Source organism: Actinacidiphila sp. bgisy144 (assembly GCF_057708105.1).
This window is the reverse complement of sequence record NZ_JBYIRM010000007.1, coordinates 1-226464: the sequence shown is the minus strand read 5'-3', so window position 1 is coordinate 226464 and position 226464 is coordinate 1. Positions and strand designations below refer to the sequence as shown.

199 protein-coding genes, 1 tRNA gene, 5 pseudogenes and 2 riboswitches (1 of these 207 only partly in view) are annotated in these 226464 nt (G+C 73.9%); of the genes and pseudogenes, 109 read left to right on the top strand and 96 right to left on the bottom strand.

Features of this window, described 5'->3' with window-relative positions; genetic code table 11:
* Positions 1–2089, bottom strand: partial view of a bifunctional nitrate reductase/sulfite reductase flavoprotein subunit alpha gene (locus AC3EVP_RS11270; RefSeq protein WP_435128898.1) — the 5' end (the start) only. Its footprint begins 2156 nt before the window's first position; only the first 2089 of its 4245 coding nucleotides appear in the window; the start codon lies at positions 2087–2089; its stop codon lies off the left edge, out of view.
* Between the two features lie 334 nt (positions 2090–2423).
* Positions 2424–3050, bottom strand: coding sequence for an N-acetylmuramoyl-L-alanine amidase (locus AC3EVP_RS11265; RefSeq protein ID WP_335970456.1), 627 nt, complete (start codon positions 3048–3050; stop codon positions 2424–2426).
* Between the two features lie 420 nt (positions 3051–3470).
* Positions 3471–3608, top strand: a riboswitch (cyclic di-AMP (ydaO/yuaA leader).
* Between the two features lie 12 nt (positions 3609–3620).
* Between AC3EVP_RS11265 and AC3EVP_RS11260 the strand changes: the two genes are divergently transcribed.
* Entirely contained in the window at positions 3621–4736 is a 1116-nt protein-coding gene (locus AC3EVP_RS11260; protein WP_435128676.1) for a M23 family metallopeptidase, read from the top strand.
* A gap of 213 nt (positions 4737–4949) precedes the next feature.
* On the opposite strand, the gene AC3EVP_RS11255 is transcribed toward AC3EVP_RS11260, so the two are convergent.
* The 6 genes from AC3EVP_RS11255 to AC3EVP_RS11230 form a co-directional block, all read right to left on the bottom strand.
* The gene (locus AC3EVP_RS11255; protein WP_435128673.1) at positions 4950–5945 is read right to left on the bottom strand and encodes an MBL fold metallo-hydrolase; all 996 of its coding nucleotides are present in this window, start codon (positions 5943–5945) and stop codon (positions 4950–4952) included.
* Positions 5942–6895, bottom strand: a complete 954-nt coding sequence (locus tag AC3EVP_RS11250) for a helix-turn-helix transcriptional regulator (RefSeq protein WP_335970461.1) — start codon at positions 6893–6895, stop codon at positions 5942–5944. The genes AC3EVP_RS11255 and AC3EVP_RS11250 overlap by 4 nt, the downstream gene beginning before the upstream one ends.
* 116 nt (positions 6896–7011) lie before the next feature.
* Positions 7012–7941: a helix-turn-helix transcriptional regulator gene (locus tag AC3EVP_RS11245; protein WP_435128669.1), complete on the bottom strand. Its 930-nt coding sequence runs from the start codon at positions 7939–7941 to the stop codon at positions 7012–7014.
* 226 nt (positions 7942–8167) lie between these two features.
* A complete protein-coding gene (locus AC3EVP_RS11240; protein WP_435128666.1) occupies positions 8168–9667 on the bottom strand; it encodes a PrsW family intramembrane metalloprotease in 1500 nt (499 codons plus the stop codon).
* Positions 9668–9732: 65 nt separating this feature from the next.
* Positions 9733–10515: a tRNA (guanosine(46)-N7)-methyltransferase TrmB gene (trmB, locus tag AC3EVP_RS11235; protein ID WP_435128895.1), complete on the bottom strand. Its 783-nt coding sequence runs from the start codon at positions 10513–10515 to the stop codon at positions 9733–9735.
* Positions 10516–10617: 102 nt separating this feature from the next.
* A complete protein-coding gene (locus tag AC3EVP_RS11230; RefSeq protein WP_335970469.1) occupies positions 10618–12033 on the bottom strand; it encodes an NsdA family TPR-like regulatory protein in 1416 nt (471 codons plus the stop codon).
* An 872-nt stretch (positions 12034–12905) separates the two neighbouring features.
* Between AC3EVP_RS11230 and AC3EVP_RS11225 the strand changes: the two genes are divergently transcribed.
* The 6 genes from AC3EVP_RS11225 (at position 12906) to AC3EVP_RS11200 (ending at position 21274) form a co-directional block, all read left to right on the top strand.
* Entirely contained in the window at positions 12906–15305 is a 2400-nt protein-coding gene (locus tag AC3EVP_RS11225; RefSeq protein ID WP_435128663.1) for an asparagine synthase-related protein, read from the top strand.
* A gap of 229 nt (positions 15306–15534) precedes the next feature.
* Positions 15535–16758, top strand: a complete 1224-nt coding sequence (locus AC3EVP_RS11220) for a DNA polymerase III subunit delta' (RefSeq protein ID WP_335970473.1) — start codon at positions 15535–15537, stop codon at positions 16756–16758.
* 331 nt (positions 16759–17089) lie between these two features.
* Positions 17090–18463, top strand: a complete 1374-nt coding sequence (locus AC3EVP_RS11215; RefSeq protein ID WP_435128660.1) for a hypothetical protein — start codon at positions 17090–17092, stop codon at positions 18461–18463.
* A gap of 263 nt (positions 18464–18726) precedes the next feature.
* Positions 18727–20325, top strand: a complete 1599-nt coding sequence (locus tag AC3EVP_RS11210) for an alpha/beta hydrolase (RefSeq protein ID WP_435128657.1) — start codon at positions 18727–18729, stop codon at positions 20323–20325.
* 175 nt (positions 20326–20500) lie between these two features.
* A tRNA-Thr gene (locus AC3EVP_RS11205) sits at positions 20501–20574 on the top strand.
* Positions 20575–20656: 82 nt separating this feature from the next.
* On the top strand, positions 20657–21274 hold the full coding sequence (locus AC3EVP_RS11200; RefSeq protein WP_435128654.1) for a LysR substrate-binding domain-containing protein: 618 nt from the start codon (positions 20657–20659) through the stop codon (positions 21272–21274).
* Between the two features lie 58 nt (positions 21275–21332).
* Here the strand turns inward: AC3EVP_RS11200 and AC3EVP_RS11195 are convergent, their stop codons facing one another.
* A complete protein-coding gene (locus AC3EVP_RS11195; protein WP_435128651.1) occupies positions 21333–22211 on the bottom strand; it encodes a helix-turn-helix transcriptional regulator in 879 nt (292 codons plus the stop codon).
* Positions 22212–22447: 236 nt separating this feature from the next.
* Here AC3EVP_RS11195 and AC3EVP_RS11190 point away from each other — a divergent pair, with 236 nt between their 5' ends.
* The 3 genes from AC3EVP_RS11190 to AC3EVP_RS11180 all read left to right on the top strand — a co-directional run bounded on the left by AC3EVP_RS11190 (position 22448) and on the right by AC3EVP_RS11180 (position 24170).
* Positions 22448–22768: a carboxymuconolactone decarboxylase family protein gene (locus AC3EVP_RS11190; protein ID WP_435128648.1), complete on the top strand. Its 321-nt coding sequence runs from the start codon at positions 22448–22450 to the stop codon at positions 22766–22768.
* 113 nt (positions 22769–22881) lie between these two features.
* Positions 22882–23316 carry a cupin domain-containing protein gene (locus AC3EVP_RS11185; protein WP_435128645.1) on the top strand — a complete coding sequence of 145 codons (435 nt, stop codon included), beginning with the start codon at positions 22882–22884 and terminating at the stop codon, positions 23314–23316.
* Positions 23313–24170 carry an aldo/keto reductase gene (locus tag AC3EVP_RS11180; protein WP_435128642.1) on the top strand — a complete coding sequence of 286 codons (858 nt, stop codon included), beginning with the start codon at positions 23313–23315 and terminating at the stop codon, positions 24168–24170. Before AC3EVP_RS11185 ends, AC3EVP_RS11180 begins: the two co-directional genes overlap by 4 nt.
* A gap of 103 nt (positions 24171–24273) precedes the next feature.
* Here AC3EVP_RS11180 and AC3EVP_RS11175 read toward each other — a convergent pair whose 3' ends face one another.
* Positions 24274–24858 carry a hypothetical protein gene (locus AC3EVP_RS11175; RefSeq protein WP_435128639.1) on the bottom strand — a complete coding sequence of 195 codons (585 nt, stop codon included), beginning with the start codon at positions 24856–24858 and terminating at the stop codon, positions 24274–24276.
* A gap of 92 nt (positions 24859–24950) precedes the next feature.
* Positions 24951–26309 carry a hypothetical protein gene (locus AC3EVP_RS11170; RefSeq protein ID WP_435128636.1) on the bottom strand — a complete coding sequence of 453 codons (1359 nt, stop codon included), beginning with the start codon at positions 26307–26309 and terminating at the stop codon, positions 24951–24953.
* 382 nt (positions 26310–26691) lie between these two features.
* Here AC3EVP_RS11170 and AC3EVP_RS11165 point away from each other — a divergent pair, with 382 nt between their 5' ends.
* Positions 26692–27579 carry a glycoside hydrolase family 16 protein gene (locus AC3EVP_RS11165; RefSeq protein ID WP_435128892.1) on the top strand — a complete coding sequence of 296 codons (888 nt, stop codon included), beginning with the start codon at positions 26692–26694 and terminating at the stop codon, positions 27577–27579.
* A 150-nt stretch (positions 27580–27729) separates the two neighbouring features.
* Here AC3EVP_RS11165 and AC3EVP_RS11160 read toward each other — a convergent pair.
* Positions 27730–31578 (bottom strand): annotated as a pseudogene (locus tag AC3EVP_RS11160) (nSTAND1 domain-containing NTPase); the annotation flags it as partial.
* A 227-nt stretch (positions 31579–31805) separates the two neighbouring features.
* On the opposite strand from AC3EVP_RS11160, the gene AC3EVP_RS11155 reads away from it, so the two are divergent.
* Positions 31806–32696, top strand: a complete 891-nt coding sequence (locus AC3EVP_RS11155) for an amidohydrolase family protein (protein ID WP_435128633.1) — start codon at positions 31806–31808, stop codon at positions 32694–32696.
* A 33-nt stretch (positions 32697–32729) separates the two neighbouring features.
* Here the strand turns inward: AC3EVP_RS11155 and AC3EVP_RS11150 are convergent, their stop codons facing one another.
* The 3 genes from AC3EVP_RS11150 to AC3EVP_RS11140 all read right to left on the bottom strand — a co-directional run bounded on the left by AC3EVP_RS11150 (position 32730) and on the right by AC3EVP_RS11140 (position 34113).
* Entirely contained in the window at positions 32730–33149 is a 420-nt protein-coding gene (locus AC3EVP_RS11150) for a PIN domain nuclease (RefSeq protein WP_335970497.1), read from the bottom strand.
* Positions 33149–33403 carry a type II toxin-antitoxin system VapB family antitoxin gene (locus AC3EVP_RS11145; RefSeq protein WP_335970498.1) on the bottom strand — a complete coding sequence of 85 codons (255 nt, stop codon included), beginning with the start codon at positions 33401–33403 and terminating at the stop codon, positions 33149–33151. Before AC3EVP_RS11145 ends, AC3EVP_RS11150 begins: the two co-directional genes overlap by 1 nt.
* 83 nt (positions 33404–33486) lie before the next feature.
* Positions 33487–34113, bottom strand: a complete 627-nt coding sequence (locus AC3EVP_RS11140) for a dihydrofolate reductase family protein (RefSeq protein WP_435128630.1) — start codon at positions 34111–34113, stop codon at positions 33487–33489.
* A gap of 177 nt (positions 34114–34290) precedes the next feature.
* On the opposite strand from AC3EVP_RS11140, the gene AC3EVP_RS11135 reads away from it, so the two are divergent.
* On the top strand, positions 34291–35940 hold the full coding sequence (locus AC3EVP_RS11135; protein ID WP_435128627.1) for a serine/threonine-protein kinase: 1650 nt from the start codon (positions 34291–34293) through the stop codon (positions 35938–35940).
* Positions 35941–36048: 108 nt separating this feature from the next.
* Here the strand turns inward: AC3EVP_RS11135 and AC3EVP_RS11130 are convergent, their stop codons facing one another.
* From AC3EVP_RS11130 to AC3EVP_RS11080, 11 genes are all read right to left on the bottom strand, one after another.
* Positions 36049–36867: an SDR family NAD(P)-dependent oxidoreductase gene (locus AC3EVP_RS11130; protein ID WP_335970504.1), complete on the bottom strand. Its 819-nt coding sequence runs from the start codon at positions 36865–36867 to the stop codon at positions 36049–36051.
* Positions 36857–37885, bottom strand: a complete 1029-nt coding sequence (locus AC3EVP_RS11125) for a ScbA/BarX family gamma-butyrolactone biosynthesis protein (RefSeq protein ID WP_435128624.1) — start codon at positions 37883–37885, stop codon at positions 36857–36859. The genes AC3EVP_RS11130 and AC3EVP_RS11125 overlap by 11 nt, the downstream gene beginning before the upstream one ends.
* Positions 37886–37922: 37 nt before the next feature.
* Positions 37923–38642, bottom strand: a complete 720-nt coding sequence (locus AC3EVP_RS11120; protein WP_435128621.1) for an HAD-IA family hydrolase — start codon at positions 38640–38642, stop codon at positions 37923–37925.
* A gap of 73 nt (positions 38643–38715) precedes the next feature.
* On the bottom strand, positions 38716–39708 hold the full coding sequence (locus AC3EVP_RS11115; RefSeq protein WP_335970512.1) for a ketoacyl-ACP synthase III: 993 nt from the start codon (positions 39706–39708) through the stop codon (positions 38716–38718).
* A 173-nt stretch (positions 39709–39881) separates the two neighbouring features.
* The gene (locus tag AC3EVP_RS11110) at positions 39882–41738 is read right to left on the bottom strand and encodes a CoA-transferase (protein WP_435128618.1); all 1857 of its coding nucleotides are present in this window, start codon (positions 41736–41738) and stop codon (positions 39882–39884) included.
* Entirely contained in the window at positions 41738–42991 is a 1254-nt protein-coding gene (locus tag AC3EVP_RS11105) for a beta-ketoacyl-[acyl-carrier-protein] synthase family protein (protein ID WP_435128889.1), read from the bottom strand. The genes AC3EVP_RS11110 and AC3EVP_RS11105 overlap by 1 nt, the downstream gene beginning before the upstream one ends.
* 267 nt (positions 42992–43258) lie before the next feature.
* Positions 43259–44470, bottom strand: coding sequence for an acyl-CoA dehydrogenase family protein (locus tag AC3EVP_RS11100; RefSeq protein ID WP_435128615.1), 1212 nt, complete (start codon positions 44468–44470; stop codon positions 43259–43261).
* A gap of 4 nt (positions 44471–44474) precedes the next feature.
* On the bottom strand, positions 44475–45572 hold the full coding sequence (locus AC3EVP_RS11095; RefSeq protein WP_435128612.1) for a phosphotransferase family protein: 1098 nt from the start codon (positions 45570–45572) through the stop codon (positions 44475–44477).
* Between the two features lie 203 nt (positions 45573–45775).
* On the bottom strand, positions 45776–47362 hold the full coding sequence (locus AC3EVP_RS11090; protein ID WP_435128609.1) for an FAD-binding oxidoreductase: 1587 nt from the start codon (positions 47360–47362) through the stop codon (positions 45776–45778).
* On the bottom strand, positions 47359–48831 hold the full coding sequence (locus AC3EVP_RS11085) for an MFS transporter (RefSeq protein ID WP_435128606.1): 1473 nt from the start codon (positions 48829–48831) through the stop codon (positions 47359–47361). Before AC3EVP_RS11085 ends, AC3EVP_RS11090 begins: the two co-directional genes overlap by 4 nt.
* Positions 48828–49550 carry an SDR family oxidoreductase gene (locus AC3EVP_RS11080; protein ID WP_335970527.1) on the bottom strand — a complete coding sequence of 241 codons (723 nt, stop codon included), beginning with the start codon at positions 49548–49550 and terminating at the stop codon, positions 48828–48830. The genes AC3EVP_RS11085 and AC3EVP_RS11080 overlap by 4 nt, the downstream gene beginning before the upstream one ends.
* 265 nt (positions 49551–49815) lie before the next feature.
* Here AC3EVP_RS11080 and AC3EVP_RS11075 point away from each other — a divergent pair, with 265 nt between their 5' ends.
* Genes AC3EVP_RS11075 through AC3EVP_RS11065 form a run of 3 tightly spaced genes read left to right on the top strand, consistent with a single transcriptional unit; the run spans position 49816 to position 52068 of the window.
* Positions 49816–50859, top strand: coding sequence for a phosphotriesterase family protein (locus AC3EVP_RS11075; RefSeq protein ID WP_435128603.1), 1044 nt, complete (start codon positions 49816–49818; stop codon positions 50857–50859).
* Complete coding sequence (locus tag AC3EVP_RS11070; protein ID WP_435128600.1) at positions 50849–51217, top strand: cupin domain-containing protein; 369 nt, start codon at positions 50849–50851, stop codon at positions 51215–51217. The genes AC3EVP_RS11075 and AC3EVP_RS11070 overlap by 11 nt, the downstream gene beginning before the upstream one ends.
* Entirely contained in the window at positions 51214–52068 is an 855-nt protein-coding gene (locus AC3EVP_RS11065) for an SDR family NAD(P)-dependent oxidoreductase (RefSeq protein ID WP_335970533.1), read from the top strand. The genes AC3EVP_RS11070 and AC3EVP_RS11065 overlap by 4 nt, the downstream gene beginning before the upstream one ends.
* On the opposite strand, the gene AC3EVP_RS11060 is transcribed toward AC3EVP_RS11065, so the two are convergent.
* The 4 genes from AC3EVP_RS11060 to AC3EVP_RS11045 all read right to left on the bottom strand — a co-directional run bounded on the left by AC3EVP_RS11060 (position 52016) and on the right by AC3EVP_RS11045 (position 56981).
* Positions 52016–52945: a helix-turn-helix transcriptional regulator gene (locus tag AC3EVP_RS11060; protein ID WP_335970535.1), complete on the bottom strand. Its 930-nt coding sequence runs from the start codon at positions 52943–52945 to the stop codon at positions 52016–52018. The two genes, AC3EVP_RS11065 and AC3EVP_RS11060, sit on opposite strands and share 53 nt — an antisense overlap.
* Entirely contained in the window at positions 52945–54423 is a 1479-nt protein-coding gene (locus AC3EVP_RS11055) for an FAD-dependent oxidoreductase (protein WP_435128596.1), read from the bottom strand. Before AC3EVP_RS11055 ends, AC3EVP_RS11060 begins: the two co-directional genes overlap by 1 nt.
* A gap of 79 nt (positions 54424–54502) precedes the next feature.
* Positions 54503–55270, bottom strand: coding sequence for an SDR family oxidoreductase (locus tag AC3EVP_RS11050; protein WP_435128593.1), 768 nt, complete (start codon positions 55268–55270; stop codon positions 54503–54505).
* Positions 55271–55373: 103 nt separating this feature from the next.
* Entirely contained in the window at positions 55374–56981 is a 1608-nt protein-coding gene (locus AC3EVP_RS11045) for an MFS transporter (protein ID WP_435128590.1), read from the bottom strand.
* A 282-nt stretch (positions 56982–57263) separates the two neighbouring features.
* Between AC3EVP_RS11045 and AC3EVP_RS11040 the strand changes: the two genes are divergently transcribed.
* A complete protein-coding gene (locus tag AC3EVP_RS11040; protein ID WP_335970541.1) occupies positions 57264–58265 on the top strand; it encodes an aldo/keto reductase in 1002 nt (333 codons plus the stop codon).
* Positions 58266–58339: 74 nt separating this feature from the next.
* Here the strand turns inward: AC3EVP_RS11040 and AC3EVP_RS11035 are convergent, their stop codons facing one another.
* On the bottom strand, positions 58340–58996 hold the full coding sequence (locus tag AC3EVP_RS11035; protein ID WP_335970544.1) for a LuxR C-terminal-related transcriptional regulator: 657 nt from the start codon (positions 58994–58996) through the stop codon (positions 58340–58342).
* 346 nt (positions 58997–59342) lie between these two features.
* Between AC3EVP_RS11035 and AC3EVP_RS11030 the strand changes: the two genes are divergently transcribed.
* Positions 59343–60440, top strand: coding sequence for a sensor histidine kinase (locus AC3EVP_RS11030; protein ID WP_335970545.1), 1098 nt, complete (start codon positions 59343–59345; stop codon positions 60438–60440).
* Entirely contained in the window at positions 60437–61138 is a 702-nt protein-coding gene (locus AC3EVP_RS11025; RefSeq protein ID WP_335970547.1) for a response regulator, read from the top strand. Before AC3EVP_RS11030 ends, AC3EVP_RS11025 begins: the two co-directional genes overlap by 4 nt.
* 37 nt (positions 61139–61175) lie before the next feature.
* Here the strand turns inward: AC3EVP_RS11025 and AC3EVP_RS11020 are convergent, their stop codons facing one another.
* Positions 61176–61889, bottom strand: coding sequence for an SDR family NAD(P)-dependent oxidoreductase (locus tag AC3EVP_RS11020; RefSeq protein ID WP_435128585.1), 714 nt, complete (start codon positions 61887–61889; stop codon positions 61176–61178).
* Between the two features lie 434 nt (positions 61890–62323).
* Here AC3EVP_RS11020 and AC3EVP_RS11015 point away from each other — a divergent pair, with 434 nt between their 5' ends.
* The 4 genes from AC3EVP_RS11015 (at position 62324) to AC3EVP_RS11000 (ending at position 66163) form a co-directional block, all read left to right on the top strand.
* Positions 62324–63208, top strand: a complete 885-nt coding sequence (locus AC3EVP_RS11015) for a UbiA prenyltransferase family protein (protein WP_435128582.1) — start codon at positions 62324–62326, stop codon at positions 63206–63208.
* A gap of 236 nt (positions 63209–63444) precedes the next feature.
* Positions 63445–64287, top strand: a complete 843-nt coding sequence (locus AC3EVP_RS11010; protein ID WP_435128579.1) for a CPBP family intramembrane glutamic endopeptidase — start codon at positions 63445–63447, stop codon at positions 64285–64287.
* 11 nt (positions 64288–64298) lie between these two features.
* Positions 64299–65507 carry a sensor histidine kinase gene (locus AC3EVP_RS11005; RefSeq protein ID WP_435128886.1) on the top strand — a complete coding sequence of 403 codons (1209 nt, stop codon included), beginning with the start codon at positions 64299–64301 and terminating at the stop codon, positions 65505–65507.
* Positions 65504–66163, top strand: coding sequence for a response regulator (locus tag AC3EVP_RS11000; RefSeq protein WP_435128576.1), 660 nt, complete (start codon positions 65504–65506; stop codon positions 66161–66163). The genes AC3EVP_RS11005 and AC3EVP_RS11000 overlap by 4 nt, the downstream gene beginning before the upstream one ends.
* Positions 66164–66204: 41 nt before the next feature.
* Here AC3EVP_RS11000 and AC3EVP_RS10995 read toward each other — a convergent pair whose 3' ends face one another.
* From AC3EVP_RS10995 to AC3EVP_RS10985, 3 genes are read right to left on the bottom strand one after another with little or no spacing between them, the layout of a single operon-like run.
* Complete coding sequence (locus AC3EVP_RS10995) at positions 66205–66747, bottom strand: maleylpyruvate isomerase N-terminal domain-containing protein (RefSeq protein ID WP_435128573.1); 543 nt, start codon at positions 66745–66747, stop codon at positions 66205–66207.
* Entirely contained in the window at positions 66744–67739 is a 996-nt protein-coding gene (locus tag AC3EVP_RS10990; RefSeq protein WP_435128570.1) for an RNA polymerase subunit sigma-70, read from the bottom strand. Before AC3EVP_RS10990 ends, AC3EVP_RS10995 begins: the two co-directional genes overlap by 4 nt.
* On the bottom strand, positions 67729–69234 hold the full coding sequence (locus AC3EVP_RS10985) for an MFS transporter (RefSeq protein WP_435128567.1): 1506 nt from the start codon (positions 69232–69234) through the stop codon (positions 67729–67731). The genes AC3EVP_RS10990 and AC3EVP_RS10985 overlap by 11 nt, the downstream gene beginning before the upstream one ends.
* Positions 69235–69454: 220 nt before the next feature.
* On the opposite strand from AC3EVP_RS10985, the gene AC3EVP_RS10980 reads away from it, so the two are divergent.
* The 3 genes from AC3EVP_RS10980 (at position 69455) to AC3EVP_RS10970 (ending at position 71612) form a co-directional block, all read left to right on the top strand.
* Positions 69455–69763, top strand: a complete 309-nt coding sequence (locus tag AC3EVP_RS10980) for a hypothetical protein (RefSeq protein WP_335970561.1) — start codon at positions 69455–69457, stop codon at positions 69761–69763.
* 239 nt (positions 69764–70002) lie between these two features.
* Positions 70003–70638 (top strand): RDD family protein, encoded by a 636-nt coding sequence (locus AC3EVP_RS10975; RefSeq protein ID WP_335970564.1) that lies wholly within the window; start codon positions 70003–70005, stop codon positions 70636–70638.
* Between the two features lie 122 nt (positions 70639–70760).
* On the top strand, positions 70761–71612 hold the full coding sequence (locus tag AC3EVP_RS10970; protein WP_435128563.1) for a COG4705 family protein: 852 nt from the start codon (positions 70761–70763) through the stop codon (positions 71610–71612).
* 20 nt (positions 71613–71632) lie between these two features.
* Here AC3EVP_RS10970 and AC3EVP_RS10965 read toward each other — a convergent pair whose 3' ends face one another.
* The 5 genes from AC3EVP_RS10965 to AC3EVP_RS10945 all read right to left on the bottom strand — a co-directional run bounded on the left by AC3EVP_RS10965 (position 71633) and on the right by AC3EVP_RS10945 (position 76530).
* Complete coding sequence (locus AC3EVP_RS10965) at positions 71633–73321, bottom strand: MDR family MFS transporter (RefSeq protein WP_435128560.1); 1689 nt, start codon at positions 73319–73321, stop codon at positions 71633–71635.
* Positions 73311–73883 (bottom strand): MarR family winged helix-turn-helix transcriptional regulator, encoded by a 573-nt coding sequence (locus AC3EVP_RS10960; RefSeq protein WP_335970566.1) that lies wholly within the window; start codon positions 73881–73883, stop codon positions 73311–73313. Before AC3EVP_RS10960 ends, AC3EVP_RS10965 begins: the two co-directional genes overlap by 11 nt.
* A 135-nt stretch (positions 73884–74018) precedes the next feature.
* Entirely contained in the window at positions 74019–74738 is a 720-nt protein-coding gene (locus tag AC3EVP_RS10955; RefSeq protein WP_335970568.1) for an MgtC/SapB family protein, read from the bottom strand.
* 53 nt (positions 74739–74791) lie between these two features.
* Positions 74792–75736 carry a non-homologous end-joining DNA ligase gene (ligD, locus tag AC3EVP_RS10950; RefSeq protein WP_435128883.1) on the bottom strand — a complete coding sequence of 315 codons (945 nt, stop codon included), beginning with the start codon at positions 75734–75736 and terminating at the stop codon, positions 74792–74794.
* 104 nt (positions 75737–75840) lie between these two features.
* Positions 75841–76530 (bottom strand): DNA polymerase ligase N-terminal domain-containing protein, encoded by a 690-nt coding sequence (locus tag AC3EVP_RS10945; protein ID WP_435128555.1) that lies wholly within the window; start codon positions 76528–76530, stop codon positions 75841–75843.
* Between the two features lie 163 nt (positions 76531–76693).
* Here AC3EVP_RS10945 and AC3EVP_RS10940 point away from each other — a divergent pair, with 163 nt between their 5' ends.
* The 3 genes from AC3EVP_RS10940 to AC3EVP_RS10930 all read left to right on the top strand — a co-directional run bounded on the left by AC3EVP_RS10940 (position 76694) and on the right by AC3EVP_RS10930 (position 79439).
* Positions 76694–77995 (top strand): MFS transporter, encoded by a 1302-nt coding sequence (locus AC3EVP_RS10940; RefSeq protein WP_435128552.1) that lies wholly within the window; start codon positions 76694–76696, stop codon positions 77993–77995.
* A gap of 93 nt (positions 77996–78088) precedes the next feature.
* Entirely contained in the window at positions 78089–78811 is a 723-nt protein-coding gene (locus tag AC3EVP_RS10935) for a TetR/AcrR family transcriptional regulator (protein ID WP_435128549.1), read from the top strand.
* A gap of 214 nt (positions 78812–79025) precedes the next feature.
* Positions 79026–79439: an SPW repeat protein gene (locus AC3EVP_RS10930; RefSeq protein WP_435128546.1), complete on the top strand. Its 414-nt coding sequence runs from the start codon at positions 79026–79028 to the stop codon at positions 79437–79439.
* A 170-nt stretch (positions 79440–79609) separates the two neighbouring features.
* On the opposite strand, the gene AC3EVP_RS10925 is transcribed toward AC3EVP_RS10930, so the two are convergent.
* From AC3EVP_RS10925 to AC3EVP_RS10915, 3 genes are read right to left on the bottom strand one after another with little or no spacing between them, the layout of a single operon-like run.
* Positions 79610–80338 (bottom strand): response regulator, encoded by a 729-nt coding sequence (locus tag AC3EVP_RS10925; RefSeq protein WP_435128543.1) that lies wholly within the window; start codon positions 80336–80338, stop codon positions 79610–79612.
* Positions 80335–81723 carry a sensor histidine kinase gene (locus AC3EVP_RS10920; protein WP_435128540.1) on the bottom strand — a complete coding sequence of 463 codons (1389 nt, stop codon included), beginning with the start codon at positions 81721–81723 and terminating at the stop codon, positions 80335–80337. The genes AC3EVP_RS10925 and AC3EVP_RS10920 overlap by 4 nt, the downstream gene beginning before the upstream one ends.
* A complete protein-coding gene (locus tag AC3EVP_RS10915) occupies positions 81720–82496 on the bottom strand; it encodes a hypothetical protein (RefSeq protein WP_435128537.1) in 777 nt (258 codons plus the stop codon). Before AC3EVP_RS10915 ends, AC3EVP_RS10920 begins: the two co-directional genes overlap by 4 nt.
* Before the next feature lie 274 nt (positions 82497–82770).
* Between AC3EVP_RS10915 and AC3EVP_RS10910 the strand changes: the two genes are divergently transcribed.
* Complete coding sequence (locus tag AC3EVP_RS10910; protein WP_435128534.1) at positions 82771–83313, top strand: hypothetical protein; 543 nt, start codon at positions 82771–82773, stop codon at positions 83311–83313.
* 51 nt (positions 83314–83364) lie between these two features.
* Here the strand turns inward: AC3EVP_RS10910 and AC3EVP_RS10905 are convergent, their stop codons facing one another.
* Positions 83365–85059: an MFS transporter gene (locus tag AC3EVP_RS10905; protein ID WP_435128531.1), complete on the bottom strand. Its 1695-nt coding sequence runs from the start codon at positions 85057–85059 to the stop codon at positions 83365–83367.
* 217 nt (positions 85060–85276) lie between these two features.
* Here AC3EVP_RS10905 and AC3EVP_RS10900 point away from each other — a divergent pair, with 217 nt between their 5' ends.
* Positions 85277–85954: a hypothetical protein gene (locus AC3EVP_RS10900; protein WP_335970585.1), complete on the top strand. Its 678-nt coding sequence runs from the start codon at positions 85277–85279 to the stop codon at positions 85952–85954.
* Positions 85955–86053: 99 nt separating this feature from the next.
* Here the strand turns inward: AC3EVP_RS10900 and AC3EVP_RS10895 are convergent, their stop codons facing one another.
* Positions 86054–89116 carry an AfsR/SARP family transcriptional regulator gene (locus tag AC3EVP_RS10895; protein WP_435128527.1) on the bottom strand — a complete coding sequence of 1021 codons (3063 nt, stop codon included), beginning with the start codon at positions 89114–89116 and terminating at the stop codon, positions 86054–86056.
* Between the two features lie 294 nt (positions 89117–89410).
* Between AC3EVP_RS10895 and AC3EVP_RS10890 the strand changes: the two genes are divergently transcribed.
* The 3 genes from AC3EVP_RS10890 to AC3EVP_RS10880 all read left to right on the top strand — a co-directional run bounded on the left by AC3EVP_RS10890 (position 89411) and on the right by AC3EVP_RS10880 (position 91624).
* Positions 89411–89743 (top strand): cupin domain-containing protein, encoded by a 333-nt coding sequence (locus AC3EVP_RS10890; RefSeq protein ID WP_335970588.1) that lies wholly within the window; start codon positions 89411–89413, stop codon positions 89741–89743.
* Between the two features lie 272 nt (positions 89744–90015).
* Positions 90016–90297, top strand: a complete 282-nt coding sequence (gene tatA / locus AC3EVP_RS10885) for a Sec-independent protein translocase subunit TatA (protein ID WP_335970590.1) — start codon at positions 90016–90018, stop codon at positions 90295–90297.
* A gap of 265 nt (positions 90298–90562) precedes the next feature.
* On the top strand, positions 90563–91624 hold the full coding sequence (locus tag AC3EVP_RS10880) for a PucR family transcriptional regulator (protein WP_435128880.1): 1062 nt from the start codon (positions 90563–90565) through the stop codon (positions 91622–91624).
* Positions 91625–91988: 364 nt separating this feature from the next.
* Here AC3EVP_RS10880 and AC3EVP_RS10875 read toward each other — a convergent pair whose 3' ends face one another.
* Positions 91989–92489, bottom strand: coding sequence for a MarR family winged helix-turn-helix transcriptional regulator (locus AC3EVP_RS10875; protein WP_435128522.1), 501 nt, complete (start codon positions 92487–92489; stop codon positions 91989–91991).
* 107 nt (positions 92490–92596) lie between these two features.
* Between AC3EVP_RS10875 and AC3EVP_RS10870 the strand changes: the two genes are divergently transcribed.
* From AC3EVP_RS10870 to AC3EVP_RS10855, 4 genes are all read left to right on the top strand, one after another.
* A complete protein-coding gene (locus AC3EVP_RS10870) occupies positions 92597–93148 on the top strand; it encodes a YceI family protein (protein WP_335970593.1) in 552 nt (183 codons plus the stop codon).
* A gap of 243 nt (positions 93149–93391) precedes the next feature.
* On the top strand, positions 93392–94252 hold the full coding sequence (locus AC3EVP_RS10865) for a hypothetical protein (protein WP_435128519.1): 861 nt from the start codon (positions 93392–93394) through the stop codon (positions 94250–94252).
* An 85-nt stretch (positions 94253–94337) separates the two neighbouring features.
* Positions 94338–96509, top strand: a complete 2172-nt coding sequence (locus tag AC3EVP_RS10860) for a flotillin family protein (RefSeq protein WP_435128516.1) — start codon at positions 94338–94340, stop codon at positions 96507–96509.
* On the top strand, positions 96506–101332 hold the full coding sequence (locus AC3EVP_RS10855) for a DNA repair ATPase (protein ID WP_435128513.1): 4827 nt from the start codon (positions 96506–96508) through the stop codon (positions 101330–101332). The genes AC3EVP_RS10860 and AC3EVP_RS10855 overlap by 4 nt, the downstream gene beginning before the upstream one ends.
* A 58-nt stretch (positions 101333–101390) precedes the next feature.
* Here the strand turns inward: AC3EVP_RS10855 and AC3EVP_RS10850 are convergent, their stop codons facing one another.
* Entirely contained in the window at positions 101391–101900 is a 510-nt protein-coding gene (locus AC3EVP_RS10850; RefSeq protein WP_435128510.1) for a hypothetical protein, read from the bottom strand.
* Positions 101897–102781 (bottom strand): helix-turn-helix domain-containing protein, encoded by an 885-nt coding sequence (locus AC3EVP_RS10845; protein WP_435128507.1) that lies wholly within the window; start codon positions 102779–102781, stop codon positions 101897–101899. The genes AC3EVP_RS10850 and AC3EVP_RS10845 overlap by 4 nt, the downstream gene beginning before the upstream one ends.
* A 235-nt stretch (positions 102782–103016) precedes the next feature.
* Between AC3EVP_RS10845 and AC3EVP_RS10840 the strand changes: the two genes are divergently transcribed.
* A complete protein-coding gene (locus tag AC3EVP_RS10840) occupies positions 103017–104357 on the top strand; it encodes an NsdA family TPR-like regulatory protein (RefSeq protein ID WP_435128504.1) in 1341 nt (446 codons plus the stop codon).
* Between the two features lie 5 nt (positions 104358–104362).
* On the opposite strand, the gene AC3EVP_RS10835 is transcribed toward AC3EVP_RS10840, so the two are convergent.
* The 3 genes from AC3EVP_RS10835 to AC3EVP_RS10825 all read right to left on the bottom strand — a co-directional run bounded on the left by AC3EVP_RS10835 (position 104363) and on the right by AC3EVP_RS10825 (position 106648).
* Positions 104363–105283, bottom strand: a complete 921-nt coding sequence (locus AC3EVP_RS10835) for a phosphotransferase enzyme family protein (RefSeq protein WP_435128501.1) — start codon at positions 105281–105283, stop codon at positions 104363–104365.
* A gap of 115 nt (positions 105284–105398) precedes the next feature.
* The gene (locus tag AC3EVP_RS10830; RefSeq protein ID WP_335970604.1) at positions 105399–105974 is read right to left on the bottom strand and encodes a phosphatase PAP2 family protein; all 576 of its coding nucleotides are present in this window, start codon (positions 105972–105974) and stop codon (positions 105399–105401) included.
* Positions 105971–106648, bottom strand: coding sequence for a DedA family protein (locus tag AC3EVP_RS10825; RefSeq protein ID WP_435128877.1), 678 nt, complete (start codon positions 106646–106648; stop codon positions 105971–105973). The genes AC3EVP_RS10830 and AC3EVP_RS10825 overlap by 4 nt, the downstream gene beginning before the upstream one ends.
* 201 nt (positions 106649–106849) lie before the next feature.
* Between AC3EVP_RS10825 and AC3EVP_RS10820 the strand changes: the two are divergent.
* The 3 genes and pseudogenes from AC3EVP_RS10820 to AC3EVP_RS10810 all read left to right on the top strand — a co-directional run.
* Positions 106850–107230, top strand: a pseudogene (locus AC3EVP_RS10820) (BlaI/MecI/CopY family transcriptional regulator); the annotation flags it as partial.
* A gap of 128 nt (positions 107231–107358) precedes the next feature.
* Positions 107359–108282 (top strand): M56 family metallopeptidase, encoded by a 924-nt coding sequence (locus tag AC3EVP_RS10815; RefSeq protein ID WP_335970606.1) that lies wholly within the window; start codon positions 107359–107361, stop codon positions 108280–108282.
* A gap of 31 nt (positions 108283–108313) precedes the next feature.
* Complete coding sequence (locus tag AC3EVP_RS10810) at positions 108314–109348, top strand: DUF2786 domain-containing protein (protein ID WP_435128497.1); 1035 nt, start codon at positions 108314–108316, stop codon at positions 109346–109348.
* A gap of 7 nt (positions 109349–109355) precedes the next feature.
* Here the strand turns inward: AC3EVP_RS10810 and AC3EVP_RS10805 are convergent, their stop codons facing one another.
* The 9 genes from AC3EVP_RS10805 to AC3EVP_RS10765 all read right to left on the bottom strand — a co-directional run bounded on the left by AC3EVP_RS10805 (position 109356) and on the right by AC3EVP_RS10765 (position 119266).
* Complete coding sequence (locus tag AC3EVP_RS10805; protein ID WP_435128494.1) at positions 109356–109724, bottom strand: VOC family protein; 369 nt, start codon at positions 109722–109724, stop codon at positions 109356–109358.
* Positions 109725–109807: 83 nt separating this feature from the next.
* Positions 109808–110869: a rod shape-determining protein gene (locus AC3EVP_RS10800; RefSeq protein ID WP_335970615.1), complete on the bottom strand. Its 1062-nt coding sequence runs from the start codon at positions 110867–110869 to the stop codon at positions 109808–109810.
* Positions 110866–111345: a DUF7144 family membrane protein gene (locus AC3EVP_RS10795; protein WP_335970616.1), complete on the bottom strand. Its 480-nt coding sequence runs from the start codon at positions 111343–111345 to the stop codon at positions 110866–110868. The genes AC3EVP_RS10800 and AC3EVP_RS10795 overlap by 4 nt, the downstream gene beginning before the upstream one ends.
* A gap of 206 nt (positions 111346–111551) precedes the next feature.
* The gene (locus tag AC3EVP_RS10790) at positions 111552–111767 is read right to left on the bottom strand and encodes a dodecin (RefSeq protein ID WP_335970618.1); all 216 of its coding nucleotides are present in this window, start codon (positions 111765–111767) and stop codon (positions 111552–111554) included.
* 109 nt (positions 111768–111876) lie between these two features.
* Positions 111877–113280 carry a glutamate decarboxylase gene (gad, locus tag AC3EVP_RS10785; protein ID WP_335970620.1) on the bottom strand — a complete coding sequence of 468 codons (1404 nt, stop codon included), beginning with the start codon at positions 113278–113280 and terminating at the stop codon, positions 111877–111879.
* Positions 113281–113376: 96 nt separating this feature from the next.
* The gene (locus tag AC3EVP_RS10780) at positions 113377–113832 is read right to left on the bottom strand and encodes a MarR family winged helix-turn-helix transcriptional regulator (protein WP_435128489.1); all 456 of its coding nucleotides are present in this window, start codon (positions 113830–113832) and stop codon (positions 113377–113379) included.
* A gap of 90 nt (positions 113833–113922) precedes the next feature.
* The gene (locus tag AC3EVP_RS10775) at positions 113923–116208 is read right to left on the bottom strand and encodes a polysaccharide pyruvyl transferase family protein (RefSeq protein ID WP_435128486.1); all 2286 of its coding nucleotides are present in this window, start codon (positions 116206–116208) and stop codon (positions 113923–113925) included.
* Positions 116205–117395 carry a tetratricopeptide repeat protein gene (locus tag AC3EVP_RS10770; protein WP_435128483.1) on the bottom strand — a complete coding sequence of 397 codons (1191 nt, stop codon included), beginning with the start codon at positions 117393–117395 and terminating at the stop codon, positions 116205–116207. The genes AC3EVP_RS10775 and AC3EVP_RS10770 overlap by 4 nt, the downstream gene beginning before the upstream one ends.
* 488 nt (positions 117396–117883) lie before the next feature.
* Positions 117884–119266, bottom strand: a complete 1383-nt coding sequence (locus tag AC3EVP_RS10765; protein WP_435128480.1) for an ABC transporter ATP-binding protein — start codon at positions 119264–119266, stop codon at positions 117884–117886.
* A gap of 243 nt (positions 119267–119509) precedes the next feature.
* Here AC3EVP_RS10765 and AC3EVP_RS10760 point away from each other — a divergent pair, with 243 nt between their 5' ends.
* Both AC3EVP_RS10760 and AC3EVP_RS10755 read left to right on the top strand, forming a co-directional pair.
* Positions 119510–120265 (top strand): DedA family protein, encoded by a 756-nt coding sequence (locus tag AC3EVP_RS10760; protein ID WP_435128874.1) that lies wholly within the window; start codon positions 119510–119512, stop codon positions 120263–120265.
* Positions 120177–121826 carry a threonine/serine exporter family protein gene (locus AC3EVP_RS10755; protein WP_435128477.1) on the top strand — a complete coding sequence of 550 codons (1650 nt, stop codon included), beginning with the start codon at positions 120177–120179 and terminating at the stop codon, positions 121824–121826. Before AC3EVP_RS10760 ends, AC3EVP_RS10755 begins: the two co-directional genes overlap by 89 nt.
* A gap of 27 nt (positions 121827–121853) precedes the next feature.
* On the opposite strand, the gene AC3EVP_RS10750 is transcribed toward AC3EVP_RS10755, so the two are convergent.
* On the bottom strand, positions 121854–122801 hold the full coding sequence (locus tag AC3EVP_RS10750) for an alpha/beta fold hydrolase (protein WP_435128474.1): 948 nt from the start codon (positions 122799–122801) through the stop codon (positions 121854–121856).
* A 110-nt stretch (positions 122802–122911) separates the two neighbouring features.
* On the opposite strand from AC3EVP_RS10750, the gene AC3EVP_RS10745 reads away from it, so the two are divergent.
* The 3 genes from AC3EVP_RS10745 (at position 122912) to AC3EVP_RS10735 (ending at position 125502) form a co-directional block, all read left to right on the top strand.
* Positions 122912–123499 carry a TetR/AcrR family transcriptional regulator gene (locus tag AC3EVP_RS10745; protein WP_335970634.1) on the top strand — a complete coding sequence of 196 codons (588 nt, stop codon included), beginning with the start codon at positions 122912–122914 and terminating at the stop codon, positions 123497–123499.
* Between the two features lie 72 nt (positions 123500–123571).
* Positions 123572–124216 (top strand): TetR/AcrR family transcriptional regulator, encoded by a 645-nt coding sequence (locus tag AC3EVP_RS10740; protein WP_335970636.1) that lies wholly within the window; start codon positions 123572–123574, stop codon positions 124214–124216.
* 23 nt (positions 124217–124239) lie between these two features.
* Positions 124240–125502, top strand: coding sequence for an MFS transporter (locus AC3EVP_RS10735; RefSeq protein ID WP_435128469.1), 1263 nt, complete (start codon positions 124240–124242; stop codon positions 125500–125502).
* Between the two features lie 91 nt (positions 125503–125593).
* On the opposite strand, the pseudogene AC3EVP_RS10730 reads toward AC3EVP_RS10735, so the two are convergent.
* Together AC3EVP_RS10730 and AC3EVP_RS10725 are read right to left on the bottom strand one after the other, a co-directional pair.
* A pseudogene (locus tag AC3EVP_RS10730) lies at positions 125594–125860 on the bottom strand (GNAT family N-acetyltransferase); the annotation flags it as partial.
* 8 nt (positions 125861–125868) lie between these two features.
* Entirely contained in the window at positions 125869–126306 is a 438-nt protein-coding gene (locus AC3EVP_RS10725) for a nuclear transport factor 2 family protein (RefSeq protein ID WP_435128466.1), read from the bottom strand.
* 226 nt (positions 126307–126532) lie between these two features.
* On the opposite strand from AC3EVP_RS10725, the gene AC3EVP_RS10720 reads away from it, so the two are divergent.
* The 5 genes from AC3EVP_RS10720 (at position 126533) to AC3EVP_RS10700 (ending at position 130710) form a co-directional block, all read left to right on the top strand.
* On the top strand, positions 126533–127183 hold the full coding sequence (locus AC3EVP_RS10720; RefSeq protein ID WP_435128463.1) for a hypothetical protein: 651 nt from the start codon (positions 126533–126535) through the stop codon (positions 127181–127183).
* Between the two features lie 144 nt (positions 127184–127327).
* The gene (locus AC3EVP_RS10715) at positions 127328–128245 is read left to right on the top strand and encodes a hypothetical protein (RefSeq protein WP_435128460.1); all 918 of its coding nucleotides are present in this window, start codon (positions 127328–127330) and stop codon (positions 128243–128245) included.
* A gap of 63 nt (positions 128246–128308) precedes the next feature.
* Positions 128309–128707, top strand: a complete 399-nt coding sequence (locus AC3EVP_RS10710; protein WP_435128457.1) for an RNA polymerase sigma factor — start codon at positions 128309–128311, stop codon at positions 128705–128707.
* Positions 128704–129723, top strand: coding sequence for a CU044_5270 family protein (locus AC3EVP_RS10705; protein ID WP_435128454.1), 1020 nt, complete (start codon positions 128704–128706; stop codon positions 129721–129723). The genes AC3EVP_RS10710 and AC3EVP_RS10705 overlap by 4 nt, the downstream gene beginning before the upstream one ends.
* A gap of 141 nt (positions 129724–129864) precedes the next feature.
* Positions 129865–130710: an SDR family oxidoreductase gene (locus AC3EVP_RS10700; protein WP_435128451.1), complete on the top strand. Its 846-nt coding sequence runs from the start codon at positions 129865–129867 to the stop codon at positions 130708–130710.
* Between the two features lie 47 nt (positions 130711–130757).
* Here AC3EVP_RS10700 and AC3EVP_RS10695 read toward each other — a convergent pair whose 3' ends face one another.
* The 3 genes from AC3EVP_RS10695 to AC3EVP_RS10685 are packed head-to-tail and all read right to left on the bottom strand — an operon-like array spanning position 130758 to position 133204.
* Positions 130758–131237, bottom strand: coding sequence for a hypothetical protein (locus AC3EVP_RS10695; RefSeq protein ID WP_435128448.1), 480 nt, complete (start codon positions 131235–131237; stop codon positions 130758–130760).
* Complete coding sequence (locus AC3EVP_RS10690) at positions 131234–132835, bottom strand: alpha/beta hydrolase (protein ID WP_435128445.1); 1602 nt, start codon at positions 132833–132835, stop codon at positions 131234–131236. The genes AC3EVP_RS10695 and AC3EVP_RS10690 overlap by 4 nt, the downstream gene beginning before the upstream one ends.
* A 57-nt stretch (positions 132836–132892) precedes the next feature.
* On the bottom strand, positions 132893–133204 hold the full coding sequence (locus tag AC3EVP_RS10685; protein WP_435128442.1) for a hypothetical protein: 312 nt from the start codon (positions 133202–133204) through the stop codon (positions 132893–132895).
* 366 nt (positions 133205–133570) lie between these two features.
* On the opposite strand from AC3EVP_RS10685, the gene AC3EVP_RS10680 reads away from it, so the two are divergent.
* The 6 genes from AC3EVP_RS10680 to AC3EVP_RS10655 all read left to right on the top strand — a co-directional run bounded on the left by AC3EVP_RS10680 (position 133571) and on the right by AC3EVP_RS10655 (position 137132).
* On the top strand, positions 133571–134428 hold the full coding sequence (locus AC3EVP_RS10680) for a helix-turn-helix domain-containing protein (protein ID WP_435128439.1): 858 nt from the start codon (positions 133571–133573) through the stop codon (positions 134426–134428).
* Entirely contained in the window at positions 134404–134622 is a 219-nt protein-coding gene (locus AC3EVP_RS10675) for a DUF397 domain-containing protein (protein WP_435128436.1), read from the top strand. Before AC3EVP_RS10680 ends, AC3EVP_RS10675 begins: the two co-directional genes overlap by 25 nt.
* Positions 134623–134768: 146 nt before the next feature.
* Positions 134769–134942, top strand: coding sequence for a hypothetical protein (locus AC3EVP_RS10670; RefSeq protein WP_335970657.1), 174 nt, complete (start codon positions 134769–134771; stop codon positions 134940–134942).
* Between the two features lie 98 nt (positions 134943–135040).
* Positions 135041–135988: an aldo/keto reductase gene (locus AC3EVP_RS10665; protein ID WP_435128432.1), complete on the top strand. Its 948-nt coding sequence runs from the start codon at positions 135041–135043 to the stop codon at positions 135986–135988.
* A gap of 28 nt (positions 135989–136016) precedes the next feature.
* Complete coding sequence (locus AC3EVP_RS10660; RefSeq protein WP_435128429.1) at positions 136017–136382, top strand: MerR family transcriptional regulator; 366 nt, start codon at positions 136017–136019, stop codon at positions 136380–136382.
* 72 nt (positions 136383–136454) lie between these two features.
* Positions 136455–137132 (top strand): maltokinase N-terminal cap-like domain-containing protein, encoded by a 678-nt coding sequence (locus AC3EVP_RS10655; protein ID WP_335970663.1) that lies wholly within the window; start codon positions 136455–136457, stop codon positions 137130–137132.
* On the opposite strand, the gene AC3EVP_RS10650 is transcribed toward AC3EVP_RS10655, so the two are convergent.
* Positions 137129–138385 carry a DUF4132 domain-containing protein gene (locus AC3EVP_RS10650; protein WP_435128425.1) on the bottom strand — a complete coding sequence of 419 codons (1257 nt, stop codon included), beginning with the start codon at positions 138383–138385 and terminating at the stop codon, positions 137129–137131. The two genes, AC3EVP_RS10655 and AC3EVP_RS10650, sit on opposite strands and share 4 nt — an antisense overlap.
* Before the next feature lie 59 nt (positions 138386–138444).
* Here AC3EVP_RS10650 and AC3EVP_RS10645 point away from each other — a divergent pair, with 59 nt between their 5' ends.
* The 3 genes from AC3EVP_RS10645 to AC3EVP_RS10635 all read left to right on the top strand — a co-directional run bounded on the left by AC3EVP_RS10645 (position 138445) and on the right by AC3EVP_RS10635 (position 142057).
* On the top strand, positions 138445–139362 hold the full coding sequence (locus AC3EVP_RS10645; protein WP_435128422.1) for an RNA polymerase sigma-70 factor: 918 nt from the start codon (positions 138445–138447) through the stop codon (positions 139360–139362).
* A gap of 164 nt (positions 139363–139526) precedes the next feature.
* On the top strand, positions 139527–139847 hold the full coding sequence (locus AC3EVP_RS10640) for a hypothetical protein (RefSeq protein ID WP_335970668.1): 321 nt from the start codon (positions 139527–139529) through the stop codon (positions 139845–139847).
* Between the two features lie 83 nt (positions 139848–139930).
* Positions 139931–142057, top strand: coding sequence for a hypothetical protein (locus AC3EVP_RS10635; RefSeq protein WP_435128419.1), 2127 nt, complete (start codon positions 139931–139933; stop codon positions 142055–142057).
* Here AC3EVP_RS10635 and AC3EVP_RS10630 read toward each other — a convergent pair whose 3' ends face one another.
* On the bottom strand, positions 142058–142522 hold the full coding sequence (locus AC3EVP_RS10630) for a hypothetical protein (protein WP_435128416.1): 465 nt from the start codon (positions 142520–142522) through the stop codon (positions 142058–142060).
* Positions 142523–142691: 169 nt separating this feature from the next.
* On the opposite strand from AC3EVP_RS10630, the gene AC3EVP_RS10625 reads away from it, so the two are divergent.
* The 3 genes from AC3EVP_RS10625 (at position 142692) to AC3EVP_RS10615 (ending at position 147201) form a co-directional block, all read left to right on the top strand.
* The gene (locus AC3EVP_RS10625) at positions 142692–143438 is read left to right on the top strand and encodes an SDR family oxidoreductase (RefSeq protein WP_435128413.1); all 747 of its coding nucleotides are present in this window, start codon (positions 142692–142694) and stop codon (positions 143436–143438) included.
* Positions 143439–143591: 153 nt separating this feature from the next.
* A complete protein-coding gene (locus AC3EVP_RS10620; RefSeq protein ID WP_435128410.1) occupies positions 143592–145589 on the top strand; it encodes an eCIS core domain-containing protein in 1998 nt (665 codons plus the stop codon).
* 151 nt (positions 145590–145740) lie between these two features.
* A complete protein-coding gene (locus AC3EVP_RS10615) occupies positions 145741–147201 on the top strand; it encodes a tol-pal system YbgF family protein (RefSeq protein ID WP_435128407.1) in 1461 nt (486 codons plus the stop codon).
* A gap of 59 nt (positions 147202–147260) precedes the next feature.
* On the opposite strand, the gene AC3EVP_RS10610 is transcribed toward AC3EVP_RS10615, so the two are convergent.
* A complete protein-coding gene (locus AC3EVP_RS10610) occupies positions 147261–147812 on the bottom strand; it encodes an NfeD family protein (protein WP_435128404.1) in 552 nt (183 codons plus the stop codon).
* 353 nt (positions 147813–148165) lie between these two features.
* Here AC3EVP_RS10610 and AC3EVP_RS10605 point away from each other — a divergent pair, with 353 nt between their 5' ends.
* The 3 genes from AC3EVP_RS10605 to AC3EVP_RS10595 all read left to right on the top strand — a co-directional run bounded on the left by AC3EVP_RS10605 (position 148166) and on the right by AC3EVP_RS10595 (position 151608).
* Positions 148166–149215 carry a tetratricopeptide repeat protein gene (locus AC3EVP_RS10605; RefSeq protein WP_435128401.1) on the top strand — a complete coding sequence of 350 codons (1050 nt, stop codon included), beginning with the start codon at positions 148166–148168 and terminating at the stop codon, positions 149213–149215.
* A gap of 12 nt (positions 149216–149227) precedes the next feature.
* Entirely contained in the window at positions 149228–149896 is a 669-nt protein-coding gene (locus tag AC3EVP_RS10600) for a TetR/AcrR family transcriptional regulator (RefSeq protein ID WP_488179796.1), read from the top strand.
* A 104-nt stretch (positions 149897–150000) separates the two neighbouring features.
* Positions 150001–151608 carry an MFS transporter gene (locus AC3EVP_RS10595; protein WP_435128398.1) on the top strand — a complete coding sequence of 536 codons (1608 nt, stop codon included), beginning with the start codon at positions 150001–150003 and terminating at the stop codon, positions 151606–151608.
* A 102-nt stretch (positions 151609–151710) separates the two neighbouring features.
* Here the strand turns inward: AC3EVP_RS10595 and AC3EVP_RS10590 are convergent, their stop codons facing one another.
* Entirely contained in the window at positions 151711–152202 is a 492-nt protein-coding gene (locus AC3EVP_RS10590) for an inorganic diphosphatase (RefSeq protein ID WP_335970685.1), read from the bottom strand.
* 113 nt (positions 152203–152315) lie between these two features.
* Here AC3EVP_RS10590 and dacB point away from each other — a divergent pair, with 113 nt between their 5' ends.
* From dacB to AC3EVP_RS10515, 15 genes and pseudogenes are all read left to right on the top strand, one after another.
* Positions 152316–153743, top strand: a complete 1428-nt coding sequence (gene dacB, locus AC3EVP_RS10585) for a D-alanyl-D-alanine carboxypeptidase/D-alanyl-D-alanine endopeptidase (RefSeq protein WP_435128394.1) — start codon at positions 152316–152318, stop codon at positions 153741–153743.
* 95 nt (positions 153744–153838) lie between these two features.
* Entirely contained in the window at positions 153839–155023 is a 1185-nt protein-coding gene (locus tag AC3EVP_RS10580; protein WP_435128391.1) for a zinc-dependent metalloprotease, read from the top strand.
* A 339-nt stretch (positions 155024–155362) separates the two neighbouring features.
* Positions 155363–156526, top strand: coding sequence for a tRNA lysidine(34) synthetase TilS (gene tilS / locus AC3EVP_RS10575; RefSeq protein ID WP_435128388.1), 1164 nt, complete (start codon positions 155363–155365; stop codon positions 156524–156526).
* A 28-nt stretch (positions 156527–156554) separates the two neighbouring features.
* The gene (gene hpt / locus AC3EVP_RS10570) at positions 156555–157109 is read left to right on the top strand and encodes a hypoxanthine phosphoribosyltransferase (RefSeq protein WP_335970692.1); all 555 of its coding nucleotides are present in this window, start codon (positions 156555–156557) and stop codon (positions 157107–157109) included.
* A gap of 219 nt (positions 157110–157328) precedes the next feature.
* Entirely contained in the window at positions 157329–159374 is a 2046-nt protein-coding gene (gene ftsH, locus AC3EVP_RS10565) for an ATP-dependent zinc metalloprotease FtsH (protein WP_335970694.1), read from the top strand.
* Between the two features lie 124 nt (positions 159375–159498).
* The gene (gene folE, locus AC3EVP_RS10560; protein WP_335970696.1) at positions 159499–160104 is read left to right on the top strand and encodes a GTP cyclohydrolase I FolE; all 606 of its coding nucleotides are present in this window, start codon (positions 159499–159501) and stop codon (positions 160102–160104) included.
* Positions 160105–160333: 229 nt separating this feature from the next.
* Positions 160334–162136, top strand: a complete 1803-nt coding sequence (locus AC3EVP_RS10555; protein WP_435128383.1) for a phosphatidylglycerol lysyltransferase domain-containing protein — start codon at positions 160334–160336, stop codon at positions 162134–162136.
* Between the two features lie 235 nt (positions 162137–162371).
* Positions 162372–163277 carry a dihydropteroate synthase gene (folP, locus tag AC3EVP_RS10550; protein WP_435128380.1) on the top strand — a complete coding sequence of 302 codons (906 nt, stop codon included), beginning with the start codon at positions 162372–162374 and terminating at the stop codon, positions 163275–163277.
* Positions 163274–163732: pseudogene (locus tag AC3EVP_RS10545) on the top strand (nuclear transport factor 2 family protein); the annotation flags it as partial. The gene folP and the pseudogene AC3EVP_RS10545, both read left to right, overlap by 4 nt.
* Before the next feature lie 224 nt (positions 163733–163956).
* The gene (gene folB / locus AC3EVP_RS10540) at positions 163957–164316 is read left to right on the top strand and encodes a dihydroneopterin aldolase (protein WP_435128377.1); all 360 of its coding nucleotides are present in this window, start codon (positions 163957–163959) and stop codon (positions 164314–164316) included.
* A complete protein-coding gene (gene folK / locus AC3EVP_RS10535) occupies positions 164313–164951 on the top strand; it encodes a 2-amino-4-hydroxy-6-hydroxymethyldihydropteridine diphosphokinase (protein WP_335970705.1) in 639 nt (212 codons plus the stop codon). The genes folB and folK overlap by 4 nt, the downstream gene beginning before the upstream one ends.
* A gap of 116 nt (positions 164952–165067) precedes the next feature.
* On the top strand, positions 165068–165562 hold the full coding sequence (locus AC3EVP_RS10530; protein ID WP_435128374.1) for a DUF3180 domain-containing protein: 495 nt from the start codon (positions 165068–165070) through the stop codon (positions 165560–165562).
* Positions 165563–165787: 225 nt separating this feature from the next.
* Complete coding sequence (locus AC3EVP_RS10525; RefSeq protein ID WP_435128371.1) at positions 165788–166381, top strand: cupin domain-containing protein; 594 nt, start codon at positions 165788–165790, stop codon at positions 166379–166381.
* Positions 166378–166821 carry a rhodanese-like domain-containing protein gene (locus AC3EVP_RS10520; protein ID WP_435128368.1) on the top strand — a complete coding sequence of 148 codons (444 nt, stop codon included), beginning with the start codon at positions 166378–166380 and terminating at the stop codon, positions 166819–166821. The genes AC3EVP_RS10525 and AC3EVP_RS10520 overlap by 4 nt, the downstream gene beginning before the upstream one ends.
* 143 nt (positions 166822–166964) lie before the next feature.
* Positions 166965–167957, top strand: coding sequence for a hypothetical protein (locus tag AC3EVP_RS10515; RefSeq protein WP_435128365.1), 993 nt, complete (start codon positions 166965–166967; stop codon positions 167955–167957).
* A gap of 54 nt (positions 167958–168011) precedes the next feature.
* Here AC3EVP_RS10515 and AC3EVP_RS10510 read toward each other — a convergent pair whose 3' ends face one another.
* Both AC3EVP_RS10510 and AC3EVP_RS10505 read right to left on the bottom strand, forming a co-directional pair.
* The gene (locus AC3EVP_RS10510; RefSeq protein ID WP_335970712.1) at positions 168012–169154 is read right to left on the bottom strand and encodes an NADH-quinone oxidoreductase subunit D; all 1143 of its coding nucleotides are present in this window, start codon (positions 169152–169154) and stop codon (positions 168012–168014) included.
* The gene (locus AC3EVP_RS10505) at positions 169151–170125 is read right to left on the bottom strand and encodes an SAM-dependent methyltransferase (protein ID WP_435128871.1); all 975 of its coding nucleotides are present in this window, start codon (positions 170123–170125) and stop codon (positions 169151–169153) included. Before AC3EVP_RS10505 ends, AC3EVP_RS10510 begins: the two co-directional genes overlap by 4 nt.
* 194 nt (positions 170126–170319) lie before the next feature.
* Here AC3EVP_RS10505 and AC3EVP_RS10500 point away from each other — a divergent pair, with 194 nt between their 5' ends.
* On the top strand, positions 170320–171372 hold the full coding sequence (locus AC3EVP_RS10500; protein WP_335970718.1) for a carbohydrate-binding protein: 1053 nt from the start codon (positions 170320–170322) through the stop codon (positions 171370–171372).
* Between the two features lie 70 nt (positions 171373–171442).
* Here the strand turns inward: AC3EVP_RS10500 and AC3EVP_RS10495 are convergent, their stop codons facing one another.
* The 3 genes from AC3EVP_RS10495 to AC3EVP_RS10485 form a co-directional block, all read right to left on the bottom strand.
* Positions 171443–172378: a 1-phosphofructokinase family hexose kinase gene (locus tag AC3EVP_RS10495; protein WP_335970720.1), complete on the bottom strand. Its 936-nt coding sequence runs from the start codon at positions 172376–172378 to the stop codon at positions 171443–171445.
* A 163-nt stretch (positions 172379–172541) separates the two neighbouring features.
* Complete coding sequence (gene nagA, locus AC3EVP_RS10490) at positions 172542–173756, bottom strand: N-acetylglucosamine-6-phosphate deacetylase (protein WP_335970722.1); 1215 nt, start codon at positions 173754–173756, stop codon at positions 172542–172544.
* Positions 173756–174688, bottom strand: coding sequence for an ROK family protein (locus AC3EVP_RS10485; RefSeq protein ID WP_335970724.1), 933 nt, complete (start codon positions 174686–174688; stop codon positions 173756–173758). The genes nagA and AC3EVP_RS10485 overlap by 1 nt, the downstream gene beginning before the upstream one ends.
* A 372-nt stretch (positions 174689–175060) precedes the next feature.
* On the opposite strand from AC3EVP_RS10485, the gene AC3EVP_RS10480 reads away from it, so the two are divergent.
* From AC3EVP_RS10480 to otsB, 3 genes are all read left to right on the top strand, one after another.
* Complete coding sequence (locus AC3EVP_RS10480) at positions 175061–176302, top strand: ABC transporter substrate-binding protein (RefSeq protein ID WP_435128358.1); 1242 nt, start codon at positions 175061–175063, stop codon at positions 176300–176302.
* A gap of 43 nt (positions 176303–176345) precedes the next feature.
* On the top strand, positions 176346–176645 hold the full coding sequence (locus AC3EVP_RS10475; protein WP_435128355.1) for a DUF3263 domain-containing protein: 300 nt from the start codon (positions 176346–176348) through the stop codon (positions 176643–176645).
* Between the two features lie 63 nt (positions 176646–176708).
* Complete coding sequence (gene otsB / locus AC3EVP_RS10470; RefSeq protein WP_435128351.1) at positions 176709–177557, top strand: trehalose-phosphatase; 849 nt, start codon at positions 176709–176711, stop codon at positions 177555–177557.
* 37 nt (positions 177558–177594) lie between these two features.
* On the opposite strand, the gene AC3EVP_RS10465 is transcribed toward otsB, so the two are convergent.
* Both AC3EVP_RS10465 and AC3EVP_RS10460 read right to left on the bottom strand, forming a co-directional pair.
* Complete coding sequence (locus AC3EVP_RS10465; RefSeq protein ID WP_435128348.1) at positions 177595–179019, bottom strand: alpha,alpha-trehalose-phosphate synthase (UDP-forming); 1425 nt, start codon at positions 179017–179019, stop codon at positions 177595–177597.
* Between the two features lie 82 nt (positions 179020–179101).
* A complete protein-coding gene (locus tag AC3EVP_RS10460; RefSeq protein WP_435128345.1) occupies positions 179102–180067 on the bottom strand; it encodes a glucosyl-3-phosphoglycerate synthase in 966 nt (321 codons plus the stop codon).
* Between the two features lie 182 nt (positions 180068–180249).
* Positions 180250–180381, top strand: a riboswitch (SAM riboswitch).
* Positions 180382–180399: 18 nt separating this feature from the next.
* On the opposite strand from AC3EVP_RS10460, the gene thrC reads away from it, so the two are divergent.
* From thrC to groL, 4 genes are all read left to right on the top strand, one after another.
* Positions 180400–181716 (top strand): threonine synthase, encoded by a 1317-nt coding sequence (gene thrC, locus AC3EVP_RS10455; RefSeq protein WP_435128342.1) that lies wholly within the window; start codon positions 180400–180402, stop codon positions 181714–181716.
* Positions 181713–181988 (top strand): ubiquitin-like small modifier protein 1, encoded by a 276-nt coding sequence (locus tag AC3EVP_RS10450; protein ID WP_335970735.1) that lies wholly within the window; start codon positions 181713–181715, stop codon positions 181986–181988. Before thrC ends, AC3EVP_RS10450 begins: the two co-directional genes overlap by 4 nt.
* A 513-nt stretch (positions 181989–182501) precedes the next feature.
* Positions 182502–182705 (top strand): cold-shock protein, encoded by a 204-nt coding sequence (locus tag AC3EVP_RS10445; protein ID WP_009339379.1) that lies wholly within the window; start codon positions 182502–182504, stop codon positions 182703–182705.
* Between the two features lie 351 nt (positions 182706–183056).
* Positions 183057–184682 (top strand): chaperonin GroEL, encoded by a 1626-nt coding sequence (groL, locus tag AC3EVP_RS10440; protein ID WP_335970740.1) that lies wholly within the window; start codon positions 183057–183059, stop codon positions 184680–184682.
* A 99-nt stretch (positions 184683–184781) separates the two neighbouring features.
* On the opposite strand, the gene AC3EVP_RS10435 is transcribed toward groL, so the two are convergent.
* From AC3EVP_RS10435 to AC3EVP_RS10425, 3 genes are all read right to left on the bottom strand, one after another.
* Entirely contained in the window at positions 184782–185276 is a 495-nt protein-coding gene (locus AC3EVP_RS10435) for a glutathione peroxidase (protein WP_335970742.1), read from the bottom strand.
* A 48-nt stretch (positions 185277–185324) separates the two neighbouring features.
* Entirely contained in the window at positions 185325–186254 is a 930-nt protein-coding gene (gene murQ / locus AC3EVP_RS10430) for an N-acetylmuramic acid 6-phosphate etherase (RefSeq protein WP_435128336.1), read from the bottom strand.
* Between the two features lie 94 nt (positions 186255–186348).
* A complete protein-coding gene (locus tag AC3EVP_RS10425; protein ID WP_335970745.1) occupies positions 186349–187317 on the bottom strand; it encodes a MurR/RpiR family transcriptional regulator in 969 nt (322 codons plus the stop codon).
* 129 nt (positions 187318–187446) lie between these two features.
* Between AC3EVP_RS10425 and AC3EVP_RS10420 the strand changes: the two genes are divergently transcribed.
* Both AC3EVP_RS10420 and AC3EVP_RS10415 read left to right on the top strand, forming a co-directional pair.
* Positions 187447–187782 carry a hypothetical protein gene (locus AC3EVP_RS10420; RefSeq protein WP_335970747.1) on the top strand — a complete coding sequence of 112 codons (336 nt, stop codon included), beginning with the start codon at positions 187447–187449 and terminating at the stop codon, positions 187780–187782.
* Positions 187783–187789: 7 nt separating this feature from the next.
* On the top strand, positions 187790–188098 hold the full coding sequence (locus AC3EVP_RS10415; RefSeq protein ID WP_335970749.1) for a DUF4031 domain-containing protein: 309 nt from the start codon (positions 187790–187792) through the stop codon (positions 188096–188098).
* Between the two features lie 157 nt (positions 188099–188255).
* Here the strand turns inward: AC3EVP_RS10415 and AC3EVP_RS10410 are convergent, their stop codons facing one another.
* Together AC3EVP_RS10410 and AC3EVP_RS10405 are read right to left on the bottom strand one after the other, a co-directional pair.
* Positions 188256–190859: an excinuclease ABC subunit UvrA gene (locus AC3EVP_RS10410; protein ID WP_435128331.1), complete on the bottom strand. Its 2604-nt coding sequence runs from the start codon at positions 190857–190859 to the stop codon at positions 188256–188258.
* A 71-nt stretch (positions 190860–190930) separates the two neighbouring features.
* On the bottom strand, positions 190931–192154 hold the full coding sequence (locus AC3EVP_RS10405) for an MFS transporter (RefSeq protein WP_435128328.1): 1224 nt from the start codon (positions 192152–192154) through the stop codon (positions 190931–190933).
* Positions 192155–192208: 54 nt separating this feature from the next.
* Here AC3EVP_RS10405 and AC3EVP_RS10400 point away from each other — a divergent pair, with 54 nt between their 5' ends.
* The 3 genes from AC3EVP_RS10400 (at position 192209) to dhaL (ending at position 195239) form a co-directional block, all read left to right on the top strand.
* Positions 192209–193051, top strand: coding sequence for an AraC family transcriptional regulator (locus AC3EVP_RS10400; RefSeq protein ID WP_435128325.1), 843 nt, complete (start codon positions 192209–192211; stop codon positions 193049–193051).
* Between the two features lie 335 nt (positions 193052–193386).
* Entirely contained in the window at positions 193387–194400 is a 1014-nt protein-coding gene (locus tag AC3EVP_RS10395) for a dihydroxyacetone kinase subunit DhaK (RefSeq protein WP_435128322.1), read from the top strand.
* Between the two features lie 128 nt (positions 194401–194528).
* Complete coding sequence (dhaL, locus tag AC3EVP_RS10390) at positions 194529–195239, top strand: dihydroxyacetone kinase subunit DhaL (RefSeq protein ID WP_335970754.1); 711 nt, start codon at positions 194529–194531, stop codon at positions 195237–195239.
* Between the two features lie 165 nt (positions 195240–195404).
* On the opposite strand, the gene AC3EVP_RS10385 is transcribed toward dhaL, so the two are convergent.
* Both AC3EVP_RS10385 and AC3EVP_RS10380 read right to left on the bottom strand, forming a co-directional pair.
* Entirely contained in the window at positions 195405–196073 is a 669-nt protein-coding gene (locus tag AC3EVP_RS10385; RefSeq protein WP_335970755.1) for an HAD family hydrolase, read from the bottom strand.
* A 221-nt stretch (positions 196074–196294) separates the two neighbouring features.
* Entirely contained in the window at positions 196295–197227 is a 933-nt protein-coding gene (locus AC3EVP_RS10380; protein ID WP_435128317.1) for a ScbA/BarX family gamma-butyrolactone biosynthesis protein, read from the bottom strand.
* Between the two features lie 135 nt (positions 197228–197362).
* Between AC3EVP_RS10380 and AC3EVP_RS10375 the strand changes: the two genes are divergently transcribed.
* From AC3EVP_RS10375 to AC3EVP_RS10365, 3 genes are all read left to right on the top strand, one after another.
* Positions 197363–198004, top strand: a complete 642-nt coding sequence (locus AC3EVP_RS10375; protein WP_335970758.1) for a ScbR family autoregulator-binding transcription factor — start codon at positions 197363–197365, stop codon at positions 198002–198004.
* 95 nt (positions 198005–198099) lie between these two features.
* On the top strand, positions 198100–198771 hold the full coding sequence (locus AC3EVP_RS10370; protein WP_435128311.1) for an HD domain-containing protein: 672 nt from the start codon (positions 198100–198102) through the stop codon (positions 198769–198771).
* Positions 198772–198846: 75 nt separating this feature from the next.
* Positions 198847–199557, top strand: a complete 711-nt coding sequence (locus tag AC3EVP_RS10365; protein ID WP_435128308.1) for a copper homeostasis protein CutC — start codon at positions 198847–198849, stop codon at positions 199555–199557.
* Positions 199558–199699: 142 nt separating this feature from the next.
* Here the strand turns inward: AC3EVP_RS10365 and AC3EVP_RS10360 are convergent, their stop codons facing one another.
* Positions 199700–201823 (bottom strand): HelD family protein, encoded by a 2124-nt coding sequence (locus AC3EVP_RS10360; RefSeq protein ID WP_435128305.1) that lies wholly within the window; start codon positions 201821–201823, stop codon positions 199700–199702.
* 333 nt (positions 201824–202156) lie between these two features.
* Between AC3EVP_RS10360 and AC3EVP_RS10355 the strand changes: the two genes are divergently transcribed.
* Positions 202157–202327, top strand: coding sequence for a hypothetical protein (locus tag AC3EVP_RS10355; RefSeq protein ID WP_435128302.1), 171 nt, complete (start codon positions 202157–202159; stop codon positions 202325–202327).
* A 115-nt stretch (positions 202328–202442) separates the two neighbouring features.
* Positions 202443–202997: a hypothetical protein gene (locus AC3EVP_RS10350; RefSeq protein ID WP_435128299.1), complete on the top strand. Its 555-nt coding sequence runs from the start codon at positions 202443–202445 to the stop codon at positions 202995–202997.
* Between the two features lie 10 nt (positions 202998–203007).
* On the opposite strand, the gene AC3EVP_RS10345 is transcribed toward AC3EVP_RS10350, so the two are convergent.
* Both AC3EVP_RS10345 and AC3EVP_RS10340 read right to left on the bottom strand, forming a co-directional pair.
* The gene (locus tag AC3EVP_RS10345; RefSeq protein ID WP_435128296.1) at positions 203008–204666 is read right to left on the bottom strand and encodes a DNA repair helicase XPB; all 1659 of its coding nucleotides are present in this window, start codon (positions 204664–204666) and stop codon (positions 203008–203010) included.
* Between the two features lie 146 nt (positions 204667–204812).
* Complete coding sequence (locus AC3EVP_RS10340) at positions 204813–205385, bottom strand: hypothetical protein (protein ID WP_435128910.1); 573 nt, start codon at positions 205383–205385, stop codon at positions 204813–204815.
* A gap of 376 nt (positions 205386–205761) precedes the next feature.
* Here AC3EVP_RS10340 and AC3EVP_RS10335 point away from each other — a divergent pair.
* Together AC3EVP_RS10335 and AC3EVP_RS10330 are read left to right on the top strand one after the other, a co-directional pair.
* Positions 205762–205845: pseudogene (locus AC3EVP_RS10335) on the top strand (hypothetical protein); the annotation flags it as partial.
* Positions 205846–205955: 110 nt separating this feature from the next.
* Entirely contained in the window at positions 205956–206894 is a 939-nt protein-coding gene (locus AC3EVP_RS10330) for a VanZ family protein (protein WP_435128293.1), read from the top strand.
* A 21-nt stretch (positions 206895–206915) separates the two neighbouring features.
* Here AC3EVP_RS10330 and AC3EVP_RS10325 read toward each other — a convergent pair whose 3' ends face one another.
* Positions 206916–209378 (bottom strand): helicase-associated domain-containing protein, encoded by a 2463-nt coding sequence (locus AC3EVP_RS10325; RefSeq protein WP_435128290.1) that lies wholly within the window; start codon positions 209376–209378, stop codon positions 206916–206918.
* 82 nt (positions 209379–209460) lie between these two features.
* Here AC3EVP_RS10325 and AC3EVP_RS10320 point away from each other — a divergent pair, with 82 nt between their 5' ends.
* Together AC3EVP_RS10320 and AC3EVP_RS10315 are read left to right on the top strand one after the other, a co-directional pair.
* Positions 209461–210582 carry a hypothetical protein gene (locus AC3EVP_RS10320; protein ID WP_435128287.1) on the top strand — a complete coding sequence of 374 codons (1122 nt, stop codon included), beginning with the start codon at positions 209461–209463 and terminating at the stop codon, positions 210580–210582.
* 324 nt (positions 210583–210906) lie between these two features.
* Positions 210907–211530, top strand: coding sequence for an HAD family hydrolase (locus AC3EVP_RS10315; protein WP_435128868.1), 624 nt, complete (start codon positions 210907–210909; stop codon positions 211528–211530).
* Here AC3EVP_RS10315 and AC3EVP_RS10310 read toward each other — a convergent pair.
* Entirely contained in the window at positions 211509–211850 is a 342-nt protein-coding gene (locus tag AC3EVP_RS10310) for a hypothetical protein (protein ID WP_435128284.1), read from the bottom strand. The two genes, AC3EVP_RS10315 and AC3EVP_RS10310, sit on opposite strands and share 22 nt — an antisense overlap.
* A 254-nt stretch (positions 211851–212104) precedes the next feature.
* Here AC3EVP_RS10310 and AC3EVP_RS10305 point away from each other — a divergent pair, with 254 nt between their 5' ends.
* Positions 212105–212488: a cold-shock protein gene (locus AC3EVP_RS10305; RefSeq protein ID WP_335970774.1), complete on the top strand. Its 384-nt coding sequence runs from the start codon at positions 212105–212107 to the stop codon at positions 212486–212488.
* Positions 212489–212593: 105 nt separating this feature from the next.
* On the opposite strand, the gene AC3EVP_RS10300 is transcribed toward AC3EVP_RS10305, so the two are convergent.
* From AC3EVP_RS10300 to AC3EVP_RS10285, 4 genes are all read right to left on the bottom strand, one after another.
* Complete coding sequence (locus AC3EVP_RS10300; RefSeq protein ID WP_335970776.1) at positions 212594–213487, bottom strand: 1,4-dihydroxy-6-naphtoate synthase; 894 nt, start codon at positions 213485–213487, stop codon at positions 212594–212596.
* Positions 213480–214172, bottom strand: coding sequence for a futalosine hydrolase (locus AC3EVP_RS10295; protein ID WP_435128279.1), 693 nt, complete (start codon positions 214170–214172; stop codon positions 213480–213482). The genes AC3EVP_RS10300 and AC3EVP_RS10295 overlap by 8 nt, the downstream gene beginning before the upstream one ends.
* 20 nt (positions 214173–214192) lie before the next feature.
* Positions 214193–214684 (bottom strand): hypothetical protein, encoded by a 492-nt coding sequence (locus tag AC3EVP_RS10290; RefSeq protein ID WP_335970780.1) that lies wholly within the window; start codon positions 214682–214684, stop codon positions 214193–214195.
* 83 nt (positions 214685–214767) lie between these two features.
* Positions 214768–216144, bottom strand: coding sequence for an MFS transporter (locus AC3EVP_RS10285; protein WP_435128276.1), 1377 nt, complete (start codon positions 216142–216144; stop codon positions 214768–214770).
* 261 nt (positions 216145–216405) lie between these two features.
* Between AC3EVP_RS10285 and AC3EVP_RS10280 the strand changes: the two genes are divergently transcribed.
* Positions 216406–217326: a DUF3027 domain-containing protein gene (locus tag AC3EVP_RS10280; RefSeq protein ID WP_435128273.1), complete on the top strand. Its 921-nt coding sequence runs from the start codon at positions 216406–216408 to the stop codon at positions 217324–217326.
* A 407-nt stretch (positions 217327–217733) separates the two neighbouring features.
* Entirely contained in the window at positions 217734–220982 is a 3249-nt protein-coding gene (locus AC3EVP_RS10275) for a sacsin N-terminal ATP-binding-like domain-containing protein (protein WP_435128865.1), read from the top strand.
* An 84-nt stretch (positions 220983–221066) separates the two neighbouring features.
* Here the strand turns inward: AC3EVP_RS10275 and AC3EVP_RS10270 are convergent, their stop codons facing one another.
* Positions 221067–223493 (bottom strand): HAD-IC family P-type ATPase, encoded by a 2427-nt coding sequence (locus AC3EVP_RS10270; RefSeq protein ID WP_435128270.1) that lies wholly within the window; start codon positions 223491–223493, stop codon positions 221067–221069.
* Between the two features lie 37 nt (positions 223494–223530).
* Positions 223531–223857, bottom strand: a complete 327-nt coding sequence (locus AC3EVP_RS10265; RefSeq protein ID WP_335970785.1) for a DUF2530 domain-containing protein — start codon at positions 223855–223857, stop codon at positions 223531–223533.
* Positions 223858–224039: 182 nt separating this feature from the next.
* On the opposite strand from AC3EVP_RS10265, the gene AC3EVP_RS10260 reads away from it, so the two are divergent.
* The gene (locus AC3EVP_RS10260; protein WP_435128268.1) at positions 224040–225494 is read left to right on the top strand and encodes an NCS2 family permease; all 1455 of its coding nucleotides are present in this window, start codon (positions 224040–224042) and stop codon (positions 225492–225494) included.
* On the opposite strand, the gene AC3EVP_RS10255 is transcribed toward AC3EVP_RS10260, so the two are convergent.
* Complete coding sequence (locus AC3EVP_RS10255) at positions 225464–225868, bottom strand: hypothetical protein (RefSeq protein ID WP_435128266.1); 405 nt, start codon at positions 225866–225868, stop codon at positions 225464–225466. The genes AC3EVP_RS10260 and AC3EVP_RS10255 overlap by 31 nt on opposite strands.
* 218 nt (positions 225869–226086) lie before the next feature.
* Here AC3EVP_RS10255 and AC3EVP_RS10250 point away from each other — a divergent pair, with 218 nt between their 5' ends.
* Positions 226087–226464: a MarR family winged helix-turn-helix transcriptional regulator gene (locus AC3EVP_RS10250; RefSeq protein WP_335971254.1), complete on the top strand. Its 378-nt coding sequence runs from the start codon at positions 226087–226089 to the stop codon at positions 226462–226464.

The following is a 226464-nucleotide window of genomic DNA, read 5'->3' as shown; positions in this document are numbered from 1 at the left end:
TCTCCCCGACCGCCGCGGCCACCTTCGCCAGGGCCACCGCGCACACCTTGAACTCCGGCTGGAAGGAGATCGGGTCGATGGCGTCATTGGTCACCGCGTTGACACTCAGGTCCTTGCCGAACAGGTCGTTCCAGTGGAAGGGCGCGAAGCAGCAGCCGGGCAGTACCCGGTCGGTGACCACCGCGGGCAGCAGCGCCCGGCCGCGCCGGGAGGCGACCTCGACCGTGTCGCCGTCGGCGATGCCGAGCCGGTCCGCGTCGGCGGGGTGCAGCTCCACGAACGGCGCCGGGTTGAGCCGGTTCAGCTTGGCCACCCGCCCGGTCTTGGTGAGGGTGTGCCACTGGTGCGGCAGCCGTCCGGTGTTGAGCGCGAACGGGTAGTCGTCGTCGGGGAGTTCGGCGGGCGGCAGGTGCGGGCGGGGGAAGAAGGCGGCGCGGCCGCTCGCGGTGGGGAAGCGCGGCCCGTCCGGCCCGGTGTACCGGATCGGATTGCGATCGGGCCCGTCCGGGTCCGCGGCCGGCCACTGCACGGGGGTGCCGCGCAGCCGCTCGTAGCTGACCCCGCGCAGGTCGTAGCCGGTTTTGGGGTTCCAGGCGCCCTTGAGTTCCTCGAAGACCTGCTCGGCGCCGGTGTAGGTGAAGGCGTCGGCGTACCCCATCGCGCAGGCGATGTCCGCGATCAGCCGCCAGTCCGCGGTCGACTCGCCGGGCGGGTCGAGCGCGGGCCGGGCCAGCGTGAGGTTGCGCTCGCTGTTGACCAGCACCCCTTCGGTCTCGGTCCACATCGCGCCCGGCAGCACCACGTCGGCGTGCGCGGTGGTCTCGGTGTCGGCGAACACGTCCTGCACGACGACGAGTTCGGCCGCCGCCAGGCCCTCGACGACGGTCGTCCGGTTGGCGACGGAGGCCACCGGGTTGGTGCAGATGATCCAGCACGCCTTGATCTGCCCGGCCGCCATCCGCCGGAACATCTCCACGGTGCCGCCGCCGGCGCCGTCCGCGCGGATCGTGCCGGGCGGCAGGCCCCACAGCTCCTCGGCGGCGGCCCGGTCCTCGTCGACCAGCACCGAGCGCTGCCCGGGCAGCCCCGGGCCCATGTAGCCCATCTCGCGGCCGCCCATCGCGTTGGGCTGGCCGGTCAGCGAGAACGGACCGCTGCCCGGGCGGCAGATCGCGCCGGTGGCCAGGTGCAGGTTGACCAGGGCGTTGGTGTTCCAGGTGCCGTGGGTGGACTGGTTGAGCCCCATCGTCCAGCAGCTCATCCACTCCCGCGCGTCACCGATCAGCCCGGCGGCAGCGCGCAGGTCCGCCTCGGCGACCCCGGTCAGCTCCGCGACGGCCGCCGGCGGGTAGTCGGCCAGCAGCTCCGGCATCGCCGCCCACCCCTCGGTGTGCGCGGCGATGAACTCCGGGTCGGTGCGGCCGGCCTCGACCAGCAGGTGGAGCAGTCCGTTGAGCAGCGCGAGGTCGGTGCCCGGGCGCAGTTGGAGGAAGACGTCGGCCTTCGCCGCGGTGGCGGTCCGCCGCGGGTCGACCACGATCAGCTTGGCGCCCGCCTTGACCCGGTCCATCATCCGAAGGAAGAGGATCGGGTGGCAGTCGGCCATGTTGGAGCCGATCACCAGGAACACGTCGGCGTGCTCGAAGTCCCGGTAGGACCCGGGCGGCCCGTCGGCGCCCAGCGACAGCTTGTAGCCGCTGCCCGCGCTGGCCATGCACAGGCGGGAGTTGGACTCGATCTGGTTGGTGCGCACGAAGCCCTTGGCGAGCTTGTTCGCCAGGTACTGCGCCTCCAGGCTCATCTGGCCCGAGACGTAGAAGGCGACCGCGTCCGGGCCGTGCTCGTCGATGATCGCCCGCAGCCGCGCGGCGGTCTCCGCCACCGCGTCGGCGACCGGCACCGGGGCGGCCGGGCCGCCGCGCTCGGCCCGGACCAGGGCGGTGGTCAGCCGCCCGGGCGCGGCGAGCATGTCCGCGGTCGTGGCGCCCTTGGTGCACAGCCGGCCGAAGTTCGCCGGGTGCTCCTTGTCGCCGGAGACCTTGACCACGCCGCGCCGCCCGTCGGGCCCGGCGGCCACCTGGAGCACCATGCCGCAGCCCACCCCGCAGTACGCGCACACCGTACGCACCCGCCCGTCGCCCTCCGCCCGCTGCTCGGCGCCGGACAGGAGTTCCGGCCGGGGTCCGGACCGGGGCTCGGGCAGGGGTACGGACACGGGCGGGGGCGCGGGCACCGGCGCGGTCGCGGTGGCGGGCACGGTCGCGGGCACGCGGCTCCCCTCTCGGGTACGGCTGACCGTCGCACCGTACGAAAGGCCCGTTTCGCCGCGGTCACACCCGCGAAGCGCGGCCGGTTACGCCCCCTGCACAGCCCCGGGCGGCCGGGTGTGAGGGCGCGGGCGGGCCGCCGGTGCCCGCCGCGGCTCAGCCGCCGTTCACCAGGCGGATGTAGCGCACCCAGTCCCAGTTGGGCCCCGGGTCGGTGTGGTCGGTGCCCGGCACCTCGACATGGCCGATGATGTGCTGCCGGTCCTTGGGGATGCCGTACTTGTCACAGATCTCGGCGGTGAGCGCTGCGGAAGCGTGGTACATCGCGTCGGTGAACCAGGACGCGTCGTCGACCCAGCCCTCGTGCTCGATGCCGATGCTGCGGGTGTTGTACGACCAGTTGCCCGCGTGCCAGGCGACGTCGTGCTCCCGGACGCACTGGTCGATGGCGCCGTCGGCGGAGCGCACCACGTAGTGCGCGGTGGCGGCGTGGGCCGGGTCCTGGAAGAGGGTGATGGTGTCGGCGAAGGTCTCCTGGGTGACGTGGATGACGACCATGTCGATCGCATAGGTGGTGGGGCGGTTGGACGCCGTGTAGTTGGCGGTGCTGGCCGGTGCCCAGGTGGCGCCGGGGTAGTCGACGGCGCCGGCCGCGGCGGCCCGGCCGCTGCCGGTCCACAGCCCGCCCGCGAGCGCGGCACCGGCGGCGGTGCCGAGCGCGAGGCCGCCGCGGAGTAACGACCGGCGGGTGTGGGGGAGTCGGGGACTGCTGGGGCGTTCCATGGCGGGCTCCCTGAGAGGTCGCGAAGCGGTCGGGACGTTCGAAACGGTCGGGTCCATGACAAGTACCGGCCCGCCCATCCTGGGGTCCGGCGCCGCGACCTGCCAAGCGCTTCGCGCAATGGCAGAGGTCCATGCCACTGGCGGACCCGCCGCGCGGCCCCGCCCGGCCGCCTGCGCGCCGAGTTCGCCCACTCACACACCGTAGCCACCATGTCCCAGCCCTCTTCCCCGCACCGATAACGACTGATGCACGCTCACATCACTTCACGGCCACATCGACTGACCGATTTGCCTGCTCTCTCTATACCCTGACTGTTTTGTTCCTATGCCCAACTCTCTGATACGGCTTGGAAAACGACTCCGGCTCTATTAACGTTCGATAACGCAGCGCGGTCGTCACCGCCGCCGCCAGGACGGCGGACCGCGCGCTTGCCGAATCCCGTCCGCGGGAACCGGGGACCCGAGAAAATGGGGTGAATCGGGCAGTAGTCAGGCCCGTAGGAGACCTTCTTCCTCCGAACCCGTCAGCTAACCCGGTAGGCGAGAGGGAAGGAAAGGAGAGCGCCCGTCGTGGCGTCCGACCAGCTTGCCTACGCCCATGCCCGGCTCGACGGCGACCTCGCCGGCCAGGAGCGGGACGACTTCCACTTCCCCCGCCAGCGCGCCAACGCCGCCGCGGCGAACGGGACTTCCGCCGCGATGACCGCCCCGGCCCCCACCCCCGCGTTCGCGGCCTACGCCAGTGTCGGCGCCGCCGGGCTGGCCCCCGCGCCCGCCGCCGACTCCGCGGCGCGCCCCGCGCCGTACCCGCTGCCGGACGCCGCCCCGGCCGGTGCCCCGCTCGCCGGGATGCCCGTGTACGACCCGACCGTGCTGGCCGGCGCCGACTCGACGTCCATACTGCCGCGGCCGGTTGAGGAGCCGACCGCGGAGCCTGCCGTGGAGACCGTCCGCGACCCGGAGCCCGCCGCCGATGCGGAGCCCGCGACCGCTCCCGCCGCGTTCGTCGAGCCCGCCGAAGCCGCCGAAGCCGCCGAACCGGCCGCCCCCACCGACCCCGGCGCCGCCCTGTGCGCACGCCTCCTCGGCCAGGTCGCCGCCCAACGCGAGGCCGTCGCCCGCGTCGAGCGCGAGGCCGCAGAGCAGGCCGCGGCCGCGCAGGCCGCCCGGGAGGCCGCCGAGCGCAAGGTGCGCGAGCAGGTCGCCGCCGCGAAGGCGGCCGCCGAGGAGAAGGCCCGCGAGGAGGCCGCCGCGGCGGCCCGCGCCGAGGCCGAGCGGCTCGCCCGGCTCGCGGCCTCCTACATCAAGCCCGTCGCCTGCGCCACGCTCGGCGCCGCCTTCGGCGAGGCCGACCCGTGGGCCAACCTCCACAACGGGCAGGACTTCACCGCGCCGACCGGCACCCCCGTGCACGCCGTGCACGGCGGCGCCGTCACCTCCGCGGGCTGGGCCGGCAGCGACGGCTACCGGGTGGTCCTGACCCTCGACGACGGCACCGAACTGCGTTACTGCCACCTGTCGACCATGGTCGTCACCGACGGCCGGGTCACCACCGGCGACACCATCGGCCGGGTCGGCGCGACCGGCAACGTGCCCGCGCCGCACCTCCACCTGGAGGTCCGCCCGGACGGCGGCGCCCCCGTCGACCCGCTGCCCTGGCTGCGCGCCCACGACGTCACCATCTAGTACCGCCGGGCGACTTGGGCGCCCGGCCCCCGCACGGACGGCGCCCCGTCGTACGCCGTGCGCCGCTCCCGCACCCCTCTGACGACCCATCGCACCCCACCGCCCCGGCGGCCCTGGCGACCACCCCCCCGGCGCCGGGGCCGTCGGTCGTTCCGCGCGGACGAGCGGACGAGCGGCCGGGCCCGGGGCCGCGGAGGGGCGGCGCCGGGTCCGTCAGGCGACGGGCGAGGCGGCGGCGGTGGGGTCGGCCGTCGGGGCGTAGTGCGCGGCGAGGTCGACCAGCGGGATCAGGTCGGCCGGGGAGGAGTCCCCGTCCAGGACGCGGTACTCCACGGCCGTGAGGATCGCCAGCCGCTCGGTCAGGCCCCACCGCGGGTTGGTCTCCGCGGCTATGAGCTCGGCGGCGGTCTGCTCGACGGTCTGCCCGGCCGCGTGCCCGGCGTGGACGCGGTCGCGCACCCGCAGCAGGTAGTCCGCGTACGCGGAGACGTCCGCGGGCGTCATGACGGGGCCGTGGCCCGGCACGACCACGCGCGGGTCGCAGGCCAGGATGCGCTGCACCGCGCGGTGCACCTCGGTGAGCGGCCCGGCCCAGTGCACCGGGTGGTCCTCGCAGAAGATGACGTCGCCGGCGCAGACCACGCCCTCGCCGGGCAGGTTGACGATGAGGTCGCCGACCGTGTGCGCGGGCCCCACCTCGATCAACTCGACTGCCAATCCGCCGACTTCGAGGTCCAGCCGGCCGCTGAAGGTGCGGGTCGGCGGCACCGCCTCACTCACCCCGAAGTCGCCGTAGCGGGCGAAGTGCCGCTTCAGGTAGGCCCCGAGCGGCGTGGCCGGGTCGCAGTCCGCGACGAGCCGGGCGAGTTGGGCCGGGCTCGGCTCCTTGCACAGGTGGGCGGTGGTGGCCTCGGTGCTGATGACCTCGGCACCGGCCGCCGTGAACAGCCCGTTGCCGTAGGAGTGGTCGCCGTTGCCGTGGGTGTTGACGACAGTGGTGATCCGGGTGCCGGCCGGCAGCACCTCGTCAGCCAGCGTGGCCAGATGGCGGGTCAGGTCGGCGGTGTACGGGGTGTCGACCAGCAGCGCGCTGTCCCGGTCGGTGATCAGCACGCAGTTGGCCAGGCCCCAGGTGTCGTGCCCGTCGGGCAGCCACAGGTGGACCGCGGGCGTCAACGCCTCGAGGCGGCTGGGTGGTTCGATGCTCATGGGGTCCCAGTCTGCTGGTCCGGTGGAAGGCGGTGGTCAGGGGGGTGGCCCGCGCGGTCCGCGGCGGGCGGCCGGGGGGCCGGGCCGCCCCGGGCCTCGGCGGCGTCCACCGGGCCGGGCGCCGGGGCGTACATCGGCTCCTGCGGCGCCGGCCGCTCGCCCTGGTCGAACAGCACGAACATCAGCCGCCCCCCGGGCACCCCGAATGGCTCCGCGGCGCACAACGTCGCCCAGCCCGGGCCGAGTTCCGGGTGGTGCAGCGGCCGGGAGCCCTCGGCCCGCGGCTGGAGGTACTCCGTGGTGGGGGAGTCGTAGCGCGGGCCCACCACCGGGTCGCGCCGGATGTCCGCGACCAGCCGCGTCAGCGTCCGGTCGGTCGGCCGGGCGGCGGCGCGGGCCCGCAACTGCGGTACCAGCAGAGGCAGCCAGCTGTTCTCCCAGTCGGTGAGGACGTGATCCCGCGCGACCGGGGCGAGCAGCATCCAGCGCATCACGTTGCGCGGCACGCCGTGCGGCGTGAACAGCCGGGTGAACGCCGTGTTGTACGCGACCAGGTCCCAGGCGGCGTCGCTGATGTACGCGATGTCCTGGGTGGCGGCCAGCACCCGCCGCCACGGCCGGGGCACGGAGCGGCCGACCTCCGGGTCGAGCGGGAAGGCGGGCGGCGCGCCGGTCGCGTAGAACACCAGCGCCTCCCACTCCTGTTCGGTCAGCCGCAGTATCCGGGCGATCGGTTCGAGCAGCCCGGTGTCGATGGTGGCGAGCCGGCCGCGCTCCACGTAGCCGTACTTGTGCTCCGGCCAGCCCAGCAGCCGCGTCATGTGCTCGTGGGTCAGCCCCGCGACCTTGCGGCCGCGCGGTTCGGCGCGCGGTGACAGCCCCAGCGCGGCCGGGTCCTGCCGGGCGCGGGCCCGGGCGAGCAGCGTCCGCATGGCCTGGCGGTCGGTCAACGGTGCGTCCTTCGGGTCGGGTCGGGTCGGGGCGGGGCCGGTGCGGCTGTGCGGCGAGTCGGTCGAGCGGCGGGTCGGCGGAACGGCGGAGCGGCGGGCGCGGGTGCCGGCCGGCGTCATCCGCGCCCGGGCGACAGCTCGGACGGGTCCAGCGCGCGGGCCAGTTTGTAGCCGACCTCGAAACGGCTCCCGGCGCCCAGGCGTTCCATCAGCGCGGCCATCACGTCCTCCACCTCATGGCGCTCGATGCCCAGTTTGCGGGCGATGCGGTCGTCTCCGTAGCCGTTGGTCATCAGCCGGATCACCGCCCGCTCCAGCGCGCCGAGCGGCGCGTGCCGCAGACCGGCCCCGGCGAGCGGCAGCGGAGTGGCGCGCTGCCAGTACGACTCGTGGATGGCGGTGAAGGAGCGGACGAGGGCGTCGCCTTGGATGCGCAGCAGCGACGGCTCGTCCGGGTCGGCCGGTTGGGGCGCGGGGTACCCGGGGGCCGGGCCCGGTAAGGCGGTTGGGCGGGGGACGGACGTCCGGGGTACGTGTCCGGGGGCGGCCGGCGCCGCGGCCCGCCGGCGCGCGTCCTGCCGCACGGGCCGGTCGTGGGAGGGCAGGCAGACCGTGTGCCGGTCGAAGATCAGCAGGTCGTGTGCCACATGGTCGATCACCCGTACGGTGACGCCCGCGTCGGACAGCGCCTGGAGGAAGCGGGCGAGGGCCGGCTCGTGCAGGGACGCGCGCGGGTACACCGCGCGGACCCGGACGCCGCGCCGGGCCAGCGCCGCGTCCGCGGCCAGCCGCCACTGGAGTTCCGGCGGATCGAGCGGCGGCGGATCACGGTGCAGGGTGTCCGCGTACGCGTGCGTCGCGGCCGCCAGGTCCCGCAGCACCAACTCCCCGGCGTGCGGCCCCGGGAACCGGTCGACCGCCACCTGGTGCTGCTCCGGCAGACCGTCGGCCCACCGGTCCGCGGCGGGGTCCGCGCCCGCCGCGCCCGCCGTCCTGCCCGCGCCGGGGCCCGACACGGGCCCGCCCACCGGTTGTTCGGAATCCATCGCCGCCCGATCTCCGTGGCCCGCCGCGCGCGCCGAACCGGCGTCCCCCGACGCGTACGAGCCCCCACGGGTCGGGAACCGACCCATCAGGCACAGAGTGTTACAGCAGCATCACTGGATTTCCAGGCCGAATCCGTCCAGGAAATCAATCCCCCCAAAGAGTACGCCGGGTGCAAAGCGGGGGATACGGTGTGCGCCCCGCGCGCACCGCGGTTCCGGCGCGCCCCTACAGGTGCTTGGGCGGGTGCGGCGGGGGACCGTACGACGGAGGAGGACCGTAGGGCGGCGGGGCGCCGTAGGGCGGTGGGACGTGCGGCTGCGGCGGCTCCCACGCGGCGCGCGGCGGCGGCACGTACGGCGGCGCGTACGGGGCCCCGTACTGTGCCCCGTACGCGGCGGGGTAGCCGTAGGCGGCCTGCGGCCCGTACGGCCCCTGCGGCCCGTACGGGAGCGGCGGCGGCATCCGGCGGGCCGACGGCTCGTCGAGCGCCACCGCGTGCGCCAGGGCCGGCTGGGCGAGCGCCCTGCGGTGCCACAGGTGGGACAGCAGTTCGGCCTCGCGCGCGGCGAAGTCCGCTTCGGGGGCGCCCCGTTCGGCGGCCGCCCGCAGGAACGCCAGGTGCGTGGCGAACGCCGTGTAGTCGCGGACCGCCCGCGCCGCCTGCTCGCCCACCAGCCGCTTCGCCTCGCGCCTGGCCTCCGCCCGAATCCGCATGGTGCCCAGCGCGTTCGGCTCGCCGACCGCGAGCCAGCCCGCGGCGGCGTACGGCGGCAGGGCGCGGCGGACCGTCCGCAGTTCGTTGGAGCGGGCCCAGAACGCCAGCCACAGCACCAGCCCGAACACCGGCACCATCACCGACACGTACACCGTCAGGAAGCCGAGCGGGGACAGGGAGGAACTGCCGTTCCAGGTGCCGTGCAGCACCATCGCCAGCAGCCAGCCGCACAGCGGCGGCACCCACCGCCAGCGCCAGTGCAGCCCCGGGCGCAGGGTGGCCGCCAGCGCGAAGCCGATCCCGGTCATCGACGTGAACAGCGGGTGGGCGAACGGCGTCATCAGCACCCGGACCACGAAGGTCGCCACCGTGGTGCCGATCCCGCCGTCGCCCAGCGCCTTGTCCTGGTCGAAGGCGTTGCCGAGGTAGAGGATGTTCTCGGTGAAGGCGAAGCCGGTCGCGGTCAGCCCGGCGAGCACGATCCCGTCGAGCAGCGACTCGATGTGCCGCCGCCGGAAGAGGAAGAGCAGCAGCAGCGCGCTGCCCTTGGCGGTCTCCTCGACCAGCGGCGCGACGAACGTCGCCCCCCACTGGTCGGACTGCGAGGGCGTCGCGGAGAACGCCGAGGCCAGCAGCTTCGCCCCGTACTCGTTGGCGAAGATCGCCACCAGCGTGGCGGCGCAGGCACCCCAGGAGAAGGCGAACACGACGTTCTGCCAGGGGCTGGGCGCCACGTGGTCGAACCACAGGTAGGCCCAGACGATCAGCGGCACCGGCAGCAGCGCCAGCGCCATGCCCACCAGGAAGGGCTCGGTGCCGATGTGGTGCCGCAGCACCGCCAGGATCACCACCCCGCACACCGCGAGCGCGGTGAACAGCGCACCCGTCCGTACCGCCCGGCTCTCCCAGAAGGCGCGCCGCGGCCCGTAGTGCGCCGTGGTGGGCTCCTGCGGCACGTCGTCCCCGAGGGGGGCGTCCGGCGCGGAAGGGTACGAATGTGTCGTCACCATGACGACAGTACGGGGGTGGGCCGGGGCCGCGCGAGAGTGCGGGACAACCTGCTCCGGCGGCGGCCTCAGACCCGTACGAAGAGCAGGTCGCGCACCACGTGGCCCTTGGCCAGGCCGGTCCGTTCGAACTTCGTCAGGGGGCGGAAGGACGGCCGCGGCGCGAAGGTGTCGCCGTACCGGTTCGCCAGGCCCGGGGCGTCGTTCAGCACCTGGAGCATCTGCTCCGCGTACGGCTCCCAGTCGGTGGCGCAGTGCACCACCGCGCCGGGCCGCAGCAGCGGGGTGACCAGGGCGAGGAAGTCCGGCTGGATCAGCCGCCGCTTGTGGTGCTTGGCCTTGGGCCACGGGTCGGGGAAGTACACCCGCAGCCCGTCCAGGCTGGCGGGCGGCAGCATGTCGCGCAGCAGCACGATCGCGTCGCCGTTGGCCACCCGCACGTTGGTCAGGCCGTCGCGGTCGGCGAGCGCGAGCAGGTTGCCCTGGCCGGGGGTGTGCACGTCGACGGCGAGGATGCCGGTGCCGGGGTCGGCGGCGGCCATCGCGGCGGTGGCGTCGCCCATGCCGAAGCCGATCTCCACGACGACCGGCAGCCGCCCGCCGCCGGGCGCGGGGAACAGCGCGGCCAGGTCCAGCGCGGTGCCGTCCAGCTCCACGCCCCAGCGCGCCCAGTGCCGTTCGATCGCCGCCTCCTGCGCCTTGGTGAGCCGGCCGCGCCGCGCGTGGAAGCTGCGGATGCGGTGCTCGCCGCGGGACCCGGCGGGGTCGGGCGCGGGCCCGGCCGGGAACTTCACGGCGGGCGCGGGAGCAGGGGCGGAGGAGGTGGTGGGCGTCGGCACAATGCCGTCGATTCTACGGCGGCGGCAGGGCGCGGCGGCGTGCCGTACGGGCGTGACCTTGCGGACACGCCCGATACGGCGCGCGGGTACGGCCCTGCTCCCGGGCGCGCCCGCCTACGCGGGGGCCGCCAGCAGCGGGCGGGCCCGCTCGCGCAGGTCGAGCACCTGGGGGTCGTCGTTGTACGGCTCCAGGCGGTGCAGGAGGTCGCGGACGTACTCCGTGGTGCGCGCGGAGGAGATCCGGCCCGCCACCTCGACCGCCTTGACGCCCGCCGCGCAGCACGCGTCGAGGTTGCCCGACTCCAGCTCGGCGACCGCGGAGACCACCAGGCGCAGCCCGTGCGAGCGGACGAACTCCTCGGTCGGCTTGGCCAGCGCCTGTTCGGTGAAGCGCTGCACCTGGCGGGGCAGGCGCAGGTCGCGGTAGCACTCGGCGGCGTCGGCGGCGAGCCGGTCGTAGGAGTAGAAGCCGAGCCAGCTGGGGTCGGCGTCGCCGGTGCGGGCGCGCTCCAGCAGCGCTTCGGCCGCCGACAGGGAGGCGCCGCAGGCCGCGGCCTCGCCGGCCTTGGCGTGCGCGCGGGCCTCCACCAGGTGGAAGAAGCTCATGGTGCGGGCGGTGGCCAGGCCCCGGTTGCGCTCCAGGGCGGCCTGCGCGAGGTCCACGCCCTCGTCGGAGAAGTTGCGGTAGGTCGCCTGGAGGGACATCGACGCCAGGACGTAGCCGCCGAGCGGGACGTCCGCGGCGGCGCGGGCCAGCCGCAGCGCCTGGATGTAGTACCGCTGCGCGGCCTCCTGCTGACCGGTGTCGAAGGCCATCCACCCGGCCAGCCGGGTGAGTTCGGCGGTGGCGCCGAACAGCGCGCGGCCCACGTCGTCGCTGTAGGAGCCGAGCAGCAGCGGGGCGGCCTCCACCCGCAGGCACTCCGGCACCATGCCCGAACGCCAGTCGCCGCCGCCGTACTTGGAGTCCCAGCGGCGCGCGTCGTCGGCGGCCTCGCGGAGTTTGGTGACGTCGGCGTGGCCGACGTGCGCCATGCCGGGGGCGGGCGCGTCGCGGGCCACGGTGGCGTCGGCGGGGGTGATCAGCCAGCGCGAGGCGGGGGTGACGTAAGCGCTCACTGCGAAAGATCCGGCCAGGCTCTGCCAGATGCCGCCGCCGCCCGGGCCGCGCCGTCCGGCGAGGTCGAGTCGCCACAGATCGGTGGCTGATTTCACCGCCTCCCCGACGTCCCGGGGGAAGGCGAGGCCGACCTCCGGCGCCGGGTCGGCGTCGGCGAGACCTATCTCGTGCAGCGGCACGGGACGGCCGAGTTTGCTGCCGATCGCGGCGGCTATCAGGTGGGGTGCGGCGCCCTGCGGCACCATGCCCTTGGTGACCCAGCGGGCCACCGACGTCTTGTCGTAGCGAAGCGTCAAACCGCGTTGTGCGCCAAGGTCGTTGACCCTGCGCGCGAGTCCGGCGTTGCTGATGCCCGCCATGGCGAGAAGGGTGCCGAGCTTCTCGTTCGGCCCGCGGTGTTCTCTGTTCACTGCGGTTCACCTCGTGATGCCGCTTGGGGGCAGGCCGGCCCGGCCTGGTGATGTCGTCCGGGGGTACGGGTGTCGCCCTCCCCCTGGAGCCCGATTCGGCCACCGCGGCGGCCGCGGTGCGGCCGGTACGGTACTTGCGGCGGGCACCCGAGCCGCGCTTACGTGTGCGAACCGGGTACACCCAGCGTAGTTCGCTGCATCCCGACCGTTAAGAGGCTCGTGGCGGATGGCCGGAAACGGACGGGTGCCCGCAAGCGCCCCGCGTGCGATGCGCGCACGATCCGGCGTGTGCTCCCGGTATATGTGGCCGTGCGCCCGGCTGTGCGCTCTGTGCCGTGCTGTCCCCGCCGCGGTTGCATGGGGCCATGGGTCGGCCCGCGGGCTCCGGCAGGCGGCTATGCCGGGGTGGAGCGGGCCAGGGGGTTCCGCTGCCACAATCCCCGCGGGTGGCGGACCGGCCCGGGCGGCGTCCGAACGCCTCCCGGGCCGTTGACCCCGTGGCCGGTTCTGTAAAGACGATTCCACGGCGAACTGGCGGTCCGGGACACGTTCCGTGACCGCCGCCGATCACCGCGGAGGATCTGCCGGGCACTCGCGCGGCATATCAACTGCGGCATGTGCCGCGGACTTTGGCGCGAACCAGACGTTTCGCCGCTGGGCCGCGGCCGGCCGGCGCACGCCTCGGTCCGGGTGGGTCGTGTCCCCGGGCCGGGGGCGCGACCCGGCCCGGCTTGGTGCACCCGTGCGCCTCCTTGCGCGTCTCCACGTGGCAGCATGGTCTTTCGGACGTCAGACGTGGCGGCCCGGCGGGGTGAGCGGTAGCAGCAGCGGAACCGGGCCCTGCCGGCTGTCCACAGCCTGTGGAGGCGGCGATGCGGTGGTTGGTGGGGTGGAGCAGTGCCACCGCGGGTCCGTTGCCCGGTGCGCGGTCCCGCGCACTCCAGCCCGTCGGCGCACAGCTCCTGTGGGGCGAGGCCGATCCGCTGTGGGCGGTGGGGGACTGGCGCCCCGACGAGGTGCGCGTGGTGCACGCGGACCCGGGGGCGAACGCCAACGGGCGGGCCGGGGCGAACGGTTCCGCGGCCGGAACCGGCGGGTACGGGAGCGGCTCCTACGGCGGCGCGTCGTACGGCACCGGCTCCTACGGCGCGGCCGGATACGGCGCGGGGGGATACGGCGCGGCCGGTTACGCGGCGGCGAACGGCCTGGGTGGGGACGCCGGTTCGAGTGGCACGGGCGCGTACGGCGGTACGGGCAACGGCAGTTCGCACGGCGTGGCCCGGCTGGCCGTACTCGGGCGGTGCGGGGCCACCGACGCCGAACTGCGGGCCGGCCTGGTCGCGGCCCGCGGCGGCGCGCTGCGGCACGTCACCGCCTGGCCCGGCAGCTACACCGCGGTCCTCCAACTCGGCCGCCGCATCACGGTACTCGGCGACCTCGCCGGCGCCCTGCCGGTCTTCCACACCCGCTGGCGGGACGGCACCGCCTACGCCACGGCCGCACTCCCGCTGGCCGACCTGATCGAGGCCGGACTCGATGTCACCCACCTCGCGGCGACCCTGGCCTGCCCGGACGCCCCCGAGGCGCTGCTCGACGGGACGCCGTACCTGGGGGTGCGGCGGGTGCCGCCCGGCCATGCGCTGATCCTTCGCGACGGCGCACCCGAGGTCACCGGCTACGAGCCCGCCGCCTCCCTGGCCGCCGGCCACCAACCGGCCAGCGCGGCCGACGGGTTGGCCGCAGTGGAGGGCGTGCGCGACGCGCTGCTGGACGCGGTACGGGTCCGGCTGGCGCAGCCGCGCTTCGTGCCCGACGGCGCGCTGGACGGGGCCGGACCCGCGCCTGGGATCGGCGCGGACCTGTCGGGCGGCATCGCGTCCTCCACACTGGCGCTGCTCGCCGCGGGGCTGCCCGGCATGCCCGGCACCCTGCCCGGCGCGCCCGGGTCGCTGGCCGGGGAGCGGCTGCTCGCGGTGACCTTCAACGACCTGGTGGGCGGGCGCGGCGACGGCGACGGCGGGCCGGACGGGCCGCACGCGCACGGCTCGGCCGCCGAACTGGAACGGGCCCGGGAGATGGGCGCTGACCCGCGGCTGCGGCACGTCGTGGTCCCCGGCGGACCCGAGGCGCTGCCCTACGCCGACCTCGTCGCCGGATGGGCCGAGGGCGCGGGCGGGCTCGGCGCGCTCACCGACGAGCCCGGGCCCGCGCTGGTCAGCGCCGAACGGCACCGGCGGCGGCTGGCCGCGGGCGGCGCGGACCACCTGATCGGCTACGGCGCCCGCCAGGTGCTCGACGCCCACCCGGCTCGGCTGGCCGACCTGCTGATGGACCGGCGCCGCCGCCACCTGCTGCGCCCGGTCGCCGCGCTGACCCGGGCGGACGGCGGCGGCACCCTCACCGGTTCGCTCACCTCCGTCACGGTGCCGCTGACCGTGTACCGCGCCGCACGCCGGCTGGCCCGTACGCCCTACCGGCAGGGCGTCGACGACGTGGCGGCCGCGCTGCTGCGGCGGGACTTCGGGCTCGGCGGACCGGACGGCCCCGGGCGTTCGGGCGGCGGCGCGCTGTCCGCGTCGCTGGCCGCGATGGTGTGGGTCCGCTCCGGTCCGGCGGCGCGCTGGCTGACCGGGGAGGCGCTGGCGGAAGTATCGGTTCGGCTCGCGGACGCGGCGCGGCGGCCCTGGCCGCTGGAACGGCCCGGCGAGCGCCGCGCCCGTGCCGCGCTGGCCCGGCACGCCGCGAACTACCGGGTACTGGAGCAGGCCGCGGCCGTACCGAGCCAGCGGTTGCACGCGCCTTTCCTCGACAACCAGGTGGTGCGCGCCTGCCAGGCCCTGCCGGGCGCGCTGCGGGTCCGGCCCGGCGCGCGGGCGGAGGTGCTGCGGGTGGCGCTGTCGGGTGCGGGGGTGCACGGCCTGCCGAACGGCTGGGGCAGCGGCCCGTCCGCCGCCGCGGGGACCTCGGCGGTACGCGTCGGGCTGCGTGCGGCGCTGGACCCGCTGCTCGACCTGTTCGAGGCGCCGCTGCTCGCGGACGCGGGGCTGGTCGACGCCCGGGTGCTGCGCGGGGCGTTCCGGGCGGCCGCTTCGGGGGCGGCGGAGGACGGCGTCAGCGGCGCGCAGGTGCTCGCGCTGGAAGGGCTCGGCGAGATCGTGGCGGCCGAGCTGTGGCTGCGGCGGCTGCTGGGGCGGCGCGGGTCGTGCTGGACGGGGACGGACGCGCCCGAGCAGCGCGCGCTGGCCGGGGGAGTCCAACGGCTCACGCTGTGACGGGGCGCGTGGCGTGCGGGCGGCGCCGGGGCGGGGCGCCGCCGCGGTGCCGTGCGGTGTGTGCGGTCTGCGCGGGTGCCGGTCGGCCGGGCGCGCGGGCCGGACTGTCCGGGGCGTCCCGCAGAATGGGGGAGCGGGCGGCGCCGTCGTACGGCAGCCGTCCGCACGCAGGGGCACCCGGGAACCGCCGGGCGCCGCCGGACGTGACGTGAGGCGAGGTGCGGTCGCGATGACCGTGTGGGACGACGTGGTGGGCCAGCCCGCCGTGGTGGCCGAACTGGCCGCGGCCGCCCAGGCCGCGGACGCGCTCGTGTCCGGCGGCCAGGGCGGCGAGCCCGGCGCCGCCCCCGCCAACGCCTCCCGGATGACGCACGCCTGGCTCTTCACCGGCCCGCCCGGCTCCGGCCGCGCCACCGCCGCGCGGGCGTTCGCCGCCGCGCTCCAGTGCGTCAGCCCGGACCGCAAACTCGGCGCGCCCCCGGGCTGCGGCTTCTGCGAGGGCTGCCACACCGCCCTGATCGGCACCCACGCCGACGTCGAGACCGTCCGCACCGACCTGCTCACCATCGGCGTGAAGGACACCCGCGACCTGGTCCGCCGCGCCTCCCTCTCCCCGGCGGGCGGCCGCTGGCAGGTGATCGTCCTGGAGGACGCCGGCCGCCTCACCGAGGGCGCCGCGAACGTGCTGCTCAAGGCGATCGAGGAGCCCGCCCCCCGTACGGTGTGGCTGCTGTGCGCGCCCTCCGTCGAGGACGCGCTGCCCACCATCCGCTCCCGCTGCCGGCTGCTGACGCTGCGCACCCCCTCCCCGGAGGCCGTCGCCGACGTCCTCACCCGCCGCGACGGCATCGACCCCGACCTGGCCGCCCGCGTCTCCCGCTCCACCCAGGGCCACATCGACCGCGCCCGCCGGCTGGCCACCGACGAGTCCGCCCGCACCCGCCGCGCCAACGTCCTGCGCCTCCCGCTGCGCATCGCCGACATCGGCGGCTGCCTGCGCGCCGCCCAGGAACTCGTCGACGCCGCGGGCGAGGACGCCAAGGCCGTCGCGGAGGAGGTCGACGCCAAGGAGACCGAGGAACTGCGCGCCGCCCTCGGCGCCGCGGCCGGCACCGGCGGGCGGATGCCGCGCGGCACCGCCGGGGTGATGAAGGACCTCGCCGACCGCCAGAAGCGCCGCGCCACCCGCACCCAGCGCGACACCCTCGACCTCGCGCTCACCGACCTCGCCGGCTTCTACCGCGACGTCCTCAACCTCCAACTCGGCGGATCACCCGACCGCGTGGCCAACATCGAGGTCATCGACGGCATCGAGCAGATCGCGGCCGCCTCCCGGCCCGAGCAGAGCCTGCGGCGCATCGACGCCGTGCTCGCCTGCCGGGAGGCGCTCGACCGCAACGTGGCGCCGCTCCTCGCCGTCGAGGCCCTCACGCTCGCGCTGCGCGCCGGCTGAGCCTTCTCCGGGGCCGGGGCGGCGGCGGGGCGGGCCGGACGCCCGGGTCAGGGCGACCTGAGCCGACGCCTGGGCCCGGGACCCGCGCACCCGGACCCGCACCCGGACCCGGACCGCACCTGACCGGACGTCCGGCACCCTCCTCCCTTCCTCACCGTTCCTCCCCTTCCTCCTCCCGCAGATCGTGACCTTGTCCTGCCTTCGGGTGATCACCGCGCCCGGGCGCAGCCGGGTACCGCCCACCGGGGGGCCGCCGATGCAAGGTGCTGGCAGCGCCCCCGCCACCCGCCGTGTCCCCGCGGAGCCGCTGCCGTCCCGGAAGGGCCCTGCCGTGGCCAACGCCGTACTCGTACTCCTCCTCCTGCCGGCGCTGGGCGCGGCCGTGCTGCTCGCGGTGCGCGCGCTGCGGTACTGGTACGGCCAGCGCGCCGGCCGGGTGTACGAGCTGCCCGTCGACCACCGCGGCACCCTGCTGCGCGCGGGCGCCTCGGGTGTGACGGCACTGCTCGCCGCGACCCTCGCCGTACCGCTCCTGCACGACGCCGGTGCCGTCCCGGGCCGTACCCGTGCCGTGGCCGCGCGCATCTCCCGGCCCACCGCCGTGCCGCCGACGCGCGTACGCACCCCGGCCGGCACCCCGGCGCCCGCCCCGCCGCCGGAACTGCGCCTCCTCGGGCACCCCGCGGGCGGCACCCTGGAGGAGCTGCGCGACGGCACCCGCGTATGGCTGCCGCACCGCTACACCACGCCGGCCGCGGCCGGCGTCGCCTATCCCGTCGTCATCGTCCATGCCTCCTCGCTCTCGTCGCCCTCCTCGGCGCGTTCCTCCTCGGCGCGCTCCTCGCCGTCCGCGGTCCCGTCCGGTTCGCCCTCGCCCGGTCCGTCGTCCGGTTCGTCCGCCGCCCGGTCCGGCTCCGCCGCCGCGGCGGACCTGTACTCCGCGTTCGCCGCGCAGACGGACCGCGGCCGTGCCAACTCCTTCCTCCTCGTCATTCCGCCCAGCTGCACCACCGACTCCGCGGCCGTCCTCACCGAAGTGGCCGCCCGCTACCGGACCCTGACCGCCCGCACCGCGCACGGCGTGATCGGGTTCGGCACACAGGCGCCCTGCGCCGTCCGCGAGGCGCTGTCCCACCCGGACCGCTACGCCGCCGCCGTCGGCATCTCCGGCGACTACCCCGCCATCGCCCGCCCGGCCGGCCGCTATCCGTCCCTCCTGCTCGCCGCGGCCACCACGCAGACCGCACAGCGCGCCTCCGCCGTACGGCTGCGCAGCTCGCTCGGGGCGAGCGGCGACCAGGTCCGGCTCTTCGACGGCGTACGCAGCGCGCGGGACCTGCCGGCCAAGGCCGCCGCCTACTTCACCGAGAAGCTGGACAGCCCGGCCCGTACCCCGACGGCGAGCCTCACCCCGACGCCCGGGTCGCCGTTCGCACCGAGCGCCACGCCCACGCCCACTGCCCCGGCCGCCCCGAAGGCCACCTCTCCCGCCGGGCCGCCCCGCCGCCCTTCCACCGCGACGGCACCCGCCAGGACACCTGCCTCGGCACCCGGCACCACATCCGCGGCCGCCACCAAGGCCCCGCGCGCACCCCACTCCGCACCGGCGCCCCGCGCGCCGTCCGCACCCCACTCCGCACCCAGGCCCTCCGCGTCCAGTTCCTCCGCGCCGCCGCCCGCGCACCGACCCGCCACGGCGCCCTGATCACGCACCGTCCACCCGTGCCGCTCACCCGCACCACCCACCCACCCCTACCCCGCGCCCAACCGCGCCCGCACCCTCATCCGCCACTGTGGCCCGGCCAACCCCACCAGCCCCACACCTCTTGAATGCCCACCCACCCCCTCGTCACACCTCGTAACCACCCGTAAAACCCGGAATCACTCAAAAGGCGACAGGCGTGGCGAACCTCGGCGCCCCACGCCGGATACGCTCGCCTCACGTCAACGGGAGGACCCGAGCCGCCGATGCCAGCCGCCAAGCACTCCATGCGCCTGCTCCGCATGCCCGCCACCGTGATCGCGGTGACCGGGCTGCTGCTGTCCGCCTGCTCGGGAGGGGGCGGTCACAAGGCGGCCGCGGACTCGCCCGGCGCCTCCGCGGGGTCCACCGCCGCGTCCTCCGGGGCGGCCGGCTCCGCCGCGGGCGGCATCAGCGCGAACCTGGCGTCGTATTACAACCAGAAGATCAGCTGGCACAGTTGCGGCGTGTCGGGCTTCGACTGCGGCACGATGAAGGTCCCGCTGGACTACGCCCACCCCGTGTCCGCCGACGACCTCAAGCTCGCCGTCGCCCGCAAGGCGGCCACCGGCAAGGGCGGCAAACTCGGCTCCCTCCTGGTCAACCCGGGCGGCCCGGGCGGCTCCGCGATCGACTACCTCCAGTACGCGGCCCTCGGCTACCCCTCCGCCGTCACCTCGCGCTACGACATGGTCGCCGTCGACCCGCGCGGCGTCGCCCGCAGCCAGCCCGTCGAGTGCCTCACCGACAAGCAGATGGACGCCTTCACGGCCGTCGACACCACCCCCGACAACAGCGCCGAGATCAAGGCCGTCACCACCGCCGACCGCACCTTCGACAACGGCTGCGAACACCGTTCCGGCAAGCTGCTCGCCCACGTCTCCACCGTCGACTCCGCCCGCGACATGGACGTGCTGCGCGCCATCCTCGGCGACAAGAAGCTCAACTACATCGGCAAGTCGTACGGCACCTTCCTCGGCGCCACCTACGCCGGGCTGTTCCCCAAGAACGTCGGCCACCTGGTGCTCGACGGCGCCATGGACCCCTCGATCAGCGCGCTCGACAGCAGCCGCACCCAGGCCGGCGGCTTCGAGGTCGCGTTCGACGCCTTCGCGAAGGACTGCGTCGCCCGTTCCGGCTGCCCGCTCGGCACCACTTCCGTCGCCGACGCCGGCAAGCACCTCACCGCGCTCTTCGCCTCCCTCGACGCCCACCCGCTCAAGACCGGCGACGTCTCCCGCCCGCTCACCGAGGCCCTCGGCACCACCGGTGTGATCTCCGCGATGTACGACCAGTCCGCCTGGCCGAGCCTGCGCAGCGCCCTCACCGACGCGACCAAGGGCCAGGGCGACGCGCTCCTCCAGCTCTCGGACAGCTACTACGAGCGCGACGACAGCGGCAAGTACAGCAACCTGATGTACGCCAACGCCGCCGTCAACTGCCTCGACCTGCCCCCCGCCTTCAAGTCCCCCGCCGACGTCGAGAAGGCGCTGCCCTCCTTCCGCAAGGCGTCCCCGCTCTTCGGCACCACCCTCGCCTGGTCGTCCCTCGGCTGCGCGTACTGGCCGGTCGCGTCGACCGGCCACGCCGCGAAGATCACCGCCGACGGGGCCGGCCCGATCCTCGTGGTCGGCACCACCCGCGACCCGGCGACCCCGTACGCCTGGGCGAAGTCCCTGGCGTCCCAGCTCTCCTCGGGCCACCTCCTCACGTACCAGGGCGACGGCCACACCGCCTACGCCCGCGGGTCCTCCTGCATCGACTCCGCCGTCAACGCCTACCTCCTGGCGGGGACGGTTCCGCCCAACGGCAAAACCTGCTCCTGACCCGCCCCCGCCCCGCAACCGGCCCCCCACCCGGCCCCGCCCGGCCCGGTGACCACCCCCGTGACCAGCCCCTCCCCATGATCCCCCCGCGGTCCCGACCACCCCCGGGAACCCTGTAGACTTTCCTCCGCTGCTGCTGACACCCTTGTCCGAAGCAGTGCACCACCCGCACCAAGCCGCCTTAGCTCAGTTGGCCAGAGCAACGCACTCGTAATGCGTAGGTCTCGGGTTCGAATCCCGAAGGCGGCTCACCCGGAACCCCAGGTCGCACAGTTCGCGACCTGGGGTTTTTACCTTTCGCCGGCGCTTCGTCTGTCCGACAGGCCGACCGGTGGCGCTTGCAGAGGTCCGAGGGAGCGCGAGGGGAGCGCAGCGGCGTCGGCACACCGACGTGGAAATACACATTCGCGAGGTGCAGTTCAGCGACGGCTACGTGCCGCTGCGCAGCGGCGAGATCGACGTCCTCCTGTGCTCCCGGCCCGTCGAGGAGCCGGACCTGACCGTCGGACCGGTGCTCGTCCGCGAACCCCACGCGCTCGTCGTTTCGGCCCGCCACCCCTTCGCCCGACGCGCCTGCGTCCGCCTCGACGACCTCGCCCGCGACACCGTGCTGCGCTCACCGCGCTCCCTCCCCGACGACTGGGACGCGCACCACGTCCCGGCGCGCACCCCGGACGGCCGCCTGGTCGGACGCGGCGAGGACGGGGGAGACCGTCCAGGAGCTCATTGCCCTGGTCGGCGCCGGACGTGGCGTCTACCCCGCATCCGCCCACGCTGCCGCCTCCTACGCCCTCCCGACGTGGCCTACGTCCCGCTCGGCGACGCGCCGCCCTACGAATGGGGCTTCGTCTGGCGGCCGCCGGTGGAATCGGCCCGGCTCAAGGCCTTTCACCAGGCCGCACTGACCCACGTCGGCGGCGAACCCGACGGAGGCTGGGGCGTCCCCTGACCTGGCTGTCGCCGAGGGTCCGTATGTGTTCTGCCCGCCGCCGGTGTGGCCGGGGTGGTCAGGGTCCGGTGTCCGCTCGTTCCTGTTCCGTCGCGGCCCAGGACGCGAGCAGCACGAGCGAGTCGTGATCGGGGGTGCCCGGTTCGGCGCTGTACGCGGTGAGGGTCAGCCCGGCCTGGCCCGGTAGCTGCATGGTGTCGAAGTCGAGGGTGATCTCGCCGACCGCCGGGTGGCGGAACGCCTTGCGTCCGGTCTGGTGCAGGCGCACGTTGTGCTTCGCCCATGCCGCGCGGAACTCGTCGCTGCGGGTGGCGAGTTCGCCGATGAGTCCGGTCAGTTCGGTGTCGGACGGGGCGCGTCCTGCTTCGGTGCGCAGCAGGGAGACGGTGGTGTTGACCGAGGTGGCCCAGTCGGGGAAGAAGTCGCGGCTGGTGGGGTCGAGGAACTGGAAGCGGGCGATGTTCACCGGGGCGGGGGCCGTGGCGGTGAACAAGGGGGCGTACAGGGCGCGGCCGAGGTCGTTGACGGCGAGGATGTCGAGGCGGCCGTTGCGGATGAAGGCCGGCGAGCCGGTCATGGACTCCAGGACCCGCCTGAGGCTGGCGGGGACGGTGGCCCCGGTCCGGCGAGTGGTGCGGCGGGTCGGCCGCCGGCGCTGGGCGGTGGCCAGGTCGTGCAAATGGGAGCGTTCGGCGTCGTCGAGCTGGAGGGCGCGGCAGAGTGCGTCGAGGACTTCTTCGGAGGCCCCGGCCAGCTGGCCGCGTTCCAGGCGGGCGTAGTAGTCGATGCTGACTCCGGCCAGGAGGGCGACCTCCTCGCGGCGCAGCCCGGGCACCCGGCGGTTTCCACCGCCGAAGGCGGGCAGCCCGGCCTGCTGCGGGGTGATCCTCGCGCGGCGGGTGGCGAGGAACTCGCGGATCTCCTGGGCGGTGTCCATGCCGTCCAGGCTAGGCGGGGTGGAGCAGAGGTGGGGGGTCCTGTCAGTACCTGTAACGGCGGTGCCTTTCCCGGGCCTGTGAGCTGCGGTTTTCTTGAAGTCGGCAGGGATGCGGCGCCGCGCCGACGGCATCGCGGCCTCCGCTGGAGATGCCGTCGGGCCGCCGGTGGCGGACGGTGGGTCCGAGCCGTATCCGTGCCGGTCCATGTGTTCGTTTCGTTGCAGGGAGTCATCCGATGGCCAAGTTGTCCGCACCCCAGGAGCTGGCCGGTATCGCGCCGAAGCTGGTCGAGGTCAGCAATGACGTGCTGTTCGCCGACGTGTGGGAGCGGCCGGAGCTGTCGCCGCGCGACCGGAGCCTGGTCACGGTCAGCGTGCTGGCGGCTCTGTACCGCACCGAGCAGCTCCCCTTCCACCTGGGCAAGGCGCTGGAGAACGGGCTGAGCGTGCAGGAGCTGTCGGAGGCGATCACACACCTGGCCTTCTACGCCGGCTGGCCCAACGCCATGACCGCGATCACGCAGCTGAAGAAGATCGCCGACGAGTCCTCCGCCTGAGCGCAGGCGCGCACGCGAGCCGGAAAGACGACATCCGGGAAGACGAGACCCCGGAAGACGGCACCCGCACCGCACGGTGAGGCGGGCCGAAACAGACGGAAAGAAAGAACGACATGGCCGGCAACGGATTTGACCAGATCTTCCCGCTCGGGGAGAAGAACGACGCTTACGCGCAGTACTTCGTCGGCCAGAGCTACCTGGCCCCGCTCGCCTCAGGGAGCGTTCCCGTCAGCAACGTCTCCTTCGAACCGGGCTGCCGCAACAACTGGCACATCCACCACGGCACCGCCGGCGGCGGGGACCAGATCCTGCTGTGCACGGCGGGCAGCGGCTGGTACCAGGCCGACGGCGAGGCTCCGGTCAGCATGGAACCGGGAAGCGTGGTCCGCGTCCCGGCGGGCACGAAGCACTGGCACGGCGCGAAGGCCGATGCGTGGTTCTCCCACGTCGCCTTCATCACGCCGGGCGAGAACGTCAGCAACGAGTGGCTCGAACCCGTCGCCGACGAGGTGTACGGGCAGCTGCCGAGGAACGGAGCGAGCGCATGACCGTCCTGGACGAGACCTACACCCTGGCGAACGGCGTCGAGATCCCCACGCTGGGGCTCGGCACCTGGTTCATCGACGACGACAAGGCCGCCGACGCGGTTCGCGCGGCCGTCGAGATCGGCTACCGCAACATCGACACCGCCCAGGCGTACGGCAACGAGCGCGGCGTCGGCGAGGGCGTGCGCACCTGCGGGGTGCCGCGTGACGAGCTGTTCGTCTCGACCAAGCTCGCCGCGGAGATCAAGGACTACCAGCATGCGGTCGACGCGATCGACGGCTCGCTGGCGAAGCTGGGCCTGGACCATATCGACCTGATGCTGATCCACAGCCCGCAGCCGTGGGACGACTTCCGCGGCGGCGACTACGCCCAGGGCAACCGTGAGGCGTGGCGTGCCCTGGAGGACGCCCACCTGGCCGGCACGATCCGTGCCATCGGCGTCTCCAACTTCCAGCAGCAGGACCTGGAGAACGTCCTGGACGGCGCGCGGGTCGCCCCGCACGTCAACCAGTTGCTCGTGCACGCCGGCAACACCCCTTCCGAGCTGCTGACCTACTGCGCGAGCCGGCAGATCCTCGTGGAGGCGTACTCGCCGATCGCCCACGGCGCGATCCTGAAGAACGCCGAGGTCAGGGCGATGGCGGAGAAGTACGGCGTGTCCGTCCCTCAGCTGTGCATCCGCTACACCCTCCAACTGGGCACGGTGTCGCTGCCCAAGACCGCGAACCCCGACCACATGCGGTCCAACGCCGAGGTCGGCTTCGAGATCTCCGGCGCCGACATGGACCTGCTGCGGAACCTGCGCGACGTGGACTACGGCGAGCACAGCGCCTTCCCCGTCTACAGCGGCAAGTGACGCGGCAAGTGACGCCCCCTGTACGGCGACAAGGCGCCCGACGTGCCCGACGCACCCGCCGCTCCCGACGCACCCGGCCTGCCGGCAGTGGCCACGGTGCTGCTCACCAAGGCCGCCGTCGGCGCTGACCATCCGCAAGGTTCCGCTCGAAGGCGCTGCGCCCGGCGGTGAACACGGCGAGGTCGATCGCGAGGAGCAGGCCGGCGACGGTCCACTTCGCGACTTCCCTGAAGCGGGTATGGACCAGCTCGACGTTCTGGTCGGTGTTGACGCGGATCTGCTTCTGGCGGGGATGGTGCGTCGCCGACGCGACGACGTCCCGTTGCCGGCCGCGGTGTCCGTCGACGGTCCAGCTGTAGAGGCAGGTCGGGAGGCCCTCGAAGGTGCCTCCCCTGCATTGCGTGAGGGTGGCCGTGACGGTGGCGGTGGGGCCGCGCATCAGCCGGTGGTCGCCGACCGCACCGTGCGCGAGGTGCAAGGCGCCCCACAGCGTTGCCGCACAGACGGCGGAGCAGACCACCCACACGTAGTTGCGGTGGAAGCCGTGCCACCAGGCCGTCTTCGCCGGCACCACCGCGATCACCACGGTGGCGAGGACGACCGATACGAACACTACGACGCGGACCCGGACGGCCGGTTCGTGGTCGTACCAGGGCCAGGCCGCCCAGAGCACGGGGAGTTGCCACACTGCGGCCGACCTGCTCCAGGCCGACCGCCCGGGGACCCGCCCGGGGACCCGCCCGGTCCGCACCCGCCCGGTCCTGGTCCTCGCACCGCGGCTCACGCCGGTCCACTCCGGCGGTCCCCGACCGACCGCACGAGCCGCCGGACGCGGCGCACGAGCCACTGGACCAGGCGGAAGACCATGCGGATGCGGAGGTAGATGATGACCGTCAGGAACGTCCCGGCGGCCGCCATCATCGGGCCGTTGAAGATGAGGAGCACCACGAACAACAGCAGGGCGGAAAGACAGCCGATCTGCCGCAGGCGGGTCTGGGTCGCCGTCTCCAGTGCCGGGACCGGGCCGCTGCCGCCGAACTGCCGCCGTACGACGTCCCGCTTCCGTTCCAGGGCCTTCCGGTCGGGCTCGGGAGCGACGGCGTACGCCTTCTCGGCGAGCTCGATCACCGTCCGGCGCTGCTTCCCGTTCGGGATGAGCCCGACGTAGTGGTCCTGTAGGTCTCCGACCAGGTCGTCGAGCCCGGCGGCGAGCAGGTGGGCGGCCTCCTCGCGCCGCGGGTCCGGGACGAGCGGGCCCAGGCGGGTCAGCCGTTCGAAGGCCGGCACCACCTCCTGCTCCACGAGCAGGACGGCGTCCTGGTAGCCGCGGTCCGCCCGCTTCCGCTCCACCGCGGCCAGCCCCTCGGCGACCGTCCGCACACCCTCCCGCGCCACCTCCTCGAACACCTCGGTGACCGGCCCGGCGAACACCGCGTGCCGCGCCCACCGCGCGCAGAGCTCGGGAAGCCCGGGCGCGAGGTCGGCGTCCGCGGCCATCTCGCGGAACGGGGAGACCAGCAACCGCGGCACAGCGGCGACGACTTCGTCCGCCTCCACCGCACCGAAGCGCGCGTCACCCAGCGCCCTGACCCGTTCGGCGACGTGCCGCGCGAACTCCGGTCCCCCGCACAGCGCGCCCCAGGCGTCCGCCGCCCACCCCCACAGCTCGACGCGCTCCTCCGGCGCGGCCTCGCGGTGCCCGGCCGCCGCCTCCAGCGCGAGGGCATGGCACCGCACCGCCTCGTCGTGCCGGCGGTGGACCGGGTCCGGGCAGGAGCAGCCGAGAGCCGCGCCGTCCCACAGCCACAGCAGTTCGTCGGCCAACCGCCGCCGCGGGTCCGAGAACGCCTCGAGTGCCGCGCGCACCTCCTGCGCGCCGAAGGGCCCGGCCAGCGGGGAGCCGGCCGCGCCCGGCCAGGTCGCTGCCACGTCCTGCCGGTCCTGCCACTCCTGCCGGAACCGCTGTACGCCGGACTCCCGTGTGTCCGCCGGCAGACCGGTGACGGCGAAGGCGTTGCGCCGGTACAGCCGGATGCCGGCCAGGTCCGCGCACCATGACACCTCCTGCGACACCTCCTGCGGGGCCGGGCCGTCGGCGACCGGCTCACCGGGCGCGGCGCCGCGCATCGTCTCGGCCATCTGTCCTCCGTAGTTCTGTCCGTGCCGTGCTGCCGTCCCGCACAGGCAGGCGAGAACGGCCCGTGGGCCGTCGGTGTCCAGCTCACCCCGGGCACGGGGTTGTTCGACACCTCCGCCCCGGGGGCGAACAACGGCTCACGGGCCCGGGTGCTCCAACGGCGCTGCCGGGACGGGCGGTTCGGGCGCGCGCCGGAGCCGAGGCGGGGCCGGTCCGGGGGCCGCCGGCTTGTTCGCCACCCTCGGCGGGGCTGCCGAACAAGCCCGCCGCGCGGTGGACTTGTCCTGCGGCGGGCCGCGCCAACGCGGTTCGGCCGGCAGATCCTCCACGGGGGTGGGGATCTGCCGTGCCCGCTCGGTCGAGACGGAGGAACGGAGGAGAAGGATGGAAAGGACGGACCGGCAGTCCCGGACCGGCCGGTGGCGGCGCGGGCGGGGTGCCCGCCTCGCCGTCAGCGCGGTGGTGGCGGTGCTCGTCGCCGTGGCGGGCCCGGCACAAGGCGGCCCGCGGGCGGCCGCCGCGGCGCCGTCGGACGACGGTGTCTCAGCGGCGGAGCGGTACGGCTGGGGGACCCCGCTCCCCGACGGCACCGACGAGTTCGACTACGGCTCGCCGTCCCAGCCCGCGCCACCCGACCCGGCCAAGTGGGAGACGGCGGGGGACAGCGACGGCTGCTGGCCGGGCAACGGCGGTCACGGGCAGCGCTGCCCGCAGAACGCGCGGGTCGTGGGCGGCGTTCTGGAGGAAGTCGGTGACGGGGACGGCACCACGGGGTGGCTCGCGTCGCGGTTCGGCCAGCAGTACGGGAGGTGGGAGGCCCGGGTGCGGTCCTACCCCACGGGGGCGGGGGCCGCGTGGACGTACCACCCGCTGCTCATCCTGTGGCCGGACTCCGAGAGCTGGCCGCAGGACGGGGAGTACGACTACCTGGAGGACGAGGTGCCGGGAGGCGACTGCGCGCAGGCCAACATCCACTACCCCCAGGACGCCGGCGTGCCGACGCAGCAGGAGTCGGCGCAGAAGTGCGGTGTCGACATGATGCAGTGGCACGACGTGGCGGTCGAGTGGACGCCGGACCATGTCACCGGCTACCTCGACGGTGCGGAGTGGTACAGCTTCTCCGGCGGCGCCGACGACGTACGCCGGTGCATCCAGTGCGCCGGGTCGCTGCACCAGACCCTCCAGTTGGACGCGGTGCGCGACAACGACACCGACCCCGTGCAGAGCGCCGTGTACGAGGTGGACTGGGCCCGGGTCTACGCCCTGTCCTGACCGCTGCTCGTCACCGGCACGGCGGGGTGAAGTCGAGCGGGCCGACGTATTTCTTCCACAGCGGCTCGGTGAGGGTCGGCCCGACGGCCGCGCAGATCCGGGCGGTGTCGTGGTCGGCGCGCAGATCCGGGCGGTGTCGTGGTCGGCGCGCAGGTCCCACAGCCGGAGCGTGGCGTCCCACGAGACGCTGGCCAGGGTGCGGCCGTCGGGGCTGTAGGCGACGGCGGTGACGGCGTCGGTGTGGCCGGTCAGCGGCTGCCCGAGCGCGGCCGGCCGGGTCGGGTCGGAGACGTCCCACAGCCGCACGGTCCGGTCCAGGCTCCCGCTGGCCAGGGTGCGGCCGTCGGGGCTGAAGGCGACCGAGGACACCCAGTCCCGGTGCCCGGTCAGGGTGCGGGGCCGGCTGCCGCCGGCGGGGGAGCGCTGCGCGGCGGCGACGTTCCACAGTTTGACGGTGCGGTCCCGGCTGCCGCTGGCGAGGGTGCGCCCGTCCGGGCTGAAGGCGAGCGCGGTGACGGAGTCCTCGTGGCCGGTCAGCACCGCGGCGGGCCGCGCCGTACGGCCGGTGACGGTCCACAGCCGCACGCTGCCGTTCTCCTCGCCGTCGGCCAGGGTGCGCCCGCCGGCGGCGAAGGCGAGGGACGTGACCGGACCGCCGTGCGCGGCCAGGTCCTCGCCGAGCGCCGCGGGCCGGGCCGGGTCGGTGACGTCCCACCGCCGGATCACGCCCTCGGCGCCGGCCGCGGCGAGGGTGCGGCCGTCAGGGCTGAAGGCGACCGTGTCGACCTCGCCGGCCAGGCCGGCCGGCGACCCGAGCGCGACCGGGTGCGCGGGGTCGGACACGTCCCACAGCCGTACGGTGCCGGCGTCCCCGACTGCCGCCAGCACATGGCCCCGCGGAGCGAAGGCCACCGCGTGCACCGCGGCCGGGAACTCGAGCGGCGGGCCCACCGCGGCCGCCCGGCCGCTCGTCCGCCACAGTTGGACGCCCTTGTTGCTGTCCGCGGTCGCGACGAGCCGGCCGTCGGGGCTGTACGCCGTCGCCGCGAAGCCGCCGTCGGAGCCGGCCAGGACCGTGTCCGGCAGGGTCCAGAGCCGGGCCCGGCCGTCGTAGCCGGCGCTGGCCAGCCCGCGTCCGTCCGGCCGGAACCGCACCGACCAGATGCCGTCGGTGTGGTCGGTCAGCGGCCGGCCGAACGCGACCGGATAGCGGGGGTCGGTGACGTTCCACAGCCTGATCGTGTCGTCGTAGCCGGCGCTGGCGAGCATGGAGCCGTCCGGGCTGAAGGCCACCGACCAGACCGCGGCGCTGTGGCCGGTCAGCGGCTCGCCCAGCGCGGTGGCCTCGGCGGGGTCGCTCACGTCCCACAGCCGGACCAGGTCGTCGTTGCCCGCGGTGGCCAGGGTGCGCCCGTCCGGGCTGAAGACGGCCTGGTAGACCCCCGCGGTGTTGACGGCCAGCACCCGCAGCAGGACCGGCCGGGCGGGGTCGGTGACCCGCCACAGCCGCACGGACCCGTCGATGCCCGCGCTGGCCAGGGTGCGGCCGTCCGGGCTGAACACGGCGGAGTCGACGTCCCCGGTGTGCCCGGTCAGCGGCCCGCCCAGCGCTGCCGGCCGCCGCTGGTCGGTGACGTCCCACAGCCGCACGGTGTGGTCGTCCGAGGCCGTGGCGAGCGTACGGCCGTCCGGGGAGAACGCCACCGAGGTGACGAAGTCCGTGTGCCCGGACGGCAGTTCGGCCAGGGACCTCGGGTGGGCGGGATCGGCCACGTCCCACAGCCGGGCGCGGTCCGCGGCGTCCGGGGCGCTTCCGGCGGTGGCCAGGGCGGTCCCCGCGGTGGCCAGGGTCCGGCCGTCCGGGCTGAAGGCGACCTGCACGGCGCCCTCGACCTTCCCGAGGAGCCGGGGCCGGGTGGCGGTGGTGACGTCCCACAGCCGTACGGGGCCGTGGTCGTCCGCGGTGGCCAGGACCTGCCCGTCCGGGCTGTAGACGGCCGCGGTGACGATACCGGCGCCGATGTCCAGCGGCGTCGACAGGGCGCTGCCGGAGTCGGTGACCAGGTGCGTGTAGAGGTCGGGCAGCGGGCGCAGCCGGTCGGCCGCGAGGTCGAGGGAGGCGGCGAGCGAGGTCTGCGTGTCGCGGACCGCGTCGGCCTCGGCGGTGATCCGGTTGAAGACGGCGGTGTTGCGCGCCCGCTGGGCGCCGGCCCGCTGCTGGAGGGCCACCACCGCCGCGGTCGAGGTCAGCAGGGACAGCACGGCCAGCAGTGCGACGAACAGGCGCCGCCGGCGTACGGAGCGGGAGCGGCGGCGCAGCGACAGGGTGAGGAACTCCCGCTCCGCGGTGTTGAGGGACGGGTCGCCGGGAGGGAACGCCTCCGCGGCGTCCGCGAGCCGGCTGCCCTGGTACAGCAGCGCGGGGTCCCGCTCCGCCTCCTGCCAGGAGGCGGCGGCGTCGGCGAGCCGCCGGTGCGCGAGCAGGCGGTCGCGCTCCTCGGAGATCCAGGTGCGCAGCCGGGGCCAGGCGGTGATGAGGGCTTCGTGGGCGAGCGCCAGGGTGCCGTCGCTTCCGCCGCCGGGGCCGCCGGGGCCGCCGGGCAGGTGGGTGCCGTCTGCCGGGCTGTCGCCCGGGAGGTGGGTTGCGCCGTGTGCCGTGTCGTCTGCCGGGCCGTCTGCCGGGGCGGCGAGGGCGTCCGGCGCGGTGGGCGGGTGCGCCGCCGCGTCGACCGTGAGCAGCCGGGCCCGTACCAGCTGTTCCACGACGGCGTCGGTGGTCTCCCTGTCCTCGCCGGCGTCTATCTCGGCCCGGTCGGCGGGGCGGCGGGTGTCGGGCGCACCGTTGCGGCCGGGGACGACCAGCCGGAGCAGGATGCGGCGGGCGGTGCCGGCCTGCGCCGGGGTGAACTTGCCGTAGACCTCCTCGGCGGTCCGGGCGACCGCCTGGCGCAGCCCGCCGACCTGCTCGTAGGCGGCCAGCGTCAGCACGTTGCCCTTGCGGTGCCGCCATGTCTCCAGCAGGGCGTGGGACATGAGCGGCAGCCCGCCGGGTTCGCCCTCGACGGCGGAGAGCAGCTGCTCCGTCAACGCGCTCTCCACGCGCAGCCCGCGTACCGTCGCGGGCCTGGTGATCGCCGCTCGCAGCTCGTCCCGGCTCATCGGGCCGGTCAGCACGGAGCCCTCCTGGAGGGCGGCGACGAGCTCCGGGTGCCGGGTGCAGTGGCCCAGGAAGTCGGCGCGCACCGCGACGACCACCCGCAGCCGGCTGCCGGGCTCCTGCGCGGCCAGCAGCCGGCGGACGAACTCCTGCCGCTCCTGCGGGTCGGGACGCAGGGTGTACAGCTCCTCGAACTGGTCGACGATCAGCCAGGTATCGCCGTCGCCGTCGCCGCCGTCTCTGTCGCCGGGGGCCGGCCGCAGCCGGTCGCGGTGCGTCGTGAGCGGGCGGGGACCGGGCGTGAGGATGCGGATCGCCGCGGGGCGCGGGGCAGTTGGGTCGGCGGCGCCGAGCCGGGGGATCAGGCCGGCCCGCAGCAGCGAGGACTTGCCGCTGCCCGACGGGCCGAAGACGGCGGTGAACCGGCGGCTGCCGGACAGGGCGACCAGCCGCTCCAGTACGGCGTCGCGGCCGAAGAACAGGCCGGCGTCGGCCGGTTCGAACCGGGACAGCCCCCGGTACGGCGGGGCACTGCCGCTGCCGGCGGCGCGCAGGGCGCTGTCCTCCTCGGCCGCGCGCCGCCACCGCTGCTCCCACTCGCCGGGGTCCCCGCCGCAGAACCCGGCGAAGGACAGCGCGACGGGCAGTGACGGCAATCGCCGCCCGGCCGCGGCAGTTGACAGGGTGCTGACCGCGAGCCCGGTCGCCCTGGCCATGTCCCGGTAGGTCGGTGTGCCGGACTCCTCCCGGAGCGCGCGCAGTTCGGAGGCGAACCGCTGGACGGGCCCTTCTTCCGGGTCCACCGGGCCCTGGGGTCGACCGGGCTGCGCCGCGTCCGTCATACCGGTGAGCCCCCGCCCTGCTGCGTCTCCTGGCCTGTCCACTTACGCTACTGAACCCGGCAGCGTGGTGGGGGCGGGATGCGGTGGAACCCCGGGCCGTACGCGCGCCCGCGGCACTTGGCGGTGCGGGGCGAGCCCGTCCGAGCGCCCTTCACGGCAGACCGCGGGGAGGGTTCGAGATGATCGGCGGGACGGCAGGGTGTGGCGGGTGAGGGAAGGAGCGGGTGATGGGTGGCGAGGCGGAAGCGGTGCGGGGGTTCTGGCGGGGGCTGGGGCTGGCCGGGGGGATCGACGTGCACACGCACTTCATGCCCGAGCGGGTGCTGCGGAAGGTGTGGGAGTACTTCGACACCGCGGGGCCGCTGGTCGGGGGGCTCGAGTGGCCGATCACCTATCGGCGGGAGGAGGAAGAACGCGTCGCGCTGCTGCGGGAGTTCGGGGTGCTGGCCTTCACCTCCATGGTGTACCCGCACAAGCCCGGGATGGCCCGGTGGCTGAACGGCTGGGCGGCGGACTTCGCCCGGCGGACCCCGGACTGCCTGCACACCGCGACCCTCTACCCGGAGCCGGACACCGCGGACTACGTACGGGAGGCGCTCGACGCCGGCGCCCGGGTCTTCAAGGCGCATGTCCAGGTGGGGGCGTACGACCCGGACGACGAGCAGCTCCGGGCGGCGTGGGGGCTGCTGGCCGAGAGCGGCACTCCCGTGGTGATGCACTGCGGCTCGGGGCCCGCGCCCGGCAAGCACACCGGCCCCGAACCCGTGGCGCGGGTCCTCGCCCGGTTCCCCGGACTGCGGCTGGTGGTCGCGCACATGGGCATGCCCGAGTACGAGGAGTTCCTCGACCTCGCCGAACGCCACCCGCAGGTACGCCTGGACACGACGATGGCGTTCACCGACTTCACCGAGGGCTTCATGCCCTTCCCCCGCAAGGCGCTCCCACGCCTCGCCGACCTCGGCGACCGCATCCTGCTCGGGACCGACTTCCCCAACATCCCCTACCCCTACCTCCACCAGCTCCAGGCCCTGGAACGCCTCGGCCTCGGCGGCGACTGGCTGCGGGCCGTGTGCCACGACAACGCCGCCGCCCTCTTCCGGCCCGGCGCCCCCTCCTGACGCCCGGGCCGGAAGAGGGCGGACGCCGCGACGTCAGCGGTCGGCGGTGCCGGGCGGGACGACCCACCGGGTGGGCTGCTCGGTGAGGGAGGCGATCATGTCGAAGTCGCCGTCGTAGTGCAGGACGGTCAGGCGGTTCCGTTCCGCGGTGGCGGCGACGAGGAGATCGGCCAGGGACAGGGCGCGGTGGAACCCCGCGTTGAGCGCGTGGCGCTGGACCTCCAGCGCGCGGGTGAAGGCCGCGTCGTCCGTGTGCAGGTAGTCGAAGGCGTGCAGCCAGGTGCTGATGCGCAGGGCCTCCGCGCAGTCCCGCGCGGAGTGGACCATCTCGTATTCGGTCGGAGAGCACACCGCGAGCAGGTAGCGCTCGTGGAGGGGCCCCAGGACCTCTTTCACACCGGGCTTCGTCCAGCGCGCCAGGGCGGACTTGTCGATCAGGTAGCGGTCCCGCATCAGGCGGCGCGGCCTCCGTCGTGGCTCCCGTCGCGCTTGAGCGAGCCGTCCGCGTGGCGCGGGCCGGTGCTCTCGACGATCTCGCTGAAGTCGAGTTCACCGGCGTCCATGGCGTCGAAGAACTCCTGGCGCAGGTGGCGCTTGACGGCGTCCTCCATGGCCAGGCGCACGGCCTTCGCCTTCGTCCTGGTGCCGAAGATGCGCATGGCCTCGGTGACCATGTCCTCGTCGAGGTCGATGACCGTTCTCGCCATGAGGATCGCTCCTGTCCCGATGATGCCCTTCCCAAACGATACCTCTTTTTCGGCACAGGCGATATCGTTTGCAGTGGCTTGGCTCAGGCGGAGCGGGTGGTCATGTCGCCGGTGGGCGGGGTGCCGGGGGTGCGGGCGTAGCGGAGGTGGGTGGTGCCCTTGGCGGAGGCGGCCGGGGGGCGGAGGAGGGTGAGGTTGGTGGGCACGGTGCCGTCGGCGAAGACCTTCTTGCCGACGCCGAGCAGGATCGGGTGGACCCACAGGTCGAGGCGGTCGAAGAGCTGCTCGCGCAGGAGGGTCTGGACCAGGTCGAGGCTGCCGACGACCCGTACCTGCTCGTGGCGCTCGCGGACCTCGCGCACCGCCTCGGCCAGGTCGGGGCCGAGCTGCGTGGACCCGGCCCAGGACAGGTCCGGGCGGCCGCGGGAGGCGACGTACTTCGGGACGCGGTTGAAGAGCTCGGCGATCCAGCCGTCCTCGCCGCCCTGCTGGTGCGGCCAGTAGGCGGCGAAGATGTCGTAGGTGCGCCGGCCGAGCAGCAGCGCGTCGGTGCCCTCGTACGCCGCGGTGATCTGGGCCCCGGTGGTCTCGTCGACCAGCGGCGCCTGCCAGCCGCCGTAGGGGAACCCCTCGGGGTCCTCGTCCGGGCCGCCGGGCGCCTGCCCGACGAGGTCGAGGGTCGCGAACAGTTCGATCTGGATGAGGCCCACGGTGTGCTCCCGTCGCTGCGGATGGTGCGGTCGGCGGGTAGACCGGCGGGCGCCCGCGAACTCATCGGTGCGGCGCGTCCGGGTGACGGGCCGGCCGCGCCCCGCCTTCGGTCACACCTTTGGCACGGGCGAGCGGCAGGGCGCCGCGCCGGCGCCGGGGGCTGGGAGGATACGGCCATGGCGACCAACGGGGGCGCGGGCGGGCAGCCCGGGGACGAGGACACGCGGACGGCGACGAGTTACGAGCTGGAGCCGCCCGCGCCACCAGCGGAGAACGGCCGCAGCCCGAACCCGAACCCGAACGAGCCCGAGCGCGAAAGCGGCGGCGGGCGGCTGGTCGGCGGCCGCTACCGCCTCCTCGAGCGCCTCGGCTTCGGCGGCATGGGCACCATATGGCGCGCCCGCGACGAGGTCGTGGACCGCGACGTCGCCGTGAAGGAGCCGCGGCTGCCCGAGCACCTGACGGAGACCCAGCGGGAGACCGCCCACCTGCGGATGCAGCGTGAGGCGCGCGCCGCCGCCCGCATCGACCACCCGTCCGTGGTCACCGTGCACGACGTGGTCGTCGAGGACGAACGGCCTTGGATCGTCATGGAGTTGGTGCGCGGCCGGTCGCTGGCCGAGGTGCTCGCCGAGGGCACGCTGCCGGTGCGCGAGGCCGCGCGGATCGGCCTCGCGGTGCTCGGAGCGCTCGGCGCGGCCCACGAGGCCGGAGTGCTGCACCGCGACGTGAAGCCCGCGAACATCCTGCTCGGCCGGCACGACCGCGTGGTCCTCACCGACTTCGGCATCGCCCAGGTCGAGGGCGAGGAGCCGCTGACGGAGACCGGCGCCTTCATCGGCTCACCGGAGTACATCGCGCCCGAACGGGTGCTGGGCCAGCGGCCGGGCCCCGAGTCCGACCTGTGGTCGCTGGGAGTGGTGCTCTACCAGGCGGTGGAGGGCGTCTCGCCCTTCCGCCGCCAGGCCACGCCGTCGACCTTCCAGGCCGTCCTGCTCGCGGAACTGCCCCCGCCGCGCGCGGCCGGCCCGCTCACCGCACCGCTGCTGGGCGTCCTGCGCAAGGAGCCGGCGGCGCGTACGGCCCCGGCGCGGCTCGCCGACGAGCTGCGGGCCGTCCTCGAACCGCCGCGCGTCCCGCCGCAGTCGGCGCCGCAGCCGACGGCGCGGGCCGGGGCCGGGGCACCGCCCCCGGCAGCGGAGGAGCCGCCGGCCGGGCCCGTCGGCCGCGCGATACGGGCGCTGCGCCGCAGCCGCCGCGCGCAGGCGGCCACCGCCGCGGTGGTCGCGGCAGCCGTCGCGGGCGCCGTGCTCCTGACCGTCGGCCCGTTCGGCGGCGGTGGCCTGCCCAAGGGCTGGAAGTCCTACCGGGAGCAGAGCGTCGACGCCACCTTGGCGGTGCCGGGCGACTACGTGCGCAGCATCGCCGACGCGAAGGTGACGTACACCGACCCGCACGGCGTGTTCACGGTGGCGCTGTCCCGCACGCGCGGCGAGAAGAGCAGCGCCGCGGGCGTCGCCAACGCCAACCTCCAGTGGTACAAGGGCGGTGGCGAGGTCTCCTACTCCGACACCGTCGAGGACGCGGACGGCCGGGTCGTCGAGGCGACCCAGCAGGGCCAGGCAGCGGCGCGGCTCGACGTCCACTACACCGAGCTGAAGGACGACGCGAAGACGGCCCTGCGCGAACTCGAACTCGACGTGGTCAGCGGCGAGGGCGACCTCTACACGCTGGACGTGACGATGCCCGCCTCGGCCGCCCAGTCCGCGCAGGGGCAGCGGATCTTCGACGACGTCAGGAAGCACCTGACGATCCACACCCTGTGAGCCCCGGGCCCGCCCGCGCCCGCCGCGGTGGCGGACGGAGCGGGCGGCCGGGGGCCGGGGTGCCCGGGTGCCGGGGCTGCCGGGGTGCCGGGGTGCGGGGGTGTGCCGTCACAGCGTGAGGTAGCCGCCGTCGACCGGGAGCGCGGCGCCGGTCACGTAGGAACTCGCCGGGCCGGCCAGGAACAGCAGCGGGCCGTCCAGTTCGTGCGGCTCGCCGACCCGGCGCATCGGGGTGCGCCGCTCCACCCAGCCGCGCCCCTCCGCGGTGTCGAGCATGTCCGCGGTCATCTCGGACCGGAACCAGCCCGGGCACAGCGCGTTCACCCGTACCCCGCGCGCGGCCCACTGCGCGGCCAGTTCCCGGGTCAGGTTGACCACCCCGCCCTTGCTCGCCGCGTACGCGGCCTGCGGGAGGCTGCCGCTGCCCACCAGACCGTACACGGACGCGATGTTGACGATGCTGCCGCGGCCCCGTGCCAGCATGCCGGCGGCGACCTCGGAGCTGAGCGCGAAGACCGCGGTGAGGTTCACCGCGACGATCTCCGCGAAGCTCTGTTCCGACTGCCGTTCGGCCGGCTCCACCCGGGACAGCCCGGCGTTGTTGACCAGGACGTCGACCGGCCCCAACTGCCCGGTGACGACCCGCAGCGCCTCCGCGCGGTCCGCCGCGTCGGTGATGTCGCACGGCACGGCCAGGCTGCCGGGCAACTCCGCGGCCAGCGCCTTCAGCGGCGCCTCGCGGCGGGCGGCGAGCGCCACCCGGGCGCCGGCCCGGGTGAGCACCCCCGCCAGGTGCGCGCCGAGGCCGCCGGAGGCCCCCGTCACCAGGACCACTCGGCCGTCGAGGCGGAACTCCCCGGCGGGGTAGGGGACATGGGCGGCCGGGGAACCCTGGGCGTCGTACGTGTCCTGCCGGTCAGCTGCCATCGGGGGCTCCCGCGGCACCGGCCCGGCCGAGCGTGCTGCCCAGCGCCACCCGCATCCTGGCCACGGCCTCGCCGCCCTGCTCGAAGGCGACCGCGAAGGCGAGGCCGCCGCCGTCCGCGGCGGGCGCGCGCAGGATCTCCGAGCGCAGCACGATGTCGGCGTCCAGCTCGGCGAACCGCAGGTACTCGGCGGTGAGTTCGGCGAGGTGGAGCTTGGCCGCGGCCAGTCCGTGGCGCTCACCGGCCAGCAGCAGGCCGAGTTGGCGTGCCGCCTCCATCATCACCGGGCCGGGGACGTGGTCCTGCGGGTGGTCGAACATGCTCGGGTGCCGCAGCGGCACCCGCAGCAGCGCCGTCAACTCCCCGCCCCGCAGCGCCATGTCGTGCAGCACCACGTTGTCCGCGCGGGTCCGGCCGACCAGGTGCGGGCCGATCGGGCGGGCCGGGGAGACGGCGGGCAGGTCGTCGGAGGAGGGCGGTTCGGTGGTGCGGCCGCTCATCCGCAGCGTCCGGTAGATGTCGTCGGGGCGCAGCGCGGTGTCCACCCGGACGGTGCCGATCGGCTGGCCGGCGGCGGCGACGTCCACCTCGTGCACCACCCGGGAGACGGCGCCGCGGTACTCCTTCACCAGCGCGGCGCGGCCGACCAGGTCCAGGTCGAGCGGGCGGGCCGGGGCGTGCAGCGGGCGGGGGTCGGTGATCCGCAGGCCGGCCTCGGCGGTGATGGACTTGGTGCCGGGGCCCGCGTCGTGCTGGAGGTGCATCGCGCAGAGCAGCATCTGCCGCACCGCCTCGAAGACCGCCAACGGGTCGTGGCCGCCCGCGGTGCCCAGCCGGTCGGCGTAGTAGCTGTGGTCGGGGGGCAGTTGGGCCGAGGCGCGGAAGTCCCGCTCCCCGACGGACTGGAAGTCGGTGAGGAACACCTCGGCGACGGCCGCCCGGTGGACCAGGTGCCGGGGGATGGTGCGTTCGGTGCTGAGCACGGCTTCGGGCTCCGCGCCGATGTCGAGTGTGGTCATGGTGCTGCTCCAGCTGTGGGTGGGGTGGTCGGACAGGTCAGCGCGAGGTGCGTACGGGGGCGGCCGGGCGGACCGGTGCGGCCGGGACCGGCGCCGCGTCCAGCGCGGCAAGCTCCTGCGCGGCCTGCGCGGCGTCCTGGAAGTGCACGGCCCGCCAGCCGGCGGCCTCGGCCCCGGCGCAGTTCTTCGCCAGGTCGTCGACGAGCACGCACTGCCACGGCGCGCGCCCGGCCCGGGCGGCGGCGATCCGGAAGATCTCCGGCTCCGGCTTGCGGCAGCCCACCGCGTACGAGCAGACGATGCCGTCGAAGTGCGCGTCGTCCACCATGTACCGGCGGTGCCGCTCCCAGCTCGGCGGCAGGTTGGAGAGCAGGCCGACGTAGGCGCCGCGGGCGCGCAGCGCCGTCAGCTCGCGCAGCCAGTCCTGGTTGGCGCCGCGCCCGGCGAACCAGCGCTCGCCGAACGACGACAGGTCCACGGCCAGGCCGAAGTCGTCCGCGAGGACCTCCTCGACCTCCTTTTCCCAGTCGGGCTCGCTGAGCAGCGGGATGTCCAGCACGCCCATCGAGTCGGTGCCGTGCGCCTCGCCGACGAGGCGCATCGCCTCCTTCAGCGCGTGGACGGGGACGCCGGTCCGCGCGCCGAAGTCGCGGAAGGTGACGTCGACCGGCGGGGTGAGCACCCCGCCGAAGTCGGTCCAGACGGCGAGCCCGGGCGGCGGTCCGCCCGTGCCGGACCGGTCGGTGATGTCGGCCATGTCGGCTCCTTCAGAATCGGTTGCGCGAGAGCGGAAGTCGGGGGACAGCGGGGCGCATACAGCTGACGGGCCGTCACAACTGGTAGAGCAGCCCGCCGTAGTACCAGCCCGAGCCCACCGCGGTGGACAGCACCAGGTCACCGGGCTTGAGCACGCCCGCGGCGGAGAACTCGGACAGCGCGATCGGGATGGAGGCGCAGCCGGTGTTGCCGCGCTCGGCGAAGTTGGTGAGGAACTTCGCCGGGTCCAGGTCCAGGCCCGCCCGCACCCCGGCGTGGATGGCGTTGTTGCCGGGGTGCGGCACCAGCCAGTCGAGGTCGGCGGTCTTCAGGTCGTTGCGGCCCAGCAGCGTGTCCGCCACCCGCAGGCTGGAACCCACGGCCAGTTCGATCAGCTCGGGCCGGGGGCGCAGCCAGCCCTCGGGCGGCCGGGCGGCGACCGCGTCGGCGCGGGTGGAGTCGCAGTCCAGTACGGAGTCCAGCAGGCCCCCGGGCTGACCGGGCGCGCCCTTCTCCAGGACGACCGCCCCGGCCGCGTCGCCGAAGACCAGCTGGCCGCGGGTGCCGGGGCGGGCCCGGTGCGAGAAGCGGTCGGCGGCGACCACCACCGCGCGCCGCCACCCCGGGTGCGCGGTGAGCAGCGCGGCCGCGGTCTGCACCCCGTGCACGAAGCCGGTGCAGGCGCCGCAGACGTCGAAGGCGAGGGCGCCGTGCGCGCCGAGCGCGGTGGCGACCCCGGGGGCGATCTCCGGAATCCACTGCCGGTCGGTCCAGTTGGCCAGGACCACCAGGTCGAGTTCGGCCGCGTCGCGTTCCGCGTTCCGCAGCGCGGCGGTGGCGGCCTGGACGGCCATGTACTCCAGCGTCTCGTCCGCCGCGGCGGTGTGCAGGCCGCGCACACCCAACTCGGCGGCGTCCTGCGGGGTGTGCTCGCGTCCGCCGAGGGTGATCGGACCCTCGTCGTGGCGGCGCCGGGCACGCGGGAAGTAGTGGCCGAGCCCGGCGAAGCGCAGCCGTGACCCGGCCCAGGTGCGGCCCTCGGCGCGGGCGTGGGTGTCGGTGGGCATGGAAGCTCCTGTCGCGGTGAGGTGGGGCGGGGGAAACGCGGGGGGATGTGGGGGGGATGTGGGGGGATTGGGACGTGGGGGTCCCGGGCGTGGGGGCCCGGTGTGGGGGGATCGGATGCTGCGGGCCGAACTGGCGGCGCAGGCAGAGCCGTTGACGGGGCCGGGCGGCCGGGTCAGCGGTAGACGCCGGCCGGGTCCAGCGTGCGCAGCAGCGCCAGCTCCTCGGGCGTGACGGGCTTCTCCGCCTCCGCCCGGGAGGCGTCGCTGTCCCACGAGGTGCGCTCGGCGACCATCCGCTGCGGGTCGGCGTCCTCGCCGCTCGCCGGGGGCAGCCAACTGGCCAGGTGGAAGGGCTCGTTCGGGTCGTCGCGGCGGAACCGGCCGAAGTCGCTGACGACTTCGCGGACCCGGTCGCCGGGACTGGTGCGGTAGGTCAGCGCGGTGACGTAGCGCCGGGGCGAGGCCGGGGCGATCACCACGCAGTCCGTGGTGGAGGCGATGTCGTTGGCGCCCCCGGAGCCGGTCAGCCAGCGGCCGTCCCGGGTACGGCTGGTGTTGATGGCCCCGGACCCGTCGATCTCGGCCGCCGCCAGTACGCCGAGCGCCCGGGGGTTGGCGGCGACCATGCCGCCGAGGATCTCCGGGATGCCGGCGAGCATCTCGCTGTGCTCGGCGTGGTGGAGGCTGAACAGGAACACGTCGCCCTCGGCCGGTGCGAAGCCGCACATGCCCAACTCGGCCACCACGGTGACCTCGTGGCCGCCGGCTCGCAGTTGGGCCGCGGCCAGCCACGCCGCCATGTGCGAGGCGCCGATCCCGGCCAGCAGCGTGTCGTGGCCGCCCGCCCGTACCCGGTCGGCGACCGCCCGGGCGCCCAGCACGATCAGCCGCTCCTGACGGGTCGGCTCGGCCCCGTCCGCGGGGTCCGCCCCGGCGGGAGCGGAGACCGGGGGCGCCGACGGGGAGGGCGCGGGCGCGGAGGGCGCCTTGGCGGCCGTGGACGTTTCGCGGGCCGCGCGGCACGCGGCCAGCTCGGCGCGGGCCACCTCCTCGAACACCGCGAAGTCGTCCGTTCCGTCGTCCGTTCCGCGGGCCGTCGGGTCGGCCGCTTCGCGGGCGGGCAGCGCCAAGGACGCCCGGCGGGACGGCCCCAGACGGCGAAGGTAGCCCTCGTGGCTGCCCGGTTCGGCCACCCACGTCCGGTACCAGTCGGCACCGCGCTGCTCGCCGTGGCAGGACTCGACGATCTCCGTCAGGAAGGCGTAGTCGTCCAAATAGCCCTGGACGCCGCCGAGTCCGCCGGTGCGCAGCGACTGCGGGTGGGCGCCGAGCGGTGCCTCGCACAGGCCGAGGACGCGCTGTCCGGGGATCACGACCCGGTCGGCGAGGGCGCGCAGCACCTCCCGGGGGACGATCCGCTCCACGGAGGCGAGCACACCGCGGCGGGCCGCGTACGCCGCCCAGGCACCCTCGCCCAGCGGCGGCACCAGCGCGATGTTGCCGTCCTCGTCCGCGAGCACGCCGTGCAGCAGCGTCAGGTCCGGGCGCAGCGGCGCGAGCAGGGTGACCGCGCGGTCCGGGTCGGCCGGGTCGGGCACCTGGTGCAGCACACCGTCCTTGTCCGCGGCCAGGTCGGTGCCGGCCAGGGAGGCGGTGACGGCGTACGGCAGGCCCTGCGCGCCGGCGATCAGCCGCTGCTGGTAGCTCAGCAGCGACCACGCCTCGAAGGCGAACGGCCGCCCGGCGAACAGGTCCCGGTAGAGCGGGTTGGGCCGCGGGGAGGGGTAGGTGTCCCCGGCGAACCCGGCGATCACCTTGTCCGCGACACCGGACAGGGCGAGCGCGTGCGCGGAGGAGTGCACCGCGGTGGTGCTGACGGTCAGGTGCCCCTCGCCGCCGAGCACCCGGCACAGCGCGTACGTAAGGGCGTTGGGCCGCGACGGCGTGCCGGCGAGGTGGACGTGGTCGCCGGGGCGGACGAACTCCCGCACCAGGGCGTCCGGGTCGGCGGCGATCAGCGGGCGGCCCATCAGGAGGCTCCCGGCGCGCCGAGCACCGCCACGGAGGTCTGGCTGCCGAAGGCGAAGGACATCGACACCGCCAGTTCGACCTTGGTGGGGCGGGCGCCCTCCAGGACGTGGTCCTGCTCGCACTCGGGGTCGGGGGTGGTGAAGTTGATGGTGGGCGCCAGGGTCTGGTGGCGGATCATCAGGCTGGTGGCGGCGGCGTTGATGATGCCGGCCAGGCCGAACGTGTGGCCGTAGATGGGCTTGTTGGAGCTCAGCGGCGGCAGCAGCCCGGGGCCGCGCTCGGGGTAGAGGGCGCGCACCGCGCGGCTCTCGGCGATGTCGTTGTAGCGGGTGGCGGTGCCGTGGGCGCAGAAGTAGTCGACGTCCTCGGCGTCCCGGCCCGCCTCGGCGAGGGCGCGGTGCATCAGTCCGGCGGTGACCTTGCCGGTGAGGTCCATGGTGGTGGCGTGCGCGGCCTCATTGAGGGTGGCGGCGGAGAGGATCTCGGCGTACGGGCGGGCGCCGCGGGCGGCGGCGTGCGAGGCACGCTCCAGGCAGAGCACCACCGAGCCCTCGCCGAGCGCGAAGCCCTCCCGGTCGGCGCTGTACGGGCGCACCGCCCGGGTCGGGTCGTCGCGCTCGGAGGAGAGCACGCCGTGGCCCATCGCCCGGTAGCAGGCGGCGACTTCGGCGGCGATCGGAAACTCGTGCCCGCCGACCAGCATGACGTCGGCGGCGCCGGAGCGCAGTTCGCGCAGCGCCAGCTGGATGGCCTGGTGGCCGCCGACGCAGGCGTTGCTGACGGTGGTGACCAGGCCCTGGGAGCCCAGGTGGATGGCGGTCAGGGAGGCCGGGCAGCCGGGCAGCCCGCGGAACATGGCGCCCTTGTCGGCGAAGGCCGCCGGGTCGGCGCCGGTCAGTACGTCGCGCCACCAGGCGAACGGCCCCCGCGAGGAGGACATCAGGACGCCGAAGCGCTGCGGGTCCACCCCGCCCGGCGCCAGCCCGGCGTCCCCGCGGGCCTGTGCGGCGGCGGACATCGCGACCAGGATCTCCCGGGAGTACTTCGCGGCGTGGCCGGGCGCGAGTTCCGGCAGGAACTCCCGGTGGTCGAAGTCCCGTATCTCGGCGGCGGCGTGGACCGGGAGTCCCGCCTGTGCGGCGTCGAAACGGGTGAGCGGCCCCACCTGGGAGCGGCCCCGGGAGAGGTGCTCCCACATTTCCTGTGCGTTCCTGGTACCGGGAAGTACGGCACCGATTCCGGTGACGACGATCCGGTCCGTCGGGCCCCCGCGAGAATACGCCGATCGCGGAGCGTCGAAATTCGTTCCGTTTTCCGGTTCTGTGTTCTCCATACCGGAGACGGTACGGAGTCCCGCCGGGCCTTCCCCGTGCCCTCGGGTACCGAATCCCGGGGTCGGCGGTACTTCCGGTACCGGCGGGAATTGCGGCCCTGCCGAAAGGCGGCGGGAAAACGCGGAAGGGGCCGTCGGCCGTGGAATCGGCCGGCGGCCCCATTTCGGGGCGGTGCAGAAGGCGGGTCAGAACGCGTACGCGCGCAGTTCGCGGCGGGCCAGGGACGCGCGGTGCACCTCGTCGGGGCCGTCGGCCAGCCGCAGGGTGCGCGCGTGCGCCCACAGCGCCGCGAGGGGGAAGTCCTGGCTCACCCCGCCGCCGCCGTGCGCCTGGATCGCCTTGTCCAGGACCCATTCCGCCATCGCGGGCACCGCGATCTTGATCGCCTGGATCTCGGTGTGCGCCTGCCGGTTGCCGACGGTGTCCATCAGCCAGGCCGTCTTGAGCACCAGCAGCCGGGCCTGCTCGATCCGCACCCGGGCCTCGGCGACCCACTCCCGGACCACCCCCTGCTCGGCGAGCGGCGCGCCGAACGCCACCCGGCCGCTGACCCGTTCGCACATCGCGGCCAGCGCGCGTTCGGCCATGCCGATCAGCCGCATGCAGTGGTGGATACGGCCCGGGCCGAGCCGGGCCTGCGCCATGGCGAAGCCGTCGCCCTCGCCGCCGAGCAGGTGGGAGACCGGCACCCGGACGTCCTCGAAGAGGATGTCGCCGTGGCCGCCGTGCGGGCCGTCGTCGTAGCCGAAGACGGTGACGCCGCGCCGCACCTGCACGCCGGGGGTGTCGCGGGGCACCAGCAGCATGGACTGCTGCCGGTGGCGCGGCCCGCCGGGGTCGGTCTTGCCCATCACGACCAGCAGCGCGCACTCCGGTGCCATGGCGCCGGAGGACCACCACTTGTGGCCGTTGACCACGTAGTGGTCGCCGTCCCGCTCGATCCGGGTGCCGATGTTGGCCGCGTCGGAGGAGGCGACCTCGGGCTCGGTCATGCAGAACGCGGAGCGGATCTCGCCGGCCAGCAGCGGGTGCAGCCAGCGCTCCTGCTGCTCGGGGGTGCCGAAGGCGGTGAGCAGTTCCATGTTGCCGGTGTCGGGGGCTGAGCAGTTGACCGCTTCGGGTGCGAACTGCGGGCTGTGCCCGGTGATCTCGGCGAGCGGCGCGTACTGCGTGTTGGTGAGTCCGGCGCCGAACCGGCGGTCGGGCAGGAAGAGGTTCCACAGGCCGCGGGAGCGGGCCTCGGCCTTGAGTTCGGTGAGCAGCGGCGGGCGGGTCCACGGCTGGCCGGCCGCGTACTGGGCGGCCAGCGCGCCTTCGGCGGGCAGCACCCGGTCGGTGACGAACGCGCGCAGTTCCTTGCGCAGTTCCTCGGTCCTGGCGTCGTAGGAGAAGTCCACGGTGTCACTCCCCGGTGGCGGTGGCGGTGGCGGTGGCGGTGGCGGTGGCGGAACGGCGGGCGGTCGCGGCCAGTACGGCGTGGCCGCGCTCGACCAACTGCGGTATGCAGGCGGCGAGATGGGCGTCCTCGGAACCGGGGCGCGGGTCGCGGGAGGCGCGGAAGAGGACGTTCTCCAGGATCACGGCGAGCTTGTAGTAGCCGAACGCCGTGTACCAGTCGAGGTGTTCGAGCCCCGCGCCGGTGCCGGCGGCGTACCGCTCGGCCAGGCCGGCGAACTGCGGTCGGCCGGGGGCCTGGGCCGGGCAGCCCAGCGGCGCGTCGGCGATGTCGGCGAAGCCCTCCCAGTACACCCGCAGCAGCCCGAGGTCGGTGAGCGGGTCGCCGAGGGTGGACATCTCCCAGTCCAGCACGGCCGCGATCTCGTCGACGCGGCCGGGTGCGAACAGCACGTTGTCCAGCTTGAAGTCGCCGTGGACGACGGCGGCCCGGCCCTGCGGCGGCAGCCGGTCGGCCAGCCGCGCGTGCAACGCGTCGGCGCCGGGCACCGGTTCGGTGCGCGAAGCCTCGGACTGGGCGCGCCAGCGGCGCAGTTGGCGGACGAGGAAGCCCTCCGGCCGTCCGAAGCCGTCCAGCCCCACTGCCGCCGGCGGCACCTGGTGCAGGGCCACGAGCACGTCCACCAGGGTGTCGGCGGCCGCCGCGACCTGCCCGGGGCTCAGCCGCGCCAGGTCTGCGTCGGTGCGGTGGACCAGGCCGGCGACGTGGTCCATGACGTAGAAGGGGGCACCCGGCACCGCGGTGTCGGCGCACAGGCCGTGGGTGCGCGGGACGGGCACCGCGGTCGGGTGCAGGGCGCTCAGCACGCGGTGCTCCCGGGCGACGTCGTGCGCGGTGGCCAGCGCGCCGTCGAGCGGCGGGCGGCGCAGCACCAGGCGGCGCTCGCCGTACTCCACCAGGAAGGTCAGGTTGGAGCGGCCCCCGGTCAGCGGGCGGACCGCGGTGAGCCCGCCCGCCTCGTGCGGGAACTTCCCGGCGAGCCAGCGCTGGAGTGCCGCTGGGTGCACGCCCGGGGGGATGGGGATCGGCGCGGGGATGTCCATGCTCGCGTACGCTCCTCGGCTGGTTCCAGGGTCGCGGTCGTCTCACGGCCGCAGGTCCCGGTACGGCCGTGCCCGGGCGGCGGACCGTCCGGCGGCGGCCGTACGGGACGTGCGCCGCCGGTGACGCTAGGTCCGGCCGCGCCGGGGCGGCAACGGATCTTCCCCCTAAGCGGGAGGCCCTGGACCCAAGGAGGCAGTCCCGCTCACTCCGCGGGCGCAGGCGGCCGGACCGAAAGGGCGTGCCGGAAGAGGTCGTGCGGGTCCCACTGCCGCTTGACCTGCTGGAGGCGCGGGTAGCCGTCCTTGAAGTACAGCGCGTGCCAGGGGGTGCCCGAGGTGTTCCAGCGCGGGTCGGCGAGGTCGGCGTCCGGGTAGTTGATGTAGCTGCCGTCGGTGGCGGTGTCCGGCGCGGGCACCCCGCCGGTCGCCGCGTACAGCTGCGCGTAGAACTCCCGGATGCGGGCCACGTGGTGCTCGTCCTCCCGCGGGTCCTCCCAGTAGGTGCCCAGGTACGCCTTGAGGATGGAGTCGCGCTGCGCGGCCGCGGTGGCCTGCGGTGCCACCCGGTTGACCGCCCGGCCGTAGGAGAACAGCAGCGCCACGGTGTGGCCCTGGTAGCCCGGTTCGGACAGGTGGCGCCACAGCGTGGCGATCTGCTCCGCGTCGTAGGGCCGCCGCAGGTAGGCGCCCTTGCTCTTGGAACGGGTGGCGGCGCCGCGGTTCTCCACGTCCCGCTGCACCGAGTCCAGCCAGGGCAGCTGCTGGTAGCGGAGCCGGTACGGCGCCCGGACCCCGTCGCCGACCGCCGCCACGTAGGCGCGCAGCCGCTGGTCGGCGTCCGGCAGCGAACCGTCGATCTGCGCGGTGAGCACCACCTGGCCGACGCTGCGCTGGTTGAGGTAGAGCCCGCTGTACAGGGTGTCGTAGCCCCCGTCGCCGGCCGCCTCGTCGTGGGCGTGCCAGGCGCCGTGGTTGCGCACGATCCGGCTGAAGTCGGCCTCGCCCAGGCCCTCCCAGGGCCACTCCACGGCGACGGTCAGCACCGAGCGCGGCGGGCGGGGCAGCGCGGACGCCTCGGCGGACAGGCCGCGCGGGAAGTCGGCGTCGTCGGGCGAGCGGAACAGGTAGCGGGTCACCACGCCGAAGTTCCCGCCGCCCGCCCCGGTGTGCGCCCACCACAGCTCGCGGTGCGGGTCGTCGGGGCGGCGGGTGGCCAGCACCGTACGGGCCCGGCGGTCGGCGTCCACCGTGACGACCTCGATGCCGTACAGGTGGTCCACGATCAGGCCGTGCGAGCGGCACATCGGGCCGAAGCCGGCGCCCTGGACGTAGCCGCCCAGGCCGACCGAGGGGCAGGTGCCCGCCGGCAGCGCGGCGCCCCAACCGAGGTACAGCGCACGGTAGGTGGGGCCGAGCTGGGCGCCGGCCTGCACGGAGAACGCCCGGTGCGCGGCGTCGTAGCGGATCTCCTGGAGCGCGGACAGGTCGACCAGGCTCTGCACCGCCGGGCCGTCGACCAGGTTCTCCAGGCAGTGGCCGCCGCTGCGCACCGCGAGCCGGCGCCCGCCGTCGACGGCGGCCTGCACCACGGCGGCCACCTCGGCGGCGGAGGTGGGCAGGTGGATCTCCTGGGGGCGGCCGGCGAAGCGGGTGTTGCGGCCGCGCCCGGCGAGGTGCGGGTAGCGGTCGTCCGCCGGGGTGACGGCGGGTATCCGGGTGGGTATTCGGGCCGGTGTCCGGGAGCGGGATGTCCCGTGCTCGGCGGGGGCGGCGCCCGCGACTGCGGTCATGGCATGTCCTTGGGGCTGGTGGGAAGCGTGCGGGTACGGGTACGGGCGGACTCGCGCAGCGCCAGCACGCCCGAGAGCAGCAGTGCCGCGGCGGCGGTCAGCACCCCGGTGCGGGCCACGGCCGGCCAGCCGCCGTGCGGCCAGACGGCGCCCGCGGCGGCGGAACCGGCGGCGCCGCCGAGGAAGTAGGCGGTCATGTAGACGGTCGTGATGCGGCTGCGCTCGCCGGCGCCGGCGGCGCCGAAGACGGTCGCCTGGTTGGTGATGTGCGCGCCCTGCACGGCGAAGTCGATCAGCAGGATCGCCGTGACCAGGACCAGCAAGGTGCCCGAGCTGCCGGAGCTGACCGCGAACGAGATCGCGATCAGGGCGAACGCGCCCAGCGTCACCGCGGTCTGCCGGCCCCGGTCGGCCAGCCGGCCGGCGAGCGAGGCGCCCAGCGCCCCGGCCGCGCCGACCAGCCCGAGCGCGCCGATGGCGCTCGCCCCGAAGTGGTACGGGGACTGGGTCAGGCGCAGCGGCAGCGCGGTCCACAGCAGGTTGAAGGCGGCGAAGCCGAGGGCGCCGAGCAGGGAGCGCCGCACCAGCAGCGGGTTGCCGCGGACCAGCGGGCCGAGCGAGGCCAGCAGGCGGGCGTAGTCCCGGAGCGCGGCCGTGGTGCTCCCCGTGCTCGTCGCGGCCGGCGTGTGCGGTGTGTTCGCTGCGTTCGCTGCGTTCGCTGCGTTCGCTGCGTTCGCCGTGTTCGGTGCGGCCGTCGCGGCCGCAGTGTCCGCCATGTCCGCCGTGTCCGGTGCGGCGGGCGGGCGGCCGGGCAGCACCGCCCGCACCAGCAGGCAGGTGCCCACCATGAACACCGCCGCCAGCCAGTACACCGCGCGCCAGTCCAGCAGCTGGGTGAGCGAGCCGGCGAGCGTACGGCACAGCAGGGTGCCCAGGATGAGCCCGGTCATCACCGTGCCCACCACCTGGCCGCGCTGCTCGGGGTGCGCCATGTCGGCCGCCTGCGGCACGATCACCATCGCGGAGACGGTGACCAGGCCGAGCAGGAAGAACAGGCCGAACAGCCAGGCGCCGGAGGCCAGCGGGATCAGCGCGAGCACCGCCGCGGTCGCGGTGAGCAGTACCGTCAGCAGCCGCCGCCGGTCCAGCGCGTCGCCCAGCGGAACCAGGGCGAACAGGCCGAGCGCGTAGCCGAGTTGGGTGCAGGACACCGCCGGGGTCAGCGACTGCGGGGTGCGGTGCAGGGCGGCCGCCATGCTGGGCAGGATCGGCTGGATGTAGTACAGGTTGGCCACGCACAGCCCGCAGGCCACGGCCAGGGCCAGGATGCGGGCGCTGCGCGGGCCGTGGAAGACGGCGGGCCCGGCCCCCGCCGCGGTGGCCGCCGCGGCGGGGGCCGCGGGCGCGGGGCCGGGCCGGGCCGGGGCCGGCGCGTCCGCACCGGCCCCGGCCCCGCTGCCGCCGGTCACAGCAGCCCGCCGCCGTTGACGTGGATCAGCGAGCCGTTGACGAAGGTGTTCTCCAGCGCCTGGAGCACCGCGGACGCGACGTCGTCCGGCTGCCCGACGCGGCCCACCGGGGTGGCCTCCGCGGTGGACTTGAACAGGCCCTCGCGGGCCTCGTCGGGCAGGCCCGACCACAGCGGGGTGTCGATCAACCCGGCCACCACCACGTTCACCCGGATCGGCGCCAGCTCCAGCGCCATCGACTGGCCCATGGCGCCGATGCCCGCGTTGGCCGCGGCGGTGACGGTCAGGCCCGGGTACGCCTTGAAGCCGGCGCCGCCGGAGATCAGCACGATCGAACCGGTCGCCGCGAGCTTCGGCCCGGCGTGCCGGACGCTGAGCAGCTGGCCGACGATCTTGGTGTCGAGGCAGCGCCGGATGTCCTCGGCGGTGACCTCGTAGACGGAGCCGGTGGCCATGTCGCCGGGGCACACCACCAGGTGGTCCAGGGCGTCGACGCCGGCGAAGAAGGCGCGCAGGCTCTCCTCGTCGGTGACGTCGACGACCGCGGTCCGCACCTGGCCGCCGATCTCCTTCGCCGCCTGCTCCAGCTTGTCCTGGGAGCGGGAGGCGATGGTGACCTCGGCGCCGGCCTCGGCGGCCTGGCGGGCGACGGCCTTGCCGATGCCGGAGCTGCCGCCGATGACGACGACGCGGGTACCGGAGAGGGAATTCGAAGGCATGGTTCATCTCCATCGTGACGTGGCTGCCCGGCGGTCGTCGGACGCGTCTCCCGCCGGCCTTGCGCCCTCAGACTGCCGCCCGCCGGAATCCCCCAGGAAGGCAATTCCTTGTACTGGTTGATTCACCACCACCTTCGCGGCGGGCCCCCCATCTGGTGGTCGGAGCACCAGCCACCGGCCTCGACTCCGCCTCGGCGGGGTGCCGATGATGAAGCATCGGCTTTACCCGAAAGCCGGAAATCAGGCCCGGAGAAGGAGGCTCGGGATGACGACAGAATTTCCCCGCCCCGAAGGCGCCCCCGGCACCACCGTCGACACCGTTCGCGGACCGGTTCCGGCGGACAGCCTCGGAGTGACGCTCTCGCACGAGCACATGTTCGTGCTCAGCCAGGAGTTCCAGACCAACTACCCCGCGCTGTGGGACGCGGCCGGCGGTGTGCGCAGCGCCGTCGCCCAGTTGCAGCGCGCCTACGACGCCGGGGTGCGCACCCTGGTGGACATGACGGTCATCGGCCAGGGCCGCGACCTCGACCTGGTGCTGCGCGTGGCCGCCCAGACCCCGCTCAACGTGGTCCTCGCCACCGGCGTGTACAGCCTGGACGGGGTGCCGCTGTTCGCGCGGTTCCGCGGCCCGGGCACCGACCTGGAGTCCGAGGACCCGCTCGTCGAGCTGCTGACCGGGGACATCACCGACGGCATCGGCGACACCGGAGTGCGCGCCGGGCTGGTCAAGTTCGCCTGCGAGAACGCCGAACTCGCCGCCCACGACCACCGGATGGCGGCGGTCGTCGCCGAGGTGCACCGCCGCACCGGCGTCCCCGTCGTGGTCCACTCCAACCCGTTCGAGGGCAACGGCGTCGACCTGGTCCGGCTGCTGGCGCGCGAGGGCGTCGACCCCGAGCGGGTGGTGATCGCGCACGCCGGCGACTCCCCGGACCTCGGCTACCTGCGCGCGCTCGCCGACACCGGCTGCATGCTCGGCTACGACCGGTACGGCATGGTCCCGTTCGCCCCCGACGAGCAGCGCAACGAGACCCTGGCCGCGCTCGCCCGCGCCGGCCACCTCGCCCAGCTGCTGGTCTCCCAGGACTACGCGGTGCACATCGACTACGTCACCCTGGCGCAGCGCCAGGAGATGTGGCCGGACTGGAGCTACACCCACCTGTTCGAGCGGGTGCTGCCCAAGCTCGTCCAGGAACCCGGCATGGACGAGGCCGCGGTCGCCACCCTGCTGGTCGACAACCCGCGGCGGCTGCTGCTGCGCACCCCGGTGCGGGCCGCCGCGCAGGAGGTGCGCCATGCCGTCTGAGGCCGTCGCGCCCCCGGCCGCGGGCGACGAGCCGTGGCTGAGCCTGGGCACCGACCTCCTCGTCGACGAGGAGCACGTCAAGTGCTGGGTGGAGCACGTGCCGCCCGGCGAGCGCCGCCCTCTGCACACCCACCGGCACCCCTGGGTCACCGTGGTGCTCTCCGGTGCGTACGTCGAGTCGCTCGACGAGCACGACAACCGGATCAAGACCGGCACCCTGATGAGTGGTCAGGTCGTGCACAACGACGCGTCGGCCCTGCCGCTGCGCCACTATGTCCGCAATCTCTCCGACCAGCCCCTGGTGATGGTCGCCATCGAGCTGCGCGAGGCGCAGCGACCGGAAGGAAGCGCGCCGTGAGCGACGAGCACTTCGAACCCCCCGCCGGCCCCGCCCTGGTGACCGGCGCCACCTCAGGACTCGGCACCGCCGTCGCGCGGGCCCTGGCCGAGCGCGGCTGGACCGTACTGGTGCACGGCCGCGACGCGCGCCGCACCGACGCCGTCGTCGCCGAGCTGCGCGCCGCGGGCCACCGCGCCCACCCCTACCTCGCCGACCTCGCCTCGCTGCGCGAGTGCGCCGAGCTGGCCCAGCGGGTGGCCGCCGACCACCCCAGCCTGGAGCTGGTGGTCAACAACGCCGGCGTCGGCTTCGGCGCCGACCAGCGCCGCCGGGAGCTGAGCGCGGACGGCTACGAGCTGCGGCTCGCCGTCAACTACCTGGCCCCGGTGGTGCTCACCCGGATGCTGCGGGCCCCGCTGCGCGCCGCCGGCCGCGCCCAGGTGCTCAACATCGGCTCCGTGGGCCAGTCCCCGCTGCCGCTGGACGACCCGCAGTTCACCCACGGCTACAGCGGCTCGGAGGCGTACACCCGCAGCAAGTTCGCGCTGGCCGCCTTCACCTTCGCCACCGCCGAGCAGTACGGCCGCGACGGCATCCAGGTCAACGTCTGCCACCCGGCGACCTACATGGACACCGCGATGACCCACGACTCGGGGATCACCCCCTGGACGAGCGTCGACGAGGGCGTTAGCGCGGTGCTCACCGCGGTGCGCGCCGGGCAGCGCGGCCGTACCGGGCTGTTCTTCAACGGCACTTCCACCGCCCGGGCGCACAGCCGCGCCTACGACAAGGGCTTCCAGCAGCGGCTGGCCGACCTCACCTCGAACCTGCTGTCCCGTGTGGAAGGAGTGGAAGCGGCGGTGTGGTGACCGCGGCGCCGGCGCGTTGCCGCTCGTCGACCATCGCACCGAGCTGCACCAGCACCCGTTCCTGGGCGATGGGCAGGTGCGTCACCAGCGTCGCCTGGATGTCGCCCAGGTGCAGCTTGACGTAGTCCAGCTCGATCCGGCCCAGCACCGGGTGGTCGAAGCGCCGCCGGTCCGGGTGCGCGGTCTCCACGCCCATGCCCTGCCACAGGGTGCGGAACAGCTCGCTGCGCTCCGCCAGTTCGGCGACCAGCCGGGTGAAGGACGGCTGCACCAGGCGGTCGGCGGCCTGCGCCCGGAACAGGGCCACCGTGTGCAGCGCGTGGTCCTCCCACTCCGGGTACAGGTCCTGGGTGCGCGGGTCGAACGTCATCAGCAGGACGTTCCGCTCCTCGGGCGGCAGCGTCTCGAACCAGGGGAAGAGCACGCACAGGCCCTCGTTCCACGCCAGCACGTCGAAACGCTGGTTGGTGATCAGCGCGGGCAGCGGGTCGAGCAGGCGCAGCAGCGCCAGGTAGGTGCCCGGCAGTTCGCGGGCATCCCGCACATGCTGCTCCGGGCCGGGCTGGGGCAGCTGACCGGCCAGCCGGAAGAGGTAGTCGGTCTCCACCGGGTCGAGCTTCAGGGCCCGGGCGAGGCTGGCCAGCACCTGCCGGGAGACCTTGATCCGGCGGGCCTGCTCCAGCCACGTGTACCAGGTGAGGCTGACCCCGGCGAGCGCGGCCAGCTCCTCCCGCCGCAGCCCCTTGGCGCGGCGCCGGCCGAACGGCTGCGGCACCCCGGCCTCCTGCGGGGTCAGCGCCTCCCGCCGGCTGCGCAGGAAACCGGCGAGCTCCCTGCGCTGCTGCTCCTGGAGGTCCGTCTGTCGCGGGTGGTCCATCACGTCACTTCCTGTCCGGCTCCGTCGGCGGCCCCCAGCAGGTCCTCGGCGGACCGGCCGACGCGGGTCACCACGGCGTCCGGCCGGACCCGTACGGCCGTCCCGGATCGTATCCGCAGCGCCGAGCGCAGCCGCGGCGACTCGACCGCCCGCACCGCGGGGGCCCCGCCGGCGGAGGCGGCCGGCGCGGGGGCGCCGCCGCCGAAGAGCAGCACGGTGTCGCCCTCGCCGCCGAGCACGTCATGCAGCCAGCCGCCCTGCGGCAGCGGCAGGTCGGGCAGCCGCCCGCCCTCGGTGATCCGCCCCGAGCGCCGCCCGGCGCCGGGATAGGTCAGGGTGAGCTGCGCCTGCCGCGGCACCACCACCCGGTCCAGCAGCCCGGCGTGCTGCGCACCGCGCAGCAGCGTGTCGCGCACCGCGGCCTTCCAGCCGGTCAGCATCCACAGCCGGGTCTGCTGGTCGGTGTCGCGCACCACACCGCGCGCCACGTGCAGCCGCTCGCGCTCCCAGTCGTCCAGGCACCGCTGGGGTGCGGCGCCGAGGACGACCGGGGCGAGCCGCCAGGCCAGCGCCGAGACGTCCTCCAGGCCCGTGTTGAGGCCCTGGCCGCCGGCCGGGCTGTGGATGTGCGCGGCGTCGCCGGCCAGCAGCACCCGCCCCACCCGCCACCGCTCGGCCATCTTCCGGTGCACCCGGAAGACCCCGGTGCGGCCCTCGCCGGCCAGGTCGAACGGCACCGGGCAGCGCTCGGCGGCGGCCTGGCGCACCACCTCGGCCGGGTCGGCCACCTCGGCGTCCGGGGCGACGCTGACGAACGCCCGGTACAGCCCGCCCGGCAGGCCGACCACGACCAGCACCCCGGCGGGTGTCATGAAGTAGTGCGCCTCGTCGTGCGCGAGGCTCGTGCGCCACTCGCCGTCGGTGAGCAGGAACTGCTGCGGGTAGGACGCCCCGGTGAAGGGCACACCGAGCCGGTCGCGCACGGTGCTGTGCGCGCCGTCGCAGCCGACGAGCCAGGAGCACTCGGCGCCGCGGGCGCCCTGCGGGGTGCTCAGCGCCAGCTCGACGCCGTCGGCGTGCTGCCGGAAGTCCTCCAGCCGCACCCCGAACTCGATCGTGCCGCCGAGCGCCCGGAACCGCTCCCGCAGCACCTGCTCGGTCTGCTCCTGCGGGATGGACAGCGCGTACGGGTAGCGGGTGCCGCGCAGCTTGTCGAAGCGGGTACGGGCCAGGCGGCGCGGCCCCGAGTGGTAGTTCTGCGCCCGGATGACGTGGCCCAGGCGCGCCACCTCGTCCGCGGCGCCGACCCGGCCGAGCGCCTCCAGGCCGCGCGGCCACACGATGATGGCCTTGGCGTGCGGGTGCGGCCGGTCGACGCGTTCCAGCAGCCGGACCGGGACCCCGCGCTGCAGCAGTTCGCAGCCGAGGGTGAGCCCGACCGGTCCGGCCCCCACGATCGCGACGGGTGGTTGGGACATGGCCATCCTCTCCGTTTCCTGCTCTGTCTCCTGTGTGCTGTGCTGTTGCCGATCCGCCGGCAAGCGGGGTGACGCGCTGTCAGATCCCGCCGCCGGTGCTGATCAGGCCGCCGTCCACGGCGAGGGTCTGCCCGGTGACCCAGTCGGCGTCGGAGGACGCCAGGTAGGCCACCGCGGCGGCGATGTCCTCGGGCACGCCCAGCCGGCCCAGCGCGTAGCCGGCCGCGACGCTCTCCTCGCGGTCCTCGTAGAGCTTGGCCGCGAAGCGGGTCCTGACCACGGCGGGGGCGACGGCGTTGACCCGTATCCGCGGCCCGACCTCTTGGGCGAGCTGCGCGGTCAGGTGGATGAGCGCGGCCTTGCTGGCACCGTAGGCGCCGATGCCGGTGGCGGGCCGCAGCCCGGCGACCGCGGTCATGTTCACCACGGCGCCGCCGTGCGCGCCCATCCACGCGTCCCGGGCCCGGGCCGTCCAGCCCACCGCGGCCAGCACGTTGACCTCGAAGACCTTCCGCAGCGCGTCCGGCGGCAGGTCGAGCACCGGGCCGAACACCGGGTTCACGCCGGTGTTGTTGACCAGGACGTCCAGCCGCCCGAACGTGTCGAGGGTGCGGGCCACGGCCTCGGCCTGGTGGTCGGGGTCGCCGGTGTGCCCGCTGACCGCCAAGGCGTGGGCGGGGCCGCCCAGTTCCTCGACCGCCTGCTTCAGGGCGTCCTCGCGGCGGCCGGTCAGGCACACCCGGGCGCCCTCGGCGACCAGCCGTTCGGCCACCGCGCGGCCGATGCCGCGGCTGGCTCCGGTGACGAGCGCGGTCCGCCCGCGAAATCGGGTGCCGTCGTGGTTCACGGTCCTTCGCCTTCCTGGTCGGGAGCGCCGGGTGGCGCGCCGGGGCTGGGGGAACGGGAGTTGGGGGGAGCGGTGGGTGCGGGCCGACCGGGGCCCTGCGGCGTCAGGTGCGGGCCGCCTCGGGGAGCGCGGCGGCCTGCGCGGCCTCGGCTTTCTCCGGGATGCGCACGGCCGCCTCGGCCGGAACCGCCGCCTGCTCCCGGGTCCTGGACCCGACGACCGCGACGAGCACCGTGGCCGCCGCGCAGAACCCGGCCATGACCCACATCACCGTGTGCAGACCGCCGGTGTACGAGTCGACGGCGACCTGCCGGAACGCCCCGCGCGCCGACGGCGGCACGCTGCGCACCGGACCGTCCAACTGCCCCTGGTTCAGTACGGCGGCCAGCGCGGCCGGCCGGTGCCCGTACGTGCCGGTGAAGCCGTCCAGGCTGCCGCCCAGCCGCATCCGGGTGGTGGTGACCAGGAGGGTGCCGGTCACCGCGATGGCCACCGCCTCACCGCCCAGCCGCATCGTGTTGAACATCCCGGCGGCCATCCCGGCCCGGTCCGGGTGCACCGCGGAGACCGCGGCGCCGTCCTGCACGCCGAAGGCGATCCCGACCCCGATCCCGATCAGCGCGTACGGGCCGAGCACCGCCCAGTTGCCGATCCCCGGGTGCAGTACCGTCAGCCAGGCCACGCCCAGCGCGGGCAGCCCGACCGAGACCGTGACCAGGTGCCGGATCGCGATCCACCGCAGCAGCGCGCCGGCGACCAGCGGCATGAAGACGGTGGGCACGGTGAGCATCAGCAGGTCCACACCGGCGTGCATGGTGGTCTGGCCGTTGACGGCGGTCAGGTAGCTCGGCAGGTAGACCAGCAGCGGCGTGAAGCCCGCGACCATCGCGACCGTCGCCACGCACAGCGAGGCGAACCGCGGCTGCCGCAGCAGCGACAGGTCGGCCATCGGCCGCCGCTGCCGCGTCTCGACCACCACGAACGCGGTGAACAGCAGCACGCACACCACGTACGCGGCGAGGTTGAAGGCCGACGCCCAGCCCCACTGCGGCCCCTCCAGCAGCGCCGCGATCAAGGTCGCCAGCGCGCCGGTGAGGGTGAAGGTGCCCGCCCAGTCCACCCGGGTGGACTCCGGGTCGCGGGACTCCGGCAGCAGGGTGGCCAGCGCCACCACGCCGGCCCCGACGATCGCGGGCAGCAGGAAGACCGCCCGCCAGCCGAGCGTGGTGGACAGCACCCCGGACACGAACGGGCCGAACGCCTGCCCGATGCCGACCGTGGTGCCGAAGACGGCGAACGCCCGGGCCCGGGCCGGGCCGTCGAAGGTGTTGGCCAGCACCGCGCTGCCGGAGGTGAGGACGGCGCCCGCGCCGATCCCGGCCACGGCCCGGGCCAGGTCGAGCATGAGGATGCCGCCGGCCAGCGCGGACAGCAGCGAGCAGAACGCGAACACGGCGCTGCCCACCAGGAAGACCCGCCGCCGGCCGAACCTGTCGGCGAACGCGCCGCTGGCGAGCATGAAGCTGGCGAACGTGAGGTCGTAGCCGTTCACGATCCACTGGTTGGAGGCCAGGCTGTTGTGGAAATCCGCGGCCACCCCTGGCATCGCCACCGAAGCACCGGTCAGCGAGATGGGCAGAAGCAGGCAGGCCAGCACCACTGTGACCAGGATGACGGCCGGGTGCCGTGCCGGTGCCGATGTGGCTTTCATCGACTTCCCCTCGGAAAGAGACTCGTGCGGTGAATTCGCATCGTGTTTCGACCCTAGGAGCGCGGCGCCCCGGGGTGAATTCCGCTTCGGATACCCCCGGATACCACTTTCGGGTAATCCCGCAGGCCGGGCGGAGGAGTACCCCGGTGCCGGCGCGCCAGCTACCGGGGGTACCGGATTCCGCCCGGCCGGGGTGGCACATGTGCTGGCATCAGCGGCACCACGCCCGCCGCCGCGTACGGCGCCAGGATGGGAGCCCCAGCGGAAGCACGAGGAGGAGAAATGACCGACACGTCGTCACGACGACTGCCCCGCGCCATGCTCGGCGGCGTCCTTGAGGTCTCCGCGGTCGGACTCGGCTGCATGGGCATGGCGGAGTTCTACGGCCGCACGGACGAGGCCGAGTCGATCCGCACCATCCACGGCGCCCTGGACCTGGGCATGGACTTCCTGGACACCGCCGCGATGTACGGCGCCGGGCGCAGCGAGGAGATCGTCGGCAAGGCGCTGGCCGGCGGGCGGCGCGAGCGGGTGGTGCTGGCCACCAAGTGCGGCCTGGTGCGCACCGCCGACGGGGTGCGGGTGGACGGCCGCCCCGAGCAGATCCGGCGGGACATCGAGGAGAGCCTGCGCCGGCTGCGGACCGACCGCGTCGACCTGTACTACCTGCACCGGATCGACCCGCAGGTGCCCGTGGAGGAGTCGGTGGGCGCGATGGCGGAGCTGGTGCGGGCCGGCAAGGTGCGCTACCTGGGGCTGTCCGAGGCCGGTGCGGCCACGGTCAAGCGCGGGCACGCGGTCCACCCGATCACCGCGGTGCAGAGCGAGTACTCCCTGGCCAGCCGCGACCCGGAGCGCCAGGTGCTGCCGACGGCACGGGAGTTGGGCATCGGGTTCGTCGCCTACAGCCCCTTCAGCCGCGGTCTGCTCTCCGGCGAGGTCACCTCGCGGGCCGACCTGACCGACGGCGACATGCGCAGCGGGCTGCCCCGGTTCAGCGCGGAGAACCTCGGGACCAACCGCGAACTGGTCGGCAAACTCGCCGCGCTTGCGGGGGAGTTCGGCTGCACGCTGCCCCAACTCGCGCTGGCCTGGCTGCGGGCGCAGGACGTCGTACCCATCCCGGGCGCCAAGTGCCAGGACCACATGGCGGTGAACGCGGCGGCGGCCGAGGTCGTGCTCGACGCGGCCCAACTGGCCCGGATCGAGGAGCTGCTGCCGGTCGGCGCGTTCGCCGGGGAGCGCTTCCCCCCGCACCTGCTGGCCACGGTGGAGCAGGACTGACCGCAGGTCCGGCTGCCTGCGGGCCCGCCCACCCGGGGCCGGTCCGGCGGGCGGCCGGTCAAGCGGGCGACCGGTCAGCTCATGGCGAGCAGCTCGCGCCGGTTCGCCACGCCCAGCTTGCCCAGCACGTTGCTCACATGGTTCTTGACCGTCTGCCGGGCCAGGTGCAGTTCGGCGGCGATCTCGTCGTTGGAGCGGCGCGCCAGCAGCAGGCCCAGCACCTCCTGCTCGCGGGCGGTCAGCCGTACGTCGAGCTGCGGCTCGTACGCCTGGAGCAGCGCCTGCGGGGGCCGGTCACCGCGGTCCGGGCCGAGGTACCAGGCGCCGCGGCCGGCGGCGAGCAGCTCCACGGAGTGCAGCAACTGCCCGGCGTCCGCGGACCGGTGCACGAAGCCGTCGGCGCCCGCGATCATGCAGCGGGCCATCAGCCCGGGATCGCTGGACGCGGAGAAGACCAGCACCGACACCGGCCGGGCGAGCGCCTTCACCTGCTCGCACAGCGCGATGCCGTCGCCGGGCGCGGTCAGGTCGGGGTTGGTGACGAGCAGGTCGGTACGCCGCTCGCGTATCCCGCGCAGCGCCGCACCGGCGTCGCCGACCTCCACCACGACGTCCGCGCTGCCCGACCGCCGCAGCAGCGCGGCCAGAGCGTTACGCGAAAGGGGGAACGGGTCGGCCACCACGACGGTGCGGTAGCGGGACAGCGGCGGCGGCACAGCCTCAGTGGACATGGGGTTTCCTCATCAGGGTGAGTGGTGCCCGGTCCGTCGGCGCCGGCGGACGCCCTTGGGTAGGGGAACGCTAACCCCGCCCGCCTGCCGCGGAAGGCCCCGCTGACCGTAAGAGGAACGTGACTTCTCCCTTCTGCGCAGTGCCCGATGCCTCGCCGGTGGGCGGCCGATCTCCCGCTGGTGGCATTTCCCGTATTGGCGGCGGACGCGTTTCCCCGCCGGACTCTTACCGCGGGTTGCCGGGCCACCTGTTGGCAAGAAGCGGGTCGGCTATGCTGGGCGCAGCTCAGCGTCGAAACAGGGGCATGCACGCCGGCCTTCATCGGACACGGGCAGGGGGAGCAGCGTGCACAACGAACAGACCGACCAGGGCTGCCCGGTCGGCGAAATCGCCGAGCAATTCACTGCCCGGATACCGGAGTTGGTGGCGGGTTACCGAGCCCGGCTGCTGGCGGTGAACAGTCCGCTCGCGTGCGACCAGGCCGCGTGGGAACAGTGCGAGTTACAGGCCCTGCGTATCCTCGGCGACTGCGCGGGAACACTCGCCCGGGGTACGGCCACGGTCACCGAGACCCACATCAGCGAGGTGCTGGACCTGGGCAGTGAACGGGTCCGGCAGGGCGTGCACCTGACCCACTCGGTGCGGGCCGGCATGATCCTGTCCGACCTGGCGCTCACCGCGCTGGAGGAGTGCGCGGCGGGCGCCCCCGCGCCGCTGCTGCTCCAGGCCGTGCGGGCCCTTCAGAACGGCGTCGGCCTGCGGCTGGAGTCCGGTTCGATCGGCTACGACTCCTTCCTGCTGCACCGGGTGCGGGAGATCCACGACCAGGACCACCGCCGGCTCGCCCGGGAGATCCACGACCAGATCGGCAACGCGCTGAGCCTCGCGGTCCGGAAGATCGAGCTCTACGAGGTCGAGCGCGAGCGCGCCGGCGAGCAGCTCTCCGGGCACGTCCGACAGTCCAAGGACGCCCTGCTGGAGGCGATCGGCCGCAGTCGGGAACTCGTCACCGAACTGCGCCGGCCCGCCGTCATGGGCTCGCTGGAGACCGCGCTGAAAGGGTTCGCCGCCTCCCTCGGCGAGTCCGGCGCCCCGGTGCAGCTGTGGGTGCGCGGCCTGGACGAGTGGGTGCCGGCGCCGGTCGCCGAGGAGCTGTTCATCATGGTCCGCGAGTGCCTGCGCAACGCCTGGACGCACGCCGCGGCGCCCAACATCGTGGTGCACATCGACATCGCCCCGCACGAGATCCAGGCAGAAGTCATCGACAACGGCACCGGCTTCGACGTCGGTGCCGTGCGCTCCGGCGGCCGGACCAACGGGCTGCTCAGCCTCCAGGAACGGGCCGACCTGGTGGGCGGCACCCTGCACATCGACTCCGCCCCGGGCCTCGGCACCCGGGTCACCATCTGGGTCCCCATCCGTGAGGAGCAGGCAACTCCATGAGCACTGTCAGCGAGCCCGTCGGCGAGGACCCGATCCGCATCCTGGTCGCCGACGACCATGTGCTGCTGCGCGAGGCCCTGTGCGAACTGCTGGACACCGAGCCCGGGTTCGAGGTGGTCGCACAGGCTGGCAGCGGCACCGAGGCGGTGGCCCTGGCCGGCCGGCACCGGCCCGACGTGCTGCTGCTGGACATCGAGATGCCCGAGAACGACCCGCCGGAGACGGTACGCCGGCTCCTGGCCCAGCAGCCCGGGCTGCGGATCATCGTGCTGAGCATGTACGACGGGCAGCAGCTGGTGCAGAAGCTGCTCTCGCTCGGGGTGCGCGGCTATCTGCACAAGGGCGCCGAACGGCACACCCTGGTCTCCGCGATCCGGCAGTCCGCGGGCGGCCGGAACACCGTCACCATCTCCGTCTCCCCGGACAGCCTGCGCCCGGGCGCGGCCCCCCGGACCGGCCAGGAGGCGCTTTCCACCCGGGAGTTGGAGGTCATCACGCTGGTCGCGGAGGCGCTGAGCAACCGGCAGATCGCCAGCCGCCTCGGCATCACCGAGGGCACCGTCAAGCGGCACCTGCGGAACATCTTCGCCAAGCTGGAGGCGGTCTCCCGGATCGACGCGGTCAACCGGGCCACGGCGCTGGCGCTGATCCCGCAGCGGGCCGCCGGAGCAGGGGCCGAGCCCACAGGCCGCCGCTGAGCTACGGCGGCCGCTTCCGCGACCTCTTCCGCGACCACTACCGGCCGACGCAGTCCGCCGGGTCCAACCGCCGCCCGGTGACGTCGGGTTCCGCGTCGCACACCAGGAACTCCACGGCGGCGGCCAGCTCCTCGACCAGCTCGTCGACCTGCTTCTCGCCGGCCCGGCCACCCTCGCGCGGGGGCCGGTGCCCGGCCGCGGCCACGGTGACCGCCGACACCCCGAAGGGACCCAACTCCTCGGCGAGCAGCAGGGTGATGGCGTCCAGCCCGGCCCGGGAGACCAGTTCGGTGACATGCGGCGGCCGCGTGGACGGCGGCGGCACCACGTTCACGATCCGGCCCCGGCCGCTGTCCACCAGGTGGCGCTGCGCCGCCCGGCTGAGCAGCAGGGGTGCGCGCAGCCGGGCCCGGATCACCCCGTCCCAGTCCGACTCCTCCTCCAGCGGGCGCAACTGCCCCGCGGGCCGCACGTGCTGGGGAAGGTTGACCACCACGCTGGGCGGGCCCAGGGCTTCCACCACGCGCAGCACCGCGGCCTCCGCCTCGTGCAGGAAGCCGAGGTCGGCGCCGAACGCCCGTACCGACGCCCGGTGCTCGACCATCGCGTCGAGGGTGCCGACGCACCACGACTCCTTCAGGTCGATCGCCGCCACCGCGAACTGCCGTGCCGCCAGCCGCCGTACCACGGCGGCGCCGACGCCACGGCCGGCTCCGGTCACTATCGCCACGGGGTGGGGGGATGTCGACACAGGAATCTCCTTTTCCGGAAGCGCCGGCAGCCGTTCGCCCGTCCCGGCAGGGCTGCACCGGCCTGCGTGGTCCCACGCTATTCGACGGCGGAGCGCGCCGGGGCGGGGCTGCTCCGTAATCGGCGGGCCGATGCCCCGAAAGTGACATGCGCGCTGCCACCACAGCGGCACGCACCTGGTCCGGCAGCGGGTTCCCGGCCTGATCTCACCCGTCCTTCACCCGATCCGCACCCGGCCCTCACCTGGTCCGGACCTGCGGACATACCGCGGTTCCCGGTGCGGGCTACTCCTTTGGGCGAACTTCCCGTAACCCTTCCAGTGCGCCCGCGTGTGTCCCGGACGAGGAATATATTCGCCCCGGTTGCCCGCATAGTGTCCGAGCCATGCAGACGGATATCGCACTGACTCGAGCGGCTCGCCCGCAGCGAAACGGCGTGGCCGCATTCGCGAACCACGTGCACGGTTTTCTGCTCGAATCCCGGCCCGCCGTCCAGGTCGTATTCATGCTGCGCTTCTTCGCGGCGGCCGCGCTGTCCGGCGGGCCGGCGGACGGGCGGCTGTGGTGGGCCGCCGCGGCCTGGTCGCTGGCCACCATGGCCGTCTACGTCGTCAACGGCGTGATGGACGTGACCGAGGACCGGGCCAACGGCTCCAGCCGGCCGATCGCCCGCGGCGCGCTGCCCGCCCCGGTCGCCACCACGCTGGTCGCCGCCGCGTCGGTGCTGTCGCTGGCGCTCGCGGCCGCGGTCGACGCCCGGGTGCTGCTGCCGCTGGTGGCACTGCACCTGGCGTGCGGCTACGCCTACTCGGGCCCGCCCTTCCACGGAAAGCGCCGCGGCAGCACCACCGCGCTGCTGGTGCTGGGGCTGGGCGTGCTCACCTACGCGGCCGGCTGGAGCGCGGGGGGCCGGCACGCGGGCCTGCCGGTGCTGCTGCTGGGCGCGGCCATGTCGCTGTGGATGGCGGGCGTGGGGGCGCTGGCGAAGGACCTCTCGGATGTCGCGGGCGACGCGCTCGGCGGCCGCCGGACCCCCGTCATCGTCTGGGGCGAGGTGCGCACCCGGGCACTGACCGCAGTGAACGCGGTCCTGATCGGTGCCGGCTTCCTCACGGCGAGCCTGCTGCGGGCCACCAGCCTGGTCCCGGTGGCGGCGGTGCTGCTGCTCGGCGGTGCGGCGGTGGCCGTCCTGGTCGCCACCACCCGCCACGGCGCGACCCGAGCGGTGCGCCGACTGCCCTACCGGGCCTTCATGTTCACCCAGTACGCGGTCCAGCTCCTGGTGCTGGCCCGCTTCCTCCTCGGCCAGGTCCACGGCTGATCCGGCCCCGGCCGCCCTGGGGCTCCCCGCCGACCGCGGGGAGCCCCACCGGCGCGCCCGGGGCCGCCGTGTCAAGGGGATACGGCCCCCCCATCGGGCCGCTGACGGTGCCGCCGTCCCCCGCAGGAGCTACGCGGGAGTGCGCACTTCATGGTGACGATTCCGGCCCGCCCGCTCCGTAGCGTTCCGGTCAACCGCGGTGGACCCGCCGCGGTCGGGATCGGAGGGTGGCGTCGATGAAGCTGGTGTGGCAACTCGGGGCGGTGGCGGTGGTCGCCTTCGCCGGCGGGCAGGTCCTCGGTGCGGTGGAGGGGGCCTGGCCGGCCAGGTGCGCCGCCGGCGTCGCCACCGCGGTGCTCGCGGTGCTCGTCTACGGCTGGGTGGTGCGGCGGACCGAGCACCGGCCGTCACTGGAGGTCTCCCGGCAGGGCGCGGCCGGCGGGCTAGTCCGCGGCATGCTGATCGGCGCCGTGGCGTTCGGCCTGGTGATCACCGACATCGCGGGCATGGGCTACTACCACGTGCACGGCCGCGGCAGCGTGACCGGCGCCGTCGGCCTGTTCGGCTTCATGGCCGCGGCCGCCGCGACGGAGGAACTGATGTTCCGCGGTGTGCTGCTGCGGATCATCGAGGGCCGCTTCGGCACCTGGACGGCGCTGGTGGCCGTCAGCGCGGTGTTCGGCGCGCAGCACCTGACCAACGCCGACGCCACCGTGTGGGGCGCGGTGGCCATCGCGATCGAGGGCGGCGGGATGCTCGGCGCCGCCTACATAGCGACCCGCAAGCTGTGGGTGCCGATCGGCCTGCACTTCGCCTGGAACTTCGCCGAGTCCGGCGTCTTCAGCACCGAAGCCTCCGGCAACGGCGCGAGCAAGGGCCTGCTGGACTCCACCACGTCGTCCGGCCACGCGCTGGTCACCGGCGGCTCCTTCGGCCCCGAAGGCAGCCTGTACTCCGTGGTGTTCTGCTCGCTGGTGACGCTCGGCTTCCTGCTGCTGGCCCGCCGCCGCGGCCACGTCCTGCCCCCGCGCCGGCGCGTCGCCGCCGCCGTCCCGGCCGCCGCTACAGTCGCCCGGTGACCCAAGTCCCGATGCCGCAGCGGTGGCGGCCGTCCGCACGGTGGCGGGTGCCCGAGCGGTGGCGGCGGGTCGGCGCCGCCACCTGGTACGTCCCGCTCGGGCCCGGCCTGCTCGCCGCGTCCCTGCTCGCTGAGCCGCACGGCCACGGGACGCAGCTCGGCGGCGTGGCCGACCGCCACTTCGGCGCCCTGGCGGTCGTCACGATCGCCCTGGAGTGCCTGCCGCTCGTCCTCAGCCGCCGGTGGCCCGTGCACTGCCTCGCGCTGGTCTCGGCGGGCTTCTGCGTCGACCAGCTGCGCGGCTACCACTCGGTGGCCGGCACCGCGCTGCCGCTGGCCCTGCTGCTCGCGGGATACCGCGTGGGAGGCCGACGTCGCCTGGTCGCAGCGGCGTTCACCGCCGGCTACGCGGCGCTGGCGGTGGCGCTGGCCCGGATCGCCGACGGCGAGTCCGCCAGCGGCTTCGTGGCGTTCTACCTCGCACTGGCCCTGGCCTGGGGTGCGGGCGCCTGGCTGCGCGCCAACCGGGCCGCGGAGGCCGAGCGCCGCCGCCGCGTCGCCGAGGACACCCGCAGCGCCGAACGCACCCGCATCGCCCGCGAGTTGCACGACGTGGTGACCCACCACGTCACGGCGATGGTCGTCCAGGCCGAAGCCGCGCGCTACCTGACCGCTGACCCGGACCGGCTCGACCAGGCCCTGTCGGCGGTCACCGACACCGGCCGGCTGGCGGCCGCCGACCTGCGGCACCTGCTGGACCTGCTGGACCCCTACCAGCCGGCCGGCGACCGCACCCCGGTCGTCGGGCGGCTGGCCACCCTCGTCGAGCAGACCCGACGGGCCGGCCAGCCGGTGGAGTTCACCGAGGAGGGCGCCCCGCCAGAACCGGCCGGCAGCTCCGACCTGGTCGCCTACCGCGTCGTCCAGGAAGCCCTCACCAACGCCCTCAAGTACGCCCACGGCAGCCGCACGTCGGTCCGCGTGCGGCACGCCGGGAAGGAGATCACCGTGGAGGTCGGCACCGACCCGGGGCTCGGCACCGCGCCGACCGCGGCCCGCGCCGCCGGGGCCGCCCGCGCCGCGGAACTCGGCGGCAGCGGCCGCGGCCTGGCCGGGCTGCGCGAACGCGTCGGCGTCCTGGGCGGCGAGTTCAGCGCCGGCCCCGGCCCCGACGGCCGCTTCGTCGTCCACGCGCGGATACCCGCCGGGAGCCCGTCGTGAGCGCCCCGATCCGCGTGCTGGTCTGCGACGACCAGATGCTGGTCCGCACCGGCCTGGTGACGATCATCGGCGCCCAGCCCGACCTGGAGGTCGTCGGCGAGTGCGGCGACGGCCGGACCGCCGTCGACCTCGCCGGGCGGCTGCGCCCCGACCTCGTCCTGATGGACGTGCGCATGCCGGTGCTCGACGGCATCGAGGCCACTCGGCAACTGGCCGGCGCGGGCGTCGCGCACCCCGTCAAGGTGCTCGTGGTGACCACCTTCAACCTCGACGAGTACGTCTACGAGGCGCTGCGCGCCGGTGCCAGTGGTTTCCTGCTCAAGGACGCCCCGCCGGCCCGGCTGCTCAGCGGCATCAGGACGGTCGCCTCCGGCGCGGCCCTCCTGGACCCGGAGGTGACCCGGCAGCTCGTCGGCCGCTACGCCGCCCGTATCCGCCCCGCCGACGGACCGGCCCCGCAGACGCCGCTCACGCCGCGGGAGACGGAGGTGCTGCGGCTGATCGCCGAGGGGCTGTCCAACAGCGAGATCGCCGCGGCCCTCACCATCAGCCAGGAGACCGTGAAGACGTTCGTCTCGCGCATCCTCGCCAAGCTGCACCTCCGCGACCGCGTCCAGGCCGTCGTCTACGCCTACCGCCAGGGCCTGGTGACCTGATTCCGCCCGCTGACCGCGTCCCCCGCCGGCGGGGGACGCGGTCAGCGGGCGGACGTGCCGCACCGGCCGAACAGCGCGAGCAGCCGGTCGGTGTCGGTGCACTGCGCCGGCGACGGCGGCCGGCCGGCGCCGAAGAGCCCCGCGCGTTCGACATCGCCCAGCACGACCGGGGCCAGCGCGAGCAGGGTGCTCGCGAGGTCCGCGGGCAGCGGCGCCGGCACACCGGTCGACGCGCCGATGTCCCAGGCGTGCACGGCCAGTTCGAACGCACCGGTCAGCGCGGTCAGCTCGACGTCCCGCCGCCCGCGCGGCGCCCGCCCGGCCACCGTGATCAGCTCCTCGACCGCCGACCCGGCCCGGACGCAGCCGACGTCCGTCCGGGAGACGGGCACGGGGCCGCCGTCGCCGAGGAGTTCGGCCAGCACCTCGGCCGAGTCCGCGACGTGCAGCACCAGCGTGCCCAGGTCCCAGGCGGAACACGGGGTGGGGCCGGCCGGATCGGCCCGCAGGGCCCCGTTCAGACAGCCCCGCATGACGCGCGCGGACCGGACGAGGAGGTCGAGCGCGTGCGGTGCCCCGGTCATGGCCGCCGCGGCGGCAGCGTCAACGGCAGCCCGAAGCCCGGAAACAGCCCGTCCCCGAGGAACACGGTGATCCGCGCCACCAGCCCGTCGCGCGGCTCGACCACCTGGATGGCGTGCGCGGTGAACGTCCCGTCGTCCGCCTCGGTGTACGTCGCGACCGCCGGGTAGCCGTTCGCCGACGTCGCCAGGCCCCGGCGGGCCCGGCTGAACACCCGGCGGACATGGTGGTCGAGCACGGCCGCGCGGCCGCGGAACCAGACGGGGATCGGCGGCATCTCGTACTCCACGTCCGCCACGAGGAGTTCGGCCAGCGCCGCCACGTCCGCGGCCTCGAACGCCCGCAGGTAGCGGTGCAGCAGACCGGAGTCCAGGTCGGGCGGGGCGACCACCCGGTCCTGCACCGGCACGTCGACGGCCAGGGTCGCCCGTGCTCGCTGGAGCAGGCTGCGGACGACGGTGACGGTCACCCCCAGCGCCTCCGCCGCCTCCGCCGGGGTGTAGCCGACCACCTCGACCAGCAGCAGGGCGGCGCGCTGCCGCACCGGGAGCTTCTGGAAGGCGGCGACCAGCGCGAGCCGGGTGCTGTCCCGCAGTGCCACGACCGTGGCCGGGTCGTCCGCCCGCGCCGGCCCGGCGAGCGCGGACGTCGGCGCGGGCTCCAGCCACGAGACGCGGTCCAGGTGCGGGAGTTCGGCAGGACCGGCGTCGGGCACCCCGGTGCCGAGGCCGGAGGGGAGCACCCGGCGGTGGGTGCTGCCGAGCGCCGTGAGGCAGGTGTTGGTGGCGATGCGGTACAGCCAGGTCCGCAGCGAGGAGCGGCCGTTGAACTTCGGGTAGCCGCGCCAGGCCCGCAGCAGCGTCTCCTGGACCAGGTCCTCGGCGTCGTGCAGGGAGCCGACCATGCGGTAGCAGTGCGCGAGCAGCTCGCCCCGGTAGGGGTCGGCCAGTTCGGCGAAGGGGCCGCCGGTCGGCGTGTCGGCGTCACCTGACATCGAACTCCCCTTCCACGCCAGCAGACTTGGCCGCGGCGCCGTCGTGCGTCTCCGCGCCCGGCCCCGCTCCCGTACGGGAACCTGCACCCGCATCCGTACCCGCTTCCCAACGCTTCGCGCGTCCCGGCGCGAACAGGCCGGTCACCGCGCCGGCGAAGGCGAGGACCGCCGTCGTGGCGATCGCCGCGGTGAACCCGTCGGTGAAGTCCGCCGGGGAGCGGTCGCTGCCGTGTGCGGCGAACACCGCGGCGGCGACCGCGATGCCGAGCGCCCCGCCGACCTGCCGCACCGTGTTGAACGTGCCGGCCGCCTTCCCCATCGACGAGGGCGGCGCCGCGCTCATTACCGCGGTCTGCTGGGCCGGCATCGCCATGGAGGTGCCGACCCCGGAGGCCATCAGGGCCGCGGCCATCTCGCCGTACGGGCCGTGCCGGTGGGCCGCGACCGCCAGCCAGACCAGCCCGGCGCCCTGGAGCGCCAGCCCCGCCGAGATCAGCACCCGGGCACCGATCCGGTCCTGCAACCGGCCGGCGACGGGGGCGACGAAGAACAGCGGCACCGTCCACGGCAGGAACCGGACGCCCGCGCCGAGCGGCGAGTTGCCCAGGGCCACCTGGAGGAACTGGGCGAGGAAGAAGACGGTGGCGAACAGCGACGCGGTGAGCAGCAGCGCCGACAGGTTGCCGGCTGCGAACGCGCGGTTCCCGAACAGCCGCATGGGCAGCATCGGCCGGCGCGCCCGCAGTTCCCACCCGATACACGCCGCCAGCAGCACCGCGCCGCCGGTCAGGGTGCCCACCACCTCCGCTCCGGACCAGCCGGCCGCGCCGGAGCGGACCAGACCCCACACGATCGCGCACATCGACCCCGCGGCCAGCAGCAGGCCCAGCAGGTCGGGCCGGGTCGAACCGCCCTTCTCCTCGGTCAGCTTGGCCGACGCGACGACCAGGACGAGCGCGATCAGCGGGACGTTGATCCAGAAGATCCACTGCCAGGCAAGGCCCTGGGCCACCGCGCCGCCGACCAACGGACCGCCGACGACGGCCAGTCCGGTGACGGCGGCGTAGATCCCCATCACGGTGCCACGCCGGTGGCCGGGCGTCGCCGCGGTGAGCAGCGCGAGCGAGGCGGGCAGGATCAGCGCCCCGCCGGCGCCCTGGACAACCCGGGCGGCGATCAGGGTCCCGACGTTCGGCGCGAGCGCGCAGGCCGCGGAGGCCAGCGCGAAGACGATCAGGCCGAGCAGATAGGCCCGTTTGCGGCCGATCCGGTCGCCGAGTTCCGCGCCGGGGATCATCAGCGCGGCGAAGCTGAGGCTGAACGCGTTGACCGTCCACTCCAGTCCGGCCATGGACGCGCCGAGGTCGTGGCGGATCGTCTGGAGGGCGGTGGCGACGACGAGCTGGTCGAGGGCGACGATCAGGCTGGCCGCCGCCGTGGCGGCGAGTACCCAGCCCAGCGGCGCGGGCGGTCCCGGCCGCGCGGTGATGCTCATGGTGAGTGGTCCTTCCGGTAAAGGGGGCCTGGCGGTATCGACTCGCGGGGGCCGCCTCGTTCACCGGTCGGCGGGAGGACTCTTCGGGTTGCGGTCGGGTTGCGGACGGCTTCCCGGGCCCGCGACCGGTGAACCGCGCCCGCGGCCGGGGTCGAAGAAGGAGAGGACGCACACCGCCCCGGCATCCGGGCCGGCGCGGGAGACCCGACGGAGGCCGTTCATGAGCACGATCGCGATCATCAGGTACCAGGTACGCGCCGAGGCCGCCGAGGAGAACCAGCGGCTGGTGGAGAAGGTCTACGCCGAACTGGCCGCGGGCGAACCCGGCGGTCTGCGGTACGCGACCTTCCGGCTCGACGACGGCGTGACCTTCGTCCACGTCGCGCTCACCGAGGGCGCGGGCGACCCGCTGCGGACGGCGAGCGCCTTCCAGGAGTTCCAGCGCGGCATCGGCGACCGCGTCGTGCCCGGCACCCTCACCCGCGGCGAGGCCGCGCTCGTCGGCGCGTACCGCTTCCTCGGCGTGTGACGCGTGACGTGTGACGGGTCCGCCGCGGTGCGGGAGAACTCGCCGCGGAGGGAGGTGTGTTGCCCGTAGCGGCGGCCCGGGACGCTTTTCCCGGCCTTTTGGTTCCCCGGGGATTGCGGCGGAACGCGCACCTGGGAAGATCATGACGCGGGGCGCGGCGGGGGCCGTGCGAGGAAGCGCCCCGGCGGCCGTGCCGTTGGTGGCGTGCGGTCCGCCCGAGCCGTCAAGAGCGGGGAGCGATGGGGTCGTTGGAGGGCGCGCGCGGCGCGGACCGGATCGCACGGGCCGAACGGGCCCGCGAGGCGCAGCGAAGGCGGCACCCGCTCACCGCCGAACCCCCCGAGCGGTCCCGTACGGCGTACGCGTGCGCGGGGCTGGCCGGGCGGGCGCCGAACGGCGGCCGTGACGTCACCACCGTCGAACTCGCCCCCACCGCCCGGCGGTTCACCGCGCTCCTGCTCGATCTGCTGATCGCCGCGGCCTCGCTGGCGGTGCCCGGCGCGCTCGCCGCCGCGCTCCAGTACGCGGTCGACCGCCATGGCCAGGGCTGCTTCCTGCTCGCCTTCTGGCTGCTCGGCTTCGGCTGGCTGACGTGCTACGGCGCGGTGTTCGCCACCCTGTGCGGCGGCACCCCCGGCATGCTGCTCACCGGGCTGCGGCTGGCCCGGCTGTGGGACGGCCACACCCGCCCGACCTGGCGGCAGGCGGTACGGCGGGCCCGCGCCATGGCGACCCTGGGCTGGCTGGTCCCGGGGGTCAACGTGGTGGTCGTGCTCAGCCGGCTCGGCCATGTCCTGGCCCGGCGGCCGTACCACCACAGCACGTTCGACACCGCCGCGCGCACGGTCGTGGTCCGCCGCCCGCCCGGCCGCTGACCTCGGGCCTTCCCCCGGACGCCGACCCCGGGAACTCACCACCGCCGTTTTCCGTCTACAGTCCTGTAGTCAGACATGGCTGGTAGGACGGCGCCGCGCGGCGCCAGGAAGGCGGCGGCCTCGTGAAGCGGTCCCGACACGGCGGCGGTGGCGGCGCGGGCAGGACGGGGGCGGCTGTCGGCGCCGGGGCCGAACTGGCCCTGTCCAAGGTACCCGAGGCCACCGCGCTGTTCTGGCTGACCAAGGTGCTCACCACCGGAATGGGCGAGACCACCTCGGACTACCTCGGCCGCGTCCTGGGGCCGGTCGGCGCCGGGGCGATCGGGCTGTTCGGGCTGGCCGGCCTGCTGGCGCTCCAGTTCCGCGCCACCTGCTACTCGGCGTGGACGTACTGGTCGGCGATCGTCATGGTGAGCGTCTTCGGCACCATGGCCGCGGACGTCGTGCACGTGGTGGCGGGCGTGCCCTACGCGGTCTCGGCGGCCGCCTTCGCGGTGATCCTCGCGGCGCTGCTCACCGCCTGGTACCGCAGCGAGGGCACCTTGTCGATCCACAGCATCCGCACCCGGCGGCGCGAGACCTACTACTGGGCCACGGTGCTGGCCACGTTCGCGCTGGGCACCGCCGTCGGCGACCTCACCGCGGGCGGCCTGCACCTGGGCTACTTCTCCTCCGGCGTGCTGTTCGCCGCGCTGATCGCGGTGCCCGCCGCGGCCCGGTTCGGCTTCCGGGCCGACCCGGTCGCCACCTTCTGGACCGCCTACGTGCTGACCCGCCCGCTCGGCGCCTCCTTCGCCGACTGGATGGGCGCCTCCACCGCCCACGGCGGCCTCGGCTGGGGCACCGGCCCGGTCAGCGGTGTCCTCGGGCTGCTCATCGCGGCGCTCATCACGCTGCTGTCCCTCCGCTCGCCGCAGCGCAAAGGCGGCTCCCCGAGCCCCCGGCCGGGGGTACGGGAAACCGCCTTGCACTGACCGCCGGGGCGGGGGTCAGGTCACAGCTCCGTGGCCGCCGCCGCTTCCGCCTCGGCCTGGGCCCGCGCCTGCGCGCCGGACAGCCGGCGCAGCGGGACCTCCTTGATCGTCAGCATCAGCAGGAACGCCAGCAGCGCGACCCCGGCGACGATGATGAACACCAGGTGCATCGAGTCGGCGAAGCCCTGCTTGAAGGGCGCCGCCAGCGCCGGGTCGAGGTGCTTGAGGAACGACGAGTCGGTGACCACCGACTTCGCGCTCTTCGGCGACAGCGCGTCCGGGTGCGCGGCGACCGCCTTCTGGAAGTCCGGGTGCGACTTGGCCTTGCCGAGGGCCGTGGTGATCTTCCCGCCGACCGTGCTGAACAGCACGGACAGGAAGATCGCGGTGCCCGCGGTGCCGCCGAGCTGCCGGAAGAACGTCGCCGACGCGGTCGCGGTGCCCATGTCCTGCGGCGGCACCGCGTTCTGCACCGACAGCACCAGCGTCTGCATGGTCAGGCCGAGCCCGGCGCCCATGAGCAGCATGAAGCCCATGGTCTCCGGCAGCGGGGTGTCCCACTGCACCTTGAAGTGGAAGAGCAGCATCGCCACGACCATCAGCGCGGTGCCGATCACCGGGAAGATCTTGTAGCGCCCGGTCCGCGACGTGGCCTGGCCGGTGCCGATCGAGGCGGCCATCATCCCGAGCATCAGCGGCAGCATCTCCAGGCCCGACCGGGTCGGGCTGGCGCCCTTCACGATCTGGAGGTACTGCGGGATCATCAGCAGCCCGCCGAACATCGCCATGCCGACGAGCAGGCTCAGCAGGCTGGTGCGGCTGAAGACGTTGTTGCGGAACAGCCGCATCGGGATCAGCGCCTCGTCGCCCATCCCGCGCTCGACGAAGATCCAGGCCACCACGCCGACGACGCCGATCACGTAGCAGAGCAGCGCGCGCGTCGACAGCCAGCCCCACGTCTCGCCCTGCTCGGCGATGAGCAGCAGCGGCACCAGGCCGACCACGATGGTCAGCGCGCCCCACCAGTCGATCCGGTGGTCCCGCCGGGTGTGCGGCACGTTGAGCACCCGGGCGACCACGAACAGCCCGATGATCCCTATCGGCACGTTGACCAGGAAGACCCAGCGCCAGCCGGCGATGCCCAGCACCGAGTTCTGCCCGGCGAGGAACCCGCCGATCAGCGGGCCGGCCACGCTGGAGGTGGCGAAGACCGCCAGGATGTACCCCTGGTAGCGGGCCCGTTCGCGCGGCGGCACGATGTCGCCGATGATCGCCAGCGCCAGCGACATCAGACCGCCGGCCCCGAGGCCCTGGAAGGCCCGGAAGACCGCCAGCTCGATCATCGAGGTGGAGAAGGTGCACAGCACCGAGCCGACGATGAAGATGCTGATCGCCGCGATGAAGTACGGCTTGCGGCCGTGTATGTCGGACAGCTTGCCGTACAGCGGCGTGGCGATGGTCGAGGTGATCAGGTAGGCGGTGGTGGTCCACGCCTGCTGGTTCAGCCCGTGCAGGTCGTCGGCGATGGTCCGGATCGCGGTGCTGACGATGGTCTGGTCGAGAGCGGCCAGGAACATGCCCAGCATCAGGCCGCTGAGGATGGTCAGGATCTGGCGGTGCGTCAGCCCGCCCGGCGCGGCGGCGGCCGCGGGCGCCGCCGGCTCCGGGGCCGCCCCTGACGGTGGTGAGGTCCGGCTGCTACTGCTCACGTGACGTTCTCCTGGATCTGACCCGGGATGCGGGCCCGGTGGCGGTGCTGAGGTCGGAGGGGGCGGCGGTGCCGCCCGGCGCGCCGGCGCCCTGCGCGGGGGCCGGCACGCGGTCGTGGCCCGGCGCGCACACGGGCCGTACGTACTGCTCGCCGAAGTCGTCGTTGAACCGGGCCAGCAGGCGGCCGAGTTCCCGGCGGTCCCGGGCGGGCCAGGCGGCGAGCGCCTCGGCCAGCTTCTGGTCGCGCTGCGCGCGGTAGCGCTGCACGGCGGCGAGCCCCTCCCCGGTCGGGGAGAGCAGGGCGCCGCGGCCGTCCTCGGGGTCGGGGCGCCGCTCGACCAGGCCCCGTTCGACCAGCGAACGGATCTGCCGGCTCACGGTGGACAGGTCGAGCAGGGTGTCGGCGGCCAGGTCGGTGGCCCGGCGCGGGCCGCCCTCGGCGAGCCGGCCCAGCAGCACCCGGTCGCCCCAGCCCTCGTCCCGGGCCCGCTGCTTCCAGGCGCCGATCAGCCGCGTCAGCCGCGCCATCTCGTCGCCGACGGCCGCGCTCTCCTGTATCACGTCGGAAGGGTCGGCCGCGTCCGTTTCGGTATCCGTCGCCCTCGCCCCCTGTTGTCCGATAAGTATTTGTTTGCCTTCAGCAACTTATATTAATTGCTGGGGGCAAGCAACTGAGTAAGCAGGGGCGTCCGGAAGCTACTCGATCGCGTCGTCCTGCGTCGTACTCACCCGGTGTACGCCCCTGAGCTCCGCGAGCGCCGACGCGAGCTCCACCACCGGCCGCGGGCCCTGCACGGTCAGGAACACCGTGACGGTCCCGCGCTGCTCCGGCTCGTGGTCGTGCTCGGCGGACAGGTCGACGACGTTGAAACCCATGTTCGTACAGGACTCCAGCGCGGTCCGCAGCACCCCGCGGCCGTCCTCGTAGTCCAGCCGCAGCCACGCGGGGGAGCGGGTCGAACCGGGGATGCGGGCGGCCAGCGGCGCGAAGCCGAGCACGATCACGAAGTGCGCGGCGGCCACCACCAGCGCCAGCACCGGCAGCCCCGCGCCCGCCGCCATGCCGATCGCGGCCGTCATCCACACCACCGCCGCCGTGGTCAGCCCGCGCACCACGTCCTGCCGGACGAAGATCAGCCCGCCGCCGATGAAGCCGATCCCGGAGACGATCTGCGCCGCCACCCGCGAGGGGTCCAGCACGGTGTGGCCGCCGAGCACGTCGCCGAAACCGTACTTCGACACCAGCATGATCAACGCCGAACCGAGCCCGACGAGCGTGTGCGTCCGCATCCCCGCGCTCTTCTGACGCACCTCGCGTTCGAGGCCGATCGCCGCCGACAGGACGAACGCGAGCCCCAACTCCCCGATCTGCGGCCAGCCCTGGCCGGCCGCTTCACCCCACATCGCCACATTCATCCCGTCACTGTAGTAACTGCCGCCGCGGCAACGGCATCCCCGCGCCCGAACATTCAATCGGCCGGCGCCTCCCGGACCACGTCCGCCGGGTCCTTGTCGTCCCGCAGCCCCAGGAAGCGGGGATGGCGCAGCATCCCGTCCCCGGTCCACTCGGTGAAGGCCACCTGCGCCACGAGCACCGGCTCCGCCCAGTGCGCAGCCCGCTCGCGCACCGGGTCGGCGAACGGCGACGACGGCCGGGCCAGCGCCTCCAGCCGCGCCCGCAACTCCCGCAGCAGGCGGTCGCGGTAGCCGGTGCCGACCTTGCCCGCGTAGCGCAGCGCGCCGCCCGCGCCGCTGTCGTTGTCGTGGTAGCCCACCAGCAGCGCGCCGAAGCCGATCCGCGAGCCCGACGGCTCGGTGAAGCCGCCCACCACGAACTCCTGCCCGGCCAGGCACTTCAGCTTCAGCCAGTCGTGCGAGCGGCGCGGCTGGTACGCGGCGTCCGCGCGCTTGGCGATCAGCCCCTCCCAGCCCCGCGCGCAGGCGTCCGCGAGCAGCGCCGGGGTGTCGCCGTCGTAGTTGCGGTGCGCGGTGTACCGCAGCGGGCCGCCGAACTCCAACGCGTCCCGCAGCAGCGCCTTCCGGGTCCGCTGCGGCACCCGGGTGGTGTCCCAGCCGGCCAGCGCCGGCAGGTCGAATACGTAGTAGTGGACCGCCACCGGGCTGGCGCGCACCGCCCGCGGGTCGGTCAGCCCCATCCGCTGCTGGAGCCGCGCGAAGTCCGTGCGGCCCGCCCGCAGCGCCACCACCTCGCCGTCCACCGTGAACTCCGCGCAGGGCTGCGCCGCCAGCGCCGCCACCACCTCGGGGTACGTCGCTCCCAGGTCCCGCCCGGTGCGCGACAGCAGCCGCACCCCGTCCGCGTCCCTTACGGCCAGCACCCGCACCCCGTCGAGCTTCCGCTCGAACAGCCAGCGGTCGTCGAACGAACGGCGGTTGCTCGGGGTGGCGAGCATCGGCGCGGGCGGCACCCCGGCCCGCGCCGGGTCGGCCGGGCGCAACAGGTGCGCGGGCACCGCCGCGGCGGACGGGACGGGGCCGGCGCCCCTGGCGGCGGGGGTCAACGGTCCGAGTGCCAGGTCGGGCCGCCCGCCTCGGCGACCTGCGCGAGGGTGCGGCCGGTCCGCGTGCTGCGGGCCAGGTGCGGGTCGGGGGTGCCGCGGCGCCGGGCGCGGCGCACGTCCTCCTCCGCCGCCCTGACCAGCAACCACGCCTCGCCCTTGGCGTGCCCGCTGTCGTCCTCGGTGCCGGGCTCGCCGGACCGGAAGCGGGTCAGCGACCAGCGGCCGCGCAGCTTTCCGCCGACCAGCCGGAAGGAGGCGTGGCCGCGGGCCAGCGCCTCGGCGAAGGGGATCTCGCGGCCGGACCGGTCGGTGCTGGCGTTGCGGTAGCCGCCCGCGTCCCAGACGATCACGGTCCCGCCGCCGTACTCGCCCGCCTCGATGACCCCCTCGAAGTCGCGGTACTCCATGGGGTGGTCCTCCGTCGGCACCGCGAGCCGCTTGTCCCGCGGGTCGGTCGAGGGCCCCTTGGGCACCGCCCACGACTTGAGCACGCCGTCGACCTCCAGCCGGAAGTCGAAGTGGGTGCGGGTCGCGTCATGGATCTGCACGACGTAGGCGGGGCCGCCGCCCGCGGGAGTGCCGCCGCCGCGCGGCTCGGCCGTACGGGCGAAGTCGCGCTTGCGGCGATAGGTGGCGAGGCGGTCGCGGCGGCGGTCGCCGCGGGTAGCCCGGCGGTCGGTGGTCACGGCGCCTCCTCGCGGGTGCGGCTCGGTGCTGCCTTCCTGTCGGCTGACCACTCGTACGGCGGACAAACCTCGCCTTGACATGGGTAGACCTGTCTGTCTAGTCTCAGAACAAGCTACTAGACAGGTCTGTTCAGTTCCCCGAGGGATTCACAAGGGAGAAGCCATGTCCGTCCCCCCGGCCAGTGAGGCAGCCACCCGGAGGAGGAGTGCGCCGACGCCTGCGGCGCCGGGTGCCGCGCCAGGTGCGGCGGCCGGCGGTGGGCGGCATCTCGGACCCACCGCCGCGCTGGTCCTGCTCGCGTCGATCATCATCTCGCTGCTCGCCGCCTCCAGCGCCCCCACCCCGCTCTATGCGGTGTACCAAGGCGAGTGGGGCTTCTCGCCGATCACCACCACCGTCGTCTTCGGCGTCTACGCGGTCGCGGTGCTGGTGTCCCTGCTGATCTTCGGAAAGATCTCCGACCACATAGGGCGCAAGCCCGTGCTGTTCGTCGCGCTCGCCGCGCAGGCGGTCGCCATGGTGGTGTTCGCCACCGCGGGCGGGGTCGGCGTGCTGATGGCGGGCCGGGTGGTCCAGGGCGTCGCGACGGGTGCCGCGCTCGGCGCGATAGGCGCCGGTCTGCTCGACATCGACCGGATCAAGGGCTCGGTCGCCAACTCCTTCGCGCCCCCGATCGGGACCGCGGTCGGCGCGCTGGCCTCCGGGCTGGTGGTGCGGTTCCTGCCCGCGCCCACCCACCTCGTCTACTACCTGCTGCTCGGCATCTTCGCGCTCCAGGCGCTGGGCGTGGCGGCGCTCCGGGAGCCGGTGACCCGCAAGCACGGCGCGCTGTCCAGCATGGTGCCGGAGATCAAGCTGCCGCGCTCCGCGCGCAGTGCGATCGCCGTCGCCGCGCCCGTGCTCTTCGCGGTCTGGTCGCTCGCGGGCTTCTACGGCTCGCTCGGCCCGGCGATCACCAGCCGCCTGGTGCACTCCGACTCGGTGGTCTACGGCGGGCTGGGGCTGTTCGTGCTGGCCGGGGCCGCCGCCCTGTCCGTGCCGCTGCTGCGGGAGACCGCGAGCCGCACCGTGATGGTGGCCGGCGTGATCGCGCTGATCGTCGGGGTGGCCGTGACCGTGCTGTCCATAGGCTCGGGCGGGGGCGGCGCCGGTGCGGTGACCGGCTTCTTCGTGGGCAGCGCGGTGGCCGGGTTCGGCTTCGGCGCCGGGTTCCAGGGCGGTATCCGCCTGGTCGTCCCGCTGGTGGAGCCGCACGAACGGGCCGGGGTGCTCTCGCTGCTGTATGTGGTCTCCTACCTCGGCATGGGGGTGCCCGCGGTGATCGCCGGTGTGCTGGTGGTCCATGGCGGCGGTCTGCTCGACACCGTCCGGGAGTACGGCGCCGCGGTGATCGTGCTGGCCGCGGCGGCGCTCGCCGCCCTGCTGCTCGGCCGCCGCACTCCCCAGGCGGTCCGCGAGAGCTGACCCGGCGCGCCGGGCCGAATACCCGGCCGTCGGACCGTTCCTCCGGTACGGTGCCGCGATAGACTAGACAGGGTTGTCTGAGAGGTGATCGGGATGGTGCAGAAGGCCGTGCCGGAAGGACCGGCGAAGGAGTCCAGGCCGACGAGGACCTCCGCCCGCGAACGCCTGCTCTTGGCGGCCAACGAGCTGTTCTACGCGGAAGGCGTGCAGTCGGTCGGCATCGACCGCGTCATCGAGCACGCCGGGGTGGCCAAGGCGTCCCTGTACAACTGCTTCGGCAGCAAGGAGAGCCTGGTCCGGGCCTACCTGGACTACCGGCGGGAGCGCAGCGTCGACCGGATCACCCGGGTCCTGACCCGGTTCCGCACCCCGCGGGAGCGGCTGCTCGGCATGTTCGACGCGCAGGGCGAGTTGATCACCTCCCCGGGGTACAACGGCTGCGCGTTCGCCGCGGCCAGTGCCGAAGCGCCGCGCGGCGGCTCCGTGGAGAAGGCGACGGACGAGTACCGCGCCTGGATGCGGGGCCTGTTCGCCGAACTCGCCGCGGAGGCGGGGGTCGCCGACCCCCAGGGCCTCGCCCGTCAGCTGCACCTCCTCTACGACGGCGCCACCCTCAGCTCCCAGCTGGACCGGGACCCCACGGCCGCGTCCGTCGCCCGCGAGGCGGCCGCCGTGCTGGTGGACGCCGCGCCCAAGGTGGCGCCCGCGGACAGCGAGGCGGCGACTCCGGTATCGGATGCCGCGGCCGCCGCGAATATCGCAAAACTTGCGATCGATGCGGATTTGGGGCGTGTTCGACCCGGGACCCCTGGGTAGGCAGTCCAAAGGACCGCCAATGCGGGCAAACCGTCACGGCGTCGGGTGGCCACAAAGCCGCCAGGAGTTTTACGCTGAGTAAGGATGCGGCAGCTTCGGGATGGAGAACCGAAGGACATCCGGCGTCAGAAGCGACTGCACATGCGAAAGGGAGGTGGCTTAGATGGCCACCGATTCGACTCATTCGCCGACGTCTCCGTCGACGCGCTCCACCATGGAGGACCACCCGGACATCAGGTCCCTGCGGGACCAGTACGCGGTGGTGGGGAACAAGCCGATGGCCGGTGTCATCGAGGGCCTGTGCCTGCTCACCGGCCTGTATCTGGCCATCTCGCCCTGGGTGGTGGGCTTCACGGGCCTCACCAGCCTGCGGGTCACCAACCTCGTGGTGGGCATCGCCCTGGCCGTGCTGGCCATGGGGTACGGCTCGGTTCTGGAGCGGACCCACGGACTCGGCTGGGTCGCGATCGCGATCGGCGTGTGGACGATCATCGCCCCGTGGGTGGTGTCGGGTAACGCCGATATCCACAAGACGATCTGGAACAACGCGGTAGTTGGTGGTGTTGCGTGCCTGCTTGGTCTGGCCACCATGGGCATGGGCCTGATGAAGCGAAGGGTCCGTACCTGACCGGTGCCCGCTCGTAAGAGCGGTCGGCAAGAAAAGCCAGTAGCGCACCGGAGAGAAAAGCGCGGGCGACTCCTCCCTTTCGATCGGAGGGGCCGCCCACGTGTGTGTCCGGGGCCCGTTGTTCGGGGCCACTTGTTCGGGGCCAGTTGTCCGGGGGAGCTGTGCGGGGGTCAGTCCAGGCCGTGCTGACGGGCGTAGCGGGTGGCGGCCGCGCGGTCGCGGGAGCCGGTCTTGGCGAAGATCCGGTTGATGTGGGTCTTCACGGTGTTGCCGCTGAGGAAGAGGTCGCGGGCGATCTCGGCGTTGTTCCGGCCGCGGGCGATCAGCGTCAGGATCTCGGCCTCGCGCCGGGTCAGCCCGTCCGGGAGCGCGCCGCGCCGCGCCGGCTCCCCGTCGGGGTCCGCCTCGGGCGCCGTACCGGAGTCCGGCGCGGCGTTCGGGCCGGTCGCGGCCAGCAGGGTGGCCTGCACCTGGGGGTGCAGCACCGTCAGCCCGGCGGTGGCGCTGCGCAGCGTCTGCGCGATGTGCAGCCGGTCCGCGTCCTTGGTGAGGTAGCTGCGCGCGCCGGCGCGCAGCGTCTCCAGCACCGACCGGTCGTCGGCGTAGGTGGTGAGCACCACGATCGCCACGTCCGGGTGGTCCGCGGTGAGCCGGCGGGTGGTCTCGATGCCGTCCATCACCGGCATGTGCAGGTCCAGCAGGATCGCGTCCGGCCGCTGCTCGGCGACCACCTCCAGCGCCTGCCGCCCGTCGGCCGCCGACCCGACCACGTCGATGCCCGGCAGCAGGTCCAGCATCAGCACCAGCCCTTCGCGGACGGCGGCCTGGTCGTCCGCGACCACCACGCGCAGCGCGGGCTCACCGGCCGCGGCACCGGCCGCGGGAGGAGCGCCGGTCATGCCGTGGCCCGCGCGTGTCGTGGCACGCGCGCGGTGACCTGCCAGCGGCCGTCCACCGGGCCCGCGGTGAGGGTGCCGTCGAGCAGCAGCAGCCGCTCGCGCATCCCGGTCAGGCCGTAGCCGCCGTCCACCGTGGTGAAGCCGGTGCCGCCCGGCCCGGCCGGTGCGGCAGCGTCCCGCGGCGGGTCGTCCGGGGGCGGGGCGCCGCGGCCGAGCGGGTTGGTGAGGGTCAGCGTCACGTCCTGGTCCCCATAGCGCAGATCGACGGTCACGGGCCGGTGCGGCGCGTGCTTGGCGGCGTTGGTCAGCGACTCCTGTGCAGTGCGTACCAAGGCCAGCGCCTGGTCCGGCGGCAGCGCTGTCGCGCCGCCGGCCACGGTCAGCGTCACCGTACTCCCGTGCCGCTGCTCGTGGGTGGCGGCCATCCGCGCCAGTTCGTCGGCGAGCGGCGGGGTGTCGGTGCGCAGCGCGTGCACGGCGCGGCGGGTCTCGGTCAGCCCGTCGGAGGCGATCCGCTGCGCGGTGGTCAGCACCTCGACCGCCCGCTCGGTGTCCTGGTGGTCGGTCAGCAGGGCGCGGGCGGCCTGGATCTGGATGCCGAGGGCGCCGAGCGAGTGGGCGAGCACATCGTGGATCTCGCGGGCGATCCGGGTGCGCTCGTCGAGCACGGCGACCCGGCGCTGTTCGGCGCGCAGCCGTTCGGCCTGGGCGAGCAGCGCCTTGTTCTGTTCGGCCCGGACCCGGTAGGCGCGGCGGTTGAAGCCCGAGAGCAGGCCCACGGCGAGCAGCAGCGGGATGCCCTGGGCGGCCTTCGGGTCGGCGGCGCTGAAGAGCAGGCCCACCTCGGCGGCGAGCACCGCCGAGGCGAAGACGCACCAGCCCTCGAAGTGCCGGATGCCGGTGGCCGCGTCGATGACGGCGATCATGGCGACGCCCACCAGCGTGGTCGCGCCCGGCTGGACCGCCACCGCGGTCGAGATCGACACGGCCAGCGACTGGACGACGGTGCGCCGCACAGTGTGCTCGTCACGGGTGAGCAGCAGGGCCCAGAGGGTGAGCGCCCCGGACAGCAGGTAGCCGGCCACGACGGAGGGGTGTTCCACCGGGCCGTAGGTGTGGTGGGTGAACAGGTCGACACCGAACAGGACGTAGGCGCTCGCGCGGATCAGCCAGGTCGCGGAGGTCAGCACATCGGCACGATAGTCGGCCGGGTCGTGGCCGGGCCCCGGCCGGACCCCGACCCGGCCCTGTGCGGCGGGCGCGGGGCCGGTAGTACGGGCATCGGCCCGGGAGCAGGGCTGCGGGTCGTCGGGCTGCGGGTCGGGCTCGGTGGCGGGTCCGGTCGTCGGCATGGTCGTGGCGGTGGTCGCGGGTGCGGCCGTCACAGGAAACGCCGTGCGGCCCGGCGGCCGACCCGGCTCCGGCGGTCGTCGCGGTGTCCCAGGCCGCCGTGGTCGGGGGCGCCGTACCGGCCGCCGTAGCCCGGGCCGTACGCTGGGCCGTGCCCCTGGCCGTAACCCTCGTCGTAGCCGTGACCGTACCCGTGGTCGTACGCCTGGTCGGACCCCTGGCCGTACCGGTCGTCCTGCCGTTCGTACGGCGCCCGCGGCCGGTGCGGGGCGGCGTCGTCGTGGCCGGTGAGGCGGGCGCCGAGGTCGGAGAGCCGGCCGGCGAGGAAGACGGAGCCGTCCTTCTCGCGGGCGAAGGGGATGCCCGCGGTCAGGGCGCGGCGGGTGATGATCGCGGCCTGGCCGAGCCGGTTGACGCCCAGCAGCAGGACGACCGGCGCGGTGGAGGCGGCGACGTGGGCGCCCAGCGCGCTCGCCAGGAGCGTCATGACCAGCCGGGAGGCGACCAGCGCGGCCCACAGCAGCAGGCCGCGGACCGGCATCCGCCCCCACAGGCCGCCCTCGCGGTTCTCCAGCCGCATCATCGCGCCCTGGCCGGCGCCGATCGCCGCCGCGATCAGACCGCCGACGACCAGGCACGCGATGTCGGCCGCGTGCACAGGGTGGCTGCCGCTGTCGAGCCGGGTCAGGCCGACGACCACGAGGATCGCGGGCAGCAGCAGGACCCGCTTGCCGCGCAGCGACTCGCCGAGGAGCTGGCGGCCGATCACGTAGGCCACGATCGCGATCACGGCCAGTACCTCGAGCACGGGAAGCTCCTCCGGTGGGTGTCGGCGGCCCGGTCGGGCCCGTCGGCGGCGACGTTACGGAGCGGGGCGGGCGCGGGCGTCACACCGCGGGGTGAGGCGCGGGGTGATCCCGGGGGTGAGGGCGCGGGGTGACCGCGCGGCGGGCGGGCGGCGCCGGTCACCCCGGATCTCGCCCCGCGCTACGGCGCGGTCGTACCGGTGCGGGGGCGAGTCTGTGGGCGCCGCGTACGCCACGGCCGGCCCCAGGTCCGGCCTCGATGACAGGAATCCGCTCATGTCCACGCTCACCCAGGCCATGGTGATCAACGCCGCCGTCCTCTTCGCCGTGCTGGAGGCGGACCTCGGGCCGCACCGCAAGGTCGGCGCCTTCCGTATCCTGCGGCCGCTGCTGATGGCGGCCGCGATCGTGCCGCTGTTCGTCGAGTCGCCCGCCACCCGCGGGTACGGGCTGGGGGTGGAGGTGGTCGCGGTGGTCGTCGGGGCGGCGTGCGGGCTGTGCGCGGCGGGCCTGACCCAGGTCTACCGCAGCCCCCGCACCGGGCGGCCGGTCAGCCGTACCGGATGGGCGTACGCGGCGCTGTGGGTGGTGGTGATCGGCGCCCGCGCGGCCTTCTCGTACGGCTCGGAGCACTGGTTCTCCGCGCAGCTCGGGCACTGGATGCTGGCGCACCGGGTCACCGCCGACGCGCTCACCGACGCGCTGCTGCTGATGGCGGTGGCGATGACGCTGACCCGTACGCTCACCCTCGCCGCGCAGGCCGCGGCCGTACGGCGGCAGGGCCGGGGCGCGGGACCGGCGGCGCTGGCCTCCGCCTGATCCGCGCCGGTCCGCGCCGGTCCGGGACGGTCCGGGACGGTCATGGACGGGTCACTCCGGCGCACCGCCCGGGGTGCCCCGCAGGGCGGAGGCGGTGGCGGCGAGCAGCGACATGCCCGCCGCGGTCGCGAAGACGATCACCAGGCCGTGGTGGAAGGGCGCGGAGATCAGGTGCGGGAAGAACTCCTTGCCGGTGAGCACGTCGCGGTTCTTCGCGGGCAGGGCCGCCAGTGTCCCGGAGGGCTTCAGCAGCGTCTCTACGGGGTTCACCCCGAGGAACGCGGAGAAGACCGTGGAGACCGGCGGGAGCGTCGCCGCCTGGTGGGCGACGTCCGCGGGCACGCCCTGGGCGCGCAGCCCGGCCTGGAGCGTGTGCGGCAGCCGGTCGGCGAGCCCGACGATCAGCAGGGAGAAGAAGACGCCGATCGACAGCGAGGTGCCGGAGTTCTGGAAGGTGGAGCGCATCCCGGAGGCCGCGCCGCGGTGCGAGGCGGGCACGCTCGACATGATCGCCGAGGTGTTGGGCGCGGAGAACATCCCCGAGCCCATCCCGTTGAGCAGGATGAGCAGCGCGAACGCCCAGTAGGGGAAGTCGATCGGCAGCAGGAGCAGCCCGACGAAGCTGGAACCGAACAGCACCAGCCCGCCGGTGGTGAACCAGCGCACCCCGAACCGGTCGGAGAGGGTTCCCGACACCGGGCCGGCCAGCAGGAATCCGGCGGTCAGCGGCAGCAGGAAGATGCCGGCCCACAGCGGGGCGTCCTCGAAGGCGTAGCCGTGCAGCGGCAGCCAGATGCCCTGCAACCAGATGATCAGCATGAACTGGAGGCCGCCGCGGGCGACGGAGGCGAGCAGCGCCGCGGCGTTCCCGGCGGCGAAGTGCCGGTCGCGGAAGAGCCCGAGGTGGAACATCGGCTGCGCGACCCTGGTCTCGATGAGCGCGAACGCCAGGAGCAGCACACCGCCGCCGATCAGCCCGGTGAGCACCTTGGGGCTGCTCCAGCCCATGGTGTGGCCGCGGTAGGGCTGGATGCCGTAGGTGATGGAGACCAGGACCAGCCCGCAGCCCGCAGCGAAGGTGAGGTTGCCCCACCAGTCGATGCGGGCCGGGTTGCGGGTGGAGATCTCGCGCAGCGAGCGGTAGGCCCAGATGCTGCCGAAGATCCCGACGGGGACGTTCACCCAGAACACCGCGCGCCAGTCCCACGCCGACAGCAGCCCGCCGAGCACGAGCCCGATGAACTGCCCGGACAGCGCGGAGATCTGGTTGATGCCCAGGGCCATGCCGCGCTGGCGGGCCGGGAAGGCGTCGGTGAGGATCGCTGCGGAGTTCGCCATCAGCATCGCGCCGCCCAGCGCCTGGACGATCCGCCAGCCGATCAGCCACAGTGCGCCGTGCGTGCCGCGCGCGGGGTCGAAGGAGAGCGCGACGGAGGCGAGGGTGAAGACGACGAAGCCGAGGTTGTAGATCCGCACCCGGCCGACGATGTCGCCGAGCCGTCCGAGGCTCACCACGAGCACCGCGGTGACGAGCAGGTAGCCCATGATCATCCACAGCAGGTAGCTGATGTTGCCCGCCGCGAAGGGGTCGAGGTGGATGCCGCGGAAGATCGCGGGCATCGAGATGATGACGATCGACGCGTCGACCATCGCCATGAACATCCCGAGGCTGGTGTTGGACAGCGCCACCCACTTGTAGCGGTCGGGGCGGGCACCGGGGCCGGGCGGCGGCTGCTGTTCGGACACGTCGGATGGTCCTCTCCCTGGGTTCCCGCGATGCTCCTGTGTCGATTGTCGTCACGCCGATGGCGTTGTGCCACGGGGACGTAACAGGCGCTGACTTGGGCGGATGAGCCGTGCCAAGGTCATCTTGTCAGCAGGGCGGGCACCTCGTGAGGGGCTCGGGCCGCCCGCACCGCCACCGCTTCCGGTGGGGGAAGCGCCGAAGTGAAAGAGGGACACCATGCGTATCCGGACTGCTCGTTGGGGACTGTCGGCCGCCGTACTCGTCGTCGCGGGGCTCGCGCTGACCGCGTGCGGACCCGAGGACGCCACCGACGCCGCCTCCACCGGCACCCCGGCCGCCACGAGCACCGCGCAGGCCGGTCAGCCCGCCGCCTCCACGTCGTCCGACAACGGCAAGGGCTCGTCCTCGGGTTCGCAGTCCGGCGCCGCCAAGCAGTCCGGGGTGAAGTGCACCGACCAGATCAACTACGCGGGCGACCCGCGGTCCAACGCCGAGATCAACAGCATCGGTGAGGAGACCGGCACCTGCCCGGCCGTCGAGTCCTCGGACTCCTCCGGCTCCTCCAGCTCCTCCGGCGGCAGCGACGACGGCCAGCAGAGCACGCTGGTCGGCAAGATGAGCTACCTCGCGCCCGGCAAGCTGATCGTCAAGCCGGACAACGGCGGCACCGACCAGGCGTTCATGATCTCCAACGCCACCACGATCCTCGGCGCGGCCGCCATCTGCGGCGCCGACGACGGCAACGTGACCATGGACAGCAACGGTTACGGCACCACGAAGTGCACCATCGACCAGCTGGAGACCGCCGCGAAGACCGGTGCCGTCACCGTCCGCGTCACCCTGGACTCCTCGCTGGCCGCCGCGGTGACCATCGCCGAGAAGTACCACCCGTAAGCAGCACCGGCGAGTCGCGCGCGCGGGCCGGCCGGCCCGCCCGGCGCCGGGCCGTGTCCGCGAAGCCCCGTACCTGAGACGGGACTTGGCGGACACGGCCTACGTCGTTGCGGCGTCGAGGGCGGCCAGGCCGCGCAGCACCGCCGCCTCCTCCGCGCTCAGGCGGTGCGCCCGGGCCAGGTCCAGCGCCTCCTGCCAGCAGGCGCGGGCCGCCGCGCGGTCGCCGCGCGCCAGGTGGGCGCGGCCCAGCACCTCCAGGACGTCCGCCGCGGTGGCGCGGTCGCCCAGCCGGTCGAGCAGCGCCAGTGTCTCGGTGAGCGCGTCGACCGCCTCAGCCGGGCGGCCCCGCGCGAGCTTGGCCTCGGCGAGGCTGGTGAGGGTGCGGGAGATGCTGGTCAGCGAGCCGCGGGCGCGCCAGGCGGCCAGCGCCTCGCGGTAGCACTCCTCGGCGGCCACCGGGTCGCCGGCGAACAGGTGGGTGTCGCCGAGGTTGCCCAGCACCGTGGCCACCCGGTCGACCGCCCCCAGCGAGCGGTGCAGGGCGAGCGAGCGGCGGCCGTGCTCCAGCGCGAGGCCGTACTCGCCCGTACTGCGGTACAGGGCGGTGAGGTTGGTGAGGATCGCGGCGACGCCGTGCAGGTCGCCGGACGCCTCGAAGCGGCTGCGGGCGGCGAGCAGGTGCGTAAGGCTCGGCCCGTACCGCTCGGCCATGCCGTGCGCGACGCCGAGCCGGCTGTGCATCCAGGCCAGCCCGAGCGCGTCGCCGCGCGCGGTGACGCAGGCCATCGCCTCCTCCAGGCAGGCGGTCCACTCGCCGTTCCACCAGTACGCCTGCGCGTAGCCGAACAGTCCGGCCGCAGTGCGCCAGGCCACGTCGGACCAGCCGTTGGCGACCGCGACGGTCAGCGCCGCCTTGATCGCGGGCAGTTCGCGGACACACCAGTGCAGCGCGTCCTCGTCGCCCGCGAACCCGACGGGCGGCAGGGGCGGTTGCTCGTCGAGCGGCGGCAACGGGTGGCCCTCGGGCGCGAGTACGGCCAGCGCGGACGCGACGGTGGCGGCGTACCAGACGGTGACGCGGCGCAGCGCGGACCGGCGCTGCCCGGCGGTGAGTTCGGCGCGCCCGCACTCCGCGGCGAACTCGCCGACCAGGTCGTGGAAGCGGTACCGGCCCGGCCGGGGCGCCTGGAGCAGGTGGGCGTCGACGAGCGCTTCGAGGACGTCGTCGGCCGCGTCCGCGGAGCCCAGCCCGAGCAGCGCGGCCGCGGCCGGTGCGTCCAGGCCGTCGCCCGGCCACAGCCCCAGGGTCCGGAACGCCTCCGCCGCCGCCCGGTCCGCGGACGCCGGGCTGTCCCGCATCGCCACGTAGCTCATCGCGAAGGTGTCCCGGACCGCGAGGCCGCCGGTGGACAGGGCACGCAGCCGGGCGCCGTCCGGGCCGTCGAGGCGCGCGGCGAGCGCGCTCAGCGGCCAGTGCGGGCGGGCCGCCATCCGCGCACCGGCGATGCGCAGCGCCAGCGGCAGCCCGCCGCAGGCGGCCAGCACCCCTGCGGCGGCCTCGGGTTCGGCCGCCACCCGCCGGCTGCCGCACAGCGAGACCAGCAACTCCCGCTGCTCGCCCGCGGACAGCGGCTCCAGCGTCAGCCGGGTGGCGCCGGGCAGTTCGCCCAGGGCGCGCCGGCTGGTGATGACCACCGCGACGTCGCCGCCGCCCGGCAGCAGCGGCGTCACCTGGGCCGCGTCGCCGGCGTTGTCCAGCATCAGCAGCACCCGCCGCCCGTGCAGCGCGTCGCGCCACAGCACCGCCCGGTCGTCCGGGTCCGCGGGCAGCGGCTGCCCGTCGGCGCCGAGGTCGCCGAGGAAGCGGGCCAGCAGGTCGGCGGGGTCGCGGGCGTCACCGGCGCCGAAGCCGCGCAGGTCCGCGTAGAGCCGGCCGTCGGGGAACTCCGCCCGCAGCAGGTGCGCGGCGCGGACGGCGAGCGCGGTCTTTCCCACCCCGCCCATGCCGGAGACCACTGCGATCCGGGGCCCGCGCCTTTCCGGGCCGCCGCGCAACGCGGCCAGCAGTACGTCGAGTTCGGCCGCGCGCCCGGTGAAGTCGGGTGTGTCGGCGGGGAGTTGCGACGGTGACCCGGCCCCCGTGCCGGTCCCTGCCCCTGCCCCTGCCCCTGCCCCAGCCCCGGCCCCGGCCCCCGCCTGGGCCCCCGTCCCGGCCGCCGCCGTATCCGTGCCCGGTGCCGCTTCCGCGGCTGAGTGGGCCGTCACCTCGGCGCCGCCCGTACCGCCCGCGCCGCCGGCCGCAGTCTCCTTCGGGTCCGCGGGCGCGGTCAGGATCTCCTGGTAGGCGGTGCGCAGCGCGATGTCGGGCTCGACGCCCAACTCCTCGACCAGGGTGCGGCGCAGCCGGTGGTAGACGGCCAGCGCCTCCGCCTGGCGGTGGGTGCGGTGCAGCGCCAGCATGAGCTGGCGGTGGAAGGTCTCGCGCATCGGGTGCGCCGCGGCCAGGCCCGCCAGTTCCGCGGCCAGGCCCTGGTGCCGGCCGAGCGCCAGCTCCGCGTCGAACCGCCACTCCAGGGTGAGCAGCCGCGCCTCGGTCAGATGGGCGGCCAGCGCCCGCAGCGCGTCGGAGCGCAGCGGTACGTCCGACAGCGGGTCGCCGCGCCACAGCGCCAGTGCGGCCCGGCACTCGTGGAGCACCGCGGTCCAGTCGGCGGCGCGGTGCGCGCCGCGGGCGGCCGCGTGGTGGCCGAGGAAGGTCCACACGTCGAACTCGCCGTCGGCGACGTCCAGGACGTAGCCGGACGGGGCGGCCCGCAGCCGGGAGCCGTCGCGGCCGTCCTCGTGCAGCACCCGGCGCAGCCGGGCGACGTGGTTGTGGAGGGACGCGGTGGCGGTGGCGGGCGGGGCGTCGCCCCACAGCGCGGACTTCAGCTGGTGCAGCGGCACCGCGCGGCCGGGCGCGGCCAGCAGCGCGGCGAGCAGGGCCCGGACCTTCGCCGAGCCGATCGTCGGGGGAGCGCTGCCGGGGCTCCCCCCGGGTATGTGGCCGCGGCGCCCGCCGGGTACGTCGCCGGGGCGCCCGCGGGGTATACCGCCGGGTCTGTCGCCGTCCGGGTCGTCGTCGGTGACGACCGTGACCGTGCCGAGCAGGCCGAACCGCATCCGTGGACCTCCCAGGCCGGATCACTCGCCCGCGGCCCGCCGCTCGCTTCCGGACGGGGCCGGTGGGGACGAAGCGTTAGCCGCATGTTAGCGGGCGGTTGGCGGGCGTCCCCATGATGAAGCCGTCGGGTCCGGCCGCCGCGGGTGCGTGCGGAAGCCCACCTTCCGCGGTACGGGGGCAACCGGTGCCGCGGCCGGACCCACACACCGCCCGCCCCTCCCGGCCGCCGCTCCCACCCAGGTGCGGGCATGGCGTTGCCGGGCCGCGGGCCCGCCCGCTGCCAGACTCGGGCCATGCGTAAATTCTCGCTGGACGCACAGGTGCGCGAACACCTCCGCCAGGCCGCGGCCGCCTCCAACGGACGCAGCGCGCAGACCGTCTACGGCGGCCACGAGCAGGCACTGCGCCAGACGCTCATCGCGCTGACCGCGCAGACCGTGCTCTCCGACCACGAGAACCCGGGTGAGGCGACCCTGCTGGTGCTGCGCGGCCGGGTCCGGCTCACCTGCGGGGAGGACGCCTGGGAGGCGATGGCCGGGGACCTGCTGGTGATGCCGCACGATCGGCACGGCGTGGAGGCGCTGGAGGACAGCGCGGTGCTCCTGACGGTCACGAAGCGGCGCTGAAACCTCCGCAACGGTGGCTTTTGTCACGCGGACCGGGGGCATTGCGGAAACCCGCCGCCCGGCCGCGTACGGGCATTCCCGCGCAGGTCACGGCGGGGGTGGCGGCACCGCACCCGGGTGTCCGGAAGGCGGGAAAAGGGTGGCTGGGTCTTCCCGTTCACGAGCTTTTTGCGCATGCTTTGAGTACCCGGGTGTCCGTCCGTAGGGCTGACCGGGTGACAATGCGACACTAGAGAGCTGTGAGTCGGCCATAACGAAACGAGGATCATCCCATGTTGCGAAACGGGTTGGAGCCGTGGCACCTGATCGTGGTGGCGATCGTCGTCATCGTGCTGTTCGGTTCGAAGAAGCTTCCTGAGGCCGCCCGCGGTCTCGGCAAGTCGATGCGCATCCTGAAGTCCGAGGCGAAGGCGATGAAGACCGACGACGGCGGCTCCGCCGGCGGCGCGCCCACCGCCTCCACCACCCCGGCGCCCGAGGCGATCACGCCCAGCGACGTGGTGACGGCCAACCAGGCCCAGACGCAGGAGCCCGCGACCGGCTCGGTGAAGTAGCACCGGCGGCCGGCCACCGGCCCCGACCACCGACCCCGCCCATCGGCGCCGCGGTCGCGCGCGCCCATCGACAGGCCCCCCGCTTCCGGGACCCGGCAGTCTTGGTACGTTCAGGACGTCCGGGTGCGGGAAGCGAACGAGGGGGCCTGTGGTGTCGTCGGGGGCGGGTACGGGGGCTGGGCACGCGGGGGGCCGGGAACGCGCGGGCAGAACCGGCCGCGGCGCGGACGGCGGAGCCGGCACCGGTGCCGTACCTCCCGAGTTCATCGCGGGATTCCCCGAGACGCTGGCCGAGATATCCCGCAGCTGCCGCACCCTCACCCGCGCCGAGCGCGAGAGCCGCCGGGTGCTGGGCGAGCACGCCGCCGACTCCGGGTTCGGGCTGCGCGAGCTGACCGCCGTCCACCTCGCCGAGGCCCGGCGGGCCTGGCCGCAGCTGCCGGGGGTGGCCGGCGCGCGGGACGCCGGCGAGCTGCGCCGGGTCGGCAGCGCGGTGCTCGCCGCGCTGGAGACCGGGATCGCCGCCCTCGCCGAGGGCCACGCCCGGGCCCAGCGGCACGCGGTGCGCCGTGCCGCGGCGGCTCGCCGCACCTTCATCGACGACCTGCTGTACGGCCGTACGGACCCCGGGCGCATCGCCGAGCAGGCCGAGGAGTTCGGGCTGCGGCTCGCCGACCGCCATGTGGTGGGGGTCGCCGCGGCGCCCGCCGGCGAGGACTACCACGAGACGCACCCGCTGCTGCACCGCGTCGAACGCGAGCTGGCCGGGCGCTTCGGCGACCACGACCTGCTGGTCGCCGCGAAGGACGGCCGGATCGTGTGCGTCGCCCCCACCGGGCAGCAGCCCGCCTTCGACGCCTTCGTCAAGCTCGCCGCCTCCTCCGGGCGGGTCGCCGTCAGCCGCCCGCACAGCGGTGCCGCCGGGGTGGTCCGCTCGTACGAGGAAGCGCTCAGCGCGCTCGACCTCGCGGACCGGCTCGGGCTCACCGGGCCCGTCCTCAGCTCGGCCGACCTGCTCGTCTTCCCCGTCCTCATGCGGGACCGGGCGGCCATGTCCGACCTCGTCCGCACGGTGCTCGGGCCGCTCGTCCACGCGCGCGGCGGCGCCCAGCCCCTGGTCGACACCATCTCCGCGTACGCCGCCGCCGGCTACGTCAACGCGGAGGCCGCGCGCCGGCTCGACCTCAGCGTCCGCGCCCTGTCCTACCGGCTCGAACGGATCGCCTCCCTCACCGGCTTCGACCCCGACGACGCGCTCCAGCGCTACACCCTGGAGACCGCCGCCCTCGGCGCCCGCCTCCTCAACTGGCCCACCCGCCCCCTCTGACCCCCGCCGACGGGGTCCTGCCCCTTGCGGCCCGTCCTCGGAGTGCCGGTCCCCTGTGGCGTGCCGCGCAGTTCCCCGCGCCCCTGCCCATGTGCAGCTGCTCCGCAGCGCACACCACCCACCCGCAGAGGACGGCTACCGCCAGGGGCAGCCAGCCCCCCAGGGGCGCGCCAAGCCACAATGCAGCCGCAGACAACATCGCACCCCGAGGGGCAGCCCCCCAGGGGCGCGGGGAACTGCGCGCCAAGCCACAATGCAGCCGCAGACAACATCGCACCCCGAGGGGCACCCCCCAGGGGCGCGGGGAACTGCGCGACAAGCCACTACGCACCCGCGGACGACATCGCACCCCGAGGGGCAGGAACTACTCCCCGCACCCCGCCGCATCCTCCGCCTGCGCGGCAGCGCACTCCGTGCGCAACCCCGCACTGATCGCGCGCCCGATGTCGCGCAGAACATCGAGCTGCTCGGGCGTGAGCACGTCGAAAAGATGCTCCCGCACCGCCGTGACATGCCCGGGCGCGGCAGCCGCAAGCGCCTCGAACCCCGCGGCCGTGAGCTCGCAGACCCACCCCCGCCGATCCCCGTCGGCGGGCCGCCGCCGCACCCACCCGTTCTTCTCCAGCGCGGACACCGCATGGGAGAGCCGGCTGCGCGAGGAGAGCGACGCCTCCGCCAGCTCACTCATCCGCAGGCACCGCCCGTCCGCGTCGGACAGCCGCACGAGGATCTCGTAGTACGCCATGGGCATCCCCGAGTCCCGCCGCAGCTGACGGTCGACGTAGGCGTTGAACTCCACGCTCGACGTCATGTAGGCCCGCCAGATCTCCTGCTCCTCGTCGGTCAGCCAGCGCACGTCGTCCATGTCCCCAGCATACGGGTGGTTGAACTCTCAATACCAGCGAGGTAGTGTGTGTGAAAGCTCAACGAAACGACTTGCTGATCTCCGTACCATTCCGAGGAGCCCTCCCCATGAGCACGCAGACCGAAGTGATCGACGGTTACGTCGCCGGCACCTGGAAGATCGACACCGTGCACTCGGACGTGTCGTTCTACGTCCGCCACCTCGGCGTCTCGAAGGTCCGCGGCCACTTCGCGGCCTTCGAGGGCACCATCGTGACCGCCGAGGACCCGCTGGAGTCCACCGTCAACGCCGTGATCAAGACGGAGTCGGTGAGCACCAACAACGAGGGCCGCGACGCCCACGTGCGCGGCGCGGACTTCCTCGACGTCGAGCAGTTCCCCGAGCTGACCTTCTCCTCCACCGGCATCCGCGCCAAGTCCGCGGAGGTCTTCGAGGTCGACGGCGACCTGACCCTGCACGGCGTGACCAAGCCCGTCACCCTCGCCCTGGAGCTGAACGGCTTCGGCACCAGCTTCGACGGCAGCGCGATCGCCGGCTTCTCGGCCGCCACCGAGATCAGCCGCGGTGAGTTCGGCGTGACCGGCGGCGCGGCCGGTGCCGCGGTCGGCGACAAGATCCGCATCGCCCTGGAGATCGAGGCCGCGAAGGTCGACGCCTGAGCTTCCCGATCTCCGCTGCCTGACCGGGGCACGCCCGCCCCACCCCGCGTACGACGGCCGTCGCAGGTGCCTGACCGGTGCCTGCGGCGGCCGCCCGCGTTTCGGTTGCAGGCGGACCCGGACATCTCGGTGGCGCCAACTCTGCCGGGATGCGGAAATGCCGTACCCGCCCGGACACTGCCACGATCTGTCCCGGCAGGACCGACCGGCAAGGCGGTACGGCAAGGGGGAGGCGCATCCGGCATGGGGGAGTTCGTCGATGTGTGCCTCGGCTTTCCGACGGTCCTGTTCGGGGGGGCGCTGGTGGTCGTGGTGGGCTTCTGGGGTCTGGTGCTGGTCGGCGCGGCCGACTCGCACGGCCCGGGGCACCACGACGCCGCCGGCGGGCACTCCATGGAGTACGGGGGTTCCCATGGAGCAGCCCCCGCCGGCGGCCACGGCGTCGTGGGACACGACGCGGGCCCGTACGGCGGGGGCTCGTACGGTGCGGGCGCGGACGGCCACCCGGGCGTATCCGCGCCCGGCCACCCGGACGCTCACCCGCACGGCCACCCGGGCGCCGACGGTTCCCACGGCGAACACCCCGGCGGCTCGGGCCTGCTGGCCGCCGCCGGACTCGACGGCGTACCCGTCACCGTGGTGTTCTCCCTGCTCGTCGCGCTCGGCTGGTTCCTGAGCCTGGCCGGCTCGGCCGCGCTGGACGGCGCCGGGCTGCACGGCCCCGGCCGCGCCGCCGCCGACCTCGCCCTGGTCGCCGCCGCCCTGTTCGGCGCGTGGCTGGGCACTTGGGTGCTGGTCCGCCCGCTGCGCCGCCTCTACCCGCACGAACGGCCGCCCTCCCGGGGCGACTTCGTCGGCCTGGTCTGCGTGGTGCGCACCGGCACCGTCACCGACCGGTTCGGCCAGGCGGAGGTGACCGCGCCCGACGGCTCCACCGCGATCGTTCAGGTCCGGCGCCCCGACGGCGACACCGGCGGCCCGCTGTCGGCCGGCCGTACCGCGCTGCTCTACGACTACGACCCGCAGGGCGAGTTCTTCTGGGCCGCGCCCTACGCGGACCCCGCGGCCGGACCGCCGCCACCGGGCGCCCGCGCGCTGCCCTGACCTCGGCGCCACCCAATCCCCCCAACCGCCCCCGCACGCACGGCACCTACTCATATCCGCTTCACCGCATCGAGGTTGATCCGTCATGGATGCCACCGTCATCGGGATCGGCGTGCTCGTCGCCGTCCTCCTGCTCATCGCCCTGGGCGTGGCCGTCACCGTCACCAAGCTCTTCCGCAAGGTCTCCCAGGGCCAGGCGCTGATCGTCTCCAAGTCCAAGCACGTGGACGTGACCTTCACCGGCACCGTCGTGCTGCCGGTGCTGCACAGCGCCGAGGTGATGGACATCTCGGTGAAGACCATCGAGGTGCAGCGCACCGGGCGCGAGGGCCTGATCTGCCAGGACAACATCCGCGCCGACATCCATCTGACGTTCTTCGTCCGGGTCAACAAGACCAAGGAGGACGTGATCAAGGTGGCGCAGGCGATCGGCACCGAACGCGCCAGCCACCAGGACACGTTGCAGAAGCTGTTCAGCGCGAAGTTCTCCGAGGCGCTGAAGACGGTCGGCAAGCAGCTGGACTTCGTGGACCTCTACACGCACCGCGAGCACTTCCGCGACCAGATCATCCAGGTGATCGGCACCGACCTCAACGGCTACCACCTCGAGGACTGCGCGATCGACTTCCTGGAGCAGACCCCGCTCACCCAGCTCGACCCGGCCAACATCCTCGACGCGCAGGGCATCCGGAAGATCACCGAGCTGACCGCGATCGAGCACGTGCGCACCAACGAATTCCAGCGCACCGAGCAGAAGGAGATCACCCGGCAGAACGTCGAGGCCCGGGAGACCATCCTGGAGCTCGAACGCCGCCAGTCCGAGGCCGAGATCAAGCAGCGCCGCGAGGTCGAGACGCTGCGGGCGAAGGAGGAGGCGGTCACCGCCAAGGTGCAGGAGGAGGAGCGCCTCGGCGCCCAGGGCGCGTTCCTGCGCACCGAGGAGCAGTTGGGCGTGCAGCGGGAGAACCAGGCCCGCGAGGTCGCCGTCGCGCAGAAGAACCGCGAGCGGGTGATCGCGGTGGAGAACGAGCGGATCGAGAAGGACCGGGTGCTGGAGGTCATCGCCCGCGAACGCGAGACCGAACTCGCCCGGATCTCCAAGGAGCGCGAGGTCGAGGGGGAGCGGCGGGACGTCGCCGACGTGGTGCGCGAGCGGATCGCGGTGGACCGCACCGTCGCCGAGCAGGAGGAGTCGATCAAGCAGCTGCGGCTGGTGCAGGAGGCCGAGCGGGAGCGGCAGGCGCTGATCATCACCGCGGAGGCGCAGGCGCAGGAGCGGCTGGTCAAGGACATCAAGGCCGCCGAGGCCGCGGAGCAGGCCGCGCAGCACAAGGCCCGCGAGTCCCTGACGCTCGCCGAGGCCCGCCGGCAGGCCGCGCAGATGGACGCCGACGCGAAGATGCGGCTGGCCGAGGGGGTGCGCGCGGAGGCCGCGGCCAAGGGACTGGCCGAGGTCGAGGTGCGCGAGCGCAGCGCCGCCGCCATCACCAAGGTCGGCGCGGCCGAGGCCGAGGCGACCACCGCCCGGCTGAAGGCCGAGGCCGAGGGCGCCCGCGCCAAGTCCCTCGCCCAGGCGGAGGGCACGGCGGCGCAGGCCACCGCGGAGGCCGCGATGATCGGGGAGAAGCTGAAGGCGGAGGCGGCCGGGCTGACCGAGAAGGCCGCCGCGATGGCCGCACTCGACGACGCCTCGCGCGGCCACGAGGAGTACCGGCTGCGGCTGGCCGCGGAGAAGGACGTCCGGCTGGCCGGGCTCGACACGCAGCGGCAGATCGCCGAGGCGCAGGCGGCGGTGCTGGCCACCGGGCTGGAGAAGGCGGACATCAGCATCGTCGGCGGCGAGGACGTCTTCTTCGACCGGCTGATCGGCGCGGTCAGCGCGGCCCGCTCGGTGGACTCCTTCGTCGCCAACTCCGAGGCGGTGCGGACGGCGGCCGCGCCGTGGCTGGACGGGTCGGAGCGGTTCACGCAGGACGCGACCCGCGTGCTGTCCTCGCTGGGCGCGGGGTGGGGCGGGATGAGCGTGGCCGGGCTGCTCGGCCGGCTGATCGCGGACGGCGGCCCGCAGGCCGGCGGGTTCCGGCAACTCCTGGAGCAGGCACGGGCGATGGGGATCGCGGACGAGGTCCTGTCGGGGGTCGTGGGAGCGGCTGCCGGGGGCGCCGCGGGGGTTCCGGGTGCGGCGGGTGCCGCCGGTGGGCCCGCGCCGGTGCCGGCCGCGGCGACCGGCTCGGCGAACGGACTGGCGAAGAAGTGAGCGAGCAGGTCTCCACCGAGGGGCCGGCCGGGGACGCCTACCAGGTGCTGCGCACCCGGCTGACCGGGACGGCGCACGAACTCGCCCGCCGCGCCGAGGCGTTGAACGCGGCCCGGCAGGAGGTCTTCGGCTCCGCCGAACTGCGGCTGGCCGGCGCCGAGCGGATGCGCACCGCCCGTCCGGCGCTGCCCGGCGACATCGCGCCGGTCGGCTCCTGGCTGCTGTTCGCGGCGAACCCGGCCGAGGTCGAGGACGTCGCCGACGTCTTCCAGGTCCGCCCGGCGGACGACCTGGAGGGGGCCGGGGAGGCGGCCGGGGAGGCGGCCGGGGAGGCGGCCGGGCCGGCCGGGCTGCTCGACGACCCCGGCTTCGTACGGGACTTCCACGAGTTGTACCGCTACTACCGGCAGACCCGGGTGGTGCGGGTGCGGGCCTGGGAGGGGCGGCTGCTCGCCGTCTTCCGGACCGGCGCGGGCGCCGCCGACGTCAAGGCGCTGGGCTGGCGGATCGGCCGCGACGGCCGCTGCGCGTACGAGGGCACCGCCCGCGAGGAGCCCGCCGAGCCGGCGGAGACGGTGCGCTGGAGCGCGGTCGGCCGCGAGGCGTACGTCCCCGGCCGCCACCCGCACATCGCGCTGGCCGCGCCCGACGGCGGCACCCTCACGCTCGACACGACCGGCGGCGTCCTCGCGCTGCGCACCGGCGGCGCCGTGCACGAGGAGCCGGTCGACGACGCCCTCCAGTCGCTGGCGGACGCCGACGTCGCGTACGCGGGCGCCGGGCCGCTGGTGCTGCTGCGGGTGCGCCCCTACCGGGAGTCCGCCGACCGGCACTTCGCGGTCAACACCCGCACCGAGCAGGTCGAGCGGATCGACGCGCTCGGCCAGGTCTGCCTGCGGCTGCCGGACGACCAGGGCGTGGTCTTCCCCGGCGGCTACGTGCTCGCCACCGGCGGCACCCGCACCTTCGACCTGGCCGACCTCGCCGGCCGCGCCGAACCGGCCGCCGAGCCGGGCGCGTTGCCCGTTTCCGGCGAAGTCGCCCCGGCCACCCTGGAGTTCGAGCGCGTGGTGCGCTCGGCCAACGGCGAGGACGTGCTCTACGTCTTCCACGCGCCCGCCGACGGCCACCGGCTGCTGCTGCCGTACAACCTCATCCGCAAGGAGGCCGCGGCGCCGCTGCACGTCCAGGGCAGCGCGCTGTACGAGGACGGCACCCTGATCACGCTGCGGCCCGCGGAGGGCGGCGAGCCCGGCCGGGTGCACACCCTCCAGCGCTGGCACACCCCGTTCCTGTCCGACACCTGCGCCGCCGCCCGCCCCGTCGGCGACGGCCCGCTGGCCCGGATCGGCAACCCGGACCTGGTCCGGGCGGTCTCCGACGCGCTGTCGGTGGCCCGCGCGGCGCTCGCGCCCGAGCCCGCCGCGGCCGTCTACGAGGCGCTGGGCAGCGCCGCCGAACGCGTCCTGGACCGCCACCACTGGCTCGCCGACCCGGCCGCGCAGGACCTGGCGGCCCCGCTCACCGTGCTCCGCGACACCGCGCGGCAGGTGCTCGCCGAGTACGCCCGGGTGCGGGAGTCCGCCGCGCAGGCCGCCGCGGCCGCCGACGAGGCCGAGGCGCGGATCACCGCGCTGGGCCGCCGGGTACGCGGTGAGGCCGCCGCGTCCGCGGACGAGTGGGTCGCCCGACTCACCGAACTGCGCTCCTGCCAGGGCCGGTTGGCAACCCTGCGGGAGATGCGGCAGGCCGACCCGGCCCGGCTGGACGCACTGAACGCCCTGCTGGCGACGGAGTTGGCCGAAGCGGTGTCCCGCGCCGCCGCGCACTTCGCCGACGAATCCGCCTTCGACGGCTACCGGCAGCGCGTCGCGGACATCGCCGCGCAGATCCCGGCGGCCGGGACCGCCGCCGGCACCGAGCCGCTGGCCGACGCGCTGGACGAGCAGGCCGCGGGCCTGGCCACCGTCACCGAGACCGCCGGCACCCTGGAGATCACCGACGCCACCGTCCGCACCCGCATCCTGGCCACCGCCGCCGACGTGCTCGGCGCGGTCAACCACTCAAGGGCCGTACTCGCCGCCCGCCGACGGGAGTTGCTGGCCGCGGAGACCGGCGCGGAGTTCGCCGCGCAGAGCGCGCTGCTCGCCCAGAGCATCGGCGCCGCGCTCGACGCGGCGGGCACCCCCGAGGCGTGCGAGGAGCAGCTCGGCCGCCTGCTGGTGCAGATCGAGAACCTGGCCACGCGCTTCGCCGCCGACGAGGAGCGCCTCGCCGCGCTCGACGCGCGCCGCGAGGAGGTCCGGGAGACCTTCGCCGCCCGCAAGCAGGCGCTCGCCGACGAACGGGCCCGGCGCGCCCAGCGGTTGACCGCCAGCGCCACCCGCCTGCTCGACGGCATCCGGCGCCGCGCGGCGACCCTGGACAGCGCCGACGCGATCCACACCTACTTCGCCTCCGACCCGCTCGCGGCCGAACACCAGCGGATCGCCGCGGAGTTGCGCACCCTCGGCGACCCGGCCCGGGCCGCGGAGCTCACCGCGGCGCTCGCCGCCGCCCGCCAGGCCGCCACGGCCGCCCTGCGCGACCGCCTCGACCTGTACGAGGACGGCGGCGCCGCGATCCGCCTGGGCCGGCACCGCTTCGCGGTCAACACCCAGCCGCTGGACCTCGCGCTCGTCCCGCACGCGGGCGGCCTCGCCTTCACCCTCACCGGCACCGACTACCTCGCGCCGGTGGCCGACCCGGCCTTCGCGGCCACCCGCGCCTTCTGGTCCCGGCCGCTGGTCTCGGAGTCCCCGGAGCTGTCCCGCGCGGAGTTCCTCGCCGGCGGCCTGCTGCTGGACCGGCTCGCCGACGGTTCCCCGGCCGCCGCGGACATCCCCGGCGCCGTACGCTCCGCCGTCGCCGAGCGCGCGTCGGAGGGGTACGAACGGGGCGTGCACGACCACGACGCGGTACTGCTGCTCACCGCGCTGGCCGAACGCGCCGCGGTCGCGGGGCTGTTGCGGTACTCCGCGGCCACCCGCGCGGGCGGACTGCTGTTCTGGACGCAGGCCGCGCCTCCCGCCGAACAGGCCGCCTGGACCGCCCGGGCCCGCTCGCTCAGCCGGGCGAGGGCCGCCTTCGGCGGGGCGGGCGCCGGGCAGGCGCTCGGCGAGCTGGCCGCGGAAGTCGGCGCGCGGGCCCGGTACTTCCTTCTCGGCGCCGACCTGCCCGCGCCCCTGGCGCCGGAGTCGGCGACGGACGCCCAGCTGCTGGGGGAGTACCTGGTCGCCGAACTCGCCCACGACCAGGAAGGGTTCGTGCTCGGCCCGGGCGCCCGGGCGGTCGTGGCGCGGCTGACCGAGGCGCTGGGCGGGCCGGACGCGGTGCCGTACAAGGAGTTCGGCGCCGATCTTGACGCGCTCGGCGGGGAGTCGGGCGCGGGCCTGGGCGCGCGCTGGCAGCTCGCCCGCGCCTGGCTGGACCCGTTCGCGGACGGCCCCGACCTCGTGGAGGCCGCGGCCGGGCTGCTGTGCGGCGCCGGCACCGTACGGTACGAGGTGGACGCCGACGTCGAGGTGACCGTACGCGGGCTGCTCGCCGCCCACCCCCGGGCGGTGGACGGCACGATGACCCTGCGGCTGGACGAACTCCTCGCCCGGGTACGGCGGTTCACCGCCGAGGACGTGCCCGCGTACCGCGCCTACCAGCGGCACCGTACCGCCGTGGTCGCCGCCGAACGCGAACGGCTCGCCCTCGACGGCTACCGGCCGCGCCCGCCCGCCTCCTTCGTCCGCAACCGGCTGCTCGACGAGGTCTACCTGCCGCTGGTCGGCGACAGCCTCGCCAAGCAGTTCGGCCCGGCCGGCGGCCTGCTGATGCTCATGTCCCCGCCCGGGTACGGCAAGACGTCCCTGGTGGAGTACGTCGCGAGCAGCCTCGGGCTGGCGCTCGTCAGCGTCTTCGGGCCCGCCCTCGGCAGCGGCACCACCTCGCTCGACCCCGACCGCGCGCCCGACGCCGCCGCCCGGCGCGAGCTGGAGAAGGTCCGGCTCGCCCTGGAGATGGGCTCCAACGTGCTGCTCCACCTCGACGACATCCAGCACGCCTCGGCGGAGTTCCTCCAGAAGTTCATCCCGCTGTGCGACGCGCAGCGCCGGATCGAGGGGCCCACCGGGGCGTACGACCTGCGCGGCAAGCGGTTCGCGGTCTGCATGGCCGGCAACCCCTACACCGAGTCCGGCGCGGTCTTCCGGGTGCCGGACATGCTGGCGAACCGGGCCGACGTGTGGAACCTCGGGGATGTGCTCACCGGGCGCGAGGAGCTGTTCGCCTTCTCCTACGTCGAGAACGCGCTCACCGCCAACCCCGTGCTCGCGCCCCTGGCCGGGCGGGACCGGGCGGACCTCGACCTGCTGGTGCGGCTCGCCGCCGGCGACCCCACGGCGCGCCCCGCCGACCTGGTCCACCCCTACGCCCCGGACGAGCGGGACGAGATCCTCGCCGTCCTACGGCACCTGCTGCGGGTCCGCGACACCCTGCTCACCGTCAACGCCGCCTACATCGACTCCGCCGGGCGCTCGGCCGAGTCCCGCACCGAGCCCCCGTTCCTCCTCCAGGGCTCCTACCGCAACATGAACCGCCTCGCCGCGCGGATCACCTCCACCATGAACCGCGCCGAGGTCGACGCCGCCCTCACCGACCACTACCGCGCCGAGGCCCAGACCCTCGCCCACGGCGCCGAAGCCGCCCTCCTCAAACTCGCGGAGCTGCGCGGCACCCTCACCCCCACCGAAGCGCTCCGCTGGTCCCGCCTCAAAGCCCCCTACACCCCCTGACCGCCGCCGCGGCCGAGGGCGGGGTGCCGCCGGCCTGCGGCACCGCCCACGCCACGGCTCATGAGAACGGCTGTGCCGCGGTGCGGTGGTGGGATTCCCAGTCGTCGTGGATGGCGGTGAACGCGGGTCGGACGTGCTGGTCGAGGTAGTCGATGCGGGTCCGCAACCTTGTGATGAGCGCGGCGAGTTCGTCCGGGTCGTGGCAGATCGTCTCCTCGGTGTCGCTGACCTGGATGGTCAGGACCGGGTGCACGGGCCGCTCGGGGGATTCACGGTCGACGCAGGGGTGGCAGGTGATCGCGCCGAAAGGCGTCGCGTAGCCGTCGATGTCCGTACCGTGGTCCGAGCCGGTGAGGGAGCCCGGCACGCCGTCGAAGTAGTGGAACAACTCGACATCGACTGCGGCGACGGGAAGACGGGCAGGGGCGACGTCGGAGGCGCTGGGGTCCTCGAACACCCACGGAGGCAGGTATCCCGACACGGTCACGCCGTTGGTGGCGGTGAGGCGCCATGTGCGGGGTGTGCCGGTGGTGCGTAACGCGGCAACGGCGTCTTCGTGACCGTTCACGGTTCCACGTCCTTCGACGGCTCGTCGGCGTGCGCGGTGTGCTCGTCCAGTAGGGCGCGGAGGAAGGTGAGCGATGCCGCCGGGGGCAGTGCGATGTCGCGTAGCGCGTCCAGCATGCCGCGCAGGGATTCGATGTCTTCGGGGTCGTCGGTGAGGTGGTCGCGCCAGCCGCCCTGCATGGAGGCCACGGCGCCTCCGTCGTGGAGGTAGGCCAACTCCAGGGGGCAGCGCACGTGGTGGGGACCGGCGTCGAGCGGCACCACGTGCAGGACTACGCCCGGCCACTGGGCGGCCTCGATCAGGTGCTCCAGCTGGGCGGTCCAGGTCTTCGTGTCCCGTGCTGTGCGGCGCAGTGCCGCTTCGTCGATCAACGCCCGGTAGCGCACACGCGTACTGGTCAGGCGTGCTTGCCGGTCGTGGAGGGCCTCGATCCGCTGGTCCGTCTGCTCGTTGCCGAGCTGCGCGAGGTGGAGGAGTTCCCGTGTGTAGGCGCTGGTCCGGAGGAGCTCGGGGAGGGTGGTGGGGGCGTATTCGAGGATGTTGGTGGCCTTCGCCTCGTACGGTCCCATGTCCCCGGTGAGTCGGCGGTCGTGGAACTCGTATTTGGCCAGGTGCCACAGCCGCTCCAGGAGGTCCCCGGTGCCGTACACGGTGTCCAGGGTGCGGGCCACGAGCACGTGCCCCAGCCGTTCTCCCTTCTCCAGCCGGTGCAGATACGACTGCTCGTAGGTGCACCGTTTCCCGAGCTCCATCAGGCTCATCCCCGACTTCTCCCGCAGCACGGCGAGTTGGTACGCGTACATCGCCCGCGCCGAGAACCACTCCTGCGGAATCCCTTTCCTCCACCCGCCGCCGGCGCTCGCACCTACGTCATCGGCCATACGAATGCCCCTTTCTCTTTTTCTGGAGTCGTCCGGGAGGCAAGTCAACGGCGGTGTGAGCCGGAGCGGCAGCGTTCGCCGAGGGGTGCGTTCGCACGGGAGGTTCGGTGCGGGACGAGGGGGTTCATCGATGAACCCCCTGTCGCACGCCATCGCTGCGTGACAGCATTGCCACGTGCCGTCACTGTGCGATGGCGGGGGGATCATGGACAGAGGGCCCAACCACCGGCTCGCCATGCTGATGGCGGAAGCCGGCGCTTCCAACAAGGGCTTGGCCCGCCGTGTGCGTGATGTCGCGATGCGCCACGGAGCGCGTGTCGGCACGACGCATGTGTCGGTTCAGCGCTGGCTCGACGGCGCAGGCATCCAGGCGGACAACGCGGCCTACGTAGCCGAAGCGCTCGGCGCCAAGTTGGGCCGCCGGATCACGGCTTCCGACCTCGGCTTCGTCGGCCTCACGATCAGACCGGCACCAGTCGGCATCAGCTACGCCGTGTCCCTTACTGACGCGCTCGGCGTCCTCGACGGCCTGACGCAGCTCCGGCCCGAGGACAGCTCGCCCGCCGAGGAACTGCCGCACGACAACGAGGTCGACTCCGCGGTCCTGTCCTGGATGGTCTCGCGCCCGGACGGGCTGCCGACCGGCAGAGAAGGGCCTCGGCGCATCGGCATGCGGGACGTGGCGGCCGTACGGACGGCCAACGCGATGTTCATGCGGCTGGACTTCCTGTTCGGCGGCGGCCACGGCCATGCCGCGCTTCGGCACTACTTCCGCCAGGAGGTGCTGCCGCTGCTGAACGGCGGCTACTCCGAGAAGGTCGGCAGGTCCCTCTTCGCGGCGGCCGCCGAAATGGGCGAAGTCCTGGCGTGGACCGCCTACGACGTCGGCAATCACCAGCTGGCCAACCGCTACCTGCTTGCTTCGCTGCGCCTTACCCAGGTCATCGACGACCGCATGATGGGCGCCACGATTCTCGCCAACATGAGCCACCAGGCGAACTACTTGGGCAGAATCCCGCGAGCCGCCCGGCTTGCGCGGGCGGCTGTCGAAGGAGGCCGGTACCGGGCAACCCCGCGTGCCCGCGCCATGTTCGCCGCCCATGAGGCGCGTGCCCTGTCCAACTCACAGGACTCCGTCGGGGCTTCGCGCGCCATGAACGAGGCAGAGCACCACTTCGAACAGGCGGACTCCGCCACCGATCCGGAGTGGCTCGCCTACTTCGGCGAGGCCGAGCTGATCGGCGAGTTCTCGCACTGCTTCCGCGACCTCGAGCGTCCGGCCGACTCGATGCGGTTCGCGCAACTCGCGGTCGAGAAGACCGCGCCCCAGTACGCCCGCACACTCGCGTTCTGCCGGATGGTCCTTGCGCAGAGCCAGTATCTGAACGGCGACATGGACGCCGCCGTCGCGACTGCCACGACAGCCGTGCGGGAAGGGGAGTCCTTGCGGTCGGCCCGATTCAGGCACTACGTCACCGCATTCCAGCGGAGGATCTCACCGCACGCGTCGCACGCCGTCGTGCGCGACTTCAACGAGCATGTGCGGGTCGCGCTCGCCGATTCGGAAGACGAGTAAAGGGACTATCCAGGCTGCCAGTTGCGGGGTGTGCGGTCATCTCGCAGCGAAGCGATCCGCCGAGTGTACTCGGCGGCTGTCTCCGCGTTCTCCTGGACGTTCTGCATGAGCCAGGTGGTCATCTTGAACTCCTGGATCGCACACAGCGTCTCGAAGCCCGGCCACTCCCGCAGATCCCGGCCGTACGCATTGCTGAACGCCGTGTACTGCGCGTCGGACATCCAGCCGAGACGGTCGTATTCGTGAGCCGCGACCATGAGGTCCCACTCGCCGTGGTCCCAGCAGAAGGTCTCGAAGTCGATCAAGTGGACACGGCCCTGGCGGTCGACCATCAGGTTGCTCGTGTGGGCGTCGCCGTGGACCGGCCCACGCGGGAGACCGAAGTCCAACTTCGTCATCGAGCGGCCGAGTTCGACCCGACGTTTCCGCAGGAAGTCGCGGTCTTCCTCCGGGATGCCGACGGCCTTCTCGATCCTCAGCGCCGAGCGGCCCAGAGCGTCGAACCGGGGCAGATCCAGGCCACGAGGCACGGGCAGCGCGTGAAGGTCACGGAGTACCGTGCCCAGCTCTCCGTAGGTCGCCTCCCGGTCGCCTTCTTCGATCAGGTGCCAGAACGTCACCGGGTGGCCTGACACCATGACGGTCTGCTCGACATCCTCGACGATCCGTGCGGCGGGGAGCCCTTCGTCCGCAAGCCAGCGTGCGACCCGCACTTCCAGTTGTGCCGCTTCCAGATACTCCGCGGAGCGCGCGATCCGTACGATCACCGGGCGCCGGCCCAGCCGGAACAACGCGTTCTCGCCGAGCCGGATCAGGCGGGCGCCCTCGGCGTCCAGGCCCACCGCGCGGCACGCCTCCGCCATCACCCGGTGCCCCCGGGCGGAGGTGAGTCCCCCATGTCCGGTCGCGGCTTCGGACGACGGCATTCCGGCACCACTCTCCAGGTTCGCTTCACGTGTGCCACGGGGCATCGGCCGTGCGCCAAGGCTGCCGCGTGCCCGCGGCGACTGCCCGTCCGACGGTATCCGACGCGCGCCGGCGCTACGTGCCGGAGATGAGGGTCGGCACGGGCAGGGGGAGGAGGAGCCTGCGCAGGAGGGGGAGGAGGGCGAGGGAGAGCAGGGTCCCGAGGAAGAGCCCCGCAAGGACGTCGTGGGGGTAGTGGACCCCGATCCACACCCGGGACGCCCCGAGGAGGAGCGCGAAGGGGACGGCGATCAACCCGAGCCGCCGGTCGACGAGAAGAAGCGCTACGGCCGCGGCCGCGGCGATGGCGGAGTGGTTGCTCGGGAAGGACCAGTCCCCGAGCGCGGGGCACGCCTCGACCGTCGGCGCGACGTGCAGCGTCTGGCAGGGCCGTTGCTCGGTGAAGAAGGACTTGACCGCGTCGTTCGCGAGGTAGGCGAGCACCACGGCCACCGGCACGGCCAGCACCCCCGCCATCCGCAGCCGGTCACCGCTGCCCCGCGCCCGCCACCACGCGCCGACCATGAGGACGGCGAACACCCCGAGCCCGTAGTCGCTGAAGAAGCGGACGACGTCGTCGAGCGGCCCGGGCGTGTGCTGCGCGAGCCGCACCACCCAGCGGTAGAAGCCGGCGTCGAACTGGGCGTTCATGAGCCCTCCCGTGAGGTGACGGCGTGGCGGCCCTCGCCGTTGGTACGTGTGCGGTCGCGGTCGCCGCCCGTACGGCGTCCGCGCCGCAGCTCGAGGGCGAGCGGGAGCAGCGACAGGATGACGACGACGGCGACGATCGGCAGCAGGTAGTGGTCGACGTTGGGGACGGAGGAGCCGAGGGCGTATCCGGCCAGCACGAGTCCGACCGTCCAGACGGCGCCGCCGACCGCCTGCCAGAGTGTGAAGGTCCGGACGGGGACGGCCAGCGCCCCCGCCAGCGGGTTGAGCACGGTGCGCACGACGGGCACGAAGCGGGCCAGTACGACCGCCCGGGCGTGGCCGTAGCGGGCGAGGAGTTCCGTGGCGCGGGCCGCGCCTTCGTGCAGGCGGCGGGCCCGGGAGCGGGCGAGGAGCGCGGGCCCGGCGCGGCGCCCGAGCAGGTAACCCGTTTGGGCGCCCAGCAGCGCGCCGGCGAGGGCGGCGGTGAGCACCTGCCACAGCGTGAGGTGGACGGTGCCGGAGGCGCCCGGCGCGCACAGCAGCCCGGCGGTGAACAGCAGCGAGTCGCCGGGCAGGAAGAACCCGACCAGCAGCCCCGTTTCGGCGAAGAGCACCACGGCGATGCCGAGGGCGCCGAAGGACGCCAGGACGGAGTTCGCGCTGAGCGGATTCATCGCGAGGTCCACCGCGAGATGCGGGGCGAGGTGCGCGGCCGGGACCGCGCCATGGGCGAGGTGGACGGACTCGGGCAGGGGCATGGCGGTGGGGCCCTCCCATAATGGTTCCGGGGGCGCGTGCCGCGCCGCCGACCGACTACAGTGATGTAGTCGGTCTACAGCACTGTAGACGAACTGGCCGGAAGGGGCGATCGAGCCATGCCGGAGCCGAGCGCGGGCCGCCGCCCCGCGGGCGAGCTGGAGGCGAGCGTCCTGGCCGCCCTCTGGGCCGCCGGCGGCCGCCCGCTGACCCCCGCCGACGTGCAGCGCGAACTGGGCACCGCCCTCGCGCGCACCACCGTCACCACGATCCTGGCCAGGCTGCACGAGAAGGGCTCGGTCAGCCGGGCCCGCTCCGGCCGCGGCTACGCCTACCTGCCGGTCCAGGACTCCCCGGGGCTGGCCGCCCGCCGGATGCGCAGCGAGCTGGACAAGTCCGCGAGCGACGACCGCGGCACCGTACTGGCCCGCTTCGTCTCCGGGCTCGACCCGGACGACGAGAAGGTGCTGCGCGAGCTGCTGGCGCAGGCGGAAGGGGCGGAGGGGGCGGCGCCCGGCGCCACCGGTCCCCGCCCGGACGAGGCCGTGGACGGCAGGGTCGTGGACGGCAGGGCAGCGGACGGCGGGGCCGTGGACGGCGGGGCCGCCGTACGCAACGGGGAGGCGCCGTGAACATCGCCGTCTGGCTGCCCCTGCTGCTGCCGCTGCTCGCGGCCCCCGCCGCCCGCCGGCTGGCCGCCGCCCTCCCGCCGCGCGCCGCCGCCTGGCTGCTGGCCTCCTCCGCCGCGCTGCTCGCCGCGTGCAGTACCGCCGCGCTCGGCCTGCTCGCCGGGGCGGGCGCGCTGCGGCTGCCGCCGGTGGCCGCGTTCGGCCACCTCGTGCTGCCCGTGGTCGGCGACCAGGTGACCGTGCCGGCCGCCTGCGTGGCCGCCGTGCTGCTCGCCGCCGTCGCGGTCGCGCTGGTCCGGGAGGTCCGCCGCCACCTGCTGCTGCCCGCCCGGGCCCGGCGCGAGGCGGACCGCTACGGCTCCGCCGCCGGCGACCTGACCGTGCTCAGCGACTCCCGGGCCGACGCGTACGCCCTGCCCGGCAGCTTCGGGCAGCCCGGGCGGATCGTGGTCACCTCCGGGATGCTGCGGGCGCTCGACCCGGCCGAACGGGAAGTCCTCCTCGCCCACGAGCGCGCCCACATCACCGGACGCCACCACCTCTTCCTCACCGTGCTCGCCCTCGCCTGCGCCTGCCACCCGGCGCTGCGCGTCCTGCGCACGCCGCTGTCCTACGCCCTGGAGCGCGGCGCCGACGAGGCCGCCGCCACCGCCGTCGGCGACCGCAAGGTGGCCGCCCTCGCGATCGGCCGCGCGGCCCTTGCCGGGCACACCGCCGCCGTCCGGCCGCACGCCGCCCTCTCGGCCACCACCGGGCCCGTGCCCATGCGCGTCTCCGCCCTCCTCACCCCCCGCCGCGCCCGCGCCCCCCGCGCCCTCGCCGCCCTCCTCGCCGCCGCGCTCACCCTCTCCGCCGGCTGCGCCCTGCACGCCGCCTACGACCTCCACGGCTCCATCGAGGTCGCCCAGGGCGAACCGCGTTAGCCCGCCCCGCGGGGTGCGGGAGGATGGGGGCATGGACTGGCTCGATACGGCGGACACGGAGGTCGCGGCCTCCCGGCTCGCCGGGGCGGGGGAGCAGTGGACCGGCGCCGCCGCCGAGGCGTACGCGGACGTCGTACGGCAGGCGGTGGCACGCGGCTGGCAGGACGCGGACCTGGTACGGATGGCCGGGCGCGAGCTGGGCACCGACCACCACCGGCTCGCCGAGGCCCTCGCCGCGCGGCCCGGGCGCAAGGCGCTCGCCGCATACGTGGCCGACCAGCGCCTCGACCGCTTCTCGGCCGCCCTCCTCGTCGTCGAGCTGCTGCGCCTGTACGCCACCCTCCCCCCGATCACCGCCCTCACCCCGCCTCCACCCCCGCACCCGGGGGAAGGGGCCGCCGCAGGCACCACCGGGAAGGCGCTCGCCCGTATCCGCGCGCTGCTCGCGAAGGCCGAGTCCACCGGCTTCCCCGAGGAGGCCGAGGCGCTGTCGGCGAAGGCCCAGCAGCTCATGGCCCGGCACAGCATCGACACCGCCGCCCTCGCGGCCGCCGGCGGCACCGGCCCGGACGCCCCGACCACCCGCCGGATCGGCGTGGACCGCCCCTACGAGGGCGCGAAGGCGCTGCTGCTGGACGCGGTCGCGGCCGCGAACGCCTGCGAGTCCGTCTGGTCCGCGGAGTACGGGTTCTCCACCGTCGTCGGGCACCGCGCCGACCTGGAGGCGGTCGAGGTGCTCTTCACCTCGCTGCTGGTGCAGGCCGACCGCGCCCTGCACCGCGGCCGCACCTCCCGCTCCCGCGACTTCCGGGAGTCCTTCCTGATCTCCTACGCCGCCCGGATCGGCGAGCGGCTCGCCGCCGCCACGCGCGCCGAGGTCGCCGACGCCGCCCGCACCGCCGGCCCCGCCCTGCTGCCCGCCCTCGCCGCCCGCGACCTCGCGGTGCGCGACACCACGCGCCGCCTCTTCCCCCGCACCACAGCGACCCGCCTCAAGGGCCGCGACCCCGACGGCTGGCGCGACGGCCGCACCGCCGCCGACCACGCCCGCCTCGGCGGAAGTTGAGGGCGGTTCAGCCGCGGGCGGTGTCGATGACGCAGAAGCGGTTTCCCTCGGGGTCGGCGAGTACCACGAAGTCCGCGTCGTCCGGGTAGCTGTCCCACTCCACCCGCCGTGCGCCCAGCGCCAGGAGCCGTTCGACCTCGGCCGCCTGGTCGGCGGCGTCGTCGGCGTAGAGGTCCAGGTGCACCCGCGGGTGGTCCTGGACCTCGGTCGCGCTGCGCTGGAGCGCGACCTGCGGCCCGGTTCCGTCGGCGGGCACGAGCACGACCCAGTCGTCCTCGGGCGCCTCCCGGGGCACATAGCCCAGCGCCCGCGTCCAGAACGCTTGTGCCCGCGCCACGTCGGCGGCGCCCAGCACCACGGAACCGACCCTCAGCATGCCGCGCACCCTTCGCCGTTGATCCACGTCCGCCCGGCGCAGTGTGCCGGGCCCGGGCCGAACCGGGCAAGGGCCCGGGGGAGTCAGGTGGCCAGGGGGGTGAGGACCATCGGGCGGACCTTGCCCTCGATCATCGCGCCCAGGCCGCGGACGGCGACGGTGTCGGGGCCGGGGGCGACGTGGACCGGCATGTTCGTGGCCTCGCGGAGCATCTGGTCCAGGCCGGGCATCTGCGCGCTGCCGCCGGCCAGCATGATGCCGCGCTCGGCCAGGTCGGAGACCAGGTCGGGGGCGCAGCGGCGCAGCACCGAGGTTATGCCGTCGAGCACCGCGTTGAGCGGGGTCCGCATCGCGTTGCGCACCACCTCGGTCTCGACCAGCACCGAGCGGGCCAGACCGCTGGCCATGTCCCGGCCGTACACCTCGGTGGTGGTGGGCCCGCCGGCCGCGGCCGCGCCGAGCACCTGGTGCAGCGGCCGCACCGCCTGGCTCGGCAGCATCAGCGCGTGGTTGCTGCGCAGGTGGTCCACCACGGACCGGTCGATCGCCTCGCCGCCGACCGGCACGGTCTCCGCGGCCACGATCGCGCCGAGGGACAGCACCGCGACCTGCGTCGTACCGGCGCCGCACACCACGATCATCGTGGCCTCGGGGTGCTCCACGGGCAGGCCGCAGCCGACCGCGGCGGCGATCAGCGTGTCCACCAGCTCCACCCGGCGCGCGCCGAGCCCGTACAGCGTCTCGACGGCGGCGCGGCGGGCGACCGGGGCGCTGTTGTGGGGCATGCACACCGCGGCGCGCATCACCGCGGTGCCGCGCAGCCGCAGCCAGCGCCGGCCGAGCTTGTCGCCCAGCACGTGCCGCAGCATCCGCTGGGCCATCTCGACGTCCACGACGACGCCGCCGGAGACCGGGCGGACCACCCGGATGTGGGCGGGGGTGCGGCCGGCCATCAGCTCGGCGTTCTTGCCGACGGCGATCAGCGCGCCGGTGCGGACGTCCACCGCGGCGACGCTCGGCTCGTCCACGACGACGCCGCTGCCGCGCAGGTGGACCCGGGTGCGGGCGGCACCGATGTCCACCGCGACGGTGCAGCGGCGCAGCTGGGGCAGGGTGGGGGAGAGGAAGGTGGGGTTGGGGTTCACAGTGCGCTCCCGTACGGCAGGTTCCGCGGGTGGTAGGTGGCCAGCGCCCAGATCACGAAGGTGTCGATCGCGATCATCACGATCGCCCAGATCGGCTGGTAGGGCAGGAACATGAAGTTCGCGATCAGGTTCAGCCCGGCGATGAAGATGCCGATGTAGCGGGCGAATGACAGACCGCGCAGCAGGAAGTAGCCGACCAGCAGGGCGATCACGCCCAGGACGAGGTGGATGACCCCCCAGGCGGTCACGTCGAACTTGTAGACGTAGTCACCGCGGGTACGCACGTAGACGGAGTCCTTGGCGATGCCGACGATTCCTTCGAGGACGGCGAGCACGCCGTTGATCATCAGCATCAGCCCGGCGAAGACGGCGCCACCGGTGGCCCAGGCGCTGCGGGTGTCCTCGCGCGGGTCACGGCCGGTGGAGCCCTGGGGTATCGACCCGGAAGACGGTCCTTCTGAAGGAGAGTGGCTCATGACACGAGGATTGGCCCGTCCTGCGGGCCGGGCCAGTGATGATGCGCCGAACGGGCTGCCGCCGTACGGGTCGGTCCGCGCGGGGGCGCGGCCGCGTGCTTAGGCGGGCGGGGGCCGGGCGTGGTACGCGCACCGCCCCCGTACGGCGCGGAGGCGCGGTACGGGGGCGGCGTGGGCGGGGCCGTGCGGGACGGGTGCCGGGCGGGCTACTCGGCGTCCTCCAGGCGGAAGCCGACCTTCAGGCCAACCTGGTAGTGCTCGATCTCGCCGTCGACGATGTGCCCGCGCACCTGGGTGATCTCGAACCAGTCCAGTTCGCGCAGGGTGCGCGAGGCGCGGCGGATGCCGTTGCGGACGGCGGCGTCCACGCCCTCGGGGGAGGTGCCGACGATCTCGGTGACGCGGTAGGTGTGGTCGCTCATGGCGATGTCCCTTTCGTGTGGGGGAACTCGGGGGAACTCGGGGAACTCCAGGTGAGCCAGGGGGACTTGGGGCGGGCGCGGGGAACGCGGGGGGCCGGCGCGCTCGGACTCAGTGGTGGAAGGCGGTGGCCACCGCCTCGGAACGGTTCAACGGGTGCGGCTGGCGCCGCAGTTCGGGCAGCAGCGCGGCCACGTCGTCCATCAGCAGGTCGGCCAGGTCCGAGGAGAAGCCGTTGCGGCACACCACCCGCAGCACCGCCAGATCCTGCCGGTTCGCCGGGTAGGTGTACGCCGGGACCAGCCAGCCGCGTTCGCGCAGCCGCCGCGAGACGTCGAACACGTCGTACGCCGTCACGTCCGGCGCGGTGGTGACCGCGAACACCGGGAGCTGGTCGCCCCTGGTGATCAGCTGGAAGTCGTCCAGGGCCTCGAAGCGGCGGGCGGTGCTGGTGGCGACGTCCCGGCAGGACTGCTGCACCGCGCGGTAGCCGTCGCGGCCCAGCCGCAGGAACGAGTAGTACTGCGCGACCACTTGGGCGCCCGGGCGGGAGAAGTTCAGCGCGAAGGTGGGCATGTCGCCGCCGAGGTAGTTCACCCGGAAGACGAGTTCCTCCGGCAGCGCCTCCGCGTCGCGCCACAGCGCCCAGCCGACACCCGGGTAGACCAGGCCGTACTTGTGGCCCGAGGTGTTGATCGACGCGACCCGCGGCAGCCGGAAGTCCCACGTCAGGTCCGGGTCGAGGAAGGGCGCGATCATGCCGCCGGAGGCGCCGTCCACGTGCACGGGGATGTGGATGCCGGTGCGCTGCTCGTAGTCGTCGAGGGCGGCGCAGATCTCCGCGACGGGCTCGTAGGAGCCGTCGAAGGTGGAGCCGAGGATCGCCACCACGCCGATGGTGTTCTCGTCGCACAGCGCGAGCGCCGCCTCGGCGTCCAGGTGCAGGCGGTCGCCGGTCATCGGGGCGAGCCGGGGCTCCACCTCCCAGAACGTGCAGAACTTCTCCCAGCACACCTGCACGTTGGCGCCCATCACCAGGTTCGGGCGGGCGGTGGCCGGGTAGCCCGGGGTGCGCTTGGACCAACGGCGCTTGAGCGCCATCCCGGCCAGCATGCAGGCTTCGGAGGAGCCGGTGGTCGAGCAGCCGACGGCCGCGTTCGGGTCGGGCGCGTTCCACAGGTCGGCGAGCATCGACACGCAGCGCCGTTCCAGCTCGGCGGTGCGCGGGTACTCGTCCTTGTCGATCATGTTCTTGTCGACGCACTCCGCCATGAGCACGTTCGCCTGCGGCTCCATCCACGTCGTCACGAACGTGGCGAGGTTCAGCCGGGAGTTGCCGTCGAGCATCAGCTCGTCGTGCACCAGCTGGTAGGCAGCCGCCGGGGTCATCGGGCCGTCCGCCAGACGGTGCTTGGGCGGGGCGGTCTGCATCGCGCCGACCGGGTCGGCGTCGCCCAGGTAGAACGGATTGACGGAGACCTCGTGCGACGAGCCCGAGCCCTTGTGCAACGACATGGCGGGGAACCTTCCCAACAGCGGAGCCGTGAGCGTGACCGTACGTGCCCGACGTTACGACGACCCGGCCGCCCGCGCAGGGGGTACGGCCGGTCCTCAGGGCTCCCGCGCGAGCAGCGCTTCCTGCGTGAAGCGGTGCAGGGAGCGGGCGAACGCCTCCGCCTCGGCCGGCGGCCAGTGGGCCAGGTAGGCGTCGAAGCGCTCCGCCAAGCGGGCGCGCATCCGCGTCACCACCCGGGTGCCCTCGTCCGTCAGCACCAGCAGGTTCGCGCGGCGGTCACACGGGTCCGGCTCCCTGCGGAGCAGGCCCGCCGCCTGCAAACGGTCCGCGTGCCGGCTCACCACCGAGCGGTCCAGCCCGATGTCGTGGCCCAGCCGCGCGGCGCTCTTCGGGCCGCCCCGGGCGAGGCCGCTCAGCACGGGATACGTCGCCTCGTCCAGCGCCGGGCCCAGCCCCGCGGTCAGCTCCCCGTACACCACGGCACGCGATTCCCGGCGGACGATGTCCCCGAAGTCCTCCGCGATCCGCTCCCCCGCACTGCCTTCCCTCATCCACCCACCTTAATTCCCCCACCCCCGCAGATCCCGCCCCTTGCGGTCCCTCGCCATCCGCGGGTGCGCAAGGGGCAGGACCTGACGCCGTCAGAAGCCGAGGGAGTGGAGGAGGGCGGCGTTCTGCTGGGTGGTGCGCCACAGGGCGGACTGGCGGTCGTGGACGTCGGCGACGGCCGCTTCGTGGTGGGTGAGGAGGGCGGCCGCGCGGGCGGTGAGGCGGGTGGAGAGGTCGCGGTCGTGGACGGAGACACCCCACTCGGGGCGCTCGATGTCGGCGAGGAAGTACGCCATCTTGGGGTGGGAGATGAGGCTGATGATGGGGGTGCCGCAGCCGAAGGGGAGCATGCCGGCGTGGCCGCGCATGCCGATGACGAGCTTCGTCCGGGCGTAGGCCGCCCGGATCTCGTCGTTGTCGAAGTCGTACATGGGCACCACGGGGAGCGCCACACCGTGCTCGCGCCGCAGGTCGTAGGCGATCCGCTCGTCCTCCACGGTGTGCGCGACGCACCGCACCTCCGCGTAGGAGCCCAACGCGCGGACGGCGGAGGCGAGTTCGGCGAGGAAGTGGCCGTAGTCGTGCCCGAAGCGCAGCCCGGCGCGGTCGTACGCCGCGTTGAGGAGGACCGTGTCCTCGCGCTGTTCGGGATCGCGCCACCCGCGGACGATGTGCCGGGTGACCGTGGTGGGGCAGGGCTGGAACCGCACCTTGTCATGGAGCTCGGGCGGCAGCAGGCGCCGCACCTGCGCGATCGACCCGTGGTTGCGCAGCCCGAAGAACGCCGCCTTCTCCGCCAGTTTCCGCAGCGCCGTACGGAACCTCTCGTGCCGGTAGGACTGCCCGTCGAAGAGGTTGAACCCGACCGCGTAGACGGCGATGGGCACCTCGATGCGGTCGAGCAGGTCGTCGGGGACGTTCCACTGCCACGCGCTGTTGCCGTTGGGCATCGTGTCGGGCAGGAACAGCCCGCCCCCGCCGATCACCAGCCCACGCCGGGAGTTGACGCGGGCGAGGGCCGCCTCGTCGAAGAGCCGGTGGGCGTGCACGGAGTGCCAGCGGCGCGGCCCGGGATCGGGGTCGAAGGCCAGCCGTACGGCCTCGGGCAGCACCTTGTCCCCGGCGTTGCCCTGCTGCGGCATGTAGAACGCGACATGCGCCAACTGCTCCCGCGGGTCCGCCGGTTCAGCGGCCGGCGCGGTGGCACCCGCCTGCTCCGCGGGACCGTCGACCGCGGCGGCCCGCACCAGCATCTGCCGGCACGGCCGGTGCGTCGGGTCCGCGTCGAGCCCGGCCAGCGCCAACTCCCGTGCCGCGTCGTCGTCCCCGCGCACCCAGGCGATCTGGGCCAGCCGGGCGAAGGCGGGCGGCGCCCAGTTCGGGGAGGCGGTCGCCAACCGCAGGTGCGCCCGCGCCTCTTCGTCCCGCGACACGCTCATCAGCGCCTGGCCGTACACCTCGTGCGGCCAGGCGTCGTCCACGGGTATGCGCACCGAGCCGAGCAGGTCCACCGCGTCCTGGTACTCGCCCGCGGCGATGTACGAGGCCGCCACCCGCCGCGCGCAGCCGACGTCGCCGGTCCGCGCGGCGTGCGGGGCGCCGAAGTGCACCAGCAGGTCGTGGTGCGCGGCGCCGGACAGCGCCATGAAACGGGCCTGGAATCCGGCGAGTTCGGCGCCGAAGTCGGCGGAGTCAGCCAACTCCGCTTCCAGGAGCTCAGGTTCGGCCGCCGCGAACACCCCTTCCGGGTCCAGCGGCACGAACTCCTCGCCCGCGAGAGCCAGCGCCTGCGCCAACACCCCCGCCGCGCCCCGCTCCCGCGGATACGCACCCTGCGACGCCACCTCGTCCAGCCGCGCGCAGAACGCGTCCGTCAGGTGCTCCCGCTGCACCACCAGCACCTGCGTGCCGGGCGTGTCCCCGCCGGGCCGGTACGGTGCCGCCGCCAGGCCCCGGCGCAGCGTCAGCAGCCTGCCGAGCGGGCCGCACACCACCCGCTCGGCGTCCAGCACGATCACCGTGTCGTAATCACGCAGCCGGAACGCCTCCAGCACGCCGAAGGCGCCCGGCTCGACGGCACCACCGGACGCCTTCGCCCACGACGCGAGCCGGGCCGCCGACTCCGTTGCCACACGCCGCAGTTCGGCGCGCGGGTGGTAGGCGGCGACGCGCTGCGCGGCGCCCTCGGGCAGGCCGTCGTGCAGCACCAGGAAGTCCTCGCACACGGTCTGGTTGGTCAGGGCGAGGCCGCGCAGCAGCGCCGGCAGGGCGGGCAGCCGGTCGGTGTCGGCCCACACGGCGAAGGCGATCCGCCGCTTTCCGGTGAGCGCGGCAGCGGACGGGGGCGCCGCCGGTGCGGGGTGGGTGGTGGCGCTCATCGCAGTGAGATCACCGGTCCTGCGACGTTCCGGGCGCGTTCCATGACCCATGCTTTCTGGCTGGTGGCCGCCTCCTGGCCCGCGACGGGTATCGACGCCGCGCCGGGCAGGCGGAAGGGGGGTGTGCGGTGGAAGTCGAAGCCGATCAGGTCCAGCCGCGGGTTCACGTCGAGGAAGTCCAGCAGCCACATCGCCTCGAACGAGCAGGTCGGCTCGTGCGGCCAACTCCCCTCGTCCAGACGGCCGATGCCGCGTACCGGCGCCCGTAGCGACTCCTCGCCGGCGTACCGCTGGGCGCCCGGGACCAGGCGGGTGCGGACGTCCGCGCGCCACGCCGCCGCGCTGTCGCCCAGCACCAGCCGTGTGGATACCGGGCGGTCCCAGTTGAACACCTTGCGGTGGCCGGTGACATGGAGGTCGGTGCGGGTGCCGGTCGCGGCCGGGTCGATCACGTACGACGTGAAGCGGACCACCACGTCGTACGAGTCGATCAGCTCGCCCAGCGAACCGTCCCGCACCGTAACGGAGTTGGCGACCAGGCAGACCGAGCGGCCGACGAGCTGGTTGCGGAGCCCGCCGAGGTCGAGCCAGCCGGTGCCGGCGTACGTCGGGTCCGCGATCGGGGCGCGCAGGCGGTGGCGGTGCTGGTCGGCGTAGAGCCCGATCACCCGGGCGAGTGCGCCCGGGTCGTCCGCGGCGTGCGGGAGGCGCTCCTCGATGTGGCGCACCGCGGCCGATTCCAGGGCGCGTACGGTGCCGGGGGTGCCCTGCGGAAGCAGCGCGGCCAGGGCGCGTTCCTCCGGGAGGGCGGTGCGCAGTGCCGTCGCCCGCGTACGGGCGTGCGTGTCGTGCGGGGCCAGCTCCACGCAGCGGTCGTACGCCGCCAGGGCCGCTTCCGTGTCGCCCTCCGCTTTCAGGGCGCGGGCCCTCAGGCGCCACGCCGCGCGGTGGTTCGGGCGCAGCGGGAGGACGGTGGACGCGACGGTCAGGGCGAGGTTGCGGCCCGCGTCCCCAGCGGAGAGTGCTGCTTCGCCCGCGGTCACGAGGGCGTCGAGCAGGTCGTCCGTCACGGCCGGGCTCACCGGGGTGTCCTGACCGAGTTCGTCCGCCGACGGCAGGGCGATGAGGCGGCGCCGCAGCTGCGGGTGGTCGTCCTTGCCGCGGACCGCGGTCAGGGTGCCGCACACCCGGGCGCACTCTTTCAGGCAGTCCGCCACGGTCACCTGCGGCCACGTGCGTTTCCGCGGTGCCGCCGCAGCGGGTTTGCGGGCCTCTTGCGGTTCCGGCGCGCCCTTGTGGCGTGCGGTGAACCAATGGCCCCGGCTTGTTGTCACCGCGTGAACGCTACGGCGCCCCCGTAAACCCCCGATGAACCCGTCCTTACGTCCACCCCTCCCTGCGGGGCTCTCTCCCGCCCCCGGTCCCCGCCGTTGGGGTTGCTCCCCGTCCCCGGCCGCGCCCCGGTGGGTGGCTTGTCGCGCAGTTCCCCGCGCCCCTGAGTACGTGCGGCTGCTCCGCAGCGCACGCCACCTCGCACCCGACGACGGCGAGCAACCCCGACAGGGGCGCGGGGAACTGCGCGACCAGCCACTACGGACGCGCGGGTAGGTACGGGCGGCGAGGGGCACCCCCGGAGGGATACGCACCCCCGGAGGGATACGCAGCCTCGGAGGGGCTATTCGAGGCGGGGCTGGTGCGCGGGGGCGGGGCAGATACGGTTGCCGTCGCCGTCGAAGACGTAGAGGTGCGCGAGGTCGACGAGGAGCGGCACGCGGTCACCGCGGCGCACCTGGATGTCGGGCCCGGTCCGGACGACGAGATCCCCGGTCTGCGTCTCCGGAGACGCCGGGGGCCGGTCGATCACGGCGGCCTGGGACGTACCCGCACCGTTGTCCCGGGCGGCGGGCAGCGACCCCTGAAGGCGCCGCGCGGCCTTCTGCGCGAGCTTCCCGAGCCCACCCCCGGCGGAGCCACCTGCGGAGCCGCCCGCGGCGCGCCGCCCCCCGGTCCGCGCGGCCGGCGCGGGCCGCGGCGCCTCCAGCTCGGGCACGATCGCGGGCCTCGACCCGGTGTCGAGGTGGACCAGCGACTCGTGCCCCTGGTACTCCACATGCTCGACGATCCCGCTGATCACGACCTCGCCCGCGTGCGCCTGGCTGGGCTGGGCGATCCGTACCGCCTCCGACCGCAGCCCGACGATGATCGGCCGCCCCTGCTGAATCCGCAGCATCTGGTGGTCGTAGCTGAGCGGCTCCGGCAGCCCCAGCCGCTGGCGGCCGAAGTCGATCCACATCCCTCCGCTGAGGGGAGCGATCACCGTCGCCTGGAGCAGATTGATCCGCGGGGTGCCGACGAACGCCGCCACGAACACGTTCTCCGGCAGGTGGTACGCGTCGCGCGGCGACCCGATCTGCTGGAGCACCCCGCTGCGCATGATCGCCACGCGGTCCCCGAGGGACATCGCCTCGGCCTGGTCGTGGGTGACGTACACCGTCGTGACGCCCATCCCGCGGGTGAGCCGGGCGATCTCGGCGCGCAGGTGGGACCGCAGCTTCGCGTCGAGGTTCGACAGCGGCTCGTCCATGAGGAAGACCGAGGGGTGCCGGGATATCGCCCGGCCCATGGCGACGCGCTGCCGCTCCCCGCCGGACAGCTGCCCGGGGTAGCGGTCGAGGATCTCCTCGATCCCGAGGATGCGGGCGGTCTCGTCGACCCGCGGCCCGTGCTCCTCGCCGGGCATCTCGAACCGCAGCGGGAAACCGATGTTCTGCCGGCTGGTCATGCTCGGGTAGAGGGCGAAGTTCTGGAAGACCATCGCCATCTTCCGGTCGCCGGGCGCCAGGTCGTTGGAGTACTCGCCGTCGAGCAGCAGCTCACCGGTGGTGATGTCCTCCAGCCCGGCGATCATCCGCAGGACCGTGGACTTCCCGCAGCCCGAGGGGCCGAGCAGCACCAGGAACTCACCGGGTGCGATGTCCAGCGAGAACCGGTCCACGGCCGGCGACGGCTGCTTCGGGTAGTACTTGGAAACTTCGTGCAAGGTGATGGCGCGAGTCATAACGGGGAGCCGCCAGGTAGTTCGGACACGGGTGGTGCGCGGGTACGACACAGGCGGGGCAGGGACGGCACAGGGGCGCGAGGGATGTGGCGTGTGCGACCTGCGGTGCTTGTGTGACGTGCGGTACTTGCGTGGCATGCCGGACTTGCGAAGTTGCGTGGTCGACGCTGGCCAGACCGTAGTGCACTACTCATAGCCAGCGGAACGCTTGTACCAACACTGGATTGATACTTTTGAGTCGTGATGAACCTCGCGCTCGGACCGAGCTGGCTCGACCCGAACCATCTGATCAACACCTACGGCCTGTGGGGCGTGCTGCTGGTCGTCTTCGCCGAGTCCGGACTGCTGATCGGCTTCTTCCTCCCGGGTGACTCCCTGCTGTTCACCACCGGGCTGCTGGTCGCGTCCGGCACGCTGCACCAGCCGCTGGCCGTGGTGGCCGCGCTGATCGCGGTGGCCGCGGTGGCGGGGGAGCAGACCGGCTACTGGTTCGGCCGCAAGGTCGGGCCCTCGATCTTCTCCCGGCCGGAGTCCCGGCTGTTCAAGATGGAGAACATCGAGAAGGCGCACGCCTTCTTCGACCGGCACGGGCCGAAGGCGATCGTGATGGCCTGCTTCGTGCCGATCGTGCGGACCTTCACCCCGATCGTGGCCGGCGTCAGCCGGATGAACTACCGCAGCTTCGCGACGTTCAACATCATCGGCGGGACCCTGTGGGGCGCCGGTGTCACCCTGCTGGGCTACTGGCTCGGACAGATCGCGTTCGTCCGCGACAACATCGAGGCGATCCTCGTGCTGGTCGTGCTCGTCTCGGTGGTGCCGGTCGGCATCGAGTTCCTGCGCTCGCGCCGCAAGACCGCCGCGCAGGGCCCGCAGCCGGGTCCCGCCGCGGGCGCCGAGGGCGCCGGGTATGGCTACGGCGAGGGCGCGCCGGGCGCCGAGCGGGTCACCGAGGCGGCCGCCGGGCGGGGTGGCCGGCACCGCGCGACGAAGCGCTGACGCGTTGGGCGGGGAGCAGCCCGGCAGACCGGAGCCGGCGGAGGGGTCCGGGGCGCCCGAGCGGCAGGGGCCGGGGCAGACCGACAGCGGCGCCGCCGGCGCCGTGGACCTCGGCGCCGCGCTGACCCCCGCCGACGGCATCCCCGCCGTGGTGCTGCCGCCCGAGGGCGGGCCGTGGCAGGACCGGATGCGGGCGATGCTGCGGCTGCCCTCGACCGAGCGGCCCGCGCCTCCCGGGGACCGGTCCGCGGTCGCCGGCGGGGGCGGCGGTTCGGTGCCGCGCGTGCTCGACCTCACCCTCCGGATCGGGGAGCTGCTGCTCGCCGGGGGCGAGGGCGCCGAGGACGTCGAGGCGGCGATGTTTGGGGTGGCCTTCGCGTACGGCCTGGCGCGGGTGGAGCCGACCGTGACGTTCACGCTGCTGGGCATCTCCTACCAGCCGTCGCTGACCGAGACGCCGCACACCATGAGCCGCACGGTGCGGCGGCGCGGCACCGACTACACGCGGCTGGCGGCCGTCTTCCACCTGGTGGACGGGATCACCGCGCACGAGGTGACGCTGGAGGAGGCGTACCGCAGGCTCGCCGACATCCGCCGCAACCGGCACCCGTACAGCTCGTGGGTGCTGACCGGCGCGGCCGGGCTGCTGGCGGGGGCGGCGAGCGTGCTGGTGGGCGGCGGGCCGCTGATCTTCGTGCTGGCCGCGCTCGCGGCGATGCTCGGGGACCGGCTGGCGTGGCTGCTGGCGGCACGCGGGCTGCCGGAGTTCTACCAGTTCGCGGTCGCCGCGATGCCCGCCGCCGCGATGGGGGTGCTCGTCGGGCACTACGGGCACTGGATTCCCGGGGCGACGAACCTCCAGTCCTCCGCGGTGATCACCGGTGGGCTCTTCGCGCTGCTGCCCGGGCGGGCGCTGGTCGCGGCCGTGCAGGACGGGCTGACCGGCTTCTACATCACCGCGTCCGCCCGCCTGCTCGAAGTGGTCTACCTGATCGTGGGCATCGTCATAGGGGTCACGCTCGTCCTCTATGTCGGGGTGCACTCCGGGGCGCGGCTCAATCCGGACCAGGCGCTGCGGGCGTACGACCGGCCGTGGGTGCAGCTGCCCGCGGCGATGGTGCTCACGCTGGCGTTCGCCGTGCTCCTCCAGTGCGAGCGCAAGGTGCTGGTGATCGCGACGCTCAACGGCGGCGTGGCCTGGACCGTCTTCGGGGTGCTCCACCAGCGGGCGGGCGGCAACCAGGTCGTCTGCACGGCGGCCGCCGCCGGGCTGGTCGGGCTCTTCGGGCAGCTGATGGCGCGCTACCGCTTCGTGTCGGTGCTGCCCTACGTCACCGCCGCCATCGGGCCGCTGCTGCCCGGGTCCGCGACCTATTTCGGGCTGCTCGCGCTCACCCAGCAGCACCAGTCCGCCGCGCTCAGCCAGCTGACGAAGGCCGCGGCGCTGGCGCTCGCGCTGGCGATCGGGGTCAACCTCGGCAACGAGATCGCGCGGCTCGCGCTGCGCGTGCCGGGCTCGGCCGGGCCCCGCCGCGCGGCCAAGCGCACCCGCGGGTTCTGAGCGGGCGCCGCTGTTCCCCGGGAGGCGTCACCGGCCGCCGGTGACGAAGTCCGCGAGCGCGTCGGCGACGGCTTCGGGCTGCTCGTCGGGGATGAAGTGCCCGGCGCCGGGCACGGTGACGCCGGTGACGCGGTCGGCCCACGGGCGGATCGAGGCCGCCATGTCCGGGATGGAGCCGTGGCTGCTGGAGATGCCGAGCACGGGCACGGCCAGGCGCTGCCGCTCCAGTGCCTGGTGGTTCCTGCGCGCGGACTCGGCGGCGTCCCGGTAGTAGGCGAGGGAGGCGCGCAGGCCGCCGTCGGCGGCGAGGGCCGCCGCGTAGTGGTCGAGGTCGGCGTCGTCGAAGGCGTCGGGGGCGAGGGCCTTCACCTTGAGGAACCAGGCGACGTACTCCCGTTCGCGGCCCGTGAGCAGCGTCTCGGGCAGGTCGGGCACGAGGTGGAAGGCGAAGTGCCAGGTCTTCCAGGCCCGGTCCGGGTCGGTGGGGATCGTCTCCGGGAGGGTGACGCCGGGGATGCCGGCGTCGAGCAGGGCGACCCCGTGCAGCCGGTCGCCGTGGTTCAGCGCGAGGGAGAAGGCGACCCAGGCGCCGATGTCGTGGGCGGCCAGCCAGTAGTCGTCCACGCCGAGGGCGGCCACGGCGGCGTGGACGTGGGCGGCGACGGTGTGGGTGTCGTAGCTGAGGTCGGGGCGCTCGGAGTGGCCCTGGCCCGGCAGGTCCACCGCGATGACCCGGAAGCGGCCGGCGAGGGCGGGGATCACCTGGTGCCAGGCCCGCCAGGTCTGCGGGAAGCCGGCGAGCAGGACGAGGGCCGGGCCGTCGGGCCGGCCGCCCTCGACGGCGTGCAGGCGGACGCCGTCGGCGTCGACCCAGCGGTGGGTGAAGCCGGCGAGGTCGTGCAGGGGCAGGTCGTGCAGGGGCAGGCCGGGGACGGGGCTGCTTGCGGGGCGCTGGTTCTGGGAGTCGGTCGTCACGCTCGAACGCTAACATATGTTGAACCAATCGGTTCAAGATGCGAGGATGGGCGGCGTCCGGCAGATCGACCGACCTGCGGACCGACCGACACACCGGCAGGGGAAGGCACGTGGCAGGCAAGAAGCAGTTCGACGTGGACACGGCGCTCGACGCCGCGATGGTGCAGTTCTGGCGCGCCGGGTACGCCGACACCTCCCTCGACGACCTGTCCCGGGCGACCGGGCTGAACCGCAGCTCGATCTACTCCTCCTTCGGCGACAAGGACACGCTGTTCCTGCGCTGCCTGGACCGCTACGCCGCGCGGTACGGCGAGAAGTACGACACCGCGCTGGCGGGTGCCGGCGCCGAGCCCGTCGCGGCGGTCCGCTCGTTCTTCGACGTCACCCTCGCGCGCATCGCCGACCCCGAGCTGCCCGACGGGTGCCTGATCGCCCAGTCGGCCATGGCGGTGCCCGTGCTGAGCCCGGCGGTCGCGGCGCACGCCAAGGAGGCGCTCGGCTTCCAGCTGCGACGTCTGCGCGCCGCCTTGCGGGCGGGCCGCATGGCCGAGCAGGACGCGGAGCGCTTCGCGCTGCACGCGGCGGCGGTGAACCAGTCGCTCGCCGTGATGAGCCGGGCCGGGGCGGGCGCGGAGCAGTTGCGCGCCATCGTGGACGTCACGGTCGGCGCGCTGGAGCGGGCGCTGCCCGCGGCCTGAGACGGAGCGTCGCGTCGTACGGTGGAAACGGTGCGTTCAGAATGGAGGGATTGCGTGGAGGAGCGGGATCGCGTGCGGGAGCCGCAGGCGGGCAGGGGCGGGCGCCCGAGGAGCCAGTCGAGGAAGGCGGCGATCCTGGCGGCGGCGGGGGATCTGATGATGGAAGGGGGACTGAAGGCGGCGACGATGGAGGCGATCGCCGCGCGCGCGGGGGTGGGCAAGGCGACGGTCTACAAGTGGTGGCCGTCGAGGGGCGCGGTGGCGCTGGAGGGCTTCATGCTCCGCGCGGCGGACTCCTGGCGGCTGCCGGAGAACGCCTCGGCCGAGGAGTCGCTGCGGGTCATCGCGGTCGCCGCGGTGCGCCTGTTCACGCAGAGCCCGGCCGGTCCGCTGATGCGGGCGCTGGCCGCGGACGCGCAGTCCGACCCGGAGATCGCGCAGGCGCTGCGCGAGCAGTGGCTCTCGCCGCGGCGGGCGGTCACCACCGAGGTGCTGCGCGAGGGCATGCGCTCGGGCGAGCTGCGCCCGGACCTCGACATCCCCGCGACGATCGACATGATCTTCGGCCCGATCTACTTCCGGCTGCTCTTCGACCACGAGCCGATGGACGAGGAGTTCGCCGCGCGGGCCGTGCGGCAGGCGATGGCGGGGATCGGGGCGGGGGCCGGGAATAGCTCGGCTCGGCCCGTTGCTCAAACTGAACGTGGCGTTCAGTAATGCGCCGCTCAACCCTCTGGAGCATGGAGAACCACCGTATGACGACCAGCGGCCCGTCCCCGTCCGCGCCCCCGACCACCGCGGCTCCCGCGACGTCGGCGCCGACCGTTGCCGAAGCCCCACGCTCCCTGCGCTGGGTGATCCTCACCCTCGCGTTCGCCTGCGGCGCCAGCGTCGCGAACCTCTACTACGCGCAGCCCCTGCTCGGCCTGCTCAGCCACTCCTTCGGCGTGAGCAAGGGCACCGCCACCATCGTCGTGACCGCCACCCAGATCGGTTACGCGCTGGGCCTGGCCCTGCTCATACCGCTCGGCGACCTCCTGGAGAACCGCCGGCTCGCCTCCCGTACGTTGCTGGTCACCGCCGCCGCGCTCGCCGTGGCCGCGTTCTCCCCGGACTTCTGGGTCTTCCTCGCGGTGTCGGTGCTGATCGGCGTCACCTCCGTGGTCGCGCAGATCCTGGTGCCGCTCGCGGCGCACCTCGCCCCCGCCGAGTCGCGCGGGCGGCTGGTCGGCCAGGTGATGAGCGGGCTGCTGCTCGGCATCATGCTGGCCCGCTCCGTCGCGAGCTTCGCCGCCGCCGCGTGGGGCTGGCGCAGCATCTACGCGATCTCCGCGGTCGTCATGCTGCTCACGTCGCTGGCGCTGCTCAAGCTGCTGCCGGTCCGCAAGCCCGAGCACACCGCGCGCTACGGCACCCTGCTCGCGTCGGTGGTCGGCCTGGTGCGTTCCGAACCGGTGCTGCTGCGGCGGGCGTTGACGCAGGCGAGCATGTTCGGAGCGTTCACCGCGTACTGGACGGCGGTGGCGTACGAGCTCGCCGACCGCCACCACATGTCGCAGAACGGCATCGCCGTCTTCGCCCTCGTGGGCGCCGCCGGCGCGGCCTCCGCCCCGATCGCCGGGCGGCTGGGCGACGCCGGGCGCGGTGTCGCCGGGCGGGCGGTGGCGATCCTCACCGGTCTGGTCGCGATGGTGCTGGCCGGGCTCGGCGTCGGCAACCTCGTCCTGCTCGCGCTCGCGGGCATCCTGCTCGACTTCGCGGTCCAGGGGCACCAGGTGCTCAGCCAGCGCGACATCTACAGCCTGCGGCCCGACGCCCGCGCCCGCGTCAACTCCGTCTACATGACCACCGTCTTCCTCGGCGGCGCCGCGGCCTCCGCCGCCACCGGCGCCGTACGCTCCGCCTGGGGCTGGACCGGCGTCACCACCATGGCCGCGGCCCTGACCGCCGTGGCCTTCCTCCTCTGGTCCCTCGACCACCTCCGCCGCCCCACCCGGGGGTGAACGAAAGGCGTGGCGCGGCGCGGACGGCGTGCGGGATGCCAACGGACTGGCGGTGGACGGCCGACGCGTGCCCAACGAGCGGCCGGTGCGTTCAGCGCAAGGAGAGCAGCATGACGTCGTGCAGGTCGGCGCCGTCCCACGGTCGAGCCTCGCCCACCTTGCGATAGCCCCAGGCGCGCACCGCAAGTTCCATGAGGCCGAACGTGCGGTGCCCGTCCTCGCGGCGCATAGCGTCCGGCACCGGTTCGGCGAACTGCTCCCACCATCTCGTGTTCGCGCTGAGCGGGTAGCCGTAGGCGATGCCGACCGGTTCGCCCCCCTCGCCACGAGCCAGGGCAGCGCGGAAGGCGGCCTCGCGCCCGAAAGTCACCCGCGGAGGTGGTGGGTGGTGTTGCCCACCAGGTGGATGTGGACGCGGCGTTCGGTGAAGCGCCATTGGCCGTCGTGGCGTGCGAAGCGGTCGTGGTAGCGGCCGGCGGCGACGGGTTGGAGGGGGAAGTCGGGGAGGGCCTGGAAGACGGTGACGTAGGAGCGGGCGGCGGCGGTGCCGGCTTCCTCGTCGACCTCGACGGCGATGTTGGTGGTGGCGTGGTGGGTGCGCGGGGTGCCGTCGTCGTAGCGGATCACGCTGTCGCGGAGCATGCGCTCCACCCCGCCGCCGCGGCCTTCGACGGGGGCGCCGCTGCCGACGAACACGGCGTGCTCGAAGAGCGCGCCGACCCCGGCGAAGTCCCCGGTGTCGACCAACTCCGCGTAGCGGACGATCAGATGGGTGATGGCGGTCTCACTCGCAAGGTTGCTCACCAGGCGGAATCTACCCAAGGTGCGCTGCTCACGGCGGTCGCAGCGCACTCGGACGGCGCCCGGGCAGCGGCCCCGCGGCAGCTCGGGAAAGGGGCGGGAGAGCTCGGGTACGCGCATGTATAGTTGCGGGCTGTTGTCAGTATTCGAGTGAATGACGGGCGACTTCGGGGGAGGCGCGCGGGCCGGGCCGCTTTCGGCGTCGCGCGTCGAAACGGGGTTACGCGTCATGCGAGTTCGGATTCGTACAGCTCTTCCCGCGATAGCCGCGGTCATCGTCGGCGGCGCGCTGCTCACCGCGTGCAACGACGACTCGGGTTCCTCCTCGGACGACGCGAGCGCGTCGGCCACCACGTCGTCGGCCGCGCCGACCACCACCGCCGCGCCCACCACGAGCGCCACCGCGACCACCGACGGCAGCGGCGGTTCGTCCGCTACCGCGGTCACCGTGAACAAGTCGTTCACCGACGACGTGATGGGCGAGAAGGCCACCGTCCTGAAGTACATCAGCGGGTACCAGCCGTCGGCCGCCGCCAAGAGCAAGTTCTCCGCGCTCGCGGACGAGGAGGTCGTCCTCGTCGACGTCAAGGTCACCGCGAGCAGCACCTACTACGACACCTTCGGCGCCGACTCCTTCTACCTGACCGGTATGTCGAACGGCATCGACCAGGCGAGCACCACCATCCTCGACGACGAGATCAAGGCGGCCGGCTACCCGCCGCTCCCCGACGCCGAGACCGGCAAGACCACGACCGGCTGGGTCGTCTTCACGCCGGCCAAGGACACCACGAAGCTCGTCCTGCGCTACAAGCGGCTCGCCGCCACCACCTCCAACGGCAAGTCCATCGCGGCGAAGAACTTCGACATTCCGCTGAACTGACCTGCGCCCCGACCTCAGTGGCCCGCCGGAATTCATCCGGCGGGCCGCTGCCGTCAACCGCGGTGCACCCCCGGAACCCCTTCCGTGCCGCCCGCAACAGGGGAGAATGGCCCACAGCCACCGTCCTTCGTGGAAGGAACCACCGTGCACCGCCGTGACGTTCATGCCCCGCACACCGCTCACCCTGCCCGCGACCGTTCGACGGCCGTCCACCCGTCACCCAGGACCGCCGGGCCCGAGGGCCCCCTGCTGAACCTGCAACGCACCGCGGGCAACGCCGCCGTGGCGCGCGCGGTGACCGCCGCCAGGACGGACGGGCAGCAGACCGCGAGGAGCGTGTCCGCGGGAGGCGTGTCCGCGGGGGGCGCGCTGTCGGTGCAGCGCGCGGAGCCGGAGATGCGGCCCACGCCCAAGGGCGACTCCTCGGGGTTCGGCGGCGCGCTCGACGAGAGCGACGTCAAGCTGCTCGGCCAGGCGGCCGGCGAGGTCCACAAGATCATCGAGGAGGCGCGGGCCAAGGACCCGGAGAAGCAGGTGCTGCTCTTCATCGGCGTCGGAACGGGCAACCCCGCGGCCGCCTGGGGGAACCCCACGCACGGCGGCGTCGGCGGGATCACCGACAAGGACCAGCACTCGCCCGGCTTCCTGGAGAAGGCCGGCGAAGCGGGCTACACGGTGATCGCGGTCAACTTCAACGTCGGCGCCGGCAAGGAGATCACCCAGTCCGGCGGCACGGGGCCCGTGGTGAAGCTGGACGTGCCCGCGAAGTTCCCGCTCGACGCGGACGGCCACGAGAAGGCGAAGGACGCCATGGCGAGCCTGCACGCGGCGGCCGGAACGGCGAACCGTTTCGCCGTCATGAACGCCGTCACGCAGACCGACTACCAGCCCCTCCTCGACCTGGCGGCCGCCAAGTCGAAGGGCCAGTCCGCCTACCTCAAGTCCTACATGCAGACCGGCCAGACCAGCGCCTTCTCCCCGATGAACAAGAAGCGCGGCCAGCACATCGAGGGCAGCAAGTTCGCCTCGATGAGCGACGTGTTCTTCGCGGACGCGGAGTAGCGCCCTCCCCGCCGCGTGGCGCAGGTCACGGGAACCGGGTGGGGCGGGTGGGCAATACGGGGTGTGAGTCACTCAATCTACGATCGGCTGCGCGGGGGTGACCCGGGGGCGCTGGCCGAGGCGTTCCGGGAGCACGCGGACGCCGTGTACCGGTACGCGCTGTGGTCCACGGGGAACTGGGCCACGGCGGAGGACGTCGTCTCCCTGACGTATCTGGAGGCGTGGCGCTCGCGGGAGCGGCTGCGCCCGGAGGAGGGCGCCGGGCTGAAGCCGTGGCTGCTGGGCATCGCCACGAACGTGCTGCGGAACACCGCCCGTTCGGCCCGGCGGCACCAGAGGGCACTGGCGCGCATGCCCCGCGCGGAATCCGTCCCGGACTTCGCGGACGAGGTGACCGGGCGGCTGGTGGACGCCGAGACAGGCAGCATTCCGGCTCGGACCGCTCAGGAGAACCTCGCATGAACACCGCCGAACGTGCCGCACACGAAGCCGACTTCGCCGCACGCGACGCCGAACTGGCCGCACATGACGCCGAACTCGCCGCACTCCGCGCGATGCTCCCGCCCCCCGCCACCCCCGGCCTCACCCCCACCCGCCGCACGCAACTCGAAGCGCACCTGATGCGCGAAGTCGCCGACGGTACGCCCGCCAAGCCGGCCAACCCCACCCCCGCCTTCCGCCGCCGCCTCACCCCCACCCGCTCCATGTCCCTCGGCGCAGCCGCCGCCGTGGTCGCGGCCACCGTCATCGGCTTCGCCGTCACCGGCGGCGCCGGCCAGACCGCCGTCGCCGCCGCCCCCGCCCCGCTCAAGGTGGAGCACTCCCGCCCCACGGCCCCCCTCGCCACGGTCGCCGCCCGCGCCGCCGCCTACGCCGCGACCCACTCCGGCGCCGCCCACCGCGGCACCCACCGCCGTGAATGGGCCCTCGGCATGTGGGACGACGGCAAGCACCAGCCGGAACAGGTCCCGGTCAGCGAGACCCGCGACCACTGGAACGCCGACGGCAGCGCCGAGGTGGAGGACATCAAGAACGGCAAGGTCGTCCACCGCACGCACAAGCCGGCCGGGACCTGGCAGCAGTTCGCCGCTTTCCGCACCGCGCCCCCGGACACCGTCGACGCGCTGGCCGACGTCCTGGCGCAGGACAACCCGGACACCCGCGGCAGCGCGTACTGGACGATGGACGCCACGGAAGCGCTGCTGCGCGAGTGGACCCCCGGCCCCGCCCTGACCGCCGCGATCGACGGCCTGCTCGCCCGGCAGTCCGGGGTACGGGCGCTCGGCCCGGTCGAGGACCGCGCGGGACGCCAAGGCCAGGCGTACGCCGTGGACTTCAAGGGCACCGTGCGCTGGACGTTCGTCCTCGACGAGTACACCGGCCGCATCCTCGGCACCGAGTTGTCCAGCATCAGGACCGACCCGAAGCTGCGGCTCAAGCCCGGTGACGTCGAGCAGTACGACGTCTACCTGGACTGACACCGGGCCCGCCCGCGCCCCGCCCCGGTCCCCGCCGCCTCACCCCCGCCCGAAAGCACGCAGGTTGACTTGGAGCCGACTCGAAGTCCTACGGTCGCAAGCGTATCGACCAGTCGGGCAGATCGAGAGAAGGGCACCACCATGCGTGCGGCTACTACGTGGTTCATCACCGGGACGTCGTCGGGGTTCGGGCGGCTGTTGACGGAACGGCTGCTCGCGCGGGGGGACCGGGTGGCGGCGACGTTGAGGCGGCCGGAGGCGGTGGCGGGGCTGCGGGCGGAGTACGGCGAAGACCAGTTGTGGGTGGGGGAGTTGGACGTCACGGACGGGGAGCGGGTACGGCAGGTGGTGGGGGAGGCGTTCGGGGCGTTCGGGCGGGTGGACGTGGTGGTGAACAACGCGGGGTACGGGGTGTTCGGGGCGGTGGAAGAGGCGGACGACGCGCAGATCCGCCGGGTGATCGACACGAACCTGCTCGGGTCGATCCATGTCACCCGGGCCGCGCTGCCCCACCTGCGGGCGCAGGGAGGGGGCCGCATCCTCCAGGTCTCGACGGCGGGCGGCCAGACGACCTACCCCGACTTCGGCTACTACCACGCCTCGAAGTGGGGCATCGAGGGCTTCTGCGAGACGGTGGCACAGGAGATCGCCCCGTTCGGCATCGGGATGACCATCGTGGAGCCCGGCGCGACGCCGACCGGCTTCGGCGCCGGGCTCGACCAGGCCCCGGCGATGCCGGAGTACGACGGGACGCCCGCGGGAGAGGTGCGCCGTGCGCTCGCCGACGGCACGTTCGGGCTGCCCAACGACCCCGGGAAGATCGCCGACGCGATGATCGACCTGGTCGATTCGGGTGCGACGCCGCTACGGCTCCCGCTGGGCTCGGACACGTACGACGACGTGCGCGCGTCGCTGGTCGCACGGCTCGCGGAGCACGAGGCGCACCGCGAGGTGGCGTACTCCGTGGTGCGGGACGACCTGGCGTGATGACCTCACATGATGACCTGACGTGACGGTGCCGGGCGGGGCGGGCGCTACGCCGGGTCGGGGCGGGTGGGCGCGCACGGGGCGTTGAACTCCAGGACCGTCGTGGTGGCGGACCGGACGCCCACCCCGAGGACGAAGGAGGAGTGGGGGAGGGTCGCGGTGGTGCGGAGGGTGGGGGCGTCGGAGTAGTTGAGGGTGTAGCCGCGGGCGGTGAAGAGGGCGTCGGCGGCGGCGACGAGGGCCTGGGCCCGGGCGCGGGGAAGCGTGAGGACGACACCGTAGACGTAGCGGAAACGGTGCTGCCCCGGGGCTTCGGCGCCGCAGCGGGTCCAGGTGTCGCGGTAGGGGGCGGTGGCGGGCGTGCCGATGGTGGGGCGGAGGGCGGCGAGGGTCTGCCGTACGAGCGCGTGGGCCTGGGCCGAGACGGCCCCGGGCGCGACGTCCCCCTTGTGGGCGGCCCCGCACGCGGCGATGAGGAGGGTGAGGAGGGCGGCGGCGATGCTGCCCGCGCGCGGGACCCCGGTCACGGCTGTTGCCGCAGAAGGGCGTCGGCCACGGCGCGTACGACGTTCAGCCCGCTGTCGATGACCGAACTGCCCGCGTCCTCCAGGTCGTTGAGGGCGCCGACCGGGTCCCCGGTGACGAGGTCGGCCGCCGCGCCCACGACGGTGCTCTGCGCCTGACCGACCTCATGGAGCGCGTCCCCGGCGTCCTCCAGCGGCCGCCCCCAGTGCCCGCCGAGCGCGTGGCCGGCGTTCTGGAGCGCGGAGCCCGCCAACTCCTCGGTGCCCGCGAGCGGATCGACGGCGAAGTCCGCGAAGTTCGGCAGCACCCCGACCCGGTCCTCGGTGGGCATCGCGCTGACGTCCTTGGTCCGCCCGGTCACGATGGCGGCCATGTTGTCCAGGGACGGCCCGGCGTCCCAGTACTGGCTGTGCGCGTTCGCCGCGGAAGTGCCCGCCCCGGAGTCGAAGGTACGGCCGCCGAAGTCCCTGGACGTCGGGTCGTTGCCGAAACGGTCGCTGTGCGTGTCGAACCAGTGCAGCGGCGAGGGCGAAAGGCCCAACTCCGGTATCGGGTCGAACTTCTTACGGCTCGCCCACACATGCCCCGCCCCGATCCCGAGGTCGGACGCCTTGTCCACGGTGACCCCGGGTGACCCGATGAAGACCACGTCGTCCGGGCGCATCCCGAACCGCGCGCACGCCTCGCCCACGAGCGTGGACCCGTAGCTGTGGCCGACCACCGTCAGATGTCCTCGACCGGTGTGCGACGCCCGCAAGGCGCTGACGAATGAGGCGAGTCGGGGAGCACCGGTGTCGGCGAAGCCCTGCGACGCGGGACCGGGCACGTTCCACCCGGGGGCGTCGTAGCCGAGCCAGTACACGGACGCGGTCGAGCCGGGCCGCTTGCCGTTCGCCGCCTCGAAGAGCGCCAACGACCGGTCCACGTCGCCGCCGTCGCCGTCCGCCCCGGCCCCGGGTACGTACACGGCGGTGTTCGGCGCGGTGTCGGGGTTGCCGAAGGACAGCGCCACATGGCCCTTGCCCGCGGTGTCGAAGCCGAGCAGATACGTACGCGGGTGCAGGGGGTCGTCGATGTAGGCGGCCAACTCCTGCAAGGAAGCAGGGCAGTCCGGCTGCTTCACCCGCTCGGCCAGCCGCAGCCGGCTGAGCTTGTCCGCGTCCACCGCGGGCAGCCCCTGGAAGGCGGTGATGCCCTCGGGGGAGGCGTCGGCGTACGCCTTGAGGAAGTCCACGTCGTCCAGGTGCTTCGCCAGGTCGCTCGCCACGAGGTCCAGCCCCGCCTGGTCGTGCCGCAAGGTCGCCTGCTGGAAGAGGTACGCGTCCGCGACCGGCACGGAATACGGCTCGGGGACCTCAACCCGCGCATGTCCCTTGGCCAGTTGGGTCGCCAGCGCGTGCCGCCGCCGCAGGTCGGGCAGTTGGTCGCGGGTCCAGGACGCGATCGCCGCGAGCTTGCGCAGATTGGCGGTGTCGAGACCGTAGCGCTCGAACCGGGCACGCAGAGAACGGCAGTTGGCGTCGAGCGTGCGCGCACCGGCGTCCATCTGCTTGATGGCCTCGCCGAGCACGGCCACGTCGATGGCCGCGAACTTCGTCATGGGGCCCCCGGGGAAGAGGAGTCGGGGACAGGCTACGGCGCCCGCCCCCGGACCACCTCACCAGCCGTGCTCGTGGTCCGACTGCATCTGCCGCGCCTGCCCTTCGGTCACCTGGAGCGGCTCCGCCTTCAACGCGTTCTCCACGACCTCCCGCAGCCCACCGGTCAACGTGTGCACGGAGTTCTTCCGCCCGGCCAGGTCCGCGTGGAACCGCGCCGCCTCCGCCGACCCGATCCACGCCTTGCCGCCCCCGAAGTCGGCCGCGGGCTTGTCCAGCACGGGCCGCATCGCGTCGAGCGCCTCGTCCATGTCCGCCAGCAGCGACTGGAGCCAGGCGCGCCGCGGGTTGTCCACCATCTGTCCGCTCATTCCGGTCCTCCCGGCTCTCTCCCCGGTCGCGTAGCTCGGATGTCCGTGACGTTAGCGGACCCCTGCGGGGGGCGTGTGGGCGGAAGTGGGCGACCGGTGTGGCAGGTGGGGACGAGGATGACCGATCTTGAGCTGATCGTGAGCGAAAGCTGACGTTCCGTGTACGTGAAGGGGTGTCAGGTCCTACGATCTGTTTCAGGTGAGCCTTTGTCCGGGCAAAGGGGCTTATTTGTCCATGCCCGTGGGCAATGCGGCGAGCCGTGACGGATCAACGAAAACGAAGGGGGCCAGGTCAGCGCCTCGACGGCCGTACGCGGCCGGGCTCTTGTCCTGGCTTTCAGGCAACTGGAAGGGAAGGAACGTGCGATGAGCAACAGCAACGGCAATGCGAGCAGCGACCAGAACCCCTCGGCACGGCGGATCTACGCGAAGGAGCTGGGGCGGCTCCGGGAACGTTCGGGGCTGAGCCTCATGCAGCTCGGTACCGAGACCAGGTACGAGCAGTCGTATCTGCACCGGCTGGAGAAGGGGGAGCGGCTCGGCTCGTCCGACGTGCCCCGGGTGCTGGACCGGTACTACGACACCGGGGACCTGCTCGCCGACCTGTGGGAGCTGGCCAAGCGGGAGAAGACGCAGGGGCAGTACGAGGGCTTCATGGACGCGGAGGCCGAGGCTCGGAACATGCAGGAGTTCGTCGCCGGGGTGATCCCCGGGCTGCTCCAGACCGAGCGGTACGCGGCGTCCTTGTTGAGCACGGACATGACGGCCTCCCTGGACGAGGTGGCCCGGCGGGTGCGAGAGCGTATGGCGCGGCAGGCGCGGCTGTTCGGCGGGACGAACCTGCTGGAGTACCGAGGGGTGATCCATGAGGCGGCGCTCCACAGCGCGCTGAAAGACCCCGACGCGTGGACGGAGCAGCTCGAACGGCTGATTGCGGCCGCTGGAATGCGGCATATCACGCTGCACGTCATGCCGTTCAGCGCCGGTCCGCACATCATGCTCGGCGGCTCCCTGACCATGCTGTGGCTGAACAGCGGCCGCAACATCGGCTACCTGGAAGGCAACGTCAGCGGTCAACTCATCGAGGATTCGGAGGAGGCGGAGCAACTGCGCTTGGCCTACGATCAATTCCGGGACTTCGCGCTGTCGCCGGAAGAGTCCCTGGCCCTGCTTCGAACCACATTGGAGGACCACCAGTCATGTTCATCGCAGCCAAGGACCTGAGCGGCGCCGCGTGGCGCAAGTCGTCGTACAGCAACGGCAACGGCGGCAACTGCATCGAGGTTGCCGACGGTTTCGCCGGTGTGGTCCCGGTGCGCGACTCGAAGGACCCGCAGGGTCCCGCGCTGGCGTTCTCCGCCGACGCGTGGGCGGCGTTCGTGGGCGCGGTGCGCGCCGACGAGTTCCCCACGGTCTGAACCGGCCCGACGACGATTGGCGCAAACGGACGGCACCCAGCCCCCGTTTGCGCCATTCCGCCATCCCCTCCGGAGGCGTGGGCATCCTTCGTCCCCGCAGCCCGCACCGACCGCCTGCGTCCCGCCTGACCGTTCCCCCGCGTCCGATGGCGACTTCGCGCCATCGCCATCACACCGCGCTGGACTTCTTCGCCCAGCTCGGTTCCGTCCGGGTCGGTGACCGCCTCCTCGAACTCCACGCCGAAGCCGCGCCGTACGCGACGACAGAGGAGGGCCGCGCGCTGCGCGAACGTATCGGCTTCTCCGTCACAGGGCGCTGAAGAACCGGGTTCGCCGGGAGCGCGCGGAACGGCCCGGAGCGGGGAGCGCGCGACGTGAGCCACCACGGCTTGACCTGGAGCGCGCACCAGATCCGAGCATGGCGGGCATGAACACCACAGAGCCCGAGATCGTGCTCGGGACCATGGACTTCGGCACCCGAGTCGCCTCCGAGCGGGCCTTCGCGATCCTGGACGCCTTCGTCGCGGGTGGCGGCGTCTGGCTCGACACCGCGAACTGCTACTCCTTCTGGACCGATCCGAGCGGGGTCGGCGGCGCGAGCGAACGCGTCATCGGCGCGTGGCTGCGGGCCCGTCCGGGCGCACGCGACCGGGTGCGGATCGCGACGAAGGTCCGGCAGAACCCGCTGGTCCCGCACTCCTGGCCGGCGAGCGCCGAAGGGCTGTCCGCGCGGGCCGTCCACACGGGCGTGGAAGAGAGCCTGGCGCGGCTCGGCACCGACTGTGTCGATCTGCTCTGGGCGCACGCGGAGGACCGTGCGGTGCCGTTGGCGGAGACGGTCGGCGCGTTCGGCGAGTTGGTCGCCAAGGGGGTCGCACTGCGGGTCGGGGCGGCGAACCATGCCGCCTGGCGCGTCGAGCGGGCCCGGCGGCTGGCACGGGAGCAGGGCGTGGAGCCGTGGAGCGCCGTGCAGTTGCGGCACTCGCTGGTGCAGCCGCGCCCGTTCACCCCGGTTGCGGAGGCGGGGCACCGGATGCTCGCCGCGGAGGACCTGGACCTGGCGCGGGCGGAGGGGCTGGCCGTGTGGTCGTACAGCTCGCTGCTGTGGGGGGCGTACGTCCGCGCCGACAAGCCGCTGCCGGAAACGTACGATCACCCGGGGACGGCCCGGGCGCTCGCGGTGCTCTCGGAGGTCGCGGGGGAGTTGTCGGCCACGCCGAACCAGGTCGTCCTGGCCTGGCTGATGCGGCAGGGCATCGACCCGATCGTGGGCGCGAGCCGGGTGGAGCAGATCGAGGAGGCGCTCGCCGTGCGTGGGGTGCGGCTCGACGACGAGCAGGCGGCGCGCTTCGCCGAGGCGCGGTAGCGGTGGCTGTGGCGGGCAAGGGAGTTCGATGAGCGGTCTCACCCCGGCGGCCACGGCCGACCGTACGGGCGTGTCGATCGACACGTTGCGGTACTACGAGCGCGAAGGGCTCATCGGCCCGATCGCTCGGACCGCGGGCGGGCGCAGGCAGTACAGCCAGGACGACGTGTTCTGGATCGGCCTGGTCACCTGCTTCCGGGCGGCCGGGCTCGGGATCACGGACCTGCGCGGGTTCGTCGCCATGCTGCGCGCCGAGCACTCCGCGCAGGACCGGGTGGCCTTCCTGCGGGAGCGTCGTACGGCGATGGAGCAGCAGGTGGCGGCGCTGCGGCGGGCGATCGGCGTGCTGGACGAGAAGATCGACCACTACAGCGGTGCCCCTGGCACGGACTGACACATGGCCGGGCCACTGCTTGGCGTGTGGGTCGGCTTGACCGGTGGGCGCGTCTTCGGATGAGCTGGCCGCATGGCTTTCATCCACAAGACCACGCTGGTGCCGAGCAAGGTGGAACTCGTCGCGCCGTGGCTGGCGGCTCAGCCGTGGTACGTCGGCACGGGGCAGGCGCCCGTCCTCGACAAGTCCGGCGGGTTCCGGCTGGACGATCCGGAGGGGGAGGTGGGCATCGAGTTCATGGTGGTCACCGACACCTCGGGCGAGGGCGAAGGGCGGGCGTACTTCGTGCCGTTGACGTATCGCGGGGCCGAACTCGAAGGCGCCGAGGACGCGTTGATCGGTACCACCGAGCACGGCGTGCTGGGGCGCCGCTGGGTGTACGACGGCGTCCACGACCCTGTGCTGCGGGCGGAGTTGCTCGCGCTGATCCAGGACCGGGCCGAGCCGCAGGCGCAGTCCGTCTCGGACACGCCCGACCCGACGGTGCTGCCGACCCTCAACGGCCCCGCGCTGCCGGTCGGCGCGCTCGCCACCGAGGTCGTCGACGGGCCCGACGGCACCCGCGTCACCGTGGAGACTCCCTCGTACGCCACCCACACCCTGCACCTGCCGCGCGTGCTCGACCCGGCCGCTCCGGTGCCGACCGACCCGGTGCCGCGCGCCCACCTCACCGGGCAGTGGCGGCCCCCGACCGCCGACGCTCCCGTCACGGGGGTGCTGGCGGTCCTCCACCCGGCGGCGGGTGCTTAGGCCGCCGCCTTGGTCTGGTCGTAGGGCTGGTGGACGTCGTGCGCGGCCAGGAAGGCGCGCACGGCGTCCACTTCGGCGGGGGACGCCGGCTCGGGGCGCCACAGCCGGACGCGGGCGGTGTCCGCGACGGCGAGGGTGCGGCCGTCGAGGGCGAGGCAGCCGGCCGGGCGGGGGAGCCCCGCCGTCCAGGTGCCGTCCTCGCTCTCGTACTCCCAGACCAGGGCGCGGGCGAGGATGCCGGTGAGCGGGTGGTCGCGGTAGTGGCGGGCCCAATCGGCGTACGGCCAGAGGCGGTTCTCGCGCCGCAGCTCGTACAGCCGGCGGCGCTCGGCGCTCAGGGTCTCCTCGATCCTGCCGGCCAGGTGCCGGGTCGCGTCGACGTTGTGCGACAGGTACCGGTCCTTGAAGCCGTTGGGCGAGCGGAAGGGCGCGGAGGTACGGGTGGTGGTGCCGTCGCCCTGGACGTCGATCCAGTCCACGGTGACCGAGCCGGAGCCGGAACCGGCGGCGGAGACGGTGAGGACTGCTTCGTAGTGGACGTTCATCCAGACCGCGCCCCGGCCGATCGGGCCCAGCAGCAAGGTGCCGTCCGGGCCGATGCCGTGGGTGGGTACGGTGCGCTCCTCGAACTGGTGCGGCGGGACCTTGAGGCGGGCGGCGGTCTTCTTGATCATTCTGACCAGCGGCCGGTGGCAGAGTGCGCTGGGCTGGACCTCGCGGTGCAGGGTCCACAGGGCGTCCATGGCCGACAGGTCGGCGAGCGCGGTGAAGACGGCGCCGGACAGGTCGTCGTCGCGCAGGTAGTAGCCGTCCAGGACGAAGGCGTTCTTACGCGCCACCGTCAGCAGGTCGCCGACCAGGTCCCCGAGTTGGGCCGGAGAGGTGCCACGGGCGAGGTGACCGGCGGCCAGGGTGAAGCCGCAGGCCAGGTAGGTGGTGGGGGTGCGCGACGCCTTGACCACCAGGTCCTTGTAGGAGATGCCGGGGTCGGTGCAGTCGTGCAGGGACCCGTCAGCGGCCAGCGCCCGTATGGCGTCCGCCACCAGCTCCCGGGCGCCCTCTGCCTTCAGCAGGTCCTTCGTCCGCCGCTTCCAGGCAGTGTCGACCTTGCACTTCGAGTCCCAGAAGGTGCCGGCCTGCCCGAGGTGCAGCACCAGCGCGGTCAGCTCCGGCGGCAGGCCCGTCACCCGGTTCCGTATGCGCTCCGCCCAGCCGTTGCCGGGGTCCAGCAGGTCGTCCACGTCGTCAGCCATGCCCGTCATCCTGGCAGGCGGCACCGACACCTCCGCTGCCCTGTGGCACGCTGGGCGGCGTGACGGGTGACGGGGGCGGCGCCGGCAGCGCCGAGGAGTTCACGGCGTACCGGCGGCGGATGTTCGGGCTGGCGTACCGCCTGCTCGGGTCCGCGGAGGAGGCCGAGGACGCGGTGCAGGACGCGTACCTGCGGTGGAGCCGCGCGGACCGGGCGGCGATCGAGCAGCCGGGGGCGTGGCTCGCCAAGGTCGTCACCAACCTGTGCGTGAACCGGCTGACGTCGGCCCGCGCGCGGCGCGAACGGTACGTCGGGCCCTGGCTGCCCGAGCCCGTCCTCACCGAGGGCGGCGCGCTCGGGCCGCTGGAGTCCGCGGAGCAGCGGGACGCGGTGTCCACCGCGCTGCTGGTGCTGCTGGAGCGGCTGACCCCGACCGAGCGGGCGGTGTACGTGCTGCGCGAGGCGTTCGGCTACAGCCACCGCGACATCGCGGGCGTACTCGACCTGACCGAGGCCAACTCCCGCCAGGTGTACGGCAGGGCGGTGAAGCGGGTGGCGGCGCGGGAGACCCGGTTCACGCCCGCGGTGGAGCGGCAGCGCGAGCTGGTGGAGTCCTTCGTGACCGCCGCGCGTGAGGGGGACCTCGCCCGGCTCGAACGGCTGCTGGCGGAGGACGTGATCTGGTGGAGCGACGGCGGCGGCAAGGTCAGCGCCGCGCGGCGCCCGATCGTGGGCCGGGTGAAGGTGATGCGCTTCCTGGCGGGCACGGTAGGGAAGCTCGGGGCCACCCCGGGCGGCGGGCTCGCGGTACGCGTCCTGGAGTCCAACGGCGGCCCGGCGGTGGTGGTATGGGTCGGCGGGCAGCTCTACGGGGTCGTCGGCATGACGACGTTGGGGGACGCCATCGGCGGGGTGTGGTCCGTACTGAACCCGGAGAAGCTGGGCTTCGCGGCCCGGCAGCTCGCCGCCCTGCCCTGACGACGGGGCGTTCCGGGAGCGGTACGGGGGCGGTCCGGGGGCGGCGACGGACGGTCTTCGTCCGGGGCGTTTGGCGACTTCTGTCCCACGTGCCGCAGCGGTCGCCGTGTCAGAATCTCTCTGAGGCCGCGGGCGCCACGCGCCCGTGGGGGGAGGGGAAGCGCATGACGGCGGACACGTCGGAACCCAAGGTCGACAACCCGGTGCGGGAGCAACTGGTCACCCTGAAAGGCGATCTCCAGAAGCAGATGCACGAACTCGAGGGCCTCCTCAAGAAGTCCTCCTCCGATGTGGGCAAGGGCGCCACCTGGGTGGGGCCGACCGCTGACGCATGGCACACCGAGGCCGAAGGCCGGCGGAAGGACATGCTCGGGCAGCTCAAGAAGCTGATACCGCTGGTCGAGGCGGAGATCGCCAAATGTGACCCGAAGGTCACGCTCAGTCAGGCAAAATCGATGCGTGCCGACCAGGCGCGGCAGCAGTAACGGCAGCGGTAGCCGTAGCGGCAGCGGCAGCGGTAACGGGTTGCAGCAGCGCGTAACGACAGCAGTGACGGTGGGGGGACGACATGGGGGATCACGGCAGCGGGACACAGACGGGAAGCGGCGGATCGGGCACCTCGCCGGGCAAGGGCGGGACCTCGGGAACGTTCTCGGGGATCGACCCCAAGAAGCTCCCGGGCACGATCAGTTCGCTGCAACACGACGCGAACCGACTCCATGACGCCGCGGCGGGCTTCCTCACCCGGTTCGCCCAGCACGGCATCGACACGCAGCCGCTGAGCCGGCTGGTCACCATCGCCCACTGGGCGTCCGACCAACTGCCCGGGCTCCGCCGCAGGCAGCACCTGGCCGCGGCGCTCAGCGAGTACACACCGAACACCACGATGTTCTTCGTCCCCGACAGCATGATCACCCCGGGCGCCGCGGCCAAGTCCGCCAAGGACGGCAAGGCCCTCGCGAAGCGCTACGAGCAGCAGATCCAGGACCACGGAGGAGCGGTCCCCGAAGACCTCTTCACCGACCTCGCCGCGCACTCGAAGGACGGGGACTTCCTCAACGCCTTCTACAGCGAACTCGGGCCCAAACGGCTCTCGGAGCTGTCCAGTTCGATGGCCGCTGACAGCAACGGCAGCAGCAGCCACTACTCCCAGCTGGTCTACGACCGCGACCTCATATCCCGTACGTTCGGCGCGTACACGCGCATAGCCGCCGAGGGGAAGACCAGCAAGCAGAAGCAGGACTTCTGGAAGGGCTGGTTCGACCGGTTCAACCACCCGGGCCACAACTTCCGCCCCGACCTGCTGATGCCCTTCGTCGACAGCGGCACGTACGACACGGACTTCCTCGTCGCGCTCGGCGACCGCACCTTCACCACGGACCGGTCCAAGGCGGTCGACGACCGCATGCCAGGCGCCGGCTTCTCCGACCCCTGGTCGGCCGACCACTACGTCCAGTACTTCGAGGCGCTCAGCAAGGACCCTGAGGCGGCGGGCGAGTTCATGGCCCTGCGACCGGACATCATCGAGAACGGCCTCTACAGGGGCGGCGGCAATACGACCGCCGACCGTACCGACGCCTTCGTCCTGGCGGTCAGAGCCGGCACCATCGACCTGCGCGCCACCGACACCGCGCTGTCGGACCGCAACACGGCCTGGCTCATCGCCTCCAACGCGTCCCACGACGCGTCCGACGACTCCGAGCTCCATCCGCTGCCGGCGGTCTCGCAGTTGTACTCCGAGATCATCGCCCAGCACTGGGACGACCTCGAGTACGCGATCACCTCGCCCGCACACGACGGCTTCTGGCCTGGCGACTCATGGGACCCCAAGAAGTACGCGGAGGGGCAGGACCCCGCGCGCAAGGGGATCGAGATCCAGCCGGGCGCCTGGAAGTCCTTCATGGAGGCGGCCATCCGCGAGCCGCACGCCGCGGCGAGCATGAGCGCGTTGTTCGAGTCGAGAATGAAATCTCTCAGCTATGACGCCGAGAACGCGAAGGTGAAGAAGTCGGACCAGGACGCCGTGCAGTTCTACAGCTTCAAGAGCGGGCTGCTGGGGAACTTCTACAGCACCGCGTTCACCGACACGGAGAAGGCGCTCCAGGACGAGGCCGACACGTGGGCCGAGGAGATGACCAGTTCACGGATGGCGTTGGTCAATACGGCCTACGCGCTCGCCACCGGCGACTTCGACTCGGCCGTGGACATGGGCAAGGAGAAGGGCCAGGAGTACGCAACGGGCGTCCTGCAAGGCTGGATAGAGGACCTCGTCCGTGCCACGCCCGATGAGGCGCCAAAGGACCTCGTGGACGGGATCAAGGGCCTTCAGGACACGCGGCTGAACACTGATTGGACCAGCACCATCGGCACACACGCCGGAGACCTCGCGGAGACCGACGAGAACCTCAGGTCGATCGATCCTGTCACCCTGCAACTGCCCGGGGAGGACAAGGCTCACACGTATACGGGTGACCCGCGTGGTCGCGGTGGGGGCCCGAAGTACATCACTGGGCCGGACACCGACTTCATCAGCGTGCTGCGGAAGTACGGTAGTACGGAGAAAGCGATCGCGCAGATGAAGCCGCTCCAACGGGACGCCTACAGCAGGTGGGTCGAGGACCCGGCGGTAGTGGCCAGACTCACCGGCCGGGGGGCTTTCACCACGCTTCTGGGCAGCCAGACCCCTTCGTCGTGATCAGCTGCTGGCGGGAATGATCTGCCAGGTCAGGACACCGGTCGGGACGTCGGTGAACTCCTTGGCGAAGAAGAAGTTCTCAAGTTTGTTGCCCGTGAAGGGGAACCGCAGGACCCCGCCGTCGCAGTACACGTCCGGCTTGACGGCGGGATCGGGCGCATCCATCTCCCAGGCGAACCACACGGCCCCGGTCCCGGCGCAGGCCGCCTCCAGGACGTAGGCGTGGGCGTCCTTGAAGTGGGGTTCCGTCTTCATGGTGCGCATGTTCTTGTTCACGGCCCCCGTCCAGTGCATTTTCACCTCGGACGACTTCGTGAGCTTCGCCTGTGCCTGCTGCCGGAGTTGGGCTTCGCTCCGGGACGGGGTGGACATCGGTTTGTCCTTGTGGCCGCCGGAGGAGCAGCCGCTCAGCACCACGGCGATCGCGGCGGCGGCGCTCAGCGCCCGCCATCGGCCTCTCGTCACTGCGAGCCCCCAGCCCTGTGTCCGTCGACACCCTCTGACCCTCAACGTATCCCACTTGCCGTACAGGTACTCCGCGTGGCGTTGTCACATCGGGGGGCGGCCGCCGGTTCCCTCTGGGTGAAGGGTGCTCCACGAGGGGGCGCCCGGTGGCGCGAGGACGGTGGACGCGATGGTGGCGGGGTCGACACTGGTGACCGGGGGGACCGGGACGTTGGGGCGGCTGGTGGTGGAGCGGCTGCGGGCGGGCGGGGCCGACGTACGGGTGCTGAGTCGGCGGTCGCCGGCGCCGTACGGGGTCGACCTGCGGGTGGGGAAGGGGCTCGACGCGGCCCTGGAGGGTGTCGGCACCGTGGTGCACTGCGCGTCCAACCCGAGGGGCGGTGACGAGGACGCGGCGCGGCATCTGCTGGCCGCCTGCCGGGAGGCGGGGGTGGGGCACCTGGTGTACATCTCGATCGTCGGGGTGGACGAGGTGCCGTACGGGTACTACCGCAGCAAGTTCGCGGTCGAGAAGCTCATCGAGGAGTCCGGGGTCGGCTACACCGTGCTGCGGGCCACGCAGTTCCACGACCTGGTGGTGCGGGTGCTCGCCGTCCTTGCGAAGGTGCCCGTCATGCTGCTTCCCGCAGGGCTGAGCGACCAGCCGGTCGACGCGGGCGAGGTCGCCGACCGGCTCGCCGTCCTCGCCGGGGGCCCTCCCGCCGGACGGGTACCCGACTTCGGGGGGCCCGAGGTGCTGTCCTTCCGCGACCTCGCCCGGACCTACCTCCAGTCCACCGGGCAACGCCGCGCCCTCCTCGACGTCCCCCTCTTCGGGCGGACCTACCGCGCTTTCCGGCAGGGCGGCCACCTCGCGCCCGACGCCCGCCCCGGCCAGCGCACCTTCGCCCAGTTCCTTGCCGCACACCGCCCGTGAGGGCCGCGCGGCTCCGCCGCGCGGCCGGCCGCCCACGTCCGGCTGGACGCCTCTCCTTCACCTCGCGGCAAACCCGCTGCGGCATACTGTCGACCGCAAGTGCCGGGCGGCAATACAGTCCGAACGCCCCGAAATACCCGCGAGGTTGACGACGTGCACACACACGGCAAGAGCCAGCAGAACGAGCAGCGAACCGCCGCCGCGCCGACCCCCGGCAAGCGCGGCACCGCGGCTCCCGGGCTGCCGCAGCACCTCTTCGGCCCGCGCGGCATCGGCGCGTTGCAGGGCACGGCCGGAAACGCCGCCGTCGTCCAGTTGCTGAGCGCTTCCGCCGGGGCGGCCCAGGAGGCCCACGAGCACGGCGCCGGCTGCGGGCACGAGCAGGACGCGCCGCCGGTGCAGCGCTCGGCCGTCCCCGACGTCCTGCGCTCCAGCGGCCGGCCCCTGGACGCCCCGACCCGCACCGACATGGAAGCGCGGCTCGGGGCGGACTTCGGGGACGTCCGCATCCATGACGACAGCAGGGCGCAGGCGTCGGCGGCCGAGATCGGCGCCCGCGCGTACACCTCCGGGAACAACGTGGTGATCGGCGCGGGCGGCGGTGACCGGCACACGCTCGCACACGAGTTGACGCACGTGGTGCAGCAGCGGCAGGGGCCGGTCGCCGGGACCGACAACGGGCAGGGGCTGAAGGTCTCGGACCCGGGGGACCGGTTCGAGCGGGAGGCGGAGGCGAACGCGGCGCGGGCGCTGGCCGGACCGGCGCCGGAGGTCCAACGGGCGGCCGAGCCCGGGGAGTCGGCTGCTTCCGTCGAGTCGGGCGCCTCCGCGCGGACGGGGGTGCAGACGGCGGTGCAGCGCTTCCTCGACCCCGCCGTCGCGCAGTCCGATGCCGAGCAGGCGCGTACGTACATCCACGAGCACGCGCGGCAGATCATCGGCGCCTACACCAAGACCGCGCGCGAGGAGAGCTACAACCCCGACCTGAGCACGCAGGAGGCCCTGAAGGAGGTCTCCGGGCTGGAGGGCGACGAGTGGAAGGCCGTCGGCCGTGAACTCGCCCGCGCCGCCGGCGGCGGCCAGGTCGGCGCGGGGCTCGCACCGCAGCGGCTCAGGACCATGGTCGAGATCCTCAACCGGATCGAGCAGCGGAACCAGACCCACACCACGGCACGCGCGGACACCGAGACGCTCAAGTTTGGCACCGAGTTCACCTTCACCGACCCGAAGCTGCGCGAGTTGGTGCCCCCGGACGGCGACGAGAAGGAGCATCTGAAGAAGGAACGCAAGCCGGCCCGCGACTACGCCTACGGTGTCATCGACAACTGGACGGGCCGGGTCCTGGCCAGGAAGACCCCCGGGGTCCGGGTGGCGGCGAGCGCGGTCAGCAGCGGCGTCAAGGCCCCGGGCAAGGCCGTACGGTTCACGTACACCAGGGGCGACGAGGTCGTCTTCCACTGGACGCTGGACGTCGACAACTCCTGCCTGGAGACCCAGACCATGCCGTCGACGGGCGGCCACCTCAACAGCGCGGACGTCTCGCAGATCATCCAGCACGACATCTTCGGCGTGGCCGGGTCGCTGCGACTGGAGACGGACGTCACGGTGCGCGGCGGCAGCGGCCACATCTCGGTGGACGTGGCGACGGCCTTCGGCGGCAGCGTCACGCTCTTCCTGCGCACGGTCGAGGACCTCCAGAAGAAGTCGGAGGAGTGGATCAAGTCCTTCCACGAGGACCCCGAGGTGGGGTACGACATGGTGAACTCGCCCTGGTTGTCCCACCTGGCCTTCAAGCCGAACGCGGCACAGGGGGCCGCGAACCCGTTGCAGGGCCTCCAGACGCTGGTCTCCGAGCTGATCGCCGAGGCGCAGGAGGGCAGGCTGAACATCGCGGGTGCCGCCCAGCGGCTCCAGCAGTTCGACGCCCGCCTGACCAACCCGGCGGCCGCCAACGATCCGCGCGGCGCGCACATCCTGTCCGAGATGAGCCACTACCAGGCCATCAACACCGAGCACGCGGGCGCGGAGGGGTCCGCCGCGCGGCTCGAACTGCGGGATGTGCCGGCGCAGACCGGGCTGAAGCGGCTGAACGCGGACCTCGAGCGGATCAAGGCCGTGGTGATGCGGGTGCGGACGGCGGTGCGCGGGTAGCGCCTGACGGCCAAGCGGCGTGCCGGGCCGGTGTGCTCCGCCGGCGTGCCGGGCCGGCTTTTCGGCGGGCGGGACCCCTCCCGGGTGAGGTGCGGACGATGGGGGTGGGTCAACGCCGTTGGCCGGGAGGCGGGTCGAGGGGGTCGTCCGGATGTCGTGGGAGCCGCAGGAACGGGGGAAGCGGGACCCGTGGGCGGTGGGGGTGGCCAACGCCTCCCTGGTGGGCGCGGGTTACCTGATGCTGGGGCGCCGCGGGTGGGCCGTACTGAGCTGGGCCGTGACCGTGGCGCTGCTGATCGTCCTGGGCACCGCGCAGCGGACCGTGCGGTGCGAGTGGGCCTTCGCGGTGTGGTGGGCCGTGATGGTCGTGCACGGATGGCACCTGGCGGGTGGGCGGTGGAAGTGGCCGAGCGGCGCGAACTGGCGGGAGCCGTACGGCCGTTTCGCGGCGGGGTGGCGGCTGGACCGTGTCCGTACTCAGCGGTGGGTGGCGCTCGGGGTCGCCGTACCCGTCCTGGCGGCCGTCGTCCTGCTGCGGGTGGACGCCGCGCACGCGGAGGGCACGGTGGCCGCTGCCCGCCGCAGCGGCGACTGTACGAAGGCGGTGCACGCGCAGCACTCCGTGTGGTTCGGTCCCCGCCTGGCGGACTCCCCGGGGACGCGGCGCGGTGAGCGGACCGCGGCGGCCTGCCGGCGGCTCGCCGTCGCCGCCGCCGACCTGCGCGACGGGCTCGGCGGCGACACGGAGGCCCTCGCGGCCGGGTTCGACGCGATGTCCGCCGTCCTCGCGGACGGCCCGGGCAACGAGGCGATCGTCTCCACCGTGCTCGACGGCTTCCTCGACGGCATCCCCACGGCGAATCCGTGCCGCACCGCCGCCGTCACGGACTGGCTGCGCGCCCGCAAGGCCGACGGCAGCACCCTCGACCGTGCTTCCGCCGTCGTTCCGAGGACGGCGCCCGCCGCGCTCCTGGGGTGCGCGAACAACCTCATGGCCGGGAAGAGCTGGACGAAGGCGAAAGCGCGGTACCAGCAAGTGCTGGACCAGTACCCGCACGACGCGAAAGCAGCCGCCGCCAAGTCGGGTGCGCACAAAGCGGAATTGGCGATCGAGTTGGGCAACGTCACGCGACTGCTCGACACCTACGGCGACACCCAGCCCACCTACTGCACCGCGCCCGCCCGTTACAGCGGCGCGCCCGCCCGGCACAAAGGCGTCAACAAAGCGCTCTTCTTCGGGAATTCCGCCTACACCGACAAGCTGCCCGCCGGTTGGAGCGCCACCGACGCCTCCGACGCCACCCTCGTCGTCTGCGCCTCCGACGACAAAGACGGCCCCTCCGTCCAGACCTGCCCTTACAAAGGCGGCCTTTACACCACCTTCCCCGAAGAGGTCACCTTCCACAGGATCGCCATCCCCGTGAAGGTCTACGAACTGCGCACCGGCCGCCTCGTCTCCCACCGCACCCTCGAGATCGACGGCAAGAGCTGCCCTTCGACCCTCGAGTACACCACCTGGGAGAACATCGACACCGGTCCCTCCTCCGACCAGTACGTCATCCCCACCACCTCCGACATCCGCGCCGCCTTCCACCCCCTGGTCACCCGCTGACCGTTCCCCGCGCCCCATGTGCTGCGGGGCGCGGGGCAGGTGGCAGGTGGATGGCAGGGTCAGTTGCCGATGCGGGGGAGGTTGGCGAGGGGGCCCGGGAGGGGGGTGGCGGTCTGCTGGGCGCGGATCAGGGCGAGGACGGCGCCGACGCCCGCGAGGACGAGGCTGAGCCAGAAGCTGAAGGCGTGGCCGCCGGCGGGCCCGAAGTCGGAGTGCGCGAAGATCGCGATCAGGTAGAGCACGAAGCCGACCCCGAACCCGAGGAACGTGAGGGCCCGGGCGGGCAGCGGGAGTTGGACGTTCGGCACGAAGAGGGTGACCGCGAGGGCGGCGGCACCCAGCACCGTGAGGACCATCGCGAGCCACGCTATGAACAGCCCGTGGCCGAAGTGCCAGGCACTCCAGCTCACGCTGCCGAGGTGCACACCGTAGGCGCCGAAATCCCACGAGTAGTAGTCGAAGAACGAGAAGACGAGGACGACGAAGCCGATTCCGAGAATCGCCCAGTCGAACCTGTCCACCGAAGAGGGGTCGAACGAACCCCCGGACGGCCCGCCCGAGTTCGGCGGTTTCTGCGGCGAGCCGGGGGGCGGCGGCGCGTCGTACGTCATGATCTCTTGTCTCCTTGGTGACGTGCTTCGACGAAGAACTACGGGCGGCTGACACTAGCGGTCCGCAGGGCCGTTGGGCAGGGAATCCCGGCGGAGTGGGCCGGGTGGTTCCAACTGGTCGTACGGGTACGGAAGAAACGCCTGGGGCACGGGGGAGGTTTATGGCCAGGGGGATTCGGGATGCGGCCCGGAAAAGCGGTCTGACGATTCCCGGGCGGGTTCAAATGACCGTAAAGTCGGCGTAATTGACTGGTCGAGGCCGTTCGGGCAGGGGCGGCGGAGCGGGCGGGGGTCCGCTAGGTTCGGCGTACCAGGGGACGGGTCCGGCAGCCGAGAGGATCGTGGGGCGGGATATGACAGACCACCAAGGGCAACCAGAGCAGGGCACTTCGGGCGCCGGCGAGCCCGAGGACGCCATACCGGGCGCGGGCTCCCCACGGGTCCGCCTGCCCGACCCGGTGGCGATCCTCACCGACCCGGAGCTGGTCCTGGACCTCCCCGGCGCGATGGAACTCGCCCGCGCCTACCTGGACGTCGACGCCCTGGAGCACGCCGCCGCGGTCTCCGTACGGGCCGGCGGCTCGGGCGACTTCGACGTCCGCGCCGCCGGCGGCCTGATCGCCGCCCTGATCGAACTCGCCGAGGGCAACCCGAAGAAGGCGCTCAAGACCCTGAAGCCGCTGAACGGCTTCTCCGACATGGACGTCGCCGCCGAGGTCTTCCTGCTCACCGGCATGGCGATGGAAGCCCGCGGCAAGTGGGCGGACGCCGACGCGAACTACCGGATGGCGATGGGCCTGCCGCAGGCGGTCACCGCGGGCCTGGCCGCGCTCCACCTCGGCCGGATCGCCGTCACCGCCGGCCGCCTCGACGACGCGGGCGCGATGTTCGACGCCGCCGTGGGCTGCGGCGTGGCCCACGTCACCGGCTCCGTCCACCTCGAACTCGCCCTCTTCCACGACCGGGCGGGCAACCACGAGGACGCCGTCCAGCACTACCGCCTCGCGGTCACCAGCCCGTACGAGAAGACGTCCCTGCACGCCGCGTTCAACCTCGCCGGGCTGCTGCGCGACGTCGGCGGCACCCCCGAGCACCTGGAGGAGGCACGGCACTACCTGGAGCAGGTACGCGGCACCGGGCACCCCTCGTACGCGCCGAAAGCCGCGATCGACCTCGCCGTGGGGCTCCTCGAGGAGGGGCACGGAGACGCGGCGGTGCCGCTGCTGGAGGAGGGCGCCGCGGCCGCCGACCCGACGACCGCCGCCCTGGCCCACCTCCACCTCGGACTCCTGCTGGTGGACGCCGCCACGGCCGAGGCGCACCTGCGGATCGCCCAGAAGACGGGGACCGGGCAGGTGAAGACCCGCGCCGCGGAGGCGCTACGGCTGCGCCGGGGCCGGTGACGTGAGGCCGACGTGGCGCCGGTGACGGGCGAGCCGGCCCGCCGGGGGCGCCGCCCGGGCGCCGCGGACACCCGCGGCACCATCCTCGCCGCCGCCCGCCGGCTCTTCCTCGAACACGGCTACCAGTCCGTGACGATGCGGGCCATCGCCGAGGACGCCGGCGTCGACGCCGCCCTGATCAGCTACTACTTCGGCTCCAAACGCGGCCTGTTCGGCGCCTCGATGGCCCTGGTGGCGAACCCGGCGGAAGTGCTGGTGCGGGTGATGGAGGGCGATCCGGCGACGCTGAGCCACCGGGCCCTGCGCGCCATGCTCGCCATCTGGGACGCCGAGGCGACCGGCCCGGCGCTGGTCGCGATGGTCCGCAACGTGATGACCGAGGACCCGTTCGCCGTGCTCGTGCGGGAGATGCTGGCGCGCGAGGTGGTCGACAAGCTCGCCGACCACCTCGGCGGGCCGCACGCCCGCGCCCGCGCGATGGCCTTCTGCTCGCAGATCGCGGGCATCATCATGACGCGCTACCTGCTGGTGATCGAGCCGATGGCGTCGATGCCGGTCGAGGACGTCGTACGGCACTGCGGCCCCGCGCTGCGGCTCGCCCTGCACGGCCCGCCCGCCGCCCGGCCCGGAATTCATCGGGAAGGGCCGATCCGGCGGCCGGAGCGGAAAACGTCCCAGTAGCGGCGGGGCACCGAATTCATCGGCGTGGCGCGCGCCTGGAGCCGCGGTGGACCGTGGGTGGAAAGCCGACGGAATCCCGTGATTCCCCTACGAGGAGGGCTCCCATGCGCACCGCGGACTCGCGAAGCGGCACCCCGCCCGCCACCCCAGCCGCCACCCCAGCCGCCACCCGAGCACCCGGCCCGGCCGCCCCGGCCCACCCGGACGCCGGCCCCGCAACCGCCCCGGCCACCCCCGGCATCCGCCACGGCGCCGTCCTGTTCGTCACCTGCCTCGCCCTGGCCGCGGCCGTCTCCGCCATGGCCTCGCTGAACGTCGCCCTGCCGAGCCTCGCCCGTGAGACCCACGCCAGCCAGACCCAGCTGTCCTGGATCGTGGACGCCTACAGCCTCGCCTTCGCCGCACTGCTGCTGCCCGCGGGCGCGTTGGGCGACCGGTACGGCAGACGCCGGGCGCTGCTGGCCGGACTCGCGGTCTTCGCGGCCGGCTCCACCCTCGCGATGCTCACCACCGGCATCGACCGACTCATCGCGCTGCGCGGCCTGTTGGGCGTCGGCGCGGCCCTGGTGATGCCCGCGACGCTGTCCACCATCACCACCACCTTCCCGCGCGAGCAGCGCACCCGGGCGGTGAGCGCCTGGACCGCGGTCGCCGGGGGCAGCGCGGTCGTCGGGCTGCTCACCTCCGGTCTGCTGCTCCATGTGTGGTCCTGGCGCGCGGTGTTCGGGCTCAACGTGGTCCTCGCCGTGGTCGCCCTGGCCGGCACGCTGGTGTTCGTCCCGGAGTCGGCGGAGGCGGACCGGCCCCGACTCGACGTCGGGGGCGCGCTGTTGGCGGTCGCCGGGCTGCTCGCCCTGGTGTACTCGGTGATCGAGGCGCCCACCCGCGGCTGGGCCGACCCGCTGACCCTCGGCGGGATCGGCGCGGGCGTGCTGCTGCTCGCCGCGTTCGTCGGGTACGAACTGCGCCGCGCCCACCCGCTGCTGGACCCCAGGCTGTTCCGCAACCGGCGGTTCGCGGCCGGCTCGGCCTCGATCACGCTCCAGTTCTTCGTCTTCTTCGGCTTCATCTTCGTGGCCATGCAGTATCTGCAACTGGTGCGCGGCGACAGCCCGTTGACGGCCGCGGTGAGCGTGCTGCCGATGGCCGCGGCCCTGGTGCCCGCCACCCGGCTGACCCCGCGGCTGGTGGACCGGCTCGGCGTCAGGCGGCCGTGGGTGACCGGACTGGTGCTGGTGGCCGCCGCGATGGCGGTGCTCTCCCGGCTGGACACCGGCAGTTCCTACGGGCTGGTGCTCGCCGGACTGCTCCTGCTCGGCCTCGGCACCGGGCTGGCGATGACCCCGGCGACCACCGAGATCACCGACGCCCTGCCGCGGGCCCTCCAGAACGTCGGCTCGGCCATGAACGACCTGTCCCGCGAACTGGGCGGCGCCCTCGGCATCGCGGTGCTCGGCAGCCTGCTCGGCGCGGGTTACCGCGCCCACCTCCACCTGCCGCCCGACCTGCCGCCCCGCGCGGCCGGCGCGGCCCGCTCCTCCCTGGCCGGCGCGAGCCTGCTCGGCGACCCCGTCGCCGCCCCCGCCCGCCACGCCTTCGTCGCGGCCCTGCACCAGACCCTGCTGGCCGGCGCGGGCGTCTGCCTCCTCGCCGCCCTCACCGTGGCCGTCCTTCTGCGCGGCGCCCCGGCCCCCGACCCGGACGACGACTGAGGCCGTACCGCTGCGGGGGAGCAGGAGGGACCCCCAGCGGACACAGTGCGGGCCCGCGGCCGGGGACGGCGGCGGGCCCGACGTACTGCGGGGCAGCGGGACTCAGTGGCCGCCCTGCTCCTTGAGACGGCGGAAGGACTCCTCGATCTCGGCCTCGGCCTCGGCGCGGGTCACCCAGTTGGCGCCCTCGACGGACTTGCCGGGCTCCAGGTCCTTGTAGACCTCGAAGAAGTGCTGGATCTCCAGGCGGTCGAACTCCGAGACGTGGTGGATGTCGCGCAGGTGCTCCACCCGCGGGTCGGACGCCGGCACGCACAGCACCTTGTCGTCGCCGCCGGCCTCGTCGGTCATCCGGAACATGCCGATCGCGCGGCAGGTGATCAGGCACCCCGGGAACGTCGGCTCGTCCAGGATGACCAGCGCGTCCAGCGGGTCGCCGTCCTGGCCGAGGGTGTTCTCGATGAAGCCGTAGTCCGCCGGGTAGCTCGTGGACGTGAAGAGCCTGCGGTCCAGGCGGATACGACCCGTCTCGTGGTCCACCTCGTACTTGTTGCGGGAACCCTTCGGGATCTCGATCGTGACGTCGAACTCCACGCCCTACTCCTCAATGATCAGCACACAGTGTGGGTGGTTAAGTGTCTCCCACGGATCGGGGTGGTCGCGAAAGGGGCTGGTCGGCTGTGCCGCTCGGCAGGACGTGGCAGGTCGTGGCGGTATCCGCCGGGATAGGCGCGGTGGTCGCCGCGGGGACCGCGGCCGCGGCCGGGCCGTGGCAGGGCGGCCAGCGCACCGCGGAACGGCGGTTCGCCGCGGCACGGGACGCCGGGGACCACGGGAGCGCCGGGAGCACCGGGGCGACGGCCGCCGGCAACGGTAAGGCGGCGACCGGTGCGGCCGGGGGCCGCCTGCCGTCGCTGGTGCCCTCCACCCTGCCGTCCGCCGCGCCCGTCCTGGCACCCGCGGGCGCCTCCGCGAGCGCGCTCCCCGCGGGCACCGCCACCGCGCTCGCCGCGAAGCTCGATCCGCTGCTGACCGCCGACGGCATGGGCCCGGTCCGTACCGGCGCCGTCATCGACGTCGGCAGCGGAACGGTGCTCTACGACCACGACGACTCCACCGCGACCACCCCCGCGTCCACCACCAAGCTCGCCACCGCCACCGCCGCGCTGGGCCTGCTCGGCCCGGAGAAACGACTCACCACGCGGGTCGTGCTCGACGCGAAGGGCGAGGTGGTGCTCGTCGGCGGCGGCGACCCCACACTCACCCTCGGGCAGCTCGCGACGGACACCGCGAAGGCGCTGAAGGCCGACGGGCGGACGAGGATCGCCCTCGGCTACGACACGTCGCTGTACAGCGGGCCCTCGCTGCACCCGATCGGCCACAACGAGAACCTCGCGCCGGTCACCGCCCTCATGGACAACGAGGGGCGGCTCGACGGCAGCAGCAGCGGGCCCGCGCAGCGGGCGTGGGACCCCGCGGCCGGCGCGGCGAGCGCCTTCGCGCAGCTGCTCGGCAAGCAGGGGATCACCGTCACCGGCGTCTCGCCCGCCCGCGGCGGGCACGGCGGCAGCGTCGACGGGACCACGCTCGCCACACACGCCTCCGCACCGCTCTCCGACCTCGTCGAGCGGATGCTCACCAACAGCGACAACGACCTCGCGGAGGCGCTGGCCCGCCAGGTGGCCCTCGCCGGCGGGCAGCCGGCGAGCTTCGCCGGCGGCGCCGCCGCGATCAAGGCCGCGCTCACGCGGTACGGGGTCGCGCTGCCGGGCGCGTCCTTCCACGACGGCAGCGGGCTCGACCACGCCGACCGGGTCGCGCCGGTCACCCTCGCGCGGCTGCTGGCGCTCGCGGCGAGCCCGGCCCACCCCGAGCTGCGGTCCGTCCTGACCGGGCTGCCCGTCGCCGGGTTCACCGGGACGCTGGCCGGGCGCTTCGACGGGTCCGGGTCGGCCGCCGCCGGGCTCGTCCACGCGAAGACCGGGACGCTCACCGGGACCAACACCATCGCCGGGACCGTCGTCACCTCCGGCGGGCGGCTCCTCGCGTTCTCCTTCATGACCCAGGGCGGCACCGACCCCGTCACCACCGAATCCGCGCTCGACGCCCTCGCGACGGCCGTCGCCACCAGCTGACCCACCGGGCCGCCGGCCGGTCGCGACCCCACCCGCCGGCGGGCACGCACCGCAAGGGGCAGCCACCGGGGGCGGAGGGGACGTACGGTGAGGGCATGACGAGCATCGGTGGAAGCGAGATGGTCGACTGGAACCTCGCCGTGGCGACCGCGCAGCGGCTGACCCGGCCGGGCCCGGAGGTCAGCCGGGACGAGGCACGGGAGATCGTCGCGGAGCTCCGTACGCACGCGGAGGCGTCGGAAGCGCACGTGAGCGCCTTCACGCGGATGTACGGCGACGAGGGCCCGCGCCCGCACGGCACCCCCGTACTGATCGTGGACCGGCCCGGCTGGGTCCGCGCCAATGTCGCCGGCTTCCGGGAGGTCCTCAAGCCGCTGCTCGGCAAGATGCAGGCCCGCCGCCCCGGCGGCGCGGGCGGCGTCGTACTGGGCACGGTGGGCGGGAAGGTCACCGGCGTGGAGGTCGGGATGCTGCTCAGCTTCCTGTCCTCCCGGGTCCTCGGCCAGTACGAGACGTTCGCCCCGGCCTCGCGCGACCTGCCCGCCGGACCGGTGAAGCCGGGCCCGGGCGAGTCCCGCGCCGGCCGCCTCCTGCTGGTCGCCCCGAACATCGTGCACGTCGAACGCGAACTGGACGTCGACCCGCACGACTTCAGGCTGTGGGTGTGCCTGCACGAGGAGACCCACCGCACCCAGTTCTCCGCCGTGCCGTGGCTGCGCGACCACATCGAGGGCGAGATCCAGTCGTTCCTGGGCGAGACCGAACTCGACGCGTCCACCGTGGTCGAACGCGTCCGGCAGGCGATCCAGGCCGTCGGCGGCGGCAAGGACCGCGACGACCGCGAGGGCGGCGACGACGCGGCCGACGGCGCCGCCGACGACGGCCGCAGCATCGTCGACCTGGTGCAGACCCCGGCGCAGCGGGAGATCCTGACCCGGCTGACAGCCGTGATGTCCCTGCTGGAGGGCCACGCCGACTTCGTGATGGACGGCGTCGGCCCCGACGTGGTGCCCAGCGTGGCGGAGATCCGCGAGAAGTTCGGGCAGCGCCGGGCCAGCGGCGCCGGGCGCCTGGACCAGGCGCTGCGCCGGCTGCTGGGCCTGGACGCGAAGCTGCGCCAGTACCGCGACGGCGAGCGGTTCGTGCGCGGCGTGGTCAAGGAGGTCGGCATGGACGGCTTCAACCGGGTGTGGACCTCGCCCAACACGCTGCCCACGAAGGCGGAGATCGCCAAACCCGCGGAGTGGGTGGCGCGGGTGCACGGCCGCCCCGGCGTGTGACGGAGCGGTACGGTGCCGGCGGGACGGTACCCCGACCGGGGCGTGCGGGCGCGTCCGGACCCGCACGAGCCCCGGGCGCGCCCCCGCGAGCCCCGGCGGCGGGCACCGGTACGCACCACCCGCACCACCCGTACCTCCTGCGCGGCCGCCCGCTGAGCGGTTCGACCGCCTGTTTTGCTCCTGGTTCACCCGTCCGGGGGACCACTGGCGCGGGCTGCCGCGTGCGATGCTCGGGTTATGCCCGGGCTTCTGTCACCATCTGAATACCCTGCGTCAACCCAAGTCGCAGCGGTGTTCGTCCTGCCCGCCCACCCCAGCCTCCCCAGGAGGGAACCGGACATGGGACCCCACCCCACGGTCGCGGCGATACGCCTGGCGGTCCGCCGCGTCCTGCACGACGTGCTCGCAGCCTCCGCCGACGCCTCGCCCGCGCCGTCCCCCGCCGGCGCGGCCGCCGCCGGCCCGCTCGTACTCGCCGCGTGCAGCGGCGGCGCCGACTCGATGGCGCTGGCCGCCGCCCTCGCCTTCGAAGCACCCCGGCTCGGCGTGCGCGCCGGTGCGGTCACCGTCGACCACGGCCTGCAGAGCGGCTCGGCCCGCCGCGCCCAGGAGGTCGTGGAGCGGCTGCGCGCCCTCGGCCTCGACCCGGTCGAGGCGGTCCGCGTGACCGTCGGCCGGCAGTCCGTCGCGCCCGCGCACGGCGGCAGCTACACCGGCACCGCGAGCACCAGCACGGCGGGCACCAGCACGGCGGGCACCAGCACAGCGGGCACCGGCACCGCGAGCACCAGCACCGCCGCCACCGGCCGCCGGGTCGGCCCCGAGGCCGCCGCGCGCGACGCGCGCTACGCGGCACTGGACGCCGTCGCCGAGCGGCGCGGCGCCGCCGCGGTGCTGCTCGGCCACACCCGCGACGACCAGGCCGAGACGGTTCTGCTGGGCCTGGCCCGCGGCTCCGGCACCCGCTCGCTGTCCGGCATGGCCGCGGTCTCCGGCACCGGCGGCCGCTACCGCCGCCCCTTCCTGCTGCTCGACCGCGACACCGTACGGCAGGGCTGCCTCGCCCAGGGCATCACCGTGTGGGAGGACCCGCACAACCACGACCCCGCCTACACCCGCTCCCGGGTCCGGCACGAAGCGCTGCCGGTGCTGGAGAAGTCGCTCGGCAAGGGCGTCGTCCAGGCTCTGGCCCGCACCGCCCAGCTCTCCCGCGACGACGCCGACGCCCTGGACCAGTGGGCCGCCGACGCCCAGGCCGACGCCGCCGGCGACGACGGCAGCCTCGACGTGGCCCGGCTGCACGTCCTGCCCGCGGCCGTCCGGCGCCGGGTGCTGCGCCGCGCCGCGGTCGCCGCCGGCTCGCCGCCCGGCTTCCTCTTCGCCCGGCACATCGAGGAGGTGGACCGCCTGGTGACGGGGTGGCGCGGTCAGAAAGCGCTCAACCTGCCGGGCGGCGTCGCCGTCCGGAGGGCGGATGGCAGACTGGTGTTCTCGCCGTCGTAGAGCCGCAGACCTGAGGACGTACCGCGTAGTGAACGAGACCGACATGGGCGCCGACCTTGAGAAGGTGCTCATCGCCAAGGCAGACATCGACGCGAAGCTCCAGGAGCTGGCCGCCGAGATCGACCGGGACTACGCGGGCAAGGACCTGCTGATCGTCGGCGTCCTCAAGGGCGCCGTGATGGTGATGGCCGACCTGGCCAGGGCCCTGTCCAGCAACGTGACGATGGACTGGATGGCGGTGTCCTCCTACGGCGCCGGCACCAAGTCCTCCGGCGTGGTGCGCATCCTCAAGGACCTGGACACCGACATCGCCGGCCGGCATGTCCTGATCGTCGAGGACATCATCGACTCCGGGCTGACGCTGTCCTGGCTGATCAGCAACCTCGGCTCGCGCGGCCCGGCCTCCCTGGAGGTCTGCACGCTGCTGCGCAAGCCCGAGGCGGCGAAGGTGCGTATCGATGTCAAATACACTGGCTTCGACATCCCCAACGAGTTCGTGGTCGGCTACGGCCTGGACTACTCCGAGAAGTACCGCAACCTGCCGTTCGTCGGCACCCTCGCACCGCACGTCTACGGCGGCTGAGGCGCGCTGAGACCACCCTCACGGCGGCCCGGGGAACCACTGCCGGTTTCCCGCCGTTGGAGCAGGGGAAAGCCGGATTGTTAACGGTCGGTGGCAACCTCGGGTGACAATGCTGGGGTACCGTCCGAAGGATCGGGACATACACCGGATGCACACGCCGCCCACCAGCGGCGGTGCCTCACTGCGGCAGGAGGGACGGGGCGGTCACGCCCCGCATGGATGGACGTGAAGCGCTATTTCCGTGGGCCGGTCATGTGGATCGTGCTGGCTGTCCTTGCCGTGGTCGTGTTGATGGAAGTCGTCGGTTCCGGCGGCGGCTACAAGACGGTCGACACCGGCCAGGTACTGCACGCGATCAACACCAACCACGCCAGTTCCGCACAGCTGACCACCGGAGACGACAACTCCATCAAGGTCCAGCTCAAGGACGGCTACAAGATCAAGGGCAGCTCGAAGGTCCGCGCCAGCTACATCGGCAACCAGGGCTCTTCGATCGCCGCGAACCTGCAGAAGATCCAGGACGGACAGGTCAAGGGCGTCGCCCTGCCCGACGGCTACACCGTCTCGCCGTCCAAGCAGAACGCCTTCGTCAGCATCCTGCTGTCGCTGCTGCCCTTCGTCCTGATCGTGGTGGTCTTCCTCTTCCTGATGAACCAGATGCAGGGCGGCGGTTCGCGCGTCATGCAGTTCGGGAAGTCCAAGGCCAAACTGATCACCAAGGACACCCCCAAGACCACCTTCGCCGACGTCGCGGGCTGCGACGAGGCGGTGGAAGAGCTCCAGGAGATCAAGGAGTTCCTCCAGGAGCCGGCGAAGTTCCAGGCCGTCGGCGCCAAGATCCCCAAGGGCGTGCTGCTCTACGGCCGCCCCGGCACCGGCAAGACGCTGCTGGCGCGGGCCGTGGCCGGCGAGGCGGGCGTGCCGTTCTACTCGATCTCCGGTTCCGACTTCGTCGAGATGTTCGTCGGCGTCGGCGCCTCCCGGGTCCGCGACCTGTTCGAGCAGGCCAAGGCGAACGCCCCGGCGATCGTCTTCGTCGACGAGATCGACGCCGTCGGCCGGCACCGCGGCGCGGGCCTCGGCGGCGGCCACGACGAGCGCGAGCAGACCCTCAACCAGCTGCTCGTCGAGATGGACGGCTTCGACGTCAAGGGCGGCGTGATCCTCATCGCCGCGACGAACCGGCCCGACATCCTCGACCCGGCGCTGCTGCGCCCGGGCCGCTTCGACCGCCAGATCGCGGTGGACCCGCCGGACCTCAACGGCCGGCTGGAGATCCTCACCGTGCACCAGAAGGGCAAGCCGATCGCGCCGGACGTCGACCTCATGGCCGTCGCCCGCCGCACCCCCGGCTTCACCGGTGCCGACCTGAGCAACGTCCTCAACGAGGCGGCGCTGCTCACCGCGCGCAGCGACAAGAAGGTGATCGACAACAGCGTGCTGGACGAGGCCATCGACCGTGTCGTGGCCGGCCCCCAGAAGCGCACCCGGATCATGTCGGACAAGGAGAAGAAGACCACCGCGTACCACGAGGGCGGCCACGCCCTGGTCGCGGCGGCCTCGCCGAGCTCCGACCCGGTCCACAAGATCACCATCCTGTCCCGCGGCCGCGCCCTCGGCTACACGATGGTGCTGCCCGACGAGGACAAGTACTCCACGTCGCGCAACGAGATGCTCGACCAGCTCGCCTACATGATGGGCGGCCGGGCGGCCGAGGAACTGGTCTTCCACGACCCGACCACCGGCGCCTCGGACGACATCGACAAGGCCACCAACACCGCCCGCGCCATGGTCACGCAGTACGGCATGACCGAGCGGCTCGGCGCGATCAAGTTCGGCAGCAGCGACTCCGAGCCGTTCCTCGGCCGTGAGATGGGCCACCAGCGCGACTACTCGGAAGAGGTCGCGGGGCTCGTCGACGAAGAGGTCAAGAAGCTGATCGAGACGGCGCACAACGAGGCGTGGGAGATCCTCGTCGAGAACCGCGACGTCCTGGACAACCTCGTGCTCGCCCTGCTGGAGCGGGAGACGCTGAACAAGGAGGAGATCGCCGAGATCTTCGCCCCGGTGGTCAAGCGCCCGCCGCGTCCGGCCTGGACCGGTTCGGCCCGCCGCACCCCGTCCACCCGGCCGCCGGTGCTTTCCCCGAAGGAGCTGGCCCTCACCAACGGCGCCCAGGCGATCAACGGGAACGGCTCCTCGCCGGTGTCCACCACCAAGCCCACCGAGCCGGTCGACCTGCCGGAGGACCGTCCGGAGAGCTGAACGTCACACTGATTCATCCCGTTCCGGGCGCTGTCCGGAATGCGATCCGCGGCCCCGGGGTTCTAGCGTTGGGGCCGCGGTCGTCTTTCCGACCTGCCGTGATGTCGTCCAGAGGAGCAAGGCCATGACCGATCCCGTGACGCTCGAGGGCGACCACCTGCCCGGCGAGTTCGACGAGAAGCGGGCCGAGGCCGCGATCCGCGAACTGCTCTACGCCGTGGGGGAGGACCCCGACCGGGAGGGCCTGCGCGAGACCCCGAGCCGGGTGGCCCGCGCCTACCGGGAGATATTCGCCGGGCTGTGGCAGCGCCCCGAGGACGTCCTCACCACCACCTTCGACCTCGGGCACGACGAGATGGTGCTCGTGAAGGACATCGAGGTGATGTCCTCCTGCGAACACCACCTGGTGCCCTTCGTCGGCGTCGCGCACATCGGCTACATCCCGGCGAGCAACGGGAAGATCACCGGCCTGTCGAAGCTGGCCCGGCTGGTCGACGTGTACGCGCGGCGCCCGCAGGTGCAGGAGCGGCTGACCACGCAGGTCGCCGACGCGATGATGCGGATACTGGAGCCGCGCGGCGTGATCGTCGTCGTGGAGTGCGAGCACATGTGCATGACGATGCGCGGGGTCCGCAAGCCCGGCGCGAAGACCCTCACCTCCGCGGTGCGCGGGCAGCTGCGCGACCCCGCCACCCGCTCCGAGGCGATGAGCCTGATCATCGGGCACTGACCCTTCCGGTTCCGGTCACCGCCCGGCGCACCCCCGTAGCCCCCGTGCACACCGCGGCGGCGGACCCTGGGGCGCGGGCGGGCACGCCCGCGGATCGCCACGGATTGACAAGGACCGGAAGCAACCCGTAGACGGGTGTTTCCGTCCTAGTGGGCGCAACCGTCCCTCGTTCCGGAACCTGTGAGCACCCTTGTCCGCTGACCGCGCACGCACGCCGCACCACCGCCTGATGCCGCACGCCTCGTCGGTACCGAAGATCTTCGGTACGGCGGCGGCGGTCATAGGCCTGCTCGACGTGGTCTCCGCGGTGTTCCCCGCCTTCCGCAACGGGCGGATGCACCGGATGGCCGCGGTCTTCCCCGGCACCGTCAGCTCGCTCGCGGCGGCCACCTCGGTGGTCACCGGCGTCCTGCTGCTGATGCTGGCGCACGGCCTCAAACGCGGCAAGGTCCGCGCCTGGTGGGCGTCGGTGCTGCTGTTGCCGGTCGGCGCGGCCACCCAGGTCCTCTACCGCCACTCGATCTTCGGCGCGCTGGTCTCGCTCGGCCTGCTCACCCTGCTGATCAGGTACCGCGGCGAGTTCACCGCGCTCTCCGACCCGCGCACCCGCTGGCGGGCGCTGGCGAACCTGGTGGGCCTGAGCATCCTGGCCTTCTGTCTCGGCCTGGTCATCACCAGCGCCCACCCCGCCTCCGAGCAGGGCAGCCCCGCCTTCACCGACCGCTGCCTGCACGTGCTCTACGGCCTGTTCGGCATCTCCGGCCCCGTGCACTACACCAGCGACCGGGTCGGCGACGTCGTCGGCTACTCGCTGGGCGGCCTCGGCCTGCTCATCGCCTGCTCCACCGTCTACCTGGTGCTGCGCCCGGCCCGCCCGGTCGCCGAGCTGAGCGAGGAGGACGAGCAGCGGCTGCGCGTCCTGCTCGCCCGGCACGGCGCCCGCGACTCCCTGGGGCACTTCGCGCTGCGCCGCGACAAGTCCGTGGTCTTCTCGCCCAGCGGCAAGGCCGCGATCTGCTACCGGGTGGTCTCCGGGGTCGCTCTGGCCGGCGGCGACCCGATCGGCGACGTGGAGGCGTGGCCCGGCGCCATCGACAGCTTCATGGAACTGGCCCGCGCGCACGCCTGGCTGCCGGCCGTCGTCGGGTGCAGCGAGACCGGCGGCGAGGTGTGGACCCGGGAGACGGGGCTGGACGCCCTGGAACTCGGCGACGAGGCGATCGTGGACGCCGCGGACTTCACGCTCTCCGGGCGGGCCATGCGCAACGTCCGGCAGATGGTCAAGCGGATCGAGCGCAGCGGGTACGTCTGCCGGGTGCGGCGGGTGCGCGAGCTGACCGAGGAGGAGAAGCAGCGGGTGCGGCTGGCCGCGGACGCCTGGCGCGGCACCGACACCGAGCGCGGCTTCTCCATGGCGCTCGGCCGGTTCGGCGAGGCGGCCGACGGGGACTGCGTGGTGGTCACCGCGCACAAGGAGTGCGGGCCGGAGGCGGCCCACCCCGAACTCGGCGACCTGCGGGCCGTCCTGCACTTCGTGCCCTGGGGGCCGGACGGCATGTCCCTGGAGCTGATGCGGCGCGACCGCGCCGCCGACCCCGGGCTCAACGAACTCCTCATCGTGGCCGCGCTCCAGCACGCCCCCGACCTCGGAGTGCGGCGGGTCTCCCTGAACTTCGCGATGTTCCGCTCGGCGCTGGCCCGCGGGGAGCGGATCGGCGCGGGGCCGGTGCTGCGCGGCTGGCGCGGGCTGCTGGTGTTCCTCTCCCGCTGGTTCCAGATCGAGTCGCTGTACAAGTTCAACGCGAAGTTCCAGCCGGAGTGGGTACCGCGGTTCCTGGTCTTCCCCAACTCCCGCGACCTGCCGCGGATCGGCTTCGCCATCATGCAGGCGGAAGGGTTCGTCACCCTGGCGCTGCCGCTGCCCCACGCGCTCCAGCGCTTCCTGCCCGGCCGCGCGGCCCGCTCCGGCCACCGCCACAACCCCGGGTACGCCTCCGTCGAGGACACCCCGCAGCGCACCTACGTCGCCTGACCGCGAGCCCCGCCGCGCGCCACGACGCGGTTCACCGGTCCACGGCTCGCCCCGTAGCCGACGAGCCAAAGGGAGCGCCGGTGTCGAAAGGTGGGGGCACCTCCCAGGCGAAGCTCTGGGGGAGCGCGGAGTTTCCCGAGGAACGAGGGAATCGAGCACGGCCGACCGTCGACACCGGGACCAAGCGACCGGAGGCGAGTCGGCGGCATAGGGGGAGACCCGTACGCTGGGGCGCATGAGTACGTCACAGGCGCGGAGCGGACCGGTCGGACTGCCGCGGTGGGATCGGTGCGCCGTCATGGGCGTGGTGAACGTCACGCCGGACTCGTTCTCCGACGGCGGGCAGTGGTTCGACCCGGAGTTGGCGGTCAAGCACGGCCTGGACCTGGTCGCGCAGGGCGCGGACCTGGTGGACGTGGGCGGGGAGTCGACCCGCCCGGGCGCCGCGCGGGTGGACGAGGACGAGGAAATGCGCCGGGTGATCCCGGTGGTCAGGGAGCTGGCCGCCTGCGGCGTGCTGGTGAGCGTGGACACGATGCGCGCGTCCGTCGCCGAGCAGGCGGTCGCGGCCGGCGCCCGGCTGGTCAACGACGTCAGCGGCGGCCTGGCCGACCCGCGGATGGTCCCGGTGGTCGCGTCGGCCGCGGTGCCGTTCGTGGTGATGCACTGGCGCGGCCGCAGCATCGACATGAACAACCGCGCGGTCTACGGCGACGTGCTCGGCGAGGTGCTCGCCGAACTGCGCACCGCGCTGGCCCGCGCGATCGAGGGCGGCGTCGCGCCCGAGCGGATCGTGGTCGACCCCGGCCTCGGCTTCGCCAAGACCGCCGAGCACGACCTCGCGCTGCTCGCGCACCTGCCCGAACTGACCGCGCTGGGCCGCCCGTTGCTGGTCGCCGCCTCCCGCAAGCGGTTCCTCGGCCGGGTGCTGGCCGGCGCCGAGTCCGCGCCGCCGCCGGCCCGGGAGCGCGACGCCGCGACCGCCGCGGTCACCGCGATCGCCGCGCGCGAGGGGGCCTGGGCGGTGCGGGTGCACGAGGTGCGGGCCAGCGCGGACGCGGTGCGGGTGGCACGCGCCATCGAGGCCGCCGGAACCGCCGGGACCGACCCGATCGCCGCGGGCTCGCAGGTGCGGGCGTGACGGGCCGTACGGCGGAGGCGCGCGCGGTCGAGCGGGCCAACCAGGCGTTCTACGACGCGATCGAGCACTCCAACCTCGACGAGCTGGAGGCGGTCGTGCTGACCGGCCCGCTCGCCGAGACCGTCTCGACGGTGCACCCGGGGTGGCCGGTGCTGCGCGGGCGCGGCGAGGTGATGCGGTCGTACGCGCTGATCATGGCGAACACGGAGTACATCCAGTTCTTCCTGACCGATGTCGAGGTCGCGGTCGACGGCGACACCGCGGTGGTGACGTGCACCGAGAACATCCTCACCGGCGGTCCCGCCGAGGAGGACGGCTCCACCGGCTCGCTGGTCGGCGGCCTGGTGGTCACCACGAACGTCTTCCGGCGCACCGCCGAGGGCTGGCGGCTGTGGGCCCACCACGGCTCCCCGGTGCTCGCCGAGGAGGAGGACGAGGACGACGAGGACGGCGACGTGTCGCTGGAGGCCATGGACGAGGCCATGCAGGACGTCCTGGGCGAGGTCCTGAAGGCGGCGAAGGACGACGAGCAGGGCGAGGACGACAAGCCGGACAGTGATGAGCCCGGCAAGCCCGACGACGACAAGCCCGGCGAGCCCGACAAGCCCGACACGCCCGGCGAGCCCGGCGACGACGACCAGCCGGACGACGGCGACGGCACGAAGGGGCAGTGAGGGACGTGGACCGGATCACACTGCGCGGGCTGACCGTCCGCGGCCACCACGGGGTGTTCGCGCACGAGCGCGAGAACGGCCAGACCTTCGTGGTCGACCTCTCCCTCGGCCTCGACCTCTCCGCCGCCGCGGCCGGTGACGACCTCACGCGTACCGTGCACTACGGTGTGCTGGCCGAACAGGTCGCGGCCGTCGTCTCCGGCGAACCGGTCAACCTCATCGAGACCCTCGCCCAGCGCATCGCCGACACCTGCCTGGGGCATGCGCAGGTGGAGGAGGTGGAGGTGACCGTGCACAAACCCGAGGCTCCGGTCACCGTCCCGTTCGGCGACGTGACCGTGACGATCACCCGGAGGCGCCCGTGAGCGCGCAGCATCCCGAGTACGGCACCGAGCAGACCCCCGAGGCCGGCCCGGCCGACCCCACCGTGCAGCCCGTGCCCGCCGACGTGACCGCCCGCGTCGACGCCGCCGACAGCACGCTCCAGAACCCGCGCACCGCGGTGATCGCCCTCGGCGGCAACCTCGGCAACCGCCTGGAGACCCTGCAAGGCGCCGTCGACGCGCTGGAGGACACCCCGGGCGTGCGGGTCAAGGGCGTCTCCCCGGTCTACGAGACCGAGCCCTGGGGCGTGCCCGAGGGCAGCCAGCCCGCGTACTTCAACGCGGTGGTCGTGGTCCGCACCACGCTGCCGCCCGACTCCCTGCTGGAGCGCGCGCACGCCATCGAGGAGGCGTACCTGCGGGTGCGCGAGGAGCGCTGGGGCCCGCGCACCATAGACGTCGACATCGTGGCGTACGACGACCGCGTGTCCGACGACCCGGTGCTGACGCTGCCGCACCCGCGGGCGCACGAGCGCGCGTTCGTCCTCGTGCCCTGGCACGACGTCGAGCCCGCCGCGGTGCTGCCCGGGCGCGGCCCGGTCGCGGAGTTGCTGGCCGCGGTGGGCGACGCCGGGGTGCGCCGGCGCGCCGACGTGGAACTCCGGCTGCCGGAATGATCGTTGGGAAGTGACGTACGCCGTCGCGCGCGGGAGGCCGCACGCGCCGGCGTACGGGACGTCGTACGGAGACCCGTACGGGAAGAGGTGTGGGAAGACGTGGAGGCGGACGCCCGGTGAAGACCCTGCGGATCAGGACGCTGGCCGGCATCTTCGTGGTCGCGGGTGTGCTGTCGTGGGCGGCGGCGAAGCTGTGGGACACCTTCGGGACGCTGCCCGGGGTGCCGCTGGCCGCGCCCGTGGTGCTCGCGCTGATCGCCGTCGCGCTGTTCGCCACCGCGCTGTCGATAAGGTCACGGCTGCGCGCCCAGCGTGAGCGGCAGCCCGGCGCGAAGGGCGTCGACCCGCTGGCCGCCGCCCGCGCGGTGGTCTTCGGGCAGGCCAGCGCGCTGGTCGCGTCGCTGGTGGTGGGCATGTACGGCGGCACCGGGATCTTCCTGGTGATGTACAAGCTCGACATGGACCCGCGGCGGGAGCAGGCCATCTACGCCGGGCTCGCGGTGCTGGCCGGGGTCGCGGTGGTCGCCGCGGCGCTGTTCCTGGAGCGGGTCTGCAAGCTGCCGGACGACGAGGACCGCCACCGCGGGGCGCCCGCGCAGCGCACTCGCTGAGCCGCTGCCGCCCCCCCGCGCGCTCATGTGCGCACTTGACCGGCGGAGCCGGAGATGGTTCAGTCCGTGACGTGAACGGAACGCGCCTGCTGCTGCACCGGAGGGTCCATCTGGACCTCCTCCGGTACGCGGGCTGCGTGTGTACGGCCGCGCGCTGACGCGCGCCTCCGGCCCACCGTTCGCCCGCGCGTCGTACGCGCATTCCTCCCTCCGGGTGGTATCCCCATGTCCGCGGTTCCCGCGTCCTCTCCTGCTTCCGTTGTGTCTCCCGCCGTGTCCGGCGCCGCTTCCGGCCCCGTGTCCGGCCCCGCCGCTTCCGACACCCAGGCGGCGCCCACCGCCGCCGAACTCCTCGCGTTCGCCCGCTCCGTCGCCGCCGACCCCGACGTGGTCGGCGAACTGCCGCTGGACGCCGAGGGCCGCACCTGGCGGCGGCTCGAAGGCCCCGGCGGCGCCGAGGCGTGGCTGATCGGCTGGCCGCCCGGGGCCGAGACCGGCTGGCATGACCACGGCGGCTCGTACGGGGTGTTCGTCACCGCCGCCGGTGAGCTGACCGAGCACTCGCTCGCGGTGCCGCTGCCCACCGAGGGCTGGCGGTCGCTGGAGCTGGCCGAGGGCGTGGACCGGCGCCGGGTGCTGCCCGAGGGCAAGGGCCGCGCGTTCGGCCGCGAGCACGTGCACCAGGTGGTGAACGCGTCCGGGACCACCCACGCGGTGTCCGTGCACGCGTACTACCCGCCGCTGCCGCTGATGCGCCGCTACAGCCGCAAGGACAGCACGCTGCGGCTGGAGTACGTCGAGCGGCCCGAGGCGTGGTGAGCGCGCCGCCCGGGCCGCCGCGCTCGATCGACGACCACCTGGCCGCCGTACGGGAGCGGCTGGTCCGGCTGACCCCCGAAGAGGCCTCCGCGGCCGTCCGCGACGGCGGCGCGCTGCTGGTGGACATCCGGTACGGGGCGCTGCGCGACCGCGACGGCACCGTGCCCGGCGCGGCCATCGTGGAGCGCAACGAACTGGAGTGGCGGCTGGACCCGCGGGGTTCGCACCGCCTGGCCCGGGCCACCGGCCACGACCTGCCGGTCGTCGTCATGTGCAACGAGGGCTACGCCTCGTCGCTGGCCGCCGCCTCCCTGAAGGACCTGGGGCTGCACCGGGCGACCGACGTCGTCGGCGGCTTCCAGGCATGGCGGGCGGCGGGGCTGCCCGTCACGCCGCCGGACGGCCGGCCGACGGTGCCGGACGCCTGGGGCACCGCGTGACCAAGATCCTTTATGTCCGCCGTCACCTGGGGTCGCGGCGTCGCGTCCCAGCGTGACGGGCGGGGCCCGAGGTGCGGCCAAACCCCCACGAAAATTGGGGCCCCGGGGCCCCACGGAACGCCCGCGCACGCTAAATTTCGGTCATGCCCCGTGGACGCCACCGCCATTCCCAGCCGCTGCACCGGATGATGCCGCCGCTGACCGTCGCAGGCATCGCGGCCTTCCTCGCCGCCCTCACCTTCGTCGCCGGTGATACGTGGCTGCTGCGGGGGCTCGCGGTCGCGATCGCGGTGGCCGCGGTGGCCGGGGCCTTCCTCGCGCGGCGCTGGGACCGCGCCGCCGGGCGCGAGGTCGCCGACCTGACCGCGCAGCGCGCGCGGGAGGAGTGGCGCACCGAGGAGAAGGTGGCCGAGCTGGAGACCGACCTGGAGGAGTCCAGGGAGATCCGCGGCCGCCTGGAGAAGAAGCTGCGCGGCAAGCGGGCGGAGCTGGCCCGGCTGCGCTCGGAGCACGCCGAGCTGCTGCGGCGGTACGCCACCGCCGAGAGCGAGCGGGCGCGGGCGCTGGAGGCGCGGCGGCGGTTGCAGCGCGAGGGCGCGGCCGCGCCGCGGATCGCGCTGGGCACCGGGGCGCCGGCGATCGGCCCCGCCGCCTACCTCAAGGCGGCCGCGGCGCTGCGGGACCTCGCGCGCAACGCTGCCACGCAGGAGGCGCAGCGGACCGTGGCCGACGCGCGGGTGCGGGACGCGGCGGCGCCGGACGAGCCGCAGGGCCGGCACGCGTCGGGGGCGCAGGCGCAGCCCGGACTGCCGGTCCGCGAGCACCGGTTGGTGCCCGCGGCGACGGCCGCGACCGTGCTGCCGTACGGGCGGCAGGGCCGGCCGGCGGCGGGGACGGGGAGCCGGGCGGTCGGCGGGTTCGACTTCTTCGGCACCCAGAAGTCGCTGCCCGCGGCGCGGATTCCCGCGCAGGGCGAGCCGGCCGCCGCGTCCGAGCCGGCCCCCGCGGCCGTGCCGACGGCCGTGTCCGCGGCCGGCCCCGAGCACGAGGTGGCCGCGGCCGAGGTGATCGACCTCACCGCGCACGACGACACCGAGCAGATCGACGTCAGCGACCTGCGGGGCGCCGCGCGCTGACGGCGGCGGGCGGCGGCCGCCCGGCGACCACAGCGACTACGGCGACTGCACGAGCTACTTGTCGATGTCGCCGACGACGAAGAACATCGAGCCGAGGATCGCGACCATGTCGGCCACGAGCGTGCCCGGCAGCAGCACGTTGAGCGCCTGGATGTTGTTGAACGACGCGGAGCGCAGCTTCAGCCGGTAGGGCGTCTTCTCGCCCTTGGACACCAGGTAGTAGCCGTTGAGGCCGAGCGGGTTCTCGGTCCAGGCGTAGGTGTGGCCCTCGGGAGCCTTGAGCACCTTCGGCAGCCGCTGGTTGACCGGGCCGGGCGGCAGCTCCGCGATCCGGTCCAGGCAGGCGTCGGCCAGCGCCAGCGCGTTGTGGGTCTGCGCGAGCAGCACCTCGAACCGGGCCAGGCAGTCGCCCTCGGTGCGGGTGGCGACCTCCAGGGCACCGGCCAACTCCCCGTAGGCCAGATACGGTTCGTCGCGCCGCAGGTCGAAGTCGACCCCGGAGGCGCGGGCGATCGGCCCGCTCACCCCGTACGCGTGCACGTCCGCGGGCGACAGCACGCCGACCCCGCGGGTGCGGCCGCGGAAGATCTCGTTGCCGAGCACCAGGTCGTCGAACCGGCCCATCCCGGCCCGCACCGCGGCCACAGCCTCCCGCGCCCGCCCGGTCCAGCCGTTCGGCAGGTCCTCCTTCAGGCCCCCGACGCGGTTGAACATGTAGTGCATCCGGCCGCCGGAGACCTCCTCCATCACGTGCTGCAACTCCTCGCGCTCGGTGAACGCGTAGAAGATCGGCGTGATCCCGCCCAGCTCCAGCGGGTAGGAGCCGAGGAACATCAGGTGGTTGAGCACCCGGTTCAGCTCGGCCAGCAGCGTACGCGTCCACACCGCGCGCTCGGGGACCTCCATGCCGAGCATCCGCTCCACCGCGAGGACCACGCCCAGTTCGTTGGAGAACGCCGACAGCCAGTCGTGCCGGTTCGCCAGCATGATGATCTGCCGGTAGTCCCGCGCCTCGAAGAGCTTCTCCGCGCCGCGGTGCATGTACCCGACGATCGGCTCCGCGGACCTGATCCGCTCCCCGTCCAACACGAGCCGCAACCGCAGCACCCCATGCGTCGAGGGGTGCTGCGGCCCGATGTTCAGCACCATGTCCGTGCCCTCGGCCGCCCCACCGACCCCGACCGTCGTCTCCGTCATGCCCCCATCCTCTCAGGGCCGCCCGGCAGCCCATGCCGGGTGGGGAGGGCGGGGGTGGGGGTGGTGAGCCAGAGGAAGTCGCCGAGGGCGCCGGGGGCGGTGAGTTCGGCGGCTTCGGTGGCGGTGGTGAGGGCGCGGACGTAGGCGGCGGGGTCGCGGGTGGCGAGGGCGAGCGGGGGGCGGGTGCCGTGGACGCCGAGGGCGTGGAGGGCGGCGCGCTGCGTGGTCAGGGTGCCCGGGAGGGCGTCCATCGCGACATGCGCGGTCAGGTCCATCGAGCCGTCGGGTACCGCGACGGCCTGGCGGCCGTCGCGGTACCCCGTCAGGGTGCCCAGCGGCGGGCGCTCCGCGGCGAGGTGGCCGTAGTCCACCGCCACCGCGTACCCCTCGGCGAGGCTGCCCGCCGCCCGTCGCCACGCCTCCTCCCGGCTGCGCCCGACCTCCGCGCGGCGCTCCGCCCCGGCCCGCCCGTCCAGCGGCCACCAGCGCTCCAGCCAGCGCAGGTCCTCGCCCGTCACGGGGGCGCCCAGGCGCTCTTCGCCGTCGCCGCGCCGTACCTCCACATACCGCAGGCGGCCGTCGGGTGACGGCGCGGCGACGGGCAGCGGAACATTGTCCAGCCACTCGTTGGCGAAGAGCAGCCCGTGCGCGCCCCGCGGCGGCTGATCGCACCAGGTGACGCGGGGGTCGAGGCCGTCCGGCCGGGCGGCGCGCTCGACGGCGTGGACCCGCACCCGGCCGGCGAGGGCGGGCGGCAGGGCGGCCAGTACCCCGGCGGCGAGTTCGCCCGCACCGGCCGCCATGTCGACGAAGTCGAGCCGCCCGGGGTGCCCGAGCACCGTGTCCACCCGGGCCAGCAACTCCGCCACGGCGCCCGCGAACAGGGCGGACGCGTGCACGGAGGTGCGGAAGTGGTCGGCGGGCCGCTCCCGGCGGAAGAAGCCGCCGGGGCCGTAGAGCGCCCGCTCCATCGCGTCCTGCCACGGCAGCCACTCGGAGCCGGGGTCGCCGCCGCGGCCCGGGCCGGTCGCCGGGCGGCCGGAATCGGTGGCGCTGCTCACATCGGAACCTTACCGACCCGTCCACACGTCGAAGAGCATGGGAGGTGTGTCGTCCGAGGCCGGTAAGGTGCCTGGCATACCACAGTCGAGGGAGTGGACAGCGGATGACTGCCGGAAACGACGGCACGCCGGAGAACGACGACCCGTTCGCGTATCTCTACCGGTCGGAGGGCGGCGAGCAGCCGGACCCGGCCGGCGGCCAGCCGGCACCCGGGCAGCCGGGCGTGCCCCGCACCTCCTACCACCAGGTGCAGCGGGTCGGTGAGCGCCGCCCGGCCACGGGCGGCTACGGCTACCCGCCGCAGGCCCCGCCCCAGCAGCAGGGCGGCGGCGGTTACGGCTACCCGCCGCAGGCGCCGTACGGCTACGACCAGGGCCAGCAGCAGTACGCCGGGCAGTACGCCGGCCCGACCGCGCAGTACCCGCAGGCGCAGGGCGGCGGCCACGCGCAGCCGCCCGGCCCGGGGCCGTACGACCCGCAGCAGGCCCCGCCCGGGGGCCGCAGGGGCGGTCCCGGCGGCCCGGACGGGGGCGGCGCCCCCAACCGCCGAGGGCTGCTGATCGCGGCCGTCGCCGTGGTCGCCGCCGTGGCGATCGGCATCGCCTTCGCGATGACCAACAGCTCGGGCGACGACAAGAAGCAGGCGGACGACAAGCCGACCGGCGCGGTCACCACCAGCAGCGCGCCCACCCAGTCCGCCTCGCCGTCCGCGAGCCCGACGACGTTCGACTCCAAGAAGGTCGACGCGTCCACGCTCCAGCTCAGCGGCGGCGCCGCCACCAGCACCGAGCACCCGGGCGCGAACGCGGCGGGCGGCACCTACGTCGACAGCATGGCCAACCAGGGCGCCACCGTGTCCTGGACGGTGGTCGTGCCGAAGGACGACAAGTACACGTTCTTCGTCAGCTACGCCAACGCCGGCTCCGACGCCACCTTGACCCTCGGTGTCAACGGCGAGGCCCGCAGCGGCGGGGTGAACCTGAAGAACTACGGCAACGCCACGGACTGGGCGAAGGCGTGGAACATGACGACCTTCAACTACGTGGACCTCAAGAAGGGCGCCAACGTCCTGACGATGTCCTGCACCCCGGACGACACCAACTGCGGCGTCAACCTCGACCAGGTGTGGCTCAAGGAGGGCCAGGTCACGAAGTAGGCGGCGCGCCCCGGCCGAACGCCCCGGCCGAAGGCCCCCGGCCGAACGCCTCGCGCCGAACCACCCCGGCTCACCCGGCCGGGGTGACCTCCACCTTCGGGAGCAGCTCGTCGTAGCCGGCCCGGTCGTACTCCCCGGCGGCCGGGGCGAGCACCGTGGCCGCCGACAGCGCGACCGCCCGGGCCAGCCGCTGCGGCCAGGCAAGCCCCTCCACCTGCCCGGAGAGCAGCCCGGCGACCGCCGAGTCGCCCGCGCCGGTGGGGTTGCCCGCCAGCCGGCCCGGCGGCAGCGCCCGCCACGCGCCCTCCTCGGTGACCGCGAGCATCCCGTCGGCGCCGAGCGACGCGGCCACCCCGCGGGCGCCGCGCCGCCGGGCGTCGTGGGCCGCGCGGGCGGGCTCGGAGAAGCCGGTCAGCCCGGTCAGCTCACCCGCGTTGGGCTTGATCAGGTCCGGGCGGGCGGCCAGCCCGCGACGCAGCGGCTCCCCGCTGGTGTCGAGCAGCACATAGACGCCCGCGGCGCGCGCCTCGCGGACCAGCTCCGCGTACGCGCCGACCGGCAGCCCCGGTGGCAGGCTCCCGCACAGCGCGACCGCCTCGGCGTCGGGGCCGGCCAGCAGCTCGCGGTAGACGTCGAGGAAGGACGCCCACTCGGCGGCGTCCACGGTCGGCCCCGGCTCGTTGAACATCGTGGTGTCCCCGGTGGCCGCGTCCACCACGCCGACCGTGCGCCGGGTGGCGCCGGCCACCGGCACCAGGGCGTCGGTGAGCCGGTCCGCGTACGGCACCTCGGCCAGGCCGCGGCGCAACTCCGCACCGGCCGGGCCGCCGACGAAGCCGGTGACGGTGGCGCGGTGGCCGAGCGCGGCCAGTACGCGGGCGACGTTCAGACCCTTGCCGCCCGGCCGCTCCACCGTCTCCGTCACCCGGTGGGTGGCGTGCGGTATCAGCGACGGGACCCGGTAGGTCACATCCAGGGCGCTGTTGAGCGTGACGGTGATGATCACCTGTTGATTTTGGCAAACGGACGGCGGTCGGCCCAGAGCGGGAGGGCCGCTTTTCCGCAGAAGTTGCCGACCAGGGGGTCCCCGGCGGGCGTACGGGCGGCCGCGCGCACGCCGTTACCGACGGTAGTGCGCGCGGCCGGGCCGGACCGGGGGCCGTACGCCATCAGGACAGCTCGGCGGCCGCGGCGGCGGGCGCGGTGTCGTCCAGCGGCAGCGCGACGACCCACTCGCCCTTGCGCATCACACCGACCACGTCGTACGCCGCGTCCAGCACCACCAGGTCCGCGTCCTTCCCCGGCGCCAGCGAACCGATCCGGTCCGACCGGCCCAGCAGCCGGGCCGGGTTGGCCGAGATCGCCCGCACCACGTCGGGCAGCGCCAGCCCGTCCACGGTGACCGCGCGCTTGAAGGCGGTGTCCAGCGTCAGCGTCGACCCGGCGATGGAGTCGCCCTCCACCAGCCGCGCCACCCCGTCCAGCACCTGCACCTTCAAGGGCCCCAGGTCGTACAGGCCGTCGCCGAAGCCGGCCGCGTCCATCGCGTCGGTGATGAACGCCACCCGGTCCGCGCCCGCGCTGCCGAAGGCGAGTTCGAGCACCGACGGGTGCAGGTGGGTGCCGTCGTTGATCAGCTCGACGGTGACCCGCTCGTCCTCCAGCAGCGCCGCGATCGGGCCGGGCTCGCGGTGCAGGAGCGGCGGCATCGCGTTGAACAGGTGGGTCGCCACCGTGGCGCCCGCGTCGATCGCCTGCCGGGTCTGCTCGTACCCGGCGTCGGTGTGGCCGATCGCGGCGATCACCCCGAGGTCGGCGAGCAGCCGCACCGACTCGACGCCGCCGGGCAGTTCGGTGGCGAGCGTCACCATGCGCGCGGCGCCGCGGGCCGCCTCGACGAGCTTGCGCACCGTCGCCGGGTCGGGGTCGCGCAGCAGCGTCTCGTCATGGGCGCCCTTGCGGCACGGCGAGATGAACGGGCCCTCGTAGTGGATGCCGGCCAGGTCGCCCTGCTCGACCAGCTCGGAGAGCAGCGCGGCCTGCCGGGCCAGCGTGTCGAGGTTCTCGGTGACGGTGGAGGCGACCAGGGTGGTGGTGCCGTGCGCGCGGTGCGTGCGCACGGCGGTGAGCACGTCCTCGGCGGTGCCCGAGGTGAAGGACGCGCCGCCGCCGCCGTGGTTGTGCAGGTCCACGAAGCCCGGGACGACCGTCCAGCCGCGCCCGGCCAGGTCGTGGGTGGCGGCCTCGGCCGGCTCGTCGGCGGCGATCCGGGCGCCGTCCACGGTGATCCGGCCGGCCTCCACCACGCCGGACGGCAGCACCACGCGGGCGCCCGCCAGGACGGTGCGCCCGGTCGTGGGCCGCGATGTCGTTTCGGGGGCCATCAGGCGGATACCTCCACGGAGATCAGGTCCCAGGCGAGAAGGCCCGCGCCCAGGCAGCCGGCGGTGTCACCCAGCGCGGCGGGGACGATGAGCGGGAGTTTCTGGAAGGTGACGCGCGCCTCGACGGCCGCCCGCAACGGGCCGAAGAGGGTGTCGCCGGACTCGGCGAGGCCGCCGCCGACGATCAGCACCCGCGGGTCGAGCAGGGTCAGCCCGGTGACCAGGCCGTCGGCCAGCGCGTCGACGGCCTCCTGCCAGACCGCAGCCGCCGCCGGGTCGCCGGCGTCGACGGCCTGCGCGCAGGCGGCGGCGTCCGCGGCCGGGTCGCCGCTGGCGGCCGCCCAAGTGCGGGAGACCGCGCCCGCGGACGCGTACGCCTCCAGGCAGCCACGCTGCCCGCAGCCGCACTCCCGGCCGCCGGGCCGGACCACGATGTGGCCGATCTCACCGGCGTAGCCGTGCGCGCCGGCCTCTATCCGGCCCTCGATGCCGATGGCGCCGGCGATGCCGGTGCCCAGCGGCAGGAACAGGAAGCGGTCGGCGCCGTCGCCCGCGCCGATCCGGCCCTCGGCGAGGCCGCCGGCGCGCACGTCGTGGTCGAGCGCCACGGGTACGCCGTCCAGCCGCTTCGAGAGCAGGTCGCGCAACGGCAGGTCCTGCCAGCCGAGGTTGGCGGCGTAGACGGCGACGCCCGCCTCGGCATCCACGATGCCGGGCACCACCACGCCCGCGGCCGCGGCGCTCTGCCCGTAGCTGGCGCGGCCGTGCGCGCGCAGGTCCGCGGCGAAGTCGAGGATCGCTTCCACCACGGCCTGCGGGCCGCGCTCACGGCCGGTCGGGCGGCGGTCCTGGTGCAGCAGCGTGCCGTCCGCGGCGACCAGCGCCGCCTTCATCCCGGTGCCGCCGACGTCGAGGGCGATGACATGTCTCACGGGCCCAGTCTCGCTTCTCACCCCGCTAGAGGTCTAGTCCACTCGGCCGGGAAGATCGATTCTCCCGAAAGTCACGGGCCGGCAATGCGGTCGGCGCGGGGCCGGTGCCGGGTCGGCGCGGGGGCGGAGCGTGGCCGGCGCGGGGTTGGCCCGGGGCCCGCCGTCAAAACGTTGTCACCCATGGTGTAGACCTTGGCTGAAGATATGCGGAAGACTCGGCACTTTCGCGGTGGCCCGGCCGGCCGCTCGCGGCGGCCCCCGCCGGCGAAGGCGCCGCGGCCCGAGTCTTTCCGGTCTTTCGAAGTCCCAAGGGTGGTAGGAACAGTGCAGCGGCGACGACTTCTCGGCCTCGCGGCCGGTCTCACTTCCGCGTTGGCCCTGACCGGGGTCAGCGCCTGCGGTGGTGGCACGGCGCAGGGCAAGGACGTGACGCTGCACCTGGTGGCCGCCGACTACGGCGACGCGAAGACCGACAACAGCTCGCTCGTGTACTGGAACGACATGGTGCGCGGCTTCGAGAAGCAGAACCCGCACATCAAGGTCGACGTGCAGGTGCTGAGCTGGACCGACGTGGACGACAAGGTCGCCGCCATGGTCAAGGCCGGCAACCCGCCGGACATCGCGCAGATGGGCTCGTACGCCGACTACGCCGCCAAGGGCCAGCTGTACAGCGCCGACCAGCTCTTCACGGTCAGCCAGCAGGCCGACTTCATCTCCTCGCTCGCCCAGGCCGGATCGGTCGCCCACACCCAGTACGGCCTGCCGTGGGCGTCCAGTTCGCGGATGTTCTTCTACAACAAGGGCCTGTTCAAGCAGGCGGGCATCGACCAGGCGCCGAAGACCTGGGCCGACCTGGCCGCCGACGCGAAGCTGCTCAAGGAGAACGGCGTCAAGGTCCCCTACGGCCTGCCGCTCGGCCCGGAGGAGTCGCAGGCGGAGTCCCTGATGTGGATGCTCGGCGCCAGCGGCGGCATCAGCGACTCCGTCGACAACTACACCTTCGACTCCGCCGAGAACGTCGAAGCCCTCACCTGGGTCAAGAAGAACCTGGTGGACGCGAAGCTGGTCGGCTCGAAGGACCCCGCCAAGACCAACCGGCAGGAGGTCTTCGACGACTTCCTGGCCGGCAAGGCGGGCATGATCAACGGCCACCCGACACTGCTGGCGCAGGCCCGCGCGCACGGCATCGACGTCGGGGTGGCCGCGCTGCCCGGCAAGGACGGCCCGAACGCCGACACCCTCGGCGTCGCCGACTGGGCGATGGCCTTCAAGAAGAAAGGTTCCCTCGACGCCGACCGCGCCTTCCTCCAGTACGTCTACCAGACCAAGAACACCGTCAAGTTCCTCGACGAGTACGGCCTGCTGCCGGTGACCACCAGCGCCTCCCAGGTCATGCAGGGCGAGAAGCGCGACGCCGACCTGGTGCAGTTCCTCGACCTGCTGCCGGACGCCGTCTTCTACCCGGTCGACAAGACCTCCTGGACGAAGGTGAACGACCGGATGAAGAAGGTCATCGGCAGCGCGGTGCACGGCGACCCGAAGACCGTACTGTCGCAGTTGCAGAACTACGCGGAGACGCAGGACGGGCAGGGGCTCACCTCCGAGTCGGAGTAGCGGAGCGGCCGGGCGGGCGGGTCAGCAGGCGAGGGGCGGCACAGTGGCCGAGGGCGAGGCGCAGGAGACGGGCGCGGCGGGGGCCGCGGATGCGGTGGGCGCTGCGGATGCGGCGGGCGCTGAGCTGTCCGCGCGGGACCTGGCGGTGCTGGAGCTGGCCGGGCGGAGCTGGAGCGGGCCCGGCCCGCGCGACCGGGCGATCCGGGAGCGGCTCGGCATCTCCCCGACGGCCTTCTTCCAGCTGCTCAACGCCCTCCTGGACGACCCCCGCGCGCTGCGCGCCGCCCCGGCCACCGTCAACCGCTGGCGCCGCACCCGGCAGCGGCACGCCGAGAACCGCTGACGCGGGCCCGGCTCTCCCCGCCCGAGCAGCCGCGTGAAACCGCCGGGCCGCTAGGCTCGGGGCATGGCTGCTGCGGAGACCTTCACCCCACGGACCGCCGAGGGCCGGGCGGGCCTGACCGCATTGCTCGCCGAGCCGGGCCGCGCGGTGGTCGCCCTGGACTTCGACGGCACCCTCGCCCCGATCGTGGCGGACCCGGAGCAGGCCCGGGCGCACCCGGGGGCGGCCGGCGCGCTGGCGCGGCTGGCCCCGCACCTGGCGGCTGCCGTCATCCTCACCGGCCGCCCGGCCGACGTGGCCGTGCGGTACGGCGGCTTCGCCGGGGTGCCGGGACTGGAGCACCTCGTGGTCCTCGGCCACTACGGCGCCGAGCGCTGGGACGCCCGCGGCGGCGAGGTGCACGCGCCGCCCGCGCCCGAAGGGGTCACCGCGGTGCGCGCCGAACTACCCGGCTTCCTCGCCGAGGTGGGGGAGTGGCCGGGCCTGTGGATCGAGGACAAGGGCGGCCGCGCGGTCGCCGTGCACACCCGCCGCACCGAGGACCCCGACGCCGCGTTCGAGGCGCTGCGCGCGCCGCTGGCCGAACTCGCCGCGCGGCACGGCCTGGTGGTCGAGCCCGGCCGCTACGTCCTGGAGCTGCGGCCACCCGGTGTCGACAAGGGGGTGGCGCTCACCGGCTTCCTGCGCGAGACCGGCGCGGGCAGCGTGCTCTACGCGGGCGACGACCTCGGCGACCTCGCCGCGTACGCCGCCGTCGGAGAGCTGCGCGCCCAGGGCACGCCGGGCCTGCTGGTGGCCAGCGCGGGCGCCGAGGAGACCCCCGCGGAGCTGCTGGCGCGAGCCGACCTGACCGTGGCGGGCCCGGCAGGCGTCGTCCACCTGCTGGAACACCTGGCCGACCAACTCGGCTGACCGGCCCCCACCAGGGCGCCCGCGGAACGAAAAGCGGTCAGCCGCCGATTGCCTGGAGCTGGTCGAGGAACCAGCGGCTGGGCGGCAGCGCGGTGGCTGCCGCGGCAAGCCGCTTGGAACGGTCGGCGCGTTCGGCCTCGGGGAGCGTCAGCGCTTCGTTGAGGGCGACGGCGGTCGCGCGGATGTCGTACGGATTGACCACGAAGGAGTCGTCGCCCAGCTCCTCGAAGGCGCCCGCCTCACGGGACAGCACCAGCGCCACCCCCTGGTCGGAGACGACCGGCACCTCCTTGGCGACCAGGTTCATCCCGTCCCGGATCGGGTTGACCAGCGCCACGTCGGCCAGCCGGTACGCCGCCAGGGAGCGGGCGAAGTCGTCGTCGACCTTGAGGATGACCGGCGTCCAGCCCGCGGTGCCGAACTCCTCGTTGACCGCCGCGGCCACCCGGGAGACCTCCTCGGTGTACTCCCGGTAGCTCGCCAGGTCCTGCCGCGAGGGGTAGGCGAACGCGACATGGACCACGCGCTCGCGCCAGCCGGGGTGCTCCACCAGCAGCCGCCGGTAGGCGTACAGCCCGCGCACGATGTTCTTCGACAGCTCGGTGCGGTCCACCCGCACGATCAGCCGCCGGCCGGGACCCGCCTCGGCCCGCAGCGCCGCCATCCGCTCGTCCACGTCGGGCCGCCGGGCGCGCTCGCGCAGGAACTCCGCGTCGGCGCCCAGACCGTGCACGCCGAGCCGGGTGGTGCGGCCCAGGTACGTCACCGAGCCGCCGTCCGCGGCCACCTCCGCGCCGAGCACGTCGGCACAGCACGCGGCGAAGGCGGCGGCCCAGCGGTGGGTGAGGAACCCGGCCCGGTCGGCGCCGAGGATGCCGGTGAGCAGGCGCGCGGCCACGTCGTCGGGCAGCAGGCGGAAGTAGTCCGGCGGGGCCCACGGGGTGTGCGAGAAGTGGCCGATCCGCAGGTCGGGGCGGCGCTCACGGAGCAGCGCGGGCACCAGCGCGAGGTGGTAGTCCTGCACGAGGACGGCGGCGCCCTCGGCCGCCTCCTGGGCGAGCGCGTCGGCGAACGCCTCGTTGTACGCCTCGTAGGCGGCCCAGCGGCCGTGGAACTCCTCGTCGAAGAGCGGCTCGAAGGGCGTCTGGTAGAGCAGGTGGTGCACGAACCACAGCACCGAGTTCGCGATGTCGTTGTACGCCGCGTGGAAGACCTCCGGGGGGATCGCGAGCATCCGCACCCCGGGCTCGGCGACCCCGCGGCGCACCGCCTCCCGGTCGCCGTCCGACAGCGCCGCGCACACCCACACGGCACCCGCGTCCGGGCCGATCGCGCTCAGCCCGGAGACGACCCCGCCGCCGCCCCTGCGGCTCCCCAGGCTGCCGTCGCCCTCCACGGTGTACGACACCGGGCCGCGGTTCGACGCGACCAGAATCCGGGCACCCTGCGAAGATCCCTCCATGCCCGCAGCTTTGCCGGTTGCCGCGCAGCTCAAACGTGCCGGCGGCACTCTTTGCCCGCGGCGGTGGCCCCCGGCGCCGCGCCTACGCCGCCTTGCGGGCGAGGTACTCCGGCAGGTCGGCCATCGGCGGGCGCTCCTCGGTGTCGACCGGGTGGGTGCGCGGTACGAAGGCGGAGCCGGCGCGGCCGAACTGCGTGAGGTGCGGGCGGACCAGCTGGCCGCGGGCGAGCCGGACCTGGGCGGTGCGGTAGATCGCGGCGGCCATCCGCCCGAGCGCCTGGCCGTCCTGGTGCCGGTGGTGCCGCACCCCGACGTCGACCTGCCCGAGCCCGTCGAGCCCGACGAGCCCCAACGCGTCGATCAGCATGCCGAGTTCGACGCCGTAGCCGACCGGGAAGGGCAGCCGCTCCAGCAGCGAGCGGCGGGCGGCGTACTCCCCGCCGAGCGGCTGGACGAAGCCGGCCAGCTGCGGCCAGTGCAGGTTGAGCAGCGGGCGGGCGACGAGTTCGGTGACCCGGCCGCCGCCGGCGGGCACCACGGTGCCGCCGGTCTCCAGCGGGCGGTCGTACATCGCCTTGACCAGCTGCACAGCGGGGTCGGTGAGCAGCGGCCCGACGATCCCGGAGACGAAACGGGCGTCGAACTCCCGCAGGTCGGCGTCGACGAAGCAGACGATCTCGCCGCGGGTGACCAGCAGCGACCGCCACAGCACCTCGCCCTTGCCGGGCAGGGCCGGCAGCCGGGGCAGGATCGCGTCCCGCCCGACCACGCGGGCCCCGGCCCCGGCGGCGACCGCGGCCGTGCGGTCGGTGGAGCCGGAGTCGACCACGACCACCTCGTCCACCAGCGGCGCCGCGGCGGACATCAGGTCGCGGCGGATCGCCGCCACGATCGCGCCGACGGTCGCCTCCTCGTCCAGCGCCGGCAGCACCACGCTGACCGTGCCCCGGTCGCCGGCCGCGCGCTTGGCGGCGAGCAGCAGGTCAAGCGGCCGCTGGGCGGCCGACCAGGACCGGCGGCGCAGCCAGCGCTCCACCTCGTCGAGCACGTGAGTCCTCTCCCTCGGCACGCCCCGGACCGGGCATGTGATCCATCTCGCGGTGCGGACGGCTACCTCAACCGTCACCTGTGTCGGTTACAGTCTTGAACAACGCGTGACGCCACCGCATGCCGGGGGCGTGACGCGCACAAACGCGACGGGCCCGGTCCGTACCGACCCGGTCGCCATACCGCTCATCCAGAGGGGCAGAGGGAACGGCCCGTAGAAGCCCCGGCAACCCTCCCGCCGACCGCGAGGTCACGCACGGTGGGGAAGGTGCCAATTCCGTCTCGTGACGCGCCCGCGTGCGAGGAAGATGAGGAGAAAGGGCCTCGCCTGTCATGGCTGCGCAAACCGTCGCAAGCACCACCGACTCCGCTGCCGGCACCCAGGGTGCCGACGCCGCCCCCGCACCGTTCGGCCCGGCCGCCGCGCTGTCCTGCCGGGAGTGCGGCACCCGCTACCCGCTGAGCCCGGTCTTCGCGTGCCTGGAGTGTTTCGGGCCACTGGAAGTGGCCTACGACCTGCCGACCGGTGACCCCGAGGCGCTGCGCGCCCGGATCGAGGCCGGCCCGACCAACATCTGGCGCTACGCCCCGCTGCTGCCGGTGCCCGCCGACGTCGCCGACAAGCCCAACCTGAACCCGGGCTGGACCAAGCTCGTCAAGGCCGACAACCTCGCCCGCGAACTGGGCATCACCGGCGGCCTGCACGTCAAGGACGACTCCGGCAACCCCACCCACTCCTTCAAGGACCGGGTGGTCGCGATCGCGCTGGAGGCCGCCCGCACCTTCGGCCTCACCACGCTGTCCTGCTCCTCCACCGGCAACCTGGCCGGCGCCGTCGGCGCCGCCGCCTCCCGGGCGGGCCTGCGCTCCTGCGTCTTCATCCCGCACGACCTGGAGGCCGGCAAGGTCGTGATGGCCGCGGTCTACGGCGGCGAACTCGTCGGCATCGAGGGCAGCTACGACGACGTGAACCGCTTCTGCTCGGAACTGATCGGCGACCCGATCGGCGAGGGCTGGGGCTTCGTCAACGTCAACCTGCGCCCGTACTACGGCGAGGGCTCCAAGACGCTCGCCTACGAGATCGCCGAGCAGCTCGGCTGGCGGCTGCCGGACAACCTGGTCATCCCGATCGCGTCCGGCTCCCAGCTCACCAAGATCGACAAGGGCCTCAAGGAGCTGATCGCGCTCGGCCTGGTCGAGGAGAAGCCGTACAAGATCTTCGGCGCCCAGGCCGAGGGGTGCTCCCCGGTGTCGACGGCCTTCAAGGCCGGGCACGACGTCGTACGGCCGGTGAAGCCCGACACCATCGCCAAGTCGCTGGCGATCGGCAACCCCGCGGACGGCCCGTACGTGCTGGACATCGCCCGGCGCACCGGCGGGGCCGTCGAGGACGTGGACGACGCGCAGATCGTGGACGCGATCAAGCTGCTGGCGCGGACCGAGGGCATCTTCGCGGAGACCGCGGGCGGGGTGACCGTCGGTGTGCTGAAGAAGCTGATCGAGTCCGGGCAGCTCGACCCGGCCACCGAGACCGTCGTGCTCAACACCGGCGACGGACTGAAGACCCTGGACGCGGTGGCGCCGACCACCGGGCCGACCGCGACCATCCGCCCGACCCTTGCCGCATTCCGAGAGGCTGGCCTCGCATGAGTGCTTCCGTACGTATCCCCACCATTCTCCGCACCTACACCGGCGGCCAGGCCGAGGTGCCGGCCGAGGGTGCCACCCTCGCCGAAGTGATCGACTCCCTGGAGCGCGATCACAAGGGAATTTCGGCGCGCGTGCTCGACGACGCGGGAAAGCTGCGCCGCTTTGTGAACGTGTATGTCAACGACGACGACGTGCGGTTTTCCCAGGGGCTCGAGACGGTCGTGCCGGACGGCGCGAGTGTCTCGATCATTCCCGCGGTCGCAGGCGGCTGAACCTCCGGCCGGCCACCGGATCTGCCCGCCGGTCGCCGAGTGAACCGGCCGCCGCCCAACGGGAGTTGGGCGGCGGTTCCGGATTCGGGCGGTTTGTGCCCCGTTCACCCCTTCGGGTGAGCGGGGCATGCGTGTGCCGAAGCGGTAGTTGAAGAGTTGTACAGTTGCCGTAGGCAATCCCGTGGCATGGACCCCAGGTGTGGCGCGGCCACGGCGATTTATCGCCAAATTCACGAGCGAATTCTCCTTTTCGTCCGCTATGTCCGGCCCGGCTTGCCCTGCCTTATCGTTATTTCTCAGGCGATTTCCGATGGGTCGCGCCCAGAATTCTCGTCCGATTGACCTGTTGCAGACGGCATCCGTGCAGATACATTCAGCCGCGGTCGACGCGTTCCGGCGCACGCCCCCCAGGGTTCCCACCTGTCAAAGGCACGGGTTCCGCGGGCGGGTGAGGTCTGACCCGGGCCCGCGAAGTGCGGGGCCGCGATAGGGCCAGCAATAGGGGAGTTAGGGATGGCTCAGGGCACCGTCAAGTGGTTCAACGCGGAGAAGGGCTACGGCTTCATCGCGGTCGACGGTGGTGCGGATGTCTTCGTCCACTACAGCGCGATCCAGATGGACGGGTACCGCACCCTCGAAGAAGGCCAGCGGGTCGAGTTCGAGATCTCGCAGGGTCAGAAGGGGCCGCAGGCGGACATGGTCCGCCTCGCCGGCTGACTTCACGGCGCGTTCGACCATCGACGCGACCTCGGCAGTACGCAGGAGCCGCCCCCCGTCCGCGGGAGGCGGCTCCTGTGCGTCCTGCGGGTGCCCAGCGGGCGTCTTGCGGGCGCCGCCGGGCGGGGGGCGACCCTGTACGCGGCTCGGCCCCCGGGGCGAACCGCTTGCACTCGCAGGGGGTGAGTGCTAATCATTGGCGTTAGCACTCTCCACGTGAGAGTGACAGCAGGGCCGGGTCGGTGAGGGCCGTGCGGACGTCGGGAAGGAACCGGCGGCCGGCGGGCCGTCCGTCGCGGGCACCACACGGTCCCGAGCGCAAACAACCCAGTCCGCGGAGGACACTTCACCATGGCCAAGATCATCGCGTTCGACGAGGAGGCACGGCGCGGCCTTGAGCGCGGGATGAACCAGCTCGCCGACGCCGTCAAGGTCACCCTCGGCCCCAAGGGCCGCAACGTGGTCCTCGAGAAGAAGTGGGGCGCTCCCACGATCACCAACGATGGTGTGTCCATCGCCAAGGAGATCGAGCTCGAGGACCCGTACGAGAAGATCGGCGCCGAGCTGGTCAAGGAAGTCGCGAAGAAGACCGACGACGTCGCCGGTGACGGCACGACGACCGCGACCGTCCTGGCCCAGGCCCTGGTCAAGGAGGGTCTGCGCAACGTAGCCGCCGGCGCCAACCCGATGGCCCTCAAGCGGGGCATCGAGAAGGCCGTCGAGGCCGTCTCCGCCGCGCTGCTGGAGCAGGCGAAGGACGTGGAGACCAAGGAGCAGATCGCCTCCACCGCCTCCATCTCCGCCGCCGACACCCAGATCGGCGAGCTGATCGCCGAGGCCATGGACAAGGTCGGCAAGGAAGGCGTCATCACCGTCGAGGAGTCGCAGACCTTCGGGCTCGAGCTCGAGCTCACCGAGGGCATGCGCTTCGACAAGGGCTTCATCTCCGCCTACTTCGCCACCGACCTGGAGCGGATGGAGGCGTCGCTCGACGACCCCTACATCCTGATCGTCAACTCCAAGATCTCCGCGGTGAAGGACCTGCTCCCGCTGCTGGAGAAGGTCATGCAGTCCGGCAAGCCGCTGCTGATCATCGCCGAGGACGTCGAGGGCGAGGCCCTGTCGACCCTGGTGGTCAACAAGATCCGCGGCACCTTCAAGTCCGTCGCCGTCAAGGCTCCGGGCTTCGGTGACCGCCGCAAGGCCATGCTCGGCGACATCGCCATCCTCACCGGTGGCACCGTCATCTCCGAAGAGGTCGGCCTCAAGCTGGAGAACGCGGGCCTGGACCTGCTGGGCCGCGCCCGCAAGGTCGTCATCACCAAGGACGAGACCACCATCGTCGACGGTGCCGGCGACAGCGAGCAGGTCGGCGGCCGGGTCAACCAGATCCGCGCCGAGATCGAGAACAGCGACTCGGACTACGACCGCGAGAAGCTCCAGGAGCGCCTGGCGAAGCTGGCCGGCGGCGTGGCCGTCATCAAGGCCGGTGCCGCCACCGAGGTCGAGCTCAAGGAGCGCAAGCACCGCATCGAGGACGCGGTGCGCAACGCCAAGGCCGCCGTCGAGGAGGGCATCGTCGCCGGTGGCGGCGTGGCCCTGCTCCAGGCGACCGCCGTCTTCGAGAAGCTGGAGCTGGAGGGTGACGAGGCGACCGGCGCTGCCGCCGTCAAGATCGCCCTGGAGGCCCCGCTGAAGCAGATCGCGGTCAACGCCGGCCTCGAAGGCGGTGTCGTGGTGGAGAAGGTGCGCAGCCTGACCCCCGGCCACGGCCTCAACGCGGCGAGCGGCGAGTACGTCGACCTGGTCGCCGAGGGCATCATCGACCCGGCGAAGGTGACGCGCTCCGCGCTGCAGAACGCGGCCTCCATCGCCGCGCTCTTCCTCACCACCGAGGCCGTCATCGCCGACAAGCCCGAGAAGGCGGCCGCTGCCGCCGCTCCGGGTGGCATGCCCGGCGGTGACATGGACTTCTGATCCTCAAGCGGTCAGCGTCCTTCGCACCACGACGGCGCCCCCTTCCCCACGCGGGGAAGGGGGCGCCGTCGCGTCCGGGCGCGGTGCCCCCGGGCGGGGTCAGCCCGCGAGCACGGCCTCGATCGCGGTGCGCAGCTCGGGGTCGTCCGGGGTGACACCCGGGCGGAAGCGGCCGACGACCCGGCCCGAGGAGTCCACGAGGAACTTCTCGAAGTTCCACTGCACGTCGCCCGCCTCGCCCGCGGTGTCCGCCCGGGCGGTCAGCGCGTCGTACACCGCGTGCCGGCCCGGGCCGTTGACCTCGATCTTGCCGGCCATCGGGAAGGTCACACCGTAGGTCGTGGAGCAGAACTCCGCGATCTCCTCGCTCGTCCCCGGCTCCTGGCCGCCGAACTGGTTGCAGGGGAACCCGACGACGGTGAACCCCCGTCCCGACAGCTCCTTGTGCAACTCCTCCAGCGCGCTGTACTGCGGGGTCAGCCCGCACTGACTCGCCACGTTGACCACCAGCGCGGCGCTGCCGCCGGTCAACTGCCCGAAGGTGCTCGCCTCGCCCGCCAACGTGGTCACGGCCACTTCATTGAGATCGCTCATGCCCCCATCATCCTCCCGGACCGGAGCCCGCCGGGGCCGGTACCGGCTTCAGGTCGCCGCGTCGAGCGCCTTGCGCAGGTGGCCGTTGGAGGCGGTGAGAAGGCTGGCCGCCTCGGCGGCGTCCACTTTCGCCAGGAGGGTGAGGATCGCCGGTTTCACCTCGCCGTCGGTCGCGCTGAGCGCCTCCTCGATCGCGGTGTCGGCGGCCCCGGTGGCCAGCGCGACGATCCGCCGCGAGCGCGCCCGCAGCTTCTCGTTGGACGCGCGGACGTCCACCATGAGGCTGCCGTAGGTCTTGCCGAGCCGGATCATCGTGATCGTCGAGAGCATGTTGAGCACGAGCTTCTGCGCGGTGCCGGCCTTCAACCGGGTGGAGCCGACCACGAGTTCGGGGCCCACCACGACCTCGATGCCGTGGTCGGCCGCCGCGGCCAGCGGCGAGCCGGCGTTGCAGGCCAGCCCGACGGTCAGCGCGCCGGCCCGCCGGGCGAACTCCACGGCGCCGATCGCGTACGGGGTGCGGCCGGACGCGGAGATCCCCACCACGCTGTCGGCCTCGGTCAGCGCCAGCGCGTCCAGGTCCGCCGCGGCCAGCTCCTTGCTGTCCTCGGCTCCTTCGACCGAGGTGACCATGGCCTCCGGGCCGCCCGCGATCAGACCGACCACCTCGCGTCCCGGCGTGGTGTTGAAGGTCGGCGGGCACTCGCTGGCGTCGAGCACGCCGAGCCGTCCGGCGGTGCCCGCGCCGGCGTAGACCAGCCGGCCGCCGCGGCCCATCCGGGCGGCGATCCCGTCGATGGCGGTGGCGATCTGCGGGAGCTGCCCGGCGACCGCGGCCGGCACGGTGAGGTCCTCCCCGTTCATGAGGCGTGCGATCTCCAGGGTGGAGCGCCGGTCGATCTCGGCGAGTTCGGGGCGGAACGCCTCGGTGGTGAGGGTGTCCAACTCCCGGCGCAGCGCGGTGTACTGGTCGGTCATGTGCGGCTCGTTCATCCTTCTCGGGTCGGCTCGTCGAGGACGTGCGGGCAGGCGGGGCGGTCGGTCGGTCGGACGGGTGGCCGGGCGCCGCCCGTCAACTGGGGCGCGGGGCGCGGTGGGTGTGCCGGTGGGCGAGTGCTTCGTAGGAGGCGGACAGCGCGGGCGCGGCGTCGTCGTACGTCCGTTGCGCGACGCCTATGAACAGGCAGTCCACCACGAGGAGTTGACTGGTACGGCTGGACATCGCGGCCGGCCGCAGCTCGCTCTCCCGGGAGCAGGAGGTGGTGAGCACCACGTCGGCGTACTGCGTGACCGGGCCGTCGGCGCGGCCGCTGATCGCGATGGTGGTGGCGCCGCGGTCGAAGGCGACCCGCAGCGGCTCGATCACGTCCTGCGTGGTGCCGGAGTGGGTGATGGCCAACGCCACGTCACCGGGCCGCAGTTGGACGGCGTTGGTGACCGCCAGGTGCGGGTCGGCGTGGGCGTGCGCGATCAGCCCGATCCGCAGCAGCTTCTGCGCCAGGTCCTGGCCGACCAGTCCCGAGGCGGCGATGCCGTAGATGTCGGTGCGTCGGGCGGCGGCCAACGCGACGACGGCTGCCTCCAGTTGGGAGGTGTCGAGCTGGGAGGCGGTGTCGGCGAGGGTCTGCTGCTCCTCCATCGCGAGCTTGGTGACCACGTCGCCGAGCGGGTCGTCGACGGCGATGTCGGCGGTGACCGCCGGGGCGGCGCCGGTGGCCTGGTGGGCGGCGAGCGCGGCGAGCGCCAGCCGCAGGTCGCGGTAGCCGGGGTAGCCGAGCAGGCGCGCGGTGCGCACCACGGTGGCCTCGCTCGTCCCGGTGCGGACCGCGAGGGCGGTGACGGTGAGGTGGGAGCAGCCGGCCGGGTCGCTCGCGACGGCCTCGGCGACGCGCTGCATGGAGCGGGTCATGGACGGCGCGAGGGTGCGGACCTTCGCGGCGAGGGCCCCCGGATCGGGAGCCGTGACAGATGCGGGCGCGCCGGGTACGCCCCGAAGGGCGCGGACGCTCGGGGAGAAAGTTTCCTTCACGCTGTAGGTCACCTGTTGAAAGGTATTTTCGGCGCCGCGGCCGCGTCAACCCTGCGTCGACCCCGTGTCGGCCCGTCGCGGGCCCGTCGTCGGCCCGCGGCGGCGGGCGGGGCGGGCCTGGACCGGTTGCACAATGGAACGATGGAAACCGTCCTCCACGACGCCCGCGCCCGCGTCCTCGCCGACCTCAGAGCCCGTGACGCCGCCGACGCCGAGGTGGTCTCGCTGCTGGAGGCCGCGCTCAGCAAGCGCCGCTGGTGGCTGGAGCAGTGGCCGCAGGGCGCGGAGTTCGTACCCGGCCTGCTGGCGCAGGACATGCAGGACGCGCTGCTGGAGACCCGCGGCCGGTGGCCGCTGTGCCCGCGGTGCGACGACCCGCACGCGCTGGCGGTGGAGCCCGAGTTGGGCGCGGACCCGCACTGGGTGTGCGAGGCCCGCGGCGAGGCGGTCGCCCCGGTCGGCGCGCTGGGCGGGTGAAGAGCGGATGACCGTGTACATCGACCCGCCGACCTGGCCGGGCCACGGCCGGGTCTGGTCGCACCTGGTGAGCGACCGCTCCTACGACGAGCTGCACGGGTTCGCCCGGCGGCTGGGCGCACCCGAGCGGGCGTTTGACCGGGACCACTACGACATCCCCGCGGCCAGTTACGAGGCGGCGGTGCGGCTCGGCGCCGTCCAGGTCGGCAGCAAGGAGCTGGTGCGGCGGCTGACGGCGGCGGGCCTGCGCCGCAGGAAGCCGCGCCCGCCCGGCCCGCGCCCGGCCCCCGGCGTGCCCGCCGAGCCCGGCCGCTGAGGTCCGCCGCTCCCGGACCAGGGGGCTTGTATGCTCCTCAAATTATCTTGACAATTAACAGGTTTGGCTGCGAAATTCACCACTGGTGACCCAGCGCGCTTCGGCGGCTACGGGTCGGCGTGGTGGGAGGCGCGGAGGGGGCTCCTCCCGCCGCGCGTCAATCTCCGCGCGTCAACCTCCGCGCGAGGTAGGGGGCGGTCCTGCTGCCCACCGCCGCGGCCACCTGCGCCGGCGGGCCGGCCGCCACCACCCGGCCGCCGTCGTCACCCGCGCCCGGTCCGAGGTCCAGCACCCAGTCCGCCCCGGCCACCACGCCCATGTCGTGCTCGACGACCACCACCGAGTTGCCCGCCGCGACCAGCCCGTGCAACTGCCGCATCAGCAGGTCGGTGTCGGCCGGGTGCAGGCCGGTCGTCGGCTCGTCCAGCAGGTAGAGGGTGTGGCCGCGCCGGGCGCGCTGCAACTCGGTGGCGAGCTTGATGCGTTGGGCCTCCCCGCCCGACAACTCCGTGGCGGGCTGGCCGAGACGCAGGTAGCCCAGGCCCACGTCGCGCAGCGTGCGCAGGCCGCGCTCGGCCGCGGGCACGTCCGCGAAGAACCTGGCCGCGGTGTCGACCGGCATGTCCAGCACCTGCGCGATGTTCCGCCCCCGGTAGGCGACCTCCAGGGTCTGCGGGTTGTAGCGGGCGCCGTGGCAGGTCGGGCAGGGCGCGTACGTACCGGGCAGGAAGAGCAGCTCGACCGCGACGAACCCCTCGCCCTGGCAGGTCTCGCAGCGCCCGGCCGCCACGTTGAACGAGAACCGGCCCGGGGTGTAGCCGCGGGCCCGCGCCTCGTCGGTGGCGGCGAAGACCCGGCGCACCGCGTCGAACAGCCCGGTGTACGTGGCCAGGTTGGAGCGCGGGGTGCGGCCGATCGGCCGCTGGTCCACGCGGACCAGGCGGTCGACCGCGTCGGCGCCCTCGACCGCCCGCACCCGTACCGCGTCTCGCGCGGAACCGCCGGCCCCGCCCTCCTCCCACGGCTCCCCGGCCCCCTCGTCGGCACCGTCCTCCGCGGCACCGTCCCCCTCGGCACCGGCCCCGTCGTCGGCGCCCTCCGCCGTGCCGTCCGGTGCCGGACGGGCCGTCACCACCTCCGCCAGCACCTGGCTGACCAGCGTCGACTTGCCCGAACCCGACACGCCCGTCACGGCGGTGAACACCCCCAGCGGTACGTCCACGTCGAGGTCGCGCAGGTTGTGCCGATCCACCCCGCGCAGCCGCAACCACCCGCCCGGCGCCCGCGGTTCACGCCCTGCCCCGCCGGGGGGCGTATCCGTGTCCCCGGCGCCGAAGAGGTACGGCCGGGTGGCCGACTCCCCGACCCCGGCCAGGCCCGGCACCGGGCCGCTGTACAGCACCCGCCCGCCGCGCTCGCCCGCACCCGGGCCCACGTCGACCACCCAGTCCGCGCGGCGCACCACGTCCATGTCGTGCTCCACCACGAACAGCGTGTTGCCCTCGGCCCGCAGCTGCTCCAGGACCGTCAGCAGCGGCTCGGTGTCCGCCGGGTGCAGCCCGGCCGACGGCTCGTCGAGCACGTAGACGACGCCGAACAGCCCGGCGCGCAACTGCGTGGCCAGCCGCAGCCGTTGCAGCTCGCCGGGGGAGAGGGTCGGCGCCGGGCGGTCCATGCCGAGATAGCCCAGGCCCAGACCGGTCAGCACCTCGATCCGCGCCACCAGGTCACGGGCGAGGGCCACCGCGGCCTCGGTGGCCTCGCCGGACACCGCCGACGCGGTCGCCGCGCCGGGCGCCGCCAGGCCCGCGGTGGCCCGCAGCACCCCGGCCAGCTCCGCCAGCGGCAGCGCGGCCAGTTCGGCGATGTCGCGCCCGGCGAAGGTGACCGCCAGCGCCTCCGGCCGCAGCCGCTTGCCCCCGCACACCGGGCACCGCGCGCTCACCAGATGGCGCTGCACCCGCCGCCGGGTCGCCGGGCTCTTCGACTCCGAGAACGCGCGCATCACATAGCGGCGCGCGCTCATGAACCGCCCCTCGTACGGGCGTTGGATACGCCCGGCCTCGCGCACCGGGTGCACCGTCACCACCGGCTGCTCGTCGGTGAACAGCAGCCAGTCCCGGTCCGCCTGCGGCAGCTCCCGCCACGGGCGGTCGATGTCGTAGCCGAGCGCGTCCACCACGTCGCGCAGGTTCTTGCCCTGCCAGGCGCCCGGCCAGGCCGCAATCGCGTGCTCGCGGATGCTCAGCGACGGGTCGGGGACGAGCGAGGACTCGGTGACCCGGTGCACCCGGCCCAGACCGTGGCACTCCGGGCAGGCGCCGACCGCGGTGTTCGGCGAGAAGGCGTCGGAGTCCAGCCGTTCGGCGGTGCCCGGCGGATAGCTGCCGGCGCGGGAGAAGAGCATCCGCAGCAGGTTCGACAGCGTGGTGACGGTGCCGACCGACGAACGGGAGGTGGGCGCGCCGCGCCGCTGCTGGAGCGCGACGGCCGGCGGCAGCCCGCTGACCTCCTCCACCTTCGGCGCGCCCACCTGCTGGATCAGCCGCCGGGCGTAGGGCGCGACCGACTCGAAGTACCGCCGCTGGGCCTCGGCGTAGAGGGTGCCGAACGCCAGCGAGGACTTGCCGGACCCGGACACGCCGGTGAAGACGGTCAGCGCGTCGCGGGGCACGTCGACGTCGACGCCGTCGAGGTTGTGCACCCGGGCGCCCCTGACGCGTACGAACCGGTCCGCGGCGCCGCCGTGATCACTGCCCACCGGTCCACTCTCCCACCGGCGCCCGGCCTCGGCATGTCCGGCCCCGGCACGTCAGGCCCTGCGCCGTACGGTCACCCGGCGGCGCGTGACGGCTCGGGCAGCAGCAGGCCGAGGGCCAGGGCGACCGGGGGGACGACGAGCAGCGCGGTCAGCGCGCCGCGCGGCCCGTGTGCGTCGGCGACGAGCCCGAGCAGCGGGGAGAGCAGGCCGCCGACGCTGACCCCGAGCCCGAGGGTCACCCCGGCCGCGGTGCCCGGGCGGGTGGGCAGGTAGTCCTGGCCGAGCTTGACCAGCACGGCGAACGGCAGGTTGAGGCAGACCCCGGTGAGGACCGCGAAGAGCAGCGGCGCGACGCTGCCCGGGGCCAGCAGCAGCCCGGCCAGCATCGGCAGCGCGAGCGCGCCGCCCGCCTGCACGGTGCGGACCATGCCGATCCGGTCCGCGAGCCGCCCGCCCAGCAGGGTGCCGCCGACCCCGCCGGCCAGGAAGCCGGTGAGCGCGGCCCCGGCCAGGCCGCGGGAGGCGTGCAGATGCCTGATCCAGTACAGCTCGATGAAGGTGTTCACCCCGAAGAAGGCCACCGAGCGCACCACTTCGACGCAGGTCAGCGCGGCGAACGGCCCCCACCGGTCCACCCCGCCGCCGCTCGCGGCCGACGCGGACGGGGCCCGGCGGGCGCGGTGGCGCAGCAGGACGTACCCGGTGAGGACGGCGGGCGGGATGAACAGGGCGGTGGCGCCGACGCCCCACGCGATCAGCGCGGGGGTGGCGAGGACCGGCGCGAGGAAGAAGCCGACGCTGCCGCCCGCCGCGAAGACGCTCATCGCGGCGGCGCTGTCCCCCGCGTCCTCCCGCGCGGACTTCCCCGCGGCCGGGTGGAACATGGCGATGCCGAGCCCGGACAGCATGATCAGGCACCACACGGCGGCGTACGAGGGCACGACGCCGGACAGGCCCAGCGCGATCCCGGCGAGCGCCACTCCGGCGCCCGCGAGCCAGCCCAGCCGCATCCGGTCCACGGCCAGCCCGATGAACGGCTGCGGCACCGAACTGCCCAGGGTGGCGGCGAGGGTGAGGCCGGACGCGGCGACGTAGCCGTAGTGCCGGTCCAGCACGAAATACGGCACGGTCGCGGGGACCAGGCCCTGGTAGAGGTCGTCGACGGCGTGCGCGACGCCCCACAGCCGCATCCGCTGCCAGGTCGTACGGGCCGGGGCCGCGGCCTCGGCCGGGGCGGGGGCCGGGGGACCGGAGGAGTCCGGTCGGGGGTCTGCCGTATCGGCACTTCGGGTCATACCGGCAGCCTGCCGAGCGGCGGGCACGGTCGGCTACCGATAGTCTGTCGACTTATGCCGACAACCCGCCAATCGGCCGCGGAGCCGCCCGAAAGGCCCGCGGCACCGGCGCCGGGCGGGCCCGCGCCCCGCCCGCTGGACGGTCCCACCCGCCACGAACTGCTGCACCGCGAGCGCATCGACTGGCACCACCACGCCGTGCACCAGCTCATTCACCCGAGCAGCGGTGTGCTGCGGGTGTCCACGCCGCTCGGTGCGTGGGTGGTGCCGCCGCACCGCGCGGTGTGGATTCCGGCGGGGGTGCCGCACGCGCACGAGGCGCACGGCCGCACCGACATGCGCACGCTGTCGTTCCCGCCCGGACACGGGCCGTTCGGCGACGACCGGCCCACCGTGGTCGCCGTACCGCCGCTGCTGCGCGAAGTCGTCGTCGCCCTCACCGAGCCGCCCGGCGGCGCCCACCCGCCCTACACCCCGGCGCAGCGGGCCGACCTCGAACGCGTCGCGCTGGTCCAACTCCGCCGGGTCGAGGCGCTTCCGCTGCATCTGCCCGCGCCCGCGGACGACCGGCTGCGGGCCGTCGCCGCGCTCCTGCGCGCCGACCCCGCCGACCCGCGCACCCTCGCGGAGTTCGGGGCCGCGGTGGGGGCCGGCGAACGCACGCTCAGCCGGCTCTTCCAGAGCGAGCTGGGCATGACGTTTCCGCAGTGGCGGACCCAACTCCGGCTCCACCACTCCCTCACGCTCCTCGCGGGCGGGCGGTCCGTCACCTCCACGGCGGGCGCCTGCGGCTACGCCAACCCGAGCGCCTTCATCGAGGCCTTCCGCCTCACCTTCGGCACCACTCCCGGGCGGGGCCGAGCCCGACCCCCCGGGCGCCCCAACCCTGCCGGCTGAGGGACCACCTCCCGGTGGGGGGTTCCCTCCGGGGTGGCGCCTCCTGCGGGTGCCGGGACCTTGCGCCCGGTAACTGGCTGGTCGCGCAGTTCCCCGCGCCCCTTCGGGCGCGGGCTTCTTCCGCGGAAGGACCCGGGCGTATCCAGGGGCGCGGGGAACTGCGCGACCAGCCACCGCGGACCGCAAGATCCCGGCACCCCACAGGACGAGGCACCCCCCGGAGGGAACCCCCCACCGGCAGGTGGTCCCGAAACAGCAGGTCCGGGGGCACCCGGGAGGGTCCGGTTGCCGCGGTCCCGGGGACCGCTCAGCATGAGGTGACAGGAGGTCGTCTCATGGGCCTTTACTTCGTGAACGCAGCCGACGAACTGGTGGGGGAAGCACTGGCCGGTTTCGCCCGAGCCCACGCGGAGCACATCCGCTGGGACGAGCGCGACGGCTACGTCCAAGCGCTGGAACCGGCGCCGACCCGCAGGGTCGGCCTCGTCTCGGGCGGCGGTTCGGGCCACGAACCGCTGCACACCGGCTACGTCGGCACCGGCATGCTGGACGCCGCCTGCCCGGGCCGCGTCTTCGCCTCACCCCACAACCGGCAGATCCTCGCCGCGTCGCGCGCCGTCGCGGGCAGTGACGGGGTGCTGCACGTGGTGAAGAACTACACCGGCGACAAGATCAACTTCGGTATCGCCGCGGAACGCCTCGCCCGGGAGGGCATCGCCTGCGGCCGGGTGCTGGTCGACGACGACGTGGCGACGGAGTCCGACGAGGTCGCCACGGGCCGGCGCGGCACCGGCGCGACGGTCCTGGTCGAGAAGATCCTCGGAGCGGCCGCCGACACCGGGATGGGCCTGGCGGACCTGGTCGCGCTGGGCACGGACGTGGCCGCGCGGTGCCGCAGCATCGCGGTCGCCTCCGCCGCCCACACCTCGCCCGCGACCGGCCGCCCCGCGTTCGACCTGCCGCCGGGCGCGGTGGAGTACGGCGTCGGCATCCACGGCGAGCGGGCCCGCCACACCCTCGCGGAGCGCTCGCTGCGCGACCTCGCCGAGGACATGGTGGCCGCGCTCGCCGGCTCCCTCGACCTCGGCCCGCGCGCACAGGTCGTGCTCCTGGTCAACGGGCTGGGCGGCGTCACCCGGTTGGAGCTGTACGCGGTGCTGGGTGAGGTGACCCGGCTGCTGGACAAGCGCGGCGCCGCCACCGTACGGACCCTCGTCGGCGACTACGTGACCGCGCTGGACATGCGGGGCTTCTCGCTCACGCTGCTGGCCGCCGACGACGCCACGCTCGCGTACTACGACGCCCCCGCGTCCGCCCCGGCGTGGTGCGGGCGACCGCGGGCGGGCTGACCGCGCCCGCCACCGGGCGCCCGTACGGCGGGCGCCCGTGGGCCGGCGCCAGTACCAGGTGCCCACTGCCGTGAGACCGCACCGGGCCCGGTGCGACCAGCGGGCAGGCAACGACGGGAGACGCAGCGATGCTCACATCAACCGACACCGGGTTCCCGGAGTTCTCCGAGCCCTTCCGCCCGGCCGACCTCACCGGGTTCACCGACGGGTGGGTGCGCAGATTCGCCGCGTCCGCCACCGCCACCGAGGCCGAGCTGACGGCGCTCGACCAGCAGGTGGGCGACGGCGACTTCGGGGCGAACCTGGTGGCCGGGCTCCAGGCCGCGCTGCGCCGGCTCGGCGCGTCGGCGCCCGCCTCGGCCGCACCGGCCTGGCCGCTGGAGGCGGCGGCCTCCGCGTTCCTCGACGAGGTCGGCGGCACCAGCGGCCCGCTGTTCGGGCTGCTGCTCCAGGAGATGGCGGCCGCGGTGGCGGCCGGGGACGGCCCGCCCGCCGTCGCGCTGGCGACGGGCGCCGGCGGCGGGCTGGCCGCGATCCAGCGGGTCGGCGAGGCCGCGGTCGGGGACAAGACGCTGGTCGACGCGCTCGTGCCGGCCTGCGCCGCACTGACCGCGCGGGCCCGCGCGGTGCCGGGCGACCCGAAGGCCGCCACGGCCGCCGCGGCCGCCGCCGCGTGGGGCGGTGTCCGCAGCACCGCCCGCCTCACCGCCCGGCGCGGGCGCGCCAGCTACCTCGGCGAACGGGCGGCGGGCGTGCCCGACCCGGGGGCGGTCGGGATCGCCCTGCTCTTCGCCTCGGCAGCCGAGGCGGTGCCCACCCTGACGCCGTATCTGGCCTGACACGGCGCCGGCCCGGCGTGCCGTCGGGTCCGGCACGGCATCCGGTCCGGCGCCGTACCCGGCCGGATGCCGGGGCAGGGCCGGCGCCGACGTCGGCCCTGCGGCGGGTGGGAGGCGGGCGGCGGCACGGGGACGCGGGGCCGCCCGCCGGTCAGGGGGCCGCCGTCAGCGGGCGGACCAGGAGAAGATGTTCGGGTCGTCGAGTGAGGCCACCCAGATGTCGACGGTGGCCGCGAGGTCCTCGCCCGGCCAGGGGCCGACGCCCATGGTGCGCAGGCCGGCGCGGGTGGCGGCCTCGATGCCGCAGGCGGAGTCCTCGACGGCGAGGGACTCGGCGGGGTCGGCGCCGCACAGGCGCGCGGCGACGAGGTAGACGTCGGGGGCGGGCTTGGGGCGGATGCCGGGCCCGGGCACCACGATGTGGTCGAAGTGCTGCCGGAGGTTGGCGGTGCGCAGGCAGGTGTCCACCACGTCGAGCGGGCAGTTGCTGGCGACCGCGAGGGGCGCGAACTTCGCCGCGTTGGCGACGAGTTCCCCCGCGCCGGGCATGGTCTGCGGGTCGTCGGCGACCAGGGCGCGGAAATGGTCCAGCAGCCGCTCGGTGACTTCGCCGCCGAGCTCGGGCCGACCGGATTCGTCGGCCATCAGCTGGCCGCATTCCGTGTAGTGCAGGCCCTTGCTGCGCTCGGCGAAACCCTCCGCCGGCGTGAGCCGGAAATCACGGAGCGTCAGGTCGCGGGCGTCCTGCCAGTGCCGTTCGGTGTCCATCAGCGTGCCGTCGCAGTCGAAGACAATCGCCGTCGGGGTCCACGAAAAGAGTGGGTGAGGAGTCATGGGGGGAAGGTCCGTTCGAGAATGCCTGAAAGCGCGTGGGAGAGTCGTCGGTAATACGGGCCGACAGGCGGCTGCGCGCTGTTTCGTCAGGCAGGCGCGGGCTCTCGACGGGCGCGTCCATAAATCCCGCGGACTTGGCGGAATGCGGAGGGGACCGCCGAGAACATATCGATCATTACGTTATGGACGGCTGTGCACGGGAGTCAAGCGAATGCAATAAGTCACACCGCGTGTCGTCGGTATCCCAGGACGCCGTAGGCGGTGCAGGCCGCGCCCTGGCGGACCCGGAACACACATGTGCGGTGGTGCGGCACGGGTTCGATCCGGGCCGGCGGCGCGAACTCGGTGAAGCGGGTGGCCACCAGGCGGCCGCTGACCGGGCGCAGCAGCGTGCCGCCGCTCGCCTCGGCCGCGGCCTGCCGGGCGGCCTCCAGCAGCACCATCCCCGGCACGTGGTCGCTGGCGTGGTCGAAGAAGAACGGGTGGCGCCGGTCGGCCGGTTCGACGGCCAGGGCGCCGCCGCGGCGGGAGATCAGCACGTCGCCGCGGCCGGCGACCGCGAGCGCGGCGGGCGAGGGGCGGCTGTCCGGCGCCGCGGCCACCGCGGGTGGCGCGGGGTCGCGGTGCCGGTCGCGCACCAGGGCGTAGCCCTCCCCGTCGAGGAAGCGGGCGCTGCCGCCGGCCCGGGCGAACTGCCGCCCGCCGCACGCGTAGTGGACCTCCAGCCGCAGGCCGGTGACCGCGCCGCCGGCGTCCCGGCGGACCGCGCCGACCTCGACCGCGCAGGTCACCTCGGTGGCGCCGTGCCCGACCCGCGGCTCCCGGCCGGGCGCGAGGGCGAAGTACAGGTCGCCGATGAGCAGATGGGTGTCCGGCGCGACGCCGAAGTAGCGCAGCGGCAGGTAGATGCCCAGCTGGCGGAGCGTCTCGGCGACCAGCAGCGGGCTGTGCAGGTCCGAGCCGTCGCGCGGGAAGGTGGGGTGCGAGCGCGGCCAGCAGGCGGCCGCCGCGAACCCGCCCGCGCGGTCCGGCCGGACATCCGTCAGCAGTACCTCGGCGACCGACGAGCGGTGCACCATTTCCCGGGCGACCGTGCGCGACCAGCTCAGCCCCGGCGAATCGTTCTTCCCGGAATTCCGTGGGAAACCATCCACGACCGAATGATTCATACCATAAGAAGAACTCACGTCCGGCTGATTCGCACGTGCGTCGTCCGCCCCCGGCGCGGTTCGGCGTTCGCGACGCGCTAGATTGCCGTGGTCGGCGACGAAGCGGCTATCGGGGTGAATGTGCAGGGGCGAGCGGAGACGACGCGCAGGTGTCTGGTGGAGGCGGCGGCGCGGCTGTTCGACGAACACGGTTATGCCGGCACCAGTATCAGCGACATCAGCGCGCTCTCGGGGCGGACCAGCGGTGCGATCTACTTCCATTTCGGCAACAAGGAGCAGTTGGCGCTCGCCGTGGTGGAGGCGCACTTCGCCACCTGGCCGGCGATGATCGCCCGGGTCCGGGCGGCGTACGACTCGGCGCTGGAGAAGCTGGTGGCGCTGAGTTTCGAGGTCGCCCGCGCCTTCCGCGACGACGTGGTGGTGCGGGCCGGGTCCCGGCTGTGGACCGAGCGCCGCGCCATCGACGCCCCGCTGCCGGCGCCGTTCCTCGGCTGGATCGACACGGTGGGCTCCCTGCTGCGGGAGGCGGACGCACAGGGCGAACTCGCGGGCGGGCTGGCGCCCGAGACGGCCGCGGTGGGCGTGGTTTACGCGTTCTTCGGGATGCACACCGTCTCCGATGCCCTCGACGGGCGGGACCAGATCGAGGACCGGCTCTACGACCTGTGGCTGCTGCTGCTCGCCGGGTTGCGGGCCAGGACCGAGGCGACCGCGCTGCTGGCGCGGGTGGGCGCGGCCGGGGGGTCCTGCCTGGCGCTGTGAGGCGGGACACGGTGGAAGCGGCCAGGTGGTCGGGTGCCGCGTGGCGCCCGGGGGGCGGGGGTGGACTTCCGGGGCGGCCGTGGACAATGATCGGCATGCCCGAGAGCCGAGCCGAAGCCCATCCCCGTTATGCCGCACTGCTCGCGGAGTGGTCCGAACTGCTGCGGCGCTGCCGGACGGCTGCGGACGACGAGCCCGACCCGGCGGTCTACGGGCGGGAGTTGCTGGCCCGGTGGGCCGAGCCGCAGCGGCGCTACCACACGCTGGACCACCTGGTCGCGGTACTGGCGCGGGTGACGGAGCTGACGGTGTACGCGCACGACCCCGACACGGTGGCGCTCGCCGCCTGGTTCCACGACGCGGTCTACCGTCCGGACCGCAGCGAGAACGAGGAGCGCAGCGCCGCGCTCGCCGAACGGGCGCTCACCGAAGCCGGGGTGGACCCGGAGCGGGTCGCGCAAGTCGCCCGGCTGGTGCGGCTGACGGTGGACCACGACCCGGCCGAGGGCGACGCGGACGGCGAGGTGCTGTGCGACGCCGACCTCGCGGTGCTGGCCGGCGACCCGGCGGCGTACGCGGCCTACGCCGCCGCGGTCCGCGATGAGTACGGCTTCGTGCCCGACGAGGACTTCCGGGCCGGCCGCGCCGACGTGCTGCGCCGGCTGCTCGCGCTGCCGCGGCTGTTCCGCACGGAGTACGGCCGTACCCACTGGGAGCAGGTGGCCCGCCGCAACGTCGGCACCGAACTGGAGTTGCTGGAGGCATAGTCCGCCGTACTCGCCCGGGTGATCGGGAGACCTGACCCTCGCGCTGGGAGGGACTGGTGTGGCACCCTTGCTCATATGTCTAGACCAATCTTCGAGGTGATCGCCCTCGGCGCCGAGGATGCCGTCGCGGCCCAGCAAGGCGGCGCCGACCGCCTCGAACTGGTCAGCGACATGGCGGCCGACGGGCTGACGCCCTCCCGCGAGACGTTCGCCGCGATCCGGGCGGCGGTGCGGATTCCGCTGCGCGTCATGCTGCGGCTGTCCGACGGCTTCGCCGCCGGGGACGCCGACGCGCTGGACGTGCTGTGCGAGACCGCGCAGGGCCTGCGGGCCGAGGGCGCCGAGGAGTTCGTGCTCGGCTTCCTCGACGCGGGCGGCCGCGCCGACCTCGACGCGGTGTACGCGCTGGTCGACGTGATCGACGGCTGCCGCTGGACCTTCCACCGCGCGATGGACCACGCCGTCGACCGCGACGCGCTGCGCCTGCAACTGGCCGGACTGCCCGGCCTGGACACCTATCTCACCGCCGGCTCCGCGCACGGCGTCGGCGCCGGGCTGCCGGTGCTGTGCGAGGAGGCCGCGCGGACCGGCGAGCCGGGCTACGAACCGGCGCTGCTGGTCGGCGGCGGGCTACTGCTGGACCACGTGCCGGCGCTGCGCGCCGCCGGGCTGACCGGCTTCCACGTCGGCGGCGCGGTACGTCCCGGCGGCTGGGCCGCACCCGTCGACGCGGCCGCCGTACGCACCTGGCGCGAGGCCATCGACGCGCCCGTCGCCGTCGGCTGACCCCGCGTCAGCCGCAGCGAGTCACCGGACCGCGTCACCCGGAGTGCGTCGCCGGACCGCGTCGCCGGACCGCGTCAGCCGGGACGCACCACCGACCGCCTCACCGGAACGCGCGCGTCGCCGGTCGGCGGGCTGCCGTGGATCAGCCCGCCTGCGCCAGCGCGGCCGGCAGCGGGGCGCTGTGCAGCACCGTCAGGCCCGACACCGCACGGGTCAGGCAGACGTACAGCCGACGCAGGCCCGTCCGCTCGTCCGGCTCGGCCGCCACGATCGCGGCCGGGTCGTCCATGACCACGTAGTCGTACTCCAGACCCTTGGCCAGCGACGCGGGGACCAGGGTGAGGCGGGCGGTCGCCGAGGTCTCCTCGCCCGGCGACAGGTACGGCAGGCCCGCGGCGTCGAGCGCGGCGGCCAGCGCCGGGACGCGCGGGTCGGCCGCGATCAGCCCGATCGAGCCCTCGTGGCCCAGCGATTCGCGGCACGCGGCGAGCACGGCCGCGTCGAGCGCGTCCTCGGCCGCCGGGCGCACGTACAGCGCGCCGGGCGACTCGCGGACCGAGGTCGCCGGCGCCAGACCGGGCGCGATCGACGGCAGCAGCCGGGACGCGTAGGCGATCACCTCGCGCGGCACACGGAACCCGCGGGTCAGCTCCTCGACCCGCGCGTCCGGCTTCCCCAGATGGGACAGCGCCTCCGCCCAGGACGCGGTCGCCCAGGGCGTGGTGCCCTGCGCGAGGTCGCCCAGGATCGTGGCCGACCCGGTGGAGCAGCGCCGGCCGACCGCCCGGTACTGCATCGGCGACAGGTCCTGCGCCTCGTCCAGCACCACATGGCCGAGCGAACCGGTGCGCTGCACCAGGTCGTTCGCCTCGTCGACCAGCACCGCGTCGGCCGCCGACCACTTCGCCCCGGCCAGCCCCCGGGCCGGCTTCGCCCACAGCAGCGCCTGCTGCTCCTCCGGCGACAGCAGCCCCTCGGCGCAGGAGGCGAGGAACTCCGGGTCGGACAGCAGCCGCAGCACCGTCTTGGCCGGGTCCACCGGCGGCCAGCACGCCTTGACCGCGGCCTTCACCGCGGCGTTGCGGGCGACCGCGTCCTGCACCCGGTCGTCGGGCGCCTCGCCGGACCGCTCCATCTGCACCAGCACCGCGTGCGCGATCCGCTGCGGCAGCGCCTCGCGGGCGGCGCCGTAGCGGATGTCGCGGTCGGCCATCTCCTGGACGATCTCCGCCAGTTCGTACGCGGGCACCCGCCAGCGCCGCGAGCCGCGCACCACCACGACCGGCTCGGTCGGCATGCTGATGCCCGAGCGGACCGCGCGCCGCAGCACCTCCGCCATGCGCGCGTCGCCCTTCAGCCGGGCGGTCCGCGCCGAATCGGTGCCGCGCACCGGGACATGGGCCACCAGGTCGTCCACGGTGGCCTGCTTGACCTGGAGTTCGCCGAGCGCGGGCAGCACCTGCTCGATGTACTGGAGGAAGGACGCGTTCGGCCCGATCACCAGGGTGCCGGTGCGGGCCAGCCGCTCCCGGTGCGCGTACAGCAGGTACGCCACCCGGTGCAGGCCGACGGCGGTCTTCCCGGTGCCGGGCGCCCCCTGCACGCAGACGGTGCCGCCGACCCCGGCGCGCACGATCTCGTCCTGCTCGGGCTGGATCGTGGCCACGATGTCGCGCATCGGCCCGACGCGCGGCCGCTCGATCTCCGACTGGAGGAGCTTGCTGGAACGGTCCGCCTCGGCGGGGTCGGACAGGTGCTCGTCCTCATAGGCGGTCAGGTCACCGCCGGTGTAGCCGAAGCGGCGGCGCAGCCGCACGTCCATCGGTTCGTTGCGGGAGGCGCGGTAGAAGGGCTGCGAGACCGGGGCGCGCCAGTCGATGACCATCGGGTCGCCGCCCGCGTCATGGACGTGTCGCCGCCCGATGTAGAAGCTCTCCCCGTCGGCCCCCTCGGCGGCTTCGACGCCCGGCGCGTGCAGGTAGTCCAGGCGCCCGAAGAAGAGCGGGGTGTCGGCGAGGTCGGCGAGCGCCTTGATCCGCGCCTCGATCTCGCCGGCGAGGATCTTGGCGTTGACCCAGTTCCCGGTGACGTCGCTGATGTCGAGCGCCTCGACGTCCTGCCGCATGGCCCGCAGCGCGGACCGGGAGGCCGACAGGTGGGCGCGCTCCCGGCCCAGCGGGTCGGCGGCGTCGGGGGAGCCGGGGCTTTCGGGGACGAGGGCCGTGGCGTCGGGCGGAACGGGCTGGTCGGGGGCGTGCGAGGGCACGGCTTGGCCTCCGGGCTGGTACGGGGGAGCGTACGGCGGGGCGTACGCGCACGGTGGTGACACGAAGGGGCCGGCCGGTTTCCGTCCGGGCGGCGGCACTCCCGTCCGGGAGGCGGCAAGACGCGGAACTATACGCCGCGGGCCGCGGCAGCACCAACCGTTTTCCGCCCGCCCCGCGCCCGCCCGCCCGCGTGCCCCGGCCCGCCGCTTTCCCCTCGGGGTGACCCTGACAGGCCGGTCAGGGTCGCGGGTCCACCCGAGGTCGCACCCGCCCGGCCCGATATCCGTCCACGGCCCGACGTACGCCGGGCGTGTGATGCCTACCGTGGAGACATGGCCTCCACCACACTCCACCCAGGTCCCACCGCCCACGGCGGCACCGCCCTCGGTGCCCGCCCCGACCAGCCGCGCCACCTCGTCGGCAACGCGCTGCGCGCGGTCAAGGTGTTCGTCACCACCGCCGTCGAGGTCGTCATCCTCGGCGCCGAGGGCAAGCGCTACTGACCCCGCCGGCGCCACGGCGCCACCCACCGCGGGTTACCGCTGAGTAGTAACCCGTGCACCCGGATGAGTACGGCGGCGCATGTGCGCCACCGCCCCGGGTCGGTGTGATGGTCGTATGAGGACGCACACCGCAGGGCACTGCCGGGCGGCCGACGAACCGGAGCCCGCCCAGCCGCACCCGTATCCGCACCCGAGCCCGAGCCCGTACCCGCAGCCGTACGCCGACCGCGACGCACGCCCTCGCGGCCCTGCCGGGGCGCTCCCGCCCCGGCCGCCCGTACCGCCGCTGCCCCCGCACCCGCCGGCCGGGGTCTGGCCGTACGCCCTGCCGCCGGAGGGCGGCGCACCGCGGCCGGAGCGCCGCAGCCTCCTCGTCCAGGTGCTGTGCACGGTGCTGTGCGTGCCCCTCCTCGGGTTCGGCGCGCTGTGCTGCGTGTTCTCGCCGTTCGCGACCGACTCGTGCGACCCGGCGGGCTGCCGCGCGCTGTTCCGGGCGATCGCGGTGAACCCCTGCGTGCTGCTGGCGTCGGTGCTGCTGCTCGCCGGCTGCTGGGCCGTCCCCGAGGGGCGGCAGGGGCGGCAGGTGCTGCGGACCCTGCTGGGCGCCGGGGCGCTGGCCGCCGCGGTGACCGCGGTCCACCTCTACCTCCACCTGCCGTCGCCGAGCTGAGCGCGGCGGATCAGGCGTCCTCGGCCGCCGCGGGACCCGCCAGGAGGTCGTCGGCGTCCACGATGCGGTAGGCGTAGCCCTGCTCCGCGAGGAACCGCTGGCGGTGGGCGGCGAAGTCCTGGTCGATGGTGTCGCGGGCCACCACGGAGTAGAAGCGCGCCTCGTGCCCGTCGGCCTTCGGGCGTAGCACCCGGCCCAGCCGCTGCGCCTCCTCCTGCCGCGAGCCGAAGGTGCCGGAGACCTGGATGGCGACCGTGGCCTCGGGCAGGTCGATGGAGAAGTTCGCCACCTTCGAGACGACCAGCACCGACAGTTCGCCGCTGCGGAACGCGTCGAAGAGCTTCTCGCGCTGCGCGTTCGTCGTCTCGCCCTTGATCACCGGGGCGCCCAGGTGCTCGCCCAGCTCGTCCAGCTGGTCGATGTACTGGCCGATCACCAGGGTCTGCTGCCCCGCGTGCCGGGCCACCAGCGCCTCGGTCACCTTCCGCTTGGTCGCGGTGGTCGCGCAGTAGCGGTACTTCTCCTCGGTCTCGGCGGTCGCGTACGCCAGCCGCTCGCTCTCGGTGAGGTTGACCCGCACCTCCACGCAGTCGGCGGGCGCGATGTACCCCTGCGCCTCGATCTCCTTCCACGGCGCGTCGAACCGCTTCGGGCCGATCAGCGAGAACACGTCCGACTCGCGGCCGTCCTCGCGCACCAGCGTCGCGGTCAGGCCGAGCCGGCGGCGGGCCTGGAGGTCGGCGGTGAACTTGAAGACCGGCGCCGGCAGCAGGTGCACCTCGTCGTAGACGATCAGGCCCCAGTCGCGGGAGTCGAACAGCTCCAGGTGCGGGTAAACGCCCTTCCGCTTCGTGGTCAGCACCTGGTACGTGGCGATGGTGACCGGGCGGATCTCCTTGCGGGTGCCGCTGTACTCGCCGACCTCGTCCTCGGTGAGCGAGGTGCGCCGCACCAGTTCGTGCTTCCACTGGCGGGCCGAGACGGTGTTCGTCACCAGGATCAGTGTGGTGGCCTTCGCCTGCGCCATCGCGCCGGCCCCGACCAGGGTCTTGCCCGCGCCGCAGGGCAGCACGACCACCCCGGAGCCGCCGTGCCAGAAGCCCTCGACGGCCTGCTGCTGGTAGGGGCGCAGCGCCCAGCCGTCCTGGTCCAGCTCGATCGGGTGCGCCTCGCCGTCGACGTACCCGGCGAAGTCCTCGGCGGGCCAGCCCAGCTTGAGCAGCACCTGCTTGATCTGGCCGCGCTCGGAGGGGTGCACCGCCACGGTGTCCGCGTCGATCCGCGCGCCGACCAGCGGCTGCACCCGCTTGGAGCGCAGCACCTCCTCCAGCACGGGGCGGTCGGTGGTGGTCAGCACCAGGCCGTGCGCCGGGTGCTTGCTCAGCCGCAGCCGGCCGTAGCGGTCCATCGTCTCGGCCACGTCGACCAGCAGCGCGTGCGGCACCGGGTACCGCGAGTACTCGACCAGCGCGTCCACCACCTGCTCGGCGTCGTGGCCGGCCGCGCGGGCGTTCCACAGGCCGAGCGGGGTGAGCCGGTAGGTGTGGATGTGCTCCGGGGCCCGCTCCAGCTCGGCGAACGGGGCGATGGCGCGGCGGCAGGCGTCCGCCTGCTCGTGGTCGACCTCCAGGAGGAGCGTTTTGTCGCTCTGGACGATCAGGCAGGACAAGGGGGCCTCCGAGGGATGGGCGAACAGACAACTGTACTTCGCCGCGCGGGTGGGGACGGGGTGCGTCCGGACAGGCGAATCTGTGCGCGGCACGAGCTTGGCATACAAGATGAACAGTCTTATTTGATGTTTTCTGCCCCCATGAATCACCAGCAGACGCATCCCCCCACGGAGCAGCGCCGCCGGGGGACCTTCCACGCTGCCGCGGCCGCCACGGCAGTGGCCGGCGCGGCGGTCATGGCCACGGCCGGCCTGCTGCTGCCCGGTACCCCGGCAGGCGCCGCCACTTCGGACGACGGCGCCGCGACCGCCGTGACCGCCGCGACCGCCGCGCGCGGGGCGGCCGCGGAGCCGTCGGACACTGGCTTGCCGAACGGCAGCCAGTGGCCGCCGAAGAGCGAGGCGCCGGCGCCGGCGACGACGTCCGCGGCGGCGTCCTCGGCGGCGGCAGCCGACGACGACACGTCGTGGCCGAACGGCAGCCAGTGGCCGAACGGGGCCGAACCGTCGTCGGCGCCGTCCGCCCCGTCCGCCCCGTCCTCCGTGTCCGACGGGTACGGCGGCGGTTCGGCCCCGAGCGACCACGACTCCACGGCGCCGGGCGGGTACGGCGGCGGTTCGGCCCCGAGCCACGGCTCCTGGCCGAGCGAGCATCCGGCGCCGACCGACAGCGAGAGCTGCCCGCCCACCGCGCCCCCCACCACGACCCCGCCGACCAAGCCTCCGACGACTCCTCCGTCGCATCACCCGACCAGGCCGCCGACTGCTCCTCCGTCGCATCACCCGACCAGGCCGCCGACTGCTCCTCCGTCGCATCACCCGACGAAGCCGCCGACTGCTCCTCCGTCGCACCATCCGACGAAGCCGCCGACTGCTCCTCCGTCGCATCACCCGACGAAGCCGCCGACCGCTCCTCCGTCGCATCACCCGACGAAGCCGCCGACCGCTCCTCCGTCGCATCACCCGACGAAGCCGCCCACTACTCCTCCGTCGGACCACCCGAGCACGCCTCCGACCACCCCGCCCACGACGCCGACCGCACCGACCTCGACCCCGCCGAGCCTCCCGGACACCGGTGCCTCGGCCCAGGTCGAGTGGGCCGCGGCCGCGGCCGTCACGGTGCTGGGCGCCGGTGGCGCGCTGGTGGTCTTCACCCGCAGGCGGGGGCGCCACAACTGACCCTGCCCGCATGACCGTTCGCCCCTCCGGCCGCCGCACGCCCCCGCGTACGGCGGCCGGTCGGGGGTAAGCGCCGCTGGGACAGTGCCTACGCGAGGAGGCCGGGTGCCGTGGCGCTACGAGTCCCGCTGTTCCGTACCGGCCGCGCCGCGCCGACGCCGGGCGCGAAGCCGAAACCGTCCCCGGCGCCGGGGACCACGCCGAAACCGAAAGCCGCACCGAAGCCGAAGGCGAAGCCCGACGCGAAGCCCAAGACGAAAGCGGGACAGCAGACCAAGGCCGGCCCGAAGCCGAAGGCCGCGCCGAAGGCGAAGCCCCGGTCCGCGGGCCGGTCGGCGGCCGCCGCCAAGCGCACCCGCAAGCCCGCCGCCGCAGCCGCGCCGAAGCCCCGCCGTATGCTCCCCGGCCGGTGGCCGCGCCTCCGCGGTGACCGGTCGGCCGGGCCGGCCGAGCGCGCCGCCGCCGCCAAGCAGGCCGAGCCCGCGGCACCCGCGCCTGACGAGGCCGCCCGCACCCCGGTGCTCCAGCGCCGCTCCGCCCTCGCCCTGACGGCCCGCGCGCTGGTCCTGGCCGCGCTGTTCGTCGGGATGGTGGGCTTCGCGGTCCTGCTGGCCCGGGTGACGCTCGTGCCCTCGCCCGCCTCCGACGCCCTCGTGCACGCCAACCTGCGGCCGGGCGCGTCGATCCGGGCCTACCTCGACCAGCCCGACCACCGCGACACCGTGAAGCAGATCGGCGGCAACGTCCTGCTCGGCGCCCCCTTCGGCGTCCTGCTGCCGACGCTCTTCCCGCGCATCCGCGGCCTGCTCCGGGTGGTCGCCGCCACCGCGCTGGTGATGCTCATGGTCGAGGCGGCCCAGGGCACGCTCGTGGAGGGCCGCGCCTTCGACATCGACGACGTCATCCTCAACACCGCCGGGGCCCTGCTCGGCTACCTCCTGCTGGGCCTGCGCCTGGGCCGCGCGCTCCACCCCCGGCGCCGCCACTGGTACCACCGCTACGGCATCGGCACGGCGGCGCGGCGCACCCCGGCCGGCCCGGAGAAGTGACCGGCACCCGAGTCCGGCAGGTCAGGAAGGGTCTTCGGTGAGGGTGGAGACCCCGGTGATGCGGTGGAGGGCGAAGGTGCGGGTGGCGTCGGCGGTGTGGTCGTAGGCCGTGACGTAGCCGCCCTCGACGCGCAGGGGGGCGATGACACGCTGGGTGGCGGCGCCCTCGGCGTTGACGTAGCCGATCCAGACGGACTCGCCGGTCAGCGCGGCGGCCTGGACGGTGGCGAGGGTGTCGGCGGCGGAGGTGCGGGGCAGGCCGCCGTCGCGGGCGGCGGGAACGTCGCGGGTGACGGTGGCCGCGCGGTCGCCGGCCCGGATCGCCTTGATCGCGGCGCCCAGGAGCGCGTCGTCGGGGGCGGGCGGCCCGTCGGTCACCGGCAGCGGCGGGGTGCGCGGCGGGGTGCGGCGGGCGTCGGGGCGGGTGATCAGCACGTCGCCGTCCGGCGACTCGGCGGCCGGTGCGAGCCCCATCGCGCGCAGCCGCTCCAGCAGCGTCGCCGGGTCGGCCTGCGCGGCCAGCACGGTCGGGGCGAGCCGGCGCAGCCCGAGGCCGTTCGCCCGGCGGTCGGCGAGGAGTTCGGTGAGCACCGCGTCGTCGTCGCAGCGCAGGTAGGCCGAGGCCGCGCCGACCCGCAGCGCGCCGTGCCGCCGGGCCACGTCGTCGATGAGGTAGCTCAGCGGCTGCGGCACCGGCGTACGCGAGTGGGCGGCCAGGAACGCCTGGAGGTCGGCGGCGCTGCGGCCCGCGTCCAGGGCCCGCCGTACCGACGCCGGGCTGAAGCGGTAGACGGTCGCGCCGCCCTTGGACTCGACGTCGGCGAGCACCCCCAGCATCTCGGCGAGCGGGGCGATCAGCGGGCCCGGCGCGACCGCGGTCAGGTCGGCCTGGAGCAGCACATGGTCCAGCGGTTCGGGCAGCAGCGGCGCGAGCGCGGCGGCGGCCGCGTCCGGGTCGCCGGCCAGCAGCGGCCGGGCGTGCGCGGCGAGCGCGCCGCGGCCGGTGACGCCCAGCGCCTCGGCGTCCCGCAGGGTCCAGCCGAGCAGGTCGGCGCGCAACGCGTCGGCGCCCGGCCGCAGCGGGCGGTCCCAGCGCAGCCGGGCCAGCAGCGAGTCCCGGTCCGCGGCCGTGCCCGGCGGCTGCTCGGCGAGCAGGTCGAGCGCGGCGCGCCGCACCTGGGGCGCGAGCGAGCGGTCCAGGTCCGGGCCGAGCGCGGCCAGCGCCCGCCCCTTCGGGTCCCGGCTGCCGACCAGCCCGGCGGTGCGGGTCGCGGCCAGCCAGGCGGCGGCCAGCGCCGACCACTGCTGGTGCGGCGGGAGCGAGGTCCAGCCGTCGGCCGCGGGCGTCGGCGCGTACGCCTCGTCGACCTCGCCGTCCGCGGCCACCAGCCCGGCGGCGTAGGCGAGTTCGAGCCAGAAGGCGGCCTCCGGCTCGGGCAGGTCGAGGGTGGTGGCGGTCCGCTTGAGGTCGCGCACGCTGATCCCGCCCGCCCGCAGCACCCCCGGCCCGCCGGTCTCCCAGGCGGTGAGCAGTTCGGTGACGGTGCGCACCGCGGTGAGCGCCTGCCCGGCCGCGGTGAGGTCCACCGTGCGGGCGGTGCGCGGCACGGGTGCGAGCGCCGGCGGCGCGGGCTCCGGCGTACGGTGCGCGCGGCCGCCGCGCAGGGCGAGGGCCGCCTCGCGCGGCAGCACCACGTTGTGCGCGCCGGCCGGCAGCAGCAGACCGCGGGCGAGCAGCCACTGCACGGCCGTGGTGGCGTCCGCCGCCCGCACCGGCGCTGTCGCGTCCCGCACCTCGCCGTACGGCGGGCCCCACACCAGCCGGTCGAGCACGGTGCCGACGCCCTCGGGTGCCGCGTCCAGCAGCGGGCCCAACCCGGCCGGATCGGCGAAGAGTTCGGCCAGCGCGCGGGTGGCGCTCACCGGGTCGTGGGTGGCCGGCAGGCCCGCGTCGGCGACGATCTCCTGGAGCCGGGCCGGGGACATCCCCGCGGTGGCCTCGCCGACGGACGGCCCGAGGCCGGTCGCGGACGCCACCGACGGCGAGGGGGCGAGCACGTCGCGGGCCGCGCGCACCAGCCGCAGCCGGTCCCCGCCGCCCCACACCACGCCCCGGGTGCGCAGCCGCGCCACCGCGTCGGGCAGCGCCGCGCGGACGGCCGCGGCGAGGTCGGCGGGCAGCGGCGCGCCCAGCGGGGCGGCCGCGCCGGCCGGGTCCGCGCCGGCCATCAGCACGCACAGCGCGTCGTACGGGCACGGGTCGGCGGCCACCGCGAGCGCCTCGGCGACCTGCCGGGTGAACGCGTCGACCTGGTCGAGCGCGCGCAGCACCGACGCGCGGGTGGCGGCGCGGCCGGCGAGCTGGGTGAGGTCGCCCGGGACCGGGGTGAGCAGGTCGGGCCGGGCGCGCAGCAGGCGGGCCAGCGCGTCGTCGTCACGTGCGCGCAGGTCCTCCGCGAGGGTGCGCGGCTCTGCCGTATCCATCCCTCCCACATTAGCCGCATGGACGTGGGGGGACGGGTACGGTCGTCGTGGCGGGCGGCGACGCGGCGGAAGGAGCCCGGCGGTGGGCGTGGAGAGCGACCGGCTGGTGTTCGACTACCTGAGCAGGGTCGGTGACCTGGCGCAGACCGCGCTCCCCGCGGCGGACCGGATGCGGCTGGTCGCGCAGTTGCGGACGGACATCGAGCAGGCCAGGGGCGGCGACGGCGACAACGCGGCGGCGGTGCGGCGCATCCTGGGGCGGTTCGGCAGCCCGGACGAGGTGGTCGAGGCGGCGGCCGGCACGAAGGGGGCGGGCGGCGGGGCTGCTTCGGCCGCCGCCGGGGGTGCGGCGGAGCCGCCGGCCGGGGAGCCCGCGCCGGGGACGTACGGGCCGTACGGGAAGGCGCGGCGGGTGGTGGCGCCGCGTAAGGAGCCGAAGGACGCGCCGCGGGAGGAGCGGTCGGAGCAGGAGCCGTCGGGTCAGGCGGGGGAGGACGCGCCGGAGGGCGCCGGGGACGCGGTGTGGCCGGACAGCGGGGCCGGGGCCGGGCTCGGACTGGGATTCGGGTCGGGGTTCGGGACCGGTGAGGGGCGGTTGCGGGCCGCGGACGAGTTGACGGGGCTGCCCGGGATGACCGGGGGGATCTTCATCCCGTTCGACGACGAGGAGTTGGCGGGCAAGGGGGAGGAGGAGCGGCGGCCGCTCCCGGGTGCCCTTGCGGGGAAGGGGGGCGGCGGCGCGGAAGACGGGGAGGCGGCGGCGGAGGCTGCCCCGGCCGCGGAGGCGCCGAAGCGGCGGAAGGGGCTGCGCGGGCTGCTGCGCCCGGGTGGGGGCGGGGGCGGCGGCGCCCGGGCCCGCGTACGGAGCTGGGGGAGCCCCGTGCTGCTGCTCGCGGCCCTGCTGCTGGTCGCCGGTGTGGTGATCGGCTCCTGGATTCCGCTCGGCCTCGGCTGGCTGACCGGCTACCTCTCCCGCGCCCTCACCCGTACCCAGGCGAAGATCGCGGTGTTCGGGGTGCCCGGGGCCACGGCGCTCGGCTTCGGCGTCTGGCTCTGGGGCCGCACCAAGGGGCGCTGGGGCACCCCGATCGCCGACGGCCAACTCGGCCACGTCATCCGCCACGACCTTCCCGTCGCCGTCCGCGTCGCCGCCGTCGCCTCGGCTCTCTACCTCATCCTCCGGGCACGTCGCTCCGCGGGCTGAGCGGACCCTCCGGGGTGCCCCGTCCGCGGAGTTGCGGGACCTTGCGGTCCGCGGTGGCTGGTCGCGCAGTTCCGCCCCCAGAGCGCTTCGCCTGGGAGGTGCCCCCAGCGCCACCTGGAATTGCCCGGGTCTTCCCGCGAAAGAAGCTTGCGCCCCGAAGGGGCGCGGGGACTGCGCGACCAGCCGTCTACCGGCCGCAAGGTCCCGGCACCCACGGAACACACCACCCCGGAGGGACCCCGCACCGGCAGGTGGTCCCGGAACCGCCGGGACCGGGGCACCCGGGTGGGTCCTGTTGCCGTCGGAGACAATGGCGGGGTGACCATGGACCTTGCCGCACCGCTGACCGTCGGGTTCGACCTCGACATGACCCTGATCGACTCCCGCCCGGGGATCAAGGCGGTGTACGACCGGCTGGCCGAGGAGACGGGCGCGTTCATCGACTCGGCCCTGGCCGTCACCCGGCTCGGCCCGCCGCTGGAGCAGGAGTTGGCGAACTGGTTCCCCGCCGAGCAGGTCCCGGGGATGAGCGAGCGCTACCGCGCGCTGTACGTGGACCACGCGATCGTGCCGACCCCGGCGATGCCGGGCGCCGTGGCGGCGATCGAGGCGGTCCGGGCGGCGGGCGGCCGTCCGCTGGTGGTCACCGCCAAGCACACCCCGAACGCCCAGCTGCACCTGGACCACGTCGGCATCGTCGCGGACCTGCGCGGGCAGCTGTGGGCGGAGGCGAAGGCCGAGGCGCTGGTGGAGTACGGCGCGTCGGTCTACGTCGGCGACCACGTCGGCGACGTGCGCGGTGCCCGCACCGCGGGCGCGCTGTCGGTGGCCGTGGCGACCGGGCCGTGCGACGAGAAGGAACTGCTGGCGGCGGGCGCCGACGTGGTGCTGGCCGACCTGACGGAGTTCCCCGCCTGGCTCGCGGGCTACCGTTCCGCCGCGGCCTGATCCACCGCGGGCCGCGCGCCCGCGAGCCCCGTACCGCCGCTCGTACCACTGGCCGTACCGGCGCCCGTGCCACCGGTCGTACCGCCGGGGCCGTCCGCCGCCGGGTGCCGCTGGGCCAGCGCCGAGCGCAGCAGCCCGGCGAGGGCCAGTGCGAGCCCCAGCCCCATCAGCATCGAGACGAAGTACGCGGGCGTGGGCAGCCGCTTGGTGTGCAGCAGCAGCGGCGCGACCGTCACCACGGTGCCGACCGTGCCGACGAGGAACGTGATCGCGCCGGTCCGCACCAGCAGGTCACCGGGGCCCAGGGTTTGTTTGCTCACCCGACAAGGGTAGGTCCGTGGGGTGGACGGAGTGGAAACGGTGTCGGGACCCCCGGGCACCCCGCTGTACGGCGGCGGGTGGCCGGTCCGGTGCGGGCTGCCGCCGACCAGCCGCTCGAAGACCCGCGAACAGCGTTTTCCGGCTGCTCTCGGGTAATTTCCCAGCGGCCCCCGGCGGGTTCGGGTAATTTCTAGTAACTTCAGTCAGCTCCGAGAACTTCGGGCTACACCGAGCAATGAGGACGAGGTCGGACGTGCCTACCGGCAAGGTCAAGTGGTTCAACAGCGAGAAGGGCTTCGGCTTCCTCTCCCGCGACGACGGCGGCGACGTCTTCGTGCACTCGTCGGTCCTGCCGGACGGAGTGACCGCCCTCAAGCCCGGCCAGCGCGTGGAGTTCGGCGTGGTCGCGGGGCAGCGGGGTGACCAGGCGCTTTCGGTGACGCTGCTCGATCCGGCGCCGTCCGTGGCCGCCGCCCAGCGCCGCAAGCCGGACGAGCTGCTGCCGATCGTGCAGGACCTCACCTCGCTGCTGGAGGACGTGGCGCGCTCGCTCCAGCGCGGCCGCTACCCCGACAAGGCGCACGGCCACAAGATCGCCTCGGTGCTGCGCGTGGTCGCCGACCAGATCGACGTCTGACCGGCCGCCCCCGGCGCTCCGCTTTAACCGGGCTTTACCGGAACAGTTGGTTCCGGTAAAGCCCGGGTGCGGTAATTCGGGTCACACCCGTCACGAATCCGCGGGTTATCCGAAAGCCAGCGCGTCGGCGGCCAGCGGCGGCACCAGGCCCTCAGCCGCGGCGCGGGTGAGCAGTCCGCGCACCGCCGCGTAGCCGTCCTCGCCGAGGTCGGCGGTGAACTCGTTGACGTACAGCCCGATGTGCTGGTCGGCGACGGCCGGGTCCATCTCCTGGGAGTGCGCGAGGACGTACTCCCGGGAGCGCGCCGGCTCGTCCCACGCCTGCCGCACCGACGTGCGGATCGCCGCCGCCAGCGCGGCCAGCCGCTCCGCGCCCAGCGACCGCTTGGCGATGATCGCGCCCAGCGGGATCGGCAGCCCGGTGGTGGCCTCCCAGTGCTCGCCCATGTCCGCGAGCTTGTGCAGGCCGTAGTTCTGGTACGTGAAGCGCGCCTCGTGGATCACCAGGCCCGCGTCGACCTTGCCGTCCCGGACCGCGGGCATGATCTCGTGGAACGGCATGACCACGATCTCGCCGACCCCGCCGGCCACTTCGGCCGCCGCCCACAGCCGGAAGAGCAGGTAGGCCGTCGAGCGTTCGCTCGGCACCGCGACGGTCCGGCCGGTGAGGTCCGCGCCGGGCTCCCGGGTCAGCACCAGCGGGCCGCAGCCGCGGCCGAGCGCGCCGCCGCAGGGCAGCAGGGCGTACTCGTCGAGCACCCACGGCAGCACCGCGTACGACACCTTCAGGACGTCGAACTCGCCGCGCTCGGCCAGGCCGTTGGTGATGTCGATGTCGGCGAACGACACGTCGAGCGCGGGTGCGCCCTCGACCAGTCCGTGCGCCAGGTCGTGGAAGACGAAGGTGTCGTTCGGGCAGGGGGAGTACGCGATACGCAGCGCCGCCCCCTGCTCCTGAGCCGTCCCCTGCTCCACGCGCGTGCTCTGCTCGTCACCCATGATGTGCCTCAACTCCCAGTACGGCCGGCAGCTTCCCGAACGCGGCCGTCAGGGCCGCCAGCGCCTCCCCGATCCGCCATGCGGCCCGGTCGCGGGGACCCACGGCGTTGGACACCGTACGGATCTCCAGCACGGGCACGCCCACCGCGGCGGCCGCCTCGGCCACCCCGAAGCCCTCCATCGCCTCGGCCACGGCGCCGGGGTGACGGCCCGCCAGTTCGGCGGCGCGCTCGGTGCTGCCGGTCACCGTGGACACCGTCAGCACCGGCCCGTACGCCGCCGCGAGGCCGTCGGCCACCGCCCGGCTGAGCCGCTGCGGCGGCAGGTGCCGGGTGGTGCCGAAGCCCAACTCGTCGACCGGCACGAAGCCGTCGGGCGTCTGCGCGCCCAGGTCCGCGGCCGTGATCGCGCTCGCCACCGCGACCGAACCCACCGGCGCGAGCGGGGCGAAGCCGCCCGCGATGCCCGCGCTGACCACCAGCTGGTACGGCTCGCCCGCGGCCTGCGCGCCGGCCAGCGCGGTGGCGGTGGCGGCGGCGACGGCCGCAGGGCCGACCCCGCCGGCCAGGACCGTCGTGCGCGGTGCGGCCGGCGCCGTCGCCAGGCCCGCGGCCACCGCGGCGCGCTCGGCGTCCACCGCGGTCACCACCAGCAGGCGGCGTATCGGGGCCGTCGCGCCGCTCATCCGCTGCGTCCCGCGCTGCGTCAGTGGTCGCGCCGCAGCTCGAAGGAGACCACCCGGGTGACCTTGGCGCCGGTGGTGTCCGGGGACTCCACGATGTTCAGCACCACGCTGCTCACCGGGCTGGTCTGGCCGGTCTGCGGGTCCTGCACGTGGAACAGGTCCGCGCTGTCGACCGTGAAGTACGTCTTGTCCTTGAGCACCTCGTCGTTGGCGAGCGAGGTGTTCTGCACGATCAGCCAGCCCTTGTCGGCGATCGAGGGGTCCACGCCGATCCGGATCTTGTCGCCGACCGGCACCGTGATGTGGTGCGTCGGCTTCTCCTGGAGGCACTTGGCGAAGACCGTCTGCGGCAGCAGCGCGCCCTTGGCGTAGCACCCCTTGCTCGCGGACGCCATCACGGACTTGCTGCCCACGGTGACCGTCGCCTCGGCGGTCGGCTTCGTGCAGGCGGTGAGGGAGATCAACCCGAGGGAGATGGCACCGAGGGCGGTGGCGGCGCGGCGAATGCTCATGGCAGGAGGCTACCGGGCGGGGGGCTCCGCTCCGCGCGCGGGTACACCGTGTCACGCCGGATGGGGCCTGGTGCCGGGCCCGCTCAGGCGACGCGGGCCTTCGTCGAGCCGCCGTGCCGGGCGGCGCCGAGCAGCCCGCGCACCGCGACGGAGAACGCCGCCAGCACCAGCATCGCGGCCACCGCCATGCCGAGCGAGCCGTTCAGCGGCAGGACGATGCCGATGCCGCCGCCGACCACCCACGACAGCTGGAGCACCGTCTCGGAACGGGCGAACGCCGAGGTGCGGACCGCCTCCGGCACGTCGCGCTGGATCAGCGCGTCCAGCGACAGCTTCGACAGGGCCTGCGCGATGCCCGCGACCGCGGCCACCGCCGCGACGGTGACGAGCCCGAACAGGCTCGCCGCCACCGAGGCTGTCGCCAGCGCGCACACCAGCGCCGTCACGATGATCACCTCCGGGCCGCGGGCCTTGAGCCACGCGCCGAGCGCGGTGCCCAGCGCGTTGCCCGCGCCCGCCGCGACGACCGCCACGCTCAGCGACAGCTCCGGGGACAGTCCGCCGACCGGGTGCTCGCGCAGCATGAACGCCAGGAACATCGTCAGGAAGCCGGACAGCGCGCGCAGCCCGCAGTTGCCCTGGAGCGCGTGCAGCACCGACGAACCGACGCCCAGCAGGCCCGGTTTGCGCCCGGGCACCCCGGCGGGCTCGGCCGGCGCCTCCTCGTCGGCGGTCAGCCGGGCCCGCCGCTCGCCGCGCGCGGAGTCCACCTTGTTCGGCAGCGCCATGCACAGCACCGCGCCGCACATGAAGATCGCGAACGCGCCGTACAGCGGCCACTGCGGGCCGATCTTGTGCAGCCCCGCGCCCACCGGTGCCGCGATCGCGGTGGCCAGCAGACCCGAGAGGGTGACGCGCGAGTTCGCCTTGACCAGGGTGGTGCGGTCCGGCAGCAGGCGCGGCACCACCGCGCTGCGCACCACGCCGTACGCCTTGGAGCCGACCAGGCTGCCCAGCGCCGCCGGGTACAGGCCCAGGCCCGCGTGCGCGACCATCCCCGCCATCGTCCAGGCGAGCACCGCGCGGGCCATCATCGACATCGCCATCGCGGCCCGCCGGCCGTGCTGCAACCGGTCCAGCATCGGGCCGACCACCGGGGCGAGCAGCGCGAACGGCGCCATCGTGATCAGCAGGTAGAGCCCGACCCGGTTGCGGGCCTCGCCGCTGGGGACGGAGAAGAACACGGTGCTGGCGAGCGCGATGGTGATCATCATGTCGCCCGCGGAGTTCACCGCGTGCAACTCGATCAGCTTGGCCAGGCCCGACTCGCCCGCGCCGCCCGCGTGTGTCGTACGCCGGATACGGCGGCGCACCGCCCCCGCCGACCGCCCCACGCCGCTCGCGAGGGCGCGCCCGGCCCTGCGTGCGGGCCCTGGGCCCGCGGTCACGGTTCGTGCCACGTCGCAATCCTGCCCCAATTGGAAGACGGCGCACCCCCTCCTTTGCTCGCACGGTGCGCACCGGTAGCGTGCGATCGCGCAGAATGGGTGACAACAGGTGCGCCCGATGACGCTCGGGCAGGGCCGGGGAAGCAGGGAACGTAGGCGTCGAAGCGGTCCGTCGGTCCGCTCCGCCGAGGTTTCGTGCCCTTCGGGTCCGCCCGCCCGCGAGCGCACACGTGAGACGGCGTAGAGAGAGAAACGATTTCTGTGAGTCCTGCGATGCGAAGCCGTACCCCTGACCGCCTGTGCGCCGAGGCGGTCGATGTCGCGCTGGCCGTGACGCGGGAGGCGGTGGGCGAGGCGTCGGTCGGAGAGCACCTCGGCGTCGTCGCCGAGGGCGACCGCGTGGTCACCCACTTGTTCGCGTGCACCGAGCCGGCCTATCGCGGCTGGCAGTGGGCCACCACGCTGACCCGCGCCTCCCGCGCGAAGAACGTGACGATCGACGAAACGGTGCTGCTGCCCGGCCCGGACTCCGTCCTGGCGCCGGAGTGGGTGCCCTGGAGCGAGCGGCTGCGGCAGGGCGACCTGGGCCCGGGGGACCTGCTGCCCACCGAGGCGGACGACCTGCGGCTGGAGCCGGGGTGGACCGGGGAGGGCGCGGCGGCGGCGACGGCGGCCGCGGACTCGGTGGAGATCGCGGAGGCGGCCGAGGTGGCGGCGGCAGCCGCGGCGCAGGCGGCGGGTGCGGCGGATGTGGCGGATGCGGCGGACGGTCCGGGTGCGGCAGGAGATACGGCAGGAGATAGGGCGGTGACGGCCGGCGACGTGGTCACCGGCGGGCCGAGCATCGCGGAGATCGGCGCGGTCGCGCGCCAGCTGGGCCTGGGCCGGGCCCGGGTGCTGTCCCGGTACGGCCTGCACACCTCGGCGGACCGCTGGGAGGAGCGCTTCGGCCCCAAGACGGCGATGGCCCAGGCCGCGCCCTCGAAGTGCGTGAGCTGCGGCTTCCTGGTGGCGATCGGCGGCTCCCTCGGGCAGGCGTTCGGCATCTGCGCGAACGAGTACTCCCCGGCCGACGGCACCCTGGTCTCTCTCGCGTACGGCTGCGGCGGCCACTCCGAGGCCGCGGTCATGCCGAAGACGCCGGAGCCCGCGCCCATGGTGCTGGACGACCTGCACGACGACGAGACGGTCTGAGGCCCCACCCGGGGCGGGCGCGAGCGCCTGAGGGCGCCTGACGGCGTCTGGAGGCGGCTGGGGGCTCCTGAGGGCGGTGCTCCCGCAGGTCCGGCGGTCCGGTGGCCCACGGTGCCTCCGCGGCGCCCTGGAGGGCGTTCCCGGGGCGCGCCAGGGCCCTTCGCGCGCTGCTCCCGGGTACCCGCGCTGCCGCCGTCCCCGTACGGACCCTGGCGGCCGCGACTCCGGCCGGACACCGACGGCCTTTTCGACCGGGTACGTCAACCGACCACCCGAACCGACCACTTCAAGGGGCCCAGGCCCCCACGTCCCGCAGTGGAGTACGGTCGGGCCCGAAGGGGCCCGGAGCGGCCGGAACCCCATGCGCACAGTGCAGACGAAAGGTCCACGTGACCCGCCCAGGCGTGATCCGCACGAACCCGGAAGGAACCCCGGAAGGCAGGCCCGACCCCTTCCGCACCGCGTCGCTGCGCCAGGCCGTGCTGACCGCGTGGTCCGCGTCCGCCGCGCGCTTCCGCGAGGACGCCAACGCCGAGGAGGACCTCGCCCTCGGCGGCCACCGCGACCGCCTGATCGTGGAGCTGGCCCAGAACGCCGCCGACGCCGCGACCCGCGCCGGCGTGCCCGGCCGGCTCCGGCTCACCCTGCACGCGCCCGACCCCGACGCCACCGGCTCGCCGTACGCCTGCCTGGCCGCTGCCAACACCGGCGCCCCGCTGGACCCGGCCGCCGTCGAGTCGCTGTCCACGCTGCGCGCCTCCGCCAAGCGCGACGACGCCGAGGATGCGGTCGTCGGCCGCTTCGGCATCGGCTTCGCCGCGGTCCTCGCGGTGAGCGACGAGCCCGCCGTGCTCAGCCGGGCCGGCGGGGTGCGCTGGTCGCTCGGCGAGGCCCGGGCACTGGCCGCCGAAATCCCCGAACTGGCCGAGGAGTTGCGGCGCCGCGACGGCCATGTCCCGCTGCTGCGGCTGCCGTTCCCCGCCGAGGGCAGCGCCCCGGCGCCCTACGACACCGTGGTGGTGCTGCCGCTGCGGGACGGCTCCGCGGAGGACCTGGCGGACCGCCTGCTCGCCGCGGTCGACGACGCGCTGCTGCTCGCGCTGCCGGGCCTGGCCGAGGTCGTGGTCGAAACGCCCGCGGGCGTACGGACGTTGACCCGGCGGTCGCTCGACGGCGGGGACGTGCTGATCGAGGACAGCGACCGTGGCGCGCCCACCCGCTGGCGGGTGCGGGCCGGCGGTGGCGCGCTGACCCCCGAACTGCTCGCGGACCGGCCGGTGGAGGAGCGGCTGCGCCCGGTGTGGTCGGTGACGTGGGCGGTGCCGGTGGACCCCGAGGGCGCCCCCGCCGCGCCGCGCACCGCCGGCGTCGTCCACGCGCCCACCCCGACTGACGAGCCGCTCGGCCTGCCCGCGCTGCTGCTGGCGAGCTTCCCGCTCGACCCGACCCGCCGCCACACCGCGCCCGGCCCGCTCACCGACTTCCTGCTGGACCGCGCCGCGGAGGCGTATGTGCGGCTGCTCGCCGACTGGCAGCCGTCCGGCGCCGGGGTGGTGGACCTGGTGCCCGGGCCGCTCGGGAAGGGCGGGCTGGACGCCGAGTTGCGCCGCCGGGTACTCGCCGCGCTGCCGCGCACCCCGTTCCTGCCGCGGGCCGCGGCGCCCGGGCCGGGGGCGCTCGACGCGGGCGGCCCGGCGCCGGACCCGGACGCCTGGGACGACGGCGGGCGCCTGACGGGGGAGGGGCAGCCGCTGCGGCCGGTGGAGGCCGAGATCGTGGAGGGCGCCACCGCCGAGGCGGTACGGGTGCTCGCCGAGGTCCTGCCCACGCTGCTGCCCGCGAGCCTCGAACGGCGACCGGCACTGCGGCAGTTGGGCGTCGCCCGGCTGTCGCTCGCCGACGTGGTGGACCGGCTGGCCGGCGCCGAACGCCCCGCCGACTGGTGGTGGCGGCTCTACGACGCCCTCGCCGGCACCGACCCCGACGTGCTCAGCGGCCTGCCCGTCCCGCTCGCCGACGGCCGTACGGTGGTCGGCCCGCGCCAGGTGCTCCTGCCGGTGCGCGGGGACGCGGATGCGGCCGACGCGGGCGCGGACAGCGGAGGTGCCGCCGCGGGCGCGGACCCGGCGCTGCTCGCCCGGCTCGGCCTGCGGGTCGCCCACGCGGACGCCGCCCACCCGCTGCTGGAGAAGCTCGGCGCCGCCCCCGCCACCCCCCGCGCGATCCTGACCAGCCCGCAGGTGCGGACCGCGGTGGCCGCCTCCCTCGACGAGGAGCGCGCCGCCTGGGACGACGAAACCGGCCTGGACGCCGACGAGTTGGCCGACGCCGTGCTCGGCCTCGCCCGGGCCGCGGGGCTGGCGCCCGGCGACGAGCCGTGGCTCGGCGCGCTCGCGCTGCCCGACGAGGAGGGCGAACTCGCCCCCGCGGGCGAACTGGTGCTGCCCGACAGCCCGCTGGAGTCCGTGCTGCGCGAGGGCGAACTCGGCACCGTGGACGCCGATCTGGCCGACCGCTGGGGTGAACAGCCGCTCACCGCGGTCGGGGTGCTCGCCACCTTCGCGCTGGTCCGCGCCGAGGACGTGGTGCTCGACCCCGACGACCTCGACCCGCGCGACACCGACTGGGCCCAACCCGACGACGTCGGGCTGCTCGACGCCGTCGACGTGTGGTGCGAGGACGTCCTCGACCAGCTGCCGGAGGCCGATGTGCCGCCGGTCGCCACCGAGGTGATCGGCGTCCGCGACCTCGACCTGGTGGACGACGACGCCTGGCCGCAGGCCCTCGCGCTGCTCTCCCGGCCGCCGCTGCGCGACGCGGTGACCGCGCAGGTCCGGGTGCTGCTGCCGGACGGCACCACCGAGTCCGTACGGCCGTACGCGGCCTGGTGGCTGCGCGACCACCCGGTGCTGGGCGGGCGGCGCCCGGTCGGCCTGCGCGCCGCCGGCGGCGACCGGCTGCTCGCCGGGCTCTACGACGAGGCCGAGACCGACGCGGCGGTGGACGCGCAGGTGCTGCGCGCGCTCGGCGTCCGCACCACCGTCGGCGCGCTGCTCACCGAACCGGGCGGCGCCGCCGAACTGCTCGGCCGCCTCTCCGACCCCGACCGCCCCGTCACCCCGGCCCAACTCCACGGCTTGTACGCGGCCTTGGCCGAACTCGACCCCGAACAGGTCACCCTGCCCGACGAGTTGCGGGCCGTACGGGACGGCGAGGTCGTGGTGGTCGACGCGGCCGACGCCCTGGTCGCCGACGCCCCCGACCTGCTGCCGCTGTCCGGCGGGCTGCCGCTGCTGCCCGTACCGCCGCGGCTGGCCGCGGAGTTGGCCGAGCTGTTCCAGGTGCGCCGGCTCAGCGAGGCGGTGCCGGCGGCGGTGGTCTCGCACGGCGAGCCGCATGACGTGCTGCCCGCCGTGCACGACCTGCTGCCGGGCGCCCCGGCAACATACGTCGAGCACGAGGAACTGCTGCTCACCGGTGACGTGGAGGTCGACTGGCGCTGGGTCGACGGGGTGCTGCACGGCGCCACCGTGGAAGGCGTCGCGGCCGGGCTGGCCTGGGCCGCGGGCCACTGGGAGCGCCGCTTCGAACTGGCCGCGCTGCTGGAGGACCCGACCCGTACGGAGGAGCTGGCGCGCGACCGCTGGTTCGACTAGGGCCCGCTGGTTCGGAACTCCTGGATCGCCGCGGCCCGTCAGCCCGTCAGCCCGTACGCCTGTCAGCCCGCGTGCCGGGCGCCGTCATGTCGTCGCCGGGGCCGCCGGGGCCGTTTCCCGCGTGTCCCGGCGGCGGACCCACGCCCAGCACAGCTCCAGCACCACGCCGCCCGCCGCGGCGATGCCGACCGCGGTCCAGGGCACCTCGTCGCCGATCAGCTTCAGCGCGAAGAACCGCTGGAGCGGCGGCACCACCAGGACCACCAGGAAGCCCAGCACCATCACGAAGACCAGCACGACCCGCCACCAGGTGTACGGCCGCGCCACGATCGCCAGCACCCACAGCTCCATCAGGAACAGAGTGAGCGTCGCCGCGCTGGTCTCGGCGTCCAGCGCCCCGCTGCCCGTGTAGTGGTGGCGCGCCACCAGGTACGCGACGAACGCGGCGGTGCCGCAGATCAGCCCGGCCGGGGTGGAGTACCGCATCACCCGGCGGACGAAGTGCGGCCGGGCCCGCTCCTTGTTCGGCGCCAGCGCCAGGAAGAACGCCGGCACCCCGATGGTCAGCGTGGACAGCAGCGTCAGGTGCCGCGGCAGGAACGGGTACGGGATCTGCCAGAACACCACCAGCAGCGCCAGCAGCACCGAGTACACCGTCTTGGTGAGGAACAGCGTGGCGACCCGGGTGATGTTGCCGATCACCCGCCGCCCCTCGGCGACCACGTACGGCAGCGTGGCGAAGCTGTTGTCGAGCAGCACGATTTGCGCCACCGCCCGGGTCGCCTCGGAGCCGGAGCCCATCGAGACGCCGATGTCCGCGTCCTTCAGCGCCAGGACGTCGTTGACGCCGTCACCGGTCATCGCCACGTTGTGCCCGCGGGACTGGAGCGCGCCGACCATGTCCCGCTTCTGCTGCGGGGTGACCCGGCCGAAGACCGAGCCCTCGTCCAGCACCCGCGCCATGGCGTCGCGCTCCGCCGGCAGCCGGCGGGCGTCGACGGGCCGCTGCGCCCCCGGCAGCCCGAGCTTCCCGGCGACCGCGCCGACCGACACCGCGTTGTCGCCGGAGATCACCTTGGCGTGGACCTCCTGCTCCGCGAAGTACCGCAGGGTGTCGGACGCGTCGGGCCGCAGCCGCTGCTCCAGCACCACCAGCGCCTGGGGGCGGACCGCCTGTGCGGCGGCCGGGTCGGCCGGGTCCCGGTCGGTACGGGACAGCAGCAGCACCCGCAGACCCTCGTCGTTGAGCCGGTCCACCTCCGCCAGGGCGGCGTGGCCCTCGGGCAGCAGCACGTCGGGGGCGCCCAGCAGCCAGCCGGCGGTGGTCCCGTCCGGCTCGGTGAGCAAGGCACCGCTGTACTTGCGGGCCGAGCTGAACGGCAGGGTGTCCACGGTCCGCCAGTCCTCGGCCAGCTCCGGCGGGCAGGCGTCGATGACCGCCTGGAGACTGGCGTTGGGGTGCGGGTCGGACCGGCCGAGGGCGGAGAGCACCCGGCGGACGTGCTCCTGGTCGGCGCCGTCGAGCATGCGCAGCCCGGTCAGGTCCATCCCGCCCTCGGTGAGGGTGCCGGTCTTGTCCAGGCAGACCACGTCCACCCGGGCCAGGCCCTCGATCGCGGGCAGCTCCTGCACCAGGCACTGGCGGCGGCCCAGTCGGACCACGCCGATCGCGAACGCCACCGAGGTGAGCAGCACCAGCCCCTCGGGCACCATCGGCGTGATGCCGCCGACCGTGCGGCGCACCGCCTCGCGCCAGTCGTGGTTCTGTACGGTGAACTGGCTGATGATCAGGCCGATCGCGGTCGGCACCATCATCCAGGTCACCCACTTCAGGATGAGGCTGATGCCGTTGCGCAGCTCGGAGTTGACGAGGGTGAAGCGTGACGCCTCTTCCGCCAGCTGCGCCGCGTACGCCTCCCGGCCCACCTTCGTCGCGCTGAAGGCGCCGGCCCCGGCGACCACGAAGCTGCCGGACATCACCTCGTCGCCGGCGCGCTTGAGCACCGGGTCGGCCTCGCCGGTGAGCAGCGACTCGTCGATCTCCAGGCCGTCCGCCTCGGCGAGCCGGCCGTCCACCACGACCTTGTCGCCGGGGCCCAGCTCGATCAGGTCGCCGAGCACGATCTGCGAGGTGCCGATCTCCGCGGAGGTGCCGTCCCTGCGCACGGTCGGCCGGGCCTCGCCGATCACCGCCAGGTCGTCCAGGGTGCGCTTGGCCCGCAGCTCCTGGAAGATCCCGATCGCGGTGTTCGCCACGATCACGAACCCGAACAGGCCGTCCTGGATCGGCCCGACCACCAGGATCACCAGGAAGAGCCCGCCGATGATCGCGTTGAAGCGGGTGAGGACGTTCGCCCGGACGATCTCGGTCACGGACCTGGACGAGCGCACCGGAACGTCGTTGACCTCGCCGCGCGCCACCCGCCGGGCCACTTCGGCGCTGCTCAGCCCGGGCTCGCGGGCGGAGGCGGAGGAGGCGGCAACAGCGTCGGCGTCGGTGCGTTCCGTCATGGCTCGACGTTACGTGCCGGGCGGCGCTTTCACCCGTTCACCCGTTTTGCGGCTTCTCCGGGTCGGCCGGGGCGGCGGGAGTGGTGGGGGTGCCGGGGCCGGCGGGGCCGTCGGCGGCGGCGCGGGACCGGGCGATGGCGTCGCGGCGGGCCCGTACGTACTTCAGCCCCAGCAGCCCGCAGCCGCCCCCGGCCAGGCAGGTCCAGATGAACCAGGTGTGCCCGTGGTCGGAGTACCAGCCGTAGAACGGCAGCTGGGCGAAGAAGAGCACGAACCAGACGACCACACCGACCGTGATCGTCGCGACGTCGTTGGCCTCCAGGGGCTCCGGGGCCTCGCGCAGGGGGGTCCGCTCCTTGCTCATGGGGTCATCGTATGCGGCCGGGCGGGTGGTGCGGACGGTCGGGGCGCCCTTGTCCACGGGCTTCTACGCGCGGAGATAGCATCCGGATTCCTGTTTGTTCATACTGAAACGGTCACTCGCTGACCGAAATCATTCGTACGATCGCCCGATCCGTGGCGACGAGAGCCCCCCTGAGGACCCGCATGTCCCCCACGGCCCCCGCTCCGGTCGACGCGCGCCCGCCCCTCGGCAGCCCGCCCGCCGCCGGCCTGGACCGCTACTTCCGTATCTCCGAGCGCGGCTCCACTCTCGCCCGGGAGATCCGCGGCGGCCTGGCGACGTTCTTCGCGATGGCGTACATCATCGTGCTGAACCCGATCATCCTCGGCTCGGGGACGGACAAGTTCCACCACCACCTCCAGGGCGGGCAACTCGTCACCGCCACCGCCGTGACCGCGGCCTTCACCACGCTGCTGATGGGCGTCATCGGCAACGTGCCGGTCGCGCTCGCCGCGGGCCTGGGCGTCAACACCGTGGTCGCCCTCCAGCTCGCGCCCAAGATGAGCTGGGCGGACGCGATGGGCATGGTGGTGCTCGCCGGTCTGGCGATCATGGTGCTGGTGGCAACCGGCCTGCGGGAGCGGGTGATGAGCGCGGTGCCGCTCGGCCTGCGCAAGGGCATCGCGATCGGCATCGGCCTGTTCATCCTGCTGATCGGCCTGGTCGACTCCGGCTTCGTCACCCGCGTCCCGGACGCGGCCCACACCACGGTGCCGCTCCAGCTCGGCGGCGACGGTCACCTCACCGGTTGGCCGGTGCTGATCTTCGTGCTCGGCACCCTGCTGACGCTGTCGCTGATGATCCGGAAGGTCTCCGGCGCCATCCTCATCTCGATCGTCTCGATGACGGTGCTCGCGGTCATCGTCGACCTGATCGCCGACGTGCCCGCCGCAAGCTGGGGCCTGACCGTCCCCAAGTGGCCGGGCAACCCCGTGGCCACCCCCGACTTCGGCCTCGTCGGCAAGGTCAGCCTCTTCGGCGGCTTCCACCAGGTCGGGGTGCTCACCGGCATCCTGTTCGTCTTCACGGTGCTGCTGTCCTGCTTCTTCGACGCCATGGGCACGATCCTGGGCGTCAGCGACGAGGCCGGGCTGCTCGACAAGAAGGGCGACCTGCCCGGCATGAGCCGGGTACTGATGATCGACGGCATCGCCACCGCCGCGGGCGGCGCGACGTCCTCCTCGGCGAACACCTGCTTCGTGGAGTCGACCGCGGGCGTCGGCGAGGGCGCCAGGACCGGGCTGGCCAGCGTCGTGACCGGCCTGATGTTCGTGCTCACGCTCTTCCTGGCGCCGCTGGCGGAGATGGTGCCCGCGCAGGCGGCCACCCCCGCGCTGATCGCCGTCGGCTTCCTGATCCTGTCCGGCTCCATCCGGGAGATCGACTGGAGCGACTTCACCATCTCGGTCCCGGCGTTCCTGACCATGGTGCTGATGCCGTTCACCTACTCGATCACCAACGGCATCGGCATCGGCTTCGTCACCTTCTGCCTGCTGCGCACCGCCGCCGGGCGCTGGCGCGAGGTGCCGATCGCGTTGTACGCGGTGGCCGCGGTCTTCGCCTTCTACTACCTGATGCCCGCGCTCGGCCTGGTCTGAGACCAGGGCTGGGCGCCGGCCGGTGCCCAGGTGGGGGCCTTGGCCGGGGCGCTGGCCGGGGATCTGGCAGGGGACATGGCCGGGGCCCTGACCGGAAGGGGCCCGGGGGCGGCCGGCGGGTGGGTCCGCCGCGCCGCCGGATCACGGGCGGCGGGTCCCGGCCCGGCGGGCGGCTGCCGCTCGTCGGAGCGGGGCGCGTCCGCGTAGAAGCGGTCGGTGGCCTCGACCGCCGTCTTGAAGCGTTCGTCGAAGTCGTCGCGCATGAGCGTCCGGACCACGTAGTCCTGGGCGCTCATTCCGCGTTTGGCGGCATGGGCATTGATCCGGTCCCACAGCTCTGCGTCTATCCGGAGGCTGAGCACTCTCGATGCCATGCGACCACCGTCGCGGCACAGCGCGGCCGAGTGGGTCGCTTTCGGTGTCAATCTCACCCGTACGGGTGAGATGCGGACGGGGTGAGGTTCGGCATTCGGGTGACGGGCATCATGCGTACGGCGAGCGTGCTTAGCCAAAGTAATGAGCTAAACTAAAGACCGTGACCGAACTGTCCGAGGACGACCGCGCCGCGGTGAGCGACGTGCGCGGCGCCGTGATGCGGCTGTCGCGCCGACTGCGCCACCAGCGCGTCGACGAGTCGCTGAGCCCTACCGAGATGTCGGTGCTGGGCACCCTGGCACGCTGCGGCTCCGCCACCCCGGGGGAGCTGGCCCGCAAGGAGCACGTCCAGCCGCCGTCGATGACGCGCATCGTGGCGATGCTGGAGAGCAAGGGCCTGGTCCGCAGGGAGCCGCACCCCGACGACCGGCGCCAGGTGGTGGTGAGCCGCACCTCGCAGGCCGAGGCGATGCTCGCCGAGAGCCGCGACAAGCGGAACGCCTGGCTCGCCGAGCTGGCCGAAGGGCTCAGCGAGGAGGAACTGGCGATCCTGCGCCAGGCGGCCCCCGTCCTGGAGAAGCTGGCACACCTGTGA

Excerpts from the sequence above, each read along its gene's own strand:
- AC3EVP_RS11265 (WP_335970456.1), bottom strand. The coding sequence starts at position 3,050 with ATGGAACGCCCCAGCAGTCCCCGACTCCCCCACACCCGCCGGTCGTTA.
- AC3EVP_RS11255 (WP_435128673.1), bottom strand. The coding sequence starts at position 5,945 with ATGAGCATCGAACCACCCAGCCGCCTCGAGGCGTTGACGCCCGCGGTC.
- AC3EVP_RS11245 (WP_435128669.1), bottom strand. The coding sequence starts at position 7,941 with ATGGATTCCGAACAACCGGTGGGCGGGCCCGTGTCGGGCCCCGGCGCG.
- AC3EVP_RS11240 (WP_435128666.1), bottom strand. The coding sequence starts at position 9,667 with ATGGTGACGACACATTCGTACCCTTCCGCGCCGGACGCCCCCCTCGGG.
- AC3EVP_RS11225 (WP_435128663.1), top strand. The coding sequence starts at position 12,906 with ATGCGGTGGTTGGTGGGGTGGAGCAGTGCCACCGCGGGTCCGTTGCCC.
- AC3EVP_RS11220 (WP_335970473.1), top strand. The coding sequence starts at position 15,535 with ATGACCGTGTGGGACGACGTGGTGGGCCAGCCCGCCGTGGTGGCCGAA.
- AC3EVP_RS11210 (WP_435128657.1), top strand. The coding sequence starts at position 18,727 with ATGCCAGCCGCCAAGCACTCCATGCGCCTGCTCCGCATGCCCGCCACC.
- AC3EVP_RS11195 (WP_435128651.1), bottom strand. The coding sequence starts at position 22,211 with ATGGACACCGCCCAGGAGATCCGCGAGTTCCTCGCCACCCGCCGCGCG.
- AC3EVP_RS11190 (WP_435128648.1), top strand. The coding sequence starts at position 22,448 with ATGGCCAAGTTGTCCGCACCCCAGGAGCTGGCCGGTATCGCGCCGAAG.
- AC3EVP_RS11185 (WP_435128645.1), top strand. The coding sequence starts at position 22,882 with ATGGCCGGCAACGGATTTGACCAGATCTTCCCGCTCGGGGAGAAGAAC.
- AC3EVP_RS11180 (WP_435128642.1), top strand. The coding sequence starts at position 23,313 with ATGACCGTCCTGGACGAGACCTACACCCTGGCGAACGGCGTCGAGATC.
- AC3EVP_RS11170 (WP_435128636.1), bottom strand. The coding sequence starts at position 26,309 with ATGGCCGAGACGATGCGCGGCGCCGCGCCCGGTGAGCCGGTCGCCGAC.
- AC3EVP_RS11165 (WP_435128892.1), top strand. The coding sequence starts at position 26,692 with ATGGAAAGGACGGACCGGCAGTCCCGGACCGGCCGGTGGCGGCGCGGG.
- AC3EVP_RS11155 (WP_435128633.1), top strand. The coding sequence starts at position 31,806 with ATGGGTGGCGAGGCGGAAGCGGTGCGGGGGTTCTGGCGGGGGCTGGGG.
- AC3EVP_RS11150 (WP_335970497.1), bottom strand. The coding sequence starts at position 33,149 with ATGCGGGACCGCTACCTGATCGACAAGTCCGCCCTGGCGCGCTGGACG.
- AC3EVP_RS11145 (WP_335970498.1), bottom strand. The coding sequence starts at position 33,403 with ATGGCGAGAACGGTCATCGACCTCGACGAGGACATGGTCACCGAGGCC.
- AC3EVP_RS11135 (WP_435128627.1), top strand. The coding sequence starts at position 34,291 with ATGGCGACCAACGGGGGCGCGGGCGGGCAGCCCGGGGACGAGGACACG.
- AC3EVP_RS11130 (WP_335970504.1), bottom strand. The coding sequence starts at position 36,867 with ATGGCAGCTGACCGGCAGGACACGTACGACGCCCAGGGTTCCCCGGCC.
- AC3EVP_RS11125 (WP_435128624.1), bottom strand. The coding sequence starts at position 37,885 with ATGACCACACTCGACATCGGCGCGGAGCCCGAAGCCGTGCTCAGCACC.
- AC3EVP_RS11120 (WP_435128621.1), bottom strand. The coding sequence starts at position 38,642 with ATGGCCGACATCACCGACCGGTCCGGCACGGGCGGACCGCCGCCCGGG.
- AC3EVP_RS11115 (WP_335970512.1), bottom strand. The coding sequence starts at position 39,708 with ATGCCCACCGACACCCACGCCCGCGCCGAGGGCCGCACCTGGGCCGGG.
- AC3EVP_RS11110 (WP_435128618.1), bottom strand. The coding sequence starts at position 41,738 with ATGGGCCGCCCGCTGATCGCCGCCGACCCGGACGCCCTGGTGCGGGAG.
- AC3EVP_RS11095 (WP_435128612.1), bottom strand. The coding sequence starts at position 45,572 with ATGGACATCCCCGCGCCGATCCCCATCCCCCCGGGCGTGCACCCAGCG.
- AC3EVP_RS11090 (WP_435128609.1), bottom strand. The coding sequence starts at position 47,362 with ATGACCGCAGTCGCGGGCGCCGCCCCCGCCGAGCACGGGACATCCCGC.
- AC3EVP_RS11080 (WP_335970527.1), bottom strand. The coding sequence starts at position 49,550 with ATGCCTTCGAATTCCCTCTCCGGTACCCGCGTCGTCGTCATCGGCGGC.
- AC3EVP_RS11075 (WP_435128603.1), top strand. The coding sequence starts at position 49,816 with ATGACGACAGAATTTCCCCGCCCCGAAGGCGCCCCCGGCACCACCGTC.
- AC3EVP_RS11070 (WP_435128600.1), top strand. The coding sequence starts at position 50,849 with ATGCCGTCTGAGGCCGTCGCGCCCCCGGCCGCGGGCGACGAGCCGTGG.
- AC3EVP_RS11060 (WP_335970535.1), bottom strand. The coding sequence starts at position 52,945 with ATGGACCACCCGCGACAGACGGACCTCCAGGAGCAGCAGCGCAGGGAG.
- AC3EVP_RS11055 (WP_435128596.1), bottom strand. The coding sequence starts at position 54,423 with ATGTCCCAACCACCCGTCGCGATCGTGGGGGCCGGACCGGTCGGGCTC.
- AC3EVP_RS11045 (WP_435128590.1), bottom strand. The coding sequence starts at position 56,981 with ATGAAAGCCACATCGGCACCGGCACGGCACCCGGCCGTCATCCTGGTC.
- AC3EVP_RS11040 (WP_335970541.1), top strand. The coding sequence starts at position 57,264 with ATGACCGACACGTCGTCACGACGACTGCCCCGCGCCATGCTCGGCGGC.
- AC3EVP_RS11035 (WP_335970544.1), bottom strand. The coding sequence starts at position 58,996 with ATGTCCACTGAGGCTGTGCCGCCGCCGCTGTCCCGCTACCGCACCGTC.
- AC3EVP_RS11025 (WP_335970547.1), top strand. The coding sequence starts at position 60,437 with ATGAGCACTGTCAGCGAGCCCGTCGGCGAGGACCCGATCCGCATCCTG.
- AC3EVP_RS11010 (WP_435128579.1), top strand. The coding sequence starts at position 63,445 with ATGAAGCTGGTGTGGCAACTCGGGGCGGTGGCGGTGGTCGCCTTCGCC.
- AC3EVP_RS11005 (WP_435128886.1), top strand. The coding sequence starts at position 64,299 with ATGCCGCAGCGGTGGCGGCCGTCCGCACGGTGGCGGGTGCCCGAGCGG.
- AC3EVP_RS10995 (WP_435128573.1), bottom strand. The coding sequence starts at position 66,747 with ATGACCGGGGCACCGCACGCGCTCGACCTCCTCGTCCGGTCCGCGCGC.
- AC3EVP_RS10990 (WP_435128570.1), bottom strand. The coding sequence starts at position 67,739 with ATGTCAGGTGACGCCGACACGCCGACCGGCGGCCCCTTCGCCGAACTG.
- AC3EVP_RS10985 (WP_435128567.1), bottom strand. The coding sequence starts at position 69,234 with ATGAGCATCACCGCGCGGCCGGGACCGCCCGCGCCGCTGGGCTGGGTA.
- AC3EVP_RS10980 (WP_335970561.1), top strand. The coding sequence starts at position 69,455 with ATGAGCACGATCGCGATCATCAGGTACCAGGTACGCGCCGAGGCCGCC.
- AC3EVP_RS10975 (WP_335970564.1), top strand. The coding sequence starts at position 70,003 with ATGGGGTCGTTGGAGGGCGCGCGCGGCGCGGACCGGATCGCACGGGCC.
- AC3EVP_RS10955 (WP_335970568.1), bottom strand. The coding sequence starts at position 74,738 with ATGAATGTGGCGATGTGGGGTGAAGCGGCCGGCCAGGGCTGGCCGCAG.
- ligD (WP_435128883.1), bottom strand. The coding sequence starts at position 75,736 with ATGCTCGCCACCCCGAGCAACCGCCGTTCGTTCGACGACCGCTGGCTG.
- AC3EVP_RS10940 (WP_435128552.1), top strand. The coding sequence starts at position 76,694 with ATGTCCGTCCCCCCGGCCAGTGAGGCAGCCACCCGGAGGAGGAGTGCG.
- AC3EVP_RS10935 (WP_435128549.1), top strand. The coding sequence starts at position 78,089 with ATGGTGCAGAAGGCCGTGCCGGAAGGACCGGCGAAGGAGTCCAGGCCG.
- AC3EVP_RS10930 (WP_435128546.1), top strand. The coding sequence starts at position 79,026 with ATGGAGGACCACCCGGACATCAGGTCCCTGCGGGACCAGTACGCGGTG.
- AC3EVP_RS10925 (WP_435128543.1), bottom strand. The coding sequence starts at position 80,338 with ATGACCGGCGCTCCTCCCGCGGCCGGTGCCGCGGCCGGTGAGCCCGCG.
- AC3EVP_RS10910 (WP_435128534.1), top strand. The coding sequence starts at position 82,771 with ATGTCCACGCTCACCCAGGCCATGGTGATCAACGCCGCCGTCCTCTTC.
- AC3EVP_RS10900 (WP_335970585.1), top strand. The coding sequence starts at position 85,277 with ATGCGTATCCGGACTGCTCGTTGGGGACTGTCGGCCGCCGTACTCGTC.
- AC3EVP_RS10895 (WP_435128527.1), bottom strand. The coding sequence starts at position 89,116 with ATGCGGTTCGGCCTGCTCGGCACGGTCACGGTCGTCACCGACGACGAC.
- AC3EVP_RS10890 (WP_335970588.1), top strand. The coding sequence starts at position 89,411 with ATGCGTAAATTCTCGCTGGACGCACAGGTGCGCGAACACCTCCGCCAG.
- tatA (WP_335970590.1), top strand. The coding sequence starts at position 90,016 with ATGTTGCGAAACGGGTTGGAGCCGTGGCACCTGATCGTGGTGGCGATC.
- AC3EVP_RS10875 (WP_435128522.1), bottom strand. The coding sequence starts at position 92,489 with ATGGACGACGTGCGCTGGCTGACCGACGAGGAGCAGGAGATCTGGCGG.
- AC3EVP_RS10870 (WP_335970593.1), top strand. The coding sequence starts at position 92,597 with ATGAGCACGCAGACCGAAGTGATCGACGGTTACGTCGCCGGCACCTGG.
- AC3EVP_RS10865 (WP_435128519.1), top strand. The coding sequence starts at position 93,392 with ATGGGGGAGTTCGTCGATGTGTGCCTCGGCTTTCCGACGGTCCTGTTC.
- AC3EVP_RS10860 (WP_435128516.1), top strand. The coding sequence starts at position 94,338 with ATGGATGCCACCGTCATCGGGATCGGCGTGCTCGTCGCCGTCCTCCTG.
- AC3EVP_RS10845 (WP_435128507.1), bottom strand. The coding sequence starts at position 102,781 with ATGGCCGATGACGTAGGTGCGAGCGCCGGCGGCGGGTGGAGGAAAGGG.
- AC3EVP_RS10840 (WP_435128504.1), top strand. The coding sequence starts at position 103,017 with ATGCTGATGGCGGAAGCCGGCGCTTCCAACAAGGGCTTGGCCCGCCGT.
- AC3EVP_RS10835 (WP_435128501.1), bottom strand. The coding sequence starts at position 105,283 with ATGCCGTCGTCCGAAGCCGCGACCGGACATGGGGGACTCACCTCCGCC.
- AC3EVP_RS10830 (WP_335970604.1), bottom strand. The coding sequence starts at position 105,974 with ATGAACGCCCAGTTCGACGCCGGCTTCTACCGCTGGGTGGTGCGGCTC.
- AC3EVP_RS10825 (WP_435128877.1), bottom strand. The coding sequence starts at position 106,648 with ATGAATCCGCTCAGCGCGAACTCCGTCCTGGCGTCCTTCGGCGCCCTC.
- AC3EVP_RS10810 (WP_435128497.1), top strand. The coding sequence starts at position 108,314 with ATGGACTGGCTCGATACGGCGGACACGGAGGTCGCGGCCTCCCGGCTC.
- AC3EVP_RS10805 (WP_435128494.1), bottom strand. The coding sequence starts at position 109,724 with ATGCTGAGGGTCGGTTCCGTGGTGCTGGGCGCCGCCGACGTGGCGCGG.
- AC3EVP_RS10795 (WP_335970616.1), bottom strand. The coding sequence starts at position 111,345 with ATGAGCCACTCTCCTTCAGAAGGACCGTCTTCCGGGTCGATACCCCAG.
- AC3EVP_RS10790 (WP_335970618.1), bottom strand. The coding sequence starts at position 111,767 with ATGAGCGACCACACCTACCGCGTCACCGAGATCGTCGGCACCTCCCCC.
- gad (WP_335970620.1), bottom strand. The coding sequence starts at position 113,280 with ATGTCGTTGCACAAGGGCTCGGGCTCGTCGCACGAGGTCTCCGTCAAT.
- AC3EVP_RS10780 (WP_435128489.1), bottom strand. The coding sequence starts at position 113,832 with ATGAGGGAAGGCAGTGCGGGGGAGCGGATCGCGGAGGACTTCGGGGAC.
- AC3EVP_RS10775 (WP_435128486.1), bottom strand. The coding sequence starts at position 116,208 with ATGAGCGCCACCACCCACCCCGCACCGGCGGCGCCCCCGTCCGCTGCC.
- AC3EVP_RS10765 (WP_435128480.1), bottom strand. The coding sequence starts at position 119,266 with ATGACTCGCGCCATCACCTTGCACGAAGTTTCCAAGTACTACCCGAAG.
- AC3EVP_RS10760 (WP_435128874.1), top strand. The coding sequence starts at position 119,510 with ATGAACCTCGCGCTCGGACCGAGCTGGCTCGACCCGAACCATCTGATC.
- AC3EVP_RS10755 (WP_435128477.1), top strand. The coding sequence starts at position 120,177 with ATGGCTACGGCGAGGGCGCGCCGGGCGCCGAGCGGGTCACCGAGGCGG.
- AC3EVP_RS10735 (WP_435128469.1), top strand. The coding sequence starts at position 124,240 with ATGGAGAACCACCGTATGACGACCAGCGGCCCGTCCCCGTCCGCGCCC.
- AC3EVP_RS10720 (WP_435128463.1), top strand. The coding sequence starts at position 126,533 with ATGCGAGTTCGGATTCGTACAGCTCTTCCCGCGATAGCCGCGGTCATC.
- AC3EVP_RS10705 (WP_435128454.1), top strand. The coding sequence starts at position 128,704 with ATGAACACCGCCGAACGTGCCGCACACGAAGCCGACTTCGCCGCACGC.
- AC3EVP_RS10700 (WP_435128451.1), top strand. The coding sequence starts at position 129,865 with ATGCGTGCGGCTACTACGTGGTTCATCACCGGGACGTCGTCGGGGTTC.
- AC3EVP_RS10690 (WP_435128445.1), bottom strand. The coding sequence starts at position 132,835 with ATGACGAAGTTCGCGGCCATCGACGTGGCCGTGCTCGGCGAGGCCATC.
- AC3EVP_RS10685 (WP_435128442.1), bottom strand. The coding sequence starts at position 133,204 with ATGAGCGGACAGATGGTGGACAACCCGCGGCGCGCCTGGCTCCAGTCG.
- AC3EVP_RS10680 (WP_435128439.1), top strand. The coding sequence starts at position 133,571 with ATGAGCAACAGCAACGGCAATGCGAGCAGCGACCAGAACCCCTCGGCA.
- AC3EVP_RS10675 (WP_435128436.1), top strand. The coding sequence starts at position 134,404 with ATGTTCATCGCAGCCAAGGACCTGAGCGGCGCCGCGTGGCGCAAGTCG.
- AC3EVP_RS10670 (WP_335970657.1), top strand. The coding sequence starts at position 134,769 with ATGGCGACTTCGCGCCATCGCCATCACACCGCGCTGGACTTCTTCGCC.
- AC3EVP_RS10665 (WP_435128432.1), top strand. The coding sequence starts at position 135,041 with ATGGCGGGCATGAACACCACAGAGCCCGAGATCGTGCTCGGGACCATG.
- AC3EVP_RS10660 (WP_435128429.1), top strand. The coding sequence starts at position 136,017 with ATGAGCGGTCTCACCCCGGCGGCCACGGCCGACCGTACGGGCGTGTCG.
- AC3EVP_RS10655 (WP_335970663.1), top strand. The coding sequence starts at position 136,455 with ATGGCTTTCATCCACAAGACCACGCTGGTGCCGAGCAAGGTGGAACTC.
- AC3EVP_RS10650 (WP_435128425.1), bottom strand. The coding sequence starts at position 138,385 with ATGGCTGACGACGTGGACGACCTGCTGGACCCCGGCAACGGCTGGGCG.
- AC3EVP_RS10640 (WP_335970668.1), top strand. The coding sequence starts at position 139,527 with ATGACGGCGGACACGTCGGAACCCAAGGTCGACAACCCGGTGCGGGAG.
- AC3EVP_RS10635 (WP_435128419.1), top strand. The coding sequence starts at position 139,931 with ATGGGGGATCACGGCAGCGGGACACAGACGGGAAGCGGCGGATCGGGC.
- AC3EVP_RS10625 (WP_435128413.1), top strand. The coding sequence starts at position 142,692 with ATGGTGGCGGGGTCGACACTGGTGACCGGGGGGACCGGGACGTTGGGG.
- AC3EVP_RS10615 (WP_435128407.1), top strand. The coding sequence starts at position 145,741 with ATGTCGTGGGAGCCGCAGGAACGGGGGAAGCGGGACCCGTGGGCGGTG.
- AC3EVP_RS10610 (WP_435128404.1), bottom strand. The coding sequence starts at position 147,812 with ATGACGTACGACGCGCCGCCGCCCCCCGGCTCGCCGCAGAAACCGCCG.
- AC3EVP_RS10605 (WP_435128401.1), top strand. The coding sequence starts at position 148,166 with ATGACAGACCACCAAGGGCAACCAGAGCAGGGCACTTCGGGCGCCGGC.
- AC3EVP_RS10595 (WP_435128398.1), top strand. The coding sequence starts at position 150,001 with ATGCGCACCGCGGACTCGCGAAGCGGCACCCCGCCCGCCACCCCAGCC.
- AC3EVP_RS10580 (WP_435128391.1), top strand. The coding sequence starts at position 153,839 with ATGACGAGCATCGGTGGAAGCGAGATGGTCGACTGGAACCTCGCCGTG.
- tilS (WP_435128388.1), top strand. The coding sequence starts at position 155,363 with ATGGGACCCCACCCCACGGTCGCGGCGATACGCCTGGCGGTCCGCCGC.
- ftsH (WP_335970694.1), top strand. The coding sequence starts at position 157,329 with ATGGACGTGAAGCGCTATTTCCGTGGGCCGGTCATGTGGATCGTGCTG.
- folE (WP_335970696.1), top strand. The coding sequence starts at position 159,499 with ATGACCGATCCCGTGACGCTCGAGGGCGACCACCTGCCCGGCGAGTTC.
- AC3EVP_RS10555 (WP_435128383.1), top strand. The coding sequence starts at position 160,334 with ATGCCGCACGCCTCGTCGGTACCGAAGATCTTCGGTACGGCGGCGGCG.
- folP (WP_435128380.1), top strand. The coding sequence starts at position 162,372 with ATGAGTACGTCACAGGCGCGGAGCGGACCGGTCGGACTGCCGCGGTGG.
- AC3EVP_RS10525 (WP_435128371.1), top strand. The coding sequence starts at position 165,788 with ATGTCCGCGGTTCCCGCGTCCTCTCCTGCTTCCGTTGTGTCTCCCGCC.
- AC3EVP_RS10515 (WP_435128365.1), top strand. The coding sequence starts at position 166,965 with ATGCCCCGTGGACGCCACCGCCATTCCCAGCCGCTGCACCGGATGATG.
- AC3EVP_RS10510 (WP_335970712.1), bottom strand. The coding sequence starts at position 169,154 with ATGACGGAGACGACGGTCGGGGTCGGTGGGGCGGCCGAGGGCACGGAC.
- AC3EVP_RS10505 (WP_435128871.1), bottom strand. The coding sequence starts at position 170,125 with ATGGAGCGGGCGCTCTACGGCCCCGGCGGCTTCTTCCGCCGGGAGCGG.
- AC3EVP_RS10500 (WP_335970718.1), top strand. The coding sequence starts at position 170,320 with ATGACTGCCGGAAACGACGGCACGCCGGAGAACGACGACCCGTTCGCG.
- nagA (WP_335970722.1), bottom strand. The coding sequence starts at position 173,756 with ATGGCCCCCGAAACGACATCGCGGCCCACGACCGGGCGCACCGTCCTG.
- otsB (WP_435128351.1), top strand. The coding sequence starts at position 176,709 with ATGGCTGCTGCGGAGACCTTCACCCCACGGACCGCCGAGGGCCGGGCG.
- AC3EVP_RS10465 (WP_435128348.1), bottom strand. The coding sequence starts at position 179,019 with ATGGAGGGATCTTCGCAGGGTGCCCGGATTCTGGTCGCGTCGAACCGC.
- thrC (WP_435128342.1), top strand. The coding sequence starts at position 180,400 with ATGGCTGCGCAAACCGTCGCAAGCACCACCGACTCCGCTGCCGGCACC.
- AC3EVP_RS10450 (WP_335970735.1), top strand. The coding sequence starts at position 181,713 with ATGAGTGCTTCCGTACGTATCCCCACCATTCTCCGCACCTACACCGGC.
- AC3EVP_RS10445 (WP_009339379.1), top strand. The coding sequence starts at position 182,502 with ATGGCTCAGGGCACCGTCAAGTGGTTCAACGCGGAGAAGGGCTACGGC.
- groL (WP_335970740.1), top strand. The coding sequence starts at position 183,057 with ATGGCCAAGATCATCGCGTTCGACGAGGAGGCACGGCGCGGCCTTGAG.
- AC3EVP_RS10435 (WP_335970742.1), bottom strand. The coding sequence starts at position 185,276 with ATGAGCGATCTCAATGAAGTGGCCGTGACCACGTTGGCGGGCGAGGCG.
- murQ (WP_435128336.1), bottom strand. The coding sequence starts at position 186,254 with ATGACCGACCAGTACACCGCGCTGCGCCGGGAGTTGGACACCCTCACC.
- AC3EVP_RS10420 (WP_335970747.1), top strand. The coding sequence starts at position 187,447 with ATGGAAACCGTCCTCCACGACGCCCGCGCCCGCGTCCTCGCCGACCTC.
- AC3EVP_RS10415 (WP_335970749.1), top strand. The coding sequence starts at position 187,790 with ATGACCGTGTACATCGACCCGCCGACCTGGCCGGGCCACGGCCGGGTC.
- AC3EVP_RS10405 (WP_435128328.1), bottom strand. The coding sequence starts at position 192,154 with ATGACCCGAAGTGCCGATACGGCAGACCCCCGACCGGACTCCTCCGGT.
- AC3EVP_RS10400 (WP_435128325.1), top strand. The coding sequence starts at position 192,209 with ATGCCGACAACCCGCCAATCGGCCGCGGAGCCGCCCGAAAGGCCCGCG.
- AC3EVP_RS10395 (WP_435128322.1), top strand. The coding sequence starts at position 193,387 with ATGGGCCTTTACTTCGTGAACGCAGCCGACGAACTGGTGGGGGAAGCA.
- dhaL (WP_335970754.1), top strand. The coding sequence starts at position 194,529 with ATGCTCACATCAACCGACACCGGGTTCCCGGAGTTCTCCGAGCCCTTC.
- AC3EVP_RS10385 (WP_335970755.1), bottom strand. The coding sequence starts at position 196,073 with ATGACTCCTCACCCACTCTTTTCGTGGACCCCGACGGCGATTGTCTTC.
- AC3EVP_RS10370 (WP_435128311.1), top strand. The coding sequence starts at position 198,100 with ATGCCCGAGAGCCGAGCCGAAGCCCATCCCCGTTATGCCGCACTGCTC.
- AC3EVP_RS10365 (WP_435128308.1), top strand. The coding sequence starts at position 198,847 with ATGTCTAGACCAATCTTCGAGGTGATCGCCCTCGGCGCCGAGGATGCC.
- AC3EVP_RS10355 (WP_435128302.1), top strand. The coding sequence starts at position 202,157 with ATGGCCTCCACCACACTCCACCCAGGTCCCACCGCCCACGGCGGCACC.
- AC3EVP_RS10350 (WP_435128299.1), top strand. The coding sequence starts at position 202,443 with ATGAGGACGCACACCGCAGGGCACTGCCGGGCGGCCGACGAACCGGAG.
- AC3EVP_RS10325 (WP_435128290.1), bottom strand. The coding sequence starts at position 209,378 with ATGGATACGGCAGAGCCGCGCACCCTCGCGGAGGACCTGCGCGCACGT.
- AC3EVP_RS10315 (WP_435128868.1), top strand. The coding sequence starts at position 210,907 with ATGGACCTTGCCGCACCGCTGACCGTCGGGTTCGACCTCGACATGACC.
- AC3EVP_RS10300 (WP_335970776.1), bottom strand. The coding sequence starts at position 213,487 with ATGGGTGACGAGCAGAGCACGCGCGTGGAGCAGGGGACGGCTCAGGAG.
- AC3EVP_RS10295 (WP_435128279.1), bottom strand. The coding sequence starts at position 214,172 with ATGAGCGGCGCGACGGCCCCGATACGCCGCCTGCTGGTGGTGACCGCG.
- AC3EVP_RS10290 (WP_335970780.1), bottom strand. The coding sequence starts at position 214,684 with ATGAGCATTCGCCGCGCCGCCACCGCCCTCGGTGCCATCTCCCTCGGG.
- AC3EVP_RS10280 (WP_435128273.1), top strand. The coding sequence starts at position 216,406 with ATGCGAAGCCGTACCCCTGACCGCCTGTGCGCCGAGGCGGTCGATGTC.
- AC3EVP_RS10270 (WP_435128270.1), bottom strand. The coding sequence starts at position 223,493 with ATGACGGAACGCACCGACGCCGACGCTGTTGCCGCCTCCTCCGCCTCC.
- AC3EVP_RS10265 (WP_335970785.1), bottom strand. The coding sequence starts at position 223,857 with ATGAGCAAGGAGCGGACCCCCCTGCGCGAGGCCCCGGAGCCCCTGGAG.
- AC3EVP_RS10260 (WP_435128268.1), top strand. The coding sequence starts at position 224,040 with ATGTCCCCCACGGCCCCCGCTCCGGTCGACGCGCGCCCGCCCCTCGGC.
- AC3EVP_RS10255 (WP_435128266.1), bottom strand. The coding sequence starts at position 225,868 with ATGGCATCGAGAGTGCTCAGCCTCCGGATAGACGCAGAGCTGTGGGAC.
- AC3EVP_RS10250 (WP_335971254.1), top strand. The coding sequence starts at position 226,087 with ATGCGGCTGTCGCGCCGACTGCGCCACCAGCGCGTCGACGAGTCGCTG.